Raw genomic sequence first — 230686 nt, 5'->3', positions numbered from 1 at the left:
TGGTTCGGGCGGTTCACCCGGCTCACGCGCAATCGCAGCGATGAGCGACAGATGGGGGATCGGGGGCTAAGTGTCAAGCAATACCTAAAGCCTTTCGCCTTTACCCTGATCCATCAGCGAAAGGCGAAACGCTTTAGAAATTTCGGAATTGCAGCAGTGGGTGATGCGTGGCGGGCGCGGCGAAGTCGGGTGCGAGCCCGTTTCTACCCCCTACACGGCCAGTTTCGTCGTCTACAGTCTTCGTTTGTGATATGAACTGGTCCAAGGATGGTATGAATGCGGAAAACAAAATTCGTTCTTGCTTTCTTCGTGGCCATGCTTGCGCAGCAAGCTGATAGTTTTGGAAAGCGATCAGAACGAGATCAGGCAAGAGAACAGCACGTCTCTCAAGACGGCGCAATGTACGCCACATTCAAAACTCCGACGGGCCAAAGCATCGCATCGAATAATCGGATTTCAGGGAAGTGGTACCATGCGATAAGTTGCCCTGCTTGGTCCGGTCGCTACATCTACCACATACGCCAATACCCTGGCGGGGCACTTCAGGGGTTTTCGGTTGGGATAAGCTTTGGGGCGAAGGGACGCTCGAGCGAGATAATCGCAGGGAAAGCATTGGATGGAAAGTTTGAGTTCATGGAGCGTGCGGACGCGACCTTCATTGCGGTTTACAATGGTATGGTCGTGGAAGACGGCGCGAAACTGTCAGGCACCTATATCAACTCAAGATCAGGGGTACCATGCCACTTTGTAATGAAACGGTTCTAAGGGCGGAAGAACTTTCATTTCATTAGAGGCAAGGATCAATCAGATATCCGCTTCGTCCGCGTAGCAGACATTGAGTGGCCAATGAAAAAGGCGCCGCGGGATGCCCCCGGGCGCCTTTCTATTGGGTGCGCATCGCGATCAGCTCTTGGCCGGTTCGTTCGCGGGGGCAGGCGCCGGCGAGGCCGCTTGCTGGGCCGGGGCGGCTTGTTTCTTTCCGCCGGCGTTGAGCGGGTCGTCCTGGCGTTGCACCGAACCCTCGAAATGGGCGCCGGATTCGATGGCGATGGTTTTGTGGATGATGTCGCCTTCGACGCGGGCGGTCGAGGTCAGGCGCACTTTCAGGCCACGCACACGGCCGACGATGCGGCCATTGATCACGACGTCATCGGCGATGATTTCGCCCTTGATCGTGGCGCTTTCGCCGATGGTCAGCAGGTGGGCGCGAATGTCGCCCTCGACAGTGCCTTCGACTTGAACGTCGCCGGTGGTCTTGAGGTTTCCGGTGACGTGAAGATCGGGCGACAGGACCGAGGCGGGAGGCTTGGCTTTGGGGGCCGCGGCCTTGAACTCGCCACTGCTGGGTTTCTCGGTGGTGTCCTTGCGCGGTTCGGCCGGCGCGGCGGGTTTGGCCGCAGAATCCGGCTTTGGCGCGGGGTCGTTGATTTTGCTCTTAGAAAACATCTCTTGCAGCCTTGATGTAGATCATGGGGTTGACGGCCTTGCCGCCGACACGGACCTCGTAGTGTAGATGGGTGCCGGTGGAACGTCCAGTGCTCCCCATATCACCAATTCGATCCCCGCGCGAGACCCTTTGGCCCTTCCGCACGTGCAGCTTGGACATGTGGGCGTAGCGCGTCTCGATTCCGAACTCGTGCTGGATCTTCACAAGGCGGCCATATCCCGACTGCCAGCCGGCGTGAACGACCACGCCATCGGCGGTGGAAAAGATCGGCGTACCATGCGGCGCGGCGAAATCGGTGCCGGAATGCATCCGGCCCCAGCGCATGCCGAAGCCAGACGTGAAGCGGAAGGACGACCTGACCGGCATCGCGAAGGGCGCCTTCTGGGCGGCGATGCGATACAGGTTCAGCTTGTCCATGCCCTGAAGGATGCCGTTGGCGCGGCGGGTATCAGCCGAAGGGTCTTCGCCCCGGGTCGAGAAGTTGAGCGGCATCAGCGGGCCGCCCTGGCCGGAATATCCCGAGCGCACGGTGTCCAGGAGCCGATCGGGGTTCATGCCGGCGGCGGTGAACATCTTGTCCAGCGGCTCGACCGAAATCGTCATAGCCTCTTCCAGCTGGCGGAAAATCTGGTCGTTCTGATCCTGCATCAGCTGGATCTGGGTCGCCATCTCGTCGGCCCGCAACAGCGCATCCTGCGCGTCGGCGGTGACCTGGTCGCGCTCTTGCGCGGTGGCGGCAAGCTGGGACGACAGGAACTCTACCATCGGGTCCTCGTCCGCGCTGCCCGACTGGCCGGGCAGGGGCGTGTCGCCGGAATTGTCGATTGCTTCGGCAAGCTGTGCGGCCTCGTTGCGGGCGCTGTCGCGGTCTTTCATGGTGCGGCGCAGGGTCGACTGGATCACCTCGATCCCGGTCTCAAGCTCGCGCCGGCGGGTTTCGGAGGTCAGGAGTTCGGTCTGCATCACCGAAATCTGTTCCAGCGCCGAGTTGAAGCGGTTCTGGGCCGCCAGCGCCTCGTCGGCGCGCTTGTCGCGTTCGTCTTCCAGCGCGTTCAGCCGGGCCTCGTAGGTGCGCTGGTCGCGCTTGGCCTGCTCGCGGAAATTGCCCGATCCGATCGAGTCCATCACCAAAACGGCGGTGGCGATGATCGCCCAAGCCACGATGGCCGAGGCGCCGGTGAAGGCGATAAGCTGTGTCGCGGGCCGCAGCCGGATGAAGCGGGTGTCTGTGTCGGACCGCAGGAAAACGCGGCGTTCCGGAAAGTGTTTTTCCAGGATGTGGTTCAGCTTGATCAATAATCGTCTGCGCAAGATTGAGTCCGTCCCTTTCAACCTCTCCCAATGTCGATGCTCAAACCTGTGCCACGTTCTGGGGTGCGACAGTGTCCATTCTAGGCCGGATGGTCCGGTGGCATCGTCCGGGGTTGGGTACACAGGCCTTCACTATTGGGCAAGGATTTTGACCACCCATCGCGGGCCGATCGGCGATTTGGCCCGGAATTGGCAGAAAATTGCCGATTCTTAAGGGCTTGATGGCATGAATGCGCTATCAAGCCCCGGTTTTGCGCTCTGCCAAGGGCCAGTAAAAGTCGGGGGGAAGGCCCGCTTCGGCGCGTTTTTCCTCGTTGAAGGGCGGCTTCAGGCCCCCGTGGAAATAGCGGCGGACAAGGTCGTGGAAGGCGTCCTTGGGGTCCATCTCGTGCCGGCCGCAGAGGAAGTGAAACCACTTGGAGCCATAGGCGACGTGCCCCACTTCCTCGGCGTAGATCACCTTCAGCGCCTCGACCGTCCGGTCCTCGCCGGCGGTCTCGAACAGGTCGATCATGCCCGGCGTCACGTCGAGACCGCGCGCCTCGAGCACCATGGGCACGACGGCGAGGCGGCCCATGACATCCTCTGCAGTATCCTCGGCGGCGCGCCACATGCCGGCATGGGCGTCGAGTGCGCCGTAGTGGCTGCCCTTCGCCTCCAGGCAGTCACATACCAGGTTGAAATGCTTGGATTCCTCGTCAGCCGATTTGACCCAGTCGTCGTAGAACCCGAGCGGCATCTTCGTGTCGGTGAAGCGCGCGACGATGTCCCAGTGCAGGTCGACGGCATTGAGTTCGATATGGGCCACCGCGTGAAGAATCGCCAGCCGGCCAGGCGCGGTGCCCGGGCGGCGGCGCGGCACGTCGCGCGGGTCCAGCAGGCGGGGCAAGTCGGGACGCGCGGGCCTTGGCGGCGGCGTGGCGTGACCCACCGGCAAATCCTGTCCGGCCGCGCGGGCGGCGAACCAGGTTTCAGCATGGCGTCGCGACAGCGCGGTCTTTTCGCGCCCGTCGGCGGTGGACAGCACCTCGACGGCCATTGCGGCAAGGCTTTGGGATGTCAAAGCGCGCGCACCGCGTCCAGCACCTCCTCGGCGTGGCCGTCGACCTTCACCTTGGGCCAGATCCGGGCGATCATGCCGTCCTGGTCGATCAGCACGGTCGTGCGCTCGATCCCCATGAAGGTCTTGCCGTACATCTTTTTTTCCTTCCAGACGCCGTAATCCTCGCACACATGCGTATCAGCGTCAGACAGAAGGGGAATGCCCAGCTCATGCTTGTCGCGGAACTTGTCGTGCTTGGCCACGGTATCCTTGGAAATGCCGAAGATCTTTGCGCCGACCGCGTCGAACTCTTCAACGAGGCCGGTGAAGGCAATGGCCTCCTTGGTGCAGCCGGGCGTGTCGTCCTTGGGGTAGAAATACAGGACCACCGGCGCCGGGCGCTGATCGGACAGGGTGACAAGGTCGCCGCCGTCGCGCGGCAGGGCAAAATCGGGGGCCGGTTGACCGGTCTCGAGCATGCGGATTCTCCAATGAGTAAAAAGTGAGTTTCAAATTAACGCGTGAGCGGCAAGAATAAAGACGTGGGAGCAGGCAAAAGCGCGGTCAACGCGCGGCAACGGGAAAATGAGCGACGCAACGCAGAAGAAACCACGTGGCAAACGCCTCAAACGGTTCGGTCTCTGGAGTGCCGGACTGATCCTTGTGCTGTGCCTGGGCCTGAGCGTTGCGGTCATGGCGATGATCGGCACGCGGGTGTCGGCTCCGGAATGGGTGCGCGAGCGCGTGACGCGCGAAGTCAACGCGGCCGTCGATGGCATATCGCTGCATTTCGGCGACATGGCCGTGGTGGTCGAGAAAGGCTGGGTGCCGCGCCTGTCGTTGCAGGATGTGATGGTGCGCGACGAGACCGGCCTGCCCATTGCCAGCCTGTCGGACGTGCAGGGCACGGTCGATCTGCAGGCCCTACTGCAGGGCCAGTTGCAGCCAAGTGCCGTGCATCTGTCGGGGGCGCAGCTTACCTTTCGCCGCGATGACAGTGGCGAAGTGGGCATGACGCTGGGTGATGCCGCTGCGGCTGAACGGGAACCGGTGACCGTGGCCGGACTGGCCGAACGGCTGGACGACGTCCTGAACCGCCCGGCCTTTCACAAGCTGGCGCGGATCGAGGCCACGAACGTCTCGCTGCGCTACGAGGACGAGCGCACCGAGCGGGCCTGGACCGCCGATGGCGGCCGGCTGGATGTCACGCGCGAAGGCGACGACATCCGCCTGCGTGGGGATTTCGCCCTGATCGGCGCACGGGATTACGCCACCACGCTGGCGTTGAACTATACCGGCCGACTGGGCAACGCCGAGTCCGAGGTTGGCCTGAGTTTCGAGGACATGCCGGCCCGCGACGTGGCAGGGCAGTCGCCCGCGCTTGCCTGGCTCGACGCGATAGATGCGCCGATTTCCGGCGCGTTGCGGGCGTCGGTGGACGCGGAAGGCAAGCTTGGCCCGCTCAGCGCCACGCTTCAGATCGGCGCGGGCGCGGTGAAGCCGAACGCGGCGACCGCGCCCATCGCGTTTTCTTCGGTGCGCAGTTACTTCACCTATGATCCGGCCGAGCACAGGATTCGGTTCAACGAACTGTCCATCGACAGCAAGTGGGTCAAGACCAGCGCCACGGGCCATGCCTACCTGGTTGGCATGGAAAACGGCTGGCCCAGCGAAATCCTGCTGCAGGTCGGTCTGGACGAGGTGGAGGCCAACCCGATGGACCTGTACGCCGAGGCGATCTCGCTGAATGCCGCGCGGATGGACATGCGCCTGCAACTGGATCCGTTCGTGCTGACGCTTGGTGAACTGAGTCTCAGCGATCAGAACGGTGTTCTGCGTTTCAATGGCGAGGCGCGGGCCGAGCCCGACGGCTGGGATGTGACGCTGGACGGTCACATGGACCGGATCGACCCGGACCGCCTGATGCAGCTTTGGCCCGAGCGGCTGGAGGAAAAGACCCGCGATTGGATCACCAAGAATGTCCGCGCGGCTGAACTGAAGAACATTCAGCTTGCCCTGCGCTCGCTGCCCAAGCGCAGCCCGGATTTTTTCCTGGGTTTCGATTTCGAGAAGTTCAGCACTCAGTTCATCAAGAATTTCCCGGTGATCGAGAACGCGCATGGGCACGCGTCGCTGATGGACAACCGTTTCGTGGTGTCGGCGCTGGGGGGATATGTGACCGCGCCACAGGGCGGCCGGGTCGATATCACCGGCACCAGTTTCGACATCCCCGACGTGACGGTGAAACGGACGCCCGCGCAGGTCAATCTGCGCACGCGGAGCACGATCACCGCCGCCTTGTCGCTGCTGGACGAGCCGCCGCTGGAGTTCCTGACCAAGGCGGGGCGCGAGGTCACATTGGCCGACGGTATGGCGGAGCTGCAGGGTGTGCTCGACCTGCGCCTGCTGGACAAGCTGACGGTCGAGGACGTGGAGTTCGACATCGCCGGCACGCTGCGCGATGTGCGCAGCGAGGTGCTGGTGCCCGGACGGGTGCTGTCCGCATCGGCGCTGGAGGTGGCGCTGGCCGACGACATGCTGAGTGTCGCGGGCGCGGGACGCATCGGGCAGGTGCCGTTCGACGGTCGATTCGAGACCGACATCAGCCCGGGCGCGAACACCAGCACCGTGCGCGGCTGGATCGAACTGTCGGAGCGGTTCGCCGAGGAGTTCGGCATCGGCCTGCCACCGGGCAGCTTGACGGGGGCGGGCCGGGCCGATATGGAGATCGACTTTGAAAAGGGCGCGCCAGGGGTGTTCCGGCTAAGCTCGACGCTGGCCGGGGTCGGATTGCGCGTGCCGCAGCTTGACTGGGCGGTATCGCAGGGCGGCACTGGTCGGCTGGAGGCATCGGGGCGGCTGGGGGAGCCGCCCTCTATCGACCGGCTGGAGATTTCGGCCGCGGGGCTGAACGCCCGAGGTGCCGTCACCTTGCGCGACAGCGGACAGCTTGACCGGGCCTCGTTTTCGCAGGTTCAGGTCGGGAACTGGCTGAGCGCCCCGGTGGAACTGGTCGGGCGCGGGGCGGGCGTGACCCCGGCGGTGCGCGTGCTGGGCGGCTCCGTGGACCTGCGCCAGACTTCGCTGGGCGGCGATGGCGGCGGCGGACAGCAGCGGGCGCGGCGCGGCGGTCCGGTGTCGCTGGCGCTGGACCGGTTGCAGATTTCGGACGGGATCGCTCTGACGGATTTCCGCGCCGAGCTGGACATGTCGCGCGGCGCGGATGGCAGTTTCACTGGCAGGGTCAATGGCCTGGCGCAGATCACCGGGCGGGTCATCCCGCAAGGTGGGCGCAGCGCCTTTCGTATCCAGGCCGAAGATGCGGCAGGCGTGCTGGTATCGGCGGGGCTGGTCAAGGGTGCCCGCAACGGCAAGCTGGACGTGACGCTGGTGCCGGGCAAGGGGCCGGGCATCTACGAGGGCAAGCTGACGGCCAAGGGCGCGATGCGCCTCAAGGACGCGCCGTCGATGGCGGCCCTGCTGAACGCGCTGACGGTGGTGGGCTTGCTTGAGCAGCTGGGCGGAGACGGCATCCATTTCGAGCTGCTCGAAGCGCGGTTCCAGCTTTCGCCCGATCGCGTCACCCTGTATTCGAGCAGCGCGGTGGGCGCGGCAATGGGCATCACGATGGACGGGTATTACTTCTTGGAAAGCGGGCAGATGGACATGCAGGGCGTGATTTCCCCGGTCTACGTGGTGAATGCCGTGGGCGGGCTCTTTACCCGGCGGGGCGAGGGGCTGTTCGGCTTCAACTACACGCTCAAGGGGCCGGCCCGCAGCCCGCGGGTCAGCGTGAACCCGCTGTCGGCCTTCACGCCGGGCATGTTCCGCGAGTTGTTCCGCCGTCCCGCACCGAGCCTGCCGCAATCGACGCGGCCCGCGCAGGGCGGTCCGGTGAACGAAGGCAGGCCACAGTCGCAAGCACCGCAGAGCAACTCGCGCGTGCGCGACTTCGACAATCGCGAAAACGGCCGATGAAGCTGTCGGATTTCGATTTCGACCTGCCCGAGGCGCTGATTGCGACCCGGCCCGCAAGGCCGAGACCGTCGGCGCGGTTGCTGGTGGCGCAGGGGGACAGGATCACCGATGCGCGGGTCTATGACCTCGGTCAGTACCTTCGGCCCGGCGACCGGTTGATCCTGAACAACACCAAGGTCATCCCGGCGCGGCTGTCCGGAGTGCGGCGGCGCGAGAGTGCCCAGGGAAACACCGAGGCGCGGATCGAGGTGACGCTGTTGGACGCCACGCCCGAGGGTGACTGGCAGGCCATGATCAAGCCGCTCAAGAAGCTGCGGATCGGCGAGACCGTGCGGTTCGACGCGGGGTTGCAGGCGACGCTGCTGGACAAGGAGGACGGGCAGGGCGTGCTGCGCTTCAACCTGTCCGGCGACGATTTCGACGTGGCCCTGAACGCGGCGGGCGCGATGCCGTTGCCGCCCTACATCGCCAGCAAGCGCGCCGCCGATGACCGCGACCGGGACGATTATCAGACCGTCTTCGCCAAGGAGACCGGCGCGGTGGCGGCCCCCACCGCAAGCCTGCATTTCGACGATGACCTTCTGGCCGGGCTGGCAGCGCAGGGTGTGGCGTTCACCGAAGTCACCCTGCATGTCGGCGCGGGAACCTTTTTGCCGGTCAAGGTCGAGGATGTGACGACCCACCGCATGCATGCCGAGTGGGGCGAGGTCAGCGAGGCCGCTGCCGCCGAAATTGCCGCCACCAGAGCGGAGGGCGGGCGGGTCATTCCCGTCGGTACCACGGCGCTGCGCCTGATCGAGAGCGCCGCCCGCAATGGGACGATCGCGCCCTGGCGGGGCGAGACCGATATCTTCATCTATCCCGGTTTCGAGTTTCAGGTCACCGATGCGCTGATGACAAATTTCCACCTGCCCAAAAGCACGCTGATGATGCTGGTCAGCGCCCTGATGGGGCCGGGCCGGATTAAGGATATATACACTTACGCGATCCAGAATGAGTATCGATTCTTCTCCTACGGGGATTCGTCTCTGCTGGTGCCGCAGGACGGGAGGAGGACAGAATGAAACTCAACAAGGTGCCGGGATTCGTCAGCCGCGTCATGTGGGTGGGGTTGATTACCAGCGCGGCGCTGTTGATCCTGAACTACGTGATCGCGGGGCTTGTCTGTGCATCCATCGTCTTTGCCGCCAACCTTGCCCTCAAGCGCGAGCCGGTCAAGCTATGGGTGTTTCGCGTGCTTACAGGCATGTCGAAGGAAGAGCTGGAACGCGCGACACTTGCCGACGCTCAGGCCGGAGGATCCGCCTCGGACCGTGGCACGCGCGACCCCGACGACCCGCCCGCCAGCTGAAAACCCGGCCGGGACGCGCCGCCGCGCGGGGTTTCGCGCAGGGGCGTCGTCGGTCGGCGCGGGCGCTGTTGAAACCTCCGGAAAACACTGGCAAGGCCTGCATCAGCGACGGATCGAGTCGCGATTGAGGCAGACCCGTTGTGTAACGCCCCGCTAGACGGGCACAAAGTTATTGGAGCATCCGCATGTTTTCCGTTCTTTCCAGCGCCTGGGCCCTGCTCCTGGGCATGATGCTCTTGCAGGTCGGCAACGGCATGCAAGGCACGCTTCTGGGTGTGCGCGGCCAGATGGAAGGCTTTTCCACGCTGGAAATGTCGCTGGTGATGTCGGGCTATTTCCTGGGCTTCCTGTTCGGGTCGCGCAAGGCGCCGGACATGATCCGGCGGGTGGGGCACGTGCGGGTCTTTGCGGCTCTGGCCTCGATGATTTCGGCTGTGATGATCCTTTATCCGGCCTTCGCCAACCCCTGGGCCTGGGGCGTGGGGCGCGTTCTGATCGGCTTTTGCTTTTCCGGCGTGTACGTGACGGCGGAAAGCTGGCTGAACAACGCTGCCACGAACGACAATCGCGGCAAGGCGCTGTCGCTGTACATGATCGTGCAGATGGTGGGCATCGTCAGCGCGCAGGCGCTGATGCTGACCGCCGATCCCGGCGGCTTTGTTTTGTTCATCATCCCGTCGGTGCTGATCTCATTGTCCTTCGCGCCCATTCTGCTGTCGATCAGCCCGACACCGGCCTTCGACACCACCAAGCCGATGACCCTGCGCGAGATCATGAAGATCTCTCCGCTGGGCTGTGTCGGCATGTTCCTTTTGGGCGGGGTCTTTGCGGCGCAGTTCGGCATGGCGGCGGTCTACGGCGCCGAAGCTGGGCTGACCGTGGGGCAGATCTCGACCTTCGTCGCGACCTTCTATGTGGGCGCGATGCTGGTGCAGTACCCGCTGGGCTGGTTGTCGGACCGGATGGACCGGCGGTTGCTGATCCTGATCGCGGCGGCGATTGCGGCGCTTGGCGCGGTGATCGGCATGGCGCTGGGCAGCGTGTTCTGGCTGTTGCTGGTGGCGGCCTTCCTCGTGGGCGGTATGTCGAACCCGCTCTATTCGTTGCTCATTGCCTACACCAACGACTTTCTCGGCTCCGACGACATGGCGGCCGCAGCAGGGGGCATGGTGTTCATCAACGGGCTGGGCGCGGTGTTCGGACCCATCATCACCGGGTGGATCATGGGGGTGATTGGTCCCAGCGGGTATTTCCTGCACATCGCGACCCTGTGCACGATGATGGCGGCCTATGCGGCCTACCGTATGACGCAAAGGGCCGCACCCTCGGCGGACGACACCGAAAGCTATACCGCCGTCATGCCGAGCGCGTCGCCCATGGCGGTGACCTATGCGCAGGAAGTTGCCATGGAGGCGGCGGAGGAAAACGACGTGGATGGACAGGCCGCGTGAGACTGCACATATGCACGGCACAGGTAGGCGAATGTCACGAAAGGTTGCCATTGTTGCAATTCTTTACTGTCCCTGGGGCCGGGGATGTCGTTAACCTGTTACATATGCGTGCTGCCCACTACGGGAGGATAGGATGACAGCGCCCGAAGATATATTGAGTTTCTGGCTCGACGAGGTCGGGCCGAAGGGCTGGTACGAGGCGTCCGACAAACTGGACAAGAGCGTGCGGGACAGGTTTCTCGATGCCTATCACCGCGCCTGCGACGGCACCAACGGGCTGTGGCTGACCTATCCCAACGGGACGTTGGCCTATATCATCCTGATGGACCAGTTCCCGCGCAACATGTTCCGCGATGACGCGCAGGCCTTTGCGACCGACAAGTTCGGGCTGGCCGCGGCCAAGGCGGCGATCAACAAGGGCTGGGACACGCGTATCGACGAACCGGCGCGGCAGTTCTTCTATCTTCCGTTGATGCATTCGGAAAACCTGTGCGATCAGGATCGTTGCGTGCGCCTGATCTGCGAGCGGATGCCCGAAGGCGGCGACGACAACCTGTTGCATGCGCGCGCGCATCGCGAAGTGATCCGCAGGTTCGGCCGCTTCCCGCACCGAAACGAGGCGCTGGGCCGCACGAGTTCGGACGCCGAGAAGGCCTTCATGAAAAAGGGCGGTTACGGCAGCGTGGTGCGCGAGTTGCAGGACGCTGACGCCGCCGCCTGACGTTCCATACGCGATACCCTGGAAAACATGGACAAACCGCGCTGGCCCGTGGCATCTTGTTGCGGGCAGGCTCTGCCGCGTTGTGGTGGGCCGCAAGATAGTTTAATATCAAACTATATTTTGAAACGGACCGGGAAACGGAGCATCGCATGGCCGCGCAATCCTTTGACATGATCGTAATCGGGGCAGGGCCGGGCGGCTATGTGGCCGCAATCCGCGGCGCGCAGCTGGGCCTGAAGGTGGCCGTGGTCGAGCGCGAGCACCTGGGCGGGATATGCCTGAACTGGGGCTGCATTCCGACCAAGGCGATGCTGCGCTCGTCCGAGGTGTTTCACTTGATGCACCGGGCCAAGGAATTCGGGTTGAAGGCCGAGAAGATCGATTACGATCTTGATGCGGTGGTCAAGCGGTCGCGCGACGTGGCCAAGCAGCTGACCTCGGGCGTGGGCCACCTGATGAAGAAGAACAAGATCACGACGATCATGGGCGAGGCCAGGCTGACGGGTAAGGACAAGGTCTCGGTCAAGACCGAGAAAGGCAGCGAGGAGCTGACCGCCAAGACCATCGTTCTGGCCACCGGTGCGCGGGCGCGGGAACTGCCCGGGCTGGAGGCCGATGGCGACCTCGTGTGGACCTACAAGCACGCGCTGAAGCCGCCCCGGATGCCCAAGAAGCTGCTGGTCATCGGCTCGGGCGCGATCGGGATCGAGTTCGCCAGCTTCTACAACACGCTGGGTGCCGAGACGACCGTGGTCGAGGTGATGGACCGCATCCTGCCGGTCGAAGATGCCGAGATCGCGAAATTCGCGAAAAAGGCGTTCGAAAAGCAGGGCATGAAGATCATGGAGAAATCCACGGTCAAGCAGCTGGACCGCGCCAAGGGCAAGGTCACCGCCCACGTGGAGAAAGGCGGCAAGACCGAGAAGCTGGAGTTCGACACGGTGATTTCCGCCGTAGGGATCGTCGGCAATACCGAGAACCTCGGGCTGGAAGAACTGGGGATCAAGGTGGACCGCACGCACGTGGTGGTGGACGAATACTGCCGCACCGGCGTCGAGGGGGTCTATGCCATCGGCGATCTGGCCGGCGCGCCCTGGCTGGCGCACAAGGCCAGCCACGAGGGCGTGATGGTGGCGGAACTGGCCGCGGGCGGACACCCGCACCCGGTGCGCCCCGACAGCATTGCCGGCTGCACCTATTGCCACCCGCAGGTGGCCAGCGTGGGCCTGACCGAGGCCAAGGCCAAGGAGGCGGGATACGACGTGAAGATCGGCAACTTCCCCTTCATCGGCAACGGAAAGGCCATTGCCCTGGGCGAGGCCGAGGGCATGATCAAGACCATCTTCGACGCCAAGACCGGCGAGCTTTTGGGCGCGCACATGGTCGGCGCGGAAGTCACCGAGCTGATCCAGGGATATGTCGTGGGCCGTCAACTTGAGACCACGGAAGAAGACCTGATGCACACGGTCTTCCCGCACCCGACGCTCAGCGAGATGATGCACGAAAGCGTGCTGGACGCTTACGAGCGGGCGGTGCATTACTGAAACGAGCGCCTGCGGCGCGCTGGTTTGGATCGCGTTCGGGCCACGCAGGCCAGTGGGGGACCAGTCCCCCACCCCCCCCGGGATATTTTCGGCCAGAGGAAGCAGTGCGGGGCTTTCCGCATCGGATCGCATCTGAGATGGTGCGCTTGTCGGTGACGGTGAAAGTGTAGCGGAATGGCGAGCCTCAATCGTATCGTGATGTATCAAAGTTCCCGGAAATGGTTCGAGGATATGAACCTTTCCGAGATGAAGGCGGCCGAGGTGTCGGGCAAACATGGCCGGCGTTATGAGTTCAAGAGCTATGAACGCTTCCGCTTTCCGGCCTATGACATCTGCAAGGGGCCCTATGCCGACGAGGCGGGCACCGTGCGGCAGTTCGACATCGTGCTGGCCAACCAGGTATGGGAGCATCTGGACCGGCCCTATGCCGCGACGCGAAACGTTTTGGAGATGCTGCGGCCCGGCGGGTATTTCTGGGTCGCGGTGCCGTTCTTCATCCCCTATCACGGCGATCCGGTGGATTGCTCGCGCTGGACGGCGCGGGGGCTGAAGAACCTGCTGATCGAGGCCGGGTTCCCGGAGGACAAGATCCGGTCCGAGCAATGGGGCAACCGGCTGGCCGGACTGCGGAACCTGGGCGAGGACTGGCCGCCGGAATATGACCCGGAGCGCGACAATCTGGACAATGATCCGGCCTTTCCGATCTGTTCTTGGGCGCTGGCGCAAAAATAAACTGTGGATAAAGCAGGCGCTGCTGACAGCGGGTGACCCGTGTTCGCGCTATGTTCCGTTTTTCCCCTTGGAAGAATTGGCGGCGTAAACTATCTGTCAACGGGTGAGACACCGGGGGCAGTATGGCCGAGTTGAAGAACATCGAAGTACGGGGCGCGCGCGAGCATAACCTCAAGAACATCGACGTGGACATTCCGCGCAACGAACTTGTGGTGATCACCGGCCTGTCGGGGTCGGGCAAGTCGAGCCTGGCCTTTGACACGATCTATGCCGAGGGGCAGCGGCGCTACGTCGAAAGCCTGTCGGCCTATGCGCGGCAGTTCCTGGACATGATGGAAAAGCCGGACGTGGACCATATCAGCGGTCTTTCCCCGGCGATTTCGATTGAACAAAAGACGACGTCCAAGAATCCCCGCTCGACCGTCGGCACGGTCACGGAGATCTATGACTACCTGCGGCTGCTGTTTGCACGGGTCGGCACGCCCTATTCGCCGGCCACCGGCAAGCCGATCGAGGCGCAGCAGGTGCAGGACATGGTTGACCGCGTGCTGGCGATGGAGGAGGGCACGCGCGCCTTCCTGCTGGCGCCGATCGTGCGGGACCGCAAGGGCGAGTATCGCAAGGAATTCCTTGAGCTTCGCAAGCAGGGCTTTCAGCGGGTGAAGGTGGACGGCACGTTCTACGACCTCGACGAGCCGCCGACGCTGGACAAGAAGTTCCGCCATGACATCGACGTGGTGGTCGACCGGATCGTGGTGAAGGAAGGGATCGGCACGCGGCTGGCGGACAGTTTCCGCACGGCGCTGGACCTGGCCGACGGGATCGCGATTTTCGAGACGGCGCCGAAGGAAGGCGAGCCGGAGCGGACGACGTTTTCCGAGAACTTCGCCTGCCCGGTCAGTGGCTTCACCATCCCCGAGATCGAGCCGCGGCTGTTCTCGTTCAACGCGCCGTTCGGGGCCTGTCCGGACTGCGACGGGTTGGGCATGGAGCTGTTTTTTGACGAGCAACTGGTGGTGCCGGACGCGGCGCTGAAATTATATGACGGGGCGCTGGCCCCGTGGCGGAAGGGCAAGTCGCCCTATTTCCTGCAGACCATCGAGGCCATCGCGCGGCATTACGAGTTCGACGCGAACACGCCTTGGCGCGACCTGCCAGCGCATGTGAAACAGGTGTTCCTGCACGGCTCGGGCGACGAGGAAATCCAGTTCCGCTATGACGAGGGCGGGCGGGTGTACCAGGTGTCGCGCGTGTTCGAAGGCGTGATCCCCAACATGGAGCGGCGCTATCGCGAGACCGACAGCAGCTGGATCCGGGAAGAGTTCGAGCGCTACCAGAACAATCGTCCTTGTGGCACCTGCGGCGGCTATCGCCTGCGGGAAGAGGCGCTGGCGGTGAAGATCGGCAAGCCCGACGACCTGCGCCATATCGGGCAGGTGGTGCAGATGTCGATCCGCGAGGCGTTCGACTGGTGCGAGACGGTGCCCGAGGCGTTGACCGCGCAGAAGAACGAGATCGCGCGGGCGATCCTGAAGGAGATTCGCGAGCGGCTGGGGTTCCTGAATAACGTGGGGTTGGAATACCTGACGCTGAGCCGCAATGCCGGCACGCTGTCGGGCGGGGAAAGCCAGCGGATCCGGCTGGCCAGCCAGATCGGCAGCGGTCTCACCGGCGTGCTGTACGTGCTGGATGAACCCTCGATCGGGCTGCACCAACGCGATAATGGACGGTTGCTGCAAACGCTTCAGAACCTGCGCGACCAGGGCAATACGGTGATCGTCGTGGAACATGACGAAGAGGCCATTCGGACCGCCGACTACGTCTTCGACATCGGCCCCGGGGCGGGCGTGCATGGGGGTGACGTTGTCAGCCACGGCAAGCCCGAGGCGGTGGCGGCGGATAAGAATTCGATCACCGGGCAATACCTGTCGGGTGTGCGCGAAATCGCCGTTCCGGCCGAGCGGCGGAAGGGCAATGGAAAGCAGGTCAAGATCGTCAAGGCGACGGGCAACAACCTGAAGGGCGTGGATGCCGAGTTTCCGCTGGGCAAGTTCGTCTGCGTGACCGGGGTGTCGGGTGGGGGCAAGTCCACCCTGACCATCGAGACGCTGTTCAAGACGGCCTCGATGCGGCTGAACGGGGCGCGGCAGACTCCTGCGCCGTGCGAAACGATCAAGGGGCTGGAGCATCTCGACAAGGTTATCGACATCGACCAGAGGCCCATCGGGCGCACGCCGCGCTCGAACCCGGCCACCTATACCGGGGCGTTCACGCCGATCCGCGACTGGTTCGCCGGTCTGCCCGAGGCCAAGGCGCGCGGCTACAAGCCGGGGCGGTTTTCCTTCAACGTCAAGGGCGGGCGCTGCGAGGCGTGCCAGGGTGACGGTGTGATCAAGATCGAGATGCACTTTCTGCCGGACGTCTACGTCACCTGCGAGACATGCAATGGTGCGCGCTACAATCGCGAGACTCTGGAAATCCAATGGAAAGGCAAAAGCATAGCGGACGTTCTTGATATGACGGTCGAGGACGCGCAGGAGTTCTTCAAGGCGGTGCCGTCGATCCGCGAGAAGATGGATGCGCTGATGCGCGTGGGCCTGGGCTACATCAAGGTGGGCCAGCAGGCGACGACGTTGTCAGGCGGCGAGGCGCAACGCGTGAAGCTTTCAAAGGAACTGGCCAAGCGGTCCACGGGCCGGACGCTTTATATCCTCGACGAGCCGACCACGGGGTTGCATTTCGAGGACGTGAAGAAACTCTTGGAAGTCCTTCATGAACTTGTAGAAAGCGGCAATACGGTCGTGGTGATCGAGCACAACCTGGACGTGGTGAAAACCGCTGACTGGATCGTCGATATCGGCCCCGAAGGCGGCGATGGCGGCGGCGAGATCGTGGCCGTGGGCACGCCCGAGGATGTGGCCGAGGTCGAGCGCAGCCATACCGGACGTTACCTCAAGGACATGCTGGCCGCCCGCAAGGTCGCCGCTGAATGAGGCTTGCCGCTGGTGTCCTGCTTGGGCTGATGCTGCCCTGCGGGGCATGGGCGCAAACCGGACCGGAGTGTGGATTTGCAGAAGAGCCGTGTTTCTGCGGTGGGCTTTATGCCGTGCTGGAGGTTGGCGACGGCGATGCCGCATTCGAGGCCGACTTGCGGGCCCGGGCCAACGAAATGCGGGCGCGTGTGCAGGCATTTCACGGGGAAACGGCTGGAAATATGCTTTTCGACGGCTGGGTGGCAGCGTGGCGCGACCTGCCTCAGGGCACTGATGGGCAGGTTCTGCTGGCGGAGGGGCTGGCGCGGTGCGAAGGGTATGTCACCGGCGTGAGCGGGCGACCGAGCGTATCGGTCAGCCCGTAAAAACAAGTCTTCTGAAGGGCTTGATCAACGGTCCTAATTCAGAATACGGGCCGCTGCGCCGATAAGGTCAAGCACTTCCCGGGTGTCTCGGTCGACGCGAAGCACCTGGTCGCCGACCCGGTAATACGTACCGTAGGGGTCCAGCCCGTAGCGGCCCGGATCGCGGATGACGATATAGTCACCGCGGATCACGTCCCCCCGGCGATAACCGTCATAGTAATCGCGGTCCCGGTCATATCCGGAATGCTTCTTGGCCTGGCCCGGCGGCACGCAAGGCACGGCCTTTTTCGCAAGACCGGGAGGGCAGTTGGACTTGGCCGCCACGGGACCGGCCAAAGACACGGCGACGACGGATGCGGTCAGGATGGGTTTCCACATTGGCGTTCTCCTTTTGCTTAGGCTGATAACACATGTGCAGAGGGAGCGTTCCTCACGATCATGTGCGCTGGCGGTTTCGTGCCGGTTGGGCCAGAGCGTAGGCGCCGGGCCGGCGAAAGGGGCGCTGCCGTCGCACCGAAACGAGGTTTCGGCGCTCCCCCGGGATATTTTTGGCCAGAGGAAGAGGCGGCTTAGCCTTCGTGCCCGCGTTTCTCGAACCGGGGCAGCATCGCGCTGAAATCGCGGCCATTGCCGTCTTCGTCCTCGACGAAACGGCGATAGAGGTCGCGGGCGGCCTGGCCGATCGGCGTGTCGGCATCTGCGGTCTCGGCGGCCTGCATGGCCAGCGTCAGGTCCTTCAGCATCAGTTCGGCGGCGAAGCCGGGCTTGTAGTCGTTGTCGGATGGCGATTGCGGACCGATGCCGGGGGCCGGGCAATAGGTGTTCATCGACCACGACGAGCCCGAGGAGGTCGAGACCACGTCGAACATCGCCTGCCGGTCAAGGCCCAGCTTGTCGGCCAGCGCGAAGGCCTCGCAGGTGACGATCATCGTGGCGCCCAAAATCATGTTGTTGCAGATCTTGGCGGCCTGTCCGTTGCCCGAGGGGCCGCAATGCACGGCTTTCTGGCCCATGATGTCGAAGAGCGGCTTGGCGGTGGCAAAGGCGCTCTCGTCTCCGCCCACCATGAAGGTCAGCGTGCCGCCCTGCGCCCCGCCGATCCCGCCCGAGACCGGCGCATCGAGCGCCCCGAGGCCCGCCGCGTTGGCCTGCTCGGCCACGGCGCGGGCGCTGTCAACGTCGACTGTCGAGCAATCAAGCAGGACCGCGCCGGGTTTCATGGCCGGGATCACCTGGTCGGCGACGGCGCGCAGGATCTGGCCATTGGGCAGCATGGTGATGACCACGTCCGCGTCGCTCGCGGCGTCGGTGGCGGAGGTGGCGACGGACACGCCTTCGGCAGTTGTGCCCGCTGTATCAAAGCCCGCCACGTCATGGCCGGCGGCGGCGAGGTTCGCGGCCATCGGCGCGCCCATGTTGCCCAGCCCGATAAATCCGATCTTCATGTCAGTCCCCCCTGTTTCAGGCGTTGAATGTCATCTTGTGCTCGCCCAAAGGCAAGAGCATCTGCGTGGCCGCCATCGTGGGCGGTTTTTCCAGGTCATGCTGCCAGTTAGGGCTGCGGTCCTTGTCGATCACGGCGGCGCGGATGCCTTCCAGAAAATCGCCTTGTTCCATGGCGCGGAAGGTGAAGCGGTACTCCAATTCCAGCGCGCGGCGGATATCGGCTGCGGGCCCGCGCAAGCGGTGCAGGATTTCCACGGCGCACGCCATGGAGAGGGGCGAGTTGCGGCCCATGGCCTTGAGCGCGTCGGCGGCAAACGCGCTTTCGGACGCCTTGAGCGCATTGACGATGGATTGCAGGTCTTCGCCGGCGAAATGGGCGTCGATATCCGCTTGAAGCTCGCGCATCGCGCCTTGCGGGGGCGTCTCGCTGGCGGTGTCGATCTGGGCCGGATCGCCGGTTTCTTCCAACCGCTCGATGAGGGCAGGCCACGCGTCCTGCGGGATGAAGGTGTCGGCGAACCCTGCATAAATCGCGTCGGCAGGTCCCATGCGGGAGGTGGTCAGGCCAAGATATTCACCAAGCCGGCCCGGCGCGTTTGCCAGGATCAGCGAGCCGCCGACGTCGGGCACGAGGCCGATGCCGCATTCCGGCATGGCGATCTGGCTGCTGTCGCAGACGATCCGGTGCGACCCGTGGCAGGAAATGCCGACGCCGCCACCCATGGTGAAGCCCTGCATGAAGGCGACATAGGGCTTGGGATATTCGGCAACCTTGGCGTTCAGGCGGTATTCGTCGCGCCAGAAGGTCTGCCCATAGGCGAAATCACCCGCGCGTCCGGTGTCGTAAAGCTGCTGGATGTCGCCGCCCGCGCAGAAGGCCTTGTCGCCCTCCGCGTCGATGATCACAAGCGCGACATCGTCATCGGAGGCCCAATCGTCCAGCGCCGCCTCGATAGCCAGGCACATGTCGTAGGACATGGCGTTGAGCGCCTTGGGGCGGGTGAGGGTGATGCGGCCCGCACGGCCAGTCTTTCGGATCGAGATGTCGGTCATTGTTCCGCCAGCATGTGCCGCGCCACGATCAGGCGCATGATCTCGTTGGTGCCTTCGAGGATCTCGTGCACGCGCAGGTCGCGGACCAGTTTCTCGATGCCGTAATCGGCAAGGTAGCCGTAGCCGCCATGCAGTTGCAGGCACTGGTTGACGATCCGGCTGCCCGCTTCGGTGACGAATTTCTTGGCCATGGCGCAGTATTTCGTGGCGTCGGGCGCCTTGGTGTCCAGCTTCCACGCGGCCTGGCGCAGGAAGACGCGGGCGGCTTGCAACTCGATCTCCAGGTCGGCGAGGCGGAATTGCAGGGCCTGGAACTGGTCGATGCTTTGCCCGAAGGCCTTGCGCTCGCGCATGTAGGCCTTGGTCATGTCGAGCGCCTGTTGTGCAGCCCCCAATGAGCAGGCGGAAATGTTGAGGCGGCCGCCGTCAAGCCCGGCCATGGCATAGCTGAACCCTTTGCCTTCTTCGCCCACGAGGTTCTCGGCTGGGATGGTGCAATCGTCAAACTGCACCTGAGCCGTGGGTTGGCTGCGCCAGCCCATCTTGTCTTCCAGCCCGCCGAAAGAGAGGCCGGGCGTGCCGTCCTCGACATAGACGGTGGAGATGCCCCTGGGCCCATCCTCGCCGGTGCGGACCATGCAGACATAGGCATCAGAATAGCCGCCGCCGGAGATGAACGCCTTGGTGCCGTTGAGCGTGTAGCCATCGTTGGTGCGTGCGGCGCGGGTTTTCAGCGCGGCGGCGTCCGAGCCGGAGCCGGGTTCGGTCAGGCAGTAGGAGAGCACCGTCTTCATCGGGATCACGTCGGGCAGGACGCGGGCCTTGAAGGCGTCGCTGGCGAAATTGTCGATCATCCGGGCGCACATGTTGTGGATCGACAGGAAGGCGGCGACGGAGGGACAGGCCATGCTGAGCGCCTCGAACACCAGCGTCGCGTCGAGACGGGAAAGGCCCGCGCCGCCGGACTCTTCGCTGACGTAAAGCCCGCCGAAGCCCAGCTCGCCCACCTGCGGCCACAGCTCTTTCGGGATGGTGCCCTGCGTCTCCCAGTCGCGGGCATGAGGCGCGATGGCGTCCTGTCCGAAGGCATGGGCCATGTCGAAAATGGCGGTCTGTTCCTCGCTGAGCGCGAAATCCATCGCGGGGTCCTCCTCGTCGTACCCGGTTGGGTAATTGAACGTGTGTTTAATTAACCTTTTCGCAGCGGCGTCGCAAGCCGCGATGACGGCCCGCACTCAGCTTGAAGAACCAGCGCCACCGATACAAGTGCGGATGCCCGAGGGATGTGCCGCGCAGTCCGCACCCCTAAAAAGAAAAAAGCGCCGCACCTTGGGTGCAGCGCCTTTGCGTTTAATCATGGGAGGGCCCGATCAGAGCACCAGCACCTTCGTGCCGACGGCTGTCTTGGCGAACAGCTCGGCAATATGCTCGTTGTACAGGCCGATGCAGCCCGAGGACGACCGGCGGCCGATCTTGCGCGTATCATGCGTACCGTGGATCAGGTAAGCGGGCCAGGCAAGGTACATTGCGTGGGTGCCCAAAGGGTTGCCCGGTCCGGCATCCATGAAATCGGGCAGGCTTGGGTCGCGCTCCTTCATGCTCTCGGTCGGCGTCCAGGTGGGCCCGACTTTCTTGCGCACGATCTCGGTATAGCCGCGGCGGGTCAGTTCGTCGGTCATCGGCACGGAGGACGGATAGAGCGAGTAAACGCCATCCGAGTTCCAGTGGTGCACGGCACGGCTGTTGATGTCGCAGACGATACGGCCCGCGCCGAGGCTGTCGAAATAGTCGTTCCAGTCGCGGGTGGTGAAAGACGACGCGTTGCGCTTGACCGAAGACGACAAAGGCGAATTGTCCTGCGCCAGCAGCAGGGACGGGGTGGCAAGGGTGGCGGCGGCGCCCAGAAGCGTGGCGCGGCGCGTGAAGCGTGTCTTTGACATTGGATTGCTCCGTGTACGAGAATTTTCGTTCTATTTAACTGGATCGACAGAAAGGTTAAGGGAAAACCCGCGCGATTTTGCCGCCTCACGCAGGTTTGAAGAGGCGGGCCGGCGATAAGGCGCCGATCCGTGCATTCGGGTCACAGGTCGGCGTGAAATTCTTCGACAAGGTGGCTGACGACGGCGCGAAGGGCGGCGTCCCGTTCGGCGCCGTCGTCCTTTGCCGTGTCGAAGGCCCGGCGCTGGCGAGTCGAGGAGGTGCCGGTGCGCATCACCTCGCGCATGGTCTCGACCTCCGTAATGCAGGCGAAATAGCGGGCGTCTTCCTCGATCAGTTCCAGCAGTTCCTCGGCCAGTTCCGCGACGGGCACGATCGCGCCGCGGCCGAAATCTATCAACCCTTCGCGTGTGCCGTAGCGTTGCGCGCGCCAGCGGTTTTCGTTCACCAGGAAAGGGTCATAGATGCGCCAGCGCTGGTTGCGCGTGGCCAGCCGCCACAGCATCCGCGTGATGCATTGCGTCAGCGCGGCCAGCATCAGCGTGTGTTCCAGCCGGGGCTGCACGTCGCAGATCCGGGACTCGATGGTGGGAAACTTTGACGACGGGCGCAGATCCCACCAGATCTTGCTGGCATCCTCGATCACGCCCAGATCGGTCAGCGACCCGACCGAGCGTTCGAATTCGGCGAAACTTTCCATGCGCGGGGGCAGGCCGGTGCGCGGCAGGTTGTCGAACACCGTCAGGCGGTAGCTGTCCAGCCCGGTGTCATGCCCCTGCCAGAAGGGCGACGAGGTGGACAGCGCCAGCATGTGCGGCAGGAAATAGGTCAACTGGTTCATCAGGTCGACGCGGCGGTCGGGGTCCTCGATGCCGACATGGACGTGCATTCCGCAGATCAGCATCCGTTGAACGACGCCTGCGAGGTCGTTGCTCAGCGTGTTGTAGCGGTCCTTGTCGGTGTGCGGCTGGTTGCGCCAGTCGGAAAACGGGTGGCAGGAGGCGGCGATAGGCACCAGATTGTGCGTGGCGGCGTGTTTCGACACGGTACTGCGCAGGCGCTTGAGATCCTCGCGCGCCTCGGAGACGTCCTTGCAGACCTTGGTGCCGATCTCGATCTGGCATTTCAGGAATTCGGGCGCGACCTGATCCTGCAATTCCTCGGCGCAGGCATCCATCATCTCGGACGGCGCCTCTGCCAGGTCGAGGCTGTCACGGTCCACCAGCAGGTATTCTTCCTCGATGCCGATGGTGAAATCGGGGCCGTCTGGGGTCATGGCTGCCCTCCCTGTGCGATAATACCAGCAGGAATCGGGCCGGTTTGGCAAGCTTTTGCTGCGCGCCGGTGCGGTGTCGGGCCCTGTCAGGCGTTCATCGCCTCCTTGGCCGAGGCAACCAGTGCCTTCAGCCTCGCCCCGGCATCGCCCGACGGCGCCAAGGCCGCGCTTTGCCCGTAAAGGGAAAACTGATGTGCCGGGCCGTCCGCCTCCAGCAGCGGGCGGCTGTAATGGTACATCAGCGGGAAGGGCGCGGCGTCCACCTGCGCCATCGCGTCGATCCATTTCGTGCGGTGCGCCCGCGCCGGGCGGCCCGAGCCCGCCCGCGTGACCCGCGTGCTTTCATCGGTGCCCATCTCCACCGCCTCGGGGTGATAGGGCTTTCTGGTGGCCTCGTCCGCCGTGATGAAGGCGGTGCCGATCTGCACGCCCGATGCGCCGAGGGCAAAGGCGGCGGCAATGCCGCGCCCGTCTGCGATGCCGCCGGCCGCGATCACGGGCACGTCCACTGCGTCCACGACCTGCGGCAGCAGTGAGAAAAGTCCCACCTGCGCATCGTTCTCCAGTTCGAGGAACAGGCCCCGGTGCCCGCCCGATTCCCAGCCTTGCGCGATGATCGCATCCACGCCCCGGTCGGCCAGCCAGCGGGCCTCGGCCACGGTGGTGGCCGAACACAGGATCTTGCAGCCCTTGTCCTTCAGCGCCGCCACGGCCTCGACCACGGGCAGACCGAAGTGAAAGCTGACCACCGCCGGCGGCCGCGCCAACAGGCAGTCCAGCTGCGCTGCGCCGAAGGGCTGGAACGACGGGGTCGGCAAGCCTTCCGGCAGGGTCGCCCCGGTCGCCTCGTAATGGGGGCGCATGGCTTCGATCAGTGCAACGTGATGGTCCTCGGTGATGTCTTCGGGTTCGTGGCAGAAGAAATTCAGGTTCACCGACCGGTTCGTGGCGCCCGCCAACGCCTCCATATCCTCGGTCAGCTTTTCCGGTGACAGCGTCGCACAGCCGTGCGAGCCCAGCCCGCCCGCGTTCGACACCGCCGCCACCATGGCCGGGGTGGTGGTGCCCGCCATCGGGGCCTGGATGATGGGATGCTCTATCCCCAGAAGCTCGCAAAGCCGCGTGTCGGGCCACATCGGTCTATCCTCCATGAACGAAACCGGGCCGCAACGGTGTCCCGCGCGGCCCGGTCATCATCGCCCAAGGCAGATGGATCAGTCCATCGCCTTGAAGTTGAACTCGCCGCCTTCCTTGATGCCGCTCGGCCAGCGGGCCGTGACGGTCTTGGTGCGGGTGTAGAACTTGAAAGCGTCCGGGCCGTGCTGGTTGAGATCGCCAAAGGCCGACTTCTTCCAGCCGCCGAAGGTGTGATAGGCGAGCGGCACCGGGATGGGCACGTTGACGCCCACCATGCCGATGTTGATCCGGTTGGCGAAGTCACGCGCGGCGTCGCCGTCGCGGGTGAAGATCGCCGTGCCGTTGCCCATTTCATGGTCCATGGCAAGGCCAAGGGCCTCGTCGTAGGAGCCGGCGCGGACGGTCGACAGGACCGGGCCGAAAATCTCTTGCCGGTAGATGTCCATGTCCGGCGTTACCTTGTCGAACAGGTGCGGGCCGACGAAGAACCCGTCCTCGTAGCCTTGCAATTGGAAATCGCGCCCGTCGACGACCAGCTCCGCGCCTTGCTCCACGCCGCTTTCGATCAGGCCCAGGATCTTTTCCTTGGCGGCGGCGGTCACGACGGGACCGCAATCCACGTCATCGCCCGCGGTGTAGGGGCCGACCTTCAGCTTCTCGATGCGGGGCACCAGCTTTTCGATCAGGCGATCCGCGGTTTCGTCGCCCACCGGCACGGCGACCGAGATGGCCATGCAGCGTTCACCGGCGGCGCCGTAGCCCGCGCCAATGAGCGCGTCGGCGGCTTGGTCCATGTCGGCGTCGGGCATGACGATCATGTGGTTCTTGGCCCCGCCGAAGCATTGCACGCGCTTGCCGTTGGAGCAGCCGCGGCCATAGATGTACTCGGCGATCGGGGTCGAGCCGACGAAGCCGATGGATTGCACGGTCTCGTTGTCGATCATCGCGTCCACGGCTTCCTTGTCGCCGTTGACCACTTGCAGCAGACCCTTGGGCAATCCGGCCTCTTCCATCAGTTCGGCCAGCATGATCGGCACCGAAGGGTCCCGCTCGGAGGGCTTGAGGATGAAGGCGTTGCCGCAGGCCAGGGCCGGCGCGAACATCCACATCGGGATCATCGCCGGGAAGTTGAACGGCGTGATGCCGCCCGTCACGCCCAGCGGCTGGCGCATCGAATACATGTCGATGCCGGGGCCGGCGCTGTCGGTGAACTCGCCTTTCAGCAGTTGCGGCGCGCCGATGCAGTATTCCACGACCTCAAGCCCGCGCTGGACGTCGCCCTTGGCGTCGGGGAAGGTCTTGCCGTGTTCCGAGCTGAGCGCCTCGGCCAGCTTGTCCATGTCGCGGTTCAGCAGGCGGACGAATTCCATCATCACCCGTGCGCGGCGCTGCGGATTGGTCGCGCCCCATGCGGGCTGCGCCTTGGCGGCGATCTCGACGGCCTGGTCGAACTCTTCCTTGCTGGCCAGCGGGCAGCGGGCCTGAACCTCGCCGGTGGCCGGGTTGTAGACGTCGGAAAAACGGCCCGACTGGCCGGGCACGCGCGCGCCGTCGATATAATGCGTCAGGTCTTTCATGTCGGTACTCCTCGGATTTGCGCGCAGGTTAGCGTTGCGTTTTTAGCGGGAAAAGAGGCAATGTTTCAAAAGGGCTTTGCAGGAATGCAAAGCAACATACCGGATCAGAGGGCAGGGACATGGTATCGAACTGGGACGATCTGCGGGTATTCCTGGCGGTGGCGCGCACCGAAAGCCTGTCCGCCGCGGGCCGGGCGCTGAAACTCGACCCCGCCACGGTGGGCCGCCGCATCGCCCGGCTGGAGGCCGACACCGGCGCGCCGCTTTTTGCCAAGTCGCCCAGCGGCTATGCGCTGACGGATGCGGGACAGCGCCTGATGGGGCATGTGGGGCGTGCCGAGATGGCGATGCAGGATGCCGACGAGGAAATGGCCGGGCAGGCGGGGGGCCTCTCGGGGCAGATCCGTATCGGGGCGCCGGATGGTTGCGCCAATTTCATCCTGCCGCAGGTCTGTGCGCAGATGGCCAAGGACAATCCCGACCTCGACCTGCAGATCGTGGCGCTGCCGCGGGTCTTCAACCTCAGCCGGCGCGAGGCGGACATGGTCATCGCGGTCAGTCCGCCCTCGGCGGGACGCCTGAGCGTGCAGAAGATCACCGATTACAAGCTGCACCTTGCCGCGGTGCGCTGGTACCTGCGCCAGTCGCCGGATATCACGTCGTTGGCCGACCTCGCGGCGCATCGCATGGTCGGCTACATTCCCGACATGATCTTCGACAAGGAATTGGACTATCTCGGCGAAACCGGGGCGGAGCGGGTCGCGCTGGCCTCGAACTCGGTATCGGTGCAGGCCCATTGCATCCAGCAGGGCGGCGGCATCGGCATCGTGCACGACTTCGCGCTGCCGTTCTTTCGCCGCCTCGACAAGGTCCTGCCGGACGAGATCAGCCTGACGCGCAGCTTCTACCTGGTGCGGCATCAGGACGACCGGCGGCTGGACCGCATGAACCGTTTCGCGACCGCGCTTTGCGATGGCATTCGCGCCGAGGTGGCCCGGCTGGAGGCCGGCGCTTGACAGAAAAACGGTTCTGGGGGACGCTGACAGTCCGATTGAACGCCAAAGAACGAGGGTCCGGATGATCGTCCAGCAGATTTTGAAAGCGAAAGACAGTGACAAGTTGATCACCGTGACGCCCGATACGCAGGTATCCGACGCGGCGGCGATGCTGGCCAAGCACCGCATCGGCGGCCTGATCGTGTCGGCCGATGGCACCTCGCCCGATGGCATCCTGTCGGAGCGGGACATCGTGCGCGGCCTCGCCACGTCGGGCTCGGGCTGTCTGAACGACAAGGTCGCGGACCTGATGACGCCGAAACCCGTCTGTTGCACCAAGCAGGACAGCGCCGACACGGTACTGGTGCGCATGACCGATGGACGGTTCCGCCATATGCCCGTGGTCGATGACGAACAGAAACTGGTGGGCATGGTCACCATCGGGGACGTGGTCAAGGCGCGGCTGCAAGAGTTGTCGATGGAAAAGGCGGCGCTCGAAAGCATGGTGATGGGCCACTGATCCTGACCGGCATGAATTGAGATTTTGCGAAACGCCGGAAGCCCAGGCGCTCATTTGGGTTTCATCGTTCGACAAATACTCATATGGGCGCAGTCGCTTGCATTCCTCCAACGTTTGTAGTTGCTTGCAGGTCGTCACGACACGAAGGAAGACCTCATGCGCATCGGACTTTATCCCGGTACTTTCGATCCGATCACCCTGGGTCATACCGACATCATCGCGCGCGCCGCCACCCTGGTCGACCGGCTGGTCATCGGCGTTGCGATCAACCGCGACAAGGGCCCGCTTTTCACGCTGGAAGAGCGCGTGGCCATGGTCGAGGCCGAATGCATCGGCATCAGCGCCGCCACCGGCACCGAGATCGTGGCACATCCGTTCGAAAACCTGCTGATCGACTGCGCCCGCGACGTGGGGGCCAGCGTGATCATCCGCGGTCTGCGCGCCGTGGCGGATTTCGAATACGAGTTCCAGATGGTCGGGATGAACCGTGCCATGGACGACCGGATCGAGACGGTCTTTCTGATGGCCGATGCCCGCCGCCAGGCCATCGCCAGCAAGCTGGTCAAGGAGATCGCCCGCCACGGCGGCGACGTGACACGCTTTGTGACGCCGGCCGTCAAGGAGGCGCTGGAAGACCGGTTCAAGGCCTGACCGGCGCGGCCTAGCGCCAGAAGGCCAGCCACTCGATCAGGTCGACCGTCTTGCGGGCAAGGAAGAACGACGCGTTCATATCGTTGTAAAGATAATCCCAGCCAAGCCCCGCGATGATCAGCAGGGCAAGGAAAACCGCGATCTTGTTTGTCATGTGCTTACTATCGCCTGCCCGTTGTCGCACGTCCGCTTGCCTGCCGGGTATGCCGCAAGACACACGAACGGCGCAAGGAAATCACGAGGCCGCGCGCGTCTCTGGCGGCACCAGTGGCATATCGAGCAGGTCGCCCACCAAGAGTCCCAGCAATGCGCCGCGCCCGGGCACCTCGGCCTTGCGGTAGACCGCATTCAACTGGGATTTCACGGTGCCTTCGGCGGCACCGCGCAGCTTTGCTGTTTCGGCCACTGAAAAGCCCTTGATCGCGAACATTGCCACGTCGCGTTCCGCCGGTGTGAGGGCCCATTCGTCGAAATGCGCCTCGATGATTTCCGCCATGGCGCCCGCGGCGATTGAAACCTGCGACTCGAGATGCGCCTGCCGCCGCAACAGGGCCACGAGATAGCGTGTCTCGAACACGATGGCCGACACCAGCGCCAGCGCGGCCAGCGCCTCGATCACGATATGCAGGTTGCTCAGCGCCCGCAGGTCCCAGGGGGCAAGATCGACCACCACGTCCCACAAGAAGAACGCGGCGCAAAGGCTCTGCACCGCGATCAGCGCGATGAGCGCGCCGGGTTTGTCGTGTCTGCGCGGGCTCATGTCTCCAGTTTAACGTCATCGGGCACGGTCTTGCACCCTGTTATCATCGCGCGGGGCAGGTTGACTCCGGTGCGCAAACTTTCCAGGACAACGGCCGCGACATGGGCCAGCACCGAAAGCTCGGCCCAGAGAACGAACGCCTCGTGCGCCTCTTCGACCCATTCGACGCCCCAGAAGGCGTTGGTGGTCATCAGGTATCCGGTCGCGCCGATCGCCAGCATCGACAAAAGCAGATTGGCGATCATGAATGCGCCCAGCGGTGAATGCCCCAGATGCGTCCGCCGGCGGCGCAGGGCCATGTCGGTGATCTGCCGTGTCACTCCGCCGGGGCCGGGAATGAAACTGGCGAACCGGGCATGGCGCGGGCCAATGAATCCCCACAGGATGCGCAGCCCGACCAGCGCCATGACGCCATAGCCGACCCATTCATGCAGCTTTGCGTCGTCGTCGATCAGAAAGGCGTTGGCGATGAACCCGGCGGCCAGCGCCCAGTGAAAGACCCGGATGGCCGGGTCCCAGACCTTGTAGCGTGTCATGGTATCTCTCCCGTCTGGGGCGGGGCCGGCGCGAGGACCGGCCCCTGTCACCGGTCAGTCGTCGCGCTTGGACTTGACGATGTTGAGGTCGGAATCAAGGTAGATCTCGTAGCGTTCGCCGTCTTTCATGGCGTAGGCCTCGTATAGGCCGTCTTCCATTTCGACCTTTCGCACCTCGTAGCCTTCAGCCATCAACTGCGTCTTGATCTGGTCGGCCTTTGCCATGTCCAGCTTGCCGTCGTCGTCCGAGGCAGAGGCGATGCCGCCGGCAAAGATGGCGAGGGCAAGTGCGATGATACGTGTCATGTCTGTAGTTCCTTGTTCGTTGGATCAGGGCAGGGGCGTGATGCCGCCTGCCGATCACAGATGCACATTGCGGCGGGCTGACACTATCGACCGAAAGGGGCATTCACCGAGGCCTATAACCAATGTTTATGGCGGAAAGCCGCCGGTAAACGCAAAAACCCCCGCCGCGGTCTGCGACGGGGGCCCTCGAAACGGTGTGGTGTCGGTTTAGCTCAGCCGTGCCATCGCCACGGCCACGTCGGCCATGCGGCACGAAAAGCCCCACTCGTTGTCGTACCACGCCAGCACGCGCACCAGCCGACCGCCGGTCACGCGGGTCTGGTCGGGGGCGAAGATCGAGCTTTCCTCGGTGTGGTTGAAATCGACCGACACCTTGGGCTCGGGATCGTAGCCCAGCACGCCCTTCATCGGACCTGCCGCCGCCTCGGCCATGATCGCGTTCACGTCGTCCGCGGTCACGTCCTTCTTGGCGAGGAAGGTCAGGTCCACCGCTGACACGTTCGGCGTGGGCACGCGAATGGCCGAGCCGTCGAGCTTGCCCTTGAGGTCGGGCAGCACCTCGCCCAATGCCTTGGCGGCGCCGGTGGAGGTTGGGATCATCGACATCGCGGCGGCGCGCGCGCGGTAAAGGTCCTTGTGGCGGCGGTCCAGCGTCGGTTGGTCGCCGGTATAGGCGTGGATCGTGGTCATGATGCCACTCTCGATGCCGATCGCCTCGTGCAGGACCTTGGCCACGGGTGCAAGGCAGTTGGTCGTGCAGGAGCCGTTCGAGATCATGCGTTCGCCGGCCTGCAACTCGCCGTCGTTGACGCCGAAGACCACGGTGCGGTCGACGTTCTTGCCGGGCGCCGAGAGCAGGACCTTGCCCGCACCACGCTCCAGGTGTTTCTTGGCCTTTTCGCCGTCATTGAATTGGCCGGTGCATTCCAGCACCACGTCGACGCCGGACCAGTCCAACTCGTCCATGTCGTAGGTCGAGAACATTTCCATCGGCCCACGGCCCAGATCCATCGTGCCGTCGCCCAGCGTGATGTCGCCCGGGAAGCGGCCATGCACGCTATCGTATTTCATCAGGTGCGCCGCGGTTTCCAGCGGGCCGGTGGCGTTGACCTTGGCGACCTTGATGTCGTTGCGCGTGCTGGCCGCGATATGCGCCAGGGTGCAGCGGCCGATCCGGCCGAATCCGTTGATGCCGACGGTAACGGTCATTTTGTTCTCCTATTCGGGTGTCGGTGGCGATATAGACCCAAGGGTGCCGCGCTGAAACCCTTAAAGCGCAAGGGTTTGACGTGTTAGCGTTAACCGTTTGCGCAAACCTGCCGCGCCGGGGCATGATTGGGCCAATCAAAGCACACCAATGGTAACGAGGGGCAGAGGATGAGCGGATTACTGGCACTGCTGGACGATGTGGCGAGCCTGGTCAAGGTGGCGGCGGCGTCTATCGACGACGTGGCGGGGCAGGCGGCCAAGGCGGGGGCCAAGGCCGCGGGGGCCGCGATCGACGACGCGGCGGTGACACCGAAATACCTGACCGGCTTCGCGCCCGCCCGCGAGTTGCCGATCGTGTGGAAAATCGCGCGGGGGTCGCTGTTCAACAAGCTGGTGTTCCTGCTGCCGGCGGGGCTGGCCCTATCGAACTTCGCGCCGTGGCTGATCCCCCCCTTGCTGATGCTGGGGGGCGCGTATTTATGTTTTGAGGGGGCAGAGAAGGTGGCCCATGCGCTCGGGGTGGGCAAGCATCACGGCGGGCCGGATGGCAGCCACCAGACCAAGGACCCCGCGCATCTGGAAGAGAAACGCGTCGAGGGGGCGATCAAGACGGATTTCATCCTGTCTGCCGAGATCATGACCATCGCGCTTTCGAACATTCCGCCCAGCAATTTCTGGATGGAGGCCGCGACGCTGGCCGTGGTCGCGGTGGGAATCACCTTGGCCGTCTATGGCGCTGTGGCGCTGATCGTGAAGGCGGACGATGCGGGGCTTTTCATGGCGCAGAACGGCAACCTTGGTGTGACGCGCGGCCTGGGCCGAGGGATCGTCAAGGGAATGCCCTATTTCCTGAAACTTCTGATGATCGTCGGCACCGCGGCGATGCTGTGGGTCGGTGGCGCGATCATCCTGCACAGCCTGTCCGAAATGGGCTGGTCCATGCCCTATGACACGATCCACCATTGGGCCGAGGACGCCGCCCATGCGGTCGACCGGTTCCAGGGCTTCGTCGCCTGGGCGGTGCAGGCGGCGGCGGATGGCGTGTTCGGGCTGGTGCTGGGCACGCTGCTTATCCCGTTGGGAACCAAGGTCGTTGCGCCGGTGTGGGCGTCGGTCTTCGGAAAAGGCGCGGCCCATTGAGCCGCGCCTGAAACCTTTGAGCCGTGGTGATGCGGAGGTCCCGGATCAAGTCCGGGACGGGTGGGGTCAGCCTTAGCTGTCGTTGCCGTTTGTCGTGATCCGCACCAGGCGTCCGTCCGAATAATCGGTGATCGCCAGGATCGATCCGTCGCTGTCCACGTCCACGTCGCGTATGCGGCCCAGATCCATCGCCATGCGCTCTTCCGCGGCGACCTTGCCGTCGCCGTCCATTTCCAGCCGGACAATGCCGCCGGGATTCAGCGACCCGATCAGGAAATCCCCGTCCCAATCGCTGAACATATCGCCGTCATAGGTGGTCATGTCGCCGGGCGCGATCACAGGGTCCCAGAAATAAACCGGTTGTTCCATGCCGTCGCGCTGTGCCTCGCCCGACCCGATGGGCGAACCGCCATAGGTCTCGCCGTAGGAAATGACGGGCCAGCCGTAGTTCTTGCCGGGCTCGGGACGGTTCAACTCGTCACCGCCCTTGGGGCCGTGCTCGACCTCCCAAAGCACACCGTCGCGCATGGTCGCGCCCTGAATGTTGCGGTGACCGTAGGACCAGATGCTGTCGATGGCGTTCTCGTCGCCGACGAAGGGATTGTCGTCTGGCACCTCGCCATCGAGGGTCATGCGGACGATGACGCCATAGGTGTTGGACGTATCCTGAGCATACTCGCGGTACTTCATCGACGAGTGTTCGCCGGTGGTGATGAACACATGCCCCGCGTCGTCAAAGACGATCCGCGAGCCGAAATGCTTGGCCACAGTGGCGCCCGGCTCCTGCACGAAGATGTCCGTCAGGTCGGCGATCTCGGTCATATCCTCGCTCAGCGTGCCGTAGGCGGCGGCCGTTGCCATCAGGCCATCTCCCACCGGCTTGGCGTAGCTGATGTAGATCCGGCGGCTTTCAGCGAAGTCGGGCGACAGCACGACATCGAGCAGCCCGCCCTGGCCCTGCGCCGCCACCTCCGGCATGCCGGCAATCGGTTCGGACAGGGTTCCATCCTCTGCCACGTGGCGCAGGCGGCCCGGGCGTTCGGTCACGAGGTAGCCGTCGTCCTCGGGCAACAGCGCGAATCCCCAGGGATGTTCCAGCCCGGTCGCGATGTCGGTGACCTCAAGGGCCACGTCGCTGGTTTTCAGCGGGGCGCGAAACTGGCCCTCGAAGGCCGGCTCGAGGTCGGTATTGCGCGGCGCGCGCTCGAAATTCTGCCCATAAGCGGGCAGGGCGACGAGCAGGGCTGTTCCGGTCAGGATCGGGCGAAAATTCATTTGGGGTTTCTCCTGTGATGCATCGAAGCAGAAACCCGGTGTCGCGCGCGCGGTTCCCGCGCGCGCGATCACAGATGCGTCAGAGCAGCGACTTGGCTTTCTCGGCCACGGCCTCGGCGGTGATGCCGAACTGCTCGTAGAGGACCTCGGCCGGGGCCGATGCACCGAAGCCGTGCATGCCGATAAAGCCCGATTTCTCGCGCTTGCCGCGCTCGCCGTAAAGCCAGCGGTCCCAGCCGAAGCGTATCGCCGCCTCGACCGCCACGCGCACGGGGCCCGCGGGCAGGACCTTGCGGCGGTAGGCCTCGTCCTGTTCCTCGAAAAGCTCCCAGCAGGGCATAGAGACGACGCGCGTCCCGATACCTTCGGCCTGCAGCAGATCCCGCGCGGCCATGGCAATCGCCACTTCCGAGCCGGTCGCCATCAACAGCGCCTGGCGCTTGCCCTCGGCATCGGCCAGCACGTAGGCGCCCTGCGCGGTCAGGTTCTTCTGCTTGTGCTCGGTGCGCAGCGTCGGCACGCCCTGGCGGGTCAACGACAGGACCGACGGCGTGGATTTCGAGGTCAGCGCCAGTTCCCACGCCTCGGCGGTTTCCACCGTGTCGCAAGGGCGGAAAACGTTGGTGTTGGGCGTGGCACGGCTGATTGCCAGGTGCTCGATCGGCTGGTGCGTCGGGCCATCCTCGCCCAGGCCGATGCTGTCATGGGTCATGACGAAGACGCTGGGCACCTTCATCAGCGCCGCAAGCCGCATCGCGGGGCGGGCGTAGTCGGTGAAGCACATGAACGTGCCGCCATAGGGCCGAATGCCGCCATGCAGGGCCATGCCGTTCATCGCCGCGGCCATGCCGTGCTCGCGAATGCCGTAATGGATGTAGCGACCCTTGCGGTTGCCCTCGTCGAAGACGCTCATGTCGCCCGACTTGGTGTTGTTCGAGCCCGACAGGTCGGCCGAGCCGCCGATGGTTTCCTGCATGACCGGGTTCACGACCTCCAGCACCATCTCGCTCGACTTGCGGGTGGCGACCTTGGGGCATTCCTCGGAAATCTGCTTTTTCAGCGCCCGGATGCGCGAGGCCAGCGATTTCGGCACGTCGCCGTCCATGACGCGGGTGAACTCGGCCTGGCGGCGGTCGCTCAGCTCGCCCATGCGGGTCTTCCATTCGGCATGGGCGTCGGCGCCGCGTTTGCCGATGGCTTCCCAGGCCTTCTTGATGTCTGCGGGCACTTCGAACGGGCCAGTGGTCCAGCCATAGGCTTCTTTCGCCGCCGCCATCTGGTCGGCGTCGGTCAACGCGCCGTGACCTTTCGAGGTGTCCTGCGCCGCGTGGCCCAAAGCGATATGGGTCTTGCAGGCGATCATGGTCGGGCGGCGGCCGGTCTTGGCCTTGGTCAGCGCCGCGTCGATCTCTTCCGGGTCGTGCCCGTCGATCTCGATCACCTGCCAGCCTTCGGCGCGGAAACGCTTCACCTGGTCGGTGCGGCTGGCCAGATCGACCTTGCCGTCGATGGTGATGTTGTTGTTGTCCCAAAGCACGATCAACTTGCCCAGGCCCAGCCGCCCGGCAAGGCCGATCGCCTCGTGGCTGACGCCCTCCATCAGGCAGCCGTCACCGGCGATGACATACGTGTGGTGATCCACTGCCTTTTTGCCGAACCGCGCACGCAGCGCCTCTTCTGCAATCGCGAAGCCGACAGCGTTCGAGATGCCCTGACCCAGCGGGCCGGTGGTGGTTTCGATCCCGTCATGCAGGAAGTTTTCCGGGTGGCCCGCGGTGATCGCGCCCCATTGGCGGAAATTCTTGATCTGGTCGAGCGTCATGCCCTCGTAGCCCGTCAGGTAAAGCAGGGAGTAAAGCAGCATCGAGCCGTGGCCCGCGGACAGGATGAACCGGTCCCGGTCGGGCCAGTTGGGGGCGCTCGCGTCGAATTTCAGGTGCTTTTCGTAAAGCACCGTGGCCACGTCGGCCATGCCCATGGGCATGCCGGAATGACCCGAATTGGCCGCGTGCACCGCGTCGAGCGTCAGCGCGCGAATGGCGGCGGCCTTGTTCCAGTGATCGGGATGAGCAGAGCGCAGGGCAGCGATATCCACGGGGCAGCGTCCTTTTGGAAATGGCGTTCGGGGCCGTGCATACCAGCCCCGAAGCAAAGATCAAGCGCCCCTGCGCCGGCCAAGTTGCAGTATCACGTTAATGGAAGCAATTTGTGCAACCATTGGGTAGAGTTGCAGCACATGCTTAACGCAGGCGATTCGCGGGCCGCCCGGTACAGGAATGCAGTGGGCCGGATCGGATCGCACCACGATGACGACAGGCAACGCGAGACAGGGACCGAGGACATGAGCGAAATAGAGGAACTGCAGCGGCGCATCAACGCCGCGCTGGACCGCATCGGCAGCGGGCTGGAGGCGGGCACTGGCGCGGTCGCGGACCCGGCCGAACTGGCGGAGGCCAAGCAGGCGCTGGAAGACGAGAAGCTGGCCAACGAACAGCTCGAAGAGCGGGTGAAGACCCTGCGCGACAAGCGCAACGCGCTGGAAGAGGAACTGGAGGCGCTGCGCGAGCAGAACTCGCAATCCCTGTCGCGGCTGGATGGTGAGTTGCAGTCCCTGCGCCGCGCCAACCAGCAGCTGCGCGACAACAACGTCGCCCTGCGCGAGGCCAATGCCGCCGGCGTGGGCGAGGCGCACCTGATCAACAAGTCGATGATGGCCGAACTGGAAAGCCTGCGCGCCAACCGCGCCGCCGACCGCGCCGAAACCAGCGCGATCCTGTCAGAGCTGACCGCAGTGCTGGAAGGCGCGGAGACACCTGATACCCCCAAATCGGAGGACGCCTGATGCCCGAAGTCGAGATCGAGATCGGTGGCCGCACCTTCGAGGTCGCCTGCCAGGAAGGCGAGGAACACTACCTGCACGCCGCCGCGAAGATGCTGGACGAAGAGGCCAGCGTACTGTCGGCCCAGATCGGCCGCATCCCCGAGTCCCGCATGTTGCTCATGGCTGGCCTTATGTTGGCCGACAAGACCGCCGGCGTGCAGGACAAGCTGCGCGAGGCGGAGGACAAGATGGCCGAGAAAGAGGCCGAGCTGGACCAGTTGCGCAATGCGCCCCAGCCCGAACCGGAGAGGGTCGAGGTGGCGGTGATACCCGATCGGGTCACGGAATCGCTGGCCGAGATCGCCGCGCGCGCCGAAAGCCTTGCCGACCAGATCGAACGCTGACGCTGACGAGCTTTGGCTTGTAAGCTGTTGAAAAGACGCAGCCCCGGCATGTGACATGCCGGGGCTTCTTGATGGCCCAGGTTCGGCGCAACGCTTGGGAGAGTGCGCGCCGCCCTGACGTGGGTCAGGCCACCATTTTCTCGACCACCTCGCCAAAGGACGAGGGCGTGGGCACGATGGTCACGCCGGCTTGCTTGAGAATGTCGACCTTTTCCTGCGCCGACTCGCCGAAGGCCGATACGATGGCGCCCGCGTGGCCCATGCGCCGTCCCTTGGGGGCCGACAGGCCCGCGATATAGGCCGCCACCGGCTTGGTCATGTGATCGCGGATATACTCCGCCGCCTCGGCTTCCTGCGGGCCGCCGATCTCGCCCACCAGAACCACGGCATCGGTGTCCGGGTCGGCCTCAAACAGCTCCAGGATGTCTTTGAAGCTGGATCCGTTGATCGGATCGCCGCCGATCCCGATCGAGGAACTGACGCCGATGCCATGCGCGCTCATCTGGCTGGCGGCTTCATAGCCCAGCGTGCCCGAGCGCCCGACGATGCCCACGCGCCCCGGCTTGTAGATCGACGGCGGCATCAGCCCGGCAAAGGCCTGACCTGGCGTGATTATCCCCGCACAGTTCGGGCCGATAAGGCGCATGCGTTTGTCGGCCTTGTACCGGCGCATATAGCGTTTGACGTCGATCATGTCCTGCGCGGGCACACCGTCGGCGATGCAGACGCAGGTCTTGATGCCCGCATCCGCCGCTTCCATGATCGAATCGGCGGCAAACGGCGGCGGGACGAAGCTGACGACCAGCTCGGCATCGGTTTCCGCGACTGCACCCTTGACCGTGTTGAAGACCGGCAGGCCAAGATGCTTGGTGCCGCCTTTGCCGGGGGTGACGCCGCCCACCACGTTCGTGCCGTGGCTGATCATGTCCTGGGCGTGAAAACTGCCGATCCGGCCGGTGATCCCGGTGACCAGAACGCGGGTATCCTTGTCGATGATGATCGCCATCAGCTTGCCTCCGCATATGCGCTGTCGGTGGAGCGCCACGCGGCCACCACTTTTTCCGCCGCTTCCGCAAGGGAAGAGGCCGTTTCGATTTCCAGCCCGCTGTCGGCCAGAAGTTTCATGCCTTCGTCCACGTTCGTTCCCGACAGGCGCACCACCAGCGGGATCTTCAGGTCCAGCTCCTTGACCGCAAGGATGACGCCCTCGGCGATCCAGTCGCAGCGATTGATGCCGGCGAAGATGTTGACGAGGATGGCCTCGACATTGGGATCGTTCAGCACCGACTTGAAGGATTGCAGCACCCGTTCGGGGCTGGCCCCGCCGCCCACGTCGAGAAAGTTGGCAGGCTCGCCACCGGCCATCTTGATCATGTCCAGCGTGGCCATGGCCAGGCCCGCGCCGTTGACGATACAGCCGATCTTGCCGTCCAGGCCGATGTAGTTCAGTCCGCGGTCGCCCGCGTATGTCTCGCGTGGGTCTTCCTGGCTCTTGTCGCGCAGTTCCGAGATGTGGGGGTGCCGGAACAGCGCGTTCTCGTCAAAGCTGACCTTGGCGTCCAGCGCGACGATCTCGTTCGAGGCGGTCACCACCAGCGGGTTGATCTCGACCATGTTCGCGTCGGTTTCCCACATCATGCGGTAGCAGCCCATGATCGTCTTGGCCGCCTGGTTGATCAGTGCGGGATCAAGGCCCAGCGAGAACGCGATCTCGCGCGCCTGGAAGTTCTGCATGCCCACGGCGGGGTCCACCACCGAGCGGATGATCGAGTCGGGTTCGCTTTCCGAGATCTCCTCGATCTCCATCCCGCCCTGGGCCGAGGCCACGACCACGACGCGCTCCAGCTTGCGGTCCATCACGAAGCCCAGGTAGATCTCCTGTGCTATGTCGGTGGCTTCCTCGACATAAAGCCGGCCCACGAGCTTGCCCTGCGGGCCGGTCTGGTGGGTCACCAGCTTGCGGCCCAGCATCCATGAGGCCGCATCCCAGACCTCCTCCTCGGACTTGCAGACGCGGACGCCGCCGGCCTTGCCGCGTGCGCCGGAATGGATCTGCGCCTTGACGACCCAGCTTTTGCCCGAAAGTTCCGAACAGCGATAGACTGCCTGCTCGGGGCTGTAGGCGATGCCGCCGCGCGGTATGTTCACGCCAAAGCCGCTCAACAACTCCTTGGCCTGGAATTCATGGATGTCCATGCACATGCCCTCCTCGCATCATGTTGTCTCATCCTGTCCGGAATGCGGTCTGCGCGATACTTTCGCCCGGGTAGCAATGCACGCCCCGGGTTGGGGTTCGGGCCGGAACGGGTAGCCGATCCTACCCGTGGCGGGCGCTGCGGAATGCGGCGGGATGCCGTCAGGGCGCACGTGCGAGGGTCACGGTGACCGGAATTTTCGAAAATTCCGGTCTGGAAAATTGCAATTTTCCATTCCGATTTCTTGCAAGAAATCGGCTCAGAGCACCCGGCGAAGCGGTTCTCTGTTGCAGAAGATCACAAGCTGCCCGGCGTTTTCCACCGCCTGGAAACCTCGTCTTTCGAGTTCGGAAAGAAATGCCGCGCGACCTACATATCGGTCGATATCGCGCAGACGCCGGCGGATGATGCATCCGTCTCTGGCGGCTTTTGCGCGAAAGACATCCGCCATCCACGCATCGGGGGTGATAGGGCCATTCTGACTCATGGCCCGATCCTTGGCGCAGCTTGGTTAAGACCCGGTGAACATCACTTCGGCGTCACGAGGTCGCCCGGTGTTTTGCCCTTGAGGAAGGCCTCGAGGTTGTCGATCGCGCGGAAACCCATGGCCTCGCGCGTGCCGTCGGTCGCGCTGCCCAGGTGCGGAGCCAGAACAATATTCTCGTAGTCCAGGAACCGCGGGTCGAGTGCCGGCTCGTTGTGATAAACGTCCAGCCCCGCGGCGCTCAGCTGGCCCGAGTCGAGCGCGTCAAAGAGCGCGTCCTCGTCCACCACGTCACCGCGGGCCGAGTTCACAAGGATCGCGCCGGGTTTCATGGCGTTGAAGATAATGGCGTTGATCATCTTGTAGGTGTCTGCGCCACCGGGGCAATGCAGCGACAGGAAGTCGGCCTCTGCCGCGACCTCGACCATGCTCGGCAGTTGTTCGGCATTGCCGTTGGCGGCCTTGATGTCCTCGGGCACCTCCCAGGCGTCCTGGAACACCACGCGCATGCCGAACCCGTTATGGGCCCGGCGCGCCATCGCCTGACCGATGCGGCCAAAGCCGATGATTCCCAGCGTCGCGCCCGAGACTTTCTTGCCGATCATGTGGGTGGGCCGCCAGCCTTCCCAGCCGCCCGCGCGGGTTTCGCGCTCGCCTTCGCCGATGCGGCGCGCCGCGGCCAGCAAGAGGCCCATCGCCAGGTCGGCGGTGCAATCGGTCAGAACGTCCGGCGTGTTCGTCACGGTGATGTCGTTGGCCGCCGCCGCGTCGATGTTGATATGGTTGAAGCCGACGCCATAGTTGGCGAAGATCTTCACCTTGCCCTTGGCCGCCGGATAGAACTCGGCCGGGATCTTGTCCGACACGGTGGGCATGATGACGTCGTAGGTCTTGGCCGCGTCCATCCATTCGTCATGGCTCATCGGTGTGTCGGGATGGCGCAGCGTCACGTCGCCCAGCCCGGCATTGGTCAAACGGTCCTCGGTCGCCTTCGGCCAGGCGCGCGTTACCAGAATTTTCATGATGTCTCTTCCCTTGTCGTGATCCGCCCTCGGCGCAGAATGCGCCAAGGGCGGGGCACTTGCAATCAACCCGTTGGGATCAGGCCGCCTTGGCGGTGCTGCCCTTGGCGTTGTCGGGTGTCGTGTCGCGGTAATGGGCCTGTGCGGCGGCCACGCCAGAGCCCGGTTCGATCTTGGCCCCGGCATCCACCAGCGCCATTTCCGCGGCCGAAATCGCGCCACACAGCATCACCGGGTTCAGCGAGCCTAGGTGGCCGATGCGGAACGCCTTGCCCGCCAGCTTGTTGAGCCCGGTGCCCAGCGAGGTCTGGTACTTGTTGTAGGCGGTCGAGATCACGTCGCGCGCATCCACGCCCTCGGGCGAATAGATGGCCGACACCGTGTCGGATTCCCATTCCGGCCCGCGCGCCACCAGTTCGCAGCCGTCCCACGCCTCGACCGCGGCGCGCACGCCTTGGGCCAGCCGCTTGTGACGCGCCCAGATGCTTTCCATCCCGGTGTCCAGGATCATGTCCAGCGAACAGCGCAGCCCGCGCAGAAGCTGGGTGGCAGGCGTGTAGGGGAAATACCCGGTGTCGTTCAGCTTGATCATGTCCTCGAAGCTGAAATAGCAGCGCGACATGCCGGAATTGGCCAGCCGCTTGTTGGCCTCCAGCGCCTTGTCGCTGACGCCGAGGAAACCAAGTCCCGCAGGCAGCATGAAGCCCTTCTGCGAGCCGGACACGGCCAGATCGACACGCCATTTCTCCATCTCGAACTCGATCGACGCGATGGAACTGACCCCGTCGACGAAGAGCATCGCGGGATGGCCCGCATCGTCCAGGATCTTGCGCACGCCCTCGATATCCGACGTCACGCCTGTCGCGGTTTCGTTCTGCGTGGCGAAAACTGCCTTGATCTCGTGGTTGGTGTCGGCCTTCAGGTGCTTGGCGTAGTCCTCCAGCGGCACGCCCTTGCCCCATTCGACCTCACACAGCACCACGTCGAGGCCCAGTCGCTCGGCCATGTCGACCCAGAGCAGCGAAAACTGCCCGAAGCGCGACATCAGAACCTTGTCACCGGGTTGCAGCGTGTTCTGGATGGCGCTTTCCCATGCTCCGGTGCCGGAGGACGGGAAAATGAAGACCCGGCCGTTCTCCAACCGATAGGCTTTCTTCATGTCGGCCAGCAGGCCGGTCACCAGATCGGGGAAATCCGGGGCGCGCATGTCCTCCATGGGGACGTTCATGGCCTGACGCACGGGTTCCGGCACATTGGTGGGGCCGGGGATGTAAAGATGCTGGTAACCATTCATGATGTTCTCGCTCCCTGTCACATGACTTGACGCAGGGTCCTAGCACGCAAATCGGCCCTGTGAAGCCTTGTTCGCGGCAAAACCGGGGTGAAACCGCCCGATGGGTGGGTATTTCCTACCCGCCCGGGTGACATATCGCGTCCCAACCCGCCTCGGCATACACAGGCATACAGAAAATTCCTTTGATTTCAGTCATTTCTGCTGGTGTTATGGCTGAACGAGAGCCGTCTGTTGGGGAGCTGACGGTGAGGAGGAACAAGGAGCCGGCGCATGAAAGCTGCCCCCGGAACGATCATGACATCAGCTGAAAAAACGAGTGGTAGCACGGGCTTGCCGCAGGTCATCGTGGCCGACCGGCAGTTGATTGTCTGCCAGGGAATCGGCTCGCTGGTGACGCAGATTCCCGAGGTCGAACTCGGCCATTACGCCACCGACAAGGCCAGCCTGCGCAAGCACCTGGCCCATGCGAGGGGCAAAACCATCCTGATCCTGGGGGTGCGCCTGGCCGATGGCGATTTGACGCAGGTCCTGTCGATCGTGCGCAAGGATTACCCCGACGTGATGGTCGTCGTCGTGGCCGAGGAAACAGAGTTCGCCTTCATCCGCACGGCGATCAAGGCCGGGGCCAACTCGGTCTGCATGATGGGTCAGATCCTGACCAGCCTGCCGCGGATACTGGGCAAGCTGATCGAGGGGCATTCCATTGTCCCGACCGAGATCCTGCGGCGTCTGACGTCCGAGAATACCGACGCGCTGTCCCGACGCGAACACGAGATCCTCGCACTTCTGGGCGACGGGCTGACCAATTTCCAGATCTCCGCCCGGCTGGGGCTGAGCGAGAACACTGTGAAATATTACCTGAAAGCCATCTATCAGAAACTGTCAGTGAATTCCCGCGGGGCGGCCATCGCCAAGTACGTGGCCGGCAATTACTGAGGCCGACCCTGATGAAACCTTGCGAGCCTCCGCGCGCCGTATGATCTGGGCGTGTCGCGGATGATCCGCGACCAGGGACATTGGGCCGCATCGCCGGGGATCCAACACGGCGATCAAGGCGGTCTGTCGCTCAGGCGCTCGCAGCCGCGGTCACCAACTGCCCAAAATCCGGGCTAACAGGGCTTCCGGCTTGAACAAACTGCGTTGTCCGGCTTTCATCGTACCGACTGATATGGTCAATACGGGGCGGATCGGGTCCGATATCGCCGGGCCCGCGGGACAAGGTCAGGGGAACATCCGCTCGTGCACCAGGAACACAAATTGCTGAACGCGCGCCTGCGCGAACTGCTCTCCCGGATCTATCCCGACGAATCCGCGTCCGATCTTGCCCGCGCGATCATCGCGGCGTTCTGGCCCGAAGGCTCGGTGCCCCGCAAACGTGCCCGCACGCCCAGCAACCGGCTCTGGTCGGAAAAGGATGCCTTTCTCATCACCTATGGCGACACCATCCTCGACGGGGTGCACAAGCCGCTGGACCTGCTCGAGGACTTCCTGTCGCGCTACATGGGTGGCGTGGTGGACGGCGTGCATGTCCTGCCGTTCTTCCCGTTCAGCTCGGATGACGGATTTGCCGTGACGGATTACTGCGCCGTCAACCCCCGTCTGGGCGAATGGAGCGACATCAGCCGCATCGCCTCGAACTTCCATCTCGTGTCGGACCTCGTGCTGAACCACGTGTCCAGCCAGGGCAACTGGTTCAACCAGTACCGGCAGGGCAAGGCGCCCTATGACAGGTTCTTCTACGAGGCCGACCCCGACCAAGACCTCAGCGCGGTCGTGCGCCCGCGCACCACGCCGCTTTTGCAAAAGATCGAGACGCGGAACGGCGACCGCCACGTCTGGTGCACTTTCAGCCATGACCAGATCGATCTGAATTTTTCCAATCCCGAGGTGCTGCTGGAGATGCTGCGCATCATCCGGATGCATATCGACAAGGGTGTGCGGACCCTGCGGCTGGATGCCGTGGCCTTCATCTGGAAGGAACCGGGCACGTCCTGCATCCACCTGCCGCAGACCCACGCCATCGTGCAGCTGATCCGCCTGCTGGTAGATTACACGTTCGAGACCGTGGTGCTGCTGACCGAGACCAACGTGCCGCGCAGCGAGAATCTCAGCTATTTCGGCAACCGCAACGAGGCGCACGCGGTCTACAACTTTCCGCTGCCGCCGCTGATCCTGCACGCGATGCAGTCGGGCTCGGCCGAATATCTCAACCGCTGGCAGGCCACCATGCCGCCCGCGCAGCTGGGCTGCGCCTACCTCAACTTTACCGCCAGCCATGACGGGATCGGAATGCGCCCCGCCGAGGGCGTGCTGCCCCCTGACGAGAAAAACCGCATGATCGAGACGGCGCAGCAGGCCGGCGCGCTGGTGTCGATGCGCACCATGCCCGACGGCACCGAACAGGCCTACGAGCTGAACTGTTCTCTGTTCGACGTGATGCGCACGACCTTCAAGGGCGAGGACGACCACCACTTCGACCGCTTCATCTGTTCCCAGACCATTCCGATGTCGCTCGAGGGCATTCCGGCCTTCTACATCCATTCCTTCCTCGCCACGCCCAGCGATCACGAGGCGGTGGAACGCCGCGGGATGAACCGGGCGATCAACCGTCACCGCTGGCACTACCCGGACTTGTTGGAGCGGATGGAGGACGAAGGCTCGGACCAGACGCGCGTGATGAAGACCTTGTCTGAACGCCTGCGCATTCGTGCCCGCCAGCCGGGGTTTCATCCAAACGCCACGCAGTTCACGCTGCGCCTCGATCCGCGGCTTTTCGGGGTCTGGCGCCAGAGCCTCGATCGCTACCAGTCGATCTTTGCCATCCACAATGTCAGCGACCAGACGGTCACCGTGTCGCCCGATCAACTGAACATGATCGAGGACGACAACTGGCGCGACTTGCTGTCGGGCGAAGAGATCGACGCGGCGGCAGAGGCGATTACGCTGGCCCCGTACCAGAGCTGCTGGATCGCCAATCGCGAAGGCGCGGCACCCGGCGACCGGCCTTAAGCGTTTTGCCTTTAACCTGAACCAAAAGCTAAAGGCGAAACGCGTGCAACGACTGGGTATTGCACCGCGTTTCACGATAAGCTGCGATACAGGTTTATCGCGAAACGCTTTAGCTGAACTCCTCGGCGTCCTTCAGCGCCGCCGATTTCAGATCCGACAGGAACTCCGGGTCGGCGGCATGTACGCGGCTCCACGTGGGGATGAAGGGCGTCGCTTGCGGGTTTTCCAGGAAAACCGTGCCCGCGCGAATGATGTTCTCGGCGAAAAGCTCGACCGACTTTTCCTCCTTGTGGCGGTCCACGGTCAGCCCATTCATCTTGGCATCCGCGTAATAGCTTTCCAGCAGGTCCAGCGCGATCCGGTAATACGTGGCCTTCAACGAGCGGAAGAGGTTGGGCGTGAACACCGTGCCGTCCGACGCGAGCTTGCGGAAGATCGCCTTGCAGATATCCGTGGACATCCGGCTGAGGCCCTGGCTGGCGTCCTCGGGTGACAGGTCCTGGTGCTTGTGGTCGTAGGCGTCGGAAATCTCGACCTGGCAGACCGATTGCGGCGCCAGATTGCGCCACGCCTCGGACAGCACGCCGATTTCCAGCCCCCAGTCAGAGGGCACGCGCAGGTCGGGCAGCATCGGTGTGCGCATGGCGAACTCGCCCGACAGCGGATAGCGAAAGCTGCGCAGGTAATCGAGGTAGTCGCGATCCCCGATCACCCGTTTCAGCGCGATCAGCAGCGGACTGACCAGCAATCGCGTGACCCGGCCATTCAGCTTGGTGCCGTCGACGCGTGGGTAGTATCCTTTGACCATCTGGTAGCGAAAGCCGGGATGCGCCGCCGGGTAGATCAGCCGCGCCAGCAATTCGCGGTCATAGGTCAGGATATCGCAATCATGCAGCGCCATGACGGACGTGTCGGCACAGGCGATGAGATACCCCATGCAGGTCCAGACGTTCTTGCCCTTGCCCGGCTCCTCGGGGGCGATGCCCTTTTCCTCCAGCCGGGCGCCGAGGGCCTTCATCCGGGGGCTGTCGTTCCACAGCACCATGTGCTGCTGCGGCAGGCGGCTGAAGAATTCGATGGCGTGCCGGTATTGCGCCTCGTCGGCCTGATCCAGGCCGATGATGATCCGGTGCAGGTAGGGCACCTGGGTCAGCTCGTCGACGATGTGTTCCAGCGCTGGGCCTTCCAGTTCGGAATACAGGCTGGGCAGGATCAGCGAAATCTTCCGCGTCTCGGCAAAGGCCGTCAATTCGTAGGTCAGGTCGTCCAGGCTGCGGGTGCGCAGGTTGTGCAGCGTCGTGATATTTCCGTTCTGGTGAAAATCGGCCATGTGCTCAGGGGTCTTTCGTCGTTGCTAAATCGTCCAGGATCGCGTTCACGGCCTCGGTCCAACCGGCGGGGCCTTCCGCATGTGTCCGAATGATGCGTCCGCGCGTCTTGCCATAACTGTTCTCGCCCGCAAGCGGCGGGATACCGGGTGAGGCGGAATTGGCCACCACCACGCCGATCTCGGCCCGTTCCAGCATGGCCACGTCGTTCGGCGCATCGCCCAACGCCAGCGTATGCTCGGGGCGGTAGCGGTCGATCACTTCGTCCATGCGGTCCGCCTTGGTGCCGCCAAAGGACAGGGTCAGAAACCGCCCGCCCTCCTGAACCGTCAGCCCGGCGCCTTGTGCGGCGGCGACAAAGGCATCTCGCTCCGCCCCCGGTCTGGTCCAGAGACCGGGTTCGCTGAATTGCCGCGCCTGCGCGCGTATCGCGTCATCAGGCGACAGGCCGGTATGCTCTGCGATATCCTGATGCGTCATGTCGCCAAACCCGGTAAAACCTTTTGGTAAACGTGCGATTGCAGCGCGAAGTTCCCGGTAGGTCTGCGCGCCTTCGGTGCCGTCCGCGCCCGGCTCCAGCAGGCCGCCGCCATTTTCGACGATGGCGGGCCAGTCAGACAGCCCCATCGCGTCTCGCAGGGGCGCGATCTCGGCGGCGGTCTTGCTGCTGGCCAGCACCACACCGCAGCCCGCCAGTCTCAGCCGTTCCAACGCCGGCGCGGCAGGCTGCCACGCATATGTGCGGTGGTCCAGCAACGTGCCGTCAAGATCGGAAAACACAAGGAGGCGCGGGCCAAGGGTCATATGTCGACACTAGACGACAAGTTGCGGCAAGGCGACCGGGGAACGCACCTTGCGGCCCGCAAAATCTTGCCGCGCCCCATTTCCGGGCGCCACGGCACGGCCCTTCTATTGAAGCGGCGGAGATTGCGCTACAACATCCGGGAAAGACGGAAAAAAACGAAGGCTGACCATGGCGGGCGAAAACACAGTGAAAATCGCCGTTGTCGGCTTTGGCCCACGGGGGCTCGGCGCACTCGAGGCGCTGGCCGAGCAGGCAGGCGCCGCCGCAAGGGCGCTGCATGTCGATCTGTTCGAGCCCTCCAGCACCCCAGGCGCCGGCCCCAATTTCGACCCTGGCGAAAACCCGGTCTGTCAGTTGAACACCCCGATGCGCGATATCGACATTCGTCCTCCGCGCGGTTCGCGCTGCGGCGCCTTCGCCGATTGGCAGGATGCCGGGTTGGCGCCCGATGCGTTCCCCCGCCGCCGCGATCTTGGGCGCTATCTCGAAACGCGCTATGCCGAGCTGCGCCGCCATGGTGGCCTTTCCCTGCGCCATGACACCGCCGTGATCGACGGGCTGGAACATGGTGACGGCGGCTGGATGCTGCGCGCCGGTCCGGACATCTGGCACGGCCCCTATGCAGAGGTCCTGCTGACCCTTGGCCAGCCCGAGGTCAGCCCCGACGAGCAGCTTGACGACTGGCAGACCCACGCCGCCAATACCGGCGCGGTGCTGCGCCAGGCTTATCCTGCCTGGAAACTGCAACGCGACGCCGCCCGCTGGACCGGACAGACCGTTGCGATCCGGGGGCTCGCGCTGTCGGCCTTCGACGTGATCCGGGTGCTGACATTGGGGCAGGGCGGGCGGTTCGAGAACGGGCGTTATGTCCCCTCGGGCACCGAGCCGGGCCTGCTGGTGCCGTTCTCACTGGACGGCTTGCCACCCTTCCCCAAGCCAGAGACGGCGGCGCTCGATGCACGGTTCGACCCGACCGAGGCGGAAACGCAAGGCTTCGCCGCTGCCATATCCTCCGCGGCCGAAGCGCCGCCAGACGTGGCGCGCAGGCTGGTGTCTGACGCCCTCCTGGCCGCCGTCTGCCGCGTGCTGGATCAGCTGGACGGAGCCTCCGGGGATGCCGCCAATTGGCTGGCCCGGGAATGGCAGAACCCCGGATCGCAGGAAAGCGGCCCCGCCATCTCTGCTCTCCAGGCCGGGATTTCCATGGCCGACGGCAGCCTCGCGCCCTCGACGGGCTTCGTCTTTGGGCAGGTCTGGCGCAAGTGGCAGGACACGTTGCGCCGGGGCTACAACCCCGCGACCACACCGCCCGAAACGGCCAGCCTGCTGGTAGGGTTCGACGAGGGGCTGAAACGCTATTCCTATGGCCCTCCCGTTTCGGCCTGCCGGGAAGTTGCGGCCCTGGTCGCAGCCGGTTTGGTGACGCTCGACCTGACGGCAGATCCCGACATCACGCTCACCGGGGCGGGCTGGACGCTGGCATCGGAGGATCACCGGGCCGAAGCCACCGTCATGGTCGACGGTGTCCTGCCGTCGCCCGACCTGTCAAAACTGCGCGCGCCGCTCGTCACCGCGCTCACCCGGCAAGGCAGGCTCTGCGCCATGGCCGAAGGCCTTGCGGCAAACGTGGCCGCGGACGGGCAGATGCTGGACCGTCACGGTGCCATAGTTCCGGGCCTGGCATTTCTGGGCCGCCTCGCACTGGGCAGCGTGATCGCCGCGGATTCAATCCACGATTGTTTCGGCCAGGCCTCGGTCCGCTGGGCGAGAGGGGTGCTTGCACGAAACACACCGCGCCCGAAATAAAGGCATAAGCACCAGCATCACTGGCGGATCGCTGCTTATCCTGTTAGAATCGGTTGATCATGGTGTGTGGCGCCCTACGCTTCACATGCATGGGTGTGTTTGCAAAAGTGCTTGCGCACAGAGGTGAACAATTAACGAGGCGAATGATATGAAGAAATTTCTAGCAACGACCTGCGCGGTCGCCTTCGGGGCGATCATGCCGATCCAGGCAGCGGCACAGGCGGCACAGACCTTGCCGGTTCAAGACGGTCCGCCGGTTGCCGCGGGCGAAACCGCGGAAGCTTACGCAATGCGCGTGAACGCTTGTGGCGGAGCGACCCTGGTGGGCGCGACGTTCACCCCTGGCGGTGACCTGGTTCAGGCACGCTGTGCCAGCGCCGGTCTCGGCATGGGGACGGGCCCGGCCGCAGCGGCTGCCGCCGCTGCCGGTGCAGGTGCACTGCTGATTATCGGCCTTGACGGGTCGAGCAGCACCACGACCTCGAACTAAGGCGATCTTATGCAATGCAAAGGCCGGCACCTCTGCCCGAGGTGCCGGCCTTTTTTAATCCATTGTACTGCGATGATGGCTTTTCGTTGACAGAATGCGACGCGGCGGGTGGTGACAGGCACATATGCGGCCTGTCACCGCCGTTTCTTGCTACTCGGCCGCTTCGACCGGCGTGTCGTCCGTCACCGGCAGCGACGGCTCGCCATGGTTGCCGCTCTCCAGCGCCGTTCGTACACCCGCCTCGTAGTCGGGATGCACCTTTTTCAAAACCGCGAGCCAGCGTTCCTTAACATCCTCCGACACAGGTGCCATGCCGCCCGCCATGTTCTTGTGCAGGCGGTCGCGCTCGGCATCGTTCAGCACCTCGGCATAAAGCTTGCGAGGCTGCACGTAGTCGACGTCGCTTTCTTCCTGCTTGAACCGGCCCACGACGGCCTCGGGGTCGATCCGCAGGGGCGGCTCCTCGGCGCTTTGGTCGGCCACGGGGCCGTCATACTGGTTCGGCTCGTAATAGGCGTTCGGATTGCCGAAATCGTTGGTGAAGAACCGCATCGCGCCGTCCTTGTGATAATGCCGCACCTCGGCATTTTTCGGCGCGTTCGCAGGCAGCGCCTCGTAATGCGTGCCAAGGCGATAGCGGTGCGCATCGGCGTAGGCAAAGAGCCGCGCCTGCAACATCTTGTCAGGCGAAAAGCCGATACCGCGCACAACGTTGTTCGGGCTGTAGGCGGCGTTCTCGACCAGCTGGAAATAGTTCTCCGGAAAGGTGTGCATTTCCAACTCGCCCACCTCGATCAGCGGAAAGTCGTCATGCGGCCAGACCTTGGTCAGGTCGAACGGGTTGAACTCCGTTTCCAGCGCCTGTTCTTCGGTCATGACCTGGATGAACAGCGTCCACTTGGGATGGTTGCCGTCCTCGATCATGTGCCACAGTTCTTCCTGGTAGCTTTCGCGCGTGTGGCCGATGATCTCGGCCGCCTTTTCGTCGGACAGCGTCTCGTGGCCCTGGTGGGTGCGGAAATGGAACTTCACCCAATGACGCTCGCCCTTGTCATTCCACATCGAGAACGTGTGGCTGCCATAGCCGTTCATGTGTGCCGGGCTGCGCGGGATACCACGATCCGACATCAGGATCGTCACCTGGTGCACGCTTTCGGGCTGGGCCGACCAGAAGTCGAACATCGCCTCGGGCGAGCGCAGGTTGGTCTTGGGGTGGCGTTTCTGGGTGCGGATGAAGTCGGGAAACTTGTAGCCGTCGCGGATAAAGAAAATGGGGGTGTTGTTGCCCACCATGTCCCAGTTTCCATCCTCGGTATAGAACTTCAGCGAGAATCCCCGCACGTCACGCTCGGCATCCGCAGCGCCACTTTCGCCCGCCACGGTGGACCAGCGCGACAGCACCTCGGTCTGCTTGCCGACCTCGGAAAAGAGCTTGGCGCACGTGTATTCGGAAATATCCTTGGTCACGGTGAACGTGCCCTGAAGGCCCCAGCCCTTGGCGTGCACGACCCGCTCTGGGATGCGTTCACGGTTCTGGTGCGCCAGCTTTTCAATTAGCTGATGGTCCTCCAGCATAACGGGACCCCGCGCACCGGCGGTGCGTGAGGTCTCGTTCGTTGTGTACGGGCTGCCTGACGTGGTGGTCAGTGTTTTTCGCTTGGTCATCGTTACTCTCCTTTTCTCATTCCGGCAGGCGCGAGGGCGGCTGGATCAATCCAGCCAGATGCCCTTGATGTTTACGAACTCCCGCACGCCAAAGCCGCCATGTTCGCGGCCATAGCCCGAGTCCTTGACGCCGCCGAAGGGCATGTTCGGGTGTGCCGCGCCAAAGCTGTTGATCCGCACCATGCCGGTGTCGAAATACTTCTTCGCCATCTCCGCCGCGCGCTCGGTGTCTTTCGAAAAGATGCCACCGCCCAGGCCGTACCGGCTGTCATTGGCGATGCGCATCGCGTCCTCGTCGTCCTTGGCGCGGATGACCGAGGCCACGGGGCCGAAGATCTCGTCGTCATAGGCCGGCATGCCGGGGGTGACGTCCCCCAGCACGGTCGCGGGGTAATAGGCACCGTCCCGATCCAGTTTCTTGCCACCGGCGAGGATCTTCGCGCCTTTCTTCACGCTCTCTTCGACCTGCTCCATGACGGTCTCAAGCTGTTCCTGGCTGCTCAGCGGGCCAAGCTCGGTCTCGTCGTCATCGGGAGCGCCCACCTTGATCTTGGACATCGCATCGGCATAGGCATCGACGAATTGATCATAGACCTTGTCGGTCACGATGAACCGCTTCGCGTTCACGCAGGTCTGACCGTTGTTGTAAAGCCGACCCTGAACCGACAGTTTCACAGCCAATTCCACGTCCGCATCTTCCAGTACGAGGAACGCGTCGTTCGACCCCAGCTCTAGCACGGTCTTCTTCAGTGCCTTGCTGGCTGTTGCGCCGATATGGCTGCCTGCGGCATCCGAACCCGTCATGGTCACGCCGCGCACCTTGTCATGCGCGATCACCTTGTCGGACGTGTCGTGGTCAATCAGCAGGACCCGGAAGATATCGTTGGGCAACCCTGCCTTGATGCAGATCTCGCGCAGGCGGAGGGCGCTGCCGGTGCAGATTTCGGCGTGTTTCAGGACACAGCCATTGCCCGCCATCAGGGCAGCGGCCAGCACGCGCACCGGCTGGTACATCGGAAAGTTCCACGGCTGGATCGAGTAGACCACGCCGATCGGCTGATACGTTACAAGCCCCTTGTTGCCGTCGCCCAGGTCCCGGGTTTCGTCCTTCAGCTGGCCCGGCCCTTGTTCGGCGGTGTACTCGAAAATCTGCGCGCACAGCTCGATTTCGTCCTTGCCGTCCTTCAGCAACTTGCCCATCTCGCGGGTCATCAGTTGCGCCAGCTCGGCGGTGTTTTCGCGCAGCTCCTTGGCAATCGCTTTCAGCACTGCGCCGCGCTCTTCATGGCTCTTTTCACGCCACTCGATGAAGGCGGCATGGCACGCTTCGACCGCTTCGATGGCCTCGGCTTCGCTCATGGTCTGGTAGTCGGCGATCTTCTCCGCCGTCGCGGGGTTGATGGTCTCGATCTTGGACATGCTGACCTCTCTCTCGTTACGTCATGAACTTGTTGGCTCAACCCGAGCCGGACGCCACATGTTCCGACCCCTGTGCGCGGATGCCGCGCCCGAAGCGGACACGCGCCGAATGCACCGCGCTCGTGCATTAACGTTCTTGCATTTCCGCCTGCATGTTCTACTTTCGTTCACATGCGTAAAACCCTTTCAGACAAACTGGCGATCCTGGCCGACGCCGCGAAATACGACGCCTCCTGCGCGTCGTCGGGCACCACCCGCCGCGACAGCCGCAATGGCGGCATCGGCAGCGCGGGCGGCAGCGGGATCTGTCACGCCTACACGCCCGACGGGCGCTGCATCAGCCTGCTCAAGATCCTGATGACGAATTTCTGCATCTACGACTGCGCCTATTGTATCAACCGCGTCAGCAGCGGCGTGGAGCGGGCACGATTTACCCCCGAAGAGGTCGTGACCTTGACGCTGGAATTCTACCGCCGCAACTACATCGAGGGTCTGTTCCTCAGTTCCGGGATCATCAAGAGCCCGGACGACACCATGGCCGACATCACCCGCATCGCCCGGATGCTGCGCGAGGATCACGGCTTCAAGGGCTATATCCACCTCAAAACCATCCCCGAGGCCAGCCAGGAGCTGATCGACGAGGCAGGGCGCTATGCAGACCGCCTGTCAGTCAATATCGAACTGCCCAAGGATGACAGCACCCGCACCCTCGCACCGCAAAAGCGCCCCGAGTCGATCCGCGCCGCCATGGCGTCGGTGCGCCTGAAACAGCAGGCCAGCAAGGAACGGTCCCACACCGGGAAACGCGCGCCGAAATTCGCCCCCGCCGGACAGTCCACCCAAATGATCGTCGGTGCCGACGGCTCGAACGACAAGGCGATCCTGACGACCTCATCGCGGCTCTACACAGGCTACAAGCTGCGCCGTGTCTATTACTCGGCCTTTTCCCCCATCCCGGACAGTTCCGCGATGCTGCCGCTGATCAAGCCGCCCCTGGTGCGCGAACACCGGCTCTACCAGGCCGACTGGCTCTTGCGTTTCTACGGCTTCGACGTGGACGAGATCACCGATGTGGCTCCCTCGGGCAATCTCGACCTCGACATTGACCCCAAGCTTGCGTGGGCGCTGGCGCATCGCGGGCAATTCCCCGTCGACGTGAACCGCGCGGGGCGCGACGTGCTGCTGCGCGTTCCCGGCTTCGGCACCAAGACCGTCAATCGCATCCTGACCGCCCGCCGCTCGGGCGTCCTGCGCTATGCCGACCTTCTGCGCATCGGTGCGCGGATGGGCATGGCGAAATCCTTTGTTACCACGCCAGACTGGTCCCCAGCCGGACTGACCGACAGCGTTGACTTGCGCGCCCGCTTCGCGCCCGCGCCGGAACAGCTGAGCCTCTTCTGATGTACCGCGTATCCCTGCCGGACCTCGGATTTTTCGAGGCATGGCGCGACGCCGCCCGCCGCCTTCTGAGCCATGCCATCCCGCCGGAGCAGGTCGAATGGGGCAGGGGAGAGGACACCAGCCTGTTCCCTGCCGACCCGCTGCCCGAGGCGGACGGCCCCCACGCGGTGACCACGACCAAACAGTTCCTGTCGCTGGCCAAGACCGCCCTTTGCCACTCCGGCACCGAGGCGCCGACGCTGCTGTACCAGGCGCTTCATCGCCACCAGAGCACCCGCCGCGCGCTCGCCAACCCCGCCGATCCGATCGCGCGCAAGCTGTCGGTCCTGCAAAAGGCCGTGCGCCGCGACATTCACAAGATGCACGCGTTCGTCCGTTTCCGCGAACTGCCCACCGAGGGCAATCGCCGCAGCTTTGGCGCGTGGTTCGAACCCGATCACCACATCCTGGAAACCGGCACGCCCTTTTTCGCCAAGCGTTTCGCCGACATGGACTGGATGATCGCCACGCCGCAGGGCGTCGCCCGGTTCGAGGATGGCAAACTTACCTTCCATCCCCCGGCGGACCGCCCGGATCTGCCCGAAGACGCGTCAGAGGCGCTGTGGGGCACCTATTTCGCCAACATCTTCAATCCCGCGCGCCTGCATCTTCAGGCCATGCGCTCGGAGATGCCGCTGAAGTACTGGAAGAACCTGCCCGAGACCGACCTCATCCCCCGGATGCTCGCCGACGCCGAGGCGCGGGTGGAAAAGATGCGCGCCGCCATGCCGACCGAGACGCCCGCTCATGCCGAACGCATCCTCAGCCGACTGCCGCAACCCAAGATGACGGACATGCCCGACAGCATGGAAGAGGCCCGCGCCGCCGCCATGCAGTGCCAGCGCTGCGGTCTGTGCGAGGTCGCTACGCAGACCGTTTGGGGCAGGGGGCACACGCAGGCCGACCTGATGATCGTCGGCGAGCAGCCCGGCGATGCCGAGGATCTCGCCGGCAAGCCCTTCGTGGGTCCGGCGGGTCAATTGCTGACCACGCTCATGCAAGAGGCCGAGGTCGGCGACAGCTGGATGACCAATGCGGTCAAGCACTTCAAATTCCGCCCCACCGGCAAGCGCCGGATGCACCAGAACCCCGACCAGCACGAGATCGACCATTGCCGCTGGTGGCTCGACCTCGAACGCCGGTTCGTGCAGCCGACGCTGACGGTCGCGCTTGGCGGCTCGGCGGCCTATGCCCTGACCGGCAACGATGCGCCAATGAAAGCCCGCCGTGGCCAGGTTGAGACCGCCCATGACGGCGGCGCGGTGCTGGTGACGTGGCACCCCAGCTATGTCCTGCGCCTTGACGGCCCTGCGGCGACGGCGGCGCGCACGGAATTGCGGCACGACCTTGCCGCCGCCGCCAAGGTGCTTCAATCAGACGTTACGGAACACGTGCCCGGCGCGGTGCAATAGCTACCGGCGAGGGCACTGGACCACGCCAGCCTCACCCCTCCAGGCGAAGACGCCAAGCATTCGTTCCGACGTCGCAAGGCGTCGCCCTGCGCCAGCTCGGATCGACGCCTTCCAGGAGCGACTCGCATCTGAGTTTATGCCGGGCGCAGCCCCAGCATGTCGCGGGTCTGGGCGATGCTCGCCACCGGGCGATCGTATTTCGCGCAAATCTCGGCGGCCCGCGCGATCAACGCCGCGTTGGACGGGGCCAGCGTGTCGCGATCCAGACGCACGTTGTCTTCCAGTCCCGCGCGGGTATGTCCGCCCGCGGCAATGGCCCACTCGTTGACCACCACCTGGTTGGCGCCGATCCCCGCGGCGCACCACGCCGCATCGGGCGCACGCTCCCGCATCGTTTTGACGTAGAAGTCGAACACCTCGCGATCCGCGGGCATGGCGTTCTTCACGCCCATGACGAACTGAACGTAAAGCTGGCCCGGCACAATGCCCGCGTCATGCATGGCGATGGCCTGCAGGATATGCGACAGGTCGAACGCCTCGATCTCGGGCGTGATCTCAAAGCGGGTCATCTCCCCCGCGAGCCACGCCACGAGGTCCGGCGGGTTTTCGTAGACCCGCGTGGGGAAGTTGTTCGACCCCACCGACAGCGACGCCATGTCGGGCCGCAGCGAAAGCATCCCGCCACGCGCCTTGCCCGCGCCCGAGCGTCCGCCGGTCGAGAACTGGATCACCACGCCGGGACAGTGCTTTTCGAGCCCCTCCTTCAGCGCCGCGAACCGGTCGGGGTCCGAGGAGGGCGTCTCGTCCTCGTTGCGCACATGCGCGTGGATGATGCTCGCCCCCGCCTCGACGGCGGCGTGGCTGCTTTCGACCTGCTCGGTCACGCTGATCGGCACCGCCGGATTGTCCGCCTTGCGCGGCACCGACCCGGTGATCGCGCAACACAGGATGCAGGGCTTGCCAGCTACGTCAGACATCGAAGAACACCTTTTCCTTATTGTCCTGAGAGTGGATAACATGGCGCAGTACGAAACGGGCGCCGCGCTGACCTGTTTTCCTTGGATGCGCGTCTGAAAGCGAACGAAGGTCCTTCAACCGGGCGAGAACTTCAACAGCACCAGCGCGCCGGACTTGCTGCCTGCGGTGTGCATGGCACCCGGTGCGCGGATGATGAGGTCGCCCGGCTCATAGCTGTTCTCGTCGTCGAAGAAAGACCCCTCCAGCACGTAGATTTCCTCGACCGTTTCATGTGCGTGGGCCTCGGAAAACGCCCCGGGCGCGATCTTCATCAGCATGGTCATCTCGCCCGATGCCGCCTCGTATAGAGGTTTCGTCTCGAAGCCCGGGATACCCGTATCCTGCCAGTCCACGGCAGACTGGTTCAGATGGACCGTCCCGGACGCAGGGCGGGCCAGTGTCGCGGTTTCCCGAGTCGGCTGAAATTGGTCTGCCATGCGCATATCCTCTTGCCTGTCTTTTAGTGAACGGTATTGAAACGTGTTCGGAACATCAATGTCGCGGTAGGTTTCCGCCTGTCTTGACCCAGCTTCAGCTGGCCTGTGCGAGCTGTGCATCTCATGGGCAAAATGTTGTTTTCGTTCGTCTGGCGCCGCCGGTGATATGGAAAAACCAACGTTGTTCGACGCAACTTCTTTGGAGGATCACGCCCCCAGGACCAACATCTTCGAACCAATTACCGGGTCGTAGACCTGGGCAGCGTCACTTTCTGAATATCCGTGTCGAGCGGAACATGCCCTCGAGTTCCTCGATCCGGTCGCGCGCCTTTTCAAGGCGTTGGGTCTGGATGGCGGCGATAAGCGCCTCGACGATCAGGTTGATCCCAAGGGTCGAGTCCCAGCTCGAGGGCACCTCGACCAGCGCGTTGATGACGTGATCGGCCGTTTGCGAGATCGGCGAGCCCCATTGATCGGTGAAAAGCACGATGACCACGCCGCGTTCCTTGGCCAGGCTTGCGAGCCGGGCCAAATCTGCCTCGTAGCGGCGAATGTCGAAAATCACGAGGACGGAGCGCGGCCCCATGTCGATCAGGTATTGCGGCCAGACGTTGGGGGATTGCGACAACAGCGTCACGCCGGGGCGGACGATCTGAAGGTGGTTGAAGAAATAATCCGCGTTCGAGCGCGTGATGCGCCCGCCCAGCAGAAAGATGTTGCGCCGTGTATCGGCCAGAACCTTGGCCAGCGCGTCGAACGTGGCGGGGTCGAGCCGCTCGATCGTCTGGTTGAGATTTTCGAACACGGCTTCCGCGAAATTGCGGAAGGCGGGGGAATCCTTGCGGCCCTGCGGCCACCCCTCGCTCTTGAGGATCGGCTTCTTGATCTGGGCCGACGCTTCTTCGCGCAGGGCGGCCTGCATTTCCGGGAACCCGTCAAAACCCAGCTTTCGCGCCAGACGGATCACCGTCGGTGTCGACACGCCCGCGGCCTCGGCCAGCTTGGTGATCGATTGCAGCCCGGACATGGGGTAATCCCGCAAAAGGACGTCCGACAAAAGGCGCTCGGCCGGGGTCAACGCGCCGGCCTTGTCCTTCAGCTTGTCCTTTACGATGCCGGTCCGTGTCACCTGCGACGCCTTTTGAAGCAATTGCTACAAGATAATGTATGGCCGTAGTTTCGTCTACGAAAAATTCTTGACAGTTTTCGGGTCCCTCCCACTAATGGGCCGTGTGAATGGATCGAACACATACCGGATTCTTTCGCCCGAAGACGGGCACCCGTCGCAGGTTGTCAACCGCGGTGGGCAGGCGCCCGTCTGCCTTGTCTGTGAACATGCCAGCGCGGTGATCCCTGCCACGCTCGGCACGCTTGGCCTGGCCGAGGAGGACCGGTTTTCCCATGCGGTGTGGGATATCGGTGCCGAGGCGCTGGCCCGCGAGTTGTCGGCACGGCTCGATGCGCCGCTGGTCCTCGCCCGGGTGTCGCGGCTGGTCTATGATCTGAACCGTCCGCCCCAGGCGCCCGACGCGATGCCCGTCCAGAGCGGTGATGTCCCGGTGCCGGGAAATCGCGACCTGACCCAGGATGAAAAGGACGCGCGCACGGCGGAGGTCTATGACCCCTTCCATGCAACGTTGTCCGAGGTGCTCGATGGCTTTGACGCGCCGCCGGCCCTGGTCACGATCCACAGTTTCGCACCTATCTGGGACGGCAAGCCGCGCCTGACGCAGTTGGGCCTCTTGCACGACGCGGATGCTGGACTTGCGACGACAATGCTTCAGGTCGCGGACACCACGCTGGTGACCCATCTGAACGAGCCCTATTCGGCGCGTGACGGGGTGACCCATACGCTTGAACGACACGCAATCGCACGCGGGCTGAAAAACGTGATGATCGAAGTGCGCAACGACTTGCTGACCGCAGAGGCGGACGTGGCCCGGATCGCAACAGAACTGGCGGGTATGCTGATCGCTGCGCTGGATCTGCAGGGCGCGCCGGCATGACCGCGGCAATGCTGAAATACGTCGCGGTCATCGACCGCTTGAACCGCTGGATCGGGCGGATCGTGATGTACGGGATCTTCGTGATGATGGCGATCCTGCTGTGGTCGTCCTTTACCAAGCTGGGCAGCGATATCGGGCTCGATATCAACCCATCGCTCTGGACGCTGGAAATGGCACAGTTCGCGATGGTCGCCTATTACATCCTCGGCGGACCGTACTCGATCCAGATGGGCTCGAACGTGCGCATGGACCTGCTCTATGGCGAGTGGAGCGACCGGCGCAAGGCGCAGGTCGATGCCTTCACCGTGCTCTTCCTGATCGTCTACTTGGGGTTTCTGCTCTGGGGTGGCTGGGACAGCCTGATGTATTCCTTCCAGTATGGCGGCGAGCGCAGCAACAGTGTCTGGCGGCCTTACCTCTGGCCGATCAAGCTGATCATGGTCGTGGGCATCTTCCTGATGCTGCTTCAGGCCATCAGCGAATTCTTCAAGGATATCCTGCGTCTGAAGGGGCACGACATGGGTCCCAAGGACCAAGACAGTTCTGACGCCCGGCCCGAGGGGACCCGCACCTGATGCCGTATGAAGCCATCGCCGCGCTGATGTTCGCCTCCATGATGCTGATGCTGCTGACCGGCCAGCGGGTCTTCGGCGCTATCGGGTTCGTGGCCGTCGTCGCGGCGTTCTTCCTGTGGGGCGACCGGGGCGGCTATGACCTCGGCTTTGCCGCCGCGATCAAGCTGATGAAATGGTATCCGCTGCTGACGCTGCCGATGTTCATCTTCATGGGCTACGTCCTGTCGGAAAGCCGCATCGCGGATGATCTATACCGCATGTTCCACGTCTGGATGGGCGGGCTGTCGGGCGGGTTGGCCGTGGGCACGATCGGGCTGATGGTGCTGATCTCGGCCATGAACGGGCTTTCGGTGGCGGGCATGGCCATTGGCGCCACCATCGCGCTGCCCGAGCTGTTGAAGCGAGGGTACGACAAGCGGATGGTCACCGGGGTGATACAGGCAGGCTCATCGCTGGGCATCCTCGTGCCACCCTCGGTCGTGCTGGTGCTGTATGCCATGATCGCTCGCCAGCCGGTCGGTCAGCTCTGGCTTGCCGGCGTGTTGCCGGGGCTGATGATGGCGGGGATGTTTGTCCTATACATCGTGATCCGCTGCCGCCTGAACCCGACGCTTGGCCCGATCCTGCCCAAGGAAGAGCGCAACATCCCGATGGGCGAGAAAATCCGCCTGCTGGGCGCGGGCCTGCTGCCGCTTTTCATCTTCTTCACCATGATGGTGCCCTTCGTGAACGGCTGGACCTCCCTCGTGGAATCCTCGGCCATCGGCGCCATTGCCGCCTTCCTGGCCGCCGTGGTCAAGGGCCGCATGACGCGGCAGGTGTTCGAGACCTCGGTGCGCAAGACGCTTGGCATCTCCTGCATGTTCATGTGGATCATCCTGGCCGCGCTGGCCTTCGGCTCGGTCTTCGACGGGCTGGGCGCGGTCAAGGCGATCGAGAGCCTCTTCACCGAACAGCTGGGCCTCAGCCCCTGGATGATCCTGATCCTGATGCAGCTGTCGTTCATCGTGATGGGCACGTTCCTCGACGACACCGCGATGCTGGTGATCGTGGCTCCGCTCTACGTGCCGCTGGTGGGCGCGCTCGGCTTCGACCTGATCTGGTACGGCGTGCTCTACACGATCACCACGCAAATCGCCTACATGACGCCGCCCTTCGGCTATAACCTGTTCCTGATGCGCGCGATGGCGCCGCCCCAGATCACGCTGAAGGACATCTACACCTCCATCCTGCCCTTCGTGCTGGTGATGGTGGTGGCGCTGTCGACGATTATGATCTTCCCCGAAATCGCGCTTTGGCTGCCGGGGTATGTCTATGGAAATTAAACAAAAGACCTTGGTCACAAGGCGTTCGAGCAACTGAACCTAACAGAGAGGGTATAACAATGACGACAAGACGTAATTTCCTGAGAGCGGCCGGTGCGGCCGTACCGGCGACGCTTGCAACCCCTGCGATCGTCAAGGCGCAATCCGCGATCAAGTGGCGCTTCCAGACCTATGCCGGCAGCGCGCTTGGAGAACAGGTGACCAAACCGGCCATCGATTACATCAACGCGAACGCCAATGGCGAGCTGGAGATCGAGCTGTTCTATGCCGACCAGATCGTGCCCACCGGCGAGCTTTTCCAGGCGCTTCAGCGCGGCACGATCGACGGTGTTCATTCGGACGACGACTCGATGGCCTCGCCCACGCCGCTGCGCATGTTCGGCGGGTATTTCCCGTTTGCGACCAAGCACATCCTCGACGTGCCGGTGCTCTTCAACCAGTACGGTCTCGCCGATATCTGGCGCGAGGAATACGGCAAGGTCGGCGTGCAATGGCTGTCGGCGGCAGGGCAGGACCCGTGCAATTTCAACACCAAGAAGGAAATCACCTCGGTCGACGACCTTGACGGGCTGAAGCTCTATACCTTCCCCACGGCGGGCCGGTTCCTGGCCAAGTTCGGCGTCGTGCCGGTGAACATCCCCTACGAGGATGCCGAGGTTGCCGTGCAAACGGGCGAGCTCGACGGCATGGCCTGGTCGGGCATCACCGAGGACTACACCGTTGGCTGGGCCGACGTGACCGACTACTTCCTGACCAACAACATCTCGGGCGCGTGGATCGGCTCTTGGTTCGCCAACCAGGAACGCTGGGCCGAATTGCCCGATCACCTGAAATCGGTCGTCATGGCCGGTGTCGAGGCCGGGCACACCTATCGCAACCAGTGGTACTGGGGCGGCGAGGCTGCGCTGCGCGCCAATGGAGACAAGTTGGAACTGCGCTCTGTGGCCGCGTCCGAATGGGCCGAGGTCGAGAACGCCGCCAAGGAATTCTGGGACGAAGTCGCCCAGGAAGGCGAGGTTCACGAGAAGATCGTCGGCATCTTCCGCGAGTACAACTCGGTCATCAACCAGGCCGGCGCGCCCTACAACTTCGAGTAAGCCAGCCCAAAGACCCGGAGCGCCTTTTCCCAAGGCGCTCCGTTCATTTCAAGGAGAACACACATGACCGCCAATCTGAGCTTCGACGCGCTAAAGAAGCTTGCCTCGAAAGGCGAGATCGACACGGTCCTCGTCTGCCTTGTGGACATGCAGGGGCGGCTCATGGGCAAACGGTTCCATGTCTCGAACTTCCTCGACTCCGCGTACGAGGAAACCCATTGCTGCAATTACCTGCTGGCCACGGACCTCGAGATGGCCACGCCCGAGGGCTACCAGGCGACCTCGTGGGAGAAGGGCTATGGCGATTACGTGATGAAGCCGGACCTCGGGACGCTGCGCCGGCTGCCGTGGCTTGAGGGCACCGCGCTGGTGCTGTGCGATATTATCGACCACCACACGCACGAGCCTGTCCCGCATACCCCGCGCCAGATCCTCAAGGCCCAGATCGCGCGGGCCGAGGCGATGGGCTTTACCCCGATGATGGCGACCGAACTGGAGTTCTTCCTGTTCGAGAAATCCTTTGACGAGATCCGCAAGGAGGGCTTCCGCAGCCTGACTCCGATCAGCGGCTACAACGAGGACTACAATATCTTCCAGACCACGAAGGAAGAGCATGTCATGCGCCCGATCCGCAACCTGCTGTTCGAGGCGGGCGTGCCGGTCGAGAACACCAAGGGCGAGGCCGAGACCGGGCAAGAGGAACTGAACATCCGCTATGCCGAGGCCATGCTCTGTGCCGATCACCACACGATCGCCAAGCAGGCCGTGAAGGAGATCGCGAACCAGCACGGCCACGCCGCCAGTTTCCTGCCCAAGTGGCACGCCGACAAGGTGGGTTCCGCCGCGCATATCCACCAGTCGCTGTTCAAAGGCGACACGCCGGCGTTTTACGATACGGATGCGGAGCTGACCATGTCCGACACGCTGAAAAGCTATGTTGCGGGCCTGCTGAAATATTCCACCGACATCACCTATTTCCTCGCGCCCTACATCAACAGCTACAAACGCTTGATGCCGGGCACCTTCGCCCCCACCAAGATCGCGTGGAGCATCGACAACCGCACCGCCTGTTACCGGCTGGTGGGCGACGGCACGAAAGGCGTGCGCATCGAATGCCGGACGCCGGGTTCGGACATCAACCCGTACCTGGCCTGCGCTGCGCAACTGGCCGCCGGGCTGTGCGGGATCGAAGAGGGGCTGGAGCTGTCGCCCCCCGTCACCGGTGACGTCTACAAGATGGACGATGTGCCGATGCTGCCCCACACCCTGCGGGCCGCGACGGAAACCCTGCGCAGCTCCGACATGCTGCGCCGGGTGATGGGCGACGCCGTGGTCGATCACTACACCCGCGCCGCCGAGGTCGAGCAGGAAACGTTTGATGCCGTCGTGACCGACTGGGAAATCGCGCGCGGATTTGAAAGGGCATGAGCATGAGCAAGACGGTTGACCTGATTTCGCCGATTGATGGATCGGTTTATATCACGCGCGATGTGCTGCCGCGCGACGCGGCGGTGGCGGCCACCGACAAGGCCCGCGCGGCGCAGGCGGGCTGGGCCGCAAAACCATTGGCCGAGCGTGTCGCCGCCCTGCGCAAAGCTGATGAGATCATCGGGGCCGACACCGATCGCATGGCGCTTGAACTGGCGCATCAAATGGGGCGTCCGGTACGCTATGGCGGCGAATATGGCGGCTTCAGCGAACGCCTGAGTTACATGGCCGAGATCGCCGCCGAGGGGCTGGCCGAGGACGTGATCGAGGACAGCGACACCGCCCGCCGCGTCATCAAGCGCGTGCCATGGGGTGTCGTCCTGGTCGTGGCGCCGTGGAACTATCCCTACATGACGGCGATCAACACGGTCGCGCCCGCGCTGATCGCGGGTAACTCCGTCATCCTCAAACATGCCAGCCAGACCTTGCAGGTGGGCGAGCACCTGGCCGAGGCGCTGCACGCGGCGGGTGTGCCAAAGGACGTGTTCCAGAACGTGGTCATCGACCATGACACGACCGACGCCCTGATCGCGGGCCGCCACGTGGATTTCGTGAATTTCACCGGCTCGGTCGGGGGCGGGCAGGCGATGGAACGGGCCGCCGCGGGGACGTTCACGCCGGTCTCGACCGAACTTGGTGGCAAGGACCCCGGATATGTGCGCGCCGACGCCGATCTCGACGCGGCCGTCGACGGGCTGATGGATGGTGCGATGTTCAACGCGGGCCAATGCTGCTGCGGGATCGAGCGGATTTACGTCGCCGAACCCCTGTTCGATGCCTTTGTCGAAAAGGCCGTCGCCTGGGTCAAGGCGCAGAAACTGGGCAACCCGCTTGAGGCCGAGACGACGCTTGGCCCGATGGCCAATGTCCGCTTTGCCAAGGAAGTCCGCGCACAGATTGCCGAGGCGCTGGAGGACGGGGCCACCGCCCATATCGACCGGATGCAGGCGGATGACGGCGCCAACACCTATGTCACCCCGCAGGTCCTGACCAATGTCACTCACGACATGCGGGTGATGCGCGACGAATCCTTCGGCCCCGTGGTCGGCATCATGCCCGTGGCCGATGATGACACCGCGATCCGCCTGATGAACGACAGCCGCTTTGGCCTGACCGCCTCGGTCTGGACACGCGATAGCGCGGCGGCGGAACGCATCGGCGACCGGATCGAGACCGGCACCGTCTTCATGAACCGCTGCGACTACCTCGACCCCGCCTTGTGCTGGACCGGCTGCAAGGATACCGGCCACGGCGCGGGGCTGTCGAAACTCGCCTACCAGGCCCTGACGCGGCCCAAATCCTATCACTTGAGAAAGATCTGACATGGCTCTTACCGGAAACTGGTCCTATCCCACGAACATGCGCTTCGGCGCCGGACGCATTGCCGAGATCGGCGAGGCGTGCCGCGCCGCGGGCATGAGCAAACCGCTTCTGGTCACCGACCGGGGGCTGAAATCCATGGATATCACCACCAAGACGCTCGACCTGATGGAGGCCGCCGGGCTGGGCCGGACGATCTTCGCCGAGGTCGATCCCAACCCCTCGGACGCGAATGTCGAGGAAGGGCTGAAATTCTACCGTGATGGCGGCTTCGACGGCGTCATCGCCTTTGGCGGCGGCTCCGGCCTTGATCTCGCCAAGACGCTGGCCTTCATGGCCGGACAGACGCGCCCGGTCTGGGATTTCGAGGATATCGGCGACTGGTGGACCCGCGCCGACCCCGACGGCATCCACCCCATCGTCGCCGTGCCCACAACCGCCGGGACCGGCTCGGAAGTGGGGCGCGCCTCGGTCATCACCAATTCGGCCACGCATGAGAAAAAGATCATCTTCCACCCCAAGATGCTGCCGGCAATCGTCATCTGTGACCCCGAACTGACGGTGGGCATGCCCAAGCACATCACGGCGGGCACCGGCCTCGATGCCTTCGCCCATTGCGTCGAGGCCTATTCCAGCCCGCACTACCACCCGATGAGCCAGGGAATCGCGCTCGAAGGGATGCGGCTGGTCAAGGACTACCTGCCGCGCGCCTATGCCGACGGCACCGATATCGAGGCACGCGCCAACATGATGAGTGCCGCCGCCATGGGCGCCACGGCCTTTCAAAAGGGCCTTGGCGCGATCCATGCGCTCAGCCACCCCATCGGGGCGCATCACCATACCCATCACGGCACGACCAACGCCGTCTGCATGCCCGCCGTCCTGCAATTCAACGAACCCGCGATCCGCGAGCGTTTCGGTCCGGCGGCGGCCTATCTTGGCATCGAGGGCGGCTTTGACGGGTTCTGCGCCTTCGTGGACCAGCTGAACGACAGCCTTGGCATCCCCAAGACGCTGACCGAACTGGGCGTTGCCGACCCCGACCTCGACACGCTTGTGGATGCGGCGCTGAGGGATCCGTCGACAGGCGGCAACCCGATCGAGATGACGGCCGAGAATACGCGAAAGCTTTTCGAGGCTTGTCTCTGACGCAAAAGGAAAAAAGTGACCGGGCAGGGGGCCTGACAAGAAACTGTCAAGAAACTCAGGCAAAAGGCACGGACTCGTCAAAGAGTTTGACCAAATGGTCAATGCTGATCATCCTGCACGTAAATAATCATCCACCAGAGGGGGACACCCATGAAAAAGACACTGCTCACGACAACCTGCCTGGCCGTGTTCGGCCTGTCGCAGGCCGCCACCGCCGACACGCTGCGCCTGCTGACCTGGGGCGGCTACGCGCCCGACGAGGTCGTCGAGATGTTCGAGGAACAGACCGGCCACACCGTCGAGGTCACCAAGTCCAACAACGAGGAAATGATCGCCAAGCTGCGCGCCACGGGCGGCGGCGGCTTCGACCTCGCCCAGCCCTCGCAGGACCGCATCATGGGCCCGCAGATGGAATTCGGCATCTACAAACCCATGGACCTGTCGAAGATCGACGAGTCGCTCTTCATCCCCTCCATGCTGGAAGCGACCAAGGGCAACACCACCGTGAACGGCGAAGTCTACGGCGTGCCGCATGTCTGGGGCACCTCCGGCCTGGTGATGAACACCGCCGAGGCGGGCGACGTGGTCAAGGACTACACCGACCTCTGCGACCCCGCGCTGGAAGGCAAGGTCTCTTACCGCCTGAAGCGCCCCACCCTGATCGGCTTTGCCTTCGCCATGGGCGAGGACCCGTTCGCCGCCTATGGCGACGAGGCCAAGTACAAAGAGATCATGGAAAAGGTCGAAGCCAAGCTGACCGAGTGCAAGTCCAACGTGAAAGCCTATTGGAGCGGCGGCGACGAGCTGATGAACCTGCTGCGCTCGGGCGAGGTCACGGCGTCGATGGCGTGGGATACCGGCGGCTGGAAGCTGAACGAGGACAATTCCGACATCACCTTCGTCGCCCCGGCCTCGGGTGCGCTTGGCTGGATCGACACGTTCGTTCTGCCCGCCAAGGGACAGGCCGACGATGTGGCCTACGAGTGGATCAACTTCGTGATGCAGCCCGAGGTTTCGGCCAAGATCACCGCGGCGGCGGGCAATTTCACCGCGTCTGCCGGGGCTGATGAGTATGCCGAGGACGCGCTCAAGGCCAAGTACCAGGACAGCTTCCCGCCGGAAGCGGTCGACAACATCAAGTGGTACCCGCCGGTTCCCGCCGGTCTGGAGGCCATCGAAGGCGAAGTCCTGGACCGCGTTCAGGCTGCCAACTGATCGCCCATGAAAACGCGGCACCCTTTCGCAGGGTGCCGCCCTGTGAACGGCCCCCTGCATGACCCCTGATCTTGAATGCGTCGACCTGGTAAAGCGTTTCGGCGACACGACCGCCGTCGACAACGTGTCGTTTTCCGTGCCGCCGGGCAGTTTCTTTTCCATCCTCGGCCCGTCGGGCTGTGGCAAGACGACGATCATGCGCATGATCGCGGGGTTTCTGGAACCCACGTCGGGTGACATCCGCATCAAGGGTGGCACGGTTCTGGACACGCCACCCAACAAGCGCCCGGTGAACATGGTGTTCCAGCACCTCGCGCTGTTCCCGATGATGACCATCGCCGACAATATCGGCTACGGTCTGCGGCGGCAGGGCATGGCCAAGGCCCAGATCGCCCGTAAGGTGGACGAGGCGCTGGACCGCATTGGCCTGCCCGGCATCGGCGCGCGCAAGGTCGACGAGCTGTCAGGCGGGCAAAAGCAACGCGTGGCCATCGCCCGCTGCATGGTGCTGGAACCCGATGTGCTGCTCTTGGACGAGCCCCTGGGGGCGCTTGACCTCAAGCTGCGCGAGCACATGAAGATCGAGCTGAAGGCGCTTCAGGCGGCCTTCGACACCACCTTCGTCTACATCACCCACGACCAGTCCGAGGCGCTGGTCATGTCTGACCAGATCGCCGTCATGAACGCCGGGCGGTTCGAGCAGGTCGGCACGGGCCAGGACCTCTATTACAGGCCCGACACGCCCTTCGTTGCCGGCTTCATCGGTGAGGCCAACCGCTGGATAGGGCGCATCGACCGCGTCGAAGGCTCAATGCTGGAGATGCGGACGGATTCCGGCCTTGCCATGCGCGCGACCGCGGCCCAGGCGCTGGCCAAGGGCGACGCCGCGGAAATCTTTGTCCGGCCCGAGTCAGTCCACCTCGCCGCCAGTGCCGAGGCGTTGTCGCAATTCGACAACCGTTTGCAGGGAACCGTGACAAGCATTTTGTTCAACGGCGCCGCCTCGCGTGTGCTGGTCGAAGATGACGCCGGCGAAACGCTCGAAGTCACGCTGCCCCAGACCGGGGAATTCGCCAGCCTGAAACGTGGTGACATGGTGCATATCGGCTGGGGCGCGGCACAGGCGACCTGCTTTGCCGGGGCCGCCTGATGCGTGCCGAGGCCCGGATCGGGTTCATCCTGCTGCTGACGCCGCTTTTGTTGTGGCTGGGGCTGCTGATCGTCATCCCGCATATCGACATGCTGATGATCTCGCTGCGCGAACGCATCAGTTTCGGCGTCTACGAGCCCAGCCTGACGCAATACGACAAGGCCCTGACCGAACCGCTTTACCTGCGCACCTTCTGGCGCACGGCGGTGATGTCGGTGCTGGCCACGGCCATCACCCTGCTGATCGCCTTTCCGGTGGCCTACTACATCGCCAAGATGGCACGGGGTCGGTTGCAGCAAGTGCTGTTCATGCTTTGCCTGATCCCGTTCTACGTCTCGGAACTGGTGCGCACCTTCGGCTGGATGATCCTGCTGCGGGAAACCGGTCTCGTGTCCAACCTGCTGCAATGGACGGGGCTGGCCGATCAACCGGTCGAGATGCTCTACAACGACGCGGCCATGATGGTGGGCCTCGTCTATACCTCGATGCTGTTCATGGTGGTCCCGCTGGTCACGACGCTGGAAAGCCTCGACGACAGCGTGGTCGAGGCAGGCTACGACCTCGGCGGCAGCGGCCTGTCGGTCCTGCGCGAGATCATCATCCCGCACGCCATGCCGGGGATCGTCTCGGGTTGCATCGTGGTGTTCATGCTCAGCTTGGGCAACTACCTCACGCCGACCATGCTGGGCGGCAAGGACAGCCTGTGGTTCACCGAGATGATCTATAACCAGTTCATCGTCCGCTCCAACTGGGAGCTTGGCGCGGCCTTCGGCTTCATGCTGCTGGTGCTGTCATCGGTGATCGTCTGGGGCATGCTGCGCCTGACGGGCCGCACCCTGCAGGAAACGATGGGGTAGCCCATGATCCCGACCATTCCACGTTCCCGCAGCTTTCGCGTCCTCTACGGCGGTTATGTCCTGCTGTTCTTCCTCTATCTCGCGCTGCCCCTGACCGTCGTCGCCGTCTTCGCCTTCAACGACAGCCAGTTTCCGTCGCTGCCGTGGGAAGGCTTCACCTGGAACTGGTTCTTCGGAGAGGACCGTCCCCAGATCGGCGTCTTCCACGAACGCGGCATCCTGCGCGCGGTGGGTACCTCGGCCTTCGTCGCCACCTGCGTCGCGGTCCTGTCGGTGAGTGTCGGGACCACGAACGCCTTCCTGTTCAACCGCTACGAATTCCGCGGCAAGGGCGCGCTTTATGTCCTGATGCTGCTGCCGCTGGTCATTCCCGGGATCGTGCTCGGTATATCTATCCTCGTCTTCTCCTCGACGCTGGCGAACGGGATCTGGAACGCGGCGGAAGTGGATATCCAGGCGCTGCGCCCCGGATTGCTGCTGGTGATCCTTGGGCAGTTCTCCTTTATCACCACCATCGCGACGCTGGTCATCACCGCCCGGCTGCAGAAATTCGACCGCACGCTGGAAGAGGCCGCGCTGAACCTCGGCGCCACGCGCCTGACGGCCGTGCGCACGATCACCATCCCGTTCCTGATGCCGGCGATGATCGGCGCGCTGGTGGTGGCGTTCCTGATGAGTTTCGAGAACTTCAACACCACGCTCATGCTGGTCGGCTCCGACGCGCCCCTGACCATCGCCATGTTCGACCGCCTGAAAGAAGGTTCGACGCCGCTTCTGAACGCGGTTTCCCTTCTATTGATGCTGGGTTCGTCGCTCCTGGCGCTTCTCGTGATCCTGTTCCAGCGCCGATAGGGATCCTACCGCCGCGGCGTCCCCGGCTTCTCGGACGACGCTCTCTTCTGCGCCGCGCGCGCCCGGTTCTTCTTGCTGTTGGGCTTGCCCTTCGGCGGTGGCGGCCCCTTGCCAGCCCGCTTGGAGGCAGGTTTTCCACCGGCTTTGGCCTTACCGGCCTTACCGGCCTTGCCTGCGTCTTTCGGCATGTCATCGTCGCCCCGCGCCCCGTGCCGGGGTTTGCCCAAGGGGGCATGCACCGCCGGATCGGGCGCCTTCGTCTCGCGCTGTCGCGCCGGGGGTGTCGCGTCCCTGCGGTCCTCGGGCTTGGGCTTGCGGCGGCGCGGCGCGGGCGTGTCATTCCAATCGACGGGCGTCGTGTCCCCCTTGGACGACCCCGGTTTTGCCTTGGGGCCGCGCTCTGGTTTGCCGGGCCGGAAGGGCGGCAGGTCCGGTGCCGCGTCAAGGCGGCGAAGCTTCTTGCTGCCCTCGATCGTCATCCCTGGACCGATAGTGTCGAGGAAACCGGGCACGCTGGCCTCGCGGATCTCGATATAGGACAGGTCATCGGCCACGCGGATCGCGCCGATATCGTCCTTGCTCAGCCCGCCCGCCTTGCAAACCATCGGCAGCAGGTGTCGGGGCGAGGCCGCCTGGTTGCGCCCTTCGGACAGCGAGAACCAGACGCTGGGGCCGAACGCGGCGCGCGGTTTCGGCTTGTCGGGCTTGCCCGGTTTGACGGGGCTCAAATCCTCGGGCGCGGAATGGCGCAGCTTGTACTGACGCAGGTAGGCGGCGGCGATCTGCTCGGGCGTGAAGCGTTCCAGCAGTTGGTCCACCGACGCGCGCTCGCCTTCGGTGATCTCCGCCTGCCAGTCATCGGCATCCAGCATGCGCACCTGATCCTGCGCATCCACCTCCGCCGCCGACGGCGCGGCGGTCCATTCCGCTGTCAGCTTGGCGAACTTCAGGATGCGCTCCGCCTTCTTGCGGGCCGAGGGCACGACGATCAGCGCGCTGACCCCCTTGCGTCCCGCGCGGCCGGTGCGGCCCGATCTGTGCAAAAGTGTCTCGTGGCTGCTGGGCAGTTCGGCATGCACCACCAGGTCCAGCTTGGGCAGGTCGATGCCCCGTGCGGCCACATCGGTCGCCACGCAAACCCGCGCCCGCCCGTCGCGCATGGATTGCAGCGCGTTGGAGCGTTCGCTCTGCGTCAACTCCCCCGACAAGGCCACGACCGAAAATCCCCGGTTCGACAGCCGCGTCGTCAGCCGCGCGACCATGGCCCGCGTGTTGCAAAAGACGATGGCATTCGGCGCCTCATAGTAGCGCAACACGTTGATGACCGCGTTCTCGTTGTCATGCGCTGCAACCGACATCGCGCGATAGGCGATATCCGAGTGCTGCGCCTCCTCGCCAACGGTCGAGATCCGCTCGGCATCCCGCTGATAGCTTTGCGCCAGCCTGGCAATGGCGGTGGGAACCGTGGCCGAGAACAACAGCGTCTGACGCGCCTCCGGCGTCTGCTCCAGGATGAACTCCAGGTCCTCGCGAAACCCGAGGTCCAGCATCTCGTCCGCCTCGTCCAGCACCGCTGCCCGTACCGCCGACAGGTCGATGGACCCGCGCATGATATGATCCCGCAACCGCCCGGGCGTGGCGACGACGATATGGGCGCCGCGCGCCAGCGCCCGCCGTTCATCCCGCATGTCCATGCCGCCGACGCAAGAGGCCAGCACCGCGCCCGCATCGGCGTAAAGCCAGCCAAGCTCGCGTTTGACCTGCATCGCAAGCTCGCGGGTCGGTGCCACGATTAACGCCAGGGGCGCGTCAGCCTGCTCGAAGGTATCCGCGTCGTCCAGCAGCGTGGAGGCGATCGCCAGCCCGAAACCGATCGTCTTGCCGGATCCTGTCTGCGCCGAGACCAACAGGTCACGGCCCTCCAGTTCAGGTTGGGTGACAGCCTGCTGGACAGGGGTCAGGACGTCATAGCCTTTACGGGCCAGCGCATTCGCAAGGGTGTGTTTCAAGGGCCTGGTGCTTTTCCTGGGAAAGACGTGTCAGCCGGGCGGCGCTTGGACCGCCGGCAAGTGCCGGGCAATACCCCCTCGGGCCGTCTTTGTATAGGCACTAATCGACGATTGATGAATAGCTTTGCTCTATGACGCACCGTTAGACCTACGTGGCGCATCCCGCCTTTCACGTTCGCCGAAACACGCAGGTGTTTGCAGGGGTCAAAACCCCCGCCTTAAAGGGCATGCCGGTTCGGGTCCGGCCTTGGGTGCTAGGTACCTCGGTGGGCAGGTCAGACGCGGAACCGCCGATGGCTTCATTGGCGAGGCGGATTATCCCTTGGTCCGAACAAATCGCGCAGGTCCCACATAAGAACTCTGCCTTGGTATCATTGAAAAGAATCGACTAGTCTCTTGTTGTATTAACGTTTCCGAAAACCCGTGGACTGAAAGCTGGTATGGCAAACTCACCTTATTCCAAGTTGCCTCCCCAAGCGTTTTGGCGACAAGGTGTCGTTCAAAGGCATGAGAATGCCATTCATGAGCTGTACACGCCCAAATTTCCAATCCGAAAGAGTGACCGGTTTGTAACGGCCGGGTCCTGCTTCGCGCAGCACATCGGAAGATCGCTCAAAGAAGAAGGGTTCAATGTCGTAGACGAAGAGCCTTTTCCACAGCGAGGATTGAAAGCTATTCCTGTGGAAACCCGCAGAGCTTTGGGTTTTGACCTGTATTCTGCCCGGTATGGCAACATTTACACCTCTCGACAGTTGTTACAGCTTGATAAAGAGGCGCATGGCGATCTGGAGCTGACTGATCCCATCTGGGAGAAAGATGCTACGTATTTCGATAGTCAAAGGCCGAATATCGACATAGCGGGTTTCGAGCTGGCAGAAACCGTCAGAGAAAATCGGAAACATCATCTGGATTGTGTCCGGCAAGCATTCTCAAAAGCAGATATTTTTGTTTTCACATTCGGATTAACAGAGACTTGGGCACATCGAGCGTCTGGCGAAGTTTATCCCGTCGCGCCAGGAGTGATCGCCGGTACCCACGATGATGAAACATACACTTTCAAAAACCTGGGTTATTCGGACGTTCTTTCTGATTTCCTCGAATTCCGTGAAAGGATGATGTCCAGAAATCCAGAGGTGAGGTTCCTAGTCACGGTCTCGCCCGTTCCGTTGACGGCAACCATGTCGGGCCAGCATGTCGAAATCGCGACTGTACGCTCAAAGTCGATTTTGCGCGCAGTCTGTGCGGAGCTTTATGACTCGTTCGAGAACGTGGACTACTTCCCCTCTTACGAAATGACGACATCACAAAAGAACCAAGGTGGTGCGTTCGCTTCCAACCTGAGAACCGTGAAACCCTCGGCCGTTGAATTGGTCATGAATTCTTTTCTGAAGGCGCATGGATATAACAGTGAATTGACGATCGAGGGCGGTGTCTCAAGCCCCGGGCTTGCAGAGGATCACGACATGGATTCAGAGGACGATCTGGTTTGTGAGGAGATGCTTCTGGACGGTTTTGGAAGCCAATGAAGATACTTGTAATTGGAAATTCTCACGCGGCGTCTCTGAAGCAGGGGTTTGACAGGGTAAGAAATCTCCCAGAACAGATTGAACTGACTTGGTTCACATGTGCGGGACGAGAGTTTTACAAGTTGACTTGTGACAAGCACAGCTTTGGCCTTCAGAATGCCACGCGGAAACCTGAAATAGAACGGAAATTGATCAAGAGAAATGGAGCGGCGCGCATATCGATAGAGGCCTTTGATCGGATATTGATCGCCGGGCACACGAACGGCTTTCTTGAGATCATAACGTTATTGGCTCAATTCGGCGTTGAAGCCGTCCATGCCAAGCCAAGTACGCCAATATTGACGAAAGATGGCTTTACGCAGTGCCTGGACCACATATTGCAGTCAAGAATTCCGAACTGGGGATCTTCCGTCACGGGAATTCCGGTCGATATGATTCCTGCGCCTCGCCTTACCGATGATGTCGAGCCATTCCTGGGCAGCGCACCGAAGTTTAGATTTTGCAGAGATCTGCGGAAAGAGAATGAGCGACTGTTCGAAATTCTTTCTTTCGCGGAACAACGGTACGCAGCTTTTGCGTCAGATGCCGGAATTCATGTTCTTCCTCAGCCGGACAAAACAATTTCGAAAATCACCGGACTGACATTACCAATTTTCAATCGCCAGATAGAAAGTATCTTCGGTCAGGCGAAGGCCCCTGATGGCGCTCATGTCAACTGGGAGTACGGTCTATTGGCCGCCGAAGACTATTTAAATTACATCAATGCGGCTCTGCCACAAAAGGTCCGGCATTGAATTCGGTTGCCTCGAATGCTTCCAAATTCCCCGCCTTGACGTGCGTACCGGATCAGATCCGGCCTTGGGGTGCCAATGATTTCCTGGATTGATGTGGGGCCATCTGTCCCGGCCTGCAATGAGACCGGGAGCGTGGCGGCCCAGTCTCAAGGGCCGCCAGTTTGACTCGGGTCGCTTACTTCGACTCGTCTTCGTCGCGGAACATGTCAGCCATGTCCATCTCGGGGTTGTTCTCGCACTCTTCCTTCAGCACGACCATCAGTTCCTCGTCCGACCCGGTCGCAGCAGCGCGCGCGGCAGCGCGGCCGCCGATGTCATCGTCAGGGTCGCCGAGTTCGTCCGTGGCGCTCGACGCGTCCGTGTCGGCTCCTTCGTCTGCACCGACCGCTTCGTCACGAATGTTCTCGCGGCCGCCCATGGTCTCGAATGCCTCCATTTGACCAGCGTCGTCCATCTCGCTGAATTCGGCGCAAGTCACCGCGTAGGCGGGCTGCGAAAGGGCAATGAAAAGGCCGAGGACCGAGGTGGTTTTCAGAAACGTGTTGCTCAAAGTCATGTAAAACTCCCGTTTTCAGGTTTAACCGCCCCATGCACCATGCACTCAAAACGTAAACCTTCAGGCCAAAAACGCGCCGGGGTGTGAACATGTTCCGGCCACGTGCCGCCGAATTCCGAATGTGCGATCCGTCCTGTCGCGGCTCGTGCGGCGTCTTGAACGATTCGACCGCCTCATTTGAATTAAATTTTGCGTCGATTCGCTCAAATTGTGGCGTCACCGTTTCCGGATCGTGGATATTCGTCGTTTCTGAAGGCGATTGACGCTAGGTCAACAAACAGCCACGCGTTTGTTTCACCCAAGTCTCGACACAATCCGACCATGGTTGCCTTTCGTCCGATTTGGAAACGGCAATCTACCTTTGATTGTTTTTCGCGTCGGCGGAAAAAGGCCGAGTCCTTGTTTTTAGGGCTGCTGCGCGGATACTCGCCGAAGGGTGCGCGGAAACAATAACTAGAACGTGTTTTGCAGGCTGCCTTAATTCGCCGCTTCGTCGTGGTTTTTTGCAAATTGCTCGGACAGTTTTCTGACAAATTTCACTTTGTGGCGCACATCACATCTCGTAAAACGAACTCAGCCCAACTGGGGGGCGATGTCTGTAGGTCACGGGGGCGACCGCACGAAACGCATCATATTAGGTGCGGAAAGGTGCGATCGTCGGGCTGCTTTGGCAGCAGACTGGTAGCGAATGTATGCGGAGTGCGAACTCCGCGACGTTCCCGCGTGATATGCGGGTCTTTCCCTCCTGATAATCGAGGTCCGTGCAGGTTGCCCCTGGCCGTCACGTCGCTGGCTTTGGGAATGGTTTTGGTCTGGCGTCGCCGCATGTGCGGTGATGCCGAATGGAGAAGACGATGTCGAATTTTGATCCAAGCTCGGTCACTGGCCTGATTGGCCTGTGGGATTTTAAAAGCGGTGCTGAAAAGAAAGATACCGGCCTGGACGACGGTGTTGCCCAGAACGCGACACACGGCGATGGCAACGCCATCAACGTCAGCTTTTCCAACGACCAGCTGATCGTGGGCGCGGGGAGCAACTCGCACCCCACCGTGCTCGATGTCAAAGCCGACCCGTACTCTTCTGCGGATGACGAACAGTTCAACCTGGATCGCGGCACCATCGAGACGCAGTTCACGCAGTTTTCGCACTCGGGCAGCTCCGAAGACGTGATCCTGTCGCGCGGCGAAAAGAACATCGACAATCATGACGAGGGCTTCTTCGAAATCCGCGTCACCAACGATGGCAAGGTTCAGACCTACCACAACACCAACGACGGCGACGCGGTCGCCACCCTGTCCACCTCGAAGGACTTTTTCGAACCGGGCGACCTGGTCAACGTGAAATATTCCTTCGATGTCGATACCGGCGCCACTCTGACGGTCGAGAACCTGACAACCGGCAAGACCGAGACAATCGAGAGCGACGAGAAGGGCCTGACCTTCGACCTGACCGACAATGACGACGAGGAATTCAGCTTCGGCGCGCGCGAAGTGGACGACGGACATTACGACAAGGAATTCCAGGGCGCGATCGACTACGTGGCGCTCTACGAGGAATCCAAGGCAAGCCCCGATGGCGCTGTCGACGGCGAGGAGTTCGGCGAGGACATGGACCTCGGCTATGACGACTCCAACGCGCCCACCGACCAGGGCGGCGACAAGATCACCGATGGCGCCGACCTGATCTATGGCAATGGCGGCGACGACACGATCAACGGTGCTGGCGGCGATGACACCATCTATGGCGGCACCGGCGGTGAGAAGGGCTTCAACGGACCGCGCGAAAGCTTCAACTGGGACAAGGTCTCGGGCGCTCAGGCGGACAGCACCGTCACCCAGGACACCGGCAGTGTGGATGTGACCTATACCCGCATCGCGGATACGGGGAACCACGTAAGCGATGTCGACAACCACACCAACCTGAACACCGCCGGCATCGACACGGGCGGCGAGTCGATCGACACCGACAGCTCGCTGCTCTCGGAAACCGGCGGCAAGGGCAATACCGGCAAGTTCCAATGGGAATTTTCGGAAGTTGTCGGAAACGTTCAATTCAACATCAATGACCTCGACGGTGACGGCCTTGTGACCGTGAAAGCCTACGACGCCGACAACAACCCGATCGAGGTTGTCCTGACCGGTGGCAAGGACATCAATATCACCGGCAACGTCGCCGACGCGGATGGCCCGTACCAGAACGTCAACGACCCCGACACGACCGTCAATGTCTCGATCGCGGGGCCGGTATCGCGCGTGGTGGTCGAGCATACGCAGAACGGCTACGACAATTCCGGCATCCACATCACCGACATGTATTTCGACACCGGCTATAGCCTGGGTGACGATGGCAACGACGTGATCACCGGCGGCGCCGGCGCGGACGAGATGTACGGCGAGGGCGGCGACGACACCTTCATCGTCTCCAGCGGTGCGGACGGCGACGGCGACAAGGTGGTCGGCGGCAACGGCCCGGATGACACCAAGGACAACGACACGCTGGACCTGCGCGGCGCGGGCCAGGTGACGATCGTCGACTCTGCCGACTCCAGCGATGCCGGCGCCCGGAAAGGCACCGTGACCTTCGAGGACGGCTCGGTGCTGGAATTCAGCCAGATCGAGACGATCCTGACTGATCCGCAGCGCGACGGTGTCGTCGACGGCGAGGAAACCGGCGAGGTCATGAACCCCGGCTACGACGACAGCAATGGCCCGACCGACGGCGGCGGCGATATCATCGACGGTCCCGACGGGCTGGATGACGTCATCGAGGGCAATGGCGGCGACGACACGATCAATGCCGGCCTGGGCGACGACACGGTCGACGGCGGCACCGGCGCGGACGTGATAGTCGGCGGTGCGGGTACAGACTCGATCACCGGCGGCCAGGGCGATGACGACATCGCCGTGGGCGGCAATGACAGCGCCTGGGGCGGCACCGGCGACGACGAGTTCACTGTCGACGCCACCGATCCGGCGGCAGATATCGACGCCACCATCTACGGCGGCTCGGACGGCACCGACGGCAACCCCGACGGCCCGGAAAACGGCAACGAGGGCGACATCCTGAACCTCGGCGACCAGACCGACGATCTGACCGTCACCCTGGAAGACGCCGATCCCGAGAACGGCACGGTCAACGGCCTGGATGCCGACGACACGCCCGACATCACCTTCGAAGAGATCGAGCGGATCATCACCGGCAGCGGAAATGACACCATCGACGCCGAGGATGCCGACGGCCCGATCGACGTGGAAACCGGCGCAGGCGACGACAGCGTCGACGGCGGCAACGGCGACGACAAGATAGATACCGGCGACGGCAACGACACGGTCTATTCCGGCGACGGTTCGGACACGGTCGATGGCGGCCACGGGGACAACTACATCGACACGTCGCTCAACAGCGGTCTGCCTCTGCCCGATGACGGCTTCCCGTCCTACGGTCCGTTCCCGGCCGTCCCGGCGGATGCCGATCCCAACGACGACCGCGATCTGGTCAATACCGGCAACGGCAACGACACGATCTATACCGGCGATGATAACGACACGATCAATGCCGGCGCGGGCGACAACTATGTCGACGGCGGCCTTGACGACGACGAGATCACCACGCTCTGGGGCGCCGACACCATCGTCGGCGGCGAAGGCGACGACACGATCTCGTCCGGCGCGGGCGACGACCTCATCTATGGCGGTCTCGACCCCAATGTCGTGCCCTTCGACCAGGTCAACATCCCCGACGCGCCCGATGGCGGCAGCTACGGCCCCGACCCGGACGAAAGCAACGGCAAGGATCTGATCAATGCCGGGGCTGGCAACGACACGGTCTATGGTCAGGACGATGACGACACCATCTTCGGTGGCGGCGGCAGCGACCTGCTCTATGGCGGTACCGACGACGACCTGATCTATGGCGAAAACGGCCGGGACACCATCTACGGTGGCCAGGGCGCAGACACCATGTACGGTGACGCCGGCTCGGACGAGTTCCGCTTCGATGCCCGCGAGGAAGCCTTCGGCGACGAAATCGACGGCGGCACCGAGGATGGCGACAACGACCCGACGACAGACAACGAGAACGACCAGCTTTACCTGCAAGGGATGGGCCGGTTCGAGATCGTCCAGAGCGACGGCGTCACCCCGCTGGACCTCACCACGCCGAACGACCCGGACGGCAACAGCTTTACCGGCCAGGTCAACTTCCTCGATGCCAGCGGCAATGTCGAAGGCACGCTGAAGTTCACCGAGATCGAGGACATCATTCCCTGCTTCACGCCGGGAACGGTCATCGCAACGCCGAAAGGTGAGCGTCTGGTCGAAGACCTGCGCGAAGGCGACAAGATCATCACTCGCGACAACGGCCTGCAAGAGATCCGTTGGGTGGGCCGCCGCGATCTGTCGGGGCAGGAGCTGGTCAGCGCGCCGCACCTGCAGCCGGTCCTGATCCGTGCCGGTTCGCTGGGCCACGGCCTGCCGGAACGTGACATGATGGTCTCGCCGCAGCACCGCCTGCTGATCAACAACGAGAAGTCGGCGCTCTACTTCGAGGACCGCGAGGTTCTGGCAGCCGCCAAGCACCTCACCGGCATGGAAGGTGTGACCTCGGTCGAGGCCAGCTCGGTCAGCTACATCCACTTCATGTTCGACCAACACGAGGTGGTGCTGTCCAATGGCGCCTGGACCGAAAGCTTCCAGCCCGGCGACACGGTGCTCGACGCGATGGGCAACGACCAGCGCAACGAGATCTTCGAGCTCTTCCCCGAATTGTCGGAGGCAGAGGGCCTGAAGGCCTACACCGCCGCACGCCGGTCGCTTAAAAAGCACGAAGCCCGGCTTCTGGTCAAGTAACAGCTTTGCAGCCGACCGGTCCTTTCGGGGGCCGGTCACATGGAATCGGTTGCGGGGGCTGACTCGAGTTCCAGTAAACAATCCCGGCCATTGGTCGGGATTGTTTCGTTCTGGCGTGGCACAGGAAAGCCGGGACGAGATCCTGGCGCTCTTTCCCGAACTCGCCAAGCCGGCGGGACTGGAAAGCTACCAGGCGGCCCGCCTGTCGCTCAAGGCGCACGAGGCGAAGCTGCTGGTCGAACAGTCCCTGCGCTAAAGCGTTTCCCGGTGAACCTGACGTGCAGCTTGTCGCGAAACGCAGCCCAACAGCCAATCGTTGCGCGCGTTCTGCTTTTCGCTGATGGCTCAGGTCAACGGCGAAACGCTTTAGCCTTTCGCCGACCGCCAGTCCGCCCAGGCTTCGGGCGTATCCAGATCCAGCGTGGCCCTGGTCCCGCCAAGGCGACAGGGCCGTATCTTTTCCGGCCCGATCACCTCCCGCGCGCCGGTATCGCCGCTCAATGTGACCAGCGCCGGCAATAGCCGGGCGGGCAGGAGGGTCGGATGCCCGAAACGCCCCTCCGCGTCCGTGGCGCGGATCACGTCGCCGGGATGGTCCGCGTGCAGTGCCGCCACCGCGCGCATGTCATCCGCATCCAGGTCGGGCATGTCGGGCAGTACGATCATCAGCCCGCTCATGTCCCGTTCCATGGCCCAGCCCGCCGCCACGCGCAGCGACGCACTGAGGCCGCTGGCAGCATCGGGGACTGGCCGTCTCTCCAGTCCCGCGTTCGCCGCGACGTCAAGGCTGGTAGCGCGCGCCCCGGAGACGGTGGGCAGGGTAACAAGAACAGGTAAACCGAGGCTTAAGGCCCGCCGGGTTTGCCGCAGCAAAAGCGGCACAGCGTCGACTTCCTCCAACAGCTTGTCGCGCCCCCGCATCCGCGAGGAAGCGCCCGCTGCGGGCAGAACGATCCCCAGTGTCACCGCTGCCAAACCCCAAGCAATTGATCCCGTCTTACCCTCGCATCCGGGTCATGTCGGGGTCAAACAGATGCTCTGTCAACAGCTTTGCGGCGCACATCTCGCCCAGGATCTCGATCTCGGCCTCCAGCCCCGGCTTGGCGTTTTCCGCCGGGATCAGCGCCAGGGCGATGGATTTCTCTGCGTGGTGCGAATAGCCGCCCGAGGTGCAGAACCCCTGAACACTGCCTTCGATCCAGACAGGCTCGTAGCCGTTCACATCCGCATCCGTCGCATCCACCTCGAACGCCACCAGCGCCCGCTTCGCGCCTTCGGCCCGCTCTGTCTCGGCCGCCGCACGCCCGATGAAATCGGCGTTTTTCCTGAAGCTGATGAAGCGGTCCATGCCCGTCTCGCCCGGCGTGTAATCCGGCGAAAACTCCGACAGCCAGGACCCAAAGAACCGATCGAGCCGCAGCGACATCATCGCGCGCATTCCGAAAGGCTTCAGGCCAAGGTCCTGACCCTTGCTCCACAACTCGTCCCAAAGCGCCCGTTGCGCCATCGGATCGCAATAGATCTCGAAACCGAGGTCGCCGGTATAGCTGACCCGCTGCACCAGGCAGTCGACCATGCCCACGGAAATATGCCGCAGATCCATGAACGCCATGTCGGAAATATCCGCCCGCGTGCAGGCCGCAAGCAGATCCCGCGATTTCGGGCCCGCGATCTGAAACCCGTTCAGGCGGTCCGAGATATTCTCGACCGTCACGCCCATTTCCGCGTTCTGCTCGAACCAGCGCATGTGATAGGCCTGTGCGCCGTAGGACGCGGTCAGCTGGAACGCCTCGTCCGACAGGCAGGACACCGTGAAATCCCCGATCAACCGCCCCGCATGCGACAGCATCGGCGTCAGGCTGATGCGTCCCGGCTTCGGGATGCGCCCCGCCATGATACGGTCCAGCCAGTCACGCGCGCCGGGGCCGGTCACCAGGTATTTGCCAAAGTTGTGAACCTCATTGATTCCAACGCCTTGCCGGACGGCCTTCACCTCGCGCGCCGTGGCGTCCCATGCGTTCGAGCGGCGGAAACTGGGCGTCTCGAATCGCGGCTCGTCGCCTTGGGCGAAATAGTTCACGACCTCCAGCCCGAACTGGTGCCCCCAGACCGCGCCCATACCGTCAAAGATGTCGTACATCGGCGTCGTGCGGAAGGGGCGCGCGGCGGGCAGTTCCTCGTTCGGATAACTGACGGAAAACCGCTTCTGATAGTTCTCGATCACCTTGGGCAGGGTATAACCGGGCGTGATCCAGTCGCCATATCGTGCCACGTCCATCGCGCTCACGTCGCGCTCGCATTCCCCCTCGACCATCCACTGCGCCAGCATCAGGCCCACACCGCCGCCCTGGCTGAACCCGGCCATCACGCCACAGGCCGACCAGTAGTTGCGCAGGCCCGGCACAGGCCCCACCAGCGGGTTGCCATCGGGGGCAAAGGTGAACGGCCCGTGAATGACCGACTTCACCCCGGCGCGCTCCAGCGCGGGGAATCGTTTGTAAGCAAAATCAATGGATTGCTCGATCTTGTCAAAGTCATCGGGCAGCAGCTCGTGCCCGAATTCCCAAGGCGTTCCATCCACGGCCCAGGCGCGGCAGGGCTGCTCGTAGAACCCGATGCACAGGCCACGCCCCTCCTGCCGCAGGTAGCTTTCACCGGCCGGGTCCATGACATGCGGATGCTCGCCCCCCGCGTCGATGATCGCGGCAATCTCGGGCACTTCCTCGGTCACGAGGTACTGATGCTCCATCGGGAAGGTCGGCACGAATACTCCGGCCATCGCCCCCACCTCGCGCGCCCAGAGGCCTGCCGCGTTGACCACATGCTCGGCCAAAATGGTTCCTTTGTCCGTTACCACTTCCCACGACCCATCCGGTTTCGGGTTCGTTTCCAACACCTTGCAATGCGTCTCTATCGTGGCGCCGCCCATCCGCGCGGCCTTGGCATAGGCATGGGTCGTGCCCGACGGGTCCAGATGGCCGTCCAAAGGGTCGTAAAGCGCGCCGATGATGCCGTCGGTATTCGTGATGGGTGCAATTTTGCGCACCTCCTCGGGGCCGACGATCTCGGTCTCAAGCCCCATGTAGCGGTGCTTGGCCCGCTCAGCGAGCAGCATATCAAACCGGTCGCGGTTGTCGGCAAGGGTGACACCACCCACGTGGTGCAACCCGCAGGACATGCCGGTGATCTCTTCCAACTCCTTGTAAAGCTTGATCGTGTAGCCCTGAAGCGCCGCCATGTTGGTGTCGCCGTTCAGCGTGTGAAAGCCCCCCGCGGCGTGCCACGTGGACCCCGAGGTCAGGTCCGACCGCTCGATCAGCATCACGTCCGACCAGCCCAGTTTCGTCAGGTGGTAAAGCACGCTGCATCCGACAACGCCGCCGCCGATCACGGCCACTCGGGTGGTGGTTTTCATGGGGTGTTCCTTTCGGTCTGCCGTTGCGTCCAGACTGTCTGGTTGCGGACGGGCGGCATGTCCGTTTGCGACAGGTATTGTCGCTAAAGACGGGTCGGGCGATTGTGCGAAGCAGGGTGAATGCGTCACCGCGCATTTCCGCCCCCTGCCGCAAACCGTAACCCCTTGTCGGAAACGGCATGACAAAAAGCCATCACACGACCGATGATGTCGGGAACCGACAAACGCGGGCCGTCCCGGTGGGGCAGTGTGCCGCCAAACAGTCAGATAGGAAGACGAGATGAAGACTCATGCACAGGCCGTTGTCATCGGAGGGGGCGTCATCGGATGCTCGGTGCTCTACCACCTGACAAAGCTTGGATGGACAGACGTGGTGCTGCTGGAGCGCGACGAGCTGACCTCCGGCTCCACCTGGCACGCGGCGGCCAACATCCACGGCCTGCACGACAGCGCCAATATCAGCCGGCTTCAGCACTACACGATGAACCTCTACAACAGTCTGGAGGAGGAAACCGGCCAAAGCTGCGGCGTCTTCCAGCCCGGCTCGCTCTACCTCGCGCAGACCGAAAACCGCGAGCACCAGCTGAAGCTTCAGGCCGCCAAGGCCGAACTCTACGGCATGAACTTCCACGAGATCACCCGCGAAGAGGCCGAGGAAAAGCACCCGCTGGTCAATTTCGACGGCATCCGCTGCATCATGTGGGAGCCCGATGGCGGCAACGTGGACCCGTCCGGCGTGACCAACGCCTATGCCGTGGGCGCCCGCCAGCGCGGCGCGGAAATTCACCGTTTCACGCCGGTCACGGCCACCACGCAGAAGCCCGACGGTACCTGGATCGTCGAGACGCCCAAGGGCAATATCGAAACCGAATGGGTCATCAACTGCGCCGGTCTCTGGGGCCGCGAAGTGGCCAAGATGGCGGGCATCGAGGTGCCGCTGCAACCCACCGAGCACCAGTATTTCGTGACCGAGACGATTGCCGAGATCGACGGCATGGACCGCCGCCTGCCGTCGGTCGCCGACCGCGACGGCGAATACTACCTGCGGCAAGAGGGCAAGGGCCTGCTGATCGGCGCTTACGAGCGTGACATGCGCTTCTGGGCCGAGGACGGCACGCCGCTCGATTTTGCGCATGACCTTTTCCCCGACGACCTGGAACGCATCATGGAAAACGTGATGCGCGCGATGGACCGCGTGCCGGTCGCCGCCGAGGCCGGGATCAAGCGGGTCATCAACGGCCCGATGATCTGGTCGCCCGACAGCAACGTGATCCTCGGCCCCGTGCCGGAGCTCAAGAACTACTTCATGGTCGGCGGCATCATTCCCGGGTTCAGCCAATCCGCCGGCATGGGCCTGATGGTCAGCCAGTGGATCGTCGAGGGCGAGATGAAATACGACATGTTCGCCTGGGACATCGCGCGCTTCGGCCTCTGGGCCAACGACCGCAAGTTCGTCAAGGCGAAGGTCGAGGATGTCTATGCCCACCGCTTCGCCATCCATTACCCCAACGAGGAACGCGCCGCGGGCCGCCCCCTGCGCACGCGCCCCGTCTATGAAATGCAGAAAGAAATGGGCGCGGTCTTTGGCCTGAACTACGGCTGGGAACACCCGCAATGGTTCGCCGATGAACCCGGCACGAAAGACACCAACGGTTTCATCCGCCAGAACTGGTGGGCACCCGTGGGCGAGGAATGCAAGATGCTGCGGGACCGGGCGGGTATCATCGATATCTCCAACTTCGCCAAGTACCACGTCAAGGGGCCGGGGGCCGAGGATTGGCTGAATGCCGTGTTCGCCAACCGGATGCCCAAATCCGTGGGCCGGTCGTGCCTGACGCCGCTGATCGGCGTGCGCGGCGGCATCGCGGGCGACGCCACGGTGACGCGCGTGGCCGAGGATGAATTCTGGGTCGTCTCCTCGGGCATGGCCGAACGCTATCACAAGCGGTTCTTCGACATGGTCCCGCTGCCCGAGGGCACCACCTTCGAGACCAAAACCGAGGCCATGTGCGGCTTCAACGTCGCCGGGCCGAAATCGCGCGAGATACTGCAACGCCTGACTAACGAAAGCCTCGCTACCGAGGATTTCCCCTTCATGCGCTCCAAGATGATCGACATCGCGGGCGTCGAATGCCTCGCCCTGCGGGTCAGTTTCACCGGCGATCTGGGGTGGGAGCTGCACTGCAAGACCGAGGACCAGGAGAAGCTCTACAAGGCCCTTCTGGAAGCGGGCAAGGAATTCGGCGCAGGCCCCGTGGGCGCGCGCGCGCTCATGTCCATGCGGGTCGAAAAGGGCTATGGCTCGTGGAGCCGCGAATACTCGCCCGAATACTTCCCGCACGAGGTCGGCTTCAAGCCGCTCTGCAAGATGGACAAGGACTTCCTCAACAAGGCCGCGGCGGAAAAGGCGATGGCCGAGCCCACGCGCGAGGAACTGGTGCTGATCCATATCGACGAGGAAGACGTCACCGCCTCCAACGCCGACGCCACGGGTGGCGAGCCAATCCGCGATGCCAATGGCACCCCCGTTGGCCGCGTCACCTCGGGCACCTATGGCTACACCGTCGGCATGAGCCTCGCCCTGGGTTACGTCAAGTCCGGCACGGTCAAACCCGGCGATGACGTTCAGGTCATGGTGCTGGGCCGCCCGCACAAGGCGCGCATCCTGCACGAGCCGCCATTTGACCCCAAGGGCGAAAAGCTGCGCGCCTGAGTCAAGTATCGTCTACGCCGGTCAGGGGTATTGAATCCCTGACTGGGCGCAGGCGGCTCACGCCGATATCGGTATGGCGAAAGAACTGGTTCGGACGCCATGCGTATCGGTTTGACGGTTTTTTGAACGCGCTCCGCTCGGTTCTTTCCGCACCGGGGCCGGCAGTGCGCGTTGTCGCGGTGCCGAGCCTGGTGCGACCTCGAAGGGCGGTTTACCTGCAGCGTAGGAAAGCGTGGGTTGTCACCCCCCCTACGCCTGTGAGGCCTCGAACCGCTCATGTGCCCGGGCAACCACGTCCCGATCCAGGCTCAGGCCCAGCCCCGGTTTGCCTTCCAGCGCCAGCTGTCCCTTGACGGGGGCCACCTCCGGGCCCTCCAGCACGTTATCTTCCAGTAACTGCCACATGATCTGGTTGCCATCGTCGAGGTTCGGAATTGCGCGGCCCACGTGATGCTCGGCCACGGTGGTGATGCCGGTGGTCATCGAGGAATGGATGCAGATCTTCAGCCCCGCCGCCTCGGCAATCGCGGCGGCCTGCATCATCGGGCGCAAGCCGCCGATCTCGCGTGGGCCGACCGCGATCATGTGCGCATGTCCGCCGCTGGTCGCACGGTACACCTCGTTCAGCGTGAAAACCGACTGGTCCGCGCCGATGGCGATCGGGCTTTGCCGCGCGACCTGTCCCAGCGCCTCCAGCGCGGTCGAGGGCGTGGGCTGCTCGATATACTCGATGTCGAACTCGGCAAGCCGGGTAATCATCCGCAGCGCCAGCGCCGGATCCCACGCCTCGTTCGCGTCCAGCCGCAGGCGCGTGTCGCCGATGGCCGCGCGCACCGCCCGCGTGGCGGCGATATCGCGCTCCGGCTCAATCCCGACCTTGAGATAGATAACCGGATGGCCCGCCGCCACCGCGGCCCGGGCATCGGCGGCCAGCTCCTCGACCGTCTCGCCCTGCAGGAAATGGAAGTACCCCACGTCGGCGCGCACCGCGCCGCCCAGCAGGTCCCACACCGGGCGGTCCGTGGCCTGTCCCTGCAAGTCCAGCGCGGCCATGTCGAACCCGCTCATCAGCTGGTTGGCGTAGCGGGGCATGTTGCCGCCAAAGGCCAGGAAATTGGCGCGGTACGCCTCGGCCATGATCTGCCGGGCCTCGAAAACCGAGCGGCCGATGAAATGCCGCGCCAGCTTGCGCAAGACCATCGCCTGTGCCGCGGCATCGGGCGCGGTCGTGGTCTCGCCCACGCCAACCGCGCCGTCCTCTCCGATCAGTTCGACAAGGTTGACGTGAAACCGCGTCTCGACGCCCTGCGACCAGACATAAGGGCGCTTCAGCGGCAGCGCCAACGGGGTGACGCGGATATCCGTGATCAGCATGTCGTGTCCTTACGGCAGGGCAGGTGCGGCGCAGTCTTGCCCACCTATCTGTCGGCTGTCCAGTGCCCGAGACCGGGCGCCGCCAGCATTCCCGACCGCCGTTGCCGGGTCTCAGACGCGAGGGCAGGGTCCGCGCGTCAGCCGCGCCGCCGCCGGTTGCGTCGCGTTGGCTGGGGCGTGTCGCCGCTGTTGTCCTCGGTGCCGTCCACCGCCGAGGAAAACGGCCCCAGCGCATTGGTGATCTGGTCCAGCGTCGGGCGGTCGCCACGCGGCCGCGTCTCAAGCGCCTCGCGCATTTTCGACAGGTGTTCGGGCATGGTGCCGCAGCAGCCGCCGATAATCGTCGCACCGGCATCACGCGCCAGCACGGCGTAGTCGGCCATCAGGTCGGGCGTGCCATTGTAATGGATATGCCCGTCCACGTATTTCGGGATGCCCGCGTTGCCCTTGGCCACGATCGCACGCTCGGTGCCTTGTGCCACGAATCCCAGCACGGTGCGCATCAGGTCCGACGCGCCGACGCCGCAATTCGCGCCAAAGGCCAGCGGTTTGTGATCCAGTTTTTCCACCATCACCGCCATGTCGGCCGAGGTCAGGCCCATCATCGTGCGCCCGGCGGTGTCGAAACTCATCGTGCCGCACCACGGCATGTCGGCCAGCTTGAACGCCTCGGCGGCGGCCTTGTATTCCTCGGGGGCGCTGATCGTCTCCAGCCACAGCACGTCCGCGCCGCCTTCCTTCAGCCCCTCGGCCTGCTCGTGAAAGATTTCCACCGCCAGCTCGTGGGTCAGGCTGCCCATCGGTGCCATGATCTCGCCGGTGGGGCCGACGGACCCGGCCACAACCACGGGGCGGTCGCGACGGTCGGCCACCTCGCGCCCTATCTCCGCCGAGATCCGGCTCAGTTCACGCGCCCGCTTCTGCGCGCCGTGCAGCTTCAGCCGCGCGGCATTGCCGCCGAACGAGTTCGTCAGGAACAGGTCGCTGCCCGCGTCCACGGCCATGGCGTACAGCTTCTCGATCCGGTCCGGATGCTCGACATTCCACATTTCCGGCGCGTCGCCCGAACTCAGCCCCATGTTGAAGAGGTTGGTGCCCGTGGCTCCGTCCGCGAGGATCCAGTCCCGCTCGGCCATCATTTTGCTCAATGCGTTGGTCATGCGCAGCCCTTTGCGATGTTGGTCAGGAAATCTCATACATTCCGCGCGCGCGCAAACCCATAATCGTCATCATCTTCCTGAACCGGGGTATCATCCGCCGCCGTGGCACCGCGCTCACCTGCGCGTGCGGCGGGGCGGCGGATCGCCAGCCACAGGTCCAGCAGGCCCAGCCACAGCCCGATCCGGCTTCGGGCCAGCGCATAGCGGGGCACGCGCCGGGCGGCAAAGCTGCTCTTGAATTGCGCCAGGCCCGACGCGGGCGCGAAGCGCTCCGCCAGCTGTGCCAGCGGGCCGTGCGCCGGGGGCAGGGCGGCCAGCGACAACTGAGCGATCCCCGCCTGTCGGGCCTCGGCCACGGCCGTGGCGACCAGGGCATGCATCGTTCCTTCCGGTGCGCCATCGCCCGCCCGCATCAGGTCCAGACACCAGTCGCGCCGCCCGATGTGAAAACTGGCGAACCCGACGACACGGTCGTCGAGGCGGGCCAGAAACACCGCCTGATGGCTCAGGTACCCCGGGCAGAACCGGCCCATGGTCATGCCCCGCGCCGTGCCTTGCCGAGCCTGCCACGCGGCATCTATGTCACGCAGAGCGCCCCAGGGCAGGATTGTTTCCCGTGCCACCGTCACGCCGGACTGCGCAGCGCGGCGCAGCTTGCGCCTGAGCTGGCGAAAGGCGCTGCCCTCGGTGCTGAAATCGGCAGGGTGCAGGACCATGTCGTCGGCCACGTGCAGCGCATGCCAGCACTGCCGTCGCGCGGTCGCGGCGAGCCGCGCATCGGCCTTGTAGACCAGCGGGATCAGCGATTCGCGCGTGGCATGGCCCTGCATCAGCGCCAGCGCATTGCGCGGCCCCGCCGCGCCGGGCGCGGACAGTGGTCCGAACAACATGCACAGCGTCTGCCCGGGCCGGATCACCGGCAGGCGCAGCGTGCCCAGCACCAGCACTTCCGCGCCGCTCTGGCGGCACAATCCGGCTTCGGCCTGCGCCGGCCCGGCAAGGTCGCTTTCATGCAGTGGCCGCTTGATCGTGCCGGGGCGCAGGCCGTCGGGCAGGGGACGGATCAGCAAGATCCCGGCCAGCACCGCGGGCAGGGCGTAATAGACCAGCCGGAACCCCACGATGGCGCATAAAAGCTCGGTATCGGGCACCTGCGGCAACAAGGCGACCAGCACCAGCTCGAACGACCCCAGCCCGCCCGGCGTCCCGCTAAGAAGCGCCGCGCCAAGCGCGATCATGTAAACCGGCACGAGCGCGCCCGCAGACATCGCGACCGTCTCGGGCAGCAGGCACCACAGCGCGATCCCTGCAAAAACCGTGTCGATCAGCGTCAGCCCCGCGATGGCTCCCAGCGCACAAAGGCTCGGCATCCGCAAGGTGAGGGCCCGCAGGTGGATGCGGGGGTGAAGAAATACGAGTATCGCGCTGACACCAAACAGCAAAAGCAGGAACAGGGGCAGGACGGCCGGCAGCAGGTCCGACGGCGACAGCAGCGTGGCAAGGCCCAGCGCGAAACTCAGCCCGATCAGGAAGGTCACCACCACGCCGGTGGCCAGTTTCAAAGCCTGCACGAGGCTCAGTCCCGGCAGCAAACGCCAGCGCACCAGCGCGCCCGAGATCACGCCCATCCCCACGGTCTGCCCGATCGCGATGGCCGCCGCTCCGCTCAGCCGCGCCTGTCGCGCGGGGATATCGGTGCGCAGGTGCTTGTGCAGGATCACGTCATACTGGCCCAGCGCGGCAAAGCTGACGGCAGTGGCCAGTACCGCGCCCGCCCATTGCCAGGCCGACAGCTGCGCCATGACCTCGCCCAACCCGGCAAAAGCGCCCTCGTCGACCTGCCGCATCAGGACCCAGATGCAAACCAAGCCAAAACATAACGGCAGGGCAAGACGCACCCAGCCCGCCGCGCCCGGCCACGCGACGCGCAACACCCGTGATGACATGCAGCACCGTCCTTCCCTAGACCATATCGGCCCAAGGCTAGAGGCACGGCGTTACCGGCGGCTTAACAGATCAAATTGTCGAAAGATTACCGGGGGCAAATCGCCCCCGCGGACCTGTAGGGTGGGTGAAAACCCACGCGCCCTCAAGTTTCCTTCATCAGCTGTTCCTGCGCCACGCGCAGCAACTCGTCCATCTTCGAGCGGATCGTGTCCGCGTCCGCCATGTCGCCCAGGTCGCCCGCGACCTTGCGCACCACGTCCTCGTGCCCGGCTTCCTCGAAATCCGACAGCACGACCTCTTTCGCATAGGCGTCCGCATCTTCACCGGTCTTGCCCAGGATCTCCGCCGCCCACAGGCCCAACAGCTTGTTGCGCCGCGCCTCGGCCTTGAATTTCATTTCCTCGTCGTGGGCATACTTGTTCTCAAATGCGGTTTCACGATCGTCGAAGGTGCTCATCAGGCTCTCCCCGGGCAGGTATTTCGGTCTTCCCAGATATGGCCGCAAGCCCGCGAGGACGCAAGTCCATAAGGCCGCCTTGCCCCATTTCGCCGCATAGACTATGAGAACGCCACACGCCGCGAGTCCCTTACCGCGGCCCCAGATGAAAGAGAGCCCATGGCGCGGCGCAAGAAAATCTACGAAGGCAAGGCGAAAACCCTGTTCGAGGGCCCCGAACCGGGCACCATCGTGCAGTATTTCAAGGACGACGCCACCGCTTTCAACGCGGAAAAGAAGGACGTCATCGAAGGCAAGGGCGTGCTGAACAACATGCTCAGCGAATACTTCATGACGGGCCTCACGAATGTCGGCATCCCCAACCACTTCATGAAGCGGATCAACATGCGCGAACAGCTTGTCCGCGCCTGCGAGATCATTCCGCTAGAAGTGATCGTGCGCAACTATGCCGCCGGGTCGATGGCCAAGCGGCTGGGCATGGACGAGGGCACGCAATTGCCGCGCCCGATCGTGGAATACTGCCTGAAGGACGACGCCCTGGGCGATCCGCTGGTCACCGAGGAGCATATCGCCGCCTTCGGCTGGGCCACGCAGCAGGACATGGACGACATCCTGTCGCTCGCCCTGCGCGTCAACGACTTCCTCGCCGGGGTCATGTACGGCGTCGGCATCAAGCTGGTGGATTTCAAGATCGAGATCGGCCGCGTCTATGACGGTGATTTCATGCGCCTGATCGTGGCCGACGAGATCTCGCCCGACAGCTGCCGCCTGTGGGACATCGAAACCGGCCAGAAGCTCGACAAGGACGTGTTCCGCCGCGACCTTGGCAGCCTCACCGACGCCTATACCGAGGTCGCCAAGCGCCTGGGCGTCATGCCCAAAACCAACCCACCGGTGACCAAACCGACGCTGATCAACTAGGGGATCCGATCACATGAAAGCACGCGTACACGTCATGCTGAAAAACGGGGTGCTCGACCCGCAGGGCGAGGCCGTGCGTCACGCGCTGGGGTCGCTGGGCTTCGACGGGGTCGAGGGCGTGCGCCAGGGGAAGATCATCGAGCTGGACCTGACCGAGACCGATCCGGGCAAGGCCAAGGAGACCGTCACGGCCATGTGCGAAAAGCTGCTGGCGAACACCGTGATCGAATCCTATTCGGTGGAGATCGCCTGATGCACGCCGCCGTCATCGTCTTTCCCGGCTCCAACTGCGACCGTGACATGAAGGTCGCGTTCGAGAACGTGGGCGCAAAGGTCTCGATGGTCTGGCACAAGGACACCGAGATGCCGGCCGGGGTCGACGTGATCGGCGTACCGGGCGGCTTTTCCTTCGGCGACTACCTGCGCTGCGGCGCGATTGCCGCCAACTCGCCCATCTGCCAGTCGGTCAAGGCTCACGCGGACAAGGGCGGTTACGTGCTGGGCATCTGCAACGGCTTCCAGGTGCTTACGGAAACCGGCCTTCTGCCGGGCGTGCTGCTGCGTAACTCGGGCCTGAAGTATGTCTGCAAAGCCCTTGATCTGAAAGTGGAAACCTCGAATTCCGCCTACACGTCGGGATACAATGCGGGCACCACGATCACGATTCCCATCGCGCATCACGACGGCAACTACTACGCCGATGACGACACGCTTGCGCGGCTCAATGACGAAGACCGGGTCGCCTTCCGCTACGTGGAAAACCCGAACGGCTCGCAGCAGGACATCGCCGGCATCCTGTCGGAAAACCGCCGCGTGCTGGGCATGATGCCCCACCCCGAGCGCATGGCCGAGGAAACCCACGGCAACACCGAAGGCGCGACGCTCTTCACCAGCCTTGTCGGCAGCCTGGAAACCGCCTGATCCGCGCCCCGGCGGCAAACCGCCGGGAGCCACTATGGGCGGCTCTTGTTCCGCCCCCGGCGACGGCGTAATCTGAAGCATGGCCAGGGGGTTCTTCTCAAGCGAGGACAGGAACGGGCGCACGCTGGGCTGGCGGGCGCGGCTGGCGCTTTTGACGCTGGTGGCGCTGGCCATCGGGGTCGTCGCCGTCACCAACAGCCTTCTGACCGACCGCTTTACCGAAAACACCCGCAACCGGGCCGAACTGCGCTTGGCGCTCTATTCCGGCAACCTGCTGTCCGAACTGCGCCAGAACGCCATCGTGCCACAGCTTCTGGCGCGCGACCCCGCGCTGATCAGCGCGCTTGACGCGGGTAATTTCACCCAGTCTTCCCAACGCCTTATCACCTTCAACGAAGAGATCGAGGCTGCCTCGCTCACGCTTCTGGACGCCGACGGCCGGGTCGTGGCCGCCACCGACCGTGCCCGCATCGGACAGACCGCCCGCGACGCGCCGTATTTCGTCGACACGCTGCGCAGCCGCGATAACGTCTTCACCATCGTGCAGGACGAAACCGGCGCCTTCCGCTTCTTCTATTCGCGCCGCGTGGACAGCAACCAGACGCTGGCCGGCATGATCGTCGTCGAGATCAACCTGCAGAAATTCGAACGCGCCTGGGCCGGCATTTCCGACGCCGTGCTGGTCACCGACTCGCAGGGCCGCATCATCCTGGCGACAGAGCCGCGCTGGCGCGGCCTGACCGAGGAGGCCGCGCTCACCCGTGAACCGCCCAGTTCCGCCATCTTCCGGGCCATCCAGGCCACCACCGACTGGTCCAGCCTGCCGCCCGACGCCTATGTCGAAGGCGAGGCGGTGATGCGGGTGCAGGGCAGGGTGGCCTTCCGCGGCTGGCGCATCGCGTCCTTCACCACCTACGCCTCGGTGCGCGACAAGGTGAACGGCGTCTTGGCGCTGGAAATCATGATCTTCGCCATCCTGCTGGCGCTGGCCTTCTATTTCCTCAATCGCAAGACGGCGGCGCGGGCCTCCCTCTTCCAGCGCGAGTCGGCGGAGCTTCGCGCATTGAACGCGCGCCTGCAGCGGGAAATCGCCGAACGCCAAAGGGTGCAAGAGAACCTCGCGGTGGCCGAACAGACGCTCCAGCAAAGCTCCAAGCTGGCCGTCCTGGGCGAGATGTCGGCGGCCGTCAGCCACGAGCTGAACCAGCCCTTGGCGGCGATGAAAACCTACCTTGCCGGCGCCCGTCTTCTGCTGTCGCGCAACCGCCCCGACGAGGCCGTCAGCTCGTTCCAGCGCATCGACGACCTGATCGAGCGGATGGGCGCGATCACCAAGCAGCTGAAATCCTACGCGCGCCAGGACGGCAACCGCTTTCAGCCTGTAAACATGGGCGATGCGATCTATTCGGCGCTCGCGTTGATGGAACCACAGCTGCGCGAGCGGAAGGTCGACATCACCCGCACCTTGCCCGAGGATGCGGTCTGGGTCATGGGCGACCGGGTGCGCATCGAACAGGTCATCATCAACCTTCTGCGCAACGCCATGGACGCCACGCAAAATGAGGCCGAGGCGCGTATCGACATACTTCTGGCCGCGGGCGAGACGGCCGTTCTCACCGTGCGCGACAACGGCTCGGGCATCGCCGATATCGACAACCTGTTCGAGCCTTTCTATACCACCAAGCAGCCCGGCGACGGTGTCGGCTTGGGACTTGCCATTTCCTCGGGTATCGTTAACGACCTCGGCGGCCGTCTGACGGCGCGCAACGCCGCCAACGGGGGGGCTGTATTCGAAATGCAGCTGCCCATATTGACCGAAGACGCCCAACCGGACGCGACAAGAGCAGCGGAGTAAAAGGACATGCCGACCGCCATGAAAATCGCCATCATCGACGACGAAAAGGATATGCGCCAGTCGATCAGCCAATGGCTGGCCCTGTCGGGATACGACACCGAGGCGTTCCCCTCCGCCGAAGAGGCGCTCAAGGTGCTGGGGCCGGATTATCCCGGCATCGTCGTCACCGACATCAAGATGCCCGGCATGGACGGGATGCAGTTCCTGAAGAAGCTGATGGGCAGCGACAGCTCTCTGCCCGTGATCATGATCACCGGCCACGGCGACGTGCCCATGGCGGTCGAGGCAATGCGGGTCGGGGCTTATGACTTCCTAGAAAAGCCATTCAATCCCGACCGGATGAACGAGCTGGCCAAACGCGCCACCAACGCCCGCCGCATGGTGCTAGACAGCCGCGCGTTGCGGCGCGAGCTTTCCGATGGCGGTCAGCTGATGAAGAAACTCATCGGCGCCTCGCCGGTGATGGAGCGCCTCAAGGAAGACATCCTCGACCTCGGGCAGGCCGACGGCCATGTCCTGATCGAGGGCGAGACCGGCACCGGCAAGACCCTCGTGGCCCACGCCCTGCACGCCGTTGGCGCCCGCGCGGGCAAGAAATTCGTGCTGATCTCCTGCTCGGGCATCGAGGAAGACGCCCTGATGAAGCGCCTCTTCGGCCCGATGCAGCCCGAGGACACGCGCCTGCCTGCCGTGGAAGAGGCTCGCGGCGGTACGCTCGTTCTGGAAGATATCGAGAAACTCAGCGATGCCGCGCAGGCCAAGCTGCTGTCCTTCGTCAACGAGGAAGGCACCCCGCCGGAAACCCGCGTCGTGGCGATCTCCAACATGCAGGAACAGGACCGCACCTGCGAGGATGCGCTGCGCTCTGACCTGTTCTATCGCCTCGGCGCGCTGCGTATCACGGTGCCGCCCCTGCGCCAGCGCGGTGAGGATATCCTGACGCTCTTCACCCGCTTCTCGGATGCCTTCGCCGACGATTACGGCTGCGAGGCGCCACAGGTCTCCGCCCAGGAAGCCGCGCAACTCTTGCAGGCCCCGTGGCCCGGCAACGTGCGCCAGCTGATCAACATCGCCGAACGCGCCGTCCTGCAATCGCGCCGCGGCTCGGGCACCATCGCCTCGCTGCTGATGTCCGACCATCAGGACATGCAGCCGGTGATGACGACCGAGGGCAAGCCGCTCAAGGAATATGTCGAGGCGTTCGAGCGCATGCTGATCGACAACACCATGCGCCGCCACAAGGGCTCGATCGCCTCGGTGATGGACGAGCTTTGCCTACCGCGCCGCACCCTGAACGAGAAGATGGCAAAATACGGCCTGCAACGCTCGGACTACCTCTAACCGGCTGGAACCGGGTCAAAGTCTGCGCGTTTCTCCTGCGACACACAAAGGAGAGCAGCATGACCCGTACAGCAATCATCACCGGCGCCGGCTCGGGCATCGGCGCCGCCACCGCCAAACGCTTTGCCGATGACGGCTGGAATGTCGTCCTGAACGGCCGCACCCGAGACAAGCTTGACGCCGTCGCGGCCGAACTGCCGGAAATGGGCGTCCGGGTCGTCGACGGCGACGTCTCCAAACCCGATGATGCCGAGCGGCTGGTCACCGAAGCCGTCGAAAGCTTCGGCGGCCTCACCTGCGTCGTCAACAACGCCGGCATCGCGCGTGGCGGGGCGCCCGGCGACCTCAGCTTCGAGGATTTCAACGCCCAGATGAACATCAATGCCGGCGGCGTCTTCAACTGTGTGACCGCGGCTCTGCCGGAACTGAAAAAGGCCGATGGCGCGTGCATCGTCAACACATCCTCGGTGTCCGGCCTTGGCGGCGACTGGACGATGTTCGGCTACAACGCCTCCAAGGGCGCGGTCAGCAACATGACCCGCGCCATGGCTCTGGACCTCGCGCCGGACATCCGCGTCAACGCCGTGGCCCCGTCGCTGACCCGCACGGACATGTCCTCGGGCATCCGCGACGACGAGAGTCTCATGGCGCGCTTCAAGGACCGCATCCCGATGGGCCGCGCCGCCGAACCCGAAGATGTCGCAAGCGTCATCGCCTTTCTGGCCTCGCATGATGCGCGGTTCGTGAACGGCGTGGTGCTGCCCGTGGATGGCGGGCTCTCGGCCTCGAACGGTCAGCCGAACTTCGCTGCCTGACCGGCTACCACCCACGCGCCCCGTGCGCCGCGTGGGTGGTGTTTTCCTGTGGATGCTTTCCTCCCGCGCGCCGTAGCGCCGGCCCGAATTGCAACGCAGGCACGATTACCCATTGTCTTTTACCGTCTTCCGCCCTTAATTAGGAGATATGCTCCACCAATTGTGGACCATTTCAGAGTTTCGCTGCTTCAGGCCCAGGAACGGGTGGTGAGGCAACCGATTGGGTCCCCCGAGGGACCACGAGACGCCGGCACATCCCAAGGGATGATGCGGCACATGAACGGGGGCAGGGGGCCGAGGTCCCGCAGCCCTGGAGAAGAACCGCGATGACGCGCGCGAGAACATCGACGTTCCAGTGCAAGACCCGATCCGGTCGGGCCTTCCGCGCGTTGCATATCGCTCGAAAAAGACACGACCAACGCACGCTCGCTCCCCCCGGGGGCTGGCGGCCTTTGTCGTGCAACGGACATACATGGCCAAGAAAATGCTTATCGATGCCACCCACGCGGAGGAAACCCGCGTCGTGGTGGTTGACGGAAACAAGGTCGAGGAATTCGACTTTGAATCGGAAAACAAGCGCCAGCTAGCTGGCAACATCTATCTCGCAAAGGTCACAAGGGTCGAACCGTCGCTTCAGGCGGCCTTCGTCGATTACGGTGGCAACCGCCACGGTTTCCTCGCCTTTTCGGAGATCCACCCCGATTACTACCAGATCCCCGTGGCCGACCGCGAGGCGCTGCTGGAAGAGGAGCGCGCCTATGCCGAGGCGATGAAGGCGCGTGACGAGGAAGAGGACAAACCCAAGCCCAAGCGCAGCCGCCGGCGGCGCTCGTCCAAGGCGGCCGAGGCCGACAACGGCGATTCCGTCGCCAAGTCGGATATCGACGGCATGGAAACCATCGACCTTGACGACGAGGCGGCGAATGACGACGAAGGTCTGTCGCCGATGGAAACCGTGGCCGAAACCCCGGTCGAGGAACCGCAGGACGACGACACCACCGAGGCCGCCACGAAAGAGGCGGACGAGGGCAAGGACGACGCTGACGACCACGGCGAGGATGACGACGACACGTCCAAACGCTCCGATGCGTCCTCCAAGGACGAGTCCATCGAGTCGGTCGCCGATGACGACGACCACGAGGATATCCGCCCGCCGCGCAAACCGCGCCCGCGCCGCTACAAGATCCAGGAAGTCATCAAGGTCCGCCAGATCCTGCTGGTGCAGGTCGTCAAGGAAGAGCGCGGCAACAAGGGCGCGGCGCTGACCACGTATCTCTCGCTCGCCGGCCGCTACTGCGTGTTGATGCCCAACACCGCCCGTGGCGGCGGCATCAGCCGCAAGATCACCAACGCCACGGACCGCAAGAAACTGAAAGAGATCGCCAACGAGATCGACGTGCCCCAGGGCGCGGGCCTGATCGTGCGCACGGCGGGCGCCAAGCGCACCAAGTCCGAGATCAAGCGCGACTACGAGTACCTGCAACGCCTGTGGGAGCAGATCCGCGAACTGACGCTGAAATCCATTGCGCCGGCCAAGATCTACGAAGAGGGCGACCTGATCAAACGCTCGATCCGCGACCTCTACAATCGCGAGATCGATGAGGTCCATGTCGAGGGCGATCGCGGCTACCGCATCGCCAAGGACTTCATGAAGATGATCATGCCGTCCCACGCCAAGAACGTGAAGCAGTACACCGATACCCTGCCGCTCTTCGCGCGCTACCAGGTGGAATCGTACCTCGCGGGCATGTTCAACCCCACGGTCCAGCTCAAATCCGGCGGCTACATCGTGATCGGCGTGACCGAGGCGCTGGTGGCCATCGACGTCAACTCCGGCCGCGCCACCAAGGAAGGCTCGATCGAGGACACCGCGCTCAAGACCAACCTGGAGGCCGCCGACGAAGTCGCCCGCCAGCTGCGCCTGCGCGACCTTGCGGGTCTGATCGTGATCGACTTCATCGACATGGACGAGCGCAAGAACAACGCCGCCGTCGAGAAGCGCATGAAGGACCGGCTCAAGACCGACCGCGCCCGCATCCAGGTGGGCCGCATCTCGGGCTTCGGCCTGATGGAAATGTCGCGCCAGCGCCTGCGCCCCGGCATGCTCGAGGCCACGACCCAGCCGTGCCCCTCCTGCCACGGCACCGGCCTGATCCGCTCGGACGACAGCATGGCGCTCTCCATCCTGCGCCAGATCGAAGAGGAAGGCACCCGCGGACGCTCCCGCGAGGTGCTGGTGAAATGCCCCGTGGCCATCGCCAACTTCCTGATCAACCAGAAACGCGAGCACGTCGCACAGATCGAGGGCCGCTACGGCCTGTCGGTGCGGATCGAGGGTGACCCGACGCTGGTCAGCCCCGACTTCACGCTCGAAAAGTTCAAGACAGCCTCCCGCGTTGTGAAACAGACCTCCGCCGCCGTGGTGTCGGTCGACAGCTCGCTGATGGACGATATCGACGACGCTGCCGACGCCGAGACACCCGATCCCGCCGAGGCCCCGCCCGCGCCCGAGAACGAGGGCAATGACGGGGGCAACAACGGCGGCAATGACGGGGGCGACGGCCAACCCAAGAAAAAGCGCCGCCGCCGGCGTCGCCGCTCGCGCTCGAAATCCGGGAATGGCGAGAACGGCCAGAACCAGAACGGCGATCAGCAGGAGAACGGTCAGCCCTCCGGCGACGGCCCGTCCGACCAAAAGAACGAGACGCCGAAGGACGACACACCGGCAGAACCCGTTGCAGCAGAGTCCCAAAACGTCTCCGAAGAGGCGCCGAAAGAGGACAAGCCCAAGCGCGTCAGCCGCTCGCGCAAGAAAAAGACCGACGACGCGCCCAAGGAAGAGGCAGCCGCCGAGACCCCGTCCGAGACGGCCGAGGCCACGCCGGAGGACAAACCTGCGGAGAAGCCGAAGCCCAAGCCGCGCTCGCGCAAGAAAAAGGAAGAGCCCGCGCCAGAGGCGGCCGCAGAGGCAGCGCCCGAACCCGCGGCGGAGCCCGCACCCGAGTCCGCCGAAGCCGCACCCGAGCCAGAGGCCAAACCGGCCCGCAAACGCGCTCCGCGCAAGAAGCCCGAGCCGGTCGCCGCCGAGGCCACCGACACGGCCGAAACCGCTACGCCGGAGCCGGCCGAGGACAAGCCCAAGCGGAAGGGCTGGTGGTCGTTCGGCAGCTAGGTCGCTCTGAGAGAAACATGAAACGCCGGGGCAGGACCCCGGCGTTTTTTGTTTCATTTTCACGCATCCAGTAGCGATCACGCGGCTTTGCACACGCTGTCCCGGGCTTGACCCGGGATCTCATAGGTCAGAGATCCCGGATCAGGTCCGGGATGAGCGCCGGCAGATCCCGGCGTTCACTCCTCCGCCTCATCCACCGGCACGTACAAATCCCCGCCTTCGCGGAACTTGGCGGCCATCTTCTCCATCCCTTCCTTCTGTGCCTCGGCGCGGATGTCGTGGCTGATCCGCATCGAGCAGAATTTCGGCCCGCACATCGAACAGAAATGCGCCACCTTGTGCGCTTCCTTGGGCAAGGTCTGGTCGTGGAACTCCCGCGCGGTTTCCGGGTCCAGCGACAGGTTGAACTGATCTTCCCAGCGGAACTCGAACCGCGCGCGGCTTAGTGCATCGTCGCGCCGCTGCGCGCCGGGCAGGCCCTTGGCGAGGTCGGCGGCATGGGCCGCGATCTTGTAGGTGATCACGCCGGTTTTCACGTCGTCCCGGTCGGGCAGGCCCAGATGCTCCTTGGGCGTCACGTAGCACAGCATCGCGCAGCCGAACCACCCGATCATCGCCGCCCCGATCCCGCTGGTGATATGGTCATACCCCGGCGCGATATCCGTGGTCAGCGGTCCAAGCGTATAGAACGGCGCCTCGTGGCAGCACTCCAATTGCTTGTCCATGTTCTCCTTGATCTTGTGCATGGCCACGTGGCCCGGCCCCTCGATCATCACCTGGCAATCCTTGGCCCAGGCGATCTTGGTCAGTTCCCCCAGCGTCTCCAGCTCGGCGAACTGCGCCGCGTCATTGGCATCCGCGATGGACCCGGGCCGCAGCCCGTCACCAAGGCTGAACGACACGTCATAGGCCCGGCAAATGTCGCAGATCTCCTCGAAATGCTCGTACAGGAACGACTCGCGGTGATGATGCAGGCACCACTTGGCCATGATCGACCCGCCGCGCGACACGATGCCCGTCACCCGGTCCACCGTCATCGGCACCATGTGCAGGCGCACGCCGGCGTGGATGGTGAAATAATCCACGCCCTGTTCCGCCTGTTCGATCAGCGTGTCGCGGAACACCTCCCAGGTCAGGTCCTCGGCGATGCCGTTCACCTTCTCCAGCGCCTGGTAAATCGGCACGGTCCCGATCGGCACGGGGGAATTGCGGATGATCCATTCGCGCGTGTTGTGGATGTTGCGGCCCGTGGAAAGGTCCATGACCGTGTCCGCGCCCCAGCGGATCGCCCAGACCAGCTTGTCCACTTCCTCTTCCATCGAGGAGGTCACGGCGGAGGTGCCCATGTTGGCGTTGATCTTCACCAGGAAATTGCGCCCGATGATCATCGGCTCGGATTCGGGGTGGTTGATGTTGGCCGGGATGATCGCCCGGCCCGCCGCCACCTCGTCGCGCACGAATTCCGGCGTCACATAGTCGGGGATATTGGCGCCCCAGTCATTGCCGTCGCGCGCCTCGGCCACGGCCTCGCGCATCTGGTTTTCGCGGATCGCGATGAATTCCATCTCGGGCGTCACCACGCCCGCCCGTGCATAGGCCAGCTGCGTGACCGCCTTGCCATCTTTCGCCCGCATCGGTGCGGCGATATTGGGAAATTCCGGCGTCAGGCGGTCGCCTTCGACGAAACCGTTATCCTCGGGCTTTACATGACGGCCCTCGTATTCCTCGACATCGCCGCGCGCCTCGATCCACTCGCGGCGCAGGCGGGGCAGGCCCTCGCGGATATCGGTCAACACGTTCGGGTCGGTATAGGGCCCTGAACTGTCATAGACGGGCAGGGGCTCTTCGCCGGACGTGGGATGCACGGAAATCTCGCGCATCGGCACGCGGATATCGGGGTGTTGCGTGCCTTTCACGTAGATCTTGCGTGACGCGGGCAGCTCGCCCGTGGTGATCTTGGGATTGGGTACGTTCATTTTGGCGCTCCTCAAGCGGTTACTCGAAAAGACACCAGATGAGGCGTGGCTTGAGGGAAACGCGGGGGCGATGCGCCCCGTCTTCGGAAAACAGTGCCCGGACGTCCGGGAATGCGATCCTAGCTTCCTACGCCAGTGTCAACTGGGTCAGGTTCAAAGGGTCGCGTCACCGGGCATATGCCCTGTCAGCCTCTCAGTCCCCTGGGCGGGACCCCCCTGCGTAAGCGCAGGCTAGCGAAGCGCCGCCGTCATTTCAACGGCCAATCGGGAAAAGTCTCGGGCGGTGCGGATCAGACCGGCACATCGTCGTAATTGCGCCGGGTCGTCGGGGCGGTGTCCTTGATATCCACCTTCATCGCAACGCCCATCATCTCCATCATCCGCCGCGTTTCTTCGGTATAGTCCGTGAACGCCTTCTTCATGAAATCGCTTTGAACCTGCATCAGCTCCTGCGGCGTCTTGCAGGCCAGCATCGCGCGCTGCGCCTCCAGATCCGTCTCCAGCCGTTCGGACATGAAGCGCATGCTTTCCTGAACCATGTCGAACCATGCTGTCATCGCCACCGGGCTGAACGCCGCCATCGCGGCCACCATGCCGGCATTGGCCTGGTAAGTCGTGTCCGGGGTTTCGGTTGTTTTCTTCGTAGATCTGGCCATCTGCGCCACTCCTTCCGAGCTTCGGCAAAGTCCGCGGCGGGGCGGTCTTTGCGGGAACGTCTTCCGATCTGGCACTACACACCGAAACACGCGCATTGCGCCATTCGGGACGGTAACAATTATATGACGTGGCTCATCCGAGGTACAGCGCAACCGGCCTTCTGCCCCTCGCGCCGTTGTCGCACCCCCGTGCGCCTCAGCCCTTGCGCACCCGGTAAAGCGTCACCACCCCGTCCTCGACCGTCTCGATCAGTTCGTGCCCCGCCTCGGCACAGAAATGCGGCACGTCGATCACCGCCGCCGGGTCATCCGCCCGCAGCACGATCACGTCGCCACTGGCCAGCGGCTTCATCCGTTTGCGCAGCTTCAGCACGGGCAGGGGGCACAAGAGCCCCACGGCGTCGATGGTCTCAGGTTCGCTCATGCGATCGGAGGTAGTCCAACCGTTACAGCCTGTCCACCGAGATGTGACCGCGCTGTGACGCCGCGCCGCGTGACGCCCTCCGCGTTTTGCACTAGACGAAAGGCATGTTCGGAATCGATCTCATAGACGCCACCCTGATCCCCGCCATGGCCATCGCGCTCGTGGCCGGCGTTTTCTCATTTCTCAGCCCCTGCGTGCTGCCCATCGTGCCGCCCTACCTGGCCTACATGAGCGGCGTCACCGTGACCGACCTCCAGTCCGAGCGCCGCACGCGCAACAAGGCGATCCTGCCCGCGCTTTTCTTCGTGCTGGGCCTGTCGACCGTTTTCCTGTTCCTCGGCTTTGCGGCCTCGACCTTTGGCCGCGCCTTCCTGCAATACCAGGATTACTTCAACACCGCCGCCGGTCTCATCGTCATGATCTTCGGCCTGCATTTCCTCGGGATCTTCCGCATCGGCATCATGGACCGCGAGGCGCGCCTCGACGTGGGCGACAAGGGCGGCACCACGTTCGGGGCCTATATCCTCGGCCTCGCCTTTGCCTTCGGCTGGACGCCCTGCATAGGGCCGCAGCTGGGCGCGATCCTGTCTCTGGCGGCGTCCGAAGCCTCCGTCACGCGCGGCACGCTTCTTCTGGCGGTCTACGCGGCGGGGCTCGGCATCCCCTTCCTTCTGGTCGCCGCGTTCCTGCCGCGCCTGACCGGGCTGATGAACTGGATGAAACGCCACATGGACCAGATCGAGCGCATCATGGGCCTGCTCCTCTGGACCATTGGCCTGCTGATGCTGACGGGTGGTTTCGCCGCCTTCTCCTACTGGCTGCTCGAGATGTTCCCGGCCCTCGCGCTGGTCGGCTAAAGTCTTACTCTCGCCCCAATAATGGGCTACGCTCTTGCAAAGAAGAGGCCAAGACAGGTCTGGCATGAGCAGCCCCACCCACGCCCCCGTCACCCGTCGCCGGGTGTTCTACATTCCGGGATACGATCCCATTCATCCCCGCCGCTACCGCGAGCTCTACCGCAAGGAGGGCGCGGAGCAGGCGGGCCTCTCGGGCTATGACCTCGCCCTGTCGGCCCGCAAAACTCAAGGCCGCTACGGCTGGCAGGTAGACGCGACCATAGAGGGCCAGGCAGTCCATACCGAGTTCGACGTGCTGGTCTGGTCCGACATCGTCCGCGACAGCATGGAGCGCGGCATCGCCGGCACCTACCTGCAACTCATCCGCACCGCCTGGACCTATATCGCCTCGGGCGCGCTGTTCCGCCTGATGCGCCTGCGCAAGGGGCCGGTCATTGCCGCGCTCTACCCGGTGGGCTTCCTGGTCGTGCAACTGGTGCTGGCCCTCGCGCTGGCCTTTGGCCTGTGGTCCGCCATCGTCTGGACATGGGAAACGCTCTTCCGGCCTCCGGACCAGTTGTTCTCCGATGGCTTCGTCTATGTCCTTTACGGCAGCATTCCGGTCGCGCTTCTGGCAGGCTACGCGCTGCTGCGCTGGTTCAAGGCCCGCGACAACAAGCTTTTCGCCTATTACCTCATGCACGATTACGCCTATTCGGCCCAGTCCAAGGGCGCCAACCCGCCCAAGTTGGAGGCGCGGATGGCCCAGTTCACCGACGAGATCGCCGCCGCATTGACCCGCGACGTGGACGAGGTACTCGTCGTCGGCCACTCCTCTGGCGCCCATCTCGGCGTCTCCATCCTCGCAGATCTCATCCGGGCAGGCCGCGTGCCGGAAAACGGCCCGACACTCTCGTTCCTCACGCTGGGGCAGGTCGTCCCGATGGTGTCCTTTCTCAAGGAGGCCCACCGCCTCCGCGCCGACCTGCACTACCTCTCGACCCGCGAGGAACTCGCCTGGGTCGACGTCACCGCCCCCGGCGACGGCTGCGCCTTCGCGCTTTGCGATCCGGTCGCCGTCTCCGGCGTCGCCCCCAAGAATCAGCGCTGGCCCCTGATCCTCTCGGCCGCCTTCACCCAAACCCTCAGCCCGGCACGTTGGAAGGCCCTGCGCTGGCGCTTCTTTCGGCTGCATTTCCAGTATCTCTGCGCCTTCGACCGCCCCGGCGACTACGACTATTTCCAGATCACCGCCGGCCCGCAGACCTTGGGCCACCGCTACACCGACCGCGCCCCGTCGCCCAGCCGCATCACCCGCGCCACCTCCCGCTTCACGAGCATGGCGGCATGAGCCAACCGCCCAAGCCGCCCGCGCGCGAGGGCCGCGTTTCGCTCTGGCGCTACATGCGGCTTTTCCGGGCCGACATCCTCTCGGCCCAGCCCGCGCGGCTTTACCGCGCCTGGATGGCCGAATTCCGCACGCCGTTCTTCCGCTCCTACCTCTGCAACCAGCCCGAGCTTGTCGACCTTGTGCTCAAGGAACGCCCCGACGATTTCCCGAAATCCGACCGCGTGCGCGAAGGCCTCACGCCGCTCCTGGGCAATTCCGTCTTCGTCACCAACGGCGAGACATGGAAACGCCAGCGCCGCATCATCGACCCGGCCTTCGAGGGCGGGCGCCTGCGTGACACGTTCCCGGCCATGCTGGCGGCGGGGCAGGGCGCCGTGGCGCGCCTCGCCGATCACGCCACCGGCCAGCCCGTCGAGATCGAGGCCGAGACCAGCCACGTCGCTGCCGACGTGATCTTCCGCACGCTCTTCTCGATCCCGATCGAGGATGAGATCGCCACCCGCGTCTTCAACGAGTTCCGCGAACACCAGCGCACCCAGCCGATGCTGAACCTGGCCGCCTTCCTGCCACTGCCGCGCTGGTTCCCGCGCTTTCACCGCCGCCGGACCAAGGCGACGGCGCGCACGATCCGCGACCTGATCACCCGCCTGACAAGCCGCCGGATGGACGAGATTGCGGCGGGCACCGCGCCCGACGATCTTGCCACCAAGATCATGACCACCACCGACCCCGAAACCGGCGGCCGCTTCGACACGCCCGAAATGGTCGACCAGGTGGCGATCTTCTTTCTCGCCGGGCACGAGACGTCGGCCTCGGCCCTTGCCTGGGCGCTCTATCTATTGGCGATGCACCCCGACTGGCAGGAACGTCTGGCGTCGGAGGCGCAAGAGGTTCTGACCGAGGGCAGCATGGCGTTCTCGGACATGGGCAAACTGCGCCTCTCGCGCGATGTCTTTCGCGAAACCCTGCGCCTGTATCCGCCCGTGCCGATGATGGTCCGTGAGGCCGCCTGTCCTGAAACCTTCCGCGACCGGCAGGTCCCGAAAGGCAGCCAGATCGTCCTCAGCCCGTGGCACCAGCACCGCCACGAACGGCTCTGGGACCGCCCGGACGACTTCGACCCTGCGCGCTTTGGCACCGAGAACGGACGGGCCTGTCTGCGCAACGCCTACATGCCGTTCTCTGCCGGACAGCGCGTCTGCACCGGCGCCGGGTTCGCCATGATCGAGGGGCCGCTGCTCCTGTCGATGATGGTTGCCGTTTACCGGTTCGAACTCGTTCCGGAGCGTCCCGCCATGCCGGTGGCGCACCTGACGGTGCGCGGCAAGGACGGCATCTGGCTCAAGGTCACGCCGCGCTAGGGGCCGGGGCAAATCTTTTCAAAAAAGATTTGCCAAAAGCTTTCTCAAAGCTTTTGGCGCTCAACACCAAACCGACACCCGCTCGTTATTGCAGAAGATGACAACCTGTCCCGCGTTCTCGACCGCATGGTATCCCCGCCGCCCGATCTCGCGCCGAAACCGGTCTCTGCCCACGATCCTCTCGATGTCGCGAACGCTGCGCCGGACGACACCGCCCTCCCGAGCGGCTTTCGCGTCGAAAATCTTGCGCATCCAAATGTCGGCGGGCAGGAGAAGGCGAGGCTCTGACATGGGCTCATGCTGGCCCAAACATAGTTAATACCGGGTAAAAAGCGCGCGGTCTCTTGTTCCGGTCTCTTGCAAGAAACGACACCGACGCGATGCCACCCGGATACCGACGCAATACCGACGCGCCATTTTGGGCTGCGCATTCGGGTTAACTTTTGTCCCGGTAATGCCGCAGCACGTATAGCCGGATCGCAGAGGCCAGCCCCATGTCCACGCCCCGTGCCTCGTCGATCCGCGCGGCCAACACGTTGACGGGCACATCTTCCTTCGCCGCTATCTCTTTGAAACACTTCCAGAATTCGTCTTCCAGCGAGACGCTGGTCCGATGCCCGCGCAGCGTGAGCGACCGTTTGACCGGCCGGCTCACTCTTCGTCCAGGCGATGCTGCCGCAGCGCCTCCCGCGCCTTTTCCGCCCGCGCTTCGTCGATCTCTCTCTCGACCTTCGTGCGTCCGAATTTCACAGCGTTTTCATCAGCTTGTGATCGCTTCTTCGCGTTATTCTTCGCCTTCCGAATGCGGTTGAGATTGACGATCTCGCTCATGCGTCTTTAGGGCCGATCATGTCCTCGGGCCGAACCACCTCGTCAAAGGTCTTCTCATCCACGAAACCAAGGGAAATTGCCTCTTCTTTCAAGGTGGTACCGTTCTTGTGCGCCGTCTTGGCGACCTTGGTGGCGTTGTCATATCCAATGGTCGGCGCCAGCGCGGTCACGAGCATCAGGCTTTCCTTCATCAGTTTGTCGATCCGAGGCTCATTGGCCTCGATGCCCAGCAGCATACGTTCCGTGAAGCTGTCCGCGGCGTCACCCAAAAGCTGTATGGATTGCAAGAGGTTATAGGACATCATCGGGTTGTAGACATTGAGCTCGAAATGCCCCTGGCTCCCGGCGAACTTGATCGCGGCGTCGTTGCCCATCACGTGGGCCGCCACCTGCGTCAACGCCTCGGCCTGTGTCGGGTTCACCTTGCCTGGCATGATCGACGAGCCGGGTTCATTCTCCGGCAGGATCAACTCTCCCAGGCCAGATCGCGGACCTGAGCCCAAGAACCGGATATCATTGGCAATTTTGTAGCAGCTTCCCGCAACGGTCGCGATTGCTCCGGACAGGAACACCATCGCATCATGCGCGGCCAGCGCCTCGAACTTGTTGGGCGCGGTGACAAAGGGCAGACCTGTGATCTCGGCCATATTCGCCGCCACCGCCTCACCCCAGCCCTTGCGGGTGTTGAGCCCGGTTCCCACGGCGGTGCCACCCTGGGCAAGTTCGTGGATGCCCGGAAGGCCGGACTCGATGCGCTGGATCCCCATGCGGATTTGATGCGCGTAGCCTGAGAATTCCTGACCCAGTGTCAGTGGCGTCGCATCCTGCGTATGGGTGCGACCGATCTTGATGATGTCTTTGAATTCATTAGACTTCTGTTCCAGCGCTTCTGCCAGCTTTAGAAGTCCCGGAAGCAGGACGTCACGCACCGACATGGCTGTTGCGATATGCATCGCGGTCGGGAAGGTGTCGTTCGAGGATTGCCCCATGTTGCAATGATCGTTGGGGTGCACCGGGTCCTTGCTGCCTATCTCGCCACCGAGGATCTCGATGGCGCGATTGGCGATTACCTCGTTGGAATTCATGTTCGACTGTGTGCCGGACCCCGTCTGCCATACCGCCAGCGGGAAATGGTCGTCCAGCTTGCCCTCGACCACTTCGCCCGCCGCCTCGATGATCGCGTCGGCCAGCTTCGCGTCCAGCACGCCCGCCTCTTTGTTGGCCATGGCGCAGGCCTTCTTGATCACTCCCAGCGCACGGACGATTGCCACCGGCTGTTTTTCCCAGCCAATGGGGAAGTTCATCAACGAGCGCTGCGTCTGCGCGCCCCAATATTTTTCTGCCGGAACCTCCAGCGGGCCGAAACTGTCGGATTCTGTACGAGTGGCGGTCATTGCGGAGTCTCCTGGAAATTCGTTTGGCGCTTCATATCCGACCGGGTGGAAATATCAACGCTGCATACAGCAGAATACCGTACGCACGTGTCAGCCGACGTTACTTGCGGAAACTATCGAGGCTGACCACGTCGGCATCGCGCGGCTTGGTCGTGTCCTCGGCCTCGATGTCATGCTCATCCAGCGCCGCCTCGTCGCTGGCCTCTTCCTCGTCATCCTCCTCGGCCTCGTCCTGCGATTCGAAGCGCAGGCCGAACTCCACCGAAGGATCGACGAAGGTCTGGATCGCATCGTAGGGGATGTAGAGCGTCTCGGGGCTGTCGCCGAAGTTGAGCGTAACGGTGAATCCCTCGTCGGTGACGTCGAGATTGTCGAACCAGTGTTGCATCACGACCGTCATCTCGTTCGGGTAGCGTTCGCGTAGCCAATCGGCCAGCTCAGCCTCCGGGTGGGTCGTTTCGAAAGTGATGAAGAAATGATGTGCGCCCGGCAGCCCGTTGTCGCGCACATCGCACAATACTTCCTGGATCAGGCCGCGCATGGCCCGGTGCATCAGTTTTCCGTAATCGATTGAATGCGGCATCTTCATCCCCGAACCTTTCGATTTTCACAATAAGGGATTCGAAGCAAAACAAAAGAGGCCGCGCAGCTTAGACCAGCAAATCAATGCCCCACGCCAGCAGCGCCATGACGGCAAGCCCGGAGACCATGGGCACACGCAATCCTAGGTAGATGAAAACGGCAAGCAGTACGAGCGAGGCGTTCTGCACAGAGAAACTGTCGAGGCGCAGCGCCGGCGCTATGGCTCCCTTGCCGACATCGGTGAACAATACGTGCAGGGTAAACCAGACGGCGAGATTGAGGATCACGCCCGCCACGCTGGCTGAAATGGCGTCAAAAGCCCCTTTAAGCCGGGGCCGGGCCAGCAGCGCCTCGACATAGGGCGCGGCGGCGAAGATCCACAAAAAGCACGGTACGAAAGTGACCCAAAGCGTGACCGACGCCGCGACCATTGCAAGGCCCGGACCACCTTGCGAGAAACCCGTCATGAAACCCGCGAACTGAGTCACAAGGATCAATGGTCCCGGCGTCGTTTCCGCAAGGCCAAGTGCGTCGATCATCTGGTCTGTGTTGAGCCAGCCATAGGACTGGACAATTTCCTGCGTCATGTAGGCCAGAACGGCATAGGCGCCGCCGAAGGTGACCACCGCGAGCTTGGAAAAGAACAGACCGAGCTGCAACAGTAGGGTCGCGTCGAGCGCCCAGAGAGTCAGCAAAGGGGCGGCCCAAATCGCGCCCCATATCACCACCGTGCGCACCGTGCCAGCCCGTGTTACGACCGGCACGGGCGGGTCATCTGTGGCGCCGGTCCGCACCGAGACCAGCCCTATGACGGCGGCCATTCCGATGATGGCAGGGAAGGGCACCGAGAAGAGAAAGATCGCCATGAAAGACCCCAGCGCGAGCGTCAGGGCCAGTCCGCCCCGAAGCGCACGGCGTGCGAGCTTGTAGAGCGCTTGGAACACGATCACCACCACCGCCGCCTTGATGCCCGCGAACACGGTCTGAACCACTGGCATCTGGCCGAAATAGGCGTACCCGAACGCCAGCGCAAAGATCACCACTGCACCGGGCAGTACGAAAAGCAGTCCGGCCAAAAGGCCGCCTCTGACGCCGCGCAGCTTCCATCCGGCATAGGTGGCAAGCTGCATTGCCTCGGGACCGGGCAGAAGCATGCAAAAGGACAGCGCCTGAAGGAATTGGCTTTCGGTCAGCCATTTGTGCCGGTCCACCAACTCGGTCTGCATCAGGGAGATCTGCGCGGCAGGGCCGCCGAAGGACAGTATCCCGATCCGCCCGAACACGCGGAACATCTTTTTAAGCGATACCGTCATCGCGCATCCCGCGTCACTGTCCAGTCATGGCCTTCGTCATACCCGCCCCGGGCCCATCGGTACAGCGCATCATACGCCGCTATCCCGGCCCTCAACTGTCCATGATAGTTGCGAAACTGACGTGACAGTCCTGCGTTCCGATCAGGCGGTCGAGTTGGGGTACGATTATTCCGTCGGGTGGGGGTATGGCACATCCTTTGCTGACAGCGTTGCCGAGATTGCGCAACGTCCAGTGGATGCGACTTTGGGCCAAAACATCACGGAGTGGTCGCACATTCGCCCATACCTATGCGTGTCCAGCCTTGTGCCGTCTGTCAATGCGCATTGGAACAGCACGTGCCGTTCGCGCGTTAAACACTGTTCAAGGAGTTTATTTTATGACGCTCACCACGTCTGCCGAATATCGCGACGCACTGGCCAAACTTCAGGTGCGGATCAAGGACACGCTGGCAGGATATGATGAGATACTCGAGAGGGCCGAGCCCGGTGTTCGTCCGCTCATGGAGAAATTCAGTGCCGCTCACACGGCGCACGAGGCAGAACTAGCCGCGCGGCTGCGAAAACACGGATGCGTCCCGGATGAGGATGGCAGTTTCTTTTCCACAGTGCAGCGCATTGTCATCAAGACCCGTGCGGTCTTTGATGACTTGGACGAAGACGTTCTTAATTCTGTGATCAAGGGCGAGGAACGCATCCTGTCACTGTATGACGCGGCCATCACGGCTGCGCGGGACGAAGGCGAGATAGCACTTCTGAGCAGGCAACGTGGGGAACTTCATGAACTCGTTCAGACGGCGCATCGAGAGTTCGATTAAACGGCACACTTCGTACGTTTCCTTGGCGCCGATGGCACCTTTTCTACTTACCCGGTAAAATGAAAGTGCAGGCTTCTGTTGCCAGGTGCCTGCGAACCCCGCCTGACCTTGCTAGAGGCCAGGGCTTAAGAGTCGGCTACTCCGACCGCTTACGCGGCCATTGCTGCCGGAGCATTATTGTCGTTGGCAATTATGCTTAGTGAACCGATAACGGTGGTATCTCACCGGGACAAAGCTAACCCCTTTAGACGTTCGTCGATCCTGTTTCGGCCCCATATCCCTCCAACGACGGGTGATTGGTGGAGCCGCCGGGTACCGCCCCCGGGTCCGATCCGCTTATTACGAGCGCGTTTATGTCCATAGTCCCGAAGGACACCTCAAATATAAGTGAGGCTCCGAAAATTGCAATGGGATCAAGTCTCGGCACGGCCAGTAAATTATGCGAATCTCCGGCGAAACCGGCTGTGAAACAGGCAGTTTTTGCAAGGTTTGACGCGTTGATCGCCAGCCTTACGCCCCGTCGCGCAACGTCTGGATGTCGTTTGCGCTCGGAATTCAGCCGCATTTCATTGAAGCCCGGGGTCCAAACGCGTTAGGCTGAAGCACACGGGGGGATTTAGACGGGTTATCCGTGGCCCCCTCAAACCCGGCGCGTGGCCAAAAAGAGCCATCAAATGGCGCGCTACAGGAGGGACTGACATGTTCAACAAGATCATGGCCCCGGTTGACTTGGCTCACAAGGATCGTCTTGAAAAGGCGCTCAAGTGTACAGGCGACCTGGCCAAATATTATAACGCCGAAGTGGTCTATGTCGGGGTTACCACGACCACGCCCAGTTCAACCGCGCATACGCCGGAGGAATACGGGAAAAAGCTCGATGCATTCGCAAAAGAGCAGGGCGAGGCTTACGGTATCAGCGCTTCGGGTGATTCTCTGGTAAGCCACGACCCGAGTTCCGATGTCGACGATATCCTGCTCAAGGCCGTAAGCGAAACCGGATCCGACCTCGTCATCATGGCCAGCCACGTACCCAACGTCATGGATTACGTGTGGCCGTCGAATGGCGGCAAGATTGCCGAACACGCCAAATGTTCCGTGATGGTGGTCCGGACCTGAGCCAACCGCTCAATTCCGATCGACACTAAAAGACTTCATATAGGGAGGCCGTGCATGGCCGATGAAACAACAAACCAGGGTATCCCGGAGCCGGAAGGCACCTCGGATATCATCCAGACCGATTATCAGATCGGTCAGGACAACATTGAAACCAAGATCGGGCCGTTCGGCCTGGATATCCATAATCCGGTCTTTCTGATTTCCGGACTCTCCATCGTGGCGTTCGTATTTTATGCGCTGGCGCTGCCAGAGCAGGCCTCGGGCTTGTTCGACTGGCTCTTCAGCGCCGTAACCAAGGGGTTCGACTGGTTCTTCTTGGGGGCGGCCAACATTTTCGTGCTTTTCTGCCTGCTTCTGATCGTGACGCCCTATGGTTCCGTCAGGTTGGGCGGGACAGATGCAACGCCGGACTACTCCTACATAGGCTGGTTCGCGATGCTGTTCGCTGCCGGCATGGGCATCGGGCTGCTGTTCTTTGGTGTGTCCGAACCCATGAGCCACTTCTCAAGCTCGCTGGGCGGCACCTCGATGGAAGAGGGGGCTCGAACCGACTGGGCGCCACTTGGGGCTGCGGGCGGTGACCAGGCGGCGGCACAGCGCCTTGGTATGGCAGCGACGATTTTCCACTGGGGTTTGCACCCTTGGGCGATCTACGCGGTTGTGGCGCTGGCACTGGCGCTTTTCTCTTACAACAAGGGCTTGCCGTTGACACTGCGCTCGGCCTTTTACCCGATCTTCGGTGACCGGGTGTGGGGTTGGACGGGCCACATCATCGACACGCTGGCTGTGTTCGCAACACTCTTCGGCCTTGCCACCTCGCTTGGCTTCGGCGCCGAGCAGACGGCATCGGGCCTGACCTACCTCTTCGGCAGCGGTGACGCGGCAGAGGGCACGCGGTCGTTCCTGGGCATTGCCTATGGCAACAGCGAGGAAAGCGGCGTCGAGAACAATCCGCTTTTGCTGGTGATTCTGATTTCGGCCATTACCGCGGTCGCTCTGGTCTCGGTGATTAGGGGGCTCGATGGCGGCGTGAAGGTCCTATCCGAGATCAACATGGGTCTTGCGGCCCTGTTGCTGCTGTTCGTGTTCTTCGTTGGCGGTCCGATCTTCCTGATCACTTTGTTCTTCGACAGCATCTGGGCTTATCTGACGAACATCTTCGCCCTGTCCAACCCTGTTGGGCGTGAGGACGTGAACTTCAGCCAGGGCTGGACGTCGTTCTACTGGGCCTGGTGGATCAGCTGGTCACCCTTCGTCGGCATGTTCATCGCCCGCGTCAGCCGCGGCCGCACCGTGCGTGAGTTCGTGACCTGCGTGCTGATTATTCCGACGATCGTTTGCGTCCTCTGGATGACCGTGTTCGGCGGAACAGCGCTGAACCAGGTGGTTAGCGACGGCTATACCGGTGCACAGGATGCGGCGCTGGAACTGAAGCTGTTCTACATGCTGGACCAATTGCCTCTGGCGACGATCACCTCGGTGATCGGCATCGTCCTGGTGATCGTGTTCTTCGTCACCTCGTCGGACTCGGGCTCGCTGGTGATCGACACGATCACCGCAGGCGGGAAGGTCGACGCGCCGGTCGCACAGCGCGTGTTCTGGTGCATCTTTGAAGGCGCCGTGGCGATCGTGTTGCTGATTGGCGGGGGCTTGGCTTCGCTACAATCGGCGGTGATCTCCACCGGCCTGCCGTTCACGCTGGTGTTGCTGGTCATGTGCTACGCGATCTGGCGTGGCCTGGCGTCGGAAAAACGCGCCTGAAGGCAGCGACAAACCTGGCACAATGAAGCCCCCCGGGTTCTTGCACCCCGGGGGGCTTTGCTGTTTGGTGCCCGCGAACGGAAGGGAGAGCCGGAATGAGCGGGGCATTGGACATCGATTTCGTGCGGGCGCAGTTTCCCGCCTTCGCGGAACCCAGCCTGAAAGGAAAGGCATTCTTCGAAAATGCGGGCGGGTCATACACGTGCGCCCCGGTGATCGACCGGCTGACGCGCTTCTACCACCAGCGCAAGGTTCAGCCCTACGGTCCGTATGAAGCCAGCCGCCTTGGTGGCGAGGAGATGGACGAGGCCCGCACCCGCCTGGCCGCGATGCTTGCAGTTGAGACCGACGAACTGAGTTTCGGGCCCTCCACGACGCAGAACACCTATGTCCTGGCGCAGGCGTTTCGCCAATGGATGAAACCGGGCGATGCGATCATCGTCACTGACCAGGATCACGAGGCCAATTCCGGCCCCTGGCGGCGGTTGGCGGACGCGGGGATCGAAGTGCGTGAGTGGCGGATTGATCCCGAGACGGGCCTTCTGCGCCTTGATGACCTGGAAGACCTTCTGGACGAGCGCGTGCGTCTGGTCTGTTTTCCGCATTGTTCCAACATCGTGGGGGCGGTCAATCCGGTGGTCGAGATCACCGCCGCCGCCCACGCTGCCGGAGCGTTCGTTTGTGTTGATGGGGTGTCATATGCGCCGCACGGCTTCGTCAACGTTGGCGATCTCGGGGCAGATATTTACCTCTTCTCGGCCTACAAGACCTATGGCCCACACCAGGGCGTGATGGTCATCCGCCGCGAGCTTGGGCAGATATTGCCGAACCAGGCGCATTGGTTCAACGCCGATAGCCTTTACAAGCGGTTCACACCCGCTGGTCCGGATCACGCGCAAGTGGCCGCCTGCGCGGGGATGGCGGACTATTACGATGTGCTTGCAGAGCATCACGGGATCACAGGCAGTGCGGCCGGGCGGACAAGCGGTGTGCATGACCTGATGCGCGGCCACGAGACCGAACTGCTGCAACCTTTGCTCGATTACCTGGCCGAAAAGAACACCCTGCGCCTGATCGGCCCACGCGATGCCTCCCTCAAGGCACCCACCGTGGCCGTGGAACTGCCCGGAGCGGGGGCCGAGATGGCGGCGCGGCTGGCCGAACACGGGATCATGGCGGGCGGTGGTGATTTCTACGGTGCGCGCCCCTTGCAGGCGATGGGGATTGATCTGGACAAGGGCGTGCTGCGGCTTAGCTTCGTCCACTACACGAACAAGACCGAGGTCGACTCCGTTCTGGAAGCCTTGGAAACTTGTCTTTGATCCACGGGGACTTGCAGGCCGTATAGCCCCTTGAAGACCGGGGGCATCGAGCACATGACCGACACCACACCGACCATCCTTTGGCTGCGCCGTGACCTGCGGCTGTCGGACCATCCGGCCCTGACTGCCGCGATCGAGCGCCGCGGTCCGGTGATCCCGGTTTTCATACGGGACAAGCTGGTCGATGATTTGGGCGCCGCGCCGAAATGGCGGTTGGGACTGTCGTTGGCCGATCTCGATAAAAGGTTGCGCGACAAGGGCAGCCGGATCGTGTTCCGTTCAGGCAATCCCGCCGATATTCTGCTCGATCTTGCGCGCAAGACCGGGGCAGGGGCGGTGTTTTGGTCCCGCGCCTATGACCCGGACGCGATCGAGCGCGACAAACAAGTGAAAACGGCGCTGAAAGATATCGATATCGAGGCCGAAAGCCACACCGGCCACCTGCTCTTCGAGCCGTGGACGGTCGAAACCAAGGCGGGTGGGTTCTACAAGGTCTATACCCCGATGTGGCGCGCCGTGCGCGACCGCGATGTCGCCGCGCCTTTGTCGGCCCCCTCGAAAATTCCGGGTCCGGATAGTTGGCCCGACAGTGAGGCCCTGGACGACTGGAAGATGGGCACGGCGATGGACCGTGGCGCAGAGGTCTGCCTGCCGCACCAGCGCGTGGGCGAGAAGGCGGCACATGGCCGTCTGGGCTGGTTCACCGGTCATGCCATTGGCGACTACAAGAAGAACCGTGATTTTCCCGCCGAGGATGGCACCTCGGGCCTTTCCGAGAACCTGACCTATGGAGAAATTTCCCCGGCTCAATGCTGGCACGCCGGGCAACGCGCGCTTCACGAAGGGGGCGGCAAGAGTGCCGAGACATGGTTGCAGGAACTGGTCTGGCGCGAGTTCGCCTACCACCTGATCTATCACACGCCACGCATCAAGGACGACAACTGGCGCGAGGAGTGGGATTCGTTCCCCTGGAACGAAGACGAGCGCCGCGCCGAGGTCAAGGCATGGAAGCAGGGCCGCACCGGCGAGCCCTTTGTCGATGCTGCCATGCGCGAGATGTACGTGACCGGCAAGATGCACAACCGGGCCCGGATGATCGTCGCCAGTTACCTGACCAAGCATCTGATGACTCACTGGAAAGTAGGACAGGCCTGGTTTGATGACTGCCTGACCGACTGGGACGTTGCGTCGAACGCTATGGGGTGGCAATGGGCAGCAGGCAGCGGCCCGGACGCCACCCCCTATTTCCGCGTCTTCAACCCCGAGACACAGCTGGACAAGTTCGACCCCGATGGCGCCTATCGGCGCCGCTGGATCGCCGAGGGGTACAGTCGGCCCACCAAGACCGCGCTGAGCTATTTCGAGGCAATGCCGCGCAGTTGGACCATTCAACCCGATAACGAGTATCCTGAGCGTGTGATCGGCCTCTCCGAAGGCCGGCAACGCGCATTGGAAGCGTATGAAGCGAGACCGTTTTGAAAGCAATGAGAACACCTTTGGGCACCGCCCGCGTCACAGCTCCGGATGGCGGCACCACGATGTCTGCTGTTACCGAGAGCGTTCTGACTGACACTGACGACCAGACCGGGCTTCCGCGCTATTTCTCCCGGATGTTCGCGGTGGCCCGGACGCTTCAGCATGGCCGGTTGGACATCGGGTTGGACGATGGCCGGGTGTTCCGCGCCGAGGGGGCGGCCCCGGGGCCGGTGGCGCGCATCGACATTCACAATGACGAACTGTTCTCGCGGATGCTGCGTGAGGGGTATCTTGGCTTTTGCGACGCCTACCTCGACAAATGGTGGACCACGCCGGATCTTCAGGCCTTCATGGACCTCGTCAACAGCGACAATGACGACATGTACAACGGCTATCCGGGGCAGAAGCTGGTCGAGCTTTACGAAAAGCTGCGTTTCTGGTTCCAGCGCAACACGCGCAAGCAGGCGCGGCGCAATATCAGCTATCACTACGATCTGGGCAACGATTTTTACCGGCTTTGGCTGGACGACACCATGACCTATTCCAGCGCCATCTTCGAGACAGGACAGGAGAGTCTGGAAGCGGCGCAGACGGCGAAATACGCTTCGATGGTCGATCAGATGGGTGCGACGGCGGGCGACCATGTGCTGGAGATCGGCTGCGGATGGGGTGGGTTCGCAGAATATGCGGCGGGCCAGCGAGGCCTACGCGTCACCTGCCTGACCATAAGCGAGGAGCAGTTCAAGTATGCCCAGGAGCGCATTGAAAAGGCGGGGCTTTCCGAACTCGTGACATTCAAGCTTCAGGATTATCGTGACGAGGATGGGCTGTATGACGGCATCGCCAGTATCGAGATGTTCGAGGCTGTGGGCGAGCGGTATTGGCCGGTCTACTTTGACACGGTGCATGACCGCCTGAAGCCCGGCGCGCACGCGACGCTTCAGATCATCACCGTGGGTGACGAGCGTTTCGAGACGTATCGCAGGGATGTCGACTTTATCCAGAAGTACATTTTCCCGGGAGGCATGCTGCCCAGCCCCGCAGCCCTCAGGGCACAAGTCGAGAGAGCCGGCCTTCTCGTCCGGCAATCCATCGAGTTCGGTGAAAGCTACAGCCAGACACTGCGCCGCTGGCACGACACGTTCAACGAAAAGTGGGAGCAGATTGCCGAGATGGGCTTTGACGAACGCTTTCGACGGATGTGGAATTTTTACCTGACCTCTTGTGCGGCAGCGTTTCATGCGGGTAACTGCGATGTGACGCAGATCACAATCGCGAGGCCCGCAGAGGAATGCCCGTAACCGACAGTATGCCGACAACCGGTCGAGGTGTCGCCGCCATATTGATGGCGATCCTTGCCTGGTACGCCTCCGAGATGTTTCGCCCATTGATGCCCGAAGGCACCGGGTTCGGCTGGTTCAACGAGGTGAATGTGGCCCTTGGCCTGCTGATGGGCTGGGTGGTCATCGGCTCAAGGCTGAACCACGGGTACAGCAACGCCATCGGTGCGGGCTTGACCGGCGTTGGTGCGATGGTGTTCTGGGCGCTTTTTCTGCAAAGCTTCAACGAGATGCTGCGCCACGCGCTGGAAAACCGCTATGACGGGCCGGTCGAAGGGATCATCGCGATTTTCGAGCTTGGTATCGATTACTTGTTCACCATGTGGCACATCCCGCTGATCGTGCTGCTTGTGGGCGGCGGGGTCGTGATCGGCCTCGTGTCGGAATGGGTCGCGCGGCGCTGGCGCTGATCGTATGGGACGCGTTACGCTGAAAGGTCCGAGCTGGACGAACGGCCTGTTGCGATGTCTCGGGGCCGGGGATGCTACCTCGGGCAATCTGGAAGGGCAGGCAGCGGCGCGGGCTTTGTTCTTCGCGACGGTTGTCGGCTTGCCGTGCAAGACGACGGAACATGACACCGTACTTTGCTCCGGTGCGCAGTCGGATGTGGCGCTTTATGAACACGCCGCGAGCGAGATCATGGGATACTTCGGGAGGCTTTCGGCGCAGGATCTGGAGCCGCGCCGTCAGATGATCCTGTCTAGGGCCGCCGCGCGTTCGGCGGCCGCCCGCAATCCGGCCCCGGCGACTCGGCGCAGCCCAATGCGGTCCGACGAGGTCGAGATCGTGTCGCGCGACACGCCGCACGAAGGTTTCTTCCTGACGCGCAGCTATCGTTTACGACATCCGCAGTTCGACGGAACAATGAGTGCCGCGCTTTCGCGCGAGGTTTTCGTCGCGACCGATGCGGCTATCGTGCTGCCGTATGATCCCGTTCGCGACCGTATCCTGTTGATCGAGCAATTCCGCATGGGTCCATTTGGACGCGGCGATCCATACCCTTGGGTCTTGGAACCCGTGGCGGGCCGCGTGGATGCGGGTGAGACACCGGAAGAGACCGCGCGCCGCGAATGCAGCGAGGAAGCCGATCTTGCTCTTTTGCAGCTTGAGCATGTCTCCTCGCACTACTGCTCGCCCGGTTGTTCGACCGAAATGTATCACTGCTACGTCGGTGTGTGCGATCTGCCCGACAGCGGGCAAAGCCATGGCGGGCTGGATGTCGAGCACGAAGATCTGCGACGCCACGTCATTCGCTTTGATCAGGCGATGGATATGGTCCGCACGGGCGAAGTCAACATCGGCCCGCTGCTTGCATTGTTGCTCTGGCTTGAACGGGAACGCCCACGGCTGACCGCATCCGCTTGAGTTCATGGCGTTTCCGTCTTAATCAGATTCCGAATGCTGATTTAAGGAGCCTCAGCGATGCGGATCGCCAAGGATCTGGCCGACGCGGTCGGAAACACCCCCCTCATCAAACTGCGTAAAGCCAGCGAAGAGACTGGCTGTGATATCTATGGTAAGGCCGAGTTCCTTAATCCTGGCCAATCGGTCAAGGACCGTGCCGCGTTGGCGATCATCACAGATGCAGTGGCGCGTGGCGATCTGAAGCCGGGCGGTACGATTGTCGAGGGAACGGCCGGGAACACTGGCATCGGCCTCGCGTTGGTGGGAGCCTCGATGGGTTTCAAGACGGTGATCGTGATCCCGGAAACGCAAAGCCAGGAAAAGAAGGACATGCTGACGCTTGCGGGCGCCGAGTTGGTTCAGGTTCCGGCTGCCCCTTACAGCAATCCCAATAATTTTGTGCGGTACTCCGAACGCCTGGCCAAGAAGCTTGCCGAGACCTCGGAGAGAGGCGTGATCTGGGCCAACCAGTTCGACAACACCGCCAACCGCCAGGCCCATGTCGAGACAACCGGCCCCGAGATATGGGAACAAACAGGCGGCAAGGTGGACGGATTTATCTGCGCCTGCGGCTCGGGCGGCACTCTGGCCGGCGTGGCGATGGCGTTGCAACCCAAGGGCGTGAAGATGGGCATTGCCGACCCGATGGGCGCAAAGCTCTATTCATATTACACGACAGGTGAGCTCGAGGCCGAGGGCAGTTCCATCGCCGAAGGAATCGGCCAGGCTCGGATCACCGCCAACCTGGAAGGCTTCACGCCCGATTTCGCCTACCAGATTCCCGATGAGGAAGCGCTCCCGATCGTGTTCGACCTTCTGGCGCACGAGGGCCTCTGCATGGGCGCATCCACCGGCGTGAATATCGCTGGTGCAATCCGAATGGCGCGCGACATGGGGCCGGGGCATACCATCGTGACGGTACTTTGCGACTATGGCACGCGATACCAGTCGAAACTGTTCAATCCAGAGTTCCTGCGCGAGAAGAACCTTCCGACGCCCGATTGGCTGTCAGAGGCGCCGCGCAGCATACCCGGGGTGTTTGTCGAATGACCAGAGTGCTGCGCTGCCTGGCCGTACTGGTTCTTTTGATGGCCGGCTACGGGGCAGGGCTGACGACGGCACTCGTATCGACCGCTTCGCCTGCAACAGCACAATCGCGGGCTTCCGACAACTTGCCGGATTACGAAACCTGGACGCGCGTGGCGACAAGGGCCGATGAAGCCATTGAAACCGGCCGCGCCTCGACCAACGCACTGGAAGCGTTGCGCCACGAACTGGCCGACTGGCGGCAACGGTTCCTCGAGGCCCAGGACATCAATCGAAACGCGATTGAGACGGCACAGCGCCAACTGGAAGCGATTGGTCCGGCGCCGGAAGAGGGCGAGACCGAGCCCGCCGCGATCGCGGCGGAGCGCTCCCTTCTGGAAGACCGGATTGCACGTCTGCGAGAGCCGGTACGCCAAGCTGAACTGTCCTTCACCCGGGCCGACGGGCTGATCCAGGGGATCGACACCATCATCCGCGAGCGACAGACCCGGGAAATCCTGGAGTTTGGCGCGTCACCGCTTAATCCGGTTCACTGGCCCGAAGGTTTCGCCGCGCTCGCCCGGACCGCTTCGACTCTGCGCTCGGAGGTGATGACCGCTTGGGCCAACCCTGTCCAGCGCGAAGAGACCATGCAAGATATTCCCGCCTTGCTGGTGATGTCTGTGATCGGACTGGTGCTGCTGGCGCGAGGGCGCAAGTGGACCCACAAGCTGAACCGCAGGATACTGGACGAAAACCCGGGCGCGGCGCGATGGATCATAGGCTTCATCGTGTCGATGGGCAGCCTGTTCCTACCGCTTTTTGGTGTTTATTTCCTCATCGAGGCGGTTTCGAGCACCGGCTTGATCGGTTTGCGCGGCAGTCAGATACTGGACGTTCTCGGCCCGCTGGTCTTTACCTTTCTGCTGGCACGCTGGCTGGCCACGCGCGTGTTCCCCGGAAAAGAGGCCCGCACGCTGCCACTGAACCTGTCGCCCGAGAGTCGCCGCAAGGGACGGGTCTATGGCATGCTTCTGGGCGCAGTGGCATCGGGCAGCTTCTTTCTGCAGCAGGTCGGCGACATCTCGCAGTGGAGCCAATCCGCGTCTGTTGTCATCCTGTTTCCCCTGATGGTGCTTTGCAGCCTTCTGCTGTTGCGTATCTCGAGGCTTTTGCGGGAACATGTACGTACCGACGTGGAGGACGATGGCGAGGAAACCTATCGCTCTCGCATGACCGGAATACTGGCCTTTCTGATGGCTGCGCTGGCCATTGTGGTGCCGGTATTGGGCGCGGTCGGATACTTCAGGCTTGCGCAGGCGCTGCTCTATCCCTCGCTGGGCTCGATCGAGCTGCTGGCGATGCTGTTGGTGCTGCAAAGGGTGGTGGTCGAAGTCTACGTGCTTGTCACGCGCAACCGCGCGGGCGCGGCCGAATCCCTGATCCCTATCCTGATCGGAGTGGTTCTCGTCCTTCTTTCCTTACCGGTCTTCGCCCTGATCTGGGGGGCGCGCGTCGCGGATTTGACCGAGCTTTACGCCCGCGCGGCGGAAGGTTTCATGATCGGCGAGACGCGCATCTCGCCCATGATTTTCCTCACGCTCGCCTTTGTATTCGTCCTGGGATACACCGCGACACGGCTTCTTCAGGGTGCTCTCAAGAACACGATCCTGCCGAAGACCAAGATCGATCCGGGAGGTCGCAACGCGATCCTGTCGGGTGTCGGATATATCGGGATATTTCTGGCCGCGGTCATTGCCATCACCAGCGCGGGCATCGATCTCACGGCGTTGGGCTATGTTGCGGGCGCGCTTTCGGTCGGTATCGGTTTCGGCCTTCAAAACGTGGTGTCGAACTTCGTCAGCGGCATCATCCTTCTGGTCGAACGGCCCATCTCCGAAGGCGACTGGATCGAGGTGGGCGGCGTGCACGGCAACGTCAAGGACATCTCGGTGCGTTCGACCATCATCCAGACCTTCGACCGCTCCGACGTGATTGTGCCCAATGCCGATCTCGTTTCGGGACGGGTCACGAACTATACCCGCGGCAATACCGTGGGCCGCCTTATCGTTCCGGTAGGTGTGGCTTACGGTACGGATACGAAAATGGTCGAGGGAATCCTGCAAGAGGTTGCCGAGGCACATCCGCTCGTCCTGCTGAATCCGCCACCGGCGGTGGTGTTCCGCGGTTTCGGGGCGGATGCGCTGGATTTCGAGATCCGGGCGATACTGCGAGACGTGAACTACGTTCTGTCGGTGCATTCGGAAATGAACCACGAGATCGCCGCTCGATTTGCCGCGGCCGGGATCGAAATACCTTTCGCGCAGCGCGATATCTGGATTCGCAACGCCGAGGTGCTGGGAGGTGGCGGCACCGAAACCGGGGCCAAGGCCGCCACGGCGCCCGTCTCCATGTCTGTTCCCGAAACTAAGCCGCGCCAGCTTGATGAACCGCCGGACATGGACGGCGACGCCGACGGAGGTGATGGCGGGGGGGCCGGCGATGGCCGCTGAGCCGTGCGCAAGAAAGCTCTTGAACTGGCATGATCGCTAGCGATAAAGAGGCCAGACCGGAGAGGTGGCCGAGTGGTCGAAGGCGCACGCCTGGAACGCGTGTAGGCGGGAAACCGTCTCCAGGGTTCGAATCCCTGTCTCTCCGCCACTTGCCCCCGCGAAAGCGTTCTCCCGATCCGGCTGCGGCCGGATTTTCCCGTTATATTTGAGAGTTATGCAGGGTGGGCCGAGCACCGACGCTTGGGCTAAGAAGCACGGAAGCGGTCTCTCAGGGCTGGTATTCTCCGGACCTCATGACTGTGCCGATTTGGTGAATAGCCTTCCAAGGCACTGATAATACTGGCGATTCCAAGAACGCCACCTGTTGCCTTCGATTTCGGTGGCGGTTGCCCAAAAGCGACTAGCGTCAAACCTTATTGGCTGCGGGTTCAAGTCGGAACTTGGTGTGTTTCCTGGCAGATTGGGCGGAGAGCATGCGTAATTGGGCTGACCCTCCTCTGAGGTCGAGCTCCCGATATGATCACGGCATCGCTGTGAACAAGGGAGACAGACTATGGAATACTTCGTTGGATTAGACGTATCGCTGCGCTCGTGTGCGCTCTGCATTGTCGATGGCAAAGGGAAGGTTCAATTAGAGCGGGAAGTGCCTTGTGAAGTTGAGGACATGGCCGCTTGTCTTATGGCTTTCCCGCACGCCATCAAGTGTGTTGGCTTCGAAGCTGGTGCTTTGAGCCAGCACCTGTACATCGGCTTGCAGGCCGAAGCTTTTGACATCGTTTGCATGGAGGCGCGGCAGGTAAGCGCCGCGCTGTCGGCCATGCGGAACAAAACCGACAAGACCGATGCCAAAGGCATAGCTCAGATCCTGAAAACAGGTTGGTTCAGCCCGGTTCACATGAAGAGCCGACAGGCGCATGGCCTGCGGGAGCTCCTGAGCACCCGAAAGGCTTTGCTCAAAAAGACGATGGATTTGGCCAACGAGGTACGCGGCCTTTTGAAGATCTTCGGAGTTCGCCTGCCAAGAACAGTCAAGTACGGCAGCTTTGACGGGGTGGTTCGACCGATGATCCTGATGGATGAAGTGCTCGCGCATGCGATCATACCTTTGCTCGACGCGCGTGCGGTGCTCTTCCAACGCTATCTCGAGCTGGACCGGCGCGTTAAACGGGCAGCTTCGCAAGACGAAGTGTGCATGCGAATGATTACAGTGCCCGGGGTGGGCCCCATCGCCGCACTCACGTTCAAAGCCGCCGTCGATGATCCAGGTCGTTTCAAACGTTCACGTACAGTCGCTGCGCACTATGGCCTTACGCCCAGACGCTACCAATCCGGCGAACATGATAATCCAGGACGCATCTCGAAGGCTGGTGATCGAGATGTCTGGGCTACCTAGTATGCCGCTGCAAACGCACTGCTCATGCGCACGATGGCGGGGTCACAGATCAAGTCCTGGGGGATGCGCTTAATGCGCACCAAAGGCCGCCGTCGTGCCGTCGTAGCCGTCGCCCGAAAACTCGCCGTCCTTCTGCATAAGATGTGGATCGATGGTACGGAATTCCGTCAGGAAAACGTGGGAGGCAAGGCATGACCCAGTAGCCAACCACCAACCCTGACGGGATCGTCCTATCCGGACGAGGTCTATGGATGAAGCCGAAAATGTCTGCTGCGCAACTTGAAGCGCGCCGGACAGCGGGGCTCTCCATTGCCAATCCGACACATGCATGCAGCGGCGCCCTTCGAACGCCAGACGAGACTGCGAAGAGAAGCGTGATCCGGATCAGCGATCCTCAATCGTTCATAAGAAGGAAAATGGAGCTTGACCCAGAAACCCAATTAGAGAAGCGGTCGTTCGCTGCACGCGCGAAGTGGTCGCAGCTTCGGTTGAAGAGCGGCCGTTCAATGTCGATGCTTCGAGCAAAATAGACGCCCAACGGAAGATGAAACGCGGCGTTGGCGTGAGCAGCAAGCAGGTCGGTGCGTGATCGGGCACAAAAAAAACTCATGGCGCTTGTGGTTTCAAACTCCGACCTTCATTGGTTTTCAGCGCTCCACTATATATAGTGCACATACAGTCACTAACCACTTAAGAGATGAGTATGCGCGGCTATCGTTCCACGCCAGAGGACTACCTATTCCACAAAGGCGACTGGCACGCCACCCAAGAAGGTTGGAGGAACGAACTCGTTGCCAAGATTGGCGCGATGAATGGCGACGAGCTTCTGAATATTTCGACAACGGATTTGGCGCGTTACTATGTCGACGAGTACACATTCGAGGTGCCAGTCATCCACGACGATGAATTGGTTGTGGATCAAAGAGAAACCAAAATTGACGTGAGCCAAGACCGTGACCGCATTATTCATGATCGTTCGCGGCCGGTCCTCATCACCGGAACAACGATAGATGTCGAAGTGCCGTTCACTGGCAACAAGGTTGGTTTTGACATTCAGCCCTCCACTCGAAACTTCAATAATCCGATGGCTAGGGTCCGCGACGGGGTCGTCGAGTTCTCGGTTACTGGGACCGATCTGTCAGCTGAACGAGTGAAACAAGAAATTGAACGAGTACTCAACTCAATCAATACGCATCTCGGTTGGCTTGCCAACGATGCCAATGGCTACAACGCCGGATTGGAAAACCTTGCCACAAGAACAATCGAGCGGCGCAAGGAAAAACTACTGAAAGACAAGTCGCTAGTTGCTGGGCTTGGTTTCAGAATGAAAGAACGCCCAGGTGCTAAGGAAACGTTTGCAGCACCAAAGGTCCGAAGAAACATACGACCACAGACACCAAAGCCAACCGCATCCAAAGTTGCATACAACCCAGAACCAATCCTTACAGACGATGACTACGAGCATATATTGTCCGTCTTGGCAAATATGGTCAGTGTCATGGAGCAGAGTCCCGGAGCGTTTCGCGAGATCGATGAGGAAAGCCTGCGGACGCACTTCCTGATGCAATTGAACGGACACTTTTCTGGCGATGCGACAGGAGAAACCTTCAACTACGAAGGCAAGACCGACATTCTCATCAAAGTAGATGGGCGAAACATTTTCATCGGAGAGTGCAAGTTTTGGACGGGCGAAAAGGGCTATCTCGAGACGCTCGATCAGGTGCTTTCGTACCTTAGCTGGCGTGACACCAAAGCGGCTGTTTTGATTTTCAGCCGAAACAAGGATTTCACCGGTGTGCTCGAAAAGATCGAGGAAAGCACGCACAAGCACCCCAACTGCAAAAAGTTGGTTAAGAAACGAAACGAAGGCAGTTGGACATATCTGTTCGGACACAAGGACGACGCCAATCGAGAAATCTCGATAACCGTGCAGGCATACAATGTGCCTGAGAGGATTGAGCCTCGCACCCGAACAATCTGCACCTAGATCGCTTTCAACGACCTTTTTTCGTTAGAAAGGTAAAGTCGGTAAGGCCTGCCTTCACAAACAGCTCTATTTTCTCTTCTTCTGAAGCTGGCGATGAAACGGTCGGTTTGAAAATGGCCTCAACGGCAGAAAGGAATTTGGTCGCTTGATCAATGGTCGTGGTCAGTGTGCTTTCGAAACGCTTGAAATCCGGCGGGTACATGAGGTCGGTTTCAGAGTCGAAAATCTTGTGGTTACCTTCTGAGTCCACATAGGTGTTGATAGCTGTCTCGAGCAGCCAGTAGTTGTACATCAGGATGATGCCTGCATCATGATCCCGATCCAAAGTCAGAGGAAGTTCGGGTTTCCACTCTAAGGTCTTCTCGATTAGGTCGTCGGTGATATGGCCGGTGAACTTGTTTCGCAGATATGAAAAGAACTCTGCGTTGGCGCGACAGTCGTCGAATAACCTGCTTAGTTCCCGATGGTCAGCATACATGGATCGTATGGACTTCTCGAATTCGCAAAGATTGTGGAAGGCCAAGAAGGCCGTCTTGATGTGAGCAATCGAAAGGATGAGGCCCTTGCGGTTTATCTCAGATTTGGCCTCTTCAAGATCATTTTGAATGATCAGGCTTTGTACTAGACGCTTTTCCATGCTGGTGCCTTTCGAAACTAAGCTAGATTCACGAGTGTCAGGTAAAGGCAAGCTGCAATGCAGCGTCGAAAACCGCAACGAACGTCGGGAATGGGCCGTATCTGCGAAGCAGTCCGGTTCTGTATGAAGTCTTCAGCACCGCCTATTAGAAAACCTCAGTCGTAAAACGTTTTTGAGGACGCTGCGAACTGCGGAAATATGTACACGTTCCGAATAGATAGCCCTCAACAGTTCATCCCGCGTCAGAGGTTCCACCAAGCGGCGACCTCGCACCGAGCCAGGATACAACAGGAATAGTCGAGTGGGTGCTGACGAAGTTTCAGCATTTGGGCCCATGTAGTCAAAACAGATTGGAACGCTGCTTTCCAACCAATCGCTGGGAAAAAGCTCGTTGGCCTCACTTGTCAAAAACAGGTTTGTCCGCTGGCCACCGTGAAAAATCTCGGTAAGCGCTCCACGCCACCCCAAGATCTTGCTACGGTTACCCTTCAATCTAGAACCATCAACCACCCAAAGCATATTTTTATAGAAGGCTTCCCGGGCTCGACGTTCTTTGGGATCGAGATGAGAATGTTGAACCTCCAGAGTAAGGCCGGCCAGCGTGTATACGTCAGCTATATGTCTCTCACCGGTGTCATGATCCTCAAATACCCTTTCTTGCCAACCTAATGGAAACTCGTTTTTCCAGTTCCGATGCCAATCTGTTTCTGGCTCCCACCAAGGATCGCAGTCCACTTTGCTTTTGTGCGCCCAATGGTGGACCCTAATCTCGCCGCATCGCGGGATCATTTCAGAGTTGCAAAACGGGCAATGCCCAACTGCGCCAGGGATCGGTCTGCTTCGAATACCCTCTATTAATGCGGTTAACATCTGGTCGAGTCGCGTTTGTAAGTTTGGAGCCGCCTACACCTAGCAGGCTTCCCAGCGATCATGAACTGCAACAGGAAATATTCGCACATTAATCTGCGAGTAGCGGCGCACAGCAGACAACAAGCCCTCTTATGGCTCAGGGGACGCAAGGTTTGCTCTGGTGAAGCTGCAGTGCGGCATCAGTGAACTACTTGTATGTCCGCATTGGGCCGGCAGCGGACTCGTGCCAGGCATAAGGTGAGCATCAGCTGTGCGGGACTTTGCTGCCGTCCGCAGAGCTGACTCCAATGTCGGGTTGGGAGGTTGCTGCCACCGCGCTGCCGGGATACGGCAGCTGAAGGACATAGGGGACGACACGTTGACACATGAGATTACATTTTCCCGGCTGATTGATGTGCCAACTTCCGAAATTTCCGAGCACATGTCCAACGCTAGGGTTGCTGAACACATGCCGCTTTTGACGGGTGCGTGGGACACGGAGATGGCACTCAAATTCGTCAAAATGAAAGAGGCGTACTGGGCCCGGGATGGACTCGGGCATTGGGCATTTCTGGTCGACGGCGAATACGTTGGGTGGGGCGGTTTTCAGAAAGAAGGTGACGAGTGGGATTTCGGGCTCGTCTTGCGGCCGGATGCGTTTGGCCTTGGCAGGCGCATTTCAAGAAAGGCCATAGACTTCGCCATCGCTGACGACCGCATCCCATTTGTGACGTTTCTGCTGCCACCCTCCAGGAAGAATCTTGGAGCGCTCGAAAGATTGGGCGCGGTGCAGGTTGGGGATGTCGATTACGACGGGGAGAGGTTCCTGAAGTTCCGACTGGAAACGAAGTAGCCTTGCTCCGCTAAGCAGACCTTCTCGCAGGCCGCAGCATTCGTTACTCTGGGCTCGAACCAGACTTTCTCTGCAAGGTGTACGAAGGTCGCCACTGCGGACAATCCAGCCCCTGAGACGTAAACGGGTAATCGACGCTTCCGGCCCAAACCAGACATTGGCCGATCTCATCGGTGCTGCAATGCAGATTTCAAAGAGCGGACGTCTGACTTAGGGTTTCGTGGGTTTATTTTACGAGTGAGCCGGGGTGCTGATTGTAGAATTTTATATGAAGTCGGATACCGCAAGAATAGCTGCGGTTTGGCGGGAAGGCAGTTGATCCCATTAGGTCGCGCCCAAGCGTTTGCGCACTATCGGCCAAAGTTAGCCTGGCTCGAAGCTTTGAATAATCAACTTAGCAAGTTTTGAGACATACTTCTTGTGCCTCGGGTTGAAAATCTGGAGACCCGATGCTGTCTCGGCTTGCTCCAGAATAATATAGGCAAGGGCTGGCTTCGAAAACTTAAACTCACTGGACTCCAGTGTCCTAAGCTTTGCTGCTTTTCCATCTCCAAAAAAGAGATCATCAGCCACTTTAGTTGGTTGTGGGTAGTAGCGCTCCAAGTAAGTTCTTACAGCAGAGGTAAAAACAGCGTCCTCAATCCAGTCTTCTACTGTCACTGCGCTGTTGTCTTTATCGGCGACGAAGAACACTCGCTTCTTACATACACCGGCTCCAATCAGTTCTTTCTGATAGGTGCGCCCTGCGCCATCTCGGTCGAGAAGATACGCCACGTTTTCGCCCTGAGTTGCGAAACGGCGAATTTCAGTTTTCGAGTGTGTGGCAAGGCCGGGAACAACTTGGAAGCCATTGTGCTCGGTGTTGTTCACTTGGCGCAATATGGTCGGAACCAAGATCATCTCAGTGGGCCCCTCACAAACAAGGGCTCTACGAATTGGGAAGAAAGCCAAAGTTTGCGCACCCATACCATAGAGCAAAGGCGAGAATCCGAGTGCGTCGTTTGACCAAAAATTGTTTTCAACCCGACTAACGGAGAATCCTTTCTCGGTGCTTTCGGGCTTTACTAAGCGAACGCCGACTCCCAAGTCTTCGGGAAGGCAACCAGCCGAATGCGTTGTGTATATGACTTGGGACGCCAGATTTCGCTCAGTCAAAGTTTGAATAAGGTCTGCTTGAGCGTCATAGTGTAAGTGCTGTTCGGCTTCATCGATGAGCAAGATGGGTGTGCGAGCGTTCTGCCGTATGATGAACGCAACTAAGGCGGCATATTGCTTAAAGCCATCGCTACGGTCAGCCAGCGGACTGAACTGTCTTGACTGGTCTTCCTCGGTCAGAACCATGATTTCAAGATTTGGTCGCTGCCAAGAGAACTGCAGGGCGACATCTGATTGTGACCACGTTTCTGCGAAAATGTCCCTAAGTCGAACATTGGCACTATCAATCATCGACTGAACTCTATCGGTTCTGTTCGCGGTGAAGCTCGCCTTTAACGCTCGCAAATCAAGGCCTGAAACTTCGCATAAGTTCCGAAGGGCTTTGCTTGGTTCAACGCTTGATTTTGGGTTCTCGTGCTCAAAATGTGACAAGTTGTAAGTAGGCTGAATTTCACGATCGTCTTGTGAAAACTCGACGAACGCAGGCTCTTTGCTGTCAGCAATTTTTAGTGCTGTGTCGTTTGGGTGAGGAGCACGCTCCACAAGTAGGAATCTTTGGATTTCAGCGGCAAAGTCGCGAACGTATTTAGGCGCGCTATCTGTGTTATTATTACTTAGGGCGGACGAAACTTCTTCTAATAGCGCGAGATCGTTCTGTGAGATAGTTTCCTGATCTACATCCAATTTCATACTAAGGCGAACTAACGCATTGTGATCCAACTCCTCATCGTCCATCACCTTCACCAGAAAAGAGTTCTTGGCAGCTCTACTCAGTTTAGTCATGAAGCCAGCGCGATGAGACTTACTCCTTGCAACCTTTGGTATTAGTTCGTGACTAAGTTCTCCTTCGTCATTCTTGCGCACAACATATTGTTTTGGAGTATCGCTCCCAATTTCCTCATGATCTTCGCTAGAAAGGTCGTAAACTAACTCGGCTGATATTTTGGCGTCTTCTGGGTACTTGTGTCGATCATGAATTGCCCAGTCTTCGCCTTCCTTCATCTTTGACAGGAGCGCCAAAATTGAACTCTTGCCTGCTTCATTTGGGCCTACCAGCACGGTCAATTTGCTGCCGGTTTTGAGGGTGTTCTTGTGAAGAAAACGACGGTAGCCGCTGAAAGTCATTCTGCTCAGTCTCATTACGGTTTTCCCGTTGGTGCTGTCAGATGAGCTTGCACATTGGCCAAGTCACGTTCAAGCCGGTAAAGGCAATACAATGGCGTGCTGTGGTTTCGATGGAATGACCACTTGCTCGTCACGCAAAGAATTTCTCGCACCTGCAACAAACTTCCGCTTCTCACCCATCGCGACGAATGCTGCGCCTGACGCCAAGGTCTGAGAAGGGCTCAAACTAGACCTTCTCCGCAAAGTGCATCAAGGTCGCGAATGCGGGACGAAGCGGTCGAACGTTCAATTTATTCAAAATGGTGCAAGCGACCAAAGGGGACACCGGAACTCTATAGGTCGGGCGGAATTTGGCCATTCGCCGCTTGCGCAAAAAGCCGACAAGTCAAGGCGAAAGTGGCTAATCGAGATTTCAAAGCAGACCGGGTTCAATGAAAGCACCATATGCAGCATTCCTAGCCTTCTTGATTGGACCAAGGTTGGGTTTGAGGTGCGAGGCTAGTATCAATGCCTTGAATTGCTCACTGAGCAAAAGAACTTAATGCAATAGGGCTTGCTTATGGAATGTGTTGCTCACTATGAAATCATGTCGGACGTTTCTATCATCTCCGATGATCACGTACTGACGATCACCGATCCAGCAGGAGCTTTCAAAGCCAGGGTAAAAAACATCCCACGGACAGAGTTCACTACTCCATTTCTGCTATCGTTACAAATCTACTTTGAAGCGCCAGACTTAGAGGCTGCAAAAGAGAGCGTCGATGAAGTTATGGCACATTGCCTGAACATGCTTGCGTTCACGACAGGTGCTGGATTTCGAAAGCATCGGATTCGAAAGATCATTGACGGAAGCAATCCCTCAGAAATGAGGATGAGGGACGCTCTGATGTGGAGTGAGAAAGTTGAATATGATGATCCACAACCATTTCTCAGAGATGAAAATGCGGCTTCCATAGAGCGCTTGCTGAAGCACGATGTATCGCCCGCAGTTAAGCGGGCACTTCGCTGGTACAGGATCGGCGTTGACGCAGCTTCGCCTGACGACCAATTCACCTACTTCTGGTTCGCGCTTGAGATCGTGGCAGAGTTCAACAAGCCGACAGAGAAAGTGCACGACCAATGCCCGCACTGTCGGGAACCGCTGTATTGCGAGAAGTGTGAAAAGCATCCGATGCATCGGCCATATGCAAAACAGGCAATCAGAGCGTTGGTTCAGGAAGCTGCGCCCGACAGCGATGCTGGAACTTTCGAGCTCCTCGACAAGACGCGAAATAGCTTGATGCACGGTTCAACGCTCGAAGAAATCGAAGACGCCTTGCCCGATTCAGAGGACCATGTGGTCGATGTCTTGGGGCGCATCTTGTGGAAGGCACTGATCATGCAGTTCCCAAAAGAGCTATTCAAAGAACAAGTCGTCATGGGAACACCAGAAACATACGTGCATTACAAAATGAACATGGTGGCAAAAGTTCAAACAGTGTTCCCGGCCGACCAAGACGGCTACTACGATCTCGATTCAAATTCCATTACAGTGGAGATGAAGCCTTCCGGCCCCCCTCAAAGCGCATTGCCGTCTGTCGTACGAATGACGAAAGAACAATACGGAACACTTTGTAAGCTATCGTATGGAAAAAGCGAGCAAAGGGAGATGCTGGAACGGCTGCGAAGCCATGCCCAGGAACACGAAGGACACATACTTGTTCAAGTGCTCTCAACCGACAAAACCACCATCGATCAAGCAATAGATAAAAAGGAGGATGGGGAGTGGCAAAATCTGTTCCGAGAGATAATCAACCCAGCCGAAGACAATGGATCAAACTGAAGCATCGTTGCCCGAGCCGCAGCGCCGAATCTTGCTGGCCAGTTCAATGGCAAGAAAGGGCAGATAGTGAGACTTTGCAAAGTCCGCTTCATGCGCTTCGCCGCCCTTCGGGTGACCCGCAGTATTTGTCATTTTGGGCTCGGAGCGGTCATTCGCTGCACTGAGTTTTAATGTCCGTAAGAGTGTTGTCAGCAGAACTGACTCTCCTGTGCACTCCACTCCGATGGAAACTGCTCCAACACCCGTGCTAGAGTTACCTTCGGACCCTGCTTCCCTTCCAGGATCGTCTCGAGGATGTCGGGCGCAAGCAATGTGAGCCGCAGCACGCGGGTCGTGTAGGAGTGTGCGATCCCTTCGCTCTGGGCCAAATCGCCGATGGTTGCGTACTCTCCCGACTCCAGCATCCGCTTCCACCGGAATGCGCGCGCTAGCGCCTTTAAGAGTGTGCTGTCTGTCCGGCGCGGTTGCATGGCACCATCCGGCATCTGCATCTCCTTTCGCCCCCCGCGCTTCACAACGCGGAACGGCACGTGGAGCGTCACCGTCTCGGGGATCGGAGCCCCGCGGGTCATGCTGCCGCCTCCATGCCACCGGCCTGCATCTCGCGCGCTAGGCCGCTGAGGCCGTCGATGCGCAGGCGGACTTTGAGCCCGTCCGTGCCGATGTCAACTCGCTCGACCAGCAGCGCCACAATGCGCGCCTGCTCTGCGGGGAAGAGCTCCTCCCAGAGCGGATCGAGCTGCTGGAGTGCTGCGCGGGCGTTGGCCTCGGTGATGTCGTCAGCGTGGCCGCGTGCCGCCTTCCACGTTCCCGCCACGACCTCAGGCTGGCGGAAAACGGTGCGCAACTGATCGACGACTGCGGCCTCGATCTCGGCGGCGGAGACACGTCCCACCGGGCACGACCCTGCGCCATGCTTCAGCACCGTCTGGCTGACATAGTAGCGGTAGAGCTTGTCGCCCTTGCGGGTGTGCGTCGGCGAGAAGGCCGCGCCGTCGGGGCCGAACAGAAGCGCCTTCAGCAGTGCGGGCGTCTCGGCGCGGGTGCGGGCGGCTCGCTTGCGCGGGCTTTCCTGCAGGATGGCGTGAACGCGGTCCCATGTCTCGCGGGCGATGATGGCGTCGTGCTCGCCGGGGTAGCTCTCGCCCTTGTGGACCGCTTCGCCGATATAGGCGCGGTTGTTCAGCATCCGGTACAGGTACTTCTTGTCGATCCGGTTGCCGCGCGGAGTACGGATGCCGCGTTGATCGACTTCGCGCGCCAGTTCTGTTCCCGAGCCGATTTCAAGAAAACGAGCGAAGATCCAACGGACGTGTTCGGCCTTCGCTTCATCGATCAGCAACTTCCGGTTCTCGACCCGGTATCCTAAAGGCGGCACGCCGCCCATCCACATGCCCTTGCGCCGAGATGCCGCGATCTTGTCGCGAATGCGCTCGGCAGTGACCTCGCGTTCGAACTGGGCGAAGGATAGCAGGATGTTCAGCGTCAGCCGGCCCATGGACGTGGTCGTGTTGAACGACTGCGTTACCGACACGAAGGTCACGCCGTTCCGGTCGAACACCTCGACCAGCTTTGCGAAGTCGGCGAGTGACCGGCTGAGACGGTCGATCTTGTAGACAACGACCACGTTGACCAGCCCGTCTTCGATGTCTTCCGTGAGACGCTGAAGGGCAGGGCGGTCGAGCGTGCCGCCGGATATGCCGCCATCATCATACTGATCGCGAACAAGAACCCAGCCCTCCGACCTCTGGCTGGCGATATAGGCCTCGCAGGCCTCCCGCTGAGCGTGGAGCGAATTGAACTCCTGCTCGAGCCCTTCCTCGGAGGACTTGCGGGTGTAGATCGCGCAACGCAGCTTGCGAAAGATAGCTTCATCACCATGTTTACTCATATTCATAGGAAAGGTGCTCCGTGATGAAATTGAAACGCCGCAAGAGAACCAAGGCCCAGCGAATTTCTGATCACGATGAAATTGCCCGGAGATTTCCACGAAAGAGTAGAAAGGGAGATGCTCTCGGTGGCTTCAAGAATTGGCTTAAAGGTCCTGCAAAGCAGGGAGGTTTGGTTAACCCAAGGTAGTCTGACGTTTCTCACGATTTTCTCCGGCTCTTGAGACCGAAAAACACCCAGCCGTTCCAGCGCGTGCCGGTGATGGCCCGAGCTATGGCAGACAACGATTTGTAGGGTCGGCCTTGCCACTCGAAGCCGTCGCTGGTGACAGTCACCACATGTTCGACGCCCTGCCATTCCCGGATGAGGCGCGTGCCGGCGATGGGCATGCCGTGATCGGCACGGCGTCGGCTCTTCTTGCGATCGCCACCATCGAGCTCTTCGCCCAGCCGTTCCAGTCGGCGGATGGTCTCCGGCTTCAGCCCGCCGTAGGTCAGTTCCTGGATGCGATAGGCCAGCCTGCTTTCGAGGTGGCGGCGATTGAAGGGTGGAGGCTCGCTGTCGAAAAGGTCGCGCCAGTGCGCCTTCAGCTCCGGCGTCGTGGCGGTCTTCAGCGCAGCCAGGCGCGCGGGAATCGGGTCTTGCTTTGTCATGCATGTCCTCCGGTTTCGGTGGTTGCATGACCGCTCCGGTCGGGCGGAGAGTGAAGCGAACTTTCTCCCGCCCGTGCAGATACTTCGCTTGACTGGCGCTGATGCAGGCGGACCAGGCCGAGCGCCAGGATCTTGCAGAGCGCCGCGCGACGTTCGAGGGGCGTCATGTGCGATGGATTAAGCGGGTTGGGCGTTCGGGTGGGCCGGAGTTTCTTCTGTTTCATGTCCTCCAAAAGCCAAACCAGAGACGAAAATGGGACATTGCCTTTGAGGGAGGCCGGATTTTGCATTTTTCATCGCGGTCAATCAATGTGCCGAAGATCTGAGTGATGTACGGGAGGAAATCGTGAACAAGTCGGCAAGCGCGAACACTCCATTCCAGGATTTTGAAGGTTTCGAGCCTCCCGATCCCGACAGTAAGATTTCCAAAGACGATTATGCGCTGCTGCTGGACCTGGAGAAGCAACAGTTCAAGTTTTGCCGTGAGCTTGATCGATCGAATGCGGAGAAAACCTCCGTCAAATCTCAAGCCGTTCGCGAGTGGTGGTGCATCGCTAATGCGATCCTCTGGACGTACCAGCGTGACAATGCACATGAAGGCGACCGTCTCGATCCAATGCCGATGGCTGTTCTAAGCAGGCTTGCCAAAATGGCCGACGATTTGAGACATGGAAACATTCCTGACTTCATCAAAGATGTTGCAGTTGCCGGAAAAGGCAGACCGTATTGGCGGATGGAAAGACGGGCCATAGGCTATGCGCTTCTATACATCGAAGCCGCTGCGCGCGGTGAGATCGAAGACGGCAGACCCAAATCTAGTGTTGCCAAGTTATATGACGTGTCCGGACAAACCGTACGGAATTGGATCCAGCGTCGCAGCGAATTTGTCACTGGCATCTCGAAGGGTCAAAGCACCCCTCAGATGCTCAACAGCTTGATCCATGAGCATGGCGAAACTTTTGCGCGTATAGGCCGCAGCACCATGAAGGGCGTTAGATAAAGAAATAGCCCAAACCATCCCTTGCGATAGCTTGGGCTATTTTCTTCGAAGAATGTCGAGTTTTTTGCCAGGCACCGTCAACTTCTGAAAGGTGCAGGCAAATGCCGACATTCACGACCTTCCATGACCAAAAGAATTCTCGGTCCGGCGCAATAAACCACGCCAGTGATTGGCGCTGCACCTGCTGCGGCAAGCTGCTCGGCCGCCGGCACGGGGCGGCGATCCTGGTGCAGTTCGCACGCGGACATCGCTACCGCATCTCGCGTCCGGCATCGGCGGTCTGCCGGAGCTGCGGCACCCTGAACGAAACCTGATCTCTAAACGGGCGGCCTGACGGTCGCCCGCATTTCTTTTTCCAACTCGAGAGGCGCGCGACGCCCTGACCTGGCCACGATGAGGCGCCCGACGCCCGGCCGAAAGGCAGGCGTCTCATGCGAGCCTCTTGGCACGCGCTTCACGCGCAGCTTCTCCGCCGTGCGGAGCGGCTGGCGACCACAAAACACTTCCGCGACATGCAGACCAACCATCCCGATCTGGAAGGTTTTCCGGACGTGCCGGCGTTGCTGGATCATCAACATGCACGGGATAACGATCCGAACGCGAAGAACAAGACATTGCGGGCGCTGGTGACGGCGGCGCAATCACAGGCGGCTTTCGCAGACACGGCGCAAGTCCTTGTGCTGCTGGCGCTTTGGCCCGGGCTCGATGCCCTGCACGGGCGTTTGTCTCGGTACTACAGACAGCATCCCGACATCCTCTGCGCGGAGCTTTCGGCGCGCATGGCGGCGGCAATTGCCCGCGTCGATCTCACGCGCGTGGATCGCCTGGCCGCATCATTGCTGATGAACGTGCGCCGCGACATTCTCCGGGCCCTCAAACGGGACTGGGCACGGCAGGAAGCATTCCTCGACGAGAGTATCACCGCGGCGGAGGCGCCGGCGAGTACTTCTCCGGATCGCGCCCTGCAACGATTGAAGCCGCTGATCGGCGAGGATGCCGGCCTCGTCGTGGCCGTGGTGCTGATGGGGTTTACCCAGAAGGAAGCGGCGCAGGCCCTGGGGATGAGTCACGACGCGGCCCGCAAGCGGTACCAGCGCGCCTTGGCGAAGTTGCACGCCCTCGACGGAAAACTTTCCTGATGACTGTCCCATTCGGGCCTCCGGAGTGGCTTTTCACCTCAAAGACTCAAGCAAGGACACTTCACATGGAAACAGAGAATCAGGCGTATCAGCGGATCCCGGGGCTATACCGGCTCTGGGATCTGCCCTTCGTCATTGACCGCCGTGACGACTACCAGGTGCACTACGTCGAACCGACTGAGGAGGGCACACCGCTCTTTGCGATCTACCGGGCACGCCTGGACGAAGAAGGAGTGGGGTAATGACCGGACAAATACCATCGCACCTCACGCAACACGATCTCGCGTTTCGGTGGCGCGTCAGCCGCCGCACGCTGGAACGCTGGCGTGCGCAGGGCAGGGGGCCTGACTGGCTCAAAATCTGCGGCCGGGTGCTCTATCGCCGGTCGGACGTCGAGGCATTCGAGGAAGCCGGGCGGCGGCAGAGGGATCCTCAATAGGCCATGCGCGTGGAGCGGAACCTTCCGACTCCACAGTCAGACGAAAACAGCAACCGGGCTGCCAATGGCGGCCCCGTTGGTGCTGGTCACATCACATTCGGGCAGGCCGCCGAGCAATTGCTGTCGCAGGGCTTCGAGTCACTGCCTATCCGGATGGGAGGGAAAGCGCCCGCAGTCACACGCTGGTCCAGTGTGGAGATCGACGACGCGAAGGTGGCGCAATGGTGCCGTACGCACGCTAATTGCGGCGTGGGCCTTCGCACAGGACGGCTCATCGGGCTCGATATCGATTGTCTGGACGCACATGCCGCCCACCGTGTCCAGTCGCTGGCGGAGGCGCGGTTCGGTGCGACACTCGTCCGGGTCGGTCAGTGGCCAAAACGACTGCTGCTCTATCGGGCGGATCAGGCGTTCCCGAAGCTCAAGTCTGGATCCGTGGAGATCCTTGGGGCCGGCCAACAGTTCGTGGCCTTCGGGAGTCATTCCGGGACAGGAAAACCCTATTACTGGCCAACGGGCGAGACAGTCCTCGATTATGAGATCGACGACTTGCCCCTCATCACGGAAGACGATGCACGTTCCTTTCTGGCCGAAGTTCACCCTGGACCCCAACGGGCCGCGAGGCGAGCAGGTAAGACTGCCCCACGCGCGGCTACAGGCCCGGTCGAGGTCGTTCGCCGCAACGGGTGGGTCGTCGACGGGCGCGATGCCTGGCTTAGCCAGATCGCGTTCCACAGTGTGCATGATCTGATCGATCGGGGCGAAACGCCGGTCCCAGTCGCCCTTGCCTCCCTCGTCTGGGAGCGGTTTGCCAACACCACCGATCTTGATCGCCCGCGTTCGTCGACCGGCCGTGCGTTTGATGTCGCTGACGCCACACGCAAGGTCACCGACAAGCTGGACCTGCTGGATGAGGGGCGGCTGCCCGGCAGGGAGGTCTCCACGCCCACGCTGGACTACACGTCAGCCGCGCTGTCTGTGGAAAAAGGCCGCACGCGTTTGCAGGAGGTGCTGTCAGGCCACTGCGAGAAGGTGCTGGCATGGCACCGGAGCCAGGAGAAAGATCCACCTTCGCTCGGCGTGCGGGCCACGGTAGGTCTTGGCAAGTCCCGCGCCGCGCGCGCAGCGATCAGTGACATGATGCCGGCGCTCCGCGGCCAGGGCTTGCCGCATCGCGTTCTCGTCTTTACGCCCTCCCACGCTTTGGCCGAGGAAACCGCTTGCGCGTGGCGCGATCTCGGCATCGACGCGACGGTGCTCCGAGGCTACGAGCGCAAGGACCCGACAACGGGCGATCCGATGTGTCGTGACATCGAGATGGTCCGGGCCGTTCTCGCGAGCGGGCTTTCCGTGCAGGACCACGCCTGTCGGTCGCGTGAAGGCAACCAATGTAGATTCTTCGAGAGCTGCCTCAAGCAGCAGAACCGCAAGGACGCCGCCGTGGCCGACGTTGTCGTGGCGCCCTATGATGCGCTGTTTTCCGGCCTTGCTTTCTCGGAAGACAATGTGGCGCTCATCCTGGTCGACGAAGGATGCTGGCAGCGGGCTGTCGAGACTTGCTCAGATCTGTTCGTCGAGGATCTGCTCGACGAGCCCTTGCATGGGATGGGCGAGAACAGGGTGGGCGGATCGCCGGTCGCCGCGATGGCTGATCTTTCGGCTTTCCGGCAGGCTGCCGCTCGAGCCTTGCGCCTAGGGCAAAAAGACATGTCCTTGATCCGCAGTCTGCGCGCCGAGGGTCTGACGCATAAGGACTGCCAGCACGCTGCGAAACTGGAAGAGTGGCGTAGGCCGGCTGTGGCCTTCGTGCCCGGTCTCGACAGAGCCCGTCGTGCGGAAGCTCTGCGCACGGCCAAGGCAAACCAGAGGATCGACCTGTTAAGCCGCTTCTGGCGCGCCCTGGCCGATTTGCTGCGCTATGGCGAGCAACCGGGGCAGTCCCTGCAGGTGCGCCCGGCCGGGTCAGATGGCCGGCAGGCGATCGAGATGCGGCGGGTCAAGCGCCTGCATGACAGTCTGCGAGGGAAACCTGTCCTTCACCTCGATGCGACGCTTCGACAGAGCCTCGCAGAAGCGATCCTGCCGCCGATGGAGATCGAGTGTATCAACGTCGCGGCGCCGCACATGCATGTACGCCTAGTCACGGGGAGCTTCGGGAAGTCGATGATCTGCCCGTTGCCGGGCCTGCCGCCAGAAGAATTCCGGCGCCGGGAAAACAGGCTGCGGGAATGCGTGGATTACGTGCGCTGGCACGCGCTCCGGGTTTTCCCGCGCGATGTGCTGGTGGTGACCTACCAAGCCATAGAACCTGCCTTCATTGATATTCCGAACGTCGTGACGGCGCATTTCAACGCCGTCGCCGGGCTCGACATCTACAAGGATGTCGCGATGCTCATCGGCATTGGCCGGCCACTTCCTCCGAGCCAGGAGGCCGAAGAGTTAGCGAGAGCGCTGTTCGGCGGTGTTGAAGCGTCCGGCTATGTTTCGGATCGTGTCGGACTGTACATGCGCACAGGTCGGACGTGCGGGCTAGCCGCGGTGCGGCATAAAGATGAAACTGCAGAGACCCTGCGCGCCGCGATCTGCGACGATGAACTAGTGCAGGCAATCGGCCGGGGGCGTGGGGTGAACAGGACTGCCGCCAATCCGCTGGAAGTGCATATTCTGGCAGACGTGGCGTTACCGCTTGTTTATGACCGCTTGACGTCGTGGGACGCTGAAAAGCCAGACCCTTTCCAGCAGATGCTCTTGGCGAGCGTGGCTGTGAACAGTCCGGCGGATGCCGCCGCTTTGCATCCAGAGCTATTCGGCAACTCCAATGAGGCGAAGCTGGCGATTAAAAGGTCAGCATTTAAGGGTCAAAACCCTATGTATAGTCCTTATAGGGAAATGACCCTTAAATCGGCTGCCTACCGACGTGACGGCCGGGGCCGGTGCTGGCAGCGGGTCTGGTGGGTGAGTGGTGACGAAGCACAGATGCGATGTCTCCTCGAAACTGCTCTTGGAAAACTGTCTGGCTGGCGAATTTAGATGCGCGCGCGTCAAAGTGATGCTGCCAGCGGTCGTTGGTGAAACATGCGGCGAACTTCAGCTTTGAGCCCAAATCTACGTGCTCACTTCATCCTTATTCTCTAATTGATCGATTTGTTCAGTTGTGATCTCACTTTCTTCATAAGGCAAAAACTGACCGCCGATCTCTTGATGAGTTTCTCCAAAGCGAGGGTTGTATTTCAAAGCATCTACACGCTCTATTATTGGAATTCTATGCTTCGACGTGTGTTGACGACCATGCGCATCCCTTAGACGGACCTTTATCGTTGTGTGGCCATGTTTAGGTGTTGGGAAACAGCCGCCCCAGCTTTCTTGTTGCTCGAAATACACAACTCCATTTGTCGCTTCACCGATCCTAAGGTAAGTTTTCGGTCGCGCGTCAGATAGGTGGTTTATCTGTGTCAAGAAAGGGTACACTTTTGTGCTTCTGCCAATGGCAGCTTGAAAATCTACTAACGCTACCGATTGTTGCGTCAGCCAGAACCACCCTACTCGATACTTCCACCATGATTTAGAGACTGGGCGCAAATGCCAGTGATATCCGATTTCTACGGCAGTAATAGAAGTAGGTGCGCTTCCATAGTTCGTAACATGCAAGTAGAGAGCTATTCCCGTGCGATGAGCATCGAAGCCATTATGTTCGGCTCCTGTATTGTATGTGCACGAAAAGGTTGGTCCATCAATTAGGCTCACCTTTAGTTTTGGCCGTCGGCGGAGCGCAGAAAAAATTCCGCTAACCCAACCAAGTAGTACCGTAACCAAAAAAATGAGGAATGTAAGAACACCTTGGTTCGCGTTCATCCAAGACAAGAAACTTGAAACAATGTCCATCAGCAAAAATTCTTCCATATCAAAAGCTAAACTGGATCGGTTGGCTGGCTCAACAATCCACTACAGTATCTTGGATGCATGTTTCTTCATCGCAGCCGCACTGGCGCACCTGGGAGTAAGTTTAACTAAGGTATTAATTAACGGCGCCCAAGATGAATTTCCGCTTGGTCCCGCATAGCTGACTTTAATGAATCTTATAGCTAATGTTCGGTTTTTGTATGTGGTCGATCAACCTTGAGTGCTTGAGGATTTAGGCGCCGAAATGACCTGCCACTGAACTTTCATCCAGCCGCGACCGGAGCCCGGTTTGTGTTTACGCCTGTTGGCGCAGGTTGAGCAATCGCCCGACGCGCGGAGCTTTCATCTCGCGCAGCGGGGCGGGCGATTGCGGTGGTCAGGGTCCGCGCGTAGTCAGCAGGGGTCTGGTAGTCCAAGGCCGAATGCGGGCGTTCGGTGTTGTAGTCGGCGGCCCAGGCGGCGATGACGACCCGCGCGTGTGCCAAGTTGCGGAACATGGTCTCGTTGAGCAGTTCGTCGCGCATCCGCCCGTTGAAACTCTCCACGAAGCCGTTTTGCATGGGTTTTCCCGGCGCGATGCAGTGCCATTCGATCCGCTGCTCGGAGCACCACCGCAGGATCGCGTTGCTGGTCAGTTCGGTCCCGTTGTCGCTGACAATCATGCCGGGCTTTCCGCGCCGCTCGATCAGGGCCGTCAGCTCCCGTGCCACACGCCGCCCCGAGATCGAAGTGTCCGGGATCGCAGCCAGGCATTCGCGGGTGACGTCGTCGACCACGTTGAGAACGCGGAAACGCTGGCCATTGGCGAACTGGTCGTGAACGAAATCCAGTGACCAGCGTGCATTGGGCCGTGCCTCGACCAGGATCGGCGCCCGGGTCCCAACAGCCTTGCGTCGGGCCTTTCGCTTGCGCACCGTCAGCCCTTCCTCGCGGTAGAGCCGATAGATCCGGTTGACCCCGGAAGGCTCTCCCTCGCGGCGCAGCAGGACGAAGAGCCGCCGGTATCCGAACCGCCGACGTTCATTAGCCAGCTCCCGTAACCGACCACGCAGCTCCGTATCAGGCGCACGCTGCGACTGGTAGCGGACCATCTTGCGATCCGCCCCGGCGATCCGGCACGCCCGCCGTTCTGAGAGCCCGAACCGGGCCTTCAGATGCGCGACCGCCTCGCGCTTCACAGCAGGCGTCACCACTTTTTTGAAACCAGTTCCTTCATCGCGGAAAGATCGAGCATTTGTTCGGCCAGCAGCTTCTTGAGCTTCGCGTTCTCATCCTCGAGCGCCTTCAGCCGCTTGGCCTCCGACACCGTCATGCCGCCGAACTTGGCCTTCCAGTTATAGAACGTCCCTTCAGACATGCCGTGCTTGCGGCACAGGTCCGCGCACTTCGCGCCCGCCTCGTGCTCCGTCAGGATGCCGATGATCTGATCGTCCGTAAATCTCGTTCGCTTCATTGTCCGTCCTCAAGTTGGGCCGGACTCTAATCGATGCTGGAGGAAAAATCCCGTGGCAGGTCAGAAAGGACCGACCTTCTGCAAAAGGTGTTCCCGGCAGGCGTGTCAACGCATCAGCAGAGAGAGCCTCAAGACACACTGCTTTCGCGCACAACTGCAATCAGGCGACGGAATACGTGGTCCGGAGTCGCTTGCTTCCAGAAATTGACAAAGCGGCAGACCAGCTGAAGGTTTGCCGCTTCATAGTGCCCATTGCTGTCTATCCGGTCTGCTGACGGTAGCATGTTCTTGTCACCTCTGTACTTAAAAGGCAGCCCGGTGATCGCACACCGCTCTTCCTGCTTTTTCAAGAGACGAGCCAAAAGTGCATCAAGCTCGCTGTCAGACATCTTCAGGTCTTTTCTCTTAATTGTCACATTCTCCAATTGCCCGTTGGCAAACCGGGTCGTGACAAGAATCGAATTTTTCATGTTCGCGAGGGCCTTCGCCTTTGATTCGCCGTCATTCACGCCGTCTTTTTCGACCGAGGTTTTCGAGGCAGTTCCCTCATCTTTGACACCCCACCAGAGCGCATCCAGTGTCCACAAATCGATATCAAGCTTCCGGGCCAGATCATGCAGCACCTCATTTACAGCGACATATCGTTCTCCTGTTGTTGTTCCGCGCTTGAAGGCAGGCCAGAGCCCAAGAAAGCGGAGGGCCTTCTCCGAAGTCCCGTTCCAAACCCCGTACTTTTCTGGGTAAGTCACTAACAGAATGGCGGAGAGTTTCGCCATCCCCATGCCAGGCGCCTTGATTGCGCTATCAATCCGCCCACTGATGGGAAGTGACTCGTCCACTAGAACGCTGAGCACCTGCCGCAATCTGTTCATGTCCGCATATAGCTGCGGTTGACGCCCGAGGCCTGTCCAGTGCTTGTTGTGCTTAATACTAAGGAATTTTCTGAAATTGCTCTCGTCGAGATCAGCCACCGCGGACGGTTTGAAGGAGGGAGAAAACTTCTTCAGAACCTCGTCACGACCTTCGATTATTTCGCGCACTTGCAGCTCACCTTTGGCCCAAGTCAGCTTCGAATAAACTTCCAGATCCACCATGACCTCCGAAAATTTCTACTTGCCAACAGTACCCGCATAAACTGCAGCGACACAGAAAATTGTCGGAACTGGAGATGTCGGCCTAACCCTGCGAAATGGTAAACGGAAATATGAGGCAAGGCATCTCGGTTTGTCGCCGTGTAGCGATAGACACATTTGCTCATTCCGGTGCCTAAAGTTAACCGCCATTGCGCCAATCACTGGTTTATTTGCGCTTGCTTCAGCTTCACACGACTCACAGGTTCGTCGCTCACTGGCGGTGATTGTCAGAAATTGTCGTGATTACATCGATTTATTGGGTTTGCTATACTCCCCGAGATGCGGGCACACGGACGCGTTGAAATAGAGCGGGGGGGGTAGAGTGGCAAAGAGAACAGACAGGCGCGCAACAGCGATCCGGCAATGTCCGGTAGAGGATCTGGTGCCCTACGCCAACAACGCGCGGACGCATTCCGACGCGCAGATTGCGCTGATCGCAGGGTCGATCCGGGAGTTCGGGTTCAACAACCCAGTGCTGGTCGATGGCGCGAACGGCATTATCGTGGGGCACGGGCGCCTGGAAGCCGCGCACCGGCTTGGACTGAAAGAAGTGCCGGTCATCGAGCTCGGGCATCTCTCGGACGCGCAGAAGCGGGCCTACATCCTGGCGGACAACCGGCTGGCCGAGCGGGCAGGGTGGGACAGGGAACTGCTGGCGCTGGAACTGGGCGACCTCTCCGAGCTTGGCGTCGATCTGTCCGACCTGGGCTTCGAGGGCGCTGAACTCGATGCCTTGCTGGACCGCGGCGCGGCGGACCCGCGCGAAGAGGAAACGCCGGAGCCACCGGTCACTCCGGTATCTCGTTCGGGCGACCTGTGGCGTCTCGGAAACCACCGCCTGCTCTGTGGGGATGCGACCAGCAAGTCCGACGTCGCCCGCCTGCTCGAGGGCGTGGTGCCACACCTGATGGTGACAGATCCGCCCTATGGCGTCGCGTACGATCCAGCCTGGCGCAACGAGACCGGCGCGACCAGGACCAAGCGGACGGGTAGGGTGGCCAATGACGACCGTGCTGACTGGCGGGAGGCTTGGGCGCTCTTTCCCGGGGACGTGGCCTATGTCTGGCATGGCGCTCTGCACGCGGGCACGGTTGCGGAGAGCTTGGTCGCCAGCGGGTTCGAGATCCGCAGCCAGATCATCTGGGCCAAGGAGCGGCTGGTCCTGTCACGGGGGCATTATCACTGGCAGCACGAGCCGGCGTGGTACTGCGTGAGGGGCAAGGGGCACTGGTCGGGCGACCGAAAGCAATCGACGCTCTGGGAGATCCCGAACAGGGACCAGGACGCGCAGACGATCCACGGCACCCAGAAACCCGTGGAATGCATGAGACGGCCCATGCTGAACAACTCCAGTCCCGGACAGGCCGTCTATGAACCCTTTTCCGGATCGGGCACGAGTCTCATCGCGGCCGAGACCTGCGGGCGCGTCTGCCACGCCATGGAACTGGATCCGGCCTACGTGGATGTGGCCGTCCGACGCTGGGAAAGCTTTACCGGGGAGACAGCGACGCTGGAGGAGGACGGCCGCAGCTTCGACGAGATCGCGTCGATACGGCAGGAGGAGGCGGCTTGATGGCTTCAATGAGAGCCATCAAGGCCCGCTCGGGTGGGGTCAATGCGCGGCCGTAAGCCAGTGCCCAAAGCCGGCACGCTAGCACACTCGCCCCTGAACGCCTTGCCGCGATGCCCGTCGCATCTGAAAGACGTAGCCCGCAAGGAATGGCGAAGGCTGGCGACACCGCTCCACGAGGCCGGCATCCTGACGCTGGCGGACCGTGCGGCCCTCGCGGCCTATTGCCAGGCCTACGCCCGTTGGGTCCAGGCGGAAGAAAAGCTGGGAGAGGGGCCCGCGTTGCTCAAGACGCCCAGCGGATACGTTCAGCAGTCGCCCTGGCTGACGGTCGCGAACAAACAGATGGAGCTGATGGGCCGCTACATGTCCGAACTGGGCCTGACACCGGTGGCGCGCACGCGCGTGGACATGGCCGAGACTGCTGCAATGAAAGATCCGGTCACAACGATCAAGTTCGTGACGGTCTACACCGACAAGGATGGCAACAGCGTCGAAGAAGGCGCCCGGGACGATGAATTAGAGCCAAATGCTCCACGCGACCCCGTGAGGGTCACCTGCAAGCCCGGTCGGCGCGATTAAGGCACTGATGCGCCTACACTAATTAAGGATTCCATCGTACAGAACTGCCAAACCAACGTTAGGCAGGTTTGTACATGATCAGCAACACTGTCCCACCTTTGAAGCTCGTCGCCTACGTGCGGGTCTCGACGGCGCGGCAGGGGAGATCCGGGCTCGGGCTCGACGCCCAACGCAAGGCCATCGACGATTTTGCGGCGGCGAAGAACGCGCAGGTCCTGGCTCGCTTCACTGAGGTGGAGTCGGGTCGCAGGAATAATCGGCCAGAACTGCAAAGATCTTTGGAGCTTGCGAGGCTGACTGGTGCGACGCTCATTATAGCCAAGCTAGATCGTCTTTCGCGCAACGCCGCTTTCCTGCTCACCCTACGCGATGCGGGCGTCCGCTTCGTGGCCTGCGACATGCCCGAGGCCAATGACCTGACCGTGGGCATAATGGCACTTGTCGCCCAGCAGGAAAGGGAGGCGGTCTCTCGACGCACGAAGGAGGCGCTGGCGGCGGCAAAGGCGCGTGGAGTGAGATTAGGCAATCCGAACGGGGCTGAGGCGCTAAGGCGGGCGGGCAAGGGCGGAGAAGCCTTGCGGGCGGCCGTAGCCGCCAATGCGGATGCGTTCGCCGAGGGTCTGGCGCCGATTATCCAGGGACTCCAGGAGAACGGCGTGACGACACTCCGAGACATCGCAGAGGCGTTGAATGACCGCGGGATAATGACCCGACGGAGAGGCCGATGGTATGTCTCGAACGTGCGCGGGCTGTTGGTGCGACTGTCACGTTGAGGTGGTTAAGGCTACGGAAAGAAAATTCATGCCGGTCACAGCGAGCGGCCGCTCTGAAATCATAATGCTCCTTCTCTCCTATTTGGAAATGCCGCCTATCCAAACGAGATATCTCAGTATCAACCGCGCAATCCAGATCGGAGAATTTGATCGGGCGACCAGATATTTCGATGGTGTCTCCATCGCGAACGTGTGTGACCTTTCCGGCTAAATTACCATTGATGGTCTTCGAAGCCTTTAAGCCATCTCGGTTCCAAGCATTTCCGCCTTGAATGCGCGCCGGAAGTTGTTCTTCTGAAAACCAAGCATTTTCGTCGAACCAGTCAATGAGCCCTGCTTGCTCCAATTTAAGCAAGATCGCGAGCACCAGCGCAAGGCCGGCCAAACCTAAACCTATTTGAGGCAAGCTAAGGCGGAATCTTCTCACCTGGCGTCGAGATGCATTGTGCTTCTTCAATTTGAGCCGAGCTTGCCGACCGATGCGTTTCGACCTTATTGTTGCTGTAGTTCAGGTTTACCGATCAAGAAGGGCGTCATTGGAACCGCAGATTCCTCAAAAGACCGTGGAGAAATGGCAACGTATTGTTGACCTGATTGCGCGGGTTGCCGAGGTACCTGCAAGCTTGGTGATGCGCACCAGCGCACCATACCATTCGGTTTTTGTCACTAGCGAAAGCGACAAAAACCCTTATCAGGTTGGCTGCCAGTTCACTTTAAACGAAAAACTATACTGTCACGGCGTTCTTCAAAAGGATGGCGAGTTGTTTGTCGAAGACGCGAGCAGTGATCCGGTATGGTCAGACAATGACGATATGGAGCACGGTATGTCTTTCTATATCGGCTATCCTCTGAAATGGCCGAATGGTGAGATATTCGGAACAATCTGCGTGCTGGACTCAAGGCGCAACCGACGTGCGATTTTGTTTCGGGAAGGGCTGCAGGAATTTGCCAGAGTGATCGAGGCCGATCTTGAACTGTTCACCGAGATGAACCGGCGGATCGAGCTGGAGGCTGAATTGCAGACAACACTGGACGAGCTTGAGCTAAGGGTCATGGATCGCACGGCGGATCTGGAAGAAGCAAATACCGCTCTTCGGGTGCTGTTGGGAAGCGTCGAAAAGGCACGCGAGGAATATGACCTAAAGTTGCTGCGTCAGATCAAGGGTCTGGTGATGCCGCACCTGTCAAAGCTGCGTATCCGGCTGGAAAGTGACCCGATCGGGTCCAACTATCTTGATACGGTCGAAGATCAGCTGAACTCGATCACCGCAAGCGTAAACAGCAAGCTGATGACAATCATGGAAAAACTGACACCGGTCGAGCGGGAGGTTGCTCAAATGATTATGCGGGGGCAGTCCACAAAGGAAATCGCGCGCACATTGTCGCGCGGGCGTAGCACCGTTGAATTTCATCGCAACAACATTCGCTCCAAGCTGGGTCTCAGACATAGCGGGAAAAACCTGCGAAGCTTGCTGCTTTCACTGCACTGAACCGATAGTCTTTTCACTCCGAGTAATATTTGACGAGCGGAAAAACATGGGGAATGCCCCCATATTATGCTACCATTATTCTAATACGTCACTGATAAACCTTCATTGATACCATCCTGTCATCTGGAACCAAGATCCAGATCTTTGAACAACAACAGGGATGCTAATCATGGACAGAGATTCTCTCAATTTAGAACCGATGGTTATCAATGGCGAAGCGGATGAGGTGGCCAGTGGTATTTCACGCCGCTCCTTCTTTATGGCCGCGGGAGCTGCGGGTGTTGGCGGGGCCACGAGCCTGCTAACTGGTACTTCGGTGCAAGCCCAATCAACCGACTGGACACAGCCCGGCAACAATAACGGTGTGATTGAGCTGCAAAAAACCACCGGAACAGACGTTTCGGGTGCTGTGGGTGTCGATTTCTACGGCCATTGCGCGATCAAAATCACATCGCCGGGTGGCGCGACACTCATGTTCGACCCCTGGCGCGACGATCCATCGGGTGCATGGGGCCTTTGGTTTAAAAACGAGTTCCCCGAGATACCGGTGGATATTTGCCTGTCTACACACACCCATTTTGACCACGATGCCATTCACCGCCCGGTTTCAACCATGGTGCTGGACCGCATGGTAGGGAACTTTGAATTTGCTGATGTTAAAATCACTGGGTTTGCCGATAAACATGTCTGTCGCGCACCTGGCTGGTATAATTGGACAAACGCACTGGGCGAATTCGGCGTCAATGCTTGCCCGCCGGACAATGTCAGCCACATGGATATGGTGGTGTATCTCGTTGAAACAGGCGGCGTCCGAACCCTGATTTGGGGCGACAATCGGCACAATCCACCGCAGGAATTTTGGGATGCGATCGGACAGGTCGATGTGCTGACACTACCCGTCGATGGGTCACAGCACATTCTGGATTACCAGCAAGGCAACGACATTGTCGAGAAGCTTAAGCCGAAGATTATCATCCCAACTCATTACCTGAGTGAAACGACAAGCTATACTCTGACCACGCTTCAAAGCGCGGATGAATGGGTCAAAGCACAACAAAGCTTCAAGATGCTCGATAGCGCGAGCCTGTCGCTCGAAGCCGGGGATGTCGCCGGTATGGATCGCGAGTTCCTCTATTTTGGGAACCATGCTCTTACGGCTTAACCGTGTGTGAAGGCGGGTGAAGGAGAGCCATATTTCCTTGCCCGCTATTAGACGGGAATCCTGTCAGCGATAGCGGCCGTTTCAAGCTCGCGCAGCGAATACCCGCTTTGTCCTGCTCAGCGGTCATTCGGGCTCCTTTGTGAAAAGTCCGTTCCATTACTATGACTTGCCCCGGTAAGGGCATCATGGCTCTCGTGGCACGGCAAGGGTGAGAGACGATCTCACGGCGCACCTAGGAAGCGATGGCTGCAGCGAAGGCCCGTAGCGTCAGGTTGGGCAATCTGACCGGGGCCACGGTACTCGGACAAGCTGGAACGGAGGAGCGTTGAAGGCGGTGCATTGGCGGAGACATTTATCGAACACGCCGGGCGGCACGCATCCGACAATTATGCGGAGAATGCAGAGCTACGTGCAACGAAGCGAATAATCCGATCGATGGACCGGCGCCAGATACCGGCGCTGCGGCTAACCCCGGACCCGATCCAGGTGCGGCTTGGGATCATGAACGAGGCAACAGACTTCAATGAATTGCACCGGCTGCCCAAGCGCCATTCTGAGGCCGCGGTCTCTGTATCGGAGTATAGCTATGTGAACACCTGACGGCCGTGGCTTAGTTCGAAACCGATAAGTGGAAGCAGATAGTAGGGCCAACTACGTCTGAAACTGTCCAAACAATGGCGACTAGTTCGCTCACCTGAACCAAGAAAGTCGGCGCAGGTGAGCGTGATGTTTCGTTAACTCTTTGCCGCAGTTTTCGCCTGAGCCAGCCATTCATCGACTACGTCGCGATTTTCGGAGATCCATTTCTGGGCAATTTCCTCGATAGCTTTGTCGGAGTTATCTTCCATCATTTGCCCCTCCCAGCTTGACCAGGTCGCAAGGGGCCATTGCACCGTCTCGGCCAGGCTTTCGATCGCAGGGTTCTCTTCAAGGAACTCCTTGTTGGCGGCAAGCTTCCAGTTCCAGGATCCGGTGGCCATCCGACAGGGATCCTGGTCCCCGGCGCAACCCACCACGCCGGAAACTTCATGGCCACCGCTGGATGTAACGCCTTCCGGTAGGGCACCGTAGGGGATGGGCAGCCAGACCACGTCTTCCCCTGGTTTCAGCTCTTCCGTCACGAAGGAGGGGCTCCAAGTATAATACAGGATAGGCTGTTCTTGCCGGTAGCGGGCGAAGACCTCTGCCAATAGAGGCTCATACGTTGCCCGAATGGATTCCACTGTATCGAGCAGCCCGTATTCCTCGAGCTGATAATCCACCACGTCCCCACAGCTCCAGCCTGGGTTGCAGTTCGCAAGATTGGCTTTGCCGTCCCCATCGGAGTCGAACAGCTTCGCAAGCTCTGGGTCCTTGAGCTGCGAGACCTCGGTGATCCCATATTCCTCCGCTGTCCTCTTATCGATGACGTAGCCATTGATACCGCCACCGCCGCCGATGGTCCCGTCACCAAGTAATGACAGTTCGTCTTCGACTTTCTCGAACTGAAGGGCGCGCTGAGGCATGTTCATGTCGCCTGTGATGTCCATGTCGCCCTGTGCGGCGGCTTGCAGAAAGGCCGCCACACCAATCGTGCGAAGATCGACCTCGTAGCCCAGCTCTTTCATCAGGGTCACCAATATTTCGTCTTGGACGTATTGGGCCCCAAGGCTATCGTTACGTGCAAAGCGCACAGACTTGCCCTCTCCCGGCAGTTCCTCTGCCAAGACCGGGCCGGCGAATGCGATCAGAGCTGCGCTGACAAGACATCTTTTGGTCACGAAATTCATGTATAGTCTCCTGTTGGTTGAGTTGAGCGCACCTGCGCTTTTCTGGTTCAACTTTGCAGGTGCAATTGTGGCCAGTAGAATTCTGTTCATTGATCGGCCCGAATAGGCTCGTCCGAATTTGCCAAATGTTCTTTCCTGCTGCCCGCTAAGGCCCTTTTGATCGAGAAGCGGACACCCTGTTGCGATGGCTTAGGTGAATCTGGCTTTTGGCGGTGGGCAAGAGCTTGAGTCAGACGATCGAGAATTATGGCGAGAAGGACGATCCCGATCCCCCCAATCGCTGCGCGACCCACATCGAGTCTTCCAAGACCCTGAAGCACCACCAGACCAAGGCCCTCTGCACCGATCATCGCTACAATGACGGCCATTACCATGGCCATAAGAACGGTCTGGTTCAGGCCCCCCAGGATTGTGGGCAGAGCTTGGGGCAGTTGCACTTCCCAGAGAAGTTGTCGGCTTGTCGCACCGTAGGCAATGCCAGCCTCAACGAGCTCCTTGTCAACCATTCGAATGCCTAGGTTGGTAAACCTTATCAGGGGCGGCGCTGCGACGATGATGACCGCTACAGCGCCTGGCACTGTTCCCACGCCAAAGAGCATCACGACCGGGATGAGATAAACGAAAGACGGTGTGGTCTGCATGATGTCCAGAACCGGCCGCACGATCCGCCATGCCAATTCACTTCGTGCGCACAAAATTCCAGTCGGGATCCCGATCAGGACGCAGGCGACGATGGCCGTCGCGATAAGCGACAGGGTGGTCATCGCTTCGGCCCAGAGGTCTATGAGGTTAATGAAGATCAGGGCGAACGCAGTAAAAAGTGCAAGGCCGCGGCCACTGATCCACAATGCAAGCAAGGCAAAGGTCACTACGAGAATCAGCGCAGGGACTACCAGAAGACCGCTTTCAATCGTTTTCAGAAGCGCCTCCACCGGCCAGCGGATAAGCAAGAAGAAGGGACGAAAATTGAAAGCGAGCCATTCGATCCCGGTCTGAATCCAGTCATCGAGCGGGATGTAATAGGTTTCCATTTCAAACATATACGGTGTCCTCTTGGTCAGGGACCTTCGGCCCGGAAATTCCCGCCAACAAAGCCTGTGTGGGAACATAACCTTGATAGCGCCCCTCTTCGTCTGTCACGGCTACTGGCCGACCGCCTTGAGCAGCGCCAGCTATGGCAATAAGCTTGGTTTCCGGTCGAACTGCTGTATAATTCTGGGACAATTTGCCCGTAGCAGTCTCGCGATACCCGATCAGACGCCCCTCGGAATCCAACTCGAAAAACTCGTTTTTTTCGGCACTCATTACGGACAGCGCATCGAAAAGACGGCTGCGGTCCACGTTACGGGTGAAAGCCGCCACGTAGTCGTGGCCAGGTTCGGTCACGACTTCTTGGGGCGCACCTTCCCTGATCAGGGCACCGTCCGACATGATCGCGATACGTGTCCCGAGCCTGAGCGCTTCCTGAAAGTCGTGGGTAATGAAGAGCACCGTCTTGTGGAGTGCATTCTGCAGACGCAGCAATTCGCCCTGCATCTCGCCCCGGATCAGGGGGTCGAGCGCACTGAAAGCTTCATCCATGATAAGTATGTCCGCATCGGTGGCAAGAGCTCGAGCAAGACCCACCCGCTGACGCATACCACCACTCAGAGCCGCTGGCAGATGGGACGCCCAAGCCGATAGACCGACGGTTTCCAGAACCTCGCCGGCCTTCGCATAGCGTTCTCGTTGGCCGATACCTTGCATTTTCAGGCCAAAAGCCACGTTTTCAATCACTGATTTTCGCGGGAACAAGCCGAAGTTCTGGAAAACCATCGACATACGATGGCGTCGGATCTCGCGTAGTTTGTCTAGGCCAACATGGGTGATGTCGTCACCATCCAGCAGCACCTGGCCTGCGGTTGGTTCAAGGATTCGATTGACGCAGCGAGCAAGCGTCGACTTTCCTGAGCCGGACAAGCCCATGATGACCGAGATCGCGCCGGCAGGAACTTTCAGGGACACATTGTCCACTCCCAACACACTGCCGGTTTCGGCCAGAAGTTTGTCTTTGCTGCTGCCCGCCTCGAGCATGCGTAGGGCTTGAGCGGGATCATTCCCGAATATCTTGTAAAGGTTTCGAACCTCTATGCGGTTGCTCACGGTTATATGTCCTCTTTTTCTCATGCGATGGGGCGATCCAGTCGCGAGAATACTGAATCACGATTGAACAGCAGGCAATTGGCTCCGTCTTCCTATCTGGAATAGGAAAAAGACGTCATATTCTCCGTGGAATTGCGGCATTTGCTAGGGTAGCGATAGTGTTACCCTGCCAAAACTTTTGCAAGGTATGCCCGATGCTTGAAAAAACTGAACGACCCGCGCTCGTCATCGTCGATATGCAGAACGATTTTGTCCGTCAGGGCGCTCCACTAGAGGTGCCGGATGCACGTGAAGTTCTGCCGAGACTGACAGGCATACTCACTCTTTTCCGCAAAGCACCTTTACCGGTCGTGCATACGCGATACATTGGGTCACCAAACTACGCGCATCTACAAGATCGCCTGCAATGGTTGAGATTGCTTGAACCACCCATCAATGCTTGCAGGCCGGAATTCAGGCGATACTACACCGATATCGGAGAGGCCCGCGAAGCAGTTGCTATTGTCGATGAGCTGGCACCGTTGGATAATGAAATAGTGATCGACAAACCGTATTACAGCGCTTTTTTTCAAACGGATTTGCAAACGCAGCTCGAAGCGGCGGGTGTCGATGGTTTACTCTTCGCGGGAACGGTTACCGAGATGTGTGTCGAGGACACGGCGCGTCATGCAGTGCACTATGGCTATCACACCGCACTGATTGGTGATGCCGTTGCATCGAACAATCCGACACGTCAACGGGCAACACTCGAGGCATTCTCAGGCAATTACGGCCACGTCGTAAGTTGTGCTGAAATTGAAAAGAAGCTTTCGAGCCCTGCCGGAGTAGTCCAACGTGCCTGACAGCCCTCACTTGAGTGCTTCAGGCGAAAACAGCACGCCAGGGGCACAGAAGTTTCGCAAGGTTTCGGAAATTGCGCGATTAATCCACGAAAGCCACGATCTGCACGACGTGCTTCGACGTCTGACGGAAGGCGTGTGCATGCATTCCAACTGGTCAACCAGCACAATCCAGGCGCTGGACCTGAAGCGTGAAATGACGATGCCCATCGTGCGATACGATCCTTTCCGCCCGCAGGCGGTCGCGACAATGCGGGAATGGGAAGCAGGCGGCAGCCCGTTGGTTAGGATCGTGGAAACGGGCAAACCCCTGGTCATGCCGGATGCGTCCGAGCAGGATGGTTATCCCAACTTTCGCGATGACGCACGGCACCGCGGCTATCGCACAGTGGTTCTCATTCCATTGAAATTTCCCGACTCAGAAGGCCGCGCGATCGTCTTTTCCGTCTACGCTTATGAGGTCGTCGAAGTCGATCAGACCGAAATGGGCTTTCTGCAATGTCTTGCGGATCTTGCGGATCTTGCCGTGCGCAGGATGCAGGCCCTGGAAAAGGAGACCGCAGAGGCGCATTCACTGCGCGAAGTTCTGGGCAATCTCACGGACGCCTTGGCCAGCACTCTCAACCTCGAGAAATCCGAAGATTTTGTAAGAGTTCTTTCACGCCTTTTTCCAGGAATGTGGTTCGCTGTGGATCTCACCTCAGGTCGCCCCATCATGGATAAAGATCTCGACTGGCCGCCGCTAGACATGAACCAACGCAACCTGCTGGGCGAGATCGTGCGACAGACGCTACGGGCAGAGTCCTCGAATGGCGGCGAAACTGTTCCCTTGCGATTGGGGAACGGACCGCCACGGGATGTGCGTGTGCGCGGGCTGGACATAGACGGTAGCCGCGTCGGTGCCTTGTTCCTCATTGATTCTGGTGAATTAACCCCGCAACAGGAGATTGTCGTTCAGGCCGGGCAGTTTGCTTTGTCGACAATGATGTTGCGCAATTACGTCGCTTTTCGAATTCGAGGTCATGCAGCGCAACGTCTGCTCAAGCGGCTTTTCTCTGGTGAACTTACAAATCAGGAGGAACTTCTGGAAGAAGCGGCAATGCTTGATTTTAGTCTCGATGGCACGATGAGGTTATTGGCAATTCGCTGCCCAGGACGTGATCCGCTTGAGGACGGCGCTTACAGTTTTGTCATACGCAAGGTCCAGGAAACCTTTGGCCAGTCCGTATCCTGTGGATTCGACGGCGCGATTTATTTTCTTTTGCATGATCTTCCGGATGTAGAGGAGAAGAAGTTCCGTGACGGGTTTATGGCGCAGGTTCGTCCGGCGCTTCCTCCAGACGCAGCGATCACACTGTCCGACCCTATACCGGAACTGATCCAGATACCTCATGCCCAGGAAGTATGCCATCGGAACCTGACTTTGGCTGAGCGCATGAAGGCTCGCGGCTGGATAACGGCCCAGAATATTGGAGCGCTCAACACGTTGATGACATCGCTCAGCGAAGCCACGGCTGAGAATTTTCTTGCAAAGACAATTGAGCCAATCGCAGAAAATGGGTCAAGCAAGGGCCAGACCGCACTGAATACACTTGATGTCTTTCTTAATAGCGGACGGCGGCTGCAGGAATCTGCCGATGAGCTGAAAATTCACGTCTCGACCATGCGTTATCGCTTGGAGCGCCTAGCCGAAAAGCACAACATTGACCTTTCAGATTCAGGGCAATGCTTTGAACTCGAACTGGCCCTGCGCCTATACAAGCTGAGAAAGTCCTACAGAACGTAGAAAAAATTCTTCGTTTGCTCCTCGTATTCGATTGAGGATTGAGAGCCGGCACCTTCCCTAGACTGCGTTCAAGATCATTGACCAAGGGAAGTGAGTAGTAATGGCTAGCCAAAGACTCAGCAATGAGGACTGTGACGCACTCAGGCGCGCCTTTGGTGCCTTTGCCACAGGCGTAACAATCGTCACCTGCCAGGATACCGAAGGCAAGCCGCTCGGGTTCACCGCCAATTCCTTTACATCGGTCTCGCTCGAGCCTGCGCTCCTACTGATATGCATCGCGAAGACCTCGACAAGTCTCGAGCACTTCCGCCGCTGCAAAAGTTTTGCGGTGAATATTCTCTCTGCTAGCCAAGTCGACCTGTCAAACAAATTTGCTTCACGGCAGCCTGATCGCTTCGCTGATGTCATGTGGGAGTCAGGAGAAAACGGTGCGCCTCTCATCGACAAAAGCGCGGCATGGTTCGACTGCTTGGTTCACCAATTTGTGGACGCGGGTGACCATATCGTCCTGATCGGACGGGTGAGGGATTTCGACCAGTCTGATCTGGCCCCACTAATCTATCTGAAGGGCCAATATCTCGAGGCGCCAAAGCCGGTCGAGGCCCTGATGGAAACTGCAAATGGCGGCGTTCAGGTGGGCGGACTTCTGGCCGGTTCAGAGGGTGTTTTGCTGCAAAAGGTGAACGGTGCCTGGACGGTTCCCATGGGGCGGCCGCAACCGGGCTTTAGAGCCGCGCGCACCAGCCTTGACAATTGTTTGAGTGAGGCGGGCGTCGATGTGAACTGGAACGTGCTCTATTCGGTTTTCGATGAGCCCAAGGGCGACGGCACCTGGATGTTCTTTCACGGATCATTAGACGGGACGCCGGACTTGAAAGACGGCTATCGCATCTTTGCGCTCGACGAGCTTCCGGTTGATGAGATGCCGGTTCGTGGCATGCGATCGATGGTGCGCCGGTATCTGAGCGAGAATCGCGACGGTGCCTTCAGTCTATATGCCGATGCGCCGCGCCGCAGCGGACATATCGCGCGATTTGCGGGTCAGGCAACCCCGTGGAGTGATGTATTCAATTTGGAAGAGAAGCGAACATGACACAATTTACGACCGATAAGATCGCGGGAAACTGTCTGCCGATATTCGTCAACAATGACTTCATCACGTCAAAAGGTGAAACATTCGCGAGCTTCGACCCCGCAACCGGGAAGGAATGGTCCCGTATTGCAGACGCTACCACGGAGGAAGTGGATGCAGCGGTCATGGCTGCACGCGCTGCTTTAAAGAAACCGTCCTGGCGCGACATCTCCCAATCGGAACGCGGGGCGCTTCTGGGCCGGTTGTCAGAGCTCGTCAGCGAGAACGCGGATCGCCTTGCGCGCCTCGAAACACGCGACAATGGCAAGCTGTTTCGCGAGATGCAGGCGCTGGCGAATGCGGTGGCTCTGGGGCTACGATACTTCGCCGGCATGGCCGACAAGGTGGAGGGCACCACGATTCCGGTAAACAAGCCGGACATGTTGAACTTCACGATCCGGGAGCCCATCGGCGTTATCGCGACCATCGTGCCATGGAATTCGCCCCTTCTGCTGTTGAACCGCGCCATGGCCCCTTGTCTGGCGCTGGGAAACACGATGGTTGTGAAGCCTTCGGAACATGCCTCTGCTGCGGTGATGGCAATCGCGGAACTGGTGAAAGAGGCAGGATTTCCCGAAGGCGTGTTCAACGTGGTGACCGGTTACGGCAGCACTGTTGGTGACACTTTGGTGCGTCATCCCGAGGTGGACAAAGTCGATTTCACCGGCGGACCGGCTACCGGCCGGATTATCGCGAAATCAGCTGCCGAGAACCTGACGCAGACGGCATTGGAGCTGGGAGGCAAATCGCCCCACATCGTCTGCGAAGATGCCGATCTGGACCGCGCGGTAAACGGCGTGGTGTCGGGCATTTTTGCGGCGGGAGGGCAAACTTGCGTCGCGGGGTCTCGCTGCCTTGTGCACGAAAGTATCTATGATGAAGTTCTTCACCGTTTGTCCGAGCGCGCCAATGCGATCAGGATCGGCGCCCCAGACGACGATACCACGCAGCTGGGCCCTCTTGCCCTCTGGGCGCAGGTCGAGAAAGTCGGACAGTTCGTGGAAACGGCCAAGGCGGAAGGCGCGCGGCTGATAAGTGGCGGTGGCCGTCCAGAAGGAATGGGTGACGGCTGGTATGTCGAACCCACGATCTTTGCCGATGTCACAAACGAAATGACGCTGGGCCGCGATGAGGTTTTCGGGCCGGTTTTGGGCGTCATGCCCTTTTCCGACGAAGATGACATGATTGACAAGGCCAATGACACCCGCTTTGGCCTCGCGGCAGGCATATGGACCGACGACATGAACCGCGCGATGCGCTTCATGCGGCGGATCGAGGCTGGCATGGTCTGGATCAATACCTACCGCAGCCCTTCGATGATGTCCCCCTCAGGCGGATTCAAGGAAAGCGGATACGGAAAGCACAATGGCTTTGCCGCGATCGAAGAATTCAGCCGCATCAAAACCGTGGTGATCGACTACTCGGGCCAGACGCAGGACAGCTTCGTCATGCGCGTCCAGAAGTAATTCAGCAAGAACGGAGCAATATCATGAAATTCTCAGTTGCCATCAACTTGGGGCGCATGGATGCCTCGAAGCCGATGGAGGAAGTCGCATCGGAAGCGTTGGAACTCGTGCAGATTGCCGACGAGGGAGGTTTTGACGTCGTCTGGACAGCCGAACACCACACAATCGAGCTGACAATTTCTCCCAACCCGTTCCAGTTGCTGTCGCACTGGGGTGCCCACACTAAGAAGATTCGCTTGGGAACTGCGGTCGTCGCCGCACCGTATTGGAACCCGGTCAGACTTGCCGGAGAGGCTGCCCTTTGTGATGTGCTGACAGGTGGGCGACTGGAATTGGGTTTGGGCCGAGGCGCCTACCAATACGAGTTCGACCGAATGGCAGGTGGCATGGAACAAGGGGAAGGCGGCCGCTATCTGCGCGAGATCATTCCTGCTGTCCAGGCTCTGTGGGAGCGCGACTACGCTCATGACGGTGAACTCTGGAATTTCCCCGAAACTGCTTGTGTGCCGCGACCCATTCAGAAACGCCCGCCGATGTGGGTTGCCGCGCGCGACCCCAACACATTCGAATTTGCGGCGCAAAACGGATGCAACATCATGTCGACCGCGTTGCGCAAGCCCTTCGATGAAGTGCGCGACCTGCAGTCCAAGTTCGTCCAGGCCGCCAGCCACAGCAAGGGCCCGATCGAACATGCCACGCTGCGCACAGGGTGCGTATATGAAGATGACGCCGGACGTGATGACGCGATCCGCGCGATGATCGATTTCGGTCGCAGTTTCGAAAACCTGTTCAAGAACATCGGCGAGGTTCGGCATGGATACCCGGAGGCTGTGGATTTCGACATTGTAGCCAACCGCGGTGAATATCAGCCCGACGCCCTAACCGAGAATATGCTTTTGGGCACACCGGAAGAGATTATCGCCAAGATCAAGAAATATCAGGAGGTTGGTGTCGATCACGTGATCCTGGGCACGTCCTTCTTCCTGCCGCACAAGAGAGCACGGCGATCGCTGGAACTGTTCTGCGAACATGTGATCCCGTATTTCCAGAACACAGGGAACGCGGCTGGCAAGCCGGCAATGGTGGCTCAGGGCGGATAGGGTCACATGGAAATCTATCACACGCCTGAAGGAGCCGCTTTTGCCTACGATCGCAAGGGTGAAGGACCTGCCGTTATGCTGGTGCACGGCGTGGGGTCCAATCGCGCCGCCTGGGATCCAGTTTTTCCTCATCTGGATAAGAGACGAACCTATCTGCGGCCTGATTTGCGCGGTCACGGGGAGAGCGCACGATTGACTGGTCCCTATACGCTCCGTGGTATGGCCGCTGACGTCATCGCGCTGGCAGATCACTGTGACCTTGAGCGCTTCGCGATCGTCGGCTTTTCATTGGGCGGGCTGATCGCGCAGCGCATCGCCTTGGATCACCCTGACCGGCTGAATGCTCTTTGCCTTTTATCGACAGTTGCGGGGCGTAGCGCGGACGAGCGCGAGCGCGTTCTTCAGCGTCGCGATATTTTGCAGCGCGAAGGCCCCTTGACCCACCTCGCCAACGCAGTCGAACGCTGGTTCACGGAAGAGTTCATTGCCAAGAACCCGGAAATCATCGCGCGACGCCGAGAACAAGCTCGGGCGAATGACCCCGAGTGCTACATGGCCGCTTACAATGTCCTGGCTGAAAGCGACCTGGGAGATCAACTGGACCAGATCAAAACACCGACGCTGGTGATGACCGGAGAGAATGACATCGGATCGAACACCCGGATGGCTCGACTGATGCATGATCGAATCCGCGGCTCCGAACTAGTTGTCCTCGACAAGTTGAAGCACTCGATCCTGCTAGAAGCCCCCCAAACCGTCGCCAACCATCTCAACAAATTTCTGGCACCCCATCTGCCTGACCATTCCTAAGGGAGAACTCCTCAATGCAACCTAGAGTCAGAAAATACGTCTCCCATATGGAAACTATCCTGGTGGAAGGCGGAAAATCAGCAGAGCGGCCGCTTCGTATCGCGGCAGTTGCCGCCGTTTTTGAGAATCCTTGGGCCGGACGCGGCTTTGTTCAGGATCTCCGGCCGGAAATACACGCGATGGCACCGGTCCTCGGGCAGGAGATGGTGCCGCAGCTCATGGAACTTTTGGGCGGCGCCGAGAAGGTGGAGGCTTTTGGCAAGGCTGCGATTGTCGGCGTGAACGGCGAGATCGAGCATGGTTCGGCTTTCATCCACACTCTGAGGTTCGGCAATTACTTGCGAGAAGCGGTGAAGAGCGCTGAATTCATTCCGTTCATCAATACACGCGGCGGGCCAGGACAATTGGTGACGTTTCCGCTGAAAAGCATATCGGAGGGCGGGGCTCGATCGCATTTCCTGTCTGCTGAGTTTTGCGTCGCCGACGCTCCGGGGCCGGATGAAATCTTGATTGCGATCGGCGGTGCGACTGGAGGACGCCCTCATGCTCGAATTGGCGATCGCTATCAAGACATGGAGGACTTGGACACCGACCAAACGAAAGTTTCTGAGCTTAGCTAGTCAAACTTCGAGGTGTAAAGGTTTAGAGTCCTTTTAAGTTCGGTGACATGCCTGCCTGCGCTCAAGTCATTGCGCTTCAATCTTAACGAGATGATCGCCCAGAGCCAGGGCAAGTGACACTTTGCGCCAACAAAAAGCAAAGTAGCTTCCTAACAGGAGAACGTTGGACTTTGGTCCCGTTCGCTCCGCCACTTGCCCTTTAGAAATTGTTTTCTAGGTCCGGGTTCGGTCGGACTTTTCCTTTGTTTGCGAGGGTTCTGCGGGAGGGGCTGAACGCTGCGCCGCTGGCAAGCTTGGCGAAATCTTATTCCGGGGGTCGCTATTCTTTAAACCTCATGACTGTTCCAAACTGGCGAAGTTTTCCAAAGCTGTGAAAGTTTGCTCTTTTTTCGCTGGGAATAGCTTTGCACGTCGACGCCAGTGTCCGCCGGCTCTCTTTTGATGAAGCGCGCATCGGCCTTGGGGTGTTTCGGCGGCACCAGCCGGTTCATTTGGCGAAAGACGCCGCCGCGCGGACGTTCAGAACGAAGTCGCGCAAGCTGCGGTCACGGTTGATCTATAGGCTTTGCCGCCAGAGCGTAAAGCCGGGCTGGGGCAGAACGTCACCGTCGGTGACATCGCCGACTTCGCCCCGGGCATCGGCTGAGACCAAGTGGATCGTCCGGGACGAGCGCATGTCAGAGTGCTTTGCACAGGCGCAAAGCGTCGTAAATCGCGGCGTGGGTGTTGCGCGACGCCACCGCGTCACCAATCCGATAGAGTTGATAAGTGCCACCATCGTTGCTCCGCAATTCCTGCGTGCGCCCCTCGATCAGCGCATCATAGTCGACCTCTCCCAGGTTGGAGGATCCCGGACGGAGGTCAAAATACAGATCGTCGAGCGGCAGGGTGCCGTGGTTCACGACCACCTGATCGACATGTCGATGCCGTGTCACGCCGCCGTAATCGCTGTCGATGGTGGCCAGAAGAGCGTTGCCTTCGCGCTCGACCGCGGCCAGCTTCCAGGTTACCGTCAACCTGACGTCGCACTTTTGCAGTTCTCGCATCGCAGGGGTCAGGGACATGCCCATGACCTCGGGCGCAAAACTGCGATCGCGGGTCATGATCTCGACCTTTGCGCCGGTGGCGGCGATCTTTTCGGCGGCCTGAAGCGCGGCAAAGTCACCGGCCTCGTCATAGATAAGCACATCTGCACCCGGCTGGGTGTCTCCCGAGAGGATATCCCAGCTGGAAACGACAAGCTCCTCGCCCCCGCCCGGAACCTCGACCTGCGGCAGGCCGCCGGTGGCGACGATAACCACGTCCGGGTCTTCTGCCAAAACGGTCCGGTCATCGGCGAAGGCGTTGAAGTGGAAGGCCACTCCCATGCGCGTACATTCCTCGAAACGCCACTGTATCAGCTGGAGCATCTCCTTGCGGCGGTCCGTCTGCGCGGTGAGGCGCACCTGACCACCGGGGTCGTTCGCCGCCTCGTATACGATCACCTCGTGACCGCGTTCCGCCGAAACCCGGGCGGCCTCCAGCCCTGCAGGCCCGGCGCCGATGATGACCACACGGCGGTGGGTGTCGACCTTTTCTATCTCGTGCGGCTGCTCGGTCTCGCGCCCGGTGGCCGGATTGTGCAGGCAAAGCGCCATACCCCCTTGGTAGATACGGTCCAGACAGTAGTTGGCCCCGACGCAGGGGCGGATGCGATCTTCCTCGCCCCGCATGATCTTGGCCACGATATGCGGCTCAGCGATATGGGCGCGGGTCATGCCGACCATGTCCAACTTGCCCGAGGCGATTGCATGGCGGGCGGTCGCCACGTCCTGGATCTTGGCGGCATGGAACGTGGGAATCTGCGCCTCGGCCCGGATCTCGCCGGCGAAATCCAGATGTGGGCTTGATCGCATGCCCTGCACAGGAATCACGTCCGTCAAAGCGGCATCCGTTGCCACGTAACCCCGGATAATATTCAGGAAATCGACCATCCCGCAGGATTTCAGGCGCCTGGTGATCTCGATTCCGTCTTCCCGGGTGATCCCGCCCGGCTTGTCTTCGTCCGCGACATATCGGATGCCCACGATGAAGCGCTCGCCCACGCGGGCGCGGATCGCCGTCAGCACCTCCATCGTGAAGCGCAAGCGGCTGTCGTGGTCACTCGCACCGAAAGGGCCGTCAAGTTGGTTGAGCTTCGGCGACCAGAACGCATCCATCAGGTGGCCATAGGCCTCGAGCTCGATCCCGTCGAGACCGGCGGCCTGCATCCGTTCGGCGGCGTCGGCGTAATCCTCGATGATGCGCGCGATATCCCAGTCCTCCATCTTCTTGGGATAGGCGCGGTGTGCCGGCTCGCGCGCATGGCCAGGCGCAAGGCTGGGCAACCAGTCACCGCGGTCCCAGCGGGTACGCCAGCCCAGATGGGTCAGTTGGATCATCACCGCGCAACCATGCTCGTGACACGCGTCGGTCAGCGCCTTCATGTGCGGCACGACCTCGTCGCGGTAGGCGAGGATATTGTTGAAGGCTGGCGGACTGTCGCGTGACACCACCGCCGAGCCGGCGGTCATGGTAAGCGCAACGCCGCCGCGGGCCCGTTCGGCGTGGTAGGCCCGGTAGCGATCGGTCGGGAGGCCATTCTCTGGGTAGGCGGGCTCGTGACTGGTGATCATCAGCCGGTTTTTCAGTGTCAAATGTTTGAGCTGGAACGGTTGAAGTAGGGGGTCGCTGGTCACGGGCTGGCTCCTGTGCTGACACTGGGACACTCGAAAAAATGTGCATTTGTGTCAATATCGAGTTCACTGTTGTATATTTTCATTTGAGGATCGGCAACTTGCCCTTTATCTATGAACATGCGTATGGATGACATCTCGGTAGATGAACCTGAAAAGACGTCGGGGTGGCGCGGCTCGCGCGAGCTTTGGCTCACGGCGGCCAAGCAGGCCTTGTTGGAAACAGGTCTCGATGCGGTCAAGATCCAGCCGCTCGCCAGCCGCTTGAACATTTCCCGCACCAGTTTTTATTGGTTTTTCAAAGATCGCGGCGCACTTCTAGACGCGCTGCTGGAAGAATGGGATGCCAAGAATACAGGAGCCTTCGCCGATGCCTCCGACGCCTATGCCGAGACGATCACCGAGGCCATTCTGAACCTGATTGCGGTCTTTCATGACGAGGCTTTGTTCGAGCCCCAGCTTGATTTTGCGATCCGCGGCTGGGCACACCAATCGACAGAGGTGATGACCAGGGTGAATGCATCGGACAAAATCCGGCTTGACGCGATCAGGCGCATGTTCGAACGGTTCGGGTATGACAGAAGTGATGCCGACGTGCGCGCAAGGACCGTCTATCTGACGCAGATCGGGTATATCTCGATGCAGGTTCAAGAACCCCCCGAGCTCCGTATGGCGCGGGTGCCCGGCTATGTCATGACGTTTTGTGGCATCGAGCCTGCGCCGAACGAACTCGCCAGGTTCCACGCGCGCCTTGGTGCGCGTCCGGCGGGGCAAAGTACTGAACGCTGAAAGAAAAGGCAGCTCTCAGGACATTAAGCGTACAGAGCAAATTGCACACTGCATGTGCGGCGATGCACCTTGCCATTAAGGACAGGTTCGCTGATTGCGTCGATTAACAAGAAGTTTCGACATGGGCATGGCTCGCTGTTCTTGGCGCGGTTCGTTTCAGCGGCAGCGAAAGCTCGGATCCGATGTTGTCGCATGGCACGGCGCGACGGAGTGCTGGAACGCGTGATCGGAGAATGCGAGTCAGCTGTGCAAATTGCGAAGCCGAGCCGAAAGCGACTGCCGCGCGCGTTAGTTCGGTTAAGGAAGAATAGTACGCGGGACTGTTTCAGATTCCGCCAAGCTTTGGGAGAGTGCGACGATGCCGGCGCCGAAGAACGAAAAATTCCCATTTGCCGGGTCCGGCCTGCGCGCACTTGCACTTATTGCATGTCTGTCCGTTTTGTCGCACGACGCTGCGGCCCAGTCGGACGATGCCGGAGCGGCGGCGTCGCAATCCAAGCCGGTCGGCGTGATTGTCCTCAATGCGCAGGACGTGCCCTTCGTGCTGACCGTGCCCGGCCGTGCCGTGGCTTTCCGCGAAAGCGATATTCGCCCACAGGTGACTGGTGTGATCGACGAGATCACCTACAGGCCCGGCACTGAGGTTGCGGCGGGTGATCCGATGTTCCGGATCGAGAGCGACACATTTGCCGCCGACAAACGCGCCGCCGAAGCCTCGGTTACGCGGGCGGAGGCGGCGCTGGTCACCGCCAGAAACACACTGGAGCGCTATCAGACACTGAGCGGCCGGTCGGTCAGCCAGACCCAGGTCGACGATGCGGAAGTGGCCGTGCTTTCCGCGGAAGCCGACCTTGAACAGGCCCGCGCCAACCTTGAAATCGCTCAACTTGAGCTCAATCGGACCGAAATCCGCAGCCCCTTCGCCGGCGAGCCCAGCGTGGCCGCGATTTCGATTGGAGCGGTGGTCACCGCGAACCAGGCCGAGGCGTTGGCGACAGTCACGCAACTGGACCCGATTTACGTTGACCTCATTGAATCGAGCGCCCGCGTGCTTCGAATCGAAGAGATGATCCGGTCCGGCGCGCTGCGCGTCAACGGCGACATCGGCTTTTCATTGACGCTTGAGACAGGCGAGACCTACCCGGAGCCTGGGCGCCTGGTGTCCGACAGCGCCCGGGTGTCCGAGACCACCGGCACGCTCGCCTACCGCGTCGAGTTTCCCAACCCTGATCGGGTTATCCTTCCGGGACAGTTCCTGCGCGCTGACGTTACGCTGGGAATGCGCGAGGCCTTTCTTGTGCCGCAACGCGCCGCACGTCGCAGAGCCGAAGGACTGCTGACATTCTACGTGGCCCGCGAAGGCAAAGCCGTGCTGGTCGAAACTCGCGATCTGGGAAGCTTTGAGAATGCCTGGGTCGTGGCCGAAGGGCTGCAGGAGGGCGATCAGTTGATTGTGGACGGGCTGACACGGTTGCGCAGTGGCGCGCCAGTGGCCCCCAAGCAGGTCAGACTGGATGACGCCGGACGCGTCGTTGAAGAAGAGGGCTGAACGTGGGAGCCTTCTTTGTCCACCGCCCCGTCTTTGCATGGGTAATTGCCATCGTCACGTCGATCGTGGGCACCTTCGCCATGATCAGTCTGCCGGTATCGCAATATCCCGAGATCGCCCCGACGACCGTGCGCGTGGAGGCGACCTATCCTGGCGGTACCGCAAGCACGCTTGAAAGCACGGTAACACGGGTGATCGAGGACCGACTGACCGGCCTGGACGGTTTGCTTTACACGACGTCGACATCTACCGCTGGCAGTTCGTCGATCACTATGGTTTTCGACGGCTCCATCGAACCCGTGACTGCACAGAATGATGTGCAGGTTCGCGTCACCCAGATCGAGTCCCAACTGCCTCAGACGGTGCGGGACCAGGGTGTGAACGTAACCCGGTCCAGCTCGTCGCTGCTTCTGGTAGGTGCCTTGGTATCCGAAAACGGGGCGCAAACCTCGACCGACCTTGGCAATATCTTCACCGGCCAAATCGAAAGCACGCTTTTGCGACAGGATGGCGTCGGTGGTGTGAACCTTTTCGGCTCGGGCTACGCAATGCGCATCTGGCTCGACCCGTTGTCGCTCGCGCGTTACCGGCTGACTGCGTCGGACGTTGTATCGGCGGTCGAGGCGCAGAACACTGCCGTCGCGGTCGGCGCTTTGGGCGACCTGCCGCTGGCGGACGGCCAGCAGGTCACAGCGACGATCACCGCGCAAAGCCAGCTTCGCACGGAGGACGAGTTCGGCCGGATCCTGCTTCGCTCCGGGCTGGGCGGGGACGCGGTCTATCTCAGCGATGTTGCCCGCATCGAGATCGGCAACGAAAGCTATGCCACCGAGGCGTGGCTCGACAGGCAATCCGCGGTAGGATTCGGCGTCAATCTGCGCACCGGCGCCAACGCGCTCGACACGGCCGAGGGGGTGCGCGAACTCCTTCGCTCGATCGAGCCCAGTCTGCCCGAGGGGGTCGCGGTCGAGATCCCCTATGACACCTCGCCTTTCGTGGAGCGGTCGATCAACCAAGTTTACATGACCCTGGTCGAAGCGGTGGTGCTGGTCCTGATCGTGCTGCTGATTTTTCTGCAAACCTGGCGTGCGACGATCATTCCGATCATCACGGTGCCCATCGTCCTTCTGGGTACGTTCGCGGCGCTGTCGGTGCTGGGATACACCGTCAACACTTTGACCATGTTTGCGCTGGTGCTGGCGATCGGCCTACTGGTGGACGACGCCATCGTGGTGGTGGAAAACGTGGAACGGCTGATTGCGGAAGAGGATCTGGACCCGGTTACCGCGACTGTGCGCAGCATGAAGCAAATCACTGGCGCGCTTATCGGGATCCTGGTGGTACTTGTCGCTGTGTTCGTGCCGATGGCGTTTTCCGCGGGTTCGGTCGGGGTGATATATCGGCAATTCTCGATCACGATAATCACCGCAATGGTCCTGTCGCTCCTGATCGCGCTCAGCCTGACACCGGCGATGTGCGCGCAGCTCTTGCGCAAACGCGGCGACGCGCGGTTCTTCGCCGCGCGGTGGTTCAACAGCGGCCTGTCCGGCCTGGTCGCAGGGTTCACCGGCTTGGTCAAGCGGCTGGTGCCTCTGCGCTTTGTGATGCTACTGGTCGTCGGCGCCATAGGCTACGGTGGCTATCTTGTTTACGAGCGCATGCCAGGTTCGTTCATTCCGACCGAGGACCAGGGCGTCGTTCTGAGTCTTATCTCTCTGCCTGCGGGAACCACGGCGCCGGTCACCGAGGCGGTGCTGAACGAGGTCGAGACGCATTTCCTGGAAAACGAACCCGACGCGGTCGAGGCGGTCTTCGGCGTTCGCGGTTTCAGCTTTGCCGGCAGCGGTCAGCATCAGGCGATGCTGTTTGCCCGGCTAAAGGATTTCGACCTACGCGAGGATCCAAGTCTTTCGGCAGAGGCGGTTGCAGCCCGCGCAAACCAGGCGCTTTTCGGTCATCGCAGTGCGCAGATCTTCACCATACAGCCCCCCGCGATTCCCGGCCTGGGCACGTCGGGCGGATTTAGCATGTATCTGCTCGATCAGGGCGGGCAGGGGGCGGATGAACTGATCGAGGCCGCGCAGCGCCTGACGGGGGCCGCCGCGCAGGACCCGCGCCTGACGGCGGTTCGGGCCGACGGGATCGACACCGAAGCCTCGCTGTCACTGGATATCGACCGGCCCAAGGCCGAGAGCTTCGGCCTCTCGGTCGACTCCGTGAACGCGATGCTGTCAATCATCTTCGCCGGACGTGACGTGAATGACTTTCTTCTGGGCAACGATCTGCGGCCAGTGATCGTTCAGGCCGATGCGCCTCACAGGATGCAGCCCGAGGATGTCGCGTCCTGGTACGCGCGAAACAGCGATCAGGAGATGGTGCCCTTCGCCGCCTTCATCCAAAGCCGGTGGGAGCAGATCGCGCCGGTCCTGACCCGATATGACGGGCTTGGCGCAATCGCGATCTCCGGCAATCCCTCGCAAGGAGGCAGTTCGGGCGACGCGATGGCGGCGATGGAGGAACTCGTAGCCTCTGAGACACCGGAATATGGCGTCGGCTGGGCCGGTATAAGCTTTCAGGAGCGCGCCGCTGGCAGCAACGTGGCGATGCTTTATGCCATTTCCGCATTGATCGTCTTTCTTGCCCTGGCTGCGCTTTACGAAAGCTGGATGGTGCCCCTGTCGGTAATGCTGGCCGTACCGATCAGCCTGACCGGTGCGCTGACAGCCTCTTGGTTGACCGGGCAATCGAACGATGTCTACTTCACCGTAGGGCTTCTGACGACAATCGGTCTGGCATCACGGAACGCCATCCTCGTTGTCGAGTTCGCGGAAGAAGTGCTGCGCGAGACGGGCGATATCGTGCAGGCCGCCGTCACCGCGGCACGCCAGCGGCTGAGGCCGATCCTTATGACCGCCCTGACCTTCATGCTCGGCGTCATGCCCCTTGCGACCGCCAGTGGCCCCGGCGCACAGGCTCAAAACGCGATCGGTATTGCGGTGCTGGGTGGCATGGCAGCTTCGACCTTCGTGGCAACACTGTTCGTGCCGCTGCTATACGTACTGGTCAAGACGTTGGCCGCGCGGGTCTCGAAACAGGCCAGTTGAGGATGCGTTTTGCCGGGCGCCCAGCAATCCGATACGTTTCTCTCAACACAACATTGAGGGGAGCGCATGAAACCAATTCGTTCAATTGACCGGCGTGTAGCAAATATACGGGACGCAACTGCTTTCGAACCCTATGACCCCGTCACGGAGCCGGGAACCTCGATCCTAAAGCTGAACACCGCGATGCCGCGCGACGTGGGTTTCTACATCTACAGGATGGAGCCGGGGGCAAGGTCGACCCCGCACCGTCATGGCGGGGCCGAGGAATTCGTGATGCTCGAGGGTGAATTGATCGACAATGACGGCACGGTCTATCGGCAAGGCGATGTCGTCTGGCTGGCACCGGGAACCGACCATGTTTCACATACCGAGACGGGATGCCTGATCGCCGTTTTCTCGGAGGGCGAGGAAACCCCGCTGGTGGGGTAAGGTGAGCGACGCCCGCCTACATTGCGGCGCGGGTTTCGGAAAGTTCGCGGTCGAGCCGTCTCTCCAGCGTACCCTGCGGTCGTGTGAACCGCGCCAGCAGATCGTAAAGGACAGGCGTGACGACCAGCATGAGCACCGCCGACAGAGACAAGCCCGCCACGATCACGGTGCCTATGGCCTGACGGCTTTCAGCGCCGGCGCCCGTGGCCATGACAAGGGGCAGGGCGCCCAGAATGGTCGATATCACCGTCATCACGATCGGACGCAGACGCAGTGTGGCCGCGCGGATCACAGCCTCGCGGGTTTCAAGGCCGTCGCTGCGCAGTTGATTGGCGAACTCCACGATCAGGATGCCGTTCTTGGCGACCAGTCCGACCAACAGGATGATCCCGATCTGGCTATAGACATTGAGTGTGAGTCCCCCAAGCGCCATCGCATAGATCGCCCCGGCCAGTCCCGCCGGAACGGTCAGCATGATCGTGACCGGGTGCACAAAGCTTTCGAACTGGGCGGCAAGTACCAGGAAGACGATCAGCAGCGACAGGGCAAGCACGAAGCCGACGCCCGCTGACGTGTCCTTAAAGGTACGTGACTGACCTTCGTACCCCAACTTGGCCTCGACCGGCAGGATATTCCGCGCGGCGGTCTCGATCGTGTCAAGCACGGTGCCAAGCTGTGCGCCGGGCTCCAGAGCTCCGGAAAGCTGAACGGACGGGAGGCGGTCGAAGCGGCGCAGGCTGGGGGCGGCGGCATTCTCTCGCAGATCGACCAGGGCCCCAAGCGGCACGAGTGTTTCGCCGTCGCCCGCCCGCACGAAGATATTGTCGATATCCGACGGCGTATTGCGGTCGTCATCCTGTGCCTGAAGGATCACCGGGTACTCTCGGCCCCGGCTGACAAAGCCTGTGACCTCGCGCGAGGCCAGTAGCGTTTGCAAGGTACCTGCGATCGTTTCCACCGATATGCCGAGGTCGTCCGCACGCGCGCGATCGATCGTGACATCGAGTTGCGGCAAATTCTGGTCGAAGTCGATCTCGGGATTGACCAGCCCCGGAATGGTCTCGGCCTCCGCTTGCAGGCGTTCGGCCCATTCCTTGACGCTCTCGAAATCTGGACCGCCCACGACCACACGCACCGGGGTGGAGTTGCCGCGCAGGCCAAGGCCGGCCGGGGTTACCGGAAAGCCACGGGCGATTGTCACGTCTCCCATTTGGGGTGCGATCTGTCCGACCACCTCTGAAACGGACATGTCACGTTCATCCCAGGGGGCAAGGCGAAACACCACGAAAGACCGCCAGGCCCGGTTGCCCCAGCCGGTAAAGGTGAAAACCGTCTCGATCACGCCGGACTGGCGCAGCGGTTCAAGAATCCCCTCGACCTGCCGCGCGGCGATATCGGAATGCTCCACCGTGCTGCCTTGGGGCGCGGTCAGCGGCACGAAACCCACCCCGCGATCCTCGCGCGGGGCCAACTCGCGAGGGAGGCCCTCGTAGAACAGCGCAGCACCCCCGGTCACGGTGAGCGCCACGGCAAGCACCACCAGTGGTGCCTGCACTGCGCGTTTCAGCAGCGCTTCGTACTTGCGTTGCGCCCAACCCAGGCTCTCGGCGTCGTCTGCGGACACCCCGTCGCGCTGACGCAGCACCTTCGAGGCCAGCGCCGGGCAGGCGGTCAGGGCCACGAAGGTCGATATCGCCACTGTCCCCGCCATGACCCACCCGAATTCGACGAAAAGGCGCCCGACCTGTCCGGGCATGAAAGACAGCGGCACGAAGACGGCCATCAATGTCAGCGATGTGGCGATGACTGCAAACGTCACCTGACGCGCTCCGCGATAGCTGGCGGCAAGCGGACTTTCCCCCATCTCGATCCGGCGCTGGATGTTTTCCAGCACCACGATGGCGTCGTCGACCACGAGGCCAATTGCGAGAAGCAGCGCCAGTAGCGTCAGCGTGTTAAGCGAGAACCCCCAGGCCGAAATCAGGATGAAGCAACCAATCAGTGACACGGGGATCGCGACGAAAGGGATCAGTGTGGCCCGAGGGCTGCGCAGGAATACGAGAATCACAAGAACTACCAGCGCCAGCGAGATGCTGAGCGCGATAATCACCTCGCGGATCGAGGCTCCGACGAACAGCGCGTCATCCGATCCGACGATCAGTGTCATGCCCTGGGGCAGGGTCGGCGTGATCGCCTCTATCTCGGCGCGCACGGCCTGGGAAATTGCCAGGGTGTTCGACTTGCTTTGGCGCAGGACGGCGATGCCCACCGCGTCAGTTCCATCAGTGCGTACGATGGTGCTGTCATCGGCCACGCCCGGCTCGACCCGCGCCACATCGCCCAGGCGCACAGGAAAGCCCGCCACGCGATCCAGCACCACGTCGCGGAAATCCTCGATATTACTGAGGCGGGAGTTCAACCGGACGGTCAACTGCCGGTCCTGCGATTTGACCTCGCCAGCCGGCAGCTCGAGGTTGTTGCGCCGCAAAGCGGCTTCGACATCGGCCACCGTCAGCTTGCGCGCCGCCAGCGAGCGCCGGTCAAGCCAGATGCGCACTGCGAAGGGACGCTCGCCATAAATGTTCAGATCTGCCACGCCATCAACCGTGGCGATGCGGTCGGCTATGAAGCGGTCGATGTAATCGGTGATTTCGGCGGTCGTCATCCGGTCCGACGTCACGGCCAGCCGCATGACCGGATCCGCGTCGGCGTCGGACTTGACCACTCGAGGCTCGTCGGCCTCTTCAGGCAGTTGTCCGGTGACGCGTCCGATCGCATTGCGCACGTCGTTGGCCGCGTTGTCCAGATCGCGCGAGGTTTCGAATTCTAGAGTGATGCGACTGCGGCCCTGGCGCGATTCCGAACTAATCGAGCGCAGGCCGGTGATTGCGGCAACCGCGCCTTCCAGCGTTTCGGTGATATCGGTGTCGATCACCTCGGGTGCCGCGCCACGATACTCAGTCGTGATCGTAACCACGGCGTTGTCGACATCGGGCAATTCGCGCACGGGGATGTTCTGCACTGCCGCAAGGCCGAAGACCAAGATCAGTAGGCTGGCCACCGCCGCCAGCACCGGCCGGCGTACCGCGATGTCCGACAGCGTCACGTGTCACCCTCCGACCCGTCCAATACTGGTTCTGTAGATTTGACTGTGACCACGGCGCCGTCGCGCAGCCGGCCGAGCCCGCGTATCGCCACCTCCTGGCCTTCGTCGAGCCCGGCCAGTACGGCCACCTTGCCGTCCTGCCGCGCCCCGGTTCGAACAGGCGTGCGCGTGGCCACCCCTTCGTTGATCGTGAAGACATAAGTATCGGCGGCCTGAAAAATGATGGCTTCTTCCGGCACCACCAGCGCGTCCGCTTCAGAAAGGGTGAGGGTCAGTGACATGAACATGCCCGCAGGCAAAAGACCATCAGGATTGGGTATAACGGCGCGCGCCCGAAAGGCCCGCGACACTGGATCGATCCGGCTGTCCACCGCGTCTATCTGACCCGTGAACACGCGATCGTCGAAGGCCACGCTTTGCGCTTCAACCGGCATACCACGCTGGACTTTCGCGAACAGGGTTTCCGGAAGCGAGAATTCAAGTTCTACCTGGCTCAGGTCGTCGAGGCGCGTGATCATGTCGTCGCTGGTCACACGTGCGCCGCGATCCACTTCGGCCAGACCCAGAACGCCGCCGAACGGGGCAATTATTGTCCGCCGGTCCAGCCGTTGTTGGGCCCGTTCCAACTGTGCCTCGGCCTCCGCCAGCCGCGCTACAGCTTCCTCCTGCGAAGCCTGACTGACCGCGTTTGTGCTGCGCAATTGCTCGACCCGCTCAAGAACCTGCCGGCGCTCGATCAGCCGTGCCTCGGCTTCGGCAAGATCGGCCCGCTCTATCGCGTCGTCCAGCCGGACCAAAACCGCGCCTTCCTCCACCCGCCCCCCCGGCGTGATCGCCAGTTCCACGATGCGGCCATCCGCTTCCGGGACAATCTGAACCGAGTTGGCGGCGCGCGTCGTGCCGACCGCCTCGACCTTCTGATAGATGCGCTCGGTTTCGGCCCGCGCCGTTTCGACCGTAACCGGGTCCGAGCCACGAGCCTCTGCCGCTTCAGCCGGAGGCGCGAGGTAGGTCGCGTACCCCCAGTAGGCGGCGTAGCCGATCGCCCCCAGGAGGCAAATCAGCAATAGCTGTTTGAATACGGACATTCGGTCGCTCCACGATCCCGCGCTGCGGGCACGGCGCCGCAATAGACAGGTCCGTGCAGGTTAGATTAACCGCGCTGAATAGCAAGCTTGGCCAAGTGTTGCATCTTGAACGGGCAGTGTATTCTTGGCCCGCCTGTCTTCAAATGTGCGTGAACGCAAACATAATCGGGTTTGGTGCACAAGACGTGCCCACAGATGTTAATTGATGGTGCCGATCGGATCCGGTGTTATACTTAGCTTGAGATGTGCCCCAGCCCTGTCCGGGTCGGTGGCGCCAACGCAACGTCAACCGACGGACCTATCGCGGCGTATGAAAAGGATTTTGCTGGCCGACGACCATACCCTGGTCCGAGAGACGATCGCGGATTTCATCAAGCGCCAGGCCGCATTTGAGGTGGCGCAGGCCGCGTCTCTGGACGAAGCGTTGAAGGTCAATGCCGAGCAAGGTCCGTTCAACCTGATCATGCTGGACTACACCATGCCGGGAATGGAGGCGCTTGCAGGGTTGACCCGAATGCGCGCGGAGTCGGGATGTCCGGTGGCGATCCTGTCGGGCACGGCTCCACCAGATATCGCGCGGCGGGCTTTGCGGGCGGGCGCGGCAGGCTTTCTGCCCAAGACACTTGCTGCGCAGCAGTTTGTGGCGGCCATTCAGCAGATCCTGGGCGGCGATGTCTACCTTCCGCAGGATTTCCTGAGTGAATCCTTGGCAGGAACCCGCGCCACGCATCTTACACCGCGCGAACTGGAAGTGTTGCATTGTGTCGCGGAAGGCAAGCTAAATAAGGAAATCGCCCGCGAGCTGGACATTCAGGAAGTGACCGTCAAGTTGCATGTGAAAACTCTTTCGCGCAAACTTGGCGCGCGTAACCGGACCCATGCCGCGATGATGGCCCGCGATCTGGGACTGCTGTAACGCTCAACCATCCGGGCAACCCCAATTACAGCTATTGTTCGCGGCGCGCCAAGCTGTTCCGGGAGTCTGGCGCGCATTTCCGGATCAACCCGTTGCTTACCCAATCCTTGCTCTGGTCTCTGCCGCAAATGTCTTTGACACGGACACTCTGTCCGCGGGCGTCAGGGAACTGGACCGTGCCAGCGCACTATACCGGGCCGCTTACATGGTTGCTTCGGACTTCGCGGTTTTTGAGATTACGGGACGCCCACGACCCGATTGCCGTACTCTGCTTGATCATTGGTCAAGGACCGACGAGCGGTGTTTAATCATGATGTCACCTACGCCAAACAAGAACGGGCCGCATCTGAAACAGGGTGAGAAGCACCGCGACCGGCCGGATGCGCAGAACGACGTTTTGATACGGTTTTCAAAGGGAAACTGGCGGAGAGACAGGGATTCGAACCCTGGGACCCCGTGAAGGGTCAACGGTTTTCGAGACCGCCCCGTTCGACCACTCCGGCACCTCTCCGCGGGGGTCTGGAGGGTGCGTTTAATCGCCTTTGAACGGGGTGACAAGGGGTTTGCCTTGTTTCGCCACGGATTTTGCCTACGTTGGGGTAAACAACGCCACGTCAGGAGGTATCGTGACCCGGACGCGCTCAATCCGACCCCTTGTTTTCATAGCTTTCCTCGCAATCGCGCTGATGGCCGCGCTTCAGACCCGAGCCGCGGATCGCGATCGGCTCGACGCGTTTCTCGAAGTGACCGGCTTTGGTGTCGCGCTCGATTCGATCGCGCTTGCCGCCGGGGATGCGCCCGCAATGCTGGGAATGCAGGCCAGCGATTTCGGCTCAGATTGGTCGCGTGTTTCCAAAGACGTGTTCGATACCGAAAAGATGCAGACAATGGCGCTCGACATCCTGTCCGAAACTCTGAGCGACGAGCATCTGACCCACGCCGCGGAATTCTACGCTTCGCCGCTGGGACAGCGTCTGGTGGAGGCCGAGAACGCCTCGCACATGGTCGAGGATGACGAGGCAAAGCAGCAGCAGGGCCGCGCCCTGGTGGCCGAAGGTGTGGAGCAGGGCGACGAACGCATCGAAACCCTTCAGAACCTCAACCAAGCGGTGGATTCCGACGGAAATTCGGTTCGCGCTGTACAGGAAATTCAGGTTCGCTTTCTGATGGCCGCATCGAATGCCGGCATTCTGAACCAAGAGGTTGACGAAGACGCGTTGCGCGCGGCCATGAAGGCCGGTGAGGAAGAGATGCGGATGACCATGAAGGCTGGCGCGCTGGCCAATGCCGCATACACCTACCAGGATTTCTCGAACGGGGAGCTAAAGGAATATCTGGCCGCGCTCGAACATCCCGAAATGCAGACTGTGTATCAACTGATGAACGCGGTCCAGTACGAGATCATGGCCAATCGCTTTGAGGTGCTCGCTTCGCGAATGGCTGAAATGCACCCCGGGCAGGAGCTTTGAACTGATATGCATATAGCAAGAACCCTGGCCACCCTAGGCGCACTTTCGGCGGTGCTTCTGGCCTCGGATGCCGCCACCGCGCAGGACGACGATCGCCAGCGCTTGATCGAGTTGATGCGGATTGACGACACTGTAGTGGTGATGCGCAAGGAAGGTCTGCGCTACGGCGCCGAGATCGGCGCGGAGATGCTGCCCGATATTCCAAAGGACGACTGGGAACGCACAGTATCGCGCATCTATGATGCCGAGAAGATGGAGGCGGTGATCACCCAAGGGTTCCAAACTTCACTCGAAGGGGAGGAACTGGGCTCCTTGGTCGAATTCTTCGATAGTGGTCTTGGGGAAGAGATCATTGGGCTCGAAATCTCGGCTCGTGAGGCTTTTCTCGACGAGGAAACCGAGATTGCGGCGATGGACGCCTTTGAGGTGGCCCGCGGTGACGAAACAGAGCTTTACCAGCAAATCGAGACGATCATCGCCGACAGCGACCTCGTGGAATACAACGTCATGGGCGCGATGAACGCCAACCTCATGTTCTATCGTGGCCTGGCCGATGGCGGCGCCATCGATCTTGGGGAATCGGACATGCTGGCCGATGTCTGGGCGCAAGAATCGGACATCCGCGCGGAGTCCGAGGCTTGGCTTGGGTCCTTTCTGATGATGGCCTACCGTCCGCTGGAGGCGGAGGAACTCGAAGCTTACGCCGCACTATACCGCACACCCGAGGGGCGCATTCTGAATACCGCGGTTTTCAACGCCTATGACCGCATGTACGACGAAATCTCCTACCTTCTGGGGCAGGCAGTCGCCGAGCACATGCGCAGCCAAGAACTGTGACCGAACCCGGCCGGAGCCGAACTGCGCCGGTCGGCCTAAAAAACCGGGCTTTTGCAGGGTGCAAGGCTTGACTTTGAGGGGCGCCCCTAGGATAAGCGGCCATCCCGGCGGGGCGACTCGTGCGGGATTTGTTTTTTTGACGCCCGAAGGGCGCGCCGTTCGAGGCACCAAACGCCGGTTGATCCCGGGGCCACAGAACGCGGATGAAAAAAGGAAAGAGATATGTTTGCGGTTCTGAAGACCGGTGGCAAGCAGTACAAGGTTCAGTCGGGCGATATGCTCCGGGTGGAAAAGCTTGCTGCAGACTCTGGTGAGAAAGTTCAGTTCAACGAGATCCTGATGCTGGGTGGCGACGCGCCGGTCATCGGTGCTCCGCTTGTCGACGGCGCGGCCGTGCAGGCTGAGGTCGTGGACCAGATAAAGGGCGACAAGGTCATCAACTTCGTCAAGCGCCGCCGGAAGCACGGCTCGCAACGGACCCGTGGCCACCGTCAGCAACTGACCCTGCTGCGCGTGACCGAGATCCTTGAGAAGGGCGCCGACAAATCGGGCGTGAAGGCCGCTGTAGGCGCAAGCGCACTGGCCGCCGGCATGGGCAAGACCCGTTACGCCGACAACAAGGCCGAGCAGGCCGAGATGGCCAAGCGCGTGAAGAACAACGAGGCCGAGGAAAAGAGCGTCGCCAAGAAAGCCGAACCCAAAGCCGAGAAGAAGGCCGAGGAAAAGAAGGCTGCTCCCAAGAAAGCCGCGAAGGCCGAAGGTGGCGACGACCTGAAAGAGCTGTCCGGCGTGGGCCCGGCGCTCGAAAAGAAACTGCAAGAGGCAGGCGTGACCACGTTTGCCCAGATCGCGGCATGGACCGCCGATGACATCGCCGAGATGGACGAGAAACTGTCCTTCAAAGGCCGCATCGAGCGTGAAGGCTGGGTCGCGCAGGCCAAAGAACTGGTCAAAGGCTAAGGAGAGACGATATGGCACACAAGAAAGCAGGCGGTTCATCCAGAAACGGTCGCGACTCGGCCGGTCGTCGTCTGGGCGTCAAGAAATACGGCGGCGAGGCCGTGATTCCGGGCAACATCCTGGTGCGTCAGCGCGGCAACAAGTTCTGGCCGGGCGACGGCGTGGGGCAGGGCAAGGATCACACCCTCTTTGCGACCGTCGAGGGCTCGGTGCATTTCCGCAAGGGCCTCAAGGGCCGTACCTTTATTTCGGTTCTCCCGGTGGCGGAGGCCGCCGAGTAAGCCGAACCTTCAAGGTGTGAAATTCAGGGGGATCGGCACATCGCCGGTCCCCTTTTCTGTTTTTCGGAGGCACGTCATGAGCGTAGCCGTTACATCCTTTCTGGTCTTTGGCGCGTCGCAAGTCGGCACGCCGGGACCGGCCAACATGGCGCTTCTGGCGACGGGCGCGCGGTTCGGGTTTCGCGCGGCGTTGCCCTTTGTTGCGGGGGTGGTCATCGGCAAGCAGTTCGTGATCTGGCCCGTAGGCTTCGGCCTGATGGAGCTGGCCGACCGCGCGCCTTACGTGTTCGACATTCTGAAGTGGGTGTCGGCGGCGTACATCTGCTGGCTCGCATGGAAGGTCGCGCACCTGCGCCTCGGTCCGGCCGACGCGCAGGTCGCCGCGCCCGGCTTTCTGGCAGGGCTAATCGTGCATCCGCTCAACCCCAAGGCCTGGGCAATGATCGTCGCCGGCTTCACCAATTTTGTCGCTGCGGGCACGCCCGCCTTGCAGGCCACGCTGACCATATCCATCTGCCTTCTGAGCCTGCAATTGCTACTGCACCCGATCTGGACACTTGGAGGAGACCGGATCGCGCGCACCGTGGCGGGAACCCCGGCCGAGCCGCACCTCATGCGTGCCCTGGCCGCGCTGACCGTCGCATCCGTCCTGTTCGTGCTTTTCGGAGGAGACAGCACATGAAGCTTGAAACCATCGCAACCGATACCCTTCTCGAAACCGAACGGTTCGACCTGCGGCCCGTCCGTGAATCCGATGCGGGCCTTATCTCGCTCTATGCCGGCGACGAGCGCGTGGCCCGGTTCACCACGTCCATTCCGCATCCGCTTCCGCCGGGCACGGCCGAAGCCTTCATCGCCCGCGTGATGGATCCCGACCACCCCGAGGATGTCTGGGTCATGGACGGCACGCGCATCGGGGGTGGCGAGGTCATGGGCCTGATCGGCCTGGAGCGGATGGACCGCGACCAGTCCGAGATCGGGTACTGGGTCGCACCGGCCTATTGGAACAGCGGCATCGCCTCGGCGGCGGTCGAGGCGATCCTGTCGGCCAATCCCCAGAACGCGCAAACTGTCTTTGCGAGCGTGTTCCAAGACAACGCCGCCTCGGCCCGGGTGCTGACGAACTGCGGTTTTCGCTATCTCGGCGACGCCGAAAGCTTTTCGGTCGCGCGGAAGGCAAATGTCCCGACCTGGACATACAGCCGGGCGATGGACAATGGATGAAACGGTCTTTGCTCGCACGCCACGCCTTGTCTGGCGCGCAGGCACGCCGAATGATTTACAGGCGCTTCACGCGATCGTCAGCGGTTTCGACGTGGTTCGCCAGACCGAGACCTGGCCCTGGCCTGCGAACCTGTCCTGCACGCGCTCGCGCTGTGTCGTCACCGCGTCGGATCAGGCCGCATCAGGTGTGGTCTGCCAAGGCGACGAGGTCGTCGGCTATCTCGGTCTCAGCCCCGAAGTCAAGATTGGCTATATGTTCGGAAAATCCCATTGGGGCCGGGGTTTGGCCACCGAAATCGGAGTCGCCGCGGTCGCATACGCATTCGACAAATTTGGCTGGGAAAGCCTCGAGGCTTGCGTCTTTGCTGACAACCCCGCTTCGGGCCGGGTTCTGGAAAAACTGGGTTTCCAGGAGGGCAAAGCCTGCCAAGGGCCCTGCCGCGCACGTGGCGGGGTTCACCCAATTCGCACCTTCCGGCGCCCCCGGGCTTGAGCCGGACTGCGTTTGGTTCTACGGACGGTCCCTGACGCCATCTGAGGCAATGACATGAAGTTTCTCGATCTCGCCAAGGTTTACATCCGCTCGGGCAGCGGCGGCAACGGATGCATCAGCTTCCGGCGCGAGAAGTATATCGAATACGGCGGCCCCGACGGCGGGGATGGAGGCGGCGGCGGTTCGGTCTGGGCCGAGGCGGTCGACGGGCTGAACACGCTGATCGACTTTCGCTACCAGCAGCATTTCTTCGCCGACAACGGCACGCCCGGCATGGGCAAGCAACGCACCGGCGCCGACGGCGACGACATCGTGCTGCGCGTGCCCGTGGGCACCGAGATCCTGGACGAGGACCAGGAGACGGTGATCGCCGACCTGACCGAAGTGGGCGAGCGCGTGTGCCTGGCCCGGGGCGGGAATGGCGGCTGGGGCAATTTGCGATTCAAGACCTCGACCAACCAGGCGCCGCGTCGGTCCAACCCGGGACAGGAGGGCGTCGAACGTACGATCTGGCTGCGGCTCAAGCTGATTGCCGATGTGGGTCTGGTCGGGCTGCCCAACGCGGGCAAGTCGACCTTTCTGGCCGCGACGTCGAACGCGCGGCCCAAGGTCGCCGACTATCCGTTCACGACTTTGCATCCCAACCTCGGCGTCGTCGGCGTTGACAACACCGAATTCGTTGTGGCCGACATTCCCGGCCTGATCGACGGCGCGTCCGAGGGGCGGGGCCTCGGAGACCTGTTTCTGGGCCATGTCGAGCGGTGTGCGGTGCTTTTGCACCTCGTGGATGGCTCATCCGGAACCTTGATCGAAGACTACCAGACGATCATCCGAGAACTGGAAGCCTACGGCGTGGGACTGTCGGACAAACCTCGCGTGACGGTGCTGAACAAGATCGACACGCTGGACGAGGAAGAGCGCACGTTCCTGCGTGAAGAACTCGAGGCTGTGGCGGGCTCGCCAGTCCTGCTGATGTCGGGAGTGTCGCGCGAGGGTGTCACCGAGGTGCTGCGTGCCTTGCGGGCCCATATCGACGAGGGCCGGCTGCGGCAACGGCCGGACGATGACGAGGACGCACCGTGGCAGCCGTAGCCGACGCCAAGCGTCTCGTGATCAAGATTGGCTCGGCCCTTCTGGTCGACCGGAAAACGGGCCAATTGCGCCGTGACTGGCTGGTGGCGCTGTCCGAGGACGTGGCCCGCCTGCGGGCGCGGGGCACGGACGTTATCCTTGTGTCTTCCGGCTCCATCGCACTGGGGCGAGGTGTCCTGAAACTTCCCTCCGCCGACTTGTCACTGGAACAGTCGCAAGCCGCTGCCGCCGTGGGCCAGATCCAGCTCGCCACCGCATATACCGAGGCGCTGGCGGCCCATGATATCATCGCGGCACAAGTGCTGGTCACATTGGAAGACAGCGCCGATCGCCGCCGCTACCTCAATTCCCGCGCGACGATGGAACAGCTGTTGTCACTGGGCGCGATCCCCATAGTGAACGAAAACGACACGGTCGCCACGGACGAGATCCGCTATGGCGACAACGACCGGCTGGCCGCGCAGATCGCCGTGACCGCCGGGGCCGATCAACTGATCCTGCTCAGCGACGTGGACGGCTTTTATTCCGCCAATCCGCAGACCGACCCGGCCGCTAAACGCTTCGACGTTATCTCGGAAATCACACCCGAGATCGAGGCCATGGCCGGTGCCGCAGGCTCCGGCCTGTCGAAAGGCGGCATGAAGACCAAGCTGCTGGCGGCGCGGACGGCCACCGCCGCCGGATGCGACATGGCGATCACCGAAGGGTCGGTGCTGCACCCGGTCAGGGCATTGGAAAATGGCGCCCCCGTTACGTGGTTCACCGCCCAGGGCGACCCGCAGCAGAAACGCAAGCAATGGATTGCCTCGATGAAGCCCAAGGGCCGGATCGTCGTCGATGCCGGGGCGGTCAAGGCGCTTCGGGCAGGCTCCAGCCTGCTGGTCGCCGGCGTGGCGCAGGTTTCGGGCCGGTTCGAACGCGGTGACGCGGTCGAGGTCGCCGACGAGACGGGCGGTATTCTGGGTCAGGGGCTGACGCGCTACGACGCACTGGACGCCGAACGCATCAAGCGACTGCGCTCGGACCAGATCGAGAACGTGCTGGGCTATCCCGCCCGCGGTCCGTTGATCCATCGCGACGATATGGCCATATGACCGAACGACTGCTAGATTCGGCTGAACGAACAGGTGCCTTGATGAAAGATCTCGAAAATATTCCAGCACTTATGGCTGAGATAGGTCAGCGGGCCAAGACCGCCGCCGCGGTGCTTGCCACCGCCACGGCAGAGGCCAAGACCCGTGCGCTGACGGCCGCGGCGGATGCGGTGTGGGACAGCCGCGCCGACATCCTCGAGGCCAACGCCAAAGACCTCGAGTTCGGTCGCGATAAGGGCCTGTCGGATGCTATGATGGATCGCCTGATGCTGGACGACGACCGGATCCGTGGCATTTGCGACGGGCTGCGCGCCGTCGCCGCTCAGGACGATCCGGTGGGCGAGGTGATCGACGAATGGGACCGCCCGAACGGCCTGCATATCCGGCGCGTGCGCACTCCGCTCGGCGTGATCGGGGTGATCTATGAGAGCCGTCCCAATGTCACGGCGGATGCGGGCGCGCTCTGTCTGAAATCCGGTAACGCGGTGATCCTGCGCGGCGGCTCGGAAAGCTTTCATTCCTCCGGTGCCATCCATCGCTGCCTATGCGCCGGCCTGACCGAGGCCGGTCTGCCGGAGGACGCGATCCAGCTCGTCCCGACCCGCGACCGCGCGGCGGTGCAGGCTATGCTGACGATGACCGGGACGATCGACGTGATCGTACCGCGCGGCGGCAAGGGGCTTGTCGGCCTCGTTCAGCGCGAGGCACGGGTGCCTGTCTTCGCGCATCTCGAAGGCATCGTGCATATCTACATCGACAAGCATGCGGACCCGGAAAAGGCGCTGCGCGTCGTAATGAATGCCAAGACCCGCCGCACCGGGATCTGCGGCGCCGCCGAATGTCTGCTGGTGCACGAGGACGCTGTCGATACGATCGGGCAGGGCGTCATACGGGCCTTGGTCGAAAAGGGGGTCGAGGTCCGTGCCGATACGGCCCTGCAATCGGTGCCGGGCACGGTTCCGGCCGGCGATGGCGACTGGGGGTTCGAGTTTCTGTCGATGGTCATGGCCGCGAAAAAGGTGGGCGACGTCTCAGACGCTATTGATCATATTCGGAAATATGGGTCGCAGCACACGGACTGCATTATCACCGAGGACGACGCGACTGCAGAGCGCTTCTTTGCCGAACTCGACAGCGCGATCCTGATGCGCAACGCCTCGACCCAGTTCGCGGATGGTGGAGAGTTCGGCATGGGCGCGGAAATCGGCATTGCGACCGGCAAGATGCACGCCCGCGGCCCCGTGGGCGCCCGGCAATTGACCAGTTTCAAGTATCTCGTGGACGGCGACGGCGCTATCCGCGCCTGAGCCGCACTTCCGCCGCTTCGTCCGACAGGACCGCTGAACAATCCAGTCGCGCGTCCCATGCCGCAGCGGGCAGGATCAAGAATTGCACATGCGCCGGCGCCGGAAGCGACGTACCTTGTGTGCCGTTCAGCATGTCCCACAAGGTGGCGTCCACGTTCATCCGTTCAGCCGTGGCCCGGATGACCCAGCCGTCCTCGGATCGTGTCATGACAATGCGGCCCCCATAGGGCACCGCCTGTTCGGCGCAGAGCAGCGCCAGCAGCACCGCGCGCACCTCGGCCCGCGGGTAGTGGCCTGAGGGAAAGGGGGCAATCTCGGTTCGGTCGTCTGCATGAAGGTCTCTGAGGATCGAGTTGACCTCTTCCGCGCCTGTTTCCTGTTCCTTGCAGGCCATCCCGAAGGCCAAGCGAAAAAAACGGATGCGGGCATTGGCATGGGCCACGCTGTCCGCGACAAGCGACAGTTCGGGCGAACCGGCGGCGTCCGACAATTCCAGCAATTCGAGCCCGTTGCTGACTGCGCCGATAGGGCTGATCAGGTCATGACAGATACGAGAGCCTATCAAAGCTGCGATAGCGTTGGTATCGTTTGCCAAATCGTTTCCTTTCCCGCGGAGCCCGCCGATGTCCGACATGAACAGCATTCTCGAGCCCGGCATGCTCGTGGTCCACCCCGATCAGCCTGATTGGGGCACCGGGCAGGTCCAGTCCAACATCGGTGGAAAGATCACGGTGAATTTTCAGGATGTCGGTAAAGTGGTGATAGACGGCTCCCGCGTTGAGTTGATGCCGGTGACTGAACCATAAGCAACGTTGCCAAAACGTTAACACGCAAAGGCGCGCTCGCAAGCCTCCTTCTTGCTGCGGGCAAAGATACGCCGCGGGACTTCAAGTGGTTGCAGCGCGGGACTGAAAGGCATTAAAACCCGCGCAGCCAATCTGAACGGACCCATTGATGTATTCGCGCGACGTGCAGTTCACCGTAAGACTCGCCCGCTCCGAGCAAGACCTGCACGCGGCGCAACGCCTCCGCTACGACGTGTTCGTCGCGGAACTGGGCGGCGACGGCCCGCTCGTCGACCACGACGCGAAGTTGGAGCGTGACCGGTTCGATGCCTATTTTGATCATCTGCTTCTGGCTGACGAGTCCCGCGGCGGTGAAATTGTCGGCGTCTACCGTGTCTTGCGCGACGATCAGGCCGACGAGGCGGGTCAGTTCTACTCCGAAGATGAATACGACATTTCGGTCCTCAAATCCTCGGGCCGGCGCATCATGGAGCTGGGCCGGTCCTGCCTTGCCGAGGGCTATCGCGGTGGTGCGGCCATGTACCACCTGTGGAACGGCCTTGCGCACTATGTCGCCGATCACGGCATCGAGATCCTGTTCGGCGTCGCCAGCTTCCATGGCACCGATACCAGCGCCCTGGCGCAGCCGCTTTCATTGCTCCACCACCGCCACTTGGCGCCCGAGGCATTGCGGGTTCGTACCGTGCCCGCCCATTACCAGCCGCTTAACCTGGTGCCGGAAGATCAGATCGATCGGCGGGCGGCCATGTTGCAGGTGCCTGCGTTGATCAAGGCCTATCTGCGGCTTGGCGGCTTTGTCGGTGACGGTGCGTTCATCGACCACACATTCAACACAACCGATGTCTGCCTCGTTATGGACACCGCGCAACTGAACGCCCGGCAAAAGGCGATCTATTCCAAGGGTGCCGGCCTGTGAGCAACACCTGGGAGTCCCAGCGTCCCGCGCGCGTGGTCCGTGTCACGGGGACAGGCTGGCTGATACTGGCGCTGCGCCTTGTGGTGCTTTTGGCGATCATCTTGCCGGGTGTCTTTGCGGTGCTGGTTCTGCGCCTTGCCGAGCCATTTTTTTTCGACCGCAGCCGCCCATTGACCGCGCGCTTGCAACGCTGGGCCATCTGGGCCGGACTGCGCGTGATCGGATTGCGCTATCGCCGCGAAGGCCAGCCCATGCAAAGCCATGGCGCCGTGGTGGCCAATCACGCTTCGTGGTTGGATATCTTCGCTCTCGGGGCAGGGCAGGCGATCACGTTCGTGTCCAAGGCCGAGGTGGCCGGTTGGCCCGGCATCGGTTTTCTTGCGCGGATCGTCGGCACCGTATTTATCAGCCGCAATCCCCGGCAGGCCGACGCACAACGCAACCAGCTGAAAGCCGAGCTTGATGCCGTTCGAAAGCTCTTGTTCTTCCCCGAAGGCACGTCGACCGACGGAATGCGCGTGCTGCCGTTCAAGTCGAGCCTCTTTGCCGCGTTTTCGGATCTCGAAGCGGGGATGCTGATTCAGCCGGTCACGGTTGTCTACATCGCGCCAGACGGGCTGGAAGAGCCGCGCTTTTACGGCTGGTGGGGCGACATGGATCTCGGGCCACACATGCTGCAGGTCCTGTCGCGGTTTCCTCAGGGTGGCGTGCGCGTGATCTATCACGAGCCGCTCAGTGTCAGCGACTATCCCGATCGTAAGGCGTTAGCCCGAACGCTCGAGGCTAAAGTGCGTAGCGCGATGCCACCCGAAGTCGCTTTGCCGGGCTGAGACTGCCGCGCAATCCCGCCTCAGCGCATTGCCGCGACCAGTTCGCCCAAGGCGGCGCTCGGGTCGTCCTCGCGCCAGATTTCGTCGCCGATCCCGAAAAAATCAGTCATGGAGGACAGCTGTGATACCGTGGCAGCGTCTAGCGCTCCCTCTGCCACCACCGGCACTTCGATCACCTGAGACCACCACTCGAAAAGGTCCGTCTCGGCCTGCGACCCGTCGCCAAGGGCGGAGACGCCGGCGGGGCCGAAGCTGACGTAATCGGCGCCGGCCTCGCCCGCGGTCATACCATCATGGCGCGAGGTGCCGCAGAAAGCGCCGACGATGGCATCCGGTCCCAGTTCCTTGCGCGCCTTGCGCACGGTGCGTGACCCGTCCGTCAGGTGCACGCCGTCCAGCCCCAGCCGTTCGGCCAACACAAAATGCGTGTCGATCACGATGGCCACGTCCTGCCCATGCGCAACCTCGCGGCACGTATCGGCGGCGCGGCACAACGCGGTCTCGTCATGGGTCGACAGCGCCAGTCGCACGCAGGCGATCTCGTGGTCGCGCAGGACCCGGTCGAGAATGGCGGGGAAGCGCGCCAGCTCAATCTCGGGCGGGGTGATCAGATAGATTTGCGGCTGCTCGGGGTCTGCCATGGTCTTGTCGTCCTGTTTTTGCCCCTATAACCGGGATTTGCGAACGCGTCTACGGGACGCGAACGCGGTCTTTTGCGCTTTCCCGCACGGCCAGGCTGGATTATGGCGGGCACGTTGGAGGAACAGGATGCCAAGCGATAACACACAGCCGCGCTTTGTGCTCGTACGTCCGCAAATGGGCGAGAATATCGGCGCCGCCGCGCGCGCAATGTGGAACTTCGGTCTCGACCGCATGGTCGTCGTGGCCCCGCGTGATGGTTGGCCCAATCCCAAGGCGGTGGCCATGGCCAGCGGCGCGGGTCGGCTGCTGGACGACGCGCGCCTTGTCCCCGACCTGCCGGCGGCTGTCGAGGACGAAAGTTTCGTGATGGCCACAACCGCCCGGGTGCGCGGCCTGACTAAGCCCGTATTCAGCCCCGAAGAGGCCATGGTGGAGGCCGCGACGCGCCTGTCGCGAGGCGAACGTGTCTCGGTGCTGTTCGGGCCGGAACGGGCCGGGCTGGAGAACGAGGATGTCGCGCGCGCCAACGCCATCATCAGCGTGCCGGTGAACCCTGAATTCCCAAGCCTGAACCTTGCCCAATGCGTGCTCTTGTGCGGCTACGAGTGGCGCCGCGCGTCGCAGACGGTCGAGGCCGCCCGCGTCGATATGGCCGGCACCGAATGGGCCAACCAGAAAGAGATCGAGGCGCTGTCGGCACATTACGAGGAACGCCTCGAAGACGCCGGTTTTTTCTTTCCGGAGGCCAAGGCCCCCGGCATGAAGATCAACCTGCGCAACATGTGGAGCCGGATGCCCCTGACGCGAGCCGACGTGCAGACACTGCATGGCGTACTGCGGCAAATGGTGCGCTGGAAGGAGCGCGGTTGAAGCGCCGTGCGACGCGGATTAACGTCACGCCAAAGTCAGAGGGCGGAACATGAGCGAAAAACGCAGCATTTTCCAGGAAGTGTCAGATGCGGACACCCCGCGGCAGCCACCGCAAGGTGGGATGATCGACGCAGGCCGCCGTGGCGCGCGCGGTGCCGTTCGGGTGTGGCTGATGCTTCTTTTCGCGCTGGTGGTCGTGATGATCGCCGTGGGCGGCCTCACGCGCCTGACCGACAGCGGCCTGTCGATCACCGAGTGGAAGCCGGTGACCGGCGCGCTGCCTCCGATGGACGCCGCCACATGGGAATCCGAGTTCGAGAAATACCGCGCAATTCCCGAGTACCAGTTGCAGAACAAGGGCATGAGCCTTGCCGAGTTCAAGGTGATCTACTGGTGGGAATGGGGCCATCGCCAGCTTGGCCGCGTGATCGGCCTTGTTTGGGTCTTGGGCTTTCTGGGCTTCTTGCTGCTGCGCAAGATCCCCCCAGGCTGGACAGGTCGCTTGTTGCTATTGGGAGGATTGGGCGGCGCTCAGGGCGCCATCGGCTGGTGGATGGTCAGTTCTGGCCTTTCCGGGCAGATGCTGGACGTGGCGAGCTACAGGCTGGCCGTGCATCTTGGCCTCGCCTTCGTGATATTGGGCTTCATCGCGTGGTACGTGATGTGCCTCGGACGAGAAGAGCGCGAACTGATGCAGGCTCGGCGCAGCCGCGAGGGCAAGCTTTTCGGCCTGTCCACTGGCTGGCTGCATTTCGCCTTCCTGCAGATCCTGATCGGCGCGCTTGTTGCGGGCATCGACGCCGGACGCACCTTTACCGACTGGCCGCTCATGGCTGGAGGGTTCCTGCCCGTGGATTTCTGGATGCCGGAGCTGGGTGCCAGAAACTTCTTTGAAAACCCGGGCATGGTTCAGTTCATCCACCGCATGACCGGTTATCTTCTGCTGATTTTCGGCATCGTCGTCTGGCTGAAGGGGCGCCGGTCGGCCCATGCTCTGACCCGCGGCGCGTTCAATTTCGCCTTCCTCGCACTTTGCCTGCAGGTCGTGCTCGGGATCATGACAGTGCTGTATATCGCGCCCTGGCAACTCGCCATCGCACACCAGTTGCTGGCGGTGATCCTCTGGGTCCTGATCCTCAGGGCACGGTTCCTCAGCCAGTATCCCATTGTGCGGTCGGTGCGCGGATGAGCCTGCCCAATGCATTCGACGCGCTCATGGCCTATGAGCGGGAAACCCAAGCCCTGGCCCGCATCTCCGGGCGGCTGAGCTGGGATCAGGAAACTGTGATGCCCCGCGGCTCGGCCGGGCAGCGGGCAGAGGAACGCGGTGCGATGGAAAGCGTGCTGCATGCAAGGCGCACCAACCCGCAAATCGGGGAGTGGCTGGAGCAGGCCGACCCGCCCGACGCGGACGGCGCTGCGCAACTGCGCCTGATCCGCCGCAGCTATGAGCGGTCGGTCAAGGTGCCGGCCGATCTGGCCGCCGCGCTGGCCCGGCTGACAAGCAGGTCGCAAGGCATATGGGCCGCCGCGCGTGCCGATGACGATGTCGCCGCCTTCCTTCCCACGCTGGCCGAGGTGGTCGAGCTCAAGCGGGAAGAGGCCGCGGCGCTGGCGGGCGAGGGCGACCTCTACGATGCGCTGGTCGACGATTTCGAGCCGAACGGCAAAGCGACCGAATTCGCCGCGATGTTCGACGAGATGCGCCCGGGTCTGGTAAGCTTGCGCGAACACGCCCTGAACGCACCCCAGGTGACGGCGCTTTCAGCTACGTTCGACGCCGACACACAGATGGCGCTTGGCCGGGAACTGGCAGAAACCTTCGGTTATGACCTGACCCGGGGTCGCATCGACCGGGCGGTCCACCCGTTTTCCAGCGGCTCCGGCGAAGACGTGCGCATTACCACCCGCACCGCCGAGGATGATCCGTTCAACTGCCTTTACTCGACGATCCACGAGGTCGGCCACGCATGCTATGAACAGGGTATCGACCCGAAATTCCTTCTGACTCCGGCTGGGCAAGGGGTGTCGATGGGCGTACATGAAAGCCAAAGCCGGATCTACGAGAACCAGCTTGGCCGCAGCCGCGCCTTCTGTGGCTATCTTTATGGCCGGATGCGAGACCTGTTCGGCGACTTCGGCGTGCCGGACGAAGACGCCTTCTATGCGCTCGTGAACCGCGTACACCGGGGCTATATCCGTACCGAGGCCGACGAGGTGCAGTACAACCTGCACATCATGCTGCGGTTCGATCTGGAGCGGGCGCTGTTCGCCAATGATCTTCAGGTCAATGATCTCGAAGCGGCCTGGAACGATCGGTTCCGGGCGGATTTCGGGTATGACGCCAACCGCCCCGCGAACGGCGTGCTTCAGGATGTGCACTGGTCCGTGGGGCTCTTCGGGTATTTCCCGACCTACAGCCTTGGCAATGTCTATGCCGGCTGCCTGCATGAGGCCCTGCGCAAGGATCTGCCCGAACTGGATGACCAACTGGCGAAAGGCGACCTCTCCGCCGCCACGGGCTGGCTGCGCGAGCGGGTTCAGTGCCACGGTGGACGTCATGAACCCAAGGACGTCATCACGCTCGCATGCGGCAGCGCGCCTAGTGCGACACCGCTGATGTCCTACCTGGAAACCAAGTTCGGCGCGCTCAGCGACGGTTGACTCATCACTGCATCCGCAACGCGCCATCAAGACGGATGACCTCGCCGTTCAGGTAATCGCATTCGACGATGAACCGTGCCAGCGATGCGTACTCGTCCGGGTCACCCAGCCGCTTGGGAAAGGTCACGTCCTGCGCCAACCCGTCTTGCACCTCCTGCGGCAAGCCTTTCAACATGGGCGTGGCGAAAATCCCAGGAGCAATGGCCATCACCCGGATACCATCGCGGCTCAGGTCCCGCGCCATGGGCACCGAAAGGCCAACGATACCGCCCTTGGAGGCGGCGTAGGCGGTCTGGCCCTTTTGCCCTTCGAAGGCGGCAATGGACGCCGTGTTGATGATGACCCCACGCGTGCCGTCCGGCGCTGCGGCGTTCTGCGCGATTTCCTCGGCGGCAAGACGAGCCACGTTGAACGTGCCGACGAGGTTGATGTCGATGGTACGGCGAAACCCTTCAAGGCTGTGCGGCCCGTCGCGCCCCAGCGTCTTCTCTCCGGTCGCGATGCCGGCGCAATTCACGGCAGCGGTGATCTTGCCCATGGCGTCCTTGGCCGCAGCTATGGCAGCGCGGACCGAGTCCTCGTCGGTAACGTCCGTTTCGGCAAAACCGGCCCCGATCTCGGCGGCCACGGCGGCGCCGCGCTCGGCATCGCGGTCCAGCAGGGTGACCTTGGCCCCATGCGCGCGAAAGTGCCGTGCCGTCGCTTCCCCCAGGCCGGAAGCGCCCCCGGTGATGATTGCGGCGGTGTCTGAGATTTGCATGGAGCCTCCGGCGGTTTGAAATGAACAAGTGTTCAGGTATTCCAGAAGCCGTGCCCTGTCAAAGCCGTCGCCGAACCAGTTTGGAGCTGAGGCCAAGGCCGACCACGGTGATCAGAATCCGAAAGATGTGATGCAGCGTCACGAAGGCCGGGTTGGCCGAAAGGCTGAGGGCCACCAGCGACATCTCGGTCACACCGCCGGGCGCGAAGCTGATCAGCAGTACGTCGAAAGGTTGCTCCAGTACCTGCATCAGCGCCAGCGCAAAGATGATGGCCAGTCCCAGCATGCCTCCAACGCAAAGGACGGTCAGCCAGACGCCCCGGAGTACCAACCCGCCGGACAGTCCCCTGAACCGCATGCCAAGCGCCGTGCCGACGACGATCTGAGCCGCGTTGATCAGCCATTGCGGCACATCGACGTGGTAAAGCCCGGTCAGCGACAGGATCGCGGCCACGGACAAAGGCCCGGTCAGTTGTTTGGCCGGCAGGCGCAGCAAATGCCCAAGGCCAATCCCCGCCGCGCCGGCGCAGGCTATCAGTGGAAAGGCAGACCAGGGCACTTCATCGCGGCCCAGCGTGACGCCTGCGGAACTGCCGACCGGATGACCGACCCAGAGCGAAAGGCCGATGGGCAAGAGCGTGACCACCGCGATGATTCGCAGGAACTGCTGCAGTGTCAAACGGGCCGGATCGGCACCGGCCTCCTCACCCAGGGCAATCGATTCGAACAAGCCGCCAGGCGCCGCGCCATAGAAAGCCGTCGGTCGGTCATACCCACCTATGAACCGCAAGACGGTGTAGCCGTAGCCATGGGCGACGACGACGAACAGCATCAGGGCCGTGAAACTGACCGCCAGGCGCGAGGCCTGTCCGAAAAGTTCGGGCGTGACCTGCGCGCCGATCATCAGGCCGATGACCGAAATGAAGACCAAGCGCAGCATGGGGGGGAAATGGTATCCATCCGGTAAACGAGCCGATACGGTTGTCGCCACGATACCGGACGCGACCAGAGGCCCGATCAGGAACGGAAGCGGTATGGAGGCCGCTTGCGCGCCGAAGGCCGCGGCGCAAGCCAGGGCGAGCAGCGCAAGTGTGGTCAGGATGGATCCCATGCGCCCCTTCAACCACCCCGCGCGGGGAACGGCAAGGCGGCGCCGCGTTGGATGCGCCTTAACTTACGCGAACTCCACGAATTTCGAGAACGGCATCTCGCGCAGCCGCGTCCCCGTGGCCGCGAAAATAGCCGCCGCAAGGGCAGGGGCGGCAGGCGGCACGGGGGGTTCACCCACGCCCAGCACCTTGTCGCCATTCTCAAGTCCGCGCACTTCGATCGCCGGGGCCTGGTAAAGGCGCAGCCCCTGGAACGTGTCGAAATTGGTCTGCTCGGCGCGACCGTCGGCATAAGTCAGCTCGCAGTTCATCGCATGACCCAGTCCAAAAATGACACCGCCCGCCACCTGGTTCTCGAAGTTCAGCGGATCGACCACCGTGCCGACCTCTGCCGCGACCCAGGCGCGCGTCAGCTTCAGTCCGGCCTCGGTGGTCTCGACCTCGATGACCTCGGCGCAGGGCACGCCAAAGGACTTGGTAAAGGCCACCCCGCGCCCCACGCCGTCGGCCGGGTTCGGTCCGGACCAATCGCTCATCTCGGCCACGGCCTCCAGCACGCCACGGGCCAGCGCGTCATCGCAAAGCCGCAGGCGCTCTTCCATCGGGTCGGCCCCGGCGGCGTGGATCAACTCGTCCAGTCCGGTATTGTAGAAAAACCCGTTCGTCGACGCGCCGACCGAACGCCATGACGAGATTGGCGCCAGTGGCGGCGCCCGGTAACCTGTTACGCGGTGGTGCGGCACGGAAAAAGGCTGCTCGAAAGCGCCGGCCACGATCTGGCTGTCGGGGCCGGGCACGCTCAGCCCTTGCCGCCCCATTTGCGAGACTATGACAGATGGCATCGCGATACCGAGGTCAAAGGCCTCGACCCGCCCCTCGCGCACGGCACCGCGCATCCGCGCCATGGCGATCTGGCGAGGGAACTCGTGGGTCATGTCCTCTTCGCGGGAATAGGTCAGCTTGACCGGCGTGCCTTTCATCTGCATGGCGATCTCGGTGGCATGACGCACCACCATGTCTTCCAGCCGGTGCCCAAAACTGCCGCCGATCATCTGCACATGCAGGGTGATGTCGTCCTCCGATACGCCGGTGATGCCCGACACATTGGTCAGCACATTGCGCGGGATCTGCGTGCCGGTCCAGATCTCGATGGCATCATCATCGACGCGCACGGTGGCGTTGACCGGTTCCAGCGGGGCATGGGCCAAGTAGGGCGCGCGATACTCCGCCTCGATGACATCACCCGCGCCAAGCGCCGCGTCCATGTCGCCGTCGTCGCGCTTGCGGCTGTCCTGCGTGTCTTCGGTAAAACTGTCGGAAAGCGCCTGCCAATGCGCCTCCATCGATCGCGGCAATGGCCCGTCGGGCCAGCTTGCCACGATGGCCTTGGCCCCTTCCATCGCGCGCCAGGTGTTATCGGCTACGATACCCAGGCCGCCGGAAATCTCGACCACGGATTGCACGCCGCGAATCTTGAACGTCTCGGCAGTGTCATAGCTGCCAAGCGCGCCGCCAATCGCGGGGTTCAGAAGTACGGTCGCGTGGACCATCCCGGGCAGGTGCACGTCGATCCCGTAGTCTTGCGTGCCAGTGGACTTGGCGACCATGTCGAGGCGCGGCGTTGGCTTGCCAATCAGCCGCCATTCCGAAGCGGGTCGCAGGGCGACGTCCGTCACCGGATCCAAATCAGCGGCCCCAGCGGCCAACTCGGTGTAGGGCAGGGTGGTGCCGTCCGGCAGGATCACCGCTCCGTCCCGTGTGGTCAGTTCGCTTGCCGCGACCCCCGCCTGTGCTGCGGCGGCAGCTTTCAGTGTCTCGCGGGCCGATGCGCCCGCCGCGCGCAGCTTGTCGAACCCGTCGGGCGTGGTGGTAGAGCCGCCGGTGATCTGCAGCCCCAGGAACTTCGCCCCCGCAGACACGACCGAGCCCGCGACCTGTTCCCCAAAGCCACCACCGGGAGCGAGGAAGGCCGCGGCCTCGTCGGCCAGCGCCCGGTTCCAATAGGCGACGTCCGGCGGGCCGGGATCAACCGCGATCTGGTCGAGCGTCACGTCCAGTTCCTCGGCCAGCAGCATCGCCTGCACCTGGTAGGCGCCCTGGCCCTTGTCGGCGCGGGGTGTGATCAGGGTGATGCCATCGGGGCGGATCAGCACATAAGGGGTCAGCGCCGCCTCGCCGTCGTTCAGTCCGCTCAGCAGCGGATTGCGGTATGGTGTCTTGTAACGCCAGACCCCAAAGGCAACGCCGCCCGCCGCGGCGACGGCACCTACCAGGAAACTTCGGCGCGCGATCTTACCGACCCGGCTCACTTTACGCCTCCTTCAGCTTGGCGGCGGCGACCTTTACGGCCGCACGGATGCGCGGATAGGCTCCGCAGCGGCACAGGTTGCCCGACATGGCGTCGTCGATATCCTCGTCCGAAGGATCGGGCGTTTCCGAGAGCAGCGCCGCAGCCTGCATGATCTGCCCCGACTGGCAATAACCGCATTGGGCCACCTGCGTTTCTATCCACGCCTGCTGCACGGCATGGCGTGTCTCGGGGTTGCCCAGCCCGTGAATGGTGGTGACCGGGCCCCACACGTCGCCCGCGGCAACCTGGCAGGATCGGACCGCCTCGCCATCGATATGCACCGTGCAGGCCCCGCATTGCGCGATCCCGCAGCCGTACTTCACGCCGGTTTTGCCCAGCACGTCGCGCAGCACCCACAGAAGGGGCATCGCGTCCTCGACCTCGATCTCGTGGTCCGTACCGTCGATCGTCAATTGCATGGTGCCTCCCGCCGCGTTCTGCGTTTATCGCAACGATAAGCCGCGCGGTTCAATTGTCGAGAAGAACGCCACGTGAGCCGCGCGTGTCAAAGGCCACCGTCCAGGCGGTGTCTGTAATTCCGGAAATTCGAGGAAGTGGCGGACTGAGGAACAGCAGAAAGCAGCACCGTCTGCGGGCTCACCTCACCATCGGCTTCTGCGATCTGGCGGTATGACATGCCCTCGGCGCGCATCGCCGCCCAAAGATCGCGGCGCTGGTCTATCAGCAGCTTATGTGTCTCGAAGAAAAGGCTTTAGCTCCTCTCTCGACCAGCCATCGGAAACGATTTGCTCAATCTGGGCGGAAACCTTGTTCAACGCGTACTCACAATTCTGAACTTGCCCGCGCGTTTCTTCGATTAGATCAATTACTTCTCGGAAAGTCTTGGGCTTCCGATGGTAAGAAAATGTGGTCGGTTCTTTTTCCCCTTCAAAAGGCTGAATCCGGCCAGAGAGTCTACGTACATCCTTACTTAAGCGTTCGGTTTCATGGCATAGCCGCTCAATCAATCCGACACTTTTGGCAAAAAGTTCTTTTTCCTTATTGTCCACGTATATGTCCTCTCTGAAGTAATACCGTCGCAGCTACTTAAGAATCGCGGGAAGCTGACTGTGAACTTGCGCACGCGATGTATCAAGCCGTTTTACGGTTGGCACGCATTATGGCAGGTGCGAAGGTACTGCGCAAAATACCTCTTTAAGAACATGCACTTGTAGGGAGAAGTGGCGGACCGAGGAGGATTCGAACCCCCGACCCCCTGATTCGTAGTCAGGTACTCTATCCAGCTGAGCTATCGGTCCGTTGAGGTCGAGCATCTAGACCCATGCGCCGGCCATTGCAAGGGGGTGGTACGGGATTTTCCGAGGAATTTCCCTCAGTCCACGTTCAACCCGCCACGGGGCAGGCTGACGCAGAACACCGTGCCGGTCTCATCCGTGCTTTCAAGTTCGAGCGTGCCGCCATGGCCACGGATCAGCTCTGCTGCAATCGAGAGGCCAAGGCCGGTGCCGCCCTTCGTTGCACCGCCGTGAAATGGCTGGAAAAGGTGGTCGCGCGCCTTGGGTGGAAGGCCCGGCCCGGTGTCGGAGACACGAATGAGCCACGCCTCACTGGTTTCCTGCCCGGAAATAGCGATCTCTCCGGGCTTGCCGCTATTGACGATGGCCTGACGGGCATTGCGCACGAGGTTGGCGATCACGCGGTAAAGCTGTTCGTGATCGGCGCGCAGGACAAGCCCCGTGGGCACGTCTTCGGCAAAGCTGACATCGGCGTCACCCACGGCAAGGCGCTCGCTTTCGATCACGTCAGAGACGACGTCGATCAGTGCGAACCGGCCCAGGGTCGGCGGTTGCTCCTCGGCCTTGCCATAGGCCAGGGTCGATTCGCACAGGTGCACCGCGCGGGCGATGGAATTGACCAGCTTGGGTGCCATGCGCTTGACCGCCGGGTCCTCGCTCATCTCGATCCGGTCGGTGAACAGCTGCGCCGAGGTCAGAATATTGCGCAGGTCATGGCTGACCTTGGCCACCGCGCCGCCCAGCTGGGCCAGCCGCTCGCGCTGCCGCAGGGACGAGGTGAGCTGCGTCTGCAACGACAGCAACGCCTCCTCGGCCTGCCGGATCTCGGTGGTGGTGGATCGGGGGGTGATCACGCGGTTGGCATCCTCGGGGGCCTCGGCATAGCGGGTCATGTTGCGCGCCACGCTGGCAATGGGCCGCACGAGAAAGCCACGCACGGCAAAATAAAGCAGGGCGGCGGTCACAACCGAGATCATCGCCGACAGCAGCAGGATACGCAGGCCGTAGTCGACCATCGCGGCGCGCAGGTCGTCTGTCAGCAGCGTGACCTCGATCAGCAGTCCGCCCATCTGTGACGGGTCGCCGATGACGCGGATCATCTCGGGCTCGGTCCGCACAAGGCGTGTCATCGCGTCCCCGATCAGTTCCAACGGCGGCGCGTCACGCAGATCGAACGTATCGACAATGGGTGAGGGCATGGGCGCCGACAGCATCAGCTGGCGCGCCTCGTCGCGGCGCAGAACCACGTTGAAGACCCCCGCGTTCTGCAACAGCTCTTCCTGCAACTCGTTCGAGATTTCATCGTTGGCCAAGAGCGCGAGCGAGGCAATCTGCGCCCGCTCCAGTCGGTCCATCAGGAAATCCTCGCGGTAGCGGGCGATGGAGGGCACGAAAATCAGAACCTCGGCCAGCATCACGAAGAGGACGGTCAGGATCAGGAACCGTCCCGAGAGTGATTTCAGAAACCCCATCTTCCCGTTCCGTCGTCTTGTTTCCTAGGGCAGCCAGCGCTGGACCAGCCGCACGACCCGCTTGACGCCATCGCTTTCGAACAGCCGCGGCGTGAAATAGGCCCCCGCCGCACGCTTGTTGATTTCTCCCAACGTGGGATAAGGCGCAACCATGGCGCTGATATGCTTCATTTTCAAGTTGTTGGCGAGGGCCAAAGCCCATGTATGGATCAACTCGCCCGCTTGCGCACCGACGATGGTCGCGCCGACGGGGCGGCCGCCCACGACCATGACCTTGACGAAGCCCGTGGTTTTACGTGTGGCGATGGCCCGGTCGTTGCTGTCATACTCGGCCCGGACGACCTCCAGCTTCGAGCCATGTTCCTTGCGCGCCTGCGCCTCGGTCAGGCCGACCTGCGCCAGTTCCGGGTCGGTATAGGTGGTCCAGGGCAGATGCGCGGTACTTGCCTTGGCAGGCAGGCCCAGCACGGCAGAGCGGATGACGATACCTGCGTGATATCCCGCGACATGGGTGAATTGCAGGCCGCCGGCGACGTCGCCGATGGCATAAACCTTTGAATTGGTGGTCTTCAGCTTCGCATCGACCTTGATGCCCGCCTTCGTGGTCTCGATGCCCGCCGCATCGAGGTTCAGGCTGTCGATATTCGGCTTGCGGCCCACGGCCATCAGCAAATGCGAGCCCTTGAAAACTTGCCCGTCCTTGGTTTCGACCTCGATCGCCCCTTGGGTCCCGCGCACTTGCGCCGCAGTGGCGCCCTCGATTATCTCCAGTCCCTCCGCGCTCAGGTGGTCCAACACAACGGCGGCGGCTTCGGGATCGTCCTTGCCTAGCGCCTTGTCGCCTTCGATCACCGTGACCTTGCAGCCCAGCCGAAGATGCGCCTGCGCCATTTCCATGCCGATGGGGCCGCCGCCGATGACCAGCAGGTGCTCGGGCTTATCGCGCAGGTCAAAGAGCGTCTCGTTGGTCTCGTATGGGACACCGTCCAGCCCTGGAATAGGCGGCACGAAAGGCGAGGAACCGGTGGCGATGACGATGCGGCGGGCGCGGATGACCGTGTCCCCGGCCTTGACCTCGGTGGGCGAGATGAATTGGCCGTATTCCCTGATAACCTTGACGCCAAGGCCCTCGAACCGGTCCTGGCTGTCATGCGGGGCGATGGTTGCGATCACGTCCTGCACGTGGTCCTTGGCGGCGGCGTAGTCCACAATGGGTGCGGTATTCTCCACGCCATAAGGGGCGGCGTGTGCCGGGCCGTAGGCGGCCTTGGCCGAGGCGATGAGCGCCTTGGAGGGCACGCAGCCGAAGTTGAGGCAGTCACCGCCCATTTCGTGCCCTTCGAGAAGGACCACGTCAGCGCCCATCTGCACGGCGCCGGACGCCACGGAGAGACCACCGGAACCTGCCCCTATGACGAGGATGTCAGTCTTGATATCGGCCATGGCTCAGATGTCCTTCTTGCCGCGCACGGTCTTGATGAGGATAGGTAGCGCGGCCAGCACGCAAAGCCCGAGGATGGGGCCGATCACCTGCGGCTCCCACAGCAGGGACAGGTCCGGGCGTTCGCCACGATCAAAGACCTCGCCCAGGCCGACGCCGATCCAGGTGAACACGATGGCACCGGGGATGATACCGATCGCGGTGGTCCAGAGGAAATTGAAGAAGCGCACGCCGACCAGTGCGGGCAGCAGGTTGGCCACGAAAAACGGCACCACGGGCACGAGGCGCATCAGCAAAAGAACATTGATTTCATGCTCATGCAGGCCGGTCTTGAACTTCTTGAGCGTCCCCTCGGAGGCGTCCATCTTGGCGGCGAGCGTTCGCCCAAGGCCCCAGCGCGCGGCGAGGAAGATGGCCGAGGCCCCGATGACGGCCGCCGTGACGTTGAACGTGGTGCCCAGAAAGAGGCCGAATAGAAAGCCACCGGTGACCGAGGCCACGGCCGCCCCCGGCAGCGAGAAGGCGACAATGGCCACGTAGACTGCCACGAAGATGCCTGCCAGGAGGATGTAGTTTTCGTCCCGGAACGCCAGCAAAGCCTCGCGATTGTTGGCCAGAGTGTCGAAGGTCAGGTAGTCGCCCAACGTAAAGTATCCCACGATGGCGGCGATCAGGATCACGGCGAGGGGCGCGTGGCGGATATAGGCGGGGCGCTTGGTGTCGTCGGCAGTGTCCATGTGGCGATCCGGGTCCGGTGTGATTGCGTGTCCTTCCTAGATGCGCCATCGTCAGGCCCCGCACCAGACGCTTCACGCGGGGGTGAAGCGGGGTGAAGGTTTTGGGGCCATTATGTCGGGTTCGGGCCCGGTTTGTAACAAAGCCAACCGTCCGGGCAGGGTTTTTGTTGCAAAAGCCAATCGGATGTTTGACTTGGGGCTCGGGCGCCCCTATAGACCGGGCTTCAATACGAATTCCGGCTTTCGCGATTCCTGAGCGAGGCCAAGAACACCGGAGAGCCGAGCGATGAAACGCACGTATCAACCTTCGAACCTGGTCCGCAAGCGGCGCCACGGTTTCCGCGCGCGCATGGCCACCAAGGCCGGCCGCAAGATCCTGAACGCGCGTCGTGCGCGTGGCCGCAAGTCGCTGAGCGCGTAAGCGCCAGCCAGGAACTGTACGGACATGACACCGCCGGAGGCCCTCGTGAATGACACGGGGAAAACGCCCCCGGCGGTTTCCGTTCGTCTGGAGGTTCTCAAGAAACGCCCCGATTTCCTGGCTGCCGCAAAGGGCCGCAGGCAGGCGGCGCGCGGCCTTGTGCTGCAGGCCCGGGACCGGCGCGATGACAGCATGGCGATCCGGGTGGGCTACACCTGTTCCAAGAAGGTGGGCAATGCCGTCACCCGGAACCGGGCCAAGCGGCGGTTGCGCGAAGTGGCCCGCAAGGTTTTGACAAGCCAAGGAAAACCCGGACATGACTATGTGCTGATCGGGCGCGCCGGGGGAACGGTGGAGCGCGATTTCCACGGGCTGTGCGAGGATCTGCGCAAGGCGCTGGCCGCGGTGCACAGGTGAGTCCGCTGGCCCACATGCTGGCCCTGCCGGTCAAGGCGTACCGGCTAATCTTCAGCCCCTGGGTGGGGTTCAATTGCCGGTATCAGCCGACATGCAGCCAGTACGCCTTGGACGCTTTGCGCACCCACGGGGGCCTCAAGGGCGGGTGGCTGGCCGCGCGTCGGATCGCACGGTGCAACCCCTGGGGCGGCTGTGGGTATGACCCGGTGCCGGGCGGTGAGGGCGCGCGCGATGAAGCGTCCTGAGACCCTGGCGCAGATGAACGCGGCGCTGGCGCGGTTCGCCACGGAGCATGGCGTCGAGACGGGGCTGGCCTATCGCCCCGATCTCACCGATATCTTCATTTCGCCCTACAGCAAGTGCGGCACCACATGGGTCAGCCAGGTCGCGCATGGGCTGCGGTCGGGCGGGGACATGGCGTTTGACGAAATTACCGACGTCGTGCCGTGGCTGGAACTGGCCCACGATATAGGGCGGAACGTTAACGACCCGCAACCCTACCGTCCGAAGCTCTTCAAGAGCCACCTGCCATGGGGGGTGATTCCCGAAGGCGGGCGGTACATCGTGGTGCTGCGTGACCCGGTGGATGCGATGGTGTCGCTTTACCGTTTTTTCGACGGCTGGATGTTCGAGCGCGGGGCGATTTCGCTGGAGGATTTCGCGGAGTATTACCTGGATCGGATGGGCCGAGAGGATTACTGGAGCCACGCATCCTCCTGGTGGGCTGTGCGCGGGCGGGATGATGTGCTGCTGATAGCGTATGAACACATGAAGCGGGACTTGGCGAAGAGTGTCGCGCAAGTCGCGGATTTCATGGAGGTTTCCGATGAGTGGACACGCGCCGTCGCGCAGGCACAGGCGACGCTGGATTTCATGAAGGCGCATGGACGGCAGTTCGACGATCACCTTGTGCGGCAGGCGCGCGACGCGGCCTGTGGCTTGCCTCCGGGCGGTGAGGCCAGCAAGGTGGCCGGCGGGCAGGCCGGGGCGGGCCGCGCGCAGATCAGCGATGCGATGCGCGAGGCTTACGCCCGGAAGTGGCGCGAAACGATGGGTGCGGCGCATGGGCTTGAGGGCTATGAGGACGTGCTTGCCCGGCTGAAAGATTAAGCGGGCGTTGAAGCGCAGGGCGCAGATCCGGGCGCGTTAACCAATGCGATTCGGCCCGAAACGGCACGTCGGTATTGCGTCGGTATCCGGGTGGTATCGCGACGGTGCGGATTTACGCGAATTTACGGTTTAACGCGGCGGCCGGTTGTGACGGATTGTTAACCGGTGCGCAGGTGGGTTTTCACCCACCCTGCGAGCTCCCGGGACGGGAGACGGAAACGCATCGCGGCGACGGGAGGGACCCCGCCGCCGCGACCCCGTGAGTGATACCAGACGTCAGCCCTTGGCGATGGGCGTGTCCTCGCGCGTGGGCACGTCGGGCTCCAGCCCCCAGCGCAGGCCGTCGAGACCGGCGGCCATTTCGTCGTCGGTGTTGCGCAGGCCGATCGTGACCTTGAGGATCAGCGCCGTCACGAGGCCGGTCACAAGACCCGCGCCGAGGCAGACCACGATGCCGATGAGCTGCATGGTCAGGCCGATCTGGCCGTGCTGGAAGGCATACTCGCCTTCCTCGAACCCGAAGTAGCCGCCGCGCGGGGTGCCGGCCTCGAGGATGCCGACCATGATCAGGCCGTAGCTGCCCGCGCCGAGGAAGAGCGGCAGCAGCTTGTGCTCGTCGAACTCGCGCTTCAGCGTGAATTCATAGACGATGTAGGCGATGACCGGCGCGCCGAGGGCCACCAGGAACATCTGCCCCGGCTGGTAGACATCGAAGCCGCAGGCGCCCGCCACGTAGCCCGCCAGCGGCCCCAGCAGCAGGTAGGCGTATTTGCGCGTTGCATAGGCGATGATGCCGCCTGTCACCGCGCCACCGGCCCAGGCCATGGCGTAGTTGTTCACCGCGAGGCCGACGCTGGTGTCGGCCATGGTGACGCTGACCGCCAGCGCCTCGGGGTCGAAGAAGAAGAGGCAGGAGACGATGACCATGGGCAGGCCCGCGAAGATGGTCAGCAGGCCCACGGCCGCCAGCCCGATGCTGGGCGCGTGGTAGCCCGAGACCATGGGGTGCGGATTGAACATGCCGGGGCGCTGGCCCAGCATGGGAACCAGCGCCAGCGCCATGCCGGTGGGGAAGAGATAGACGAAGCCCACGCCGAAGAAGTCGTGGAAGCCTGCATTGGTCAGCGGGCCGACCGAGCCCCAGGTATAGAAGCTGAGGATGGACGAGGCCACGGCGGCCACGACGCAGAGCTCGTAATAGGCCGAAGCCTTGATCCGTTCGGACACGGCGAAGTGGAAGAGGATGTTCACGATCCCGGCAAAGACCGCGAGGAAGAACACGAAGATCTGGAAGGTGTTCAGCCCCGGGAACGTGGCCGGATCGGTGGTCGAGGCGTTGGCATTCAGCATCCCGCCGAAGAGCCACCAGTCGCGCAAGCTGTCGCCCATCGTGGCGCCTTCCATGATGTAATACTGCGCCGCCCAGAAGCCGAAGCCGATGGCAAAGTAGGTGGTGAAACCGAGAAAGAAGCCCATGACCTTTTCGATGGTCGAGTTGAACAGGCTTTTGCGCCGTGTCGTGCCGGCGTCGATCATCAGAAGGCCGACGACGACGGTGATCGCGCCGACCGTGCCGGAAAGATAGACGAGGTTCTGGACCAGGGAATTGAGTGTGACCTGGTCGGCCTGAATGGCTGCGAGATCCATTTTGGGTGTGTCCTCCACTGTTGGTTTTCCGTGTCCGTCCGGGCCTGGTAGTGCTGGCGCGCAATGGCGAACCAAAACTGTACCGAAAAATGGCCGGCGTCCTGTTATGTTTTTTGTTTTGATTAAATGTTGCGCAAAAAACTGCGTCTGTGAAGGTAAAAATAGCTAAAAGTGAAAATCCGGCGCAAGTCTGCGCTGATCTCACCTCTGGGAGAGGTCCAAATGTGAACCAAAAATGAAGTATCAGCCGCGGGCGTGGAAGACGAAGCCCAGAAGGTTCAGAAGCACCTGCGCGGCGAGGATCGAGGTGGAGCCGGTGGGGTCGTAATCCGGGGCGACCTCGACCAGGTCGATGCCGACGATCTCGTGGCTTTGTGCGACCTGTTGCAGGATCTCGAGCACGTCGTAATAGAGGAACCCGCCATGGCTGGGCGTGCCCGTGCCCGGCGCGATGGAGGGGCAGAAGGCGTCGATGTCGATGGTGATGTAGACCCGCGCACCTTCGGGGATGCGGGCGGCGGTGGCCTCGGGCCCCAGCTTGCGCACCTGCCGGACAGACAGGATATCCGAGCCGCGCGCGCGGGCGTCGTCATAGCCTTCCTTGGCGGTCGAGCTGACATTGCGGATGCCCAGCTGGGTGAGGCCGGTGACGAAAGGTTTCTCGGCGGCGCGGCGCATGGGGTTGCCGTGGCCAAAGCGGACGCCATGACGCTCGTCGACGAAATCGAGGTGGGCGTCGATCTGCAATACATGGATGTCGCCCTGATCGTCATAGGCGTTGATGCAGGGGATATTGATGGAATGATCGCCGCCGATGGTGACGGGCAGGGCGCCGGCGGTGAGGATGGCGCGGACGCCCGCCTCGATATTGGCATGGGATGTCATCGTGTCGGTGTGGACGATGTCGGCGTCGCCGATATCGACGATGCTGACAGAGCCGGGCAGGTAGGTGGCGTCGTCCTCGTGGTCATAAGCGCCGGCATGGCCGAAGCTGAAGAGCGTGGACGCCTCGCGCACGCCGCGGGGGCCGAAGCGGGCGCCCGAGCGCCATTGGGTGCCGGCGTCGAAAGGGGCGCCGAGGATGGCGACGTCGGCGTCGATGCGGCTCCAGTCGGCCACATAGGGGCGCTTGCCGAAAGTGGCGATGCCGACGAAAGGCAGGTCGAGCCGGCCGCTCTCGTATCCGTGGGTTGTCATGGGGCGTGTCCTCTGGTTGCAGGGACGCTAGCGTGCGGCGGGCGCGCAAGGCAAGGGGGCGTGCGTGGGTTTTCACCCAGCCTACGACGCGGCAAGTCGCGGCATGCGGTCCGGCCATGTCATCTGCGCGCAGGGGCCCATTCGCCCCTTTCCATTCCTGCCAACCCGTGTAATAGGGAACCGCCAAACGAGACACCCCAAGGAGATGCGCCATGGAGATTCGTGAGGCCCTCACTTTTGACGATGTTCTGCTGGTTCCCGCGAAGTCCAGCGTTCTGCCCACCACGGCGGACACGCGCACCCGCGTGACCCGGTCGATCGACCTCAACATACCGCTTCTGAGTTCCGCCATGGACACGGTGACCGAGGGGCGCATGGCGATCTGCATGGCGCAGTCGGGCGGCATGGGGGTGATCCATCGCAACCTTACGGTGGAACAGCAGGCCAAGGAAGTGCGGCGGGTGAAACGCTTCGAGAGCGGGATCGTCTACAACCCCGTGACCCTGCGGCCGGACCAGACGCTGGCCGATGCCAAGGCGCTGATCGAACGCTACAACTTTACCGGCTTTCCCGTGGTGGATGAAAAGGGCCACGTGATGGGCATCGTGACCAACCGCGACATGCGCTTTGCCACCGATGACGACACGCCGGTTCACGTGATGATGACCAGCGACAACCTGGCGATCCTGACCGAGCCTGCGGATCGCGAGGAGGCCAAGAGCCTGATGAAGGCGCGGCGGATCGAGAAGCTGCTGGTGACCAACGGGCAGGGCAAGCTGACCGGCTTGCTGACGTTGCGCGATACCGAGCAGGCGGTGCTGAACCCGTCGGCTTGCAAGGACGGGCTGGGACGTCTGCGCGTGGCGGCGGCCTCGACCGTGGGCGACGCGGGCTTCGAGCGGTCCGAGGCGCTGGTGGATGCGGGCGTCGACATGATCGTGATCGACACCGCGCATGGCCATTCCGAAGGCGTGGCACAGGCCGTGGAGCGGGCCAAGAAACTGTCGAACGAGGTTCAGATCGTGGCCGGGAACGTGGCCACGGCAGAGGCGACCCGGACGCTGATCGGCGCGGGCGCGGATGCGGTGAAGGTCGGCATCGGGCCGGGCAGTATCTGCACCACGCGGATGGTCGCCGGTGTGGGCATGCCGCAGCTGACGGCGGTGATGGACTGCGCCGCGGCGGCGGGCGACACGCCGGTCATCGCCGATGGCGGCATCAAGTTCTCGGGCGATTTCGCCAAGGCGATCGCGGCCGGCGCGTCCTGCGCCATGGTGGGCAGCATGCTGGCCGGCACCGATGAAAGCCCCGGCGAGGTGATCCTGTACCAGGGGCGCAGCTTCAAGGCGTATCGCGGGATGGGCAGCCTGGCGGCTATGGCGCAGGGCTCGGCCGACCGGTATTTCCAGAAGGATGCCGCCAGCGACAAGCTGGTGCCCGAAGGGGTCGAAGGGCAGGTGCCTTACAAGGGCAGCGCCGGGACCGTGCTGCACCAGCTGGTGGGCGGCTTGCGGGCGGCCATGGGCTATACCGGATGCGCCACTGTGGACGAGATGCGCAAGGGATGCGAATTCGTGAAAATCACCGGCGCGGGCCTGAAGGAAAGCCACGTGCACGACGTTCAGATCACGCGCGAAAGCCCGAACTACCGCATTGGGTAAAGTGCGGTATCGCAAGGACTTGTGCGGCGATCCTGAGGTAATCTCGTGACCCCTTCAGCGCGCGTTCAGGCCGCGATCGAGGTGCTCGACGCCATGGCCGGCGGGCTGGCCGCGGAACAGGCGCTGACCCGCTGGGCGCGGGGAGCGCGCTATGCCGGGTCGAAGGATCGCGCGGCGGTGCGCGACCACGTCTTCTCGGTATTGCGCCGCAAGCGGTCCTGTGCCGCCCTCGGGGGTGGCGAGAATGGCCGCGCCCTGATGTTGGGGCATGTGCGTGCGGAGAAGACCGACCCAGAGACGATCTTTACCGGGGAGGGCCACGCGCCCGTGACCTTGACGGCGCAAGAGCGCGACGCCGGCGCAACGCCCGAAGAGGCAGAGAGCCGCGATTTGCCGGACTGGCTTTGGGCGCGATTCAAGGACAGCCTGGGGGAGGAAGACGCCGCCGCCGCCGCGGAGGCGCTGCGCCATCGGGCGCCGGTCTGCCTGCGGCACAATCCCCGCATGAATAGTGCCGATGAAGTCATTGATATGATGGAACAAGATGGAATTGTTGCCCGTCCCGTTTCGACTGTCAGGGGCGCCTTTCTTGTGACCGAGGGCGCGCGGCGCGTTGCGCAATCGGCCGCCTTCCGGGACGGTCATGTCGAGCTTCAGGACGCCAGCAGCCAGGCCGCGATGGCGGTCTTGCCAGACCCCGCGGGCGGACGCGTGCTGGACTATTGCGCCGGTGGCGGCGGCAAGGTTCTGGCGCTGGCCGGGTGGCACGAGGGCGCCTGGTTCGCGCATGACGCCGCGCCCGAACGGATGCGCGACCTTCCCGCACGGGCCGACCGGGCAAAGGTACGTGTTTCGCGGCTTGAACCGGGGGACGTGGCGCAGGCCGCACCGTTCGATATCGTGCTTTGCGACGTGCCCTGTTCGGGCAGCGGCACGTGGCGGCGCACGCCCGAGGCGAAATGGGCGCTGACGCCCGGACGCCTGGATCAGCTTGGCGCGCTCCAGTGGGAAATTCTCGTGCAGGCGCAGGCGCTTGTGCGTCCCGGCGGATACCTGACCTACACGACATGTTCGGTGTTGACCGAGGAGAACGAGCGCCAGGTGTCACGGTTCGAGACGGCGCATCCGGACTGGGCCCGGCAGGACACGCGCCGATGGCCCATCTCGGAGATTGGCGACGGGTTCTTTCTGGCGCTGTTGCGCAAACCGGAATAGCTGTGACCGCTCAGGCAGAAGCAACCTAGACGTGTTCTCTCTTTCAGCGTTAATCTAACTTTAAGCCCCGCCGCCTATGACGTCGGGCAGGAGCTTGTGATTGGGGAGGTGCCGGTTGGCATCCACTACCGGAACAGTATTGCCGTTGCGCGATGCCGCAGCCCGAATCAGGCCGCGCGCCAGGGCGGTGCTGATCGCCGCCGTCCTGTTCGGCGCAGTGGCGGTGGTCGTGCCCGACGCGACGTTGCGGATGGCGGCGGTCTTTACCTCGGCGATTCTGCTGATGTCGGCGCTGTGGATCGGCATTGTGAACGCGGCGGAGACGCGGTTTCGCAAGGCGCTGGTCGACGCGGCAGAGGAGTTCCTGGGCGAGGATGCGACCCCCGCGATCCTGACAGGGCGCGAGGGTGACATCCGCTATGCCAACCGCGCCGCGATGACCGCCTTTGCCGCCGACGAGGCGACGACGCTGGCCGGGGCGCTGAAACACGCGGTCGCCAATCCCGGGCCAATTCTCTATCGACTTGAAAGCCGTGCGCAGTTGCGCGGATCCGCGCATGAGGACGTGGTCACGCGGGCCGGGCACCTGCGCATCGGCGTACACCGTGCGGCGGCCGACCGGTATATCTGGCGGATCGAAAAATCCGCTGACCGCCCCTCGCGCGAGGCGGATCCCGTTCCGCTGCCGATGCTGACCGTGGGGCGGGGCGGGGCCGTCTTGTTCATGAACTCCGCCGCGCGGCAATTGATGGGCGCGCGCGCGCGCTCGCTCGACCGCATTTTCCCCAAGATGCCCCTGCGCTCGGGACAGATCAACGACATCACCACAGTCGACGGCCTGAGCGCCTGCCTCGTGGTGGAGCTTGAGGGCGTGGCAGGCCGGCGCGAGATCTTCCTGTTGCCCGGTGTCGCGCCTACCGAACGTCAGCCGGATGGCTGGGCGTTTTTCGACGAATTGCCCGTGCCTTTGCTGAAACTCGCGCGTACAGGCGAAGTGCAGATCTCGAACCGGCCTGCGCGCGACCTGCTGGGCGTGGATGGGTGCTGCGGCAAGACGCTCTCGGATCTGATGGAGGGGCTGGGCCGGTCGATCCCGGACTGGCTGGAGGATGCGGCCAAGGGGCGCGGCGGGGTGCAGTCGGAGTTTCTGCGCGTGAGGCGCGACGACCGTGAGACATTCGTTCAGGTCACGCTGAACCGCGCGTCCGAGGCGGGCGAAACCGTGCTGATCGCCGTTCTGAACGACGCGACCAAACTGAAGACGCTGGAAGGGCAGTTCGTGCAAAGCCAGAAAATGCAGGCAATCGGACAGCTTGCCGGTGGTGTGGCGCATGATTTCAACAACCTGCTGACGGCCATTGCCGGGCATTGCGATCTGCTGCTGTTGCGGCACGATCAGGGCGATCCGGATTATGGCGATCTTATCCAGATCAACCAGAACGCCAATCGCGCGGCGGCGCTGGTCAGCCAGCTTCTGGCCTATTCGCGCAAGCAGACCCTGCGCCCCGAGGTGATGGACCTGCGCGACATGCTGTCGGACCTGACGCACCTGCTGAACCGCCTGGTCGGCGAGCGGGTGATGCTGTCGCTCAGCCACGATCCCACGCTGTGGTCGATCCGGGCCGACAAGCGGCAGTTGGAACAGGTGCTGATGAACCTGGTGGTCAACGCGCGCGACGCCATGCCCGAGGGGGGCGACATCCGCATCGCAACCGAAAACGTCACGTTCGACGAGCCCCTGCGCCGCGACCGGGCGGTGGTGGCGCCGGGCCGCTACGTGCGGGTTACCGTCACCGACGAGGGGGCGGGTATTTCGCAGGACAAGATCCAGAAGGTGTTCGAGCCGTTCTTCACGACCAAGCGCACCGGCGAGGGGACGGGGCTTGGATTGTCGACGGCTTATGGCATCGTCAAGCAGACCGGCGGCTTCATTTTCGCCGACAGCCAGCCTGGCGAGGGCACGACGTTCCAGGTTCTGCTGCCCGCTCACCTGCGCGAAGACACGGCCGAGACCGAACCACATGCCCCGGCGCGGCTTGCCTCCAAGACCGAGGGCGTCGTCCTTTTGGTCGAGGACGAGGCGCCGGTCCGGGCCTTTGCCAGCCGCGCCCTGCAACTGCGCGGCATGACCGTGCTGGAGGCCGACTCGGCCGAGGCCGCGCTGGAGTTGCTGGAAGACAGCACGCTGGAGGTGGATGTCTTCGTTTCAGACGTTGTGATGCCGGGCATCGACGGGCCTGCCTGGGTCTTGCAGGCGCTGGAACGGCGCCCTGAGACGCAGGTGGTCTTCATGTCGGGCTATGCAGAGGAGACCTTTGGCGAGATACAGTCGCGCATTCCCAACTCGACGTTCCTGCCCAAGCCGTTCTCGCTGACGGAGCTGACCGAGACGGTGCAACACCAGCTTTCGCAGGGATGACACTGCGCCTGCCCGGCTTCGGCGGGCGGGAAACGCACCTGTGTCCGTTGTCGAAAATGCGCAGTCTCAAAGCCATTCCGGCTCAGGAAATGCGCCCCATTTCAGCGCGGGACCTCAGTGATGCGGCGGCAGGACGCCATTGGCGAGGGGCGCGAAGGCACCGTTCTCCGCGATCCCGTCATAAAGCTGGTACTCCACGGCGAACTTCCGTCGATAGCGCTGCTCGATTTCCGGATCGAGGGTCAATGCCATGGTCGGCGAACTGTTCATGCGCTGCGTATCGATCTCGACCTGCAGCCGATCTGACAGGAACCGTCGCAACCCGTCCTGATCTTCGTAGCGAAAAAGATGCGTGACCGCGGTGCCGTTTTTCTGCGGCTCCAGGAACTTGGTCTGCGAGCCGACTTGCGCGTAAGTGGCACGCTTGCCCTTCATGTACTCGGTCACGAACGTGTCGAAGCTGATCCCGTGGGTCGAATTGCAGGCCTGTTCCTGTCCCGGCCGCTGACGGTAGCGATACCACGACCCCAGCCAGTCGAGCGGCTCACGCATCACGGCCAGCACGTCGAATCCCTCGCCCATGAACTTCTCGATCGCGGGGCGGAAGAACCGATTGTAGCGAAAGACCGGCGCGTGTTTCAGTTCGGGCGGATGGCGCACGACGATGGCGGCCCGGGGCGCAAGGGCGGCCTCGTAGGCGGTGGTGCCGGTCTTGGGTACCGACAGGAAAACGAGCTTTTCGTTTGAAAACACCAGCATAGAAGATTTTGCCCGTTTGCCTGCCCTCGGTAACACCTCTTTAACCCATCGCTGCGAACATCGGAAAGGAACAATTTCGATTGAAATGTTCTCCTTTTGTCTTCATAACATGCGGAACAAGAGGTGAACGAAGGCGGCGGCCAGACAGCGGGAAGACTGCGATAGACGCCCCGTCTGGCGTGTGAAATAAGGGAAATGACAGGTATGGCAACGGCAGATCTTTTGAACATGGACAGCAAGAAGAAAGAAGACCGCCAGAAGGCGCTGGACAGCGCGCTGGCGCAGATCGAACGGCAGTTCGGCAAGGGCTCGATCATGAAGCTGGGCGCCGACAACCCGGCGCAGGACATCGAATCGACCTCGACCGGCTCGCTGGGTCTCGACATCGCGCTTGGCATCGGCGGCCTGCCCAAGGGCCGGATCGTGGAAATCTACGGGCCGGAAAGCTCGGGCAAGACCACGCTGACGCTGCATTGCGTCGCCGAGGAACAGAAAAAGGGCGGCGTTTGCGCCTTTGTCGACGCCGAGCACGCGCTGGACCCGGTCTATGCCAAGAAACTGGGCGTGGACCTGGACGAGTTGTTGATTTCGCAGCCCGACACGGGCGAGCAAAGCCTGGAGATCGTGGACACGCTGGTGCGCTCGGGTGCCGTGAGCATGGTTGTGGTCGACTCGGTCGCGGCGCTGACGCCGAAATCGGAGCTGGAAGGCGACATGGGCGACAGCAGCGTGGGCGTCCATGCCCGCCTGATGAGCCAGGCCATGCGCAAGCTGACGGGCTCGATCAGCCGCAGCAAGTGCACGGTGATCTTCATCAACCAGATTCGCATGAAGATCGGGGTCATGTTCGGTAGCCCCGAGACGACGACGGGCGGCAACGCGCTCAAGTTCTACAGCTCGGTGCGGCTGGACATTCGCCGGATCGGCTCGATCAAGGACCGCGACGAGGTGGTGGGCAACCAGACCCGCGTGAAGGTGGTCAAGAACAAGGTCGCGCCGCCCTTCAAGCAGGTCGAGTTCGACATCATGTATGGCGAGGGTATCTCGAAACGCGGCGAGTTGCTGGACCTGGGTGTCGCGGCCGGCGTGGTCGAGAAATCGGGCAGCTGGTTCAGCTATGGCGACGAGCGGATCGGCCAGGGGCGCGAGAATGCCAAGAACTTCCTGAAGGAAAACAAGAAGATCGCCTACGAGATCGAGGACAAGATCCGCGGCGCGCACGGTCTGGACTTCGACATGCCCGGTGGTGCCGACGAGGCCGCCGAGGACGTTCTGGACGACTGACGGAACGGAGATGGCCCACTCCGGAAAGGGCCTGCGCCACCGACGGGTGGCGGAGAATATCCGGGCAAAGGCCATCCGACGGGGTGGCCTTTGCTCTTTCGGGGACCCATGCGCGCCGATGGAAACGCCCGGCTTCTGTGGACAGTCAAATGGCTTGGCGTTACACGGGTTCGACGCAACTTTTGCCTTCGGACCAGACGCCTATGCCCACGCTTAACGAGATCCGCTCGACCTTCCTCAGTTTCTTTGAACGCAACGGCCACGAGGTGGTGCCGAGCAGCCCGCTTGTGCCGCGCAACGACCCGACATTGATGTTCACCAATTCGGGCATGGTGCAGTTCAAAAACCTTTTCACCGGGGTCGAGAAACGCGATTATTCCCGCGCCACCACCAGCCAGAAATGCGTGCGGGCGGGGGGCAAGCACAATGACCTCGACAATGTCGGTTACACCGCCCGGCACCATACGTTTTTCGAGATGCTGGGGAATTTCAGTTTCGGCGATTACTTCAAGTCCGAGGCGATCCCTTATGCCTGGGACCTGCTGACCAAGGATTTCGGGATCGACAAGTCCAAGCTCCTGGTCACGGTCTATCATACCGATGACGAAGCGGCGGAGATCTGGAAGAAACATGCCGGCCTGAGCGATGACCGGATCATCCGCATCGCGACGGATGACAATTTCTGGTCGATGGGCGCGACGGGTCCTTGCGGGCCGTGCACCGAGATCTTCTATGACCACGGCCCCGAGATCTGGGGTGGCCCTCCGGGTAGCCCGGAGGAGGATGGCGACCGGTTCATCGAGATCTGGAACCTCGTTTTCATGCAGAACGAGCGGTTCGAGGATGGCAGCCAGGTGGATCTGGACATGCAGTCGATCGACACCGGCATGGGGCTGGAACGGATCGGCGCGCTGTTGCAGGGCAAGCACGACAATTACGACACCGACCTGATGCGCAGCCTGATCGAGGCGAGCGCGCATGTGACTGATGGTGCGCCGGACGGGCCGGGCAACGTCCATCACCGGGTGATCGCGGACCATTTGCGCTCGACCTCCTTCCTGATTGCCGACGGGGTGATGCCGTCGAACGAGGGGCGCGGCTATGTGCTGCGCCGGATCATGCGGCGGGCGATGCGGCATGCGCACCTGCTGGGCGCGCAGGACCCGGTGATGTACCGGCTGGTGCCGAACCTGGTGGGGCTTATGGGGCAGGCCTTCCCCGAGCTGGGCCGGGCGCAGCCGCTGATCGAGGAAACGCTGGAACTGGAGGAAAAGCGGTTCAAGCAGACGCTGGACCGGGGTCTGCGCCTGCTGGACGACGAGTTGGGCAAGCTGGGCGACGGCGCGGCGCTGCCCGGTGAGGCGGCGTTCAAGCTCTATGACACTTATGGGTTCCCGCTGGACCTGACGCAGGACGCGTTGCGCGAGAAGGGCCGTGAGGTCGACGTCGCGGGGTTCGATTCCGCGATGGAGGAGCAAAAGGCCAAGGCGCGCGCGGCATGGTCGGGCAGCGGCGAGGCGGCGGACGCCACCGTATGGTTTGACCTGGCGGAAAAGCACAGCGCCACGGATTTCCTCGGGTATGACACGGAGACCGCCGAGGGCGTGGTGCAGGCGATCGTATCGGAAGGCAAGGAGATTCAGTCGCTCCACACTGAAGGCGGTGCGGCGTGGGTGGTCTTCAACCAAACGCCGTTCTATGCAGAAGCGGGCGGACAAGTCGCCGACCACGGTTACGTTCGCAGCCTTGAAGGCGGGCGCGAAGAAGGCGAGGCACGTTTTTCTGGGCACGTAAGCGATGTGCAGAAGCGCGCCGGCGGACTTTCCGCACACTACTTAACGGTTGATTCCGGCAAACTGGAAGTGGGCGACCCGGTGAAGCTTGAGGTGGATCATGGGCGCCGCACGGCGATCCGGTCCAACCACTCGGCCACGCACCTGCTGCACGAGGCGCTGCGCAAGGCGCTTGGCGATCACGTGGCGCAGCGCGGGAGCCTGAACGCGCCCGATCGGCTGCGCTTTGACTTCAGCCATGCCAAGGGCATGACGCTGGAGGAGATCAAGCAGGTGGAGGAAGAGGTCAACGCCTATATCCGCCAGAACGGCAAGGTCGAGACGCGGATCATGACGCCGGACGATGCGCGCGCCATCGGGGCGCAGGCGCTTTTCGGCGAGAAATACGGCGACGAGGTGCGCGTGGTCTCGATGGGGTCCGAGGATGGCTCGGGCAAGGGGCTGGATGGCCAGACCTATTCGATCGAGCTGTGCGGCGGCACCCATGTGCGCCAGACCGGCGACATCGGCCTTTTCGTGATGGTGGGTGAGGGGGCGTCGAGTTCCGGCGTGCGCCGGATCGAGGCGCTGACCGGGCCGGAGGCGTTCAAGTACCTGAGCGAACAGGATCACCGCATGGCGGCGCTGGCCTCGGAACTGAAGGCGCAGCCGGGCGACGTGCTGGACCGCGTGCGTGCGTTGATGGACGAGCGCAAGGCGCTGGCCAACGAGGTGACACAGCTGAAACGGGAACTGGCAATGGGTGGCGGTGGTGCTGCCGGGCCAGAGGCCAAGGACGTGAACGGTGTGAAGTTCCTTGCGCAAGTGCTGTCGGGCGTGTCGGGGCGCGACCTGCCGCCGCTGATGGACGAGATGAAGACACGGATCGGATCGGGCGCGGTGCTGCTGATCGCCGATGCCGATGGCAAGGCCGCCGTGGCCGCAGGCGTGACGAAGGACTTGACCGACACGCTGTCGGCGGTCGATCTTGTCCGGGCCGCCGTGGCGGAGCTGGGCGGCAAGGGCGGCGGAGGCCGTCCCGACATGGCGCAGGGTGGCGCGGCGAGCACCGACAATGCCGAGGCCGCAATCGCGGCGGCGGAACAGGTGTTGCAGGGCTGACGCCCGCTTGAGAGGGGGAACGACATGGCGGCCTACCTGATTGCGCGGATCAACGTGACCGATCCCGAGGATTACAAGGCCTATGCCAGCCAGACCGTGGCGCTGGCCGAGGAATTCGGTGGGCGGTTCCTGGCGAAGGGCGGCACGCAGACGCAGGTCGAGGGGATCGGCCCGGACCGGCATGTGATCATCGAGTTCCCGGACCACCAGGCGGCGCTGGACTGGTACAATTCGGATGCGTATCAGCGCATCCTGCCGATCGCGACCTCGTCGAGCGAGCGCGACATCGTCATCGTGGACGGAGTTTGAGGAGACAAGACATGCCCGCATTGTGGATTGCCCATGTGACCGTGACCGACGAGGAGGCCTATGGCCGCTATGCCAAGCTGGCCGGTCCGGCGATCGAGGCGCATGGCGGGCATTTCATCGCCCGTGGCGCGCGGTACGTGCAGCTTGAGGGCAATGACCGGGCGCGCAACGTGGTGGCGAAATTCCCGACGCTGGAGGCGGCGGAGGAGTGCTATTGCTCGGACGCCTACCAAGAGGCGCTGGACCATGCGCGGAACGCGTCCGAACGTGATCTGGTGATCGTGGAAACCTCGGAATAGTGCAGGGCCAACTGGCCGAGATCATGGCGCGGCACGCGGGGGCGGGCCGCGTGGCGTGGATCGGGCTGCGCCCGGAAAGGCTGGCCGACTTGGTTGCGGTCGAGGCGGCGGAACTGGGCGAAGCCGGGCTGGAAGGCGATCATGCGCGCAAAGGCAAGCGGGCGCTGACGCTGATCCAGGCCGAGCATCTGCCCGTGATCGCGGTGCTGGCCGGGATCGGGGAGGTGACGCCTGAGGTTCTGCGGCGCAACGTCGTGGTGAGTGGCATCAACCTGACGGCGCTGCGCAACCATCCGGTTCGGATCGGTCAGGCCCTGATCGAGATCACCGCGCCTTGCGCGCCGTGCTCCCGGATGGAGGCCGCTCTTGGCGCTGGCGGCTACAACGCCATGCGTGGGCATGGCGGCTGGTGCGCGCGGGTGTTGGAACCGGGACGGATTGGCGTGGGCGATAGCGTCGCACGGGCTGGACCCCGGGACGGGCCGACCTAGGCTTTCCTTCGTTCCAAGCGGAGGTGCCGATGCGACTGATTTTCCTGATCCTGATGCTGATCCTGCCCGGAGCCGCGGCGGCGCAGGACTGGAGCCTGCTGAAAGAGCCGGGGACGGTGGCGCTGATGCGCCATGCGCTGGCGCCCGGCGTGGGCGATCCGGCAAATTTCGATCTGGAGGATTGCAGCACGCAGCGCAACCTGGACGACCGGGGCCGGGCGCAGGCCCGGCAGATCGGCGCGGCGATGCGTGACGCCGGCGTTCGGTTCGATGCCGTATGGACCAGCCAGTGGTGCCGCTGCACCGCGACGGCGGAACTTCTCGACATTGGCACGCCCGAGGAGTTCCCCGCGCTCAACTCGCATTTCGCGGGGCAGGGCGACCCGGACGGTCAGGCAGCAGAGGTGATGACACGGATCGCGGACATGCCCGCCGAGGCGCGGCTGCTCCTGGTGACGCACCAGGTGAACGTGTCGGAACTGACCGGCACCGGCACGACCTCGGGCGAGATCGTCGTCGCGAGGCGTACCGGCGCCGGGCTTGAGGTTGTCGGGCGGATCGCGGTCGCACCCTGAGGGATGTCTTACACGCCGCAGCGCAGGAACACCGCGCCGTCGTCGCCGGAAATGTCGACGCCGCCCAAGGTTACATCCCGGTCGCCCGAGATGATGGCCATCCTGCCTTCGCCCCGGTTTTCCATCGGAAAGGCGCGATAGGGCTGGTCGAACACCGCCGCCGCCCCGTTGTCATTGAGCTTTACGCGCCCGGTACGCGGCGCGCCGTCGAGGCTGGTTTCGATGGTCAGACGGCCCTGCTGGCCGGTGATGTCAAAGTCGGGCCGGGCGCAATTGCCGGCCATGCGCACCCACGGGCCCTGCACGCCCTCGGCGTCCAGATTGGCGGTATCATCGGGCAGGTTGCCCGGCGCGCGGAATTCTTCGTAGCTGTCGACCGCGACGGTGCCGACGCCCTGTTGGCAGAACGACATCTCGGCGCGGGTGCCACGGAGCTCGGCATATTCACCGGGGGTGAATTCCATGTCGCCGGTCAGGGACCATACGTCGCCGTCGGGCGTGGTCAGCGTGGCGCATTCGACGCCCTGCCGGACGCGACCTTCGAGCGAGACTTGGTCGCCACCGCCGTCGCTGGTGTCTTGAGACACCACGTCGAAGGCGCGGGATTTGAGCGTCACGCCGCGGTCGGTATCCACGACGAAGATCAGGTTGTCGCCGGGCGAGGCCCAGTCGGGAAGTTCGACAGACGCGGAAACCTCGCCGTCCGCGGCGACCTGGGCCTGGTCCACGGCGCGCCATTCCGAGGCCATGCGACCGACGCCGATGGTCACGTAATCCGCGGGACGCAGGTTGCTTGCGGTCACGCGGACCTCACTTCCGGGCGGGCCGGCCAAGGGCTGCACACGCACCGAGGCCGAAGGCTCGGACGCGTCGGGAAGATCGAGCGCGTCCCCCACCGCCATGGCCAGCGGGTCGAGGTCGGGGTTCTCGTTCAGCAATTCCACGACGGAAATACCCAAGGTCTGCGCAATGGAGAAGGCGGTGTCGCCTTCGCGTATCTCGTAAGTTTCCCGGGCGGGCGCGGGCATGTTGCTTCCGCCGGTATTCGTATCTGACGCGGCAAGCGTGATTGATTCGCCCACCGGCAGGTCGCGCGGATCGAGGCCGGGGTTAATATCCATGATCAGGCTCAACGGCACACGGCAGCTTTGCGAGACACGGTAGAGCGTGTCACCGGGTTGCAGGCGGTAGGCGTCGCCGCAACGGCTTTGGGCGTCGGCGCTTGCGGTCAGGGCGAGACCGGCGGTCGCGGCGGCACTGGTGAGGGTCAGGGAACGGCGGAGCATCGGGCCTCCTTTCGGGGTTCGCGTTGATCCTTAGAGGAAAAACACGACGCCCAAGGACGATGTTCCATGCGTTTTGGGCGCCGGTGTCACTCGAAGCGTTCGCGGTCCAGCACGACCCGGCCTGACATGATCTCGCCGATATAGCCGCAGGGATCGGGGCGCTGTCGAAAATGCGCCCAGGCGCGGCCCAGGAAGGCGTCCGGCGCCATGAGGTAGATGAACGGGTTGATCGTGTCGCGGCCCAGCGGCGTGTCCATGTCGATCGCGGCCTCGAACCGGGCGATATCGGCGGCGGGCAGGGAGCGGACCTGCATCACGTGCGCCACGTATTCATGGGTCGCAAGGCAGCTGTCGAAGGGGCAGGGCACCGTGTCGAAGGCAGCATGAGCAAGCTCGTGAGCCAGAATGCTGTTGAAATACGCCTGCGTATCGACGAAGGCGAGGCTGTTGTCGGGGTCGCGGGCGGTTTCCATCGCGGCATGGGTCAGCAACTCGATTTCCTCTTCACCGCAATGATAAACGCCCATGCAGCCGGGTTGCAGCGCGTCGCGCTGGATGACCGTGACGCCATGGGTGAGCGGCACGTTGCAGGTGCGCAATGTCTGCAGGGCATCCGTGACGGCGGTGCATATGGGGGTCGCGTCCTCAGACGACTCCGCCTCGACGGTCACGAGGGTGCCGGGGCAGTCGAAGCTGTCGGCAAGACTGCCCGGTGCGCCGATGAGAAAGATCAGCGCAGATAGCAGGGCGGATCTCGGGTTCGACAGTACCATGTAGGGAGCTTAGCACAAACGGCCCGACTGGTCTTGATGCAGATCAGGGACCGCGGGCCGCGGCGCGCGCGGCGCTATTCGAGGTCGGTCTGGATCCATTCGAGGCTGAGATGAATGTCCGTCGACACCAGCCGCCCGGGGCCGAGATTGACGAATTTGTGCGGCACCTCTGCCGGGGCCAGCAGGACATCGCCCGCCTCGGCCTCGATCTTTTGATCGCCGATGGTATAGCGGGCGCGGCCTTCGCGGACGATAAAGACTTCGTCATACGGGTGCGTATGCAGGCGGGCGCCTTTGCCGGCTTCCTCGATCTCGACAAAGAGCACTGTGACGTCCGTACCGAGGCTCTTGCCCTCGAAATGACCCGCCCAAGCATCGGGGCTCTTGGCCCAGTCGGCGCGGGTTAGTTTGCGAGGGGTATCGGCCATGCGTTACGCGGTTTTGGCGGCGCGCTTGCGCTCGTGCGGGTCAAGGTGGCGCTTGCGCAGGCGCAGGGCGTTGGGCGTGACCTCGACCAGTTCGTCGTCGTCGATATAGGCGATAGCCTCTTCAAGCGACATCTGGACATGGGGCGTCAGGCGCACGGCCTCGTCGGTGCCCGACGCGCGGACGTTGGTCAGTTTCTTGCCCTTCAGCGGGTTCACTTCCAGATCGTTTTCGCGGCTGTGCTCGCCGATGATCATGCCCTGGTAGATCTTTTCCTGCGGACCGATGAACATGCGGCCGCGCTCTTCGAGATTCCAGAGCGCATAGGCCACGGCCTCGCCCGATTCCATCGAAATGAGCACACCGGCGCGGCGGCCCGGGATCGGGCCCTTGTGCGGCGCCCAGCCGTGGAAGACACGGTTCAGAACGCCGGTGCCGCGCGTGTCGGTCAGGAACTCGCCATGATAGCCGATGAGGCCGCGCGACGGGACCAGCGCGATGATGCGGGTCTTGCCGGCGCCGGCGGGTTTCATCTCGGTCATCTCGCCTTTGCGGGGGCCGGTCAGTTTTTCGATCACGGCACCGGAATGGTCGTCGTCGACGTCGATGGTGACTTCCTCGATCGGTTCCAGCTGTTCGCCGTTCTCGCCTTCGCGCATCAGGACGCGGGGGCGGGAAATGCTGAGCTCGAAGCCTTCGCGGCGCATGTTCTCGATCAGGACGCCCATCTGCAATTCGCCCCGGCCCGCGACGTCGAACGCCTCGCCGCCCGGCGTGTCGGTGACCTTGATAGCGACGTTGGTTTCCGCCTCTTTCATCAGGCGTTCGCGGATGACGCGGGATTGCACCTTCTTGCCGTCGCGGCCCGCCAGCGGGCTGTCGTTGATGCCGAAGGTGACAGAGATTGTGGGCGGATCGATGGGTTGTGCCGACAGCGGCTCGTCCACCGCCAGCGCGCAGATCGTGTCGGCCACGGTGGCCTTGGACATGCCCGCAAGGCTGACGATATCGCCCGCCGTCGCCTCGTCGATGTCCTGAAGTGTCAGGCCGCGGAAGGCCTGAATCTTGGCGACGCGGAACTGTTCGATCTTCTGGCCCACGCGGCTGAGCGCCTGAACGGTCGCGCCGACCTTGAGACGCCCCGATTCGACGCGCCCCGTCAGCAGGCGGCCCAGGAAGGGATCGGCGCCTAGGGTGACGGCCAGCATGCGGAAATCATCATCGGCGCGCTTGACCTGCTTGGGCGCCGGCACGTGATTGACGATCAGGTCGAATAGCGCGGTCAGGTCCTTGCGCGGGCCGTCCAGCTCGTGATCCGCCCAGCCGGAGCGGCCGGAGGCGTACATGTGCGGGAAATCCAGTTGGTCCTCGTCGGCGTCGAGGGCGGCGAAAAGGTCGAAGCATTCGTCCAGCGCGCGGTCGGGCTCGGCATCGGGCTTGTCGACCTTGTTGAGCACCACGATGGGGCGCAGGCCAAGGGCAAGCGCCTTGGAAGTCACGAACTTGGTCTGCGGCATCGGGCCTTCGGCGGCGTCGACCAGCAGGACCACGCCGTCGACCATGCTGAGGATGCGCTCGACCTCGCCGCCGAAATCGGCGTGGCCGGGAGTGTCGACGATGTTGATGCGGGTCTGCTTCCACTCCACGCTGGTGGCCTTGGCGAGGATGGTGATGCCGCGCTCGCGCTCCAGGTCGTTGCTGTCCATCGCGCGTTCGGCCACGGCCTGATTCTCGCGGAAGGCGCCCGACTGCTTCAGAAGCTCGTCCACGAGGGTGGTCTTGCCGTGGTCGACGTGGGCGATGATGGCGATGTTCCGCAGGTCCATTGGGGTATCCTTGGTGATTTGAGGCAGGCCCTAAGGGCTTTGCGCGCCGATTGCCAGAGGGAAAAAGGTGTTACGCGGCGATGCCCGCGCCGCGATGCGGCAAAAGCCGCAGTAGTGTTGCGCCGAGGGGGCGGGCGGTGGCTCCCGTGCCAAGCTTGAAGCGGGCGAGGCCGGGGGCGGCCTCGGTATCGACAGTACCGAGGTCGAGCCGGGTGACGCCACGCTGGTGCAGGTCGGTGATGGCCTGCCACATCAGCAGGGTATGGGCGTGGGTTCGGCGGGCGGCGGGAGCGGCCCAGCCGATGTGATAGGTGGCGGTGGCGCCGTGCAGAAGGAACAGCAGGTAGGCCAGCATCCCGGCGCGGTCATGGGCGGTGAAAAGCCGCGTGGCTTGGCGATGGGTGCCGGCATAAGCGCAGGTGAAGCCCGGAGGCAAGGCGCGGTAGCCGCGGGCGCGTTGCTGGCGCTGGTCGAGGATCAGCAGGTCGGCGTCGCGGTCTGGATCGAACGGGCGGTGATGCGTGCGCAGTTGTCCGGCCTTTGCCGCGCGCAGGCGGTTGCGCCATTTGCCGTGCAGGCCTGCGAAAAGAGCTTTCGGGCCGGGCGTGAGGTCCAGTTCGGCCACGTTGGCCGGCGTGAGCAGGGCGCGGTAGCCGTTGGACCGAAAGAGGCAGTCCATGGCGGGCGTGTCCGGCTGAACGATCGAAGGGCCGGGCAGGGGCATCAGGGCGCTCCCCGGATCGGTGCGGGGCGCAAGCACCGGGCCGCGCGGCAGCCATGTCACGCGCAAGGGGCCAAGGCGGCGGCGCAGCAGCTGCGCGGTGCCCGGCGTGTCAGCGCCGTCTTTCAGAGCCAACCACCCGACCTCGGCCCCGATGGCTTGCATCGCGGCGCCGTAGCGCGGGTGCTGGTGTAGCGCACAGGGAGCAGGCGGATCGGGGGCGGTGTCGCAAGGACTCCAGACATGGGACATGGCCCCATTAAGGCGATGATAACCTAAATCATGGTTAATGGCGCCTATGGCGAAGGCAAGGAAACCCGTCCGCGGTGTCACCGCGCCCAGCGTGCGCCCCACATTCTATGCCGCGTGGCTGGTGGCGGTGGCCCTGTCGGTGCCGGTCTTCGTGGTGCTGAGCGTGATCGACTTGATCTGGTAGCGCGTCAATCCCAGCGTACGTTGTTGCGGCGCATGTACCAAAGCGACAGCGGCGTTTCGATCAGCAGCGCGATGACGATGGTGAAGACCGCCCAGTTGGTCTCGAACAGCCAGAGCGAAAAGCGGGTTCCGGTGCCCCAGAAGAGCCAACCGTTGACCAAGAGCATCACGCCGGTGACGCCAAGATCATACAGACCCATGCGCGACACGTGGCGCGGACGCAGGGCCGGGTAGAGCATGAAATAGGCCACCGCCAGGCAGGTGACGACGGTGACCAAAGCCTGTCCCTCGGGTGACAGGGAAGACAGCACCGATCAGGCCCTGATCAGAACGGGATCTCGTCGTCGTAATCGCGCGAAGGCGAGGGTTGCGAGCGGCCCTGGTCGGACGGGCCTGATGATCCGCCGCCGTAGTCCTGATCATAGCCACCGCCGCTGCCGCCGCCATAGCCGCCGCCGCCACCGCCGCCGCCGTCGCGGCCGTCAAGCATGGTAAGCGTGCCGTTGAACCCTTGCAGCACCACTTCGGTCGAATAGCGGTCCTGGCCGGACTGGTCCTGCCATTTGCGGGTTTGCAATTGGCCCTCGATATAGACCTTGGAGCCCTTGCGCAGGTATTGCTCGGCAATGCGCACCAGACCTTCCTGAAAGATCGCGACGGAGTGCCACTCGGTCTTTTCGCGGCGTTCGCCGGTGTTGCGGTCCTTCCAGTTCTCGGAGGTGGCGATGCGCAGGTTGCACACCTTGCCGCCGTTCTGGAACGTGCGCACCTCGGGGTCGCGTCCCAGGTTGCCGATGAGAATGACTTTGTTGACGGAACCGGCCATGGCGCCCTCCTGCTGCTGTCTCTTGGTTAACGTTCACCTTACATCACCCCGGGGGGATGAAGAAAAGGCTAAAATCCGGGAAAATTCGCAGCACGGCGCGGCATGGCTGAATGTAGCCTCCAACTATGGCAATTTGAGTTGAGTTCGGTATAGTGTGGCCCGAGACGGTCAGGCCATTGCCCGGGGACGCGGGACACGGACCAGACCGGCAAGGGACAGTAAGGGGACGGTGTTCAGTATGCGTAAGCTGGCAATCGCGGTGACCTGCGTGTCACTGGCCTGGCCGATGGCGGCCACGGCGGATATTCTCTCGACCAAGGGCAAGAAACGGATCTTCAGTTCGCAGACGCGGGTGCTCGATACCCGCGCCAAGCAGCAATACAACGCCTCCGTAAAACTGCAGCCTCAGAAGGTGCACACGCCCAGCAAATGGGACGAGGCCGCGCCGGCGCTTGGGTACAATGGCAAGTACAAGGGCCAATACCTGAATGTCGCCAAGGATTCGGCGCGGCGGCATGGCATTCCGGAAAACCTGTTCCTGCGACTGGTGCAGCAGGAATCGGGCTGGAACCCGCGGGCCGTTTCGCACAAGGGCGCGATCGGGCTGGCGCAGTTGATGCCCGGTACGGCGAACTATCTGGGGGTCGATCCCAACGACCCGCGCCAGAACCTGGACGGCGGGGCGCGGTACCTGGCGGAACAGTATCGCACTTTCAAATCCTGGCGGCTGGCGCTGGCGGCGTACAATGCGGGGCCGAAGGCGGTGCAGAAATACAATGGCATTCCGCCTTACAAGGAAACCCGCAACTACGTGAAGATCATTTACGGGCAGTAGGCCGCGGCGCGCGTCTCAGCCGTCGTAATCTTCGTCCGAGACCTTTTCCATCCAGCGGACGGCGCTTCCGTCGATGCTTTCCTGAATGGCGATATGGCTCATGGCCGTGTCCGGCGATGCGCCGTGCCAGTGCTTTTCGTCCGCCGGAAACCACACCACGTCGCCTTGCCGGATCTCCTCGACCGGGCCGCCCTCGCGCCGAACGCGGCCCTTTCCGAAGGTGACGATCAATGTCTGGCCGGCGGGATGGGTATGCCACGCGGTGCGCGCGCCCGGCTCGAAGGTGACATGAAGGCCAACGGCGCGGCCCGGGGCCTCGGCTGTGAAAAGCGGGTCGAGCCGCACGGTGCCGGTGAAATACCCGGCGGGGCCGGGAGATGAGGGATTGGTGCCGGGGCGGGTGATTTTCATGCTGTGGCCTTTCGGTATGTCACGGCTGTCAGTCCGCGCCGCATTCAGCCGGTAAAGCCGATCTTGTGCAGATGGATCTCGTTCGAGGGGTGCTTTTCCGCCCCCACGACCCGTCCGTTGTGATGGTTGTAGAGCGTGCGCCAGTAGGGCTGGATGATCACACCTTCCTCGCGCAGGATGGATTGCAGCCTTTCCATCGTCTGTCGCCGCGTGTCGGTGTCGGTGATCGACAAGGCCCGGTCCAGGAGGCGGTCGAATTCTTCGTTGGCAAAGCCGGTCTCGTTCCACACGGCATTCGAGCGGTAGGCGAGGTCGAGCACTTGTACGCCCAAGGGGCGGTGATTCCACTGGGTGAGAGAGAACGGATAATCGCGCCAGTTCTGCCAGAAGGAGGCGCCGGGCTGGACCGTCCGGCGCACGGTCAGACCGGCGTCGCGCAGCTGCGCCGTGACCGCGTCGGCGGTGTTGCGCTGCCATTCGTCGTCGACGGTGATCAGCTCGTGCTCAAAGCCCAGCATGCCGATTTCCTCGAGGTCGGCGCGGGCCTGCGCGGCGTCGAAAGGCGCCGGGCCAAGATCGGCATGGGCGGGGTGGATCGGGCTGACATGGTCGTTGGCCGCGACCGTGCCATACCCGGAATAGCCAAGTTCGAGACAGGTCTCGTTGCGCACGGCCAGCGCCAGCGCCCGGCGCAGGGTGGCGTCGGCATAGGGGTAATCGCCGCCGAGCTCTGCCTTGGCATTGCCGCGGATGACGATGGTGGCGGTGCTTTCGGTCTCGGTCCGGCTCCAGCCGCTTGCGTCCAGCACCTCGATGAAATCGCCGACGGATTCGTAGAGCAGGTCGATCTCGTCGGCCTCGACCGCGTCGATCCAGTTGGACGGGTTGGTGCCGAGATCGACGAATTCCACACGGTCCAGGTAAGGCCCGCCCAGAACGTCGGTGCCCCACCAGTCGTGATCGGTGTTGCGCTCCAAAACGCAGCGCCGGCCGACGGACAATTCGACGGGCCGGAAGGGGCCGGTGCCGATGCCATGCTCGAACGGATCGCCGCCGTCGTAGCTGGCATGCATCACCGCCGCCGGATAGTCGGACAGGTTGGCCATCAGCGCGATGTCCGGGGTGGCGAGCGTGAGGACAAGGGCGGTGTCATCAATGACGCGCACCGCATCCTCGCGAATCTGGCCCGAGGCGGAATCGCAGAGGCTCTTGAGCCTTGAGGCCATGGAGTTGCCCTTGACCGAGGCGTCGCACCAGCGTTCGAGGTTGCGGGCCACGTCGCGGGCCGTGAAGGGATCGCCGTTGTTCCACGTCACGCCGCCGCGCACGTTCAGGCGATACTCGGTCGCGTCGGAATTCACGTCCCAGTTTTCCAGAAGCATCCCGCGAACGGTGCCGTCGCGGCCGTATTCCACGAGGTATTCCAGGAAACCGCGGGTCTGGTTGGCCATCTCGCTCCAGTCATAGGTGCGGGGATCGCGGAGCGCCTTCACGTTCTGCTGGATGCGCAGCGTGCCGCCGGGAACGATTTGGGCCGGGTCCTGGGCGCGTGTCGGGGCCGGCAGGCCGGCCATCGACAGGGCCAGCGGGGCCGAGAGGCCAAGACCGCAGGCGCGGGTCAGAAACTCGCGCCGGTTCATCGTGCCACGCCTCAACGCGCGGTTCAGAGCGGGCAGGGCGGGATGCGGCGGGACGTCGGAGCGAGAGGACATGGGCGCGGGCCTTGAAACAAGCTTTGTGAATAGAAATGAGGCGTCAGGTCTCAGTTTCCATCCCGGCCGCGCGGAAATCAACCGGGTGGCGCTGAAATACCTGTGACCAACGCGATATCAGGCCGCTTTGCGCGGCGCGGCGCGGCGCAGGTCCGAGGGCGACTTGCCGGTATGGCGATGGATGAAGCGCGAGAAATAGGCGGCGCTGCTGAAGCCCAGCTCGGCCGCGACCTGGTTGGCGGGGCGGTCGGTGGTTTCCAGCATGTCGCGGGCGGCATGCAGGACGCGGCCCGTCAGCATGGCCGAGGCCGTCAGGCCCGCCGTCGACTTGCACACCCGGCTGAGATGCGTGGGTGTCACGCCAAGGTGCCGGGCCAGGTCCTGCATCGAGGTGCCGGTGGTGTAGTCGCGCTCGATCAGCGCGGCATACGCCTCGACCAGCCGATCCGCCGCGGTCGCGTCGGCGATTTCCTCGGACTTGGCCATCATGGCGCGACGCAGCCAGACTGTCAGAAGCTGGGCATGGGCGGTCATCGCCTCGTCAATGAAGTCGCGGGCCTCGTTCTGTTCGCGCTGCATGGTTTCCAGCAGGGTGGTCAGGTCGGCCTGCGCCCGCGGGTCGCGGACGCGCAGCAGCACCGGCTCGTCCGGCATGAGGATGCCGGTCCGGGGCGGGATGCGGCAGGCGAGACCGAAGCTTTGCGAGCCGGGATCGAGGGCGAAAAGCGCGCCGGCGGGCAGAACGAGCGCGGTATGTACCGCCAGCCCGCGCCGCCGGCCGCCGATCAGGCAGCGCCCTTGTCCGCGGGTGATCCACAGGAACACGTGATGCGGGTCGCTGTGCGGCAGGCTGGCGCGCCATGCGCCCGGGCCGATCCACTGCGCGAGCGTCTGGAGTTGCGGATGGGATGTCACTGTCCGGGGCCTCGATTGTCGTGATTCTGCACGGATCGCGCAGGGTTTGCATCGAATTGAGGTCAGGAATGTCCGATTCTGTACAGGGCTGACAAGGTCAAATCCCGGTCAGAGCGTGGCGGCGGCGAGGGTTTGCCAGTTTTTCATGCGGGCGCGGAACCAGCTGCGTTGGCGCTTGGCATATTGCCTTGTGGCGATGATGGCGGCCTTGCGGGCCGCGTCGAGCGCCATCTCACCGTTGAGATGGGCGATGAGTTCGGGGGCGCCGATGGCCTTGGACGATTGATGCAACGCGGACCATGTGGCGAGGTTGTCGCGCGCCTCGTCCAGTGCGCCCGCCTCGAGCATCAGATCGAAGCGGTGTTCGATTCGCGGGGTGAGCCAGTCCTTGGGTGCGTCGATCAGCAGGCAGGTGGCGCTGTCGGGCGGCAGGAGCGGGGGCGGCGTGGCGTCCTGCCACTGGGCCAGCGGTTTGCCGGTGGCGCGCTGCACCTCCCACGCGCGTTGCACGCGCATCGGGTTGGCGGTGTCGATGCGCGCCCGGGTCTTGGGATCGAGATCGTCCAGCAGGCTTGTCAGGCCTTTGGCGGCAAGCAGCGCGTCGGCCTCGGCCCGGATCCCGGGTGGGGTGGCGGGAATCTCGGCCAGCCCTTCGGTCAGGGCCGAAAAGTAGAGCCCGGTGCCGCCGATGATGATCGGGCGGGGGCCATCGTTCAGCAAGGGTTGTAAATCCCGCAGCCAATGGCCCACGGAATAGGCGGCATCGCCCGGCACATGACCGTAGAGCGCGTGGGGCGCGCGGGCTTCCTCGTCCGGCGCGGGCCGGGCGGTCAGGATGCGCCAGTTGGCGAAGACCTGCAGCGCGTCGGCATTGATGATGCGCCCGCCATCGCGTTCCGCCAGCGCCAGCGCCAGGGCGGACTTGCCCGACGCGGTGGGTCCGGCGATGAGCACGGGCCGATCTGGGGGAATGCCGGGGGGAATGTCGGGCAGGGCGGTCATGGCCCCGGTTTAGGACGTTTCCGTGCCAGATTTAAGCGTCTTGCGCCGAAATTCGCGCTCCGGGTCCGGCGCGGGCCGGTTTGGCGATTGAACCCGGGGGCGTTTTCGCCCATTTTGCGCGCCAAGAAAGGACCCGCGCCGGGACCGTTCCAAGACCACGCCAAAGGAGCCGCCCCATGCCAGACGCCGACACCCCCGAGACCACGTTCAAGCGGGTCCTGCTGAAAATCTCCGGCGAGGCGCTGATGGGCGATGCGACTTATGGGCTGAATCCGCCGACGGTGGAGCGGATCGCACGCGAGGTGAAATCGGTCCACGACATGGGGGTCGAGATCTGCATGGTGATCGGCGGCGGCAACATCTTTCGTGGGTTGCAAGGCAGCGCACAGGGGATGGAGCGGACGACCGCCGACTACATGGGAATGCTCGCCACGGTGATGAACGCGCTGGCGATGCAGAGCGCGCTGGAAAAGCTGGGCGTCTTCTGCCGGGTGATCACGGCCATTCGCATGGACGAGGTGGCCGAGCCCTATATCCGCCGCCGCGCCGTGCGCCACCTTGAGAAAAAGCGGGTCTGCATTTTCGCCGCCGGAACTGGCAACCCCTATTTCACGACCGACACCGCGGCCACGCTGCGCGCCAACGAGATGGCCTGCGAGGCGATTTTCAAGGGCACGAAGGTGGACGGGGTCTATGACAAGGACCCGATGAAACACGACGACGCCACGCGGTTCGACGAGGTCAGCTATGACGAGGTGCTGGCCAAGCACCTCGGCGTGATGGACGCCAGCGCCATCGCGCTTGCGCGGGACAACAGCCTGCCGATCATCGTCTTTTCGCTCGATGAGCCCGGCGGCTTCCGGTCGATCCTTGACGGGACAGGCACGTATACCAAGGTGGGCGGCTAGGACATTCTGCGCGAAATCCACACGAAACCTGGGGCTTTCATACGGGACTGAGGCCTATACAATCGACGCGACTTGCCGGTATAGAGGCGAGACCATCGTTCGGCAGAACCAAGGGATTTAAGATGAGCGACGACTTCGAACTGGACACCAAGGACCTGGAGCGCCGGATGGAGGGCGCGATGAGCAGCCTGCGCACGGAATTCGCCTCGCTCAGGACGGGCCGGGCCTCGGCCTCGATGCTGGAGCCGGTGATGGTGGACGCCTATGGCGCGATGACACCGATCAACCAGGTGGGTACGGTCAATGTGCCCGAGCCGCGCATGGTGACGGTCAATGTCTGGGACAAGGGCCTTGTGAACAAGGTGGAAAAGGCCATCCGCGAAAGCGGGCTGGGCATCAACCCGCAGATGAACGGCACCATCATCATGCTGCCCATCCCCGAGCTGAACGAGGAGCGCCGCAAGGAGCTTACCAAGGTCGCCGCGCAATACTCCGAGAACGCGCGCGTGGCCATTCGCAACGTGCGCCGCGACGGGATGGACCAGATCAAGAAGGCCAAGGCCGACGGCATGTCCGAGGACGACCAGAAATTCTGGGAAGAGGAAGTCCAGGAGTTGACCAACCAGCACATCAAGGCCGTGGACGAGGCGCTGGAGGCCAAGCAGGCCGAAATCATGCAGGTCTGAAAATGGCTGAGGCGCGCGACATGCAGGAGAAATCCGCCGGCCGGGGTCCGCGCCATGTGGCGATCATCATGGACGGCAATGGCCGCTGGGCGCAAAAGCGCGGGCGGCCGCGCCTGTTCGGGCACCATGCCGGGGCGCGCCGGGTGAAGGAGATCGTGACCGCCTGTCCCGACTTCGGGGTGGAGTACGTCACGATCTTCGCCTTTTCGACCGAGAACTGGAAACGCACGCAGACCGAAGTGGCGGGGCTGATGAGCCTGTTTCGCCGCTATATAATGAAGGAAATGCAGGAGTTCGTGCGCGAGAACGTGCGCGTGCGCTTCATCGGCGACCGGCCGCGGCTGGACGCGAAGCTTCGCCAGCTGATGGACGATGCCGAGGCGATGACCCAGGCCTGCACCGGCACGAACCTGACGATCGCGCTGAACTATGGTGGGCGCGACGAGGTGAGCCGTGCCACCCAACGCCTGGCCCGCGACGTGGCCGAAGGGCGCTTGAGCCCCGAGGACGTCAACGAGGAAACCCTGCCCAAGTATCTCGATACCTGTGTGCTGCCCGATCCCGACCTGGTGATCCGCACCTCGGGCGAGGCGCGGATCTCGAACTTTCTGCTGTGGCAGTCGGCCTATGCGGAATACGAGTTCATCGACACGCTCTGGCCGGATTTCACGCCGGACATCTTCGGCGAACTGCTGCGCGGCTATGGCGGGCGTGACCGGCGTTTCGGGGCCGTGACCGCATGAGCGCAGGCGGCGCGAAGTGGTCCGACCTGCGCCGCCGGGCGCTGTCGGGCGTGCTGATGCTGGTGCTGGGGGCGTTCGGCGTCTACCAGGGCGGGCTGTTTTTCGTGGTGATGGTCTGTGCCATCTGCGGCGCCATGGTGTGGGAAACCGCACGCATGTTCGCCACCCGCCAGGCCGTGGGTCTTGGCATCGCCGCAGGTGTGGTGATGCTGGCGCTGAATTTCCTGCCCGGAACCTTCGCGCTGCCGCTGATGCTGGGGCTGGCGCTGGTGGCGGCCAGCCAGACCGCCGAGGACGGGCCGCTGGCCTTTGTCGTGATCGCCTGGGTGCTGCTGGCCTGTTTCGCGCTGCTCTGGGTGCGGGCGGGGCATGAAACGCTGTGGATTCTCTGGCTGATCCTCGTGGTGATCGCATCGGACGTGGCGGGGTACTTTGCCGGGCGGATGCTGGGCGGGCCGAAGTTCTGGCCGCGCTTCAGCCCCAAGAAAACCTGGTCGGGGACCATCGCGGGCTGGCTTCTGGCCGGGATCGTGGGGCTGTTCTTCCTGCGGCCTCTGGGCATGGGGCCGGAACTGATACCGATGTCGATGCTGGCGGGCTTTGCCGGGCAGATGGGCGACATCGCCGAAAGCGCCGTGAAGCGCCGCAAGGGGATCAAGGACAGCTCCAGCCTCATTCCCGGGCATGGCGGTGTCTTTGACCGGTTCGACGCCATGCTGGGCGGCAGTGCCGCCGCGCTGCTGTTCTGGGCCGTGGGCCTGATGCCGGGGGCGGGCGGATGAAGCGGATCAGCATTCTGGGCGCGACCGGCTCGGTCGGGCAGAACACGCTGAGCCTGGTGCAGGGCAAGCGCGACCAGTTTCGCGTCGTGGCCCTGACCGGGGGGCGCAACATCGCGCAGCTGGCCCAGGACGCCATCGCCTGCGATGCCGAGGTTGCCGTCACTGCCCATGACAGCCTGCTGGAGGATCTGCGCGACGCCCTGCGTGGCACTGATATCGAGGCCGCCGCCGGCACCACAGCTTTGGAAGAGGCCGCCGCGCGCGACGCCGACTGGGTGATGTCGGCCATCGTCGGGTTTGCCGGGCTGGCACCGGGGCTGGCGGCGCTGCGCACCGGCGCAACCCTGGCCCTGGCGAACAAGGAATCGCTGGTCGCCGCCGGTCAGCTTCTGATGGGCACGGCGCGGCGGGCAGGGGCGCGCATCCTGCCCGTGGACAGCGAGCATTCCGGCATTTTCCAGGCGCTGGTGGGCGAGGACGCCGCCGCCGTGCAACGCATCATCATCACCGCCAGCGGTGGCGCGTTTCGCGACTGGCCGCTGGAGCAGCTGATCCACGCCACCCCCGCCGA

The 230686-nt window shown here is 62.3% G+C and carries 210 protein-coding genes, 3 tRNA genes and 1 other RNA gene (1 of these 214 running past the window's edge); 123 read left to right on the top strand and 91 right to left on the bottom strand.

Going from position 1 to position 230686, the window contains the following annotated elements; translation table 11 throughout:
- The first annotated feature begins 276 nt into the window (after positions 1-276).
- A complete protein-coding gene (locus C2I35_RS02705; protein WP_103761464.1) occupies positions 277-765 on the top strand; it encodes a hypothetical protein in 489 nt (162 codons plus the stop codon).
- A gap of 138 nt (positions 766-903) precedes the next feature.
- Here the strand turns inward: C2I35_RS02705 and C2I35_RS02700 are convergent, their stop codons facing one another.
- From C2I35_RS02700 to bcp, 4 genes are all read right to left on the bottom strand, one after another.
- Entirely contained in the window at positions 904-1446 is a 543-nt protein-coding gene (locus tag C2I35_RS02700; RefSeq protein WP_103761463.1) for a bactofilin family protein, read from the bottom strand.
- Entirely contained in the window at positions 1436-2758 is a 1323-nt protein-coding gene (locus tag C2I35_RS02695) for a M23 family metallopeptidase (RefSeq protein ID WP_211286101.1), read from the bottom strand. The genes C2I35_RS02700 and C2I35_RS02695 overlap by 11 nt, the downstream gene beginning before the upstream one ends.
- Before the next feature lie 238 nt (positions 2759-2996).
- The gene (locus C2I35_RS02690) at positions 2997-3797 is read right to left on the bottom strand and encodes a ferritin-like domain-containing protein (RefSeq protein WP_103761462.1); all 801 of its coding nucleotides are present in this window, start codon (positions 3795-3797) and stop codon (positions 2997-2999) included.
- 20 nt (positions 3798-3817) lie between these two features.
- On the bottom strand, positions 3818-4279 hold the full coding sequence (bcp, locus tag C2I35_RS02685; protein WP_103761461.1) for a thioredoxin-dependent thiol peroxidase: 462 nt from the start codon (positions 4277-4279) through the stop codon (positions 3818-3820).
- A 106-nt stretch (positions 4280-4385) separates the two neighbouring features.
- On the opposite strand from bcp, the gene C2I35_RS02680 reads away from it, so the two are divergent.
- The 9 genes from C2I35_RS02680 to C2I35_RS02640 all read left to right on the top strand — a co-directional run bounded on the left by C2I35_RS02680 (position 4386) and on the right by C2I35_RS02640 (position 16935).
- On the top strand, positions 4386-7778 hold the full coding sequence (locus C2I35_RS02680) for a YhdP family protein (RefSeq protein WP_103761460.1): 3393 nt from the start codon (positions 4386-4388) through the stop codon (positions 7776-7778).
- Positions 7775-8842, top strand: a complete 1068-nt coding sequence (queA, locus tag C2I35_RS02675; protein ID WP_103761459.1) for a tRNA preQ1(34) S-adenosylmethionine ribosyltransferase-isomerase QueA — start codon at positions 7775-7777, stop codon at positions 8840-8842. The genes C2I35_RS02680 and queA overlap by 4 nt, the downstream gene beginning before the upstream one ends.
- Complete coding sequence (locus C2I35_RS02670) at positions 8839-9129, top strand: hypothetical protein (protein WP_103761458.1); 291 nt, start codon at positions 8839-8841, stop codon at positions 9127-9129. Before queA ends, C2I35_RS02670 begins: the two co-directional genes overlap by 4 nt.
- A gap of 185 nt (positions 9130-9314) precedes the next feature.
- Positions 9315-10580 (top strand): MFS transporter, encoded by a 1266-nt coding sequence (locus tag C2I35_RS02665; RefSeq protein ID WP_103761457.1) that lies wholly within the window; start codon positions 9315-9317, stop codon positions 10578-10580.
- A gap of 133 nt (positions 10581-10713) precedes the next feature.
- Positions 10714-11301 carry a DUF924 family protein gene (locus C2I35_RS02660; protein WP_103761456.1) on the top strand — a complete coding sequence of 196 codons (588 nt, stop codon included), beginning with the start codon at positions 10714-10716 and terminating at the stop codon, positions 11299-11301.
- A 149-nt stretch (positions 11302-11450) separates the two neighbouring features.
- Positions 11451-12845, top strand: a complete 1395-nt coding sequence (gene lpdA / locus C2I35_RS02655) for a dihydrolipoyl dehydrogenase (RefSeq protein ID WP_103761455.1) — start codon at positions 11451-11453, stop codon at positions 12843-12845.
- Positions 12846-13019: 174 nt separating this feature from the next.
- Complete coding sequence (locus C2I35_RS02650) at positions 13020-13577, top strand: class I SAM-dependent methyltransferase (RefSeq protein WP_103761454.1); 558 nt, start codon at positions 13020-13022, stop codon at positions 13575-13577.
- Positions 13578-13699: 122 nt separating this feature from the next.
- The gene (uvrA, locus tag C2I35_RS02645; RefSeq protein WP_103761453.1) at positions 13700-16570 is read left to right on the top strand and encodes an excinuclease ABC subunit UvrA; all 2871 of its coding nucleotides are present in this window, start codon (positions 13700-13702) and stop codon (positions 16568-16570) included.
- Complete coding sequence (locus tag C2I35_RS02640) at positions 16567-16935, top strand: hypothetical protein (protein WP_103761452.1); 369 nt, start codon at positions 16567-16569, stop codon at positions 16933-16935. The genes uvrA and C2I35_RS02640 overlap by 4 nt, the downstream gene beginning before the upstream one ends.
- A gap of 33 nt (positions 16936-16968) precedes the next feature.
- On the opposite strand, the gene C2I35_RS02635 is transcribed toward C2I35_RS02640, so the two are convergent.
- From C2I35_RS02635 to C2I35_RS02600, 8 genes are all read right to left on the bottom strand, one after another.
- On the bottom strand, positions 16969-17313 hold the full coding sequence (locus tag C2I35_RS02635) for an excinuclease ABC subunit A (protein WP_103761451.1): 345 nt from the start codon (positions 17311-17313) through the stop codon (positions 16969-16971).
- Positions 17314-17504: 191 nt separating this feature from the next.
- Positions 17505-18380 carry a 3-hydroxyisobutyrate dehydrogenase gene (gene mmsB, locus C2I35_RS02630; RefSeq protein ID WP_103761450.1) on the bottom strand — a complete coding sequence of 292 codons (876 nt, stop codon included), beginning with the start codon at positions 18378-18380 and terminating at the stop codon, positions 17505-17507.
- Positions 18381-18396: 16 nt separating this feature from the next.
- Positions 18397-19434, bottom strand: a complete 1038-nt coding sequence (locus C2I35_RS02625) for an enoyl-CoA hydratase/isomerase family protein (protein ID WP_103761449.1) — start codon at positions 19432-19434, stop codon at positions 18397-18399.
- Positions 19431-20573 carry an acyl-CoA dehydrogenase family protein gene (locus C2I35_RS02620; RefSeq protein ID WP_103761448.1) on the bottom strand — a complete coding sequence of 381 codons (1143 nt, stop codon included), beginning with the start codon at positions 20571-20573 and terminating at the stop codon, positions 19431-19433. The genes C2I35_RS02625 and C2I35_RS02620 overlap by 4 nt, the downstream gene beginning before the upstream one ends.
- 231 nt (positions 20574-20804) lie before the next feature.
- A complete protein-coding gene (locus tag C2I35_RS02615) occupies positions 20805-21374 on the bottom strand; it encodes a L,D-transpeptidase (protein ID WP_103761447.1) in 570 nt (189 codons plus the stop codon).
- Positions 21375-21514: 140 nt separating this feature from the next.
- The gene (locus C2I35_RS02610) at positions 21515-22648 is read right to left on the bottom strand and encodes a carboxylate-amine ligase (protein WP_103761446.1); all 1134 of its coding nucleotides are present in this window, start codon (positions 22646-22648) and stop codon (positions 21515-21517) included.
- Between the two features lie 86 nt (positions 22649-22734).
- Positions 22735-23799 carry an NAD(P)H-dependent flavin oxidoreductase gene (locus C2I35_RS02605; protein ID WP_103761445.1) on the bottom strand — a complete coding sequence of 355 codons (1065 nt, stop codon included), beginning with the start codon at positions 23797-23799 and terminating at the stop codon, positions 22735-22737.
- A 63-nt stretch (positions 23800-23862) separates the two neighbouring features.
- A complete protein-coding gene (locus tag C2I35_RS02600; protein WP_103761444.1) occupies positions 23863-25362 on the bottom strand; it encodes a CoA-acylating methylmalonate-semialdehyde dehydrogenase in 1500 nt (499 codons plus the stop codon).
- A 119-nt stretch (positions 25363-25481) separates the two neighbouring features.
- Between C2I35_RS02600 and C2I35_RS02595 the strand changes: the two genes are divergently transcribed.
- The 3 genes from C2I35_RS02595 to coaD all read left to right on the top strand — a co-directional run bounded on the left by C2I35_RS02595 (position 25482) and on the right by coaD (position 27528).
- Complete coding sequence (locus C2I35_RS02595) at positions 25482-26378, top strand: LysR family transcriptional regulator (protein WP_103761443.1); 897 nt, start codon at positions 25482-25484, stop codon at positions 26376-26378.
- Between the two features lie 61 nt (positions 26379-26439).
- Positions 26440-26877 carry a CBS domain-containing protein gene (locus C2I35_RS02590; RefSeq protein WP_103761442.1) on the top strand — a complete coding sequence of 146 codons (438 nt, stop codon included), beginning with the start codon at positions 26440-26442 and terminating at the stop codon, positions 26875-26877.
- 156 nt (positions 26878-27033) lie between these two features.
- Positions 27034-27528: a pantetheine-phosphate adenylyltransferase gene (gene coaD, locus C2I35_RS02585; RefSeq protein ID WP_103761876.1), complete on the top strand. Its 495-nt coding sequence runs from the start codon at positions 27034-27036 to the stop codon at positions 27526-27528.
- 10 nt (positions 27529-27538) lie between these two features.
- On the opposite strand, the gene C2I35_RS02580 is transcribed toward coaD, so the two are convergent.
- The 5 genes from C2I35_RS02580 to gap form a co-directional block, all read right to left on the bottom strand.
- Entirely contained in the window at positions 27539-27682 is a 144-nt protein-coding gene (locus tag C2I35_RS02580) for a glyceraldehyde-3-phosphate dehydrogenase (protein ID WP_103761441.1), read from the bottom strand.
- A gap of 81 nt (positions 27683-27763) precedes the next feature.
- Positions 27764-28288, bottom strand: a complete 525-nt coding sequence (locus C2I35_RS02575; RefSeq protein ID WP_103761440.1) for a helix-turn-helix transcriptional regulator — start codon at positions 28286-28288, stop codon at positions 27764-27766.
- The gene (locus C2I35_RS02570; RefSeq protein ID WP_103761439.1) at positions 28285-28824 is read right to left on the bottom strand and encodes a cytochrome b/b6 domain-containing protein; all 540 of its coding nucleotides are present in this window, start codon (positions 28822-28824) and stop codon (positions 28285-28287) included. Before C2I35_RS02570 ends, C2I35_RS02575 begins: the two co-directional genes overlap by 4 nt.
- A 54-nt stretch (positions 28825-28878) precedes the next feature.
- Positions 28879-29130: a PepSY domain-containing protein gene (locus C2I35_RS02565; RefSeq protein ID WP_103761438.1), complete on the bottom strand. Its 252-nt coding sequence runs from the start codon at positions 29128-29130 to the stop codon at positions 28879-28881.
- Positions 29131-29337: 207 nt separating this feature from the next.
- The gene (gene gap / locus C2I35_RS02560; RefSeq protein WP_103761437.1) at positions 29338-30339 is read right to left on the bottom strand and encodes a type I glyceraldehyde-3-phosphate dehydrogenase; all 1002 of its coding nucleotides are present in this window, start codon (positions 30337-30339) and stop codon (positions 29338-29340) included.
- A gap of 168 nt (positions 30340-30507) precedes the next feature.
- Between gap and C2I35_RS02555 the strand changes: the two genes are divergently transcribed.
- Positions 30508-31479 (top strand): DUF808 domain-containing protein, encoded by a 972-nt coding sequence (locus C2I35_RS02555; protein ID WP_103761436.1) that lies wholly within the window; start codon positions 30508-30510, stop codon positions 31477-31479.
- Between the two features lie 72 nt (positions 31480-31551).
- Here C2I35_RS02555 and C2I35_RS02550 read toward each other — a convergent pair whose 3' ends face one another.
- Together C2I35_RS02550 and tkt are read right to left on the bottom strand one after the other, a co-directional pair.
- Positions 31552-32754: a PQQ-dependent sugar dehydrogenase gene (locus tag C2I35_RS02550; protein WP_103761435.1), complete on the bottom strand. Its 1203-nt coding sequence runs from the start codon at positions 32752-32754 to the stop codon at positions 31552-31554.
- A gap of 79 nt (positions 32755-32833) precedes the next feature.
- A complete protein-coding gene (tkt, locus tag C2I35_RS02545; RefSeq protein WP_103761434.1) occupies positions 32834-34849 on the bottom strand; it encodes a transketolase in 2016 nt (671 codons plus the stop codon).
- A 246-nt stretch (positions 34850-35095) separates the two neighbouring features.
- Here tkt and C2I35_RS02540 point away from each other — a divergent pair, with 246 nt between their 5' ends.
- Positions 35096-35596 carry a hypothetical protein gene (locus C2I35_RS02540; protein WP_103761875.1) on the top strand — a complete coding sequence of 167 codons (501 nt, stop codon included), beginning with the start codon at positions 35096-35098 and terminating at the stop codon, positions 35594-35596.
- The gene (locus C2I35_RS02535; protein WP_103761433.1) at positions 35596-35979 is read left to right on the top strand and encodes a cell division protein ZapA; all 384 of its coding nucleotides are present in this window, start codon (positions 35596-35598) and stop codon (positions 35977-35979) included. The genes C2I35_RS02540 and C2I35_RS02535 overlap by 1 nt, the downstream gene beginning before the upstream one ends.
- A 124-nt stretch (positions 35980-36103) precedes the next feature.
- Here the strand turns inward: C2I35_RS02535 and sucD are convergent, their stop codons facing one another.
- The 5 genes from sucD to C2I35_RS02510 all read right to left on the bottom strand — a co-directional run bounded on the left by sucD (position 36104) and on the right by C2I35_RS02510 (position 40974).
- Positions 36104-36985 carry a succinate--CoA ligase subunit alpha gene (sucD, locus tag C2I35_RS02530; protein ID WP_103761432.1) on the bottom strand — a complete coding sequence of 294 codons (882 nt, stop codon included), beginning with the start codon at positions 36983-36985 and terminating at the stop codon, positions 36104-36106.
- Complete coding sequence (locus C2I35_RS02525) at positions 36985-38175, bottom strand: malate--CoA ligase subunit beta (RefSeq protein ID WP_103761874.1); 1191 nt, start codon at positions 38173-38175, stop codon at positions 36985-36987. The genes sucD and C2I35_RS02525 overlap by 1 nt, the downstream gene beginning before the upstream one ends.
- 258 nt (positions 38176-38433) lie before the next feature.
- Positions 38434-38661, bottom strand: coding sequence for an N-(5'-phosphoribosyl)anthranilate isomerase (locus C2I35_RS02520; protein WP_103761431.1), 228 nt, complete (start codon positions 38659-38661; stop codon positions 38434-38436).
- Positions 38662-38702: 41 nt separating this feature from the next.
- Entirely contained in the window at positions 38703-39680 is a 978-nt protein-coding gene (locus C2I35_RS02515) for a 2-hydroxyacid dehydrogenase (RefSeq protein WP_103761430.1), read from the bottom strand.
- A 79-nt stretch (positions 39681-39759) separates the two neighbouring features.
- A complete protein-coding gene (locus C2I35_RS02510) occupies positions 39760-40974 on the bottom strand; it encodes a pyridoxal-phosphate-dependent aminotransferase family protein (RefSeq protein ID WP_103761873.1) in 1215 nt (404 codons plus the stop codon).
- Between the two features lie 270 nt (positions 40975-41244).
- Between C2I35_RS02510 and C2I35_RS02505 the strand changes: the two genes are divergently transcribed.
- Together C2I35_RS02505 and C2I35_RS02500 are read left to right on the top strand one after the other, a co-directional pair.
- The gene (locus C2I35_RS02505) at positions 41245-41910 is read left to right on the top strand and encodes a helix-turn-helix transcriptional regulator (protein ID WP_245890369.1); all 666 of its coding nucleotides are present in this window, start codon (positions 41245-41247) and stop codon (positions 41908-41910) included.
- Positions 41911-42231: 321 nt separating this feature from the next.
- Positions 42232-43983, top strand: a complete 1752-nt coding sequence (locus C2I35_RS02500) for a sugar phosphorylase (protein WP_245890368.1) — start codon at positions 42232-42234, stop codon at positions 43981-43983.
- A gap of 109 nt (positions 43984-44092) precedes the next feature.
- On the opposite strand, the gene C2I35_RS02495 is transcribed toward C2I35_RS02500, so the two are convergent.
- Together C2I35_RS02495 and C2I35_RS02490 are read right to left on the bottom strand one after the other, a co-directional pair.
- Positions 44093-45313, bottom strand: coding sequence for a glycosyltransferase family protein (locus C2I35_RS02495; RefSeq protein WP_103761427.1), 1221 nt, complete (start codon positions 45311-45313; stop codon positions 44093-44095).
- 4 nt (positions 45314-45317) lie between these two features.
- Positions 45318-46115, bottom strand: coding sequence for an HAD-IIB family hydrolase (locus tag C2I35_RS02490; RefSeq protein ID WP_103761426.1), 798 nt, complete (start codon positions 46113-46115; stop codon positions 45318-45320).
- 169 nt (positions 46116-46284) lie between these two features.
- Here C2I35_RS02490 and C2I35_RS02485 point away from each other — a divergent pair, with 169 nt between their 5' ends.
- Both C2I35_RS02485 and C2I35_RS02480 read left to right on the top strand, forming a co-directional pair.
- Positions 46285-47922, top strand: a complete 1638-nt coding sequence (locus tag C2I35_RS02485) for an FAD/NAD(P)-binding protein (RefSeq protein ID WP_103761425.1) — start codon at positions 46285-46287, stop codon at positions 47920-47922.
- 148 nt (positions 47923-48070) lie between these two features.
- Positions 48071-48412, top strand: coding sequence for a hypothetical protein (locus C2I35_RS02480; protein ID WP_103761424.1), 342 nt, complete (start codon positions 48071-48073; stop codon positions 48410-48412).
- A gap of 150 nt (positions 48413-48562) precedes the next feature.
- Here the strand turns inward: C2I35_RS02480 and C2I35_RS02475 are convergent, their stop codons facing one another.
- Together C2I35_RS02475 and C2I35_RS02470 are read right to left on the bottom strand one after the other, a co-directional pair.
- Positions 48563-50077, bottom strand: coding sequence for a catalase (locus C2I35_RS02475; RefSeq protein ID WP_103761423.1), 1515 nt, complete (start codon positions 50075-50077; stop codon positions 48563-48565).
- Between the two features lie 45 nt (positions 50078-50122).
- Positions 50123-51496: an NAD-dependent succinate-semialdehyde dehydrogenase gene (locus C2I35_RS02470; protein WP_103761422.1), complete on the bottom strand. Its 1374-nt coding sequence runs from the start codon at positions 51494-51496 to the stop codon at positions 50123-50125.
- A gap of 171 nt (positions 51497-51667) precedes the next feature.
- Between C2I35_RS02470 and C2I35_RS02465 the strand changes: the two genes are divergently transcribed.
- Positions 51668-52897 (top strand): putative DNA modification/repair radical SAM protein, encoded by a 1230-nt coding sequence (locus C2I35_RS02465; protein WP_103761421.1) that lies wholly within the window; start codon positions 51668-51670, stop codon positions 52895-52897.
- Positions 52897-54348 carry a UdgX family uracil-DNA binding protein gene (locus C2I35_RS02460; protein WP_211286100.1) on the top strand — a complete coding sequence of 484 codons (1452 nt, stop codon included), beginning with the start codon at positions 52897-52899 and terminating at the stop codon, positions 54346-54348. Before C2I35_RS02465 ends, C2I35_RS02460 begins: the two co-directional genes overlap by 1 nt.
- Positions 54349-54482: 134 nt before the next feature.
- Here the strand turns inward: C2I35_RS02460 and C2I35_RS02455 are convergent, their stop codons facing one another.
- From C2I35_RS02455 to C2I35_RS02445, 3 genes are all read right to left on the bottom strand, one after another.
- A complete protein-coding gene (locus tag C2I35_RS02455) occupies positions 54483-55325 on the bottom strand; it encodes a 3-oxoadipate:acetyl-CoA acetyltransferase (protein WP_103761419.1) in 843 nt (280 codons plus the stop codon).
- Between the two features lie 114 nt (positions 55326-55439).
- Complete coding sequence (locus C2I35_RS02450; RefSeq protein WP_170067100.1) at positions 55440-55802, bottom strand: cupin domain-containing protein; 363 nt, start codon at positions 55800-55802, stop codon at positions 55440-55442.
- Between the two features lie 265 nt (positions 55803-56067).
- Positions 56068-56931 carry a MurR/RpiR family transcriptional regulator gene (locus C2I35_RS02445; RefSeq protein WP_103761872.1) on the bottom strand — a complete coding sequence of 288 codons (864 nt, stop codon included), beginning with the start codon at positions 56929-56931 and terminating at the stop codon, positions 56068-56070.
- 94 nt (positions 56932-57025) lie between these two features.
- Between C2I35_RS02445 and C2I35_RS02440 the strand changes: the two genes are divergently transcribed.
- The 11 genes from C2I35_RS02440 (at position 57026) to C2I35_RS02390 (ending at position 68836) form a co-directional block, all read left to right on the top strand.
- Complete coding sequence (locus C2I35_RS02440) at positions 57026-57808, top strand: N-formylglutamate amidohydrolase (protein ID WP_103761417.1); 783 nt, start codon at positions 57026-57028, stop codon at positions 57806-57808.
- A complete protein-coding gene (locus C2I35_RS02435; RefSeq protein WP_103761416.1) occupies positions 57805-58383 on the top strand; it encodes a TRAP transporter small permease subunit in 579 nt (192 codons plus the stop codon). Before C2I35_RS02440 ends, C2I35_RS02435 begins: the two co-directional genes overlap by 4 nt.
- Positions 58383-59708 carry a TRAP transporter large permease gene (locus C2I35_RS02430; protein WP_103761415.1) on the top strand — a complete coding sequence of 442 codons (1326 nt, stop codon included), beginning with the start codon at positions 58383-58385 and terminating at the stop codon, positions 59706-59708. The genes C2I35_RS02435 and C2I35_RS02430 overlap by 1 nt, the downstream gene beginning before the upstream one ends.
- Positions 59709-59767: 59 nt before the next feature.
- Positions 59768-60805 (top strand): TRAP transporter substrate-binding protein, encoded by a 1038-nt coding sequence (locus tag C2I35_RS02425; RefSeq protein WP_103761414.1) that lies wholly within the window; start codon positions 59768-59770, stop codon positions 60803-60805.
- A 63-nt stretch (positions 60806-60868) separates the two neighbouring features.
- Positions 60869-62233, top strand: a complete 1365-nt coding sequence (locus tag C2I35_RS02420) for a glutamine synthetase family protein (RefSeq protein WP_103761413.1) — start codon at positions 60869-60871, stop codon at positions 62231-62233.
- A 2-nt stretch (positions 62234-62235) separates the two neighbouring features.
- A complete protein-coding gene (locus C2I35_RS02415) occupies positions 62236-63615 on the top strand; it encodes an aldehyde dehydrogenase family protein (protein WP_103761412.1) in 1380 nt (459 codons plus the stop codon).
- A gap of 1 nt (position 63616) precedes the next feature.
- Positions 63617-64762: an iron-containing alcohol dehydrogenase gene (locus C2I35_RS02410; protein ID WP_103761411.1), complete on the top strand. Its 1146-nt coding sequence runs from the start codon at positions 63617-63619 to the stop codon at positions 64760-64762.
- 150 nt (positions 64763-64912) lie between these two features.
- A complete protein-coding gene (locus C2I35_RS02405; RefSeq protein ID WP_103761410.1) occupies positions 64913-65977 on the top strand; it encodes an extracellular solute-binding protein in 1065 nt (354 codons plus the stop codon).
- 58 nt (positions 65978-66035) lie between these two features.
- A complete protein-coding gene (locus tag C2I35_RS02400) occupies positions 66036-67127 on the top strand; it encodes an ABC transporter ATP-binding protein (protein ID WP_103761409.1) in 1092 nt (363 codons plus the stop codon).
- A complete protein-coding gene (locus C2I35_RS02395) occupies positions 67127-67984 on the top strand; it encodes an ABC transporter permease (RefSeq protein ID WP_103761408.1) in 858 nt (285 codons plus the stop codon). The genes C2I35_RS02400 and C2I35_RS02395 overlap by 1 nt, the downstream gene beginning before the upstream one ends.
- Positions 67985-67987: 3 nt before the next feature.
- Positions 67988-68836: an ABC transporter permease gene (locus C2I35_RS02390; RefSeq protein ID WP_103761407.1), complete on the top strand. Its 849-nt coding sequence runs from the start codon at positions 67988-67990 to the stop codon at positions 68834-68836.
- Between the two features lie 5 nt (positions 68837-68841).
- On the opposite strand, the gene C2I35_RS02385 is transcribed toward C2I35_RS02390, so the two are convergent.
- Positions 68842-70845: a DEAD/DEAH box helicase gene (locus C2I35_RS02385; protein WP_103761406.1), complete on the bottom strand. Its 2004-nt coding sequence runs from the start codon at positions 70843-70845 to the stop codon at positions 68842-68844.
- Between the two features lie 440 nt (positions 70846-71285).
- Between C2I35_RS02385 and C2I35_RS02380 the strand changes: the two genes are divergently transcribed.
- Positions 71286-72371: a GSCFA domain-containing protein gene (locus C2I35_RS02380; RefSeq protein WP_103761405.1), complete on the top strand. Its 1086-nt coding sequence runs from the start codon at positions 71286-71288 to the stop codon at positions 72369-72371.
- Complete coding sequence (locus C2I35_RS02375; protein ID WP_103761404.1) at positions 72368-73165, top strand: hypothetical protein; 798 nt, start codon at positions 72368-72370, stop codon at positions 73163-73165. Before C2I35_RS02380 ends, C2I35_RS02375 begins: the two co-directional genes overlap by 4 nt.
- Positions 73166-73340: 175 nt before the next feature.
- On the opposite strand, the gene C2I35_RS02370 is transcribed toward C2I35_RS02375, so the two are convergent.
- Complete coding sequence (locus tag C2I35_RS02370) at positions 73341-73721, bottom strand: hypothetical protein (protein ID WP_103761403.1); 381 nt, start codon at positions 73719-73721, stop codon at positions 73341-73343.
- An 854-nt stretch (positions 73722-74575) separates the two neighbouring features.
- Here C2I35_RS02370 and C2I35_RS21800 point away from each other — a divergent pair.
- The gene (locus C2I35_RS21800) at positions 74576-78568 is read left to right on the top strand and encodes a Hint domain-containing protein (protein ID WP_170067099.1); all 3993 of its coding nucleotides are present in this window, start codon (positions 74576-74578) and stop codon (positions 78566-78568) included.
- Positions 78569-78683: 115 nt separating this feature from the next.
- Positions 78684-78824, top strand: a complete 141-nt coding sequence (locus C2I35_RS22060; RefSeq protein ID WP_170067098.1) for a hypothetical protein — start codon at positions 78684-78686, stop codon at positions 78822-78824.
- Positions 78825-78934: 110 nt separating this feature from the next.
- Here C2I35_RS22060 and C2I35_RS02360 read toward each other — a convergent pair whose 3' ends face one another.
- Positions 78935-79534, bottom strand: a complete 600-nt coding sequence (locus C2I35_RS02360) for a nucleotidyltransferase family protein (RefSeq protein ID WP_103761402.1) — start codon at positions 79532-79534, stop codon at positions 78935-78937.
- A gap of 31 nt (positions 79535-79565) precedes the next feature.
- Positions 79566-81983 (bottom strand): GcvT family protein, encoded by a 2418-nt coding sequence (locus C2I35_RS02355; protein WP_103761401.1) that lies wholly within the window; start codon positions 81981-81983, stop codon positions 79566-79568.
- A gap of 280 nt (positions 81984-82263) precedes the next feature.
- Here C2I35_RS02355 and C2I35_RS02350 point away from each other — a divergent pair, with 280 nt between their 5' ends.
- The gene (locus C2I35_RS02350; RefSeq protein ID WP_103761400.1) at positions 82264-84696 is read left to right on the top strand and encodes a GcvT family protein; all 2433 of its coding nucleotides are present in this window, start codon (positions 82264-82266) and stop codon (positions 84694-84696) included.
- Positions 84697-84945: 249 nt separating this feature from the next.
- Here C2I35_RS02350 and C2I35_RS02345 read toward each other — a convergent pair whose 3' ends face one another.
- The 4 genes from C2I35_RS02345 to C2I35_RS02330 all read right to left on the bottom strand — a co-directional run bounded on the left by C2I35_RS02345 (position 84946) and on the right by C2I35_RS02330 (position 89634).
- On the bottom strand, positions 84946-86070 hold the full coding sequence (locus C2I35_RS02345) for a mandelate racemase/muconate lactonizing enzyme family protein (protein WP_103761399.1): 1125 nt from the start codon (positions 86068-86070) through the stop codon (positions 84946-84948).
- Between the two features lie 137 nt (positions 86071-86207).
- Positions 86208-87230, bottom strand: a complete 1023-nt coding sequence (bmt, locus tag C2I35_RS02340) for a betaine--homocysteine S-methyltransferase (RefSeq protein WP_103761398.1) — start codon at positions 87228-87230, stop codon at positions 86208-86210.
- Between the two features lie 32 nt (positions 87231-87262).
- Positions 87263-89176, bottom strand: coding sequence for a phosphatidylglycerol lysyltransferase domain-containing protein (locus tag C2I35_RS02335; RefSeq protein ID WP_103761397.1), 1914 nt, complete (start codon positions 89174-89176; stop codon positions 87263-87265).
- 143 nt (positions 89177-89319) lie between these two features.
- Positions 89320-89634, bottom strand: coding sequence for a DUF1476 domain-containing protein (locus C2I35_RS02330; protein WP_103761396.1), 315 nt, complete (start codon positions 89632-89634; stop codon positions 89320-89322).
- A gap of 159 nt (positions 89635-89793) precedes the next feature.
- Between C2I35_RS02330 and purC the strand changes: the two genes are divergently transcribed.
- The 7 genes from purC to C2I35_RS02295 all read left to right on the top strand — a co-directional run bounded on the left by purC (position 89794) and on the right by C2I35_RS02295 (position 98659).
- Positions 89794-90555 (top strand): phosphoribosylaminoimidazolesuccinocarboxamide synthase, encoded by a 762-nt coding sequence (purC, locus tag C2I35_RS02325; RefSeq protein WP_103761395.1) that lies wholly within the window; start codon positions 89794-89796, stop codon positions 90553-90555.
- Positions 90556-90568: 13 nt separating this feature from the next.
- Positions 90569-90808, top strand: a complete 240-nt coding sequence (gene purS / locus C2I35_RS02320) for a phosphoribosylformylglycinamidine synthase subunit PurS (protein WP_103761394.1) — start codon at positions 90569-90571, stop codon at positions 90806-90808.
- Positions 90808-91476: a phosphoribosylformylglycinamidine synthase subunit PurQ gene (gene purQ, locus C2I35_RS02315; RefSeq protein ID WP_103761393.1), complete on the top strand. Its 669-nt coding sequence runs from the start codon at positions 90808-90810 to the stop codon at positions 91474-91476. The genes purS and purQ overlap by 1 nt, the downstream gene beginning before the upstream one ends.
- A gap of 79 nt (positions 91477-91555) precedes the next feature.
- Positions 91556-93331: a sensor histidine kinase gene (locus C2I35_RS02310; protein WP_103761392.1), complete on the top strand. Its 1776-nt coding sequence runs from the start codon at positions 91556-91558 to the stop codon at positions 93329-93331.
- 6 nt (positions 93332-93337) lie between these two features.
- On the top strand, positions 93338-94672 hold the full coding sequence (locus tag C2I35_RS02305) for a sigma-54-dependent transcriptional regulator (protein ID WP_103761391.1): 1335 nt from the start codon (positions 93338-93340) through the stop codon (positions 94670-94672).
- A 59-nt stretch (positions 94673-94731) separates the two neighbouring features.
- Positions 94732-95487: a meso-2,3-butanediol dehydrogenase gene (gene budC / locus C2I35_RS02300; RefSeq protein ID WP_103761390.1), complete on the top strand. Its 756-nt coding sequence runs from the start codon at positions 94732-94734 to the stop codon at positions 95485-95487.
- A 472-nt stretch (positions 95488-95959) separates the two neighbouring features.
- Positions 95960-98659, top strand: a complete 2700-nt coding sequence (locus tag C2I35_RS02295) for an Rne/Rng family ribonuclease (protein WP_103761389.1) — start codon at positions 95960-95962, stop codon at positions 98657-98659.
- A gap of 176 nt (positions 98660-98835) precedes the next feature.
- On the opposite strand, the gene thiC is transcribed toward C2I35_RS02295, so the two are convergent.
- From thiC to C2I35_RS02280, 3 genes are all read right to left on the bottom strand, one after another.
- Positions 98836-100635, bottom strand: a complete 1800-nt coding sequence (thiC, locus tag C2I35_RS02290) for a phosphomethylpyrimidine synthase ThiC (protein WP_103761388.1) — start codon at positions 100633-100635, stop codon at positions 98836-98838.
- Between the two features lie 290 nt (positions 100636-100925).
- Positions 100926-101291 (bottom strand): phasin family protein, encoded by a 366-nt coding sequence (locus C2I35_RS02285; RefSeq protein ID WP_170067097.1) that lies wholly within the window; start codon positions 101289-101291, stop codon positions 100926-100928.
- Positions 101292-101487: 196 nt separating this feature from the next.
- Entirely contained in the window at positions 101488-101715 is a 228-nt protein-coding gene (locus C2I35_RS02280; RefSeq protein ID WP_103761386.1) for a sulfurtransferase TusA family protein, read from the bottom strand.
- Positions 101716-101819: 104 nt separating this feature from the next.
- Here C2I35_RS02280 and C2I35_RS02275 point away from each other — a divergent pair, with 104 nt between their 5' ends.
- The 3 genes from C2I35_RS02275 (at position 101820) to C2I35_RS02265 (ending at position 105263) form a co-directional block, all read left to right on the top strand.
- Complete coding sequence (locus C2I35_RS02275) at positions 101820-102572, top strand: cytochrome c biogenesis CcdA family protein (RefSeq protein ID WP_103761385.1); 753 nt, start codon at positions 101820-101822, stop codon at positions 102570-102572.
- A gap of 64 nt (positions 102573-102636) precedes the next feature.
- Positions 102637-103902: a hypothetical protein gene (locus C2I35_RS02270; RefSeq protein WP_103761384.1), complete on the top strand. Its 1266-nt coding sequence runs from the start codon at positions 102637-102639 to the stop codon at positions 103900-103902.
- On the top strand, positions 103899-105263 hold the full coding sequence (locus C2I35_RS02265; RefSeq protein WP_103761383.1) for a cytochrome P450: 1365 nt from the start codon (positions 103899-103901) through the stop codon (positions 105261-105263). Before C2I35_RS02270 ends, C2I35_RS02265 begins: the two co-directional genes overlap by 4 nt.
- A gap of 60 nt (positions 105264-105323) precedes the next feature.
- On the opposite strand, the gene C2I35_RS02260 is transcribed toward C2I35_RS02265, so the two are convergent.
- From C2I35_RS02260 to chrA, 6 genes are all read right to left on the bottom strand, one after another.
- The gene (locus tag C2I35_RS02260) at positions 105324-105554 is read right to left on the bottom strand and encodes an N-(5'-phosphoribosyl)anthranilate isomerase (RefSeq protein WP_103761382.1); all 231 of its coding nucleotides are present in this window, start codon (positions 105552-105554) and stop codon (positions 105324-105326) included.
- Between the two features lie 145 nt (positions 105555-105699).
- Positions 105700-105918 carry a ribbon-helix-helix domain-containing protein gene (locus C2I35_RS02255; protein ID WP_103761381.1) on the bottom strand — a complete coding sequence of 73 codons (219 nt, stop codon included), beginning with the start codon at positions 105916-105918 and terminating at the stop codon, positions 105700-105702.
- Entirely contained in the window at positions 105915-106094 is a 180-nt protein-coding gene (locus tag C2I35_RS02250) for a DUF4169 family protein (protein ID WP_103761380.1), read from the bottom strand. The genes C2I35_RS02255 and C2I35_RS02250 overlap by 4 nt, the downstream gene beginning before the upstream one ends.
- Positions 106091-107488 carry a class II fumarate hydratase gene (gene fumC / locus C2I35_RS02245; RefSeq protein ID WP_103761379.1) on the bottom strand — a complete coding sequence of 466 codons (1398 nt, stop codon included), beginning with the start codon at positions 107486-107488 and terminating at the stop codon, positions 106091-106093. The genes C2I35_RS02250 and fumC overlap by 4 nt, the downstream gene beginning before the upstream one ends.
- 100 nt (positions 107489-107588) lie before the next feature.
- On the bottom strand, positions 107589-108071 hold the full coding sequence (locus tag C2I35_RS02240) for an SspB family protein (protein WP_103761870.1): 483 nt from the start codon (positions 108069-108071) through the stop codon (positions 107589-107591).
- Positions 108072-108138: 67 nt separating this feature from the next.
- Positions 108139-109383, bottom strand: a complete 1245-nt coding sequence (gene chrA, locus C2I35_RS02235; RefSeq protein ID WP_103761378.1) for a chromate efflux transporter — start codon at positions 109381-109383, stop codon at positions 108139-108141.
- Between the two features lie 377 nt (positions 109384-109760).
- Here chrA and C2I35_RS02225 point away from each other — a divergent pair, with 377 nt between their 5' ends.
- Positions 109761-110198 carry a DUF2383 domain-containing protein gene (locus C2I35_RS02225; RefSeq protein ID WP_170067096.1) on the top strand — a complete coding sequence of 146 codons (438 nt, stop codon included), beginning with the start codon at positions 109761-109763 and terminating at the stop codon, positions 110196-110198.
- Between the two features lie 64 nt (positions 110199-110262).
- Here the strand turns inward: C2I35_RS02225 and ssrA are convergent.
- Positions 110263-110610: a transfer-messenger RNA gene (gene ssrA, locus C2I35_RS02220) on the bottom strand.
- Between the two features lie 287 nt (positions 110611-110897).
- Here ssrA and C2I35_RS02215 point away from each other — a divergent pair.
- The 12 genes from C2I35_RS02215 (at position 110898) to C2I35_RS02160 (ending at position 125536) form a co-directional block, all read left to right on the top strand.
- A complete protein-coding gene (locus C2I35_RS02215; RefSeq protein ID WP_103761376.1) occupies positions 110898-111314 on the top strand; it encodes a universal stress protein in 417 nt (138 codons plus the stop codon).
- 54 nt (positions 111315-111368) lie between these two features.
- Positions 111369-113075, top strand: coding sequence for a BCCT family transporter (locus C2I35_RS02210; RefSeq protein ID WP_103761375.1), 1707 nt, complete (start codon positions 111369-111371; stop codon positions 113073-113075).
- Positions 113076-113170: 95 nt separating this feature from the next.
- Positions 113171-114397 carry an aminotransferase class V-fold PLP-dependent enzyme gene (locus C2I35_RS02205; protein ID WP_103761374.1) on the top strand — a complete coding sequence of 409 codons (1227 nt, stop codon included), beginning with the start codon at positions 113171-113173 and terminating at the stop codon, positions 114395-114397.
- Between the two features lie 54 nt (positions 114398-114451).
- Positions 114452-115876 (top strand): cryptochrome/photolyase family protein, encoded by a 1425-nt coding sequence (locus C2I35_RS02200; protein ID WP_103761869.1) that lies wholly within the window; start codon positions 114452-114454, stop codon positions 115874-115876.
- A 59-nt stretch (positions 115877-115935) separates the two neighbouring features.
- Positions 115936-117174, top strand: a complete 1239-nt coding sequence (locus C2I35_RS02195) for an SAM-dependent methyltransferase (RefSeq protein WP_103761868.1) — start codon at positions 115936-115938, stop codon at positions 117172-117174.
- Complete coding sequence (locus tag C2I35_RS02190) at positions 117165-117623, top strand: TrgA family protein (protein ID WP_211286099.1); 459 nt, start codon at positions 117165-117167, stop codon at positions 117621-117623. The genes C2I35_RS02195 and C2I35_RS02190 overlap by 10 nt, the downstream gene beginning before the upstream one ends.
- Before the next feature lie 4 nt (positions 117624-117627).
- Entirely contained in the window at positions 117628-118578 is a 951-nt protein-coding gene (locus C2I35_RS02185; RefSeq protein WP_103761373.1) for an NUDIX domain-containing protein, read from the top strand.
- A 57-nt stretch (positions 118579-118635) separates the two neighbouring features.
- Positions 118636-119667, top strand: a complete 1032-nt coding sequence (locus tag C2I35_RS02180; RefSeq protein ID WP_103761372.1) for a cysteine synthase A — start codon at positions 118636-118638, stop codon at positions 119665-119667.
- A complete protein-coding gene (locus tag C2I35_RS02175; RefSeq protein WP_103761371.1) occupies positions 119664-122156 on the top strand; it encodes a DUF3772 domain-containing protein in 2493 nt (830 codons plus the stop codon). Before C2I35_RS02180 ends, C2I35_RS02175 begins: the two co-directional genes overlap by 4 nt.
- A gap of 58 nt (positions 122157-122214) precedes the next feature.
- A tRNA-Ser gene (locus tag C2I35_RS02170) sits at positions 122215-122304 on the top strand.
- A gap of 405 nt (positions 122305-122709) precedes the next feature.
- Positions 122710-123549, top strand: coding sequence for an IS110 family RNA-guided transposase (locus tag C2I35_RS02165; RefSeq protein ID WP_245890367.1), 840 nt, complete (start codon positions 122710-122712; stop codon positions 123547-123549).
- A gap of 703 nt (positions 123550-124252) precedes the next feature.
- Positions 124253-125536 (top strand): hypothetical protein, encoded by a 1284-nt coding sequence (locus C2I35_RS02160; RefSeq protein ID WP_211286098.1) that lies wholly within the window; start codon positions 124253-124255, stop codon positions 125534-125536.
- A 7-nt stretch (positions 125537-125543) separates the two neighbouring features.
- On the opposite strand, the gene C2I35_RS02155 is transcribed toward C2I35_RS02160, so the two are convergent.
- The gene (locus C2I35_RS02155) at positions 125544-126173 is read right to left on the bottom strand and encodes a hypothetical protein (protein ID WP_103761370.1); all 630 of its coding nucleotides are present in this window, start codon (positions 126171-126173) and stop codon (positions 125544-125546) included.
- A gap of 132 nt (positions 126174-126305) precedes the next feature.
- Entirely contained in the window at positions 126306-127043 is a 738-nt protein-coding gene (locus C2I35_RS22715; RefSeq protein ID WP_146049951.1) for a competence protein CoiA, read from the bottom strand.
- Positions 127044-127464: 421 nt separating this feature from the next.
- Here C2I35_RS22715 and C2I35_RS02145 point away from each other — a divergent pair, with 421 nt between their 5' ends.
- A complete protein-coding gene (locus tag C2I35_RS02145; RefSeq protein ID WP_103761865.1) occupies positions 127465-127875 on the top strand; it encodes a GNAT family protein in 411 nt (136 codons plus the stop codon).
- Positions 127876-128238: 363 nt separating this feature from the next.
- Here C2I35_RS02145 and C2I35_RS02140 read toward each other — a convergent pair whose 3' ends face one another.
- Positions 128239-130170, bottom strand: a complete 1932-nt coding sequence (locus C2I35_RS02140; RefSeq protein WP_103761368.1) for an AAA family ATPase — start codon at positions 130168-130170, stop codon at positions 128239-128241.
- Positions 130171-130714: 544 nt separating this feature from the next.
- Between C2I35_RS02140 and mauJ the strand changes: the two genes are divergently transcribed.
- Complete coding sequence (gene mauJ / locus C2I35_RS02135) at positions 130715-131977, top strand: methylamine utilization protein MauJ (RefSeq protein ID WP_146049950.1); 1263 nt, start codon at positions 130715-130717, stop codon at positions 131975-131977.
- On the opposite strand, the gene C2I35_RS22055 is transcribed toward mauJ, so the two are convergent.
- The 4 genes from C2I35_RS22055 to C2I35_RS02120 form a co-directional block, all read right to left on the bottom strand.
- Positions 131969-132109 carry a hypothetical protein gene (locus C2I35_RS22055; RefSeq protein ID WP_170067095.1) on the bottom strand — a complete coding sequence of 47 codons (141 nt, stop codon included), beginning with the start codon at positions 132107-132109 and terminating at the stop codon, positions 131969-131971. The two genes, mauJ and C2I35_RS22055, sit on opposite strands and share 9 nt — an antisense overlap.
- A gap of 56 nt (positions 132110-132165) precedes the next feature.
- Complete coding sequence (locus tag C2I35_RS02130; protein ID WP_103761366.1) at positions 132166-132549, bottom strand: hypothetical protein; 384 nt, start codon at positions 132547-132549, stop codon at positions 132166-132168.
- Complete coding sequence (locus C2I35_RS02125; RefSeq protein WP_103761864.1) at positions 132546-133868, bottom strand: recombinase family protein; 1323 nt, start codon at positions 133866-133868, stop codon at positions 132546-132548. Before C2I35_RS02125 ends, C2I35_RS02130 begins: the two co-directional genes overlap by 4 nt.
- 199 nt (positions 133869-134067) lie before the next feature.
- Positions 134068-134520, bottom strand: coding sequence for a DUF2924 domain-containing protein (locus C2I35_RS02120; protein ID WP_103761365.1), 453 nt, complete (start codon positions 134518-134520; stop codon positions 134068-134070).
- A 346-nt stretch (positions 134521-134866) separates the two neighbouring features.
- On the opposite strand from C2I35_RS02120, the gene C2I35_RS02110 reads away from it, so the two are divergent.
- The 6 genes from C2I35_RS02110 to C2I35_RS02085 all read left to right on the top strand — a co-directional run bounded on the left by C2I35_RS02110 (position 134867) and on the right by C2I35_RS02085 (position 140128).
- Positions 134867-135520 carry a hypothetical protein gene (locus C2I35_RS02110; protein WP_103761364.1) on the top strand — a complete coding sequence of 218 codons (654 nt, stop codon included), beginning with the start codon at positions 134867-134869 and terminating at the stop codon, positions 135518-135520.
- A gap of 101 nt (positions 135521-135621) precedes the next feature.
- The gene (locus tag C2I35_RS02105; RefSeq protein ID WP_103761363.1) at positions 135622-135834 is read left to right on the top strand and encodes a hypothetical protein; all 213 of its coding nucleotides are present in this window, start codon (positions 135622-135624) and stop codon (positions 135832-135834) included.
- Between the two features lie 198 nt (positions 135835-136032).
- Entirely contained in the window at positions 136033-136659 is a 627-nt protein-coding gene (locus C2I35_RS02100) for an ECF-type sigma factor (protein ID WP_103761362.1), read from the top strand.
- Positions 136660-136724: 65 nt separating this feature from the next.
- Positions 136725-136901: a hypothetical protein gene (locus C2I35_RS22050; RefSeq protein ID WP_170067094.1), complete on the top strand. Its 177-nt coding sequence runs from the start codon at positions 136725-136727 to the stop codon at positions 136899-136901.
- The gene (locus C2I35_RS02090) at positions 136901-137098 is read left to right on the top strand and encodes a helix-turn-helix transcriptional regulator (protein ID WP_103761360.1); all 198 of its coding nucleotides are present in this window, start codon (positions 136901-136903) and stop codon (positions 137096-137098) included. Before C2I35_RS22050 ends, C2I35_RS02090 begins: the two co-directional genes overlap by 1 nt.
- A gap of 3 nt (positions 137099-137101) precedes the next feature.
- Complete coding sequence (locus C2I35_RS02085) at positions 137102-140128, top strand: bifunctional DNA primase/polymerase (protein WP_103761359.1); 3027 nt, start codon at positions 137102-137104, stop codon at positions 140126-140128.
- Positions 140129-140203: 75 nt separating this feature from the next.
- Here C2I35_RS02085 and C2I35_RS02080 read toward each other — a convergent pair whose 3' ends face one another.
- The 3 genes from C2I35_RS02080 to C2I35_RS22280 form a co-directional block, all read right to left on the bottom strand.
- Positions 140204-140980 (bottom strand): hypothetical protein, encoded by a 777-nt coding sequence (locus C2I35_RS02080; protein ID WP_103761862.1) that lies wholly within the window; start codon positions 140978-140980, stop codon positions 140204-140206.
- Positions 140981-141261: 281 nt separating this feature from the next.
- A protein-coding gene (locus C2I35_RS02075; RefSeq protein ID WP_103761358.1) for an IS3 family transposase occupies positions 141262-142451 on the bottom strand; the annotation gives its coding sequence in 2 pieces (ribosomal slippage) (positions 141262-142199 and positions 142199-142451; 1191 coding nt in all).
- A gap of 128 nt (positions 142452-142579) precedes the next feature.
- Positions 142580-143545: a hypothetical protein gene (locus C2I35_RS22280; protein WP_211286096.1), complete on the bottom strand. Its 966-nt coding sequence runs from the start codon at positions 143543-143545 to the stop codon at positions 142580-142582.
- Between the two features lie 361 nt (positions 143546-143906).
- Between C2I35_RS22280 and C2I35_RS02065 the strand changes: the two genes are divergently transcribed.
- The 6 genes from C2I35_RS02065 to C2I35_RS21790 all read left to right on the top strand — a co-directional run bounded on the left by C2I35_RS02065 (position 143907) and on the right by C2I35_RS21790 (position 149761).
- On the top strand, positions 143907-145157 hold the full coding sequence (locus C2I35_RS02065; protein ID WP_211286095.1) for a site-specific DNA-methyltransferase: 1251 nt from the start codon (positions 143907-143909) through the stop codon (positions 145155-145157).
- A 42-nt stretch (positions 145158-145199) separates the two neighbouring features.
- Positions 145200-145736, top strand: a complete 537-nt coding sequence (locus C2I35_RS02060) for a phage terminase small subunit P27 family (protein ID WP_103761357.1) — start codon at positions 145200-145202, stop codon at positions 145734-145736.
- Positions 145737-145810: 74 nt separating this feature from the next.
- Positions 145811-146509, top strand: coding sequence for a recombinase family protein (locus C2I35_RS02055; protein ID WP_103761356.1), 699 nt, complete (start codon positions 145811-145813; stop codon positions 146507-146509).
- Positions 146510-147045: 536 nt separating this feature from the next.
- Positions 147046-147999 (top strand): LuxR C-terminal-related transcriptional regulator, encoded by a 954-nt coding sequence (locus C2I35_RS02045; RefSeq protein ID WP_245890366.1) that lies wholly within the window; start codon positions 147046-147048, stop codon positions 147997-147999.
- A 169-nt stretch (positions 148000-148168) separates the two neighbouring features.
- Positions 148169-149161: an MBL fold metallo-hydrolase gene (locus tag C2I35_RS02040; RefSeq protein ID WP_103761859.1), complete on the top strand. Its 993-nt coding sequence runs from the start codon at positions 148169-148171 to the stop codon at positions 149159-149161.
- Between the two features lie 339 nt (positions 149162-149500).
- A complete protein-coding gene (locus C2I35_RS21790) occupies positions 149501-149761 on the top strand; it encodes a hypothetical protein (protein ID WP_146049948.1) in 261 nt (86 codons plus the stop codon).
- Positions 149762-149895: 134 nt separating this feature from the next.
- Here the strand turns inward: C2I35_RS21790 and proX are convergent, their stop codons facing one another.
- The 3 genes from proX to C2I35_RS02025 all read right to left on the bottom strand — a co-directional run bounded on the left by proX (position 149896) and on the right by C2I35_RS02025 (position 153072).
- Entirely contained in the window at positions 149896-150930 is a 1035-nt protein-coding gene (proX, locus tag C2I35_RS02035; RefSeq protein WP_103761858.1) for a glycine betaine/L-proline ABC transporter substrate-binding protein ProX, read from the bottom strand.
- An 86-nt stretch (positions 150931-151016) separates the two neighbouring features.
- Positions 151017-151970, bottom strand: coding sequence for an ABC transporter permease (locus C2I35_RS02030; protein ID WP_103761353.1), 954 nt, complete (start codon positions 151968-151970; stop codon positions 151017-151019).
- Positions 151963-153072, bottom strand: coding sequence for a quaternary amine ABC transporter ATP-binding protein (locus C2I35_RS02025; RefSeq protein ID WP_103761857.1), 1110 nt, complete (start codon positions 153070-153072; stop codon positions 151963-151965). Before C2I35_RS02025 ends, C2I35_RS02030 begins: the two co-directional genes overlap by 8 nt.
- 194 nt (positions 153073-153266) lie before the next feature.
- Here C2I35_RS02025 and C2I35_RS02020 point away from each other — a divergent pair, with 194 nt between their 5' ends.
- The 7 genes from C2I35_RS02020 to C2I35_RS01990 all read left to right on the top strand — a co-directional run bounded on the left by C2I35_RS02020 (position 153267) and on the right by C2I35_RS01990 (position 160825).
- Positions 153267-153914, top strand: a complete 648-nt coding sequence (locus tag C2I35_RS02020) for a cysteine hydrolase family protein (protein ID WP_103761352.1) — start codon at positions 153267-153269, stop codon at positions 153912-153914.
- Positions 153907-155697, top strand: a complete 1791-nt coding sequence (locus C2I35_RS02015) for a helix-turn-helix domain-containing protein (protein WP_103761351.1) — start codon at positions 153907-153909, stop codon at positions 155695-155697. The genes C2I35_RS02020 and C2I35_RS02015 overlap by 8 nt, the downstream gene beginning before the upstream one ends.
- 100 nt (positions 155698-155797) lie before the next feature.
- Positions 155798-156790: a flavin reductase gene (locus C2I35_RS02010; protein WP_103761350.1), complete on the top strand. Its 993-nt coding sequence runs from the start codon at positions 155798-155800 to the stop codon at positions 156788-156790.
- Positions 156787-158295 (top strand): aldehyde dehydrogenase, encoded by a 1509-nt coding sequence (locus C2I35_RS02005; protein WP_103761349.1) that lies wholly within the window; start codon positions 156787-156789, stop codon positions 158293-158295. The genes C2I35_RS02010 and C2I35_RS02005 overlap by 4 nt, the downstream gene beginning before the upstream one ends.
- Before the next feature lie 23 nt (positions 158296-158318).
- Positions 158319-159395 (top strand): LLM class flavin-dependent oxidoreductase, encoded by a 1077-nt coding sequence (locus tag C2I35_RS02000; RefSeq protein ID WP_103761348.1) that lies wholly within the window; start codon positions 158319-158321, stop codon positions 159393-159395.
- A gap of 6 nt (positions 159396-159401) precedes the next feature.
- Positions 159402-160205, top strand: a complete 804-nt coding sequence (locus C2I35_RS01995; protein WP_103761347.1) for an alpha/beta fold hydrolase — start codon at positions 159402-159404, stop codon at positions 160203-160205.
- A gap of 14 nt (positions 160206-160219) precedes the next feature.
- Positions 160220-160825: an amino acid synthesis family protein gene (locus tag C2I35_RS01990; RefSeq protein ID WP_103761346.1), complete on the top strand. Its 606-nt coding sequence runs from the start codon at positions 160220-160222 to the stop codon at positions 160823-160825.
- 677 nt (positions 160826-161502) lie between these two features.
- Here C2I35_RS01990 and C2I35_RS01985 read toward each other — a convergent pair.
- Positions 161503-163542, bottom strand: a complete 2040-nt coding sequence (locus C2I35_RS01985; RefSeq protein ID WP_103761345.1) for an NADH:flavin oxidoreductase — start codon at positions 163540-163542, stop codon at positions 161503-161505.
- A 123-nt stretch (positions 163543-163665) separates the two neighbouring features.
- Between C2I35_RS01985 and C2I35_RS01980 the strand changes: the two genes are divergently transcribed.
- The 4 genes from C2I35_RS01980 to C2I35_RS01965 all read left to right on the top strand — a co-directional run bounded on the left by C2I35_RS01980 (position 163666) and on the right by C2I35_RS01965 (position 169410).
- On the top strand, positions 163666-164328 hold the full coding sequence (locus C2I35_RS01980; RefSeq protein WP_103761856.1) for a TetR/AcrR family transcriptional regulator: 663 nt from the start codon (positions 163666-163668) through the stop codon (positions 164326-164328).
- Between the two features lie 358 nt (positions 164329-164686).
- Positions 164687-165877, top strand: coding sequence for an efflux RND transporter periplasmic adaptor subunit (locus C2I35_RS01975; RefSeq protein ID WP_103761344.1), 1191 nt, complete (start codon positions 164687-164689; stop codon positions 165875-165877).
- 2 nt (positions 165878-165879) lie between these two features.
- On the top strand, positions 165880-168981 hold the full coding sequence (locus C2I35_RS01970; protein WP_103761343.1) for a multidrug efflux RND transporter permease subunit: 3102 nt from the start codon (positions 165880-165882) through the stop codon (positions 168979-168981).
- A gap of 66 nt (positions 168982-169047) precedes the next feature.
- On the top strand, positions 169048-169410 hold the full coding sequence (locus tag C2I35_RS01965; RefSeq protein WP_211286094.1) for a cupin domain-containing protein: 363 nt from the start codon (positions 169048-169050) through the stop codon (positions 169408-169410).
- A 16-nt stretch (positions 169411-169426) separates the two neighbouring features.
- Here the strand turns inward: C2I35_RS01965 and C2I35_RS01960 are convergent, their stop codons facing one another.
- Together C2I35_RS01960 and C2I35_RS01955 are read right to left on the bottom strand one after the other, a co-directional pair.
- Positions 169427-172516, bottom strand: a complete 3090-nt coding sequence (locus tag C2I35_RS01960; protein ID WP_103761341.1) for an efflux RND transporter permease subunit — start codon at positions 172514-172516, stop codon at positions 169427-169429.
- Positions 172513-173604 (bottom strand): efflux RND transporter periplasmic adaptor subunit, encoded by a 1092-nt coding sequence (locus C2I35_RS01955; protein ID WP_103761340.1) that lies wholly within the window; start codon positions 173602-173604, stop codon positions 172513-172515. Before C2I35_RS01955 ends, C2I35_RS01960 begins: the two co-directional genes overlap by 4 nt.
- A 322-nt stretch (positions 173605-173926) precedes the next feature.
- Here C2I35_RS01955 and C2I35_RS01950 point away from each other — a divergent pair, with 322 nt between their 5' ends.
- Positions 173927-174520: a response regulator transcription factor gene (locus C2I35_RS01950; protein WP_342749712.1), complete on the top strand. Its 594-nt coding sequence runs from the start codon at positions 173927-173929 to the stop codon at positions 174518-174520.
- Between the two features lie 421 nt (positions 174521-174941).
- Here C2I35_RS01950 and C2I35_RS01945 read toward each other — a convergent pair.
- Positions 174942-175031 (bottom strand) — tRNA-Ser (locus C2I35_RS01945).
- A gap of 175 nt (positions 175032-175206) precedes the next feature.
- On the opposite strand from C2I35_RS01945, the gene C2I35_RS01940 reads away from it, so the two are divergent.
- The 10 genes from C2I35_RS01940 (at position 175207) to C2I35_RS01895 (ending at position 183277) form a co-directional block, all read left to right on the top strand.
- Positions 175207-175989 (top strand): DUF2059 domain-containing protein, encoded by a 783-nt coding sequence (locus C2I35_RS01940; protein ID WP_103761338.1) that lies wholly within the window; start codon positions 175207-175209, stop codon positions 175987-175989.
- 6 nt (positions 175990-175995) lie between these two features.
- Complete coding sequence (locus C2I35_RS01935; RefSeq protein ID WP_146049947.1) at positions 175996-176826, top strand: DUF2059 domain-containing protein; 831 nt, start codon at positions 175996-175998, stop codon at positions 176824-176826.
- Positions 176827-177048: 222 nt separating this feature from the next.
- Positions 177049-177786 carry a 50S ribosomal protein L21 gene (locus tag C2I35_RS01930; protein ID WP_103761336.1) on the top strand — a complete coding sequence of 246 codons (738 nt, stop codon included), beginning with the start codon at positions 177049-177051 and terminating at the stop codon, positions 177784-177786.
- A gap of 11 nt (positions 177787-177797) precedes the next feature.
- The gene (rpmA, locus tag C2I35_RS01925; protein ID WP_103761335.1) at positions 177798-178067 is read left to right on the top strand and encodes a 50S ribosomal protein L27; all 270 of its coding nucleotides are present in this window, start codon (positions 177798-177800) and stop codon (positions 178065-178067) included.
- A gap of 76 nt (positions 178068-178143) precedes the next feature.
- Positions 178144-178749 carry a LysE family translocator gene (locus C2I35_RS01920; protein WP_103761334.1) on the top strand — a complete coding sequence of 202 codons (606 nt, stop codon included), beginning with the start codon at positions 178144-178146 and terminating at the stop codon, positions 178747-178749.
- Entirely contained in the window at positions 178746-179291 is a 546-nt protein-coding gene (locus C2I35_RS01915; protein WP_103761333.1) for a GNAT family N-acetyltransferase, read from the top strand. The genes C2I35_RS01920 and C2I35_RS01915 overlap by 4 nt, the downstream gene beginning before the upstream one ends.
- Complete coding sequence (locus tag C2I35_RS01910) at positions 179284-179784, top strand: GNAT family N-acetyltransferase (protein WP_170067093.1); 501 nt, start codon at positions 179284-179286, stop codon at positions 179782-179784. The genes C2I35_RS01915 and C2I35_RS01910 overlap by 8 nt, the downstream gene beginning before the upstream one ends.
- Positions 179785-179838: 54 nt before the next feature.
- Entirely contained in the window at positions 179839-180876 is a 1038-nt protein-coding gene (gene obgE, locus C2I35_RS01905; RefSeq protein WP_103761331.1) for a GTPase ObgE, read from the top strand.
- On the top strand, positions 180864-181970 hold the full coding sequence (gene proB / locus C2I35_RS01900) for a glutamate 5-kinase (protein WP_103761330.1): 1107 nt from the start codon (positions 180864-180866) through the stop codon (positions 181968-181970). The genes obgE and proB overlap by 13 nt, the downstream gene beginning before the upstream one ends.
- Before the next feature lie 41 nt (positions 181971-182011).
- On the top strand, positions 182012-183277 hold the full coding sequence (locus tag C2I35_RS01895; protein ID WP_103761329.1) for a glutamate-5-semialdehyde dehydrogenase: 1266 nt from the start codon (positions 182012-182014) through the stop codon (positions 183275-183277).
- On the opposite strand, the gene C2I35_RS01890 is transcribed toward C2I35_RS01895, so the two are convergent.
- Entirely contained in the window at positions 183264-183872 is a 609-nt protein-coding gene (locus C2I35_RS01890) for a histidine phosphotransferase family protein (protein WP_245890365.1), read from the bottom strand. The genes C2I35_RS01895 and C2I35_RS01890 overlap by 14 nt on opposite strands.
- A 28-nt stretch (positions 183873-183900) precedes the next feature.
- On the opposite strand from C2I35_RS01890, the gene C2I35_RS01885 reads away from it, so the two are divergent.
- From C2I35_RS01885 to olsA, 3 genes are all read left to right on the top strand, one after another.
- Positions 183901-184083 carry a DUF3553 domain-containing protein gene (locus C2I35_RS01885; protein ID WP_103761327.1) on the top strand — a complete coding sequence of 61 codons (183 nt, stop codon included), beginning with the start codon at positions 183901-183903 and terminating at the stop codon, positions 184081-184083.
- A gap of 148 nt (positions 184084-184231) precedes the next feature.
- Positions 184232-184999 (top strand): L-ornithine N(alpha)-acyltransferase, encoded by a 768-nt coding sequence (gene olsB, locus C2I35_RS01880; protein ID WP_103761326.1) that lies wholly within the window; start codon positions 184232-184234, stop codon positions 184997-184999.
- Positions 184996-185829 carry a lyso-ornithine lipid O-acyltransferase gene (gene olsA / locus C2I35_RS01875; RefSeq protein ID WP_103761325.1) on the top strand — a complete coding sequence of 278 codons (834 nt, stop codon included), beginning with the start codon at positions 184996-184998 and terminating at the stop codon, positions 185827-185829. Before olsB ends, olsA begins: the two co-directional genes overlap by 4 nt.
- A 20-nt stretch (positions 185830-185849) precedes the next feature.
- Here the strand turns inward: olsA and C2I35_RS01870 are convergent, their stop codons facing one another.
- A complete protein-coding gene (locus tag C2I35_RS01870; protein WP_103761324.1) occupies positions 185850-186470 on the bottom strand; it encodes a thiamine phosphate synthase in 621 nt (206 codons plus the stop codon).
- Positions 186471-186597: 127 nt separating this feature from the next.
- Here C2I35_RS01870 and C2I35_RS01865 point away from each other — a divergent pair, with 127 nt between their 5' ends.
- From C2I35_RS01865 to C2I35_RS01855, 3 genes are read left to right on the top strand one after another with little or no spacing between them, the layout of a single operon-like run.
- On the top strand, positions 186598-187341 hold the full coding sequence (locus C2I35_RS01865) for an RNA methyltransferase (protein ID WP_103761323.1): 744 nt from the start codon (positions 186598-186600) through the stop codon (positions 187339-187341).
- A 49-nt stretch (positions 187342-187390) separates the two neighbouring features.
- Positions 187391-188530: a heme A synthase gene (gene ctaA, locus C2I35_RS01860; protein ID WP_103761322.1), complete on the top strand. Its 1140-nt coding sequence runs from the start codon at positions 187391-187393 to the stop codon at positions 188528-188530.
- Positions 188527-190005, top strand: coding sequence for a carboxypeptidase M32 (locus tag C2I35_RS01855; protein ID WP_103761321.1), 1479 nt, complete (start codon positions 188527-188529; stop codon positions 190003-190005). The genes ctaA and C2I35_RS01855 overlap by 4 nt, the downstream gene beginning before the upstream one ends.
- 4 nt (positions 190006-190009) lie before the next feature.
- Here the strand turns inward: C2I35_RS01855 and C2I35_RS01850 are convergent, their stop codons facing one another.
- The 9 genes from C2I35_RS01850 to C2I35_RS01815 all read right to left on the bottom strand — a co-directional run bounded on the left by C2I35_RS01850 (position 190010) and on the right by C2I35_RS01815 (position 199130).
- Entirely contained in the window at positions 190010-190765 is a 756-nt protein-coding gene (locus C2I35_RS01850; protein ID WP_103761320.1) for an SDR family NAD(P)-dependent oxidoreductase, read from the bottom strand.
- Positions 190766-190823: 58 nt separating this feature from the next.
- Positions 190824-191876: an AbrB family transcriptional regulator gene (locus tag C2I35_RS01845; protein WP_103761319.1), complete on the bottom strand. Its 1053-nt coding sequence runs from the start codon at positions 191874-191876 to the stop codon at positions 190824-190826.
- 63 nt (positions 191877-191939) lie between these two features.
- Positions 191940-194183 (bottom strand): xanthine dehydrogenase family protein molybdopterin-binding subunit, encoded by a 2244-nt coding sequence (locus C2I35_RS01840; RefSeq protein ID WP_103761318.1) that lies wholly within the window; start codon positions 194181-194183, stop codon positions 191940-191942.
- A 1-nt stretch (position 194184) separates the two neighbouring features.
- Complete coding sequence (locus C2I35_RS01835) at positions 194185-194643, bottom strand: (2Fe-2S)-binding protein (protein ID WP_103761317.1); 459 nt, start codon at positions 194641-194643, stop codon at positions 194185-194187.
- Between the two features lie 270 nt (positions 194644-194913).
- Positions 194914-195234 carry a hypothetical protein gene (locus tag C2I35_RS21785; RefSeq protein WP_146049946.1) on the bottom strand — a complete coding sequence of 107 codons (321 nt, stop codon included), beginning with the start codon at positions 195232-195234 and terminating at the stop codon, positions 194914-194916.
- A gap of 172 nt (positions 195235-195406) precedes the next feature.
- A tRNA-Arg gene (locus C2I35_RS01830) sits at positions 195407-195483 on the bottom strand.
- Between the two features lie 74 nt (positions 195484-195557).
- Positions 195558-196952, bottom strand: coding sequence for a sensor histidine kinase (locus C2I35_RS01825; protein WP_103761316.1), 1395 nt, complete (start codon positions 196950-196952; stop codon positions 195558-195560).
- A gap of 24 nt (positions 196953-196976) precedes the next feature.
- Positions 196977-198395: a dihydrolipoyl dehydrogenase family protein gene (locus C2I35_RS01820; RefSeq protein ID WP_103761315.1), complete on the bottom strand. Its 1419-nt coding sequence runs from the start codon at positions 198393-198395 to the stop codon at positions 196977-196979.
- A 3-nt stretch (positions 198396-198398) separates the two neighbouring features.
- The gene (locus C2I35_RS01815) at positions 198399-199130 is read right to left on the bottom strand and encodes a TVP38/TMEM64 family protein (RefSeq protein ID WP_103761314.1); all 732 of its coding nucleotides are present in this window, start codon (positions 199128-199130) and stop codon (positions 198399-198401) included.
- A gap of 286 nt (positions 199131-199416) precedes the next feature.
- Here C2I35_RS01815 and rpmH point away from each other — a divergent pair, with 286 nt between their 5' ends.
- The 4 genes from rpmH to C2I35_RS01795 are packed head-to-tail and all read left to right on the top strand — an operon-like array spanning position 199417 to position 201078.
- The gene (gene rpmH / locus C2I35_RS01810) at positions 199417-199551 is read left to right on the top strand and encodes a 50S ribosomal protein L34 (RefSeq protein ID WP_005980833.1); all 135 of its coding nucleotides are present in this window, start codon (positions 199417-199419) and stop codon (positions 199549-199551) included.
- 24 nt (positions 199552-199575) lie between these two features.
- A complete protein-coding gene (rnpA, locus tag C2I35_RS01805) occupies positions 199576-199968 on the top strand; it encodes a ribonuclease P protein component (RefSeq protein ID WP_103761313.1) in 393 nt (130 codons plus the stop codon).
- Positions 199965-200213, top strand: coding sequence for a membrane protein insertion efficiency factor YidD (gene yidD / locus C2I35_RS01800; protein WP_103761312.1), 249 nt, complete (start codon positions 199965-199967; stop codon positions 200211-200213). Before rnpA ends, yidD begins: the two co-directional genes overlap by 4 nt.
- Positions 200200-201078 (top strand): sulfotransferase domain-containing protein, encoded by an 879-nt coding sequence (locus C2I35_RS01795; protein WP_170067092.1) that lies wholly within the window; start codon positions 200200-200202, stop codon positions 201076-201078. Before yidD ends, C2I35_RS01795 begins: the two co-directional genes overlap by 14 nt.
- 276 nt (positions 201079-201354) lie before the next feature.
- On the opposite strand, the gene C2I35_RS01790 is transcribed toward C2I35_RS01795, so the two are convergent.
- Both C2I35_RS01790 and speB read right to left on the bottom strand, forming a co-directional pair.
- Positions 201355-202725, bottom strand: a complete 1371-nt coding sequence (locus C2I35_RS01790) for an ammonium transporter family protein (RefSeq protein ID WP_103761310.1) — start codon at positions 202723-202725, stop codon at positions 201355-201357.
- 243 nt (positions 202726-202968) lie between these two features.
- A complete protein-coding gene (gene speB, locus C2I35_RS01785) occupies positions 202969-203922 on the bottom strand; it encodes an agmatinase (RefSeq protein WP_103761309.1) in 954 nt (317 codons plus the stop codon).
- Between the two features lie 212 nt (positions 203923-204134).
- On the opposite strand from speB, the gene guaB reads away from it, so the two are divergent.
- The 3 genes from guaB (at position 204135) to C2I35_RS01770 (ending at position 209217) form a co-directional block, all read left to right on the top strand.
- On the top strand, positions 204135-205583 hold the full coding sequence (gene guaB / locus C2I35_RS01780; protein ID WP_103761308.1) for an IMP dehydrogenase: 1449 nt from the start codon (positions 204135-204137) through the stop codon (positions 205581-205583).
- 45 nt (positions 205584-205628) lie between these two features.
- Positions 205629-206798, top strand: a complete 1170-nt coding sequence (locus C2I35_RS01775; RefSeq protein ID WP_103761307.1) for an RsmB/NOP family class I SAM-dependent RNA methyltransferase — start codon at positions 205629-205631, stop codon at positions 206796-206798.
- Positions 206799-206913: 115 nt separating this feature from the next.
- Positions 206914-209217: a hybrid sensor histidine kinase/response regulator gene (locus tag C2I35_RS01770; protein ID WP_245890364.1), complete on the top strand. Its 2304-nt coding sequence runs from the start codon at positions 206914-206916 to the stop codon at positions 209215-209217.
- A 114-nt stretch (positions 209218-209331) separates the two neighbouring features.
- Here the strand turns inward: C2I35_RS01770 and C2I35_RS01765 are convergent, their stop codons facing one another.
- On the bottom strand, positions 209332-209976 hold the full coding sequence (locus tag C2I35_RS01765; RefSeq protein WP_103761305.1) for a gamma-glutamyl kinase: 645 nt from the start codon (positions 209974-209976) through the stop codon (positions 209332-209334).
- A 204-nt stretch (positions 209977-210180) separates the two neighbouring features.
- On the opposite strand from C2I35_RS01765, the gene recA reads away from it, so the two are divergent.
- The 6 genes from recA (at position 210181) to C2I35_RS01735 (ending at position 215828) form a co-directional block, all read left to right on the top strand.
- Complete coding sequence (gene recA / locus C2I35_RS01760; RefSeq protein WP_103761304.1) at positions 210181-211260, top strand: recombinase RecA; 1080 nt, start codon at positions 210181-210183, stop codon at positions 211258-211260.
- Between the two features lie 203 nt (positions 211261-211463).
- On the top strand, positions 211464-214154 hold the full coding sequence (gene alaS, locus C2I35_RS01755; RefSeq protein WP_103761303.1) for an alanine--tRNA ligase: 2691 nt from the start codon (positions 211464-211466) through the stop codon (positions 214152-214154).
- A 24-nt stretch (positions 214155-214178) separates the two neighbouring features.
- A complete protein-coding gene (locus C2I35_RS01750) occupies positions 214179-214463 on the top strand; it encodes a DUF1330 domain-containing protein (protein ID WP_103761302.1) in 285 nt (94 codons plus the stop codon).
- Between the two features lie 11 nt (positions 214464-214474).
- On the top strand, positions 214475-214762 hold the full coding sequence (locus tag C2I35_RS01745) for a DUF1330 domain-containing protein (protein WP_103761301.1): 288 nt from the start codon (positions 214475-214477) through the stop codon (positions 214760-214762).
- Positions 214763-214785: 23 nt separating this feature from the next.
- Positions 214786-215253, top strand: coding sequence for an MOSC domain-containing protein (locus tag C2I35_RS01740; RefSeq protein WP_103761855.1), 468 nt, complete (start codon positions 214786-214788; stop codon positions 215251-215253).
- 29 nt (positions 215254-215282) lie between these two features.
- Entirely contained in the window at positions 215283-215828 is a 546-nt protein-coding gene (locus C2I35_RS01735; RefSeq protein WP_103761300.1) for a histidine phosphatase family protein, read from the top strand.
- 8 nt (positions 215829-215836) lie between these two features.
- On the opposite strand, the gene C2I35_RS01730 is transcribed toward C2I35_RS01735, so the two are convergent.
- The 5 genes from C2I35_RS01730 to C2I35_RS01710 all read right to left on the bottom strand — a co-directional run bounded on the left by C2I35_RS01730 (position 215837) and on the right by C2I35_RS01710 (position 221112).
- Positions 215837-217114 carry a LysM peptidoglycan-binding domain-containing protein gene (locus C2I35_RS01730; RefSeq protein WP_103761299.1) on the bottom strand — a complete coding sequence of 426 codons (1278 nt, stop codon included), beginning with the start codon at positions 217112-217114 and terminating at the stop codon, positions 215837-215839.
- A gap of 86 nt (positions 217115-217200) precedes the next feature.
- Complete coding sequence (locus C2I35_RS01725; RefSeq protein WP_103761298.1) at positions 217201-217887, bottom strand: DUF6639 family protein; 687 nt, start codon at positions 217885-217887, stop codon at positions 217201-217203.
- 74 nt (positions 217888-217961) lie between these two features.
- Positions 217962-218315, bottom strand: a complete 354-nt coding sequence (locus C2I35_RS01720; protein ID WP_103761297.1) for a cupin domain-containing protein — start codon at positions 218313-218315, stop codon at positions 217962-217964.
- A 3-nt stretch (positions 218316-218318) separates the two neighbouring features.
- Positions 218319-220139 (bottom strand): translational GTPase TypA, encoded by a 1821-nt coding sequence (gene typA / locus C2I35_RS01715; RefSeq protein ID WP_103761296.1) that lies wholly within the window; start codon positions 220137-220139, stop codon positions 218319-218321.
- Positions 220140-220209: 70 nt separating this feature from the next.
- Positions 220210-221112, bottom strand: coding sequence for a GNAT family N-acetyltransferase (locus tag C2I35_RS01710; protein ID WP_103761295.1), 903 nt, complete (start codon positions 221110-221112; stop codon positions 220210-220212).
- Positions 221113-221158: 46 nt separating this feature from the next.
- Between C2I35_RS01710 and C2I35_RS22045 the strand changes: the two genes are divergently transcribed.
- The gene (locus C2I35_RS22045) at positions 221159-221296 is read left to right on the top strand and encodes a hypothetical protein (RefSeq protein ID WP_170067091.1); all 138 of its coding nucleotides are present in this window, start codon (positions 221159-221161) and stop codon (positions 221294-221296) included.
- Between the two features lie 4 nt (positions 221297-221300).
- Here the strand turns inward: C2I35_RS22045 and C2I35_RS01705 are convergent, their stop codons facing one another.
- Both C2I35_RS01705 and C2I35_RS01700 read right to left on the bottom strand, forming a co-directional pair.
- Positions 221301-221606 carry a hypothetical protein gene (locus C2I35_RS01705; RefSeq protein WP_146049945.1) on the bottom strand — a complete coding sequence of 102 codons (306 nt, stop codon included), beginning with the start codon at positions 221604-221606 and terminating at the stop codon, positions 221301-221303.
- A gap of 14 nt (positions 221607-221620) precedes the next feature.
- The gene (locus C2I35_RS01700) at positions 221621-222121 is read right to left on the bottom strand and encodes a single-stranded DNA-binding protein (protein ID WP_103761293.1); all 501 of its coding nucleotides are present in this window, start codon (positions 222119-222121) and stop codon (positions 221621-221623) included.
- 238 nt (positions 222122-222359) lie between these two features.
- On the opposite strand from C2I35_RS01700, the gene C2I35_RS01695 reads away from it, so the two are divergent.
- Positions 222360-222956, top strand: coding sequence for a lytic transglycosylase domain-containing protein (locus tag C2I35_RS01695; RefSeq protein WP_103761292.1), 597 nt, complete (start codon positions 222360-222362; stop codon positions 222954-222956).
- A 15-nt stretch (positions 222957-222971) separates the two neighbouring features.
- On the opposite strand, the gene C2I35_RS01690 is transcribed toward C2I35_RS01695, so the two are convergent.
- From C2I35_RS01690 to miaA, 4 genes are all read right to left on the bottom strand, one after another.
- Positions 222972-223367, bottom strand: coding sequence for a (R)-mandelonitrile lyase (locus tag C2I35_RS01690; protein WP_103761291.1), 396 nt, complete (start codon positions 223365-223367; stop codon positions 222972-222974).
- A gap of 44 nt (positions 223368-223411) precedes the next feature.
- The gene (locus C2I35_RS01685; protein WP_245890363.1) at positions 223412-225079 is read right to left on the bottom strand and encodes an ABC transporter substrate-binding protein; all 1668 of its coding nucleotides are present in this window, start codon (positions 225077-225079) and stop codon (positions 223412-223414) included.
- Between the two features lie 117 nt (positions 225080-225196).
- Positions 225197-225994, bottom strand: coding sequence for a helix-turn-helix domain-containing protein (locus tag C2I35_RS01680; RefSeq protein ID WP_103761290.1), 798 nt, complete (start codon positions 225992-225994; stop codon positions 225197-225199).
- A 108-nt stretch (positions 225995-226102) separates the two neighbouring features.
- Positions 226103-226996 (bottom strand): tRNA (adenosine(37)-N6)-dimethylallyltransferase MiaA, encoded by an 894-nt coding sequence (gene miaA, locus C2I35_RS01675; RefSeq protein ID WP_103761289.1) that lies wholly within the window; start codon positions 226994-226996, stop codon positions 226103-226105.
- A 176-nt stretch (positions 226997-227172) separates the two neighbouring features.
- On the opposite strand from miaA, the gene pyrH reads away from it, so the two are divergent.
- The 5 genes from pyrH to dxr form a co-directional block, all read left to right on the top strand.
- Positions 227173-227904: a UMP kinase gene (gene pyrH, locus C2I35_RS01670; RefSeq protein WP_103761288.1), complete on the top strand. Its 732-nt coding sequence runs from the start codon at positions 227173-227175 to the stop codon at positions 227902-227904.
- 122 nt (positions 227905-228026) lie between these two features.
- On the top strand, positions 228027-228590 hold the full coding sequence (gene frr, locus C2I35_RS01665) for a ribosome recycling factor (protein WP_103761287.1): 564 nt from the start codon (positions 228027-228029) through the stop codon (positions 228588-228590).
- 2 nt (positions 228591-228592) lie between these two features.
- Complete coding sequence (locus tag C2I35_RS01660; RefSeq protein ID WP_211286093.1) at positions 228593-229333, top strand: undecaprenyl pyrophosphate synthase; 741 nt, start codon at positions 228593-228595, stop codon at positions 229331-229333.
- A complete protein-coding gene (locus C2I35_RS01655) occupies positions 229330-230115 on the top strand; it encodes a phosphatidate cytidylyltransferase (RefSeq protein ID WP_103761286.1) in 786 nt (261 codons plus the stop codon). Before C2I35_RS01660 ends, C2I35_RS01655 begins: the two co-directional genes overlap by 4 nt.
- On the top strand, positions 230112-230686 hold the 5' portion of the coding sequence (gene dxr, locus C2I35_RS01650; RefSeq protein WP_103761285.1) for a 1-deoxy-D-xylulose-5-phosphate reductoisomerase. 598 nt of this gene lie beyond the right edge of the window; only the first 575 of its 1173 coding nucleotides appear in the window; the start codon lies at positions 230112-230114; the stop codon falls past the right edge of the window. Before C2I35_RS01655 ends, dxr begins: the two co-directional genes overlap by 4 nt.

Origin of the sequence: Roseovarius confluentis (assembly GCF_002917925.1) — a bacterium.
GTDB classification, from domain to species: domain Bacteria; phylum Pseudomonadota; class Alphaproteobacteria; order Rhodobacterales; family Rhodobacteraceae; genus Roseovarius; species Roseovarius confluentis.
The sequence above is the reverse complement of the archived record's forward strand: the minus strand, read 5'-3'. Positions and strand labels throughout refer to the sequence as shown.

Bases quoted from the DNA above. Each gene is read 5' to 3' on its own strand.
- C2I35_RS02705 (WP_103761464.1), top strand. From the start codon at position 277: ATGCGGAAAACAAAATTCGTTCTTGCTTTCTTCGTGGCCATGCTTGCG.
- C2I35_RS02700 (WP_103761463.1), bottom strand. From the start codon at position 1,446: ATGTTTTCTAAGAGCAAAATCAACGACCCCGCGCCAAAGCCGGATTCT.
- C2I35_RS02690 (WP_103761462.1), bottom strand. From the start codon at position 3,797: ATGGCCGTCGAGGTGCTGTCCACCGCCGACGGGCGCGAAAAGACCGCG.
- bcp (WP_103761461.1), bottom strand. From the start codon at position 4,279: ATGCTCGAGACCGGTCAACCGGCCCCCGATTTTGCCCTGCCGCGCGAC.
- C2I35_RS02680 (WP_103761460.1), top strand. From the start codon at position 4,386: ATGAGCGACGCAACGCAGAAGAAACCACGTGGCAAACGCCTCAAACGG.
- queA (WP_103761459.1), top strand. From the start codon at position 7,775: ATGAAGCTGTCGGATTTCGATTTCGACCTGCCCGAGGCGCTGATTGCG.
- C2I35_RS02670 (WP_103761458.1), top strand. From the start codon at position 8,839: ATGAAACTCAACAAGGTGCCGGGATTCGTCAGCCGCGTCATGTGGGTG.
- C2I35_RS02665 (WP_103761457.1), top strand. From the start codon at position 9,315: ATGTTTTCCGTTCTTTCCAGCGCCTGGGCCCTGCTCCTGGGCATGATG.
- C2I35_RS02660 (WP_103761456.1), top strand. From the start codon at position 10,714: ATGACAGCGCCCGAAGATATATTGAGTTTCTGGCTCGACGAGGTCGGG.
- lpdA (WP_103761455.1), top strand. From the start codon at position 11,451: ATGGCCGCGCAATCCTTTGACATGATCGTAATCGGGGCAGGGCCGGGC.
- C2I35_RS02650 (WP_103761454.1), top strand. From the start codon at position 13,020: ATGGCGAGCCTCAATCGTATCGTGATGTATCAAAGTTCCCGGAAATGG.
- uvrA (WP_103761453.1), top strand. From the start codon at position 13,700: ATGGCCGAGTTGAAGAACATCGAAGTACGGGGCGCGCGCGAGCATAAC.
- C2I35_RS02640 (WP_103761452.1), top strand. From the start codon at position 16,567: ATGAGGCTTGCCGCTGGTGTCCTGCTTGGGCTGATGCTGCCCTGCGGG.
- C2I35_RS02635 (WP_103761451.1), bottom strand. From the start codon at position 17,313: ATGTGGAAACCCATCCTGACCGCATCCGTCGTCGCCGTGTCTTTGGCC.
- mmsB (WP_103761450.1), bottom strand. From the start codon at position 18,380: ATGAAGATCGGATTTATCGGGCTGGGCAACATGGGCGCGCCGATGGCC.
- C2I35_RS02625 (WP_103761449.1), bottom strand. From the start codon at position 19,434: ATGACCGACATCTCGATCCGAAAGACTGGCCGTGCGGGCCGCATCACC.
- C2I35_RS02620 (WP_103761448.1), bottom strand. From the start codon at position 20,573: ATGGATTTCGCGCTCAGCGAGGAACAGACCGCCATTTTCGACATGGCC.
- C2I35_RS02615 (WP_103761447.1), bottom strand. From the start codon at position 21,374: ATGTCAAAGACACGCTTCACGCGCCGCGCCACGCTTCTGGGCGCCGCC.
- C2I35_RS02610 (WP_103761446.1), bottom strand. From the start codon at position 22,648: ATGACCCCAGACGGCCCCGATTTCACCATCGGCATCGAGGAAGAATAC.
- C2I35_RS02605 (WP_103761445.1), bottom strand. From the start codon at position 23,799: ATGGAGGATAGACCGATGTGGCCCGACACGCGGCTTTGCGAGCTTCTG.
- C2I35_RS02600 (WP_103761444.1), bottom strand. From the start codon at position 25,362: ATGAAAGACCTGACGCATTATATCGACGGCGCGCGCGTGCCCGGCCAG.
- C2I35_RS02595 (WP_103761443.1), top strand. From the start codon at position 25,482: ATGGTATCGAACTGGGACGATCTGCGGGTATTCCTGGCGGTGGCGCGC.
- C2I35_RS02590 (WP_103761442.1), top strand. From the start codon at position 26,440: ATGATCGTCCAGCAGATTTTGAAAGCGAAAGACAGTGACAAGTTGATC.
- coaD (WP_103761876.1), top strand. From the start codon at position 27,034: ATGCGCATCGGACTTTATCCCGGTACTTTCGATCCGATCACCCTGGGT.
- C2I35_RS02580 (WP_103761441.1), bottom strand. From the start codon at position 27,682: ATGACAAACAAGATCGCGGTTTTCCTTGCCCTGCTGATCATCGCGGGG.
- C2I35_RS02575 (WP_103761440.1), bottom strand. From the start codon at position 28,288: ATGAGCCCGCGCAGACACGACAAACCCGGCGCGCTCATCGCGCTGATC.
- C2I35_RS02570 (WP_103761439.1), bottom strand. From the start codon at position 28,824: ATGACACGCTACAAGGTCTGGGACCCGGCCATCCGGGTCTTTCACTGG.
- C2I35_RS02565 (WP_103761438.1), bottom strand. From the start codon at position 29,130: ATGACACGTATCATCGCACTTGCCCTCGCCATCTTTGCCGGCGGCATC.
- gap (WP_103761437.1), bottom strand. From the start codon at position 30,339: ATGACCGTTACCGTCGGCATCAACGGATTCGGCCGGATCGGCCGCTGC.
- C2I35_RS02555 (WP_103761436.1), top strand. From the start codon at position 30,508: ATGAGCGGATTACTGGCACTGCTGGACGATGTGGCGAGCCTGGTCAAG.
- C2I35_RS02550 (WP_103761435.1), bottom strand. From the start codon at position 32,754: ATGAATTTTCGCCCGATCCTGACCGGAACAGCCCTGCTCGTCGCCCTG.
- C2I35_RS02540 (WP_103761875.1), top strand. From the start codon at position 35,096: ATGAGCGAAATAGAGGAACTGCAGCGGCGCATCAACGCCGCGCTGGAC.
- C2I35_RS02535 (WP_103761433.1), top strand. From the start codon at position 35,596: ATGCCCGAAGTCGAGATCGAGATCGGTGGCCGCACCTTCGAGGTCGCC.
- sucD (WP_103761432.1), bottom strand. From the start codon at position 36,985: ATGGCGATCATCATCGACAAGGATACCCGCGTTCTGGTCACCGGGATC.
- C2I35_RS02525 (WP_103761874.1), bottom strand. From the start codon at position 38,175: ATGGACATCCATGAATTCCAGGCCAAGGAGTTGTTGAGCGGCTTTGGC.
- C2I35_RS02520 (WP_103761431.1), bottom strand. From the start codon at position 38,661: ATGAGTCAGAATGGCCCTATCACCCCCGATGCGTGGATGGCGGATGTC.
- C2I35_RS02515 (WP_103761430.1), bottom strand. From the start codon at position 39,680: ATGAAAATTCTGGTAACGCGCGCCTGGCCGAAGGCGACCGAGGACCGT.
- C2I35_RS02510 (WP_103761873.1), bottom strand. From the start codon at position 40,974: ATGAATGGTTACCAGCATCTTTACATCCCCGGCCCCACCAATGTGCCG.
- C2I35_RS02505 (WP_245890369.1), top strand. From the start codon at position 41,245: ATGAAAGCTGCCCCCGGAACGATCATGACATCAGCTGAAAAAACGAGT.
- C2I35_RS02495 (WP_103761427.1), bottom strand. From the start codon at position 45,313: ATGGCCGATTTTCACCAGAACGGAAATATCACGACGCTGCACAACCTG.
- C2I35_RS02490 (WP_103761426.1), bottom strand. From the start codon at position 46,115: ATGACCCTTGGCCCGCGCCTCCTTGTGTTTTCCGATCTTGACGGCACG.
- C2I35_RS02485 (WP_103761425.1), top strand. From the start codon at position 46,285: ATGGCGGGCGAAAACACAGTGAAAATCGCCGTTGTCGGCTTTGGCCCA.
- C2I35_RS02480 (WP_103761424.1), top strand. From the start codon at position 48,071: ATGAAGAAATTTCTAGCAACGACCTGCGCGGTCGCCTTCGGGGCGATC.
- C2I35_RS02475 (WP_103761423.1), bottom strand. From the start codon at position 50,077: ATGACCAAGCGAAAAACACTGACCACCACGTCAGGCAGCCCGTACACA.
- C2I35_RS02470 (WP_103761422.1), bottom strand. From the start codon at position 51,496: ATGTCCAAGATCGAGACCATCAACCCCGCGACGGCGGAGAAGATCGCC.
- C2I35_RS02465 (WP_103761421.1), top strand. From the start codon at position 51,668: ATGCGTAAAACCCTTTCAGACAAACTGGCGATCCTGGCCGACGCCGCG.
- C2I35_RS02460 (WP_211286100.1), top strand. From the start codon at position 52,897: ATGTACCGCGTATCCCTGCCGGACCTCGGATTTTTCGAGGCATGGCGC.
- C2I35_RS02455 (WP_103761419.1), bottom strand. From the start codon at position 55,325: ATGTCTGACGTAGCTGGCAAGCCCTGCATCCTGTGTTGCGCGATCACC.
- C2I35_RS02450 (WP_170067100.1), bottom strand. From the start codon at position 55,802: ATGGCAGACCAATTTCAGCCGACTCGGGAAACCGCGACACTGGCCCGC.
- C2I35_RS02440 (WP_103761417.1), top strand. From the start codon at position 57,026: ATGGGCCGTGTGAATGGATCGAACACATACCGGATTCTTTCGCCCGAA.
- C2I35_RS02435 (WP_103761416.1), top strand. From the start codon at position 57,805: ATGACCGCGGCAATGCTGAAATACGTCGCGGTCATCGACCGCTTGAAC.
- C2I35_RS02430 (WP_103761415.1), top strand. From the start codon at position 58,383: ATGCCGTATGAAGCCATCGCCGCGCTGATGTTCGCCTCCATGATGCTG.
- C2I35_RS02425 (WP_103761414.1), top strand. From the start codon at position 59,768: ATGACGACAAGACGTAATTTCCTGAGAGCGGCCGGTGCGGCCGTACCG.
- C2I35_RS02420 (WP_103761413.1), top strand. From the start codon at position 60,869: ATGACCGCCAATCTGAGCTTCGACGCGCTAAAGAAGCTTGCCTCGAAA.
- C2I35_RS02415 (WP_103761412.1), top strand. From the start codon at position 62,236: ATGAGCAAGACGGTTGACCTGATTTCGCCGATTGATGGATCGGTTTAT.
- C2I35_RS02410 (WP_103761411.1), top strand. From the start codon at position 63,617: ATGGCTCTTACCGGAAACTGGTCCTATCCCACGAACATGCGCTTCGGC.
- C2I35_RS02405 (WP_103761410.1), top strand. From the start codon at position 64,913: ATGAAAAAGACACTGCTCACGACAACCTGCCTGGCCGTGTTCGGCCTG.
- C2I35_RS02400 (WP_103761409.1), top strand. From the start codon at position 66,036: ATGACCCCTGATCTTGAATGCGTCGACCTGGTAAAGCGTTTCGGCGAC.
- C2I35_RS02395 (WP_103761408.1), top strand. From the start codon at position 67,127: ATGCGTGCCGAGGCCCGGATCGGGTTCATCCTGCTGCTGACGCCGCTT.
- C2I35_RS02390 (WP_103761407.1), top strand. From the start codon at position 67,988: ATGATCCCGACCATTCCACGTTCCCGCAGCTTTCGCGTCCTCTACGGC.
- C2I35_RS02380 (WP_103761405.1), top strand. From the start codon at position 71,286: ATGGCAAACTCACCTTATTCCAAGTTGCCTCCCCAAGCGTTTTGGCGA.
- C2I35_RS02375 (WP_103761404.1), top strand. From the start codon at position 72,368: ATGAAGATACTTGTAATTGGAAATTCTCACGCGGCGTCTCTGAAGCAG.
- C2I35_RS02370 (WP_103761403.1), bottom strand. From the start codon at position 73,721: ATGACTTTGAGCAACACGTTTCTGAAAACCACCTCGGTCCTCGGCCTT.
- C2I35_RS21800 (WP_170067099.1), top strand. From the start codon at position 74,576: ATGTCGAATTTTGATCCAAGCTCGGTCACTGGCCTGATTGGCCTGTGG.
- C2I35_RS02355 (WP_103761401.1), bottom strand. From the start codon at position 81,983: ATGAAAACCACCACCCGAGTGGCCGTGATCGGCGGCGGCGTTGTCGGA.
- C2I35_RS02350 (WP_103761400.1), top strand. From the start codon at position 82,264: ATGAAGACTCATGCACAGGCCGTTGTCATCGGAGGGGGCGTCATCGGA.
- C2I35_RS02345 (WP_103761399.1), bottom strand. From the start codon at position 86,070: ATGCTGATCACGGATATCCGCGTCACCCCGTTGGCGCTGCCGCTGAAG.
- bmt (WP_103761398.1), bottom strand. From the start codon at position 87,230: ATGACCAACGCATTGAGCAAAATGATGGCCGAGCGGGACTGGATCCTC.
- C2I35_RS02335 (WP_103761397.1), bottom strand. From the start codon at position 89,176: ATGTCATCACGGGTGTTGCGCGTCGCGTGGCCGGGCGCGGCGGGCTGG.
- C2I35_RS02330 (WP_103761396.1), bottom strand. From the start codon at position 89,634: ATGAGCACCTTCGACGATCGTGAAACCGCATTTGAGAACAAGTATGCC.
- purC (WP_103761395.1), top strand. From the start codon at position 89,794: ATGGCGCGGCGCAAGAAAATCTACGAAGGCAAGGCGAAAACCCTGTTC.
- purS (WP_103761394.1), top strand. From the start codon at position 90,569: ATGAAAGCACGCGTACACGTCATGCTGAAAAACGGGGTGCTCGACCCG.
- purQ (WP_103761393.1), top strand. From the start codon at position 90,808: ATGCACGCCGCCGTCATCGTCTTTCCCGGCTCCAACTGCGACCGTGAC.
- C2I35_RS02310 (WP_103761392.1), top strand. From the start codon at position 91,556: ATGGCCAGGGGGTTCTTCTCAAGCGAGGACAGGAACGGGCGCACGCTG.
- C2I35_RS02305 (WP_103761391.1), top strand. From the start codon at position 93,338: ATGCCGACCGCCATGAAAATCGCCATCATCGACGACGAAAAGGATATG.
- budC (WP_103761390.1), top strand. From the start codon at position 94,732: ATGACCCGTACAGCAATCATCACCGGCGCCGGCTCGGGCATCGGCGCC.
- C2I35_RS02295 (WP_103761389.1), top strand. From the start codon at position 95,960: ATGGCCAAGAAAATGCTTATCGATGCCACCCACGCGGAGGAAACCCGC.
- thiC (WP_103761388.1), bottom strand. From the start codon at position 100,635: ATGAACGTACCCAATCCCAAGATCACCACGGGCGAGCTGCCCGCGTCA.
- C2I35_RS02285 (WP_170067097.1), bottom strand. From the start codon at position 101,291: ATGGCCAGATCTACGAAGAAAACAACCGAAACCCCGGACACGACTTAC.
- C2I35_RS02280 (WP_103761386.1), bottom strand. From the start codon at position 101,715: ATGAGCGAACCTGAGACCATCGACGCCGTGGGGCTCTTGTGCCCCCTG.
- C2I35_RS02275 (WP_103761385.1), top strand. From the start codon at position 101,820: ATGTTCGGAATCGATCTCATAGACGCCACCCTGATCCCCGCCATGGCC.
- C2I35_RS02270 (WP_103761384.1), top strand. From the start codon at position 102,637: ATGAGCAGCCCCACCCACGCCCCCGTCACCCGTCGCCGGGTGTTCTAC.
- C2I35_RS02265 (WP_103761383.1), top strand. From the start codon at position 103,899: ATGAGCCAACCGCCCAAGCCGCCCGCGCGCGAGGGCCGCGTTTCGCTC.
- C2I35_RS02260 (WP_103761382.1), bottom strand. From the start codon at position 105,554: ATGTCAGAGCCTCGCCTTCTCCTGCCCGCCGACATTTGGATGCGCAAG.
- C2I35_RS02250 (WP_103761380.1), bottom strand. From the start codon at position 106,094: ATGAGCGAGATCGTCAATCTCAACCGCATTCGGAAGGCGAAGAATAAC.
- fumC (WP_103761379.1), bottom strand. From the start codon at position 107,488: ATGACCGCCACTCGTACAGAATCCGACAGTTTCGGCCCGCTGGAGGTT.
- C2I35_RS02240 (WP_103761870.1), bottom strand. From the start codon at position 108,071: ATGCCGCATTCAATCGATTACGGAAAACTGATGCACCGGGCCATGCGC.
- chrA (WP_103761378.1), bottom strand. From the start codon at position 109,383: ATGACGGTATCGCTTAAAAAGATGTTCCGCGTGTTCGGGCGGATCGGG.
- C2I35_RS02225 (WP_170067096.1), top strand. From the start codon at position 109,761: ATGACGCTCACCACGTCTGCCGAATATCGCGACGCACTGGCCAAACTT.
- C2I35_RS02215 (WP_103761376.1), top strand. From the start codon at position 110,898: ATGTTCAACAAGATCATGGCCCCGGTTGACTTGGCTCACAAGGATCGT.
- C2I35_RS02210 (WP_103761375.1), top strand. From the start codon at position 111,369: ATGGCCGATGAAACAACAAACCAGGGTATCCCGGAGCCGGAAGGCACC.
- C2I35_RS02205 (WP_103761374.1), top strand. From the start codon at position 113,171: ATGAGCGGGGCATTGGACATCGATTTCGTGCGGGCGCAGTTTCCCGCC.
- C2I35_RS02200 (WP_103761869.1), top strand. From the start codon at position 114,452: ATGACCGACACCACACCGACCATCCTTTGGCTGCGCCGTGACCTGCGG.
- C2I35_RS02195 (WP_103761868.1), top strand. From the start codon at position 115,936: ATGTCTGCTGTTACCGAGAGCGTTCTGACTGACACTGACGACCAGACC.
- C2I35_RS02190 (WP_211286099.1), top strand. From the start codon at position 117,165: ATGCCCGTAACCGACAGTATGCCGACAACCGGTCGAGGTGTCGCCGCC.
- C2I35_RS02185 (WP_103761373.1), top strand. From the start codon at position 117,628: ATGGGACGCGTTACGCTGAAAGGTCCGAGCTGGACGAACGGCCTGTTG.
- C2I35_RS02180 (WP_103761372.1), top strand. From the start codon at position 118,636: ATGCGGATCGCCAAGGATCTGGCCGACGCGGTCGGAAACACCCCCCTC.
- C2I35_RS02175 (WP_103761371.1), top strand. From the start codon at position 119,664: ATGACCAGAGTGCTGCGCTGCCTGGCCGTACTGGTTCTTTTGATGGCC.
- C2I35_RS02165 (WP_245890367.1), top strand. From the start codon at position 122,710: ATGGAATACTTCGTTGGATTAGACGTATCGCTGCGCTCGTGTGCGCTC.
- C2I35_RS02160 (WP_211286098.1), top strand. From the start codon at position 124,253: ATGCGCGGCTATCGTTCCACGCCAGAGGACTACCTATTCCACAAAGGC.
- C2I35_RS02155 (WP_103761370.1), bottom strand. From the start codon at position 126,173: ATGGAAAAGCGTCTAGTACAAAGCCTGATCATTCAAAATGATCTTGAA.
- C2I35_RS22715 (WP_146049951.1), bottom strand. From the start codon at position 127,043: ATGTTAACCGCATTAATAGAGGGTATTCGAAGCAGACCGATCCCTGGC.
- C2I35_RS02145 (WP_103761865.1), top strand. From the start codon at position 127,465: ATGTCCAACGCTAGGGTTGCTGAACACATGCCGCTTTTGACGGGTGCG.
- C2I35_RS02140 (WP_103761368.1), bottom strand. From the start codon at position 130,170: ATGAGACTGAGCAGAATGACTTTCAGCGGCTACCGTCGTTTTCTTCAC.
- mauJ (WP_146049950.1), top strand. From the start codon at position 130,715: ATGGAATGTGTTGCTCACTATGAAATCATGTCGGACGTTTCTATCATC.
- C2I35_RS22055 (WP_170067095.1), bottom strand. From the start codon at position 132,109: ATGACAAATACTGCGGGTCACCCGAAGGGCGGCGAAGCGCATGAAGCG.
- C2I35_RS02130 (WP_103761366.1), bottom strand. From the start codon at position 132,549: ATGACCCGCGGGGCTCCGATCCCCGAGACGGTGACGCTCCACGTGCCG.
- C2I35_RS02125 (WP_103761864.1), bottom strand. From the start codon at position 133,868: ATGAGTAAACATGGTGATGAAGCTATCTTTCGCAAGCTGCGTTGCGCG.
- C2I35_RS02120 (WP_103761365.1), bottom strand. From the start codon at position 134,520: ATGACAAAGCAAGACCCGATTCCCGCGCGCCTGGCTGCGCTGAAGACC.
- C2I35_RS02105 (WP_103761363.1), top strand. From the start codon at position 135,622: ATGCCGACATTCACGACCTTCCATGACCAAAAGAATTCTCGGTCCGGC.
- C2I35_RS02100 (WP_103761362.1), top strand. From the start codon at position 136,033: ATGCAGACCAACCATCCCGATCTGGAAGGTTTTCCGGACGTGCCGGCG.
- C2I35_RS22050 (WP_170067094.1), top strand. From the start codon at position 136,725: ATGGAAACAGAGAATCAGGCGTATCAGCGGATCCCGGGGCTATACCGG.
- C2I35_RS02090 (WP_103761360.1), top strand. From the start codon at position 136,901: ATGACCGGACAAATACCATCGCACCTCACGCAACACGATCTCGCGTTT.
- C2I35_RS02085 (WP_103761359.1), top strand. From the start codon at position 137,102: ATGCGCGTGGAGCGGAACCTTCCGACTCCACAGTCAGACGAAAACAGC.
- C2I35_RS02080 (WP_103761862.1), bottom strand. From the start codon at position 140,980: ATGGACATTGTTTCAAGTTTCTTGTCTTGGATGAACGCGAACCAAGGT.
- C2I35_RS22280 (WP_211286096.1), bottom strand. From the start codon at position 143,545: ATGGTGGATCTGGAAGTTTATTCGAAGCTGACTTGGGCCAAAGGTGAG.
- C2I35_RS02060 (WP_103761357.1), top strand. From the start codon at position 145,200: ATGCGCGGCCGTAAGCCAGTGCCCAAAGCCGGCACGCTAGCACACTCG.
- C2I35_RS02055 (WP_103761356.1), top strand. From the start codon at position 145,811: ATGATCAGCAACACTGTCCCACCTTTGAAGCTCGTCGCCTACGTGCGG.
- C2I35_RS02040 (WP_103761859.1), top strand. From the start codon at position 148,169: ATGGACAGAGATTCTCTCAATTTAGAACCGATGGTTATCAATGGCGAA.
- proX (WP_103761858.1), bottom strand. From the start codon at position 150,930: ATGAATTTCGTGACCAAAAGATGTCTTGTCAGCGCAGCTCTGATCGCA.
- C2I35_RS02030 (WP_103761353.1), bottom strand. From the start codon at position 151,970: ATGTTTGAAATGGAAACCTATTACATCCCGCTCGATGACTGGATTCAG.
- C2I35_RS02020 (WP_103761352.1), top strand. From the start codon at position 153,267: ATGCTTGAAAAAACTGAACGACCCGCGCTCGTCATCGTCGATATGCAG.
- C2I35_RS02010 (WP_103761350.1), top strand. From the start codon at position 155,798: ATGGCTAGCCAAAGACTCAGCAATGAGGACTGTGACGCACTCAGGCGC.
- C2I35_RS02005 (WP_103761349.1), top strand. From the start codon at position 156,787: ATGACACAATTTACGACCGATAAGATCGCGGGAAACTGTCTGCCGATA.
- C2I35_RS02000 (WP_103761348.1), top strand. From the start codon at position 158,319: ATGAAATTCTCAGTTGCCATCAACTTGGGGCGCATGGATGCCTCGAAG.
- C2I35_RS01995 (WP_103761347.1), top strand. From the start codon at position 159,402: ATGGAAATCTATCACACGCCTGAAGGAGCCGCTTTTGCCTACGATCGC.
- C2I35_RS01990 (WP_103761346.1), top strand. From the start codon at position 160,220: ATGCAACCTAGAGTCAGAAAATACGTCTCCCATATGGAAACTATCCTG.
- C2I35_RS01980 (WP_103761856.1), top strand. From the start codon at position 163,666: ATGGATGACATCTCGGTAGATGAACCTGAAAAGACGTCGGGGTGGCGC.
- C2I35_RS01975 (WP_103761344.1), top strand. From the start codon at position 164,687: ATGCCGGCGCCGAAGAACGAAAAATTCCCATTTGCCGGGTCCGGCCTG.
- C2I35_RS01965 (WP_211286094.1), top strand. From the start codon at position 169,048: ATGAAACCAATTCGTTCAATTGACCGGCGTGTAGCAAATATACGGGAC.
- C2I35_RS01955 (WP_103761340.1), bottom strand. From the start codon at position 173,604: ATGTCCGTATTCAAACAGCTATTGCTGATTTGCCTCCTGGGGGCGATC.
- C2I35_RS01940 (WP_103761338.1), top strand. From the start codon at position 175,207: ATGGCCGCGCTTCAGACCCGAGCCGCGGATCGCGATCGGCTCGACGCG.
- C2I35_RS01935 (WP_146049947.1), top strand. From the start codon at position 175,996: ATGCATATAGCAAGAACCCTGGCCACCCTAGGCGCACTTTCGGCGGTG.
- C2I35_RS01930 (WP_103761336.1), top strand. From the start codon at position 177,049: ATGTTTGCGGTTCTGAAGACCGGTGGCAAGCAGTACAAGGTTCAGTCG.
- rpmA (WP_103761335.1), top strand. From the start codon at position 177,798: ATGGCACACAAGAAAGCAGGCGGTTCATCCAGAAACGGTCGCGACTCG.
- C2I35_RS01920 (WP_103761334.1), top strand. From the start codon at position 178,144: ATGAGCGTAGCCGTTACATCCTTTCTGGTCTTTGGCGCGTCGCAAGTC.
- C2I35_RS01915 (WP_103761333.1), top strand. From the start codon at position 178,746: ATGAAGCTTGAAACCATCGCAACCGATACCCTTCTCGAAACCGAACGG.
- C2I35_RS01910 (WP_170067093.1), top strand. From the start codon at position 179,284: ATGGATGAAACGGTCTTTGCTCGCACGCCACGCCTTGTCTGGCGCGCA.
- obgE (WP_103761331.1), top strand. From the start codon at position 179,839: ATGAAGTTTCTCGATCTCGCCAAGGTTTACATCCGCTCGGGCAGCGGC.
- C2I35_RS01895 (WP_103761329.1), top strand. From the start codon at position 182,012: ATGAAAGATCTCGAAAATATTCCAGCACTTATGGCTGAGATAGGTCAG.
- C2I35_RS01885 (WP_103761327.1), top strand. From the start codon at position 183,901: ATGTCCGACATGAACAGCATTCTCGAGCCCGGCATGCTCGTGGTCCAC.
- olsB (WP_103761326.1), top strand. From the start codon at position 184,232: ATGTATTCGCGCGACGTGCAGTTCACCGTAAGACTCGCCCGCTCCGAG.
- C2I35_RS01870 (WP_103761324.1), bottom strand. From the start codon at position 186,470: ATGGCAGACCCCGAGCAGCCGCAAATCTATCTGATCACCCCGCCCGAG.
- C2I35_RS01865 (WP_103761323.1), top strand. From the start codon at position 186,598: ATGCCAAGCGATAACACACAGCCGCGCTTTGTGCTCGTACGTCCGCAA.
- ctaA (WP_103761322.1), top strand. From the start codon at position 187,391: ATGAGCGAAAAACGCAGCATTTTCCAGGAAGTGTCAGATGCGGACACC.
- C2I35_RS01855 (WP_103761321.1), top strand. From the start codon at position 188,527: ATGAGCCTGCCCAATGCATTCGACGCGCTCATGGCCTATGAGCGGGAA.
- C2I35_RS01850 (WP_103761320.1), bottom strand. From the start codon at position 190,765: ATGCAAATCTCAGACACCGCCGCAATCATCACCGGGGGCGCTTCCGGC.
- C2I35_RS01845 (WP_103761319.1), bottom strand. From the start codon at position 191,876: ATGGGATCCATCCTGACCACACTTGCGCTGCTCGCCCTGGCTTGCGCC.
- C2I35_RS01835 (WP_103761317.1), bottom strand. From the start codon at position 194,643: ATGCAATTGACGATCGACGGTACGGACCACGAGATCGAGGTCGAGGAC.
- C2I35_RS01825 (WP_103761316.1), bottom strand. From the start codon at position 196,952: ATGGGGTTTCTGAAATCACTCTCGGGACGGTTCCTGATCCTGACCGTC.
- C2I35_RS01820 (WP_103761315.1), bottom strand. From the start codon at position 198,395: ATGGCCGATATCAAGACTGACATCCTCGTCATAGGGGCAGGTTCCGGT.
- C2I35_RS01815 (WP_103761314.1), bottom strand. From the start codon at position 199,130: ATGGACACTGCCGACGACACCAAGCGCCCCGCCTATATCCGCCACGCG.
- rpmH (WP_005980833.1), top strand. From the start codon at position 199,417: ATGAAACGCACGTATCAACCTTCGAACCTGGTCCGCAAGCGGCGCCAC.
- rnpA (WP_103761313.1), top strand. From the start codon at position 199,576: ATGACACCGCCGGAGGCCCTCGTGAATGACACGGGGAAAACGCCCCCG.
- C2I35_RS01795 (WP_170067092.1), top strand. From the start codon at position 200,200: ATGAAGCGTCCTGAGACCCTGGCGCAGATGAACGCGGCGCTGGCGCGG.
- C2I35_RS01790 (WP_103761310.1), bottom strand. From the start codon at position 202,725: ATGGATCTCGCAGCCATTCAGGCCGACCAGGTCACACTCAATTCCCTG.
- speB (WP_103761309.1), bottom strand. From the start codon at position 203,922: ATGACAACCCACGGATACGAGAGCGGCCGGCTCGACCTGCCTTTCGTC.
- guaB (WP_103761308.1), top strand. From the start codon at position 204,135: ATGGAGATTCGTGAGGCCCTCACTTTTGACGATGTTCTGCTGGTTCCC.
- C2I35_RS01765 (WP_103761305.1), bottom strand. From the start codon at position 209,976: ATGCTGGTGTTTTCAAACGAAAAGCTCGTTTTCCTGTCGGTACCCAAG.
- recA (WP_103761304.1), top strand. From the start codon at position 210,181: ATGGCAACGGCAGATCTTTTGAACATGGACAGCAAGAAGAAAGAAGAC.
- alaS (WP_103761303.1), top strand. From the start codon at position 211,464: ATGCCCACGCTTAACGAGATCCGCTCGACCTTCCTCAGTTTCTTTGAA.
- C2I35_RS01750 (WP_103761302.1), top strand. From the start codon at position 214,179: ATGGCGGCCTACCTGATTGCGCGGATCAACGTGACCGATCCCGAGGAT.
- C2I35_RS01745 (WP_103761301.1), top strand. From the start codon at position 214,475: ATGCCCGCATTGTGGATTGCCCATGTGACCGTGACCGACGAGGAGGCC.
- C2I35_RS01740 (WP_103761855.1), top strand. From the start codon at position 214,786: ATGGCGCGGCACGCGGGGGCGGGCCGCGTGGCGTGGATCGGGCTGCGC.
- C2I35_RS01735 (WP_103761300.1), top strand. From the start codon at position 215,283: ATGCGACTGATTTTCCTGATCCTGATGCTGATCCTGCCCGGAGCCGCG.
- C2I35_RS01730 (WP_103761299.1), bottom strand. From the start codon at position 217,114: ATGCTCCGCCGTTCCCTGACCCTCACCAGTGCCGCCGCGACCGCCGGT.
- C2I35_RS01725 (WP_103761298.1), bottom strand. From the start codon at position 217,887: ATGGTACTGTCGAACCCGAGATCCGCCCTGCTATCTGCGCTGATCTTT.
- C2I35_RS01720 (WP_103761297.1), bottom strand. From the start codon at position 218,315: ATGGCCGATACCCCTCGCAAACTAACCCGCGCCGACTGGGCCAAGAGC.
- typA (WP_103761296.1), bottom strand. From the start codon at position 220,139: ATGGACCTGCGGAACATCGCCATCATCGCCCACGTCGACCACGGCAAG.
- C2I35_RS01710 (WP_103761295.1), bottom strand. From the start codon at position 221,112: ATGTCCCATGTCTGGAGTCCTTGCGACACCGCCCCCGATCCGCCTGCT.
- C2I35_RS22045 (WP_170067091.1), top strand. From the start codon at position 221,159: ATGGCGAAGGCAAGGAAACCCGTCCGCGGTGTCACCGCGCCCAGCGTG.
- C2I35_RS01700 (WP_103761293.1), bottom strand. From the start codon at position 222,121: ATGGCCGGTTCCGTCAACAAAGTCATTCTCATCGGCAACCTGGGACGC.
- C2I35_RS01695 (WP_103761292.1), top strand. From the start codon at position 222,360: ATGCGTAAGCTGGCAATCGCGGTGACCTGCGTGTCACTGGCCTGGCCG.
- C2I35_RS01690 (WP_103761291.1), bottom strand. From the start codon at position 223,367: ATGAAAATCACCCGCCCCGGCACCAATCCCTCATCTCCCGGCCCCGCC.
- C2I35_RS01685 (WP_245890363.1), bottom strand. From the start codon at position 225,079: ATGTCCTCTCGCTCCGACGTCCCGCCGCATCCCGCCCTGCCCGCTCTG.
- miaA (WP_103761289.1), bottom strand. From the start codon at position 226,996: ATGACCGCCCTGCCCGACATTCCCCCCGGCATTCCCCCAGATCGGCCC.
- pyrH (WP_103761288.1), top strand. From the start codon at position 227,173: ATGCCAGACGCCGACACCCCCGAGACCACGTTCAAGCGGGTCCTGCTG.
- frr (WP_103761287.1), top strand. From the start codon at position 228,027: ATGAGCGACGACTTCGAACTGGACACCAAGGACCTGGAGCGCCGGATG.
- C2I35_RS01660 (WP_211286093.1), top strand. From the start codon at position 228,593: ATGGCTGAGGCGCGCGACATGCAGGAGAAATCCGCCGGCCGGGGTCCG.
- C2I35_RS01655 (WP_103761286.1), top strand. From the start codon at position 229,330: ATGAGCGCAGGCGGCGCGAAGTGGTCCGACCTGCGCCGCCGGGCGCTG.